The sequence below is a fragment of the Streptomyces iranensis genome (genome assembly GCF_017874715.1).
GTDB classification, from domain to species: Bacteria; Actinomycetota; Actinomycetes; order Streptomycetales; family Streptomycetaceae; genus Streptomyces; species Streptomyces iranensis.
The window spans coordinates 54,287-283,525 of sequence record NZ_JAGGLR010000008.1 but is presented as its reverse complement, the minus strand read 5'-3'; the positions used below and the strand labels follow the sequence as shown (position 1 = coordinate 283,525).

At 70.7% G+C, this 229,239-nt stretch carries 191 protein-coding genes, 1 tRNA gene and 14 pseudogenes (1 of these 206 running past the window's edge); 89 read left to right on the top strand and 117 right to left on the bottom strand.

Going from position 1 to position 229,239, the window contains the following annotated elements; all coding sequences use genetic code 11:
* Window positions 1-19: 19 nt before the first annotated feature.
* The 4 genes and pseudogenes from J2Z30_RS16735 (at window position 20) to J2Z30_RS16720 (ending at window position 4,076) form a co-directional block, all read left to right on the top strand.
* Window positions 20-1,327: a lysine N(6)-hydroxylase/L-ornithine N(5)-oxygenase family protein gene (locus J2Z30_RS16735; RefSeq protein WP_107073313.1), complete on the top strand. Its 1,308-nt coding sequence runs from the start codon at window positions 20-22 to the stop codon at window positions 1,325-1,327.
* Window positions 1,324-1,878: pseudogene (locus J2Z30_RS16730) on the top strand (GNAT family N-acetyltransferase); the annotation flags it as partial. The gene J2Z30_RS16735 and the pseudogene J2Z30_RS16730, both read left to right, overlap by 4 nt.
* A 167-nt stretch (window positions 1,879-2,045) precedes the next feature.
* Window positions 2,046-3,833 carry an IucA/IucC family protein gene (locus J2Z30_RS16725; protein WP_044571211.1) on the top strand — a complete coding sequence of 596 codons (1,788 nt, stop codon included), beginning with the start codon at window positions 2,046-2,048 and terminating at the stop codon, window positions 3,831-3,833.
* 167 nt (window positions 3,834-4,000) lie between these two features.
* Window positions 4,001-4,076: transfer RNA gene (locus J2Z30_RS16720), tRNA-Arg, on the top strand.
* 72 nt (window positions 4,077-4,148) lie between these two features.
* Here the strand turns inward: J2Z30_RS16720 and J2Z30_RS16715 are convergent.
* The 5 genes and pseudogenes from J2Z30_RS16715 to J2Z30_RS16695 form a co-directional block, all read right to left on the bottom strand.
* Window positions 4,149-5,291, bottom strand: a complete 1,143-nt coding sequence (locus J2Z30_RS16715; RefSeq protein WP_044571212.1) for a tyrosine-type recombinase/integrase — start codon at window positions 5,289-5,291, stop codon at window positions 4,149-4,151.
* Entirely contained in the window at window positions 5,291-5,491 is a 201-nt protein-coding gene (locus J2Z30_RS16710; protein ID WP_044571214.1) for a helix-turn-helix domain-containing protein, read from the bottom strand. The genes J2Z30_RS16715 and J2Z30_RS16710 overlap by 1 nt, the downstream gene beginning before the upstream one ends.
* Window positions 5,488-6,862 (bottom strand): annotated as a pseudogene (locus J2Z30_RS16705) (replication initiator). The gene J2Z30_RS16710 and the pseudogene J2Z30_RS16705 overlap by 4 nt, the downstream one beginning before the upstream one ends.
* A 133-nt stretch (window positions 6,863-6,995) precedes the next feature.
* On the bottom strand, window positions 6,996-7,679 hold the full coding sequence (locus J2Z30_RS16700) for a DUF2637 domain-containing protein (protein ID WP_044571216.1): 684 nt from the start codon (window positions 7,677-7,679) through the stop codon (window positions 6,996-6,998).
* A 48-nt stretch (window positions 7,680-7,727) separates the two neighbouring features.
* Window positions 7,728-8,198: pseudogene (locus J2Z30_RS16695) on the bottom strand (FtsK/SpoIIIE domain-containing protein); the annotation flags it as partial.
* Between the two features lie 386 nt (window positions 8,199-8,584).
* Here J2Z30_RS16695 and J2Z30_RS16690 point away from each other — a divergent pair.
* Both J2Z30_RS16690 and J2Z30_RS16685 read left to right on the top strand, forming a co-directional pair.
* Window positions 8,585-9,532: a GlxA family transcriptional regulator gene (locus tag J2Z30_RS16690; RefSeq protein WP_107073524.1), complete on the top strand. Its 948-nt coding sequence runs from the start codon at window positions 8,585-8,587 to the stop codon at window positions 9,530-9,532.
* A 35-nt stretch (window positions 9,533-9,567) separates the two neighbouring features.
* On the top strand, window positions 9,568-10,191 hold the full coding sequence (locus J2Z30_RS16685) for a DJ-1/PfpI family protein (RefSeq protein WP_044571224.1): 624 nt from the start codon (window positions 9,568-9,570) through the stop codon (window positions 10,189-10,191).
* Between the two features lie 490 nt (window positions 10,192-10,681).
* Here J2Z30_RS16685 and J2Z30_RS16680 read toward each other — a convergent pair whose 3' ends face one another.
* From J2Z30_RS16680 to J2Z30_RS16670, 3 genes are all read right to left on the bottom strand, one after another.
* Window positions 10,682-11,185 (bottom strand): SRPBCC domain-containing protein, encoded by a 504-nt coding sequence (locus J2Z30_RS16680; RefSeq protein ID WP_044571226.1) that lies wholly within the window; start codon window positions 11,183-11,185, stop codon window positions 10,682-10,684.
* Between the two features lie 588 nt (window positions 11,186-11,773).
* Entirely contained in the window at window positions 11,774-12,316 is a 543-nt protein-coding gene (locus J2Z30_RS16675; RefSeq protein ID WP_044571232.1) for an NADPH-dependent F420 reductase, read from the bottom strand.
* Window positions 12,317-12,372: 56 nt separating this feature from the next.
* The gene (locus tag J2Z30_RS16670) at window positions 12,373-13,305 is read right to left on the bottom strand and encodes an NAD-dependent epimerase/dehydratase family protein (protein ID WP_044571235.1); all 933 of its coding nucleotides are present in this window, start codon (window positions 13,303-13,305) and stop codon (window positions 12,373-12,375) included.
* A gap of 134 nt (window positions 13,306-13,439) precedes the next feature.
* On the opposite strand from J2Z30_RS16670, the gene J2Z30_RS16665 reads away from it, so the two are divergent.
* Together J2Z30_RS16665 and J2Z30_RS16660 are read left to right on the top strand one after the other, a co-directional pair.
* Window positions 13,440-14,381, top strand: a complete 942-nt coding sequence (locus tag J2Z30_RS16665) for a LysR family transcriptional regulator (protein ID WP_044571238.1) — start codon at window positions 13,440-13,442, stop codon at window positions 14,379-14,381.
* A gap of 525 nt (window positions 14,382-14,906) precedes the next feature.
* Window positions 14,907-16,112: an MFS transporter gene (locus J2Z30_RS16660; RefSeq protein WP_078956707.1), complete on the top strand. Its 1,206-nt coding sequence runs from the start codon at window positions 14,907-14,909 to the stop codon at window positions 16,110-16,112.
* Between the two features lie 372 nt (window positions 16,113-16,484).
* On the opposite strand, the gene J2Z30_RS16655 is transcribed toward J2Z30_RS16660, so the two are convergent.
* Complete coding sequence (locus tag J2Z30_RS16655) at window positions 16,485-17,351, bottom strand: LysR family transcriptional regulator (protein WP_209468708.1); 867 nt, start codon at window positions 17,349-17,351, stop codon at window positions 16,485-16,487.
* Window positions 17,352-17,430: 79 nt separating this feature from the next.
* Here J2Z30_RS16655 and J2Z30_RS16650 point away from each other — a divergent pair, with 79 nt between their 5' ends.
* The 4 genes from J2Z30_RS16650 (at window position 17,431) to J2Z30_RS16635 (ending at window position 22,806) form a co-directional block, all read left to right on the top strand.
* Window positions 17,431-18,030, top strand: a complete 600-nt coding sequence (locus tag J2Z30_RS16650; RefSeq protein WP_209468707.1) for a LysE family translocator — start codon at window positions 17,431-17,433, stop codon at window positions 18,028-18,030.
* A 463-nt stretch (window positions 18,031-18,493) separates the two neighbouring features.
* Entirely contained in the window at window positions 18,494-20,599 is a 2,106-nt protein-coding gene (locus tag J2Z30_RS16645) for an ATP-binding SpoIIE family protein phosphatase (RefSeq protein ID WP_209468706.1), read from the top strand.
* Window positions 20,600-20,719: 120 nt separating this feature from the next.
* Window positions 20,720-21,307, top strand: a complete 588-nt coding sequence (locus J2Z30_RS16640; RefSeq protein WP_044571244.1) for a TetR/AcrR family transcriptional regulator — start codon at window positions 20,720-20,722, stop codon at window positions 21,305-21,307.
* A gap of 92 nt (window positions 21,308-21,399) precedes the next feature.
* The gene (locus J2Z30_RS16635; protein WP_044571245.1) at window positions 21,400-22,806 is read left to right on the top strand and encodes an amidase; all 1,407 of its coding nucleotides are present in this window, start codon (window positions 21,400-21,402) and stop codon (window positions 22,804-22,806) included.
* A 468-nt stretch (window positions 22,807-23,274) separates the two neighbouring features.
* Here J2Z30_RS16635 and J2Z30_RS16630 read toward each other — a convergent pair whose 3' ends face one another.
* The 10 genes from J2Z30_RS16630 to J2Z30_RS49655 form a co-directional block, all read right to left on the bottom strand.
* Window positions 23,275-23,457: a hypothetical protein gene (locus J2Z30_RS16630; protein WP_209468705.1), complete on the bottom strand. Its 183-nt coding sequence runs from the start codon at window positions 23,455-23,457 to the stop codon at window positions 23,275-23,277.
* Between the two features lie 233 nt (window positions 23,458-23,690).
* The gene (locus tag J2Z30_RS16625; protein WP_044571246.1) at window positions 23,691-24,188 is read right to left on the bottom strand and encodes an SRPBCC domain-containing protein; all 498 of its coding nucleotides are present in this window, start codon (window positions 24,186-24,188) and stop codon (window positions 23,691-23,693) included.
* Window positions 24,181-24,699, bottom strand: coding sequence for a VOC family protein (locus tag J2Z30_RS16620; RefSeq protein WP_044571248.1), 519 nt, complete (start codon window positions 24,697-24,699; stop codon window positions 24,181-24,183). Before J2Z30_RS16620 ends, J2Z30_RS16625 begins: the two co-directional genes overlap by 8 nt.
* A gap of 65 nt (window positions 24,700-24,764) precedes the next feature.
* A complete protein-coding gene (locus J2Z30_RS16615; protein ID WP_044571250.1) occupies window positions 24,765-25,499 on the bottom strand; it encodes an RraA family protein in 735 nt (244 codons plus the stop codon).
* Complete coding sequence (locus J2Z30_RS16610; RefSeq protein ID WP_044581539.1) at window positions 25,496-26,671, bottom strand: DUF3500 domain-containing protein; 1,176 nt, start codon at window positions 26,669-26,671, stop codon at window positions 25,496-25,498. Before J2Z30_RS16610 ends, J2Z30_RS16615 begins: the two co-directional genes overlap by 4 nt.
* 44 nt (window positions 26,672-26,715) lie before the next feature.
* Window positions 26,716-27,510, bottom strand: a complete 795-nt coding sequence (locus J2Z30_RS16605; protein WP_044571252.1) for an SDR family oxidoreductase — start codon at window positions 27,508-27,510, stop codon at window positions 26,716-26,718.
* A 76-nt stretch (window positions 27,511-27,586) separates the two neighbouring features.
* On the bottom strand, window positions 27,587-27,979 hold the full coding sequence (locus tag J2Z30_RS16600; protein ID WP_052701410.1) for a nuclear transport factor 2 family protein: 393 nt from the start codon (window positions 27,977-27,979) through the stop codon (window positions 27,587-27,589).
* Window positions 27,976-28,863, bottom strand: a complete 888-nt coding sequence (locus J2Z30_RS16595; protein WP_209468704.1) for a fumarylacetoacetate hydrolase family protein — start codon at window positions 28,861-28,863, stop codon at window positions 27,976-27,978. Before J2Z30_RS16595 ends, J2Z30_RS16600 begins: the two co-directional genes overlap by 4 nt.
* A 150-nt stretch (window positions 28,864-29,013) precedes the next feature.
* Complete coding sequence (locus J2Z30_RS16590; protein WP_052701412.1) at window positions 29,014-29,931, bottom strand: LysR family transcriptional regulator; 918 nt, start codon at window positions 29,929-29,931, stop codon at window positions 29,014-29,016.
* 569 nt (window positions 29,932-30,500) lie between these two features.
* Window positions 30,501-30,842: a response regulator transcription factor gene (locus tag J2Z30_RS49655; protein ID WP_245388058.1), complete on the bottom strand. Its 342-nt coding sequence runs from the start codon at window positions 30,840-30,842 to the stop codon at window positions 30,501-30,503.
* Window positions 30,843-31,577: 735 nt separating this feature from the next.
* Here J2Z30_RS49655 and J2Z30_RS16580 point away from each other — a divergent pair.
* Together J2Z30_RS16580 and J2Z30_RS16575 are read left to right on the top strand one after the other, a co-directional pair.
* Window positions 31,578-32,144: a nuclear transport factor 2 family protein gene (locus J2Z30_RS16580; RefSeq protein WP_044571256.1), complete on the top strand. Its 567-nt coding sequence runs from the start codon at window positions 31,578-31,580 to the stop codon at window positions 32,142-32,144.
* The gene (locus J2Z30_RS16575; RefSeq protein ID WP_044571257.1) at window positions 32,141-32,998 is read left to right on the top strand and encodes a fumarylacetoacetate hydrolase family protein; all 858 of its coding nucleotides are present in this window, start codon (window positions 32,141-32,143) and stop codon (window positions 32,996-32,998) included. Before J2Z30_RS16580 ends, J2Z30_RS16575 begins: the two co-directional genes overlap by 4 nt.
* A 322-nt stretch (window positions 32,999-33,320) precedes the next feature.
* Here J2Z30_RS16575 and J2Z30_RS16570 read toward each other — a convergent pair whose 3' ends face one another.
* From J2Z30_RS16570 to J2Z30_RS52255, 5 genes and pseudogenes are all read right to left on the bottom strand, one after another.
* Window positions 33,321-34,016 (bottom strand): FadR/GntR family transcriptional regulator, encoded by a 696-nt coding sequence (locus J2Z30_RS16570; protein WP_209468703.1) that lies wholly within the window; start codon window positions 34,014-34,016, stop codon window positions 33,321-33,323.
* 322 nt (window positions 34,017-34,338) lie between these two features.
* A complete protein-coding gene (locus J2Z30_RS16565; protein WP_209468702.1) occupies window positions 34,339-35,445 on the bottom strand; it encodes an alpha/beta hydrolase family protein in 1,107 nt (368 codons plus the stop codon).
* Window positions 35,442-37,142, bottom strand: a complete 1,701-nt coding sequence (mhpA, locus tag J2Z30_RS16560; protein ID WP_245388057.1) for a bifunctional 3-(3-hydroxy-phenyl)propionate/3-hydroxycinnamic acid hydroxylase MhpA — start codon at window positions 37,140-37,142, stop codon at window positions 35,442-35,444. The genes J2Z30_RS16565 and mhpA overlap by 4 nt, the downstream gene beginning before the upstream one ends.
* A pseudogene (locus J2Z30_RS50955) lies at window positions 37,139-37,660 on the bottom strand (amidohydrolase family protein); the annotation flags it as partial. The gene mhpA and the pseudogene J2Z30_RS50955, both read right to left, overlap by 4 nt.
* Window positions 37,661-37,830: 170 nt before the next feature.
* A pseudogene (locus tag J2Z30_RS52255) lies at window positions 37,831-37,965 on the bottom strand (amidohydrolase family protein); the annotation flags it as partial.
* 319 nt (window positions 37,966-38,284) lie between these two features.
* On the opposite strand from J2Z30_RS52255, the gene J2Z30_RS16545 reads away from it, so the two are divergent.
* Entirely contained in the window at window positions 38,285-39,106 is an 822-nt protein-coding gene (locus J2Z30_RS16545) for a helix-turn-helix transcriptional regulator (RefSeq protein WP_052701415.1), read from the top strand.
* A gap of 366 nt (window positions 39,107-39,472) precedes the next feature.
* Here the strand turns inward: J2Z30_RS16545 and J2Z30_RS16540 are convergent, their stop codons facing one another.
* On the bottom strand, window positions 39,473-39,931 hold the full coding sequence (locus J2Z30_RS16540) for a nuclear transport factor 2 family protein (RefSeq protein WP_052701416.1): 459 nt from the start codon (window positions 39,929-39,931) through the stop codon (window positions 39,473-39,475).
* An 88-nt stretch (window positions 39,932-40,019) separates the two neighbouring features.
* Here J2Z30_RS16540 and J2Z30_RS16535 point away from each other — a divergent pair, with 88 nt between their 5' ends.
* Complete coding sequence (locus tag J2Z30_RS16535; RefSeq protein ID WP_044571267.1) at window positions 40,020-40,616, top strand: TetR/AcrR family transcriptional regulator; 597 nt, start codon at window positions 40,020-40,022, stop codon at window positions 40,614-40,616.
* A 160-nt stretch (window positions 40,617-40,776) separates the two neighbouring features.
* On the opposite strand, the pseudogene J2Z30_RS52125 reads toward J2Z30_RS16535, so the two are convergent.
* Window positions 40,777-40,947 (bottom strand): annotated as a pseudogene (locus tag J2Z30_RS52125) (CocE/NonD family hydrolase); the annotation flags it as partial.
* 63 nt (window positions 40,948-41,010) lie between these two features.
* On the bottom strand, window positions 41,011-41,457 hold the full coding sequence (locus J2Z30_RS16530) for a hypothetical protein (RefSeq protein WP_044571270.1): 447 nt from the start codon (window positions 41,455-41,457) through the stop codon (window positions 41,011-41,013).
* 370 nt (window positions 41,458-41,827) lie between these two features.
* On the opposite strand from J2Z30_RS16530, the gene J2Z30_RS16525 reads away from it, so the two are divergent.
* Window positions 41,828-42,505: a DUF4232 domain-containing protein gene (locus tag J2Z30_RS16525; protein WP_044571272.1), complete on the top strand. Its 678-nt coding sequence runs from the start codon at window positions 41,828-41,830 to the stop codon at window positions 42,503-42,505.
* On the opposite strand, the gene J2Z30_RS50945 is transcribed toward J2Z30_RS16525, so the two are convergent.
* From J2Z30_RS50945 to J2Z30_RS16490, 9 genes are all read right to left on the bottom strand, one after another.
* Entirely contained in the window at window positions 42,469-43,377 is a 909-nt protein-coding gene (locus tag J2Z30_RS50945) for a sigma-70 family RNA polymerase sigma factor (protein ID WP_063790913.1), read from the bottom strand. The genes J2Z30_RS16525 and J2Z30_RS50945 overlap by 37 nt on opposite strands.
* Window positions 43,378-43,833: 456 nt before the next feature.
* Window positions 43,834-44,667: a tetratricopeptide repeat protein gene (locus J2Z30_RS49645; RefSeq protein WP_308279942.1), complete on the bottom strand. Its 834-nt coding sequence runs from the start codon at window positions 44,665-44,667 to the stop codon at window positions 43,834-43,836.
* A 65-nt stretch (window positions 44,668-44,732) separates the two neighbouring features.
* On the bottom strand, window positions 44,733-46,163 hold the full coding sequence (locus J2Z30_RS49640; protein ID WP_308279941.1) for a BTAD domain-containing putative transcriptional regulator: 1,431 nt from the start codon (window positions 46,161-46,163) through the stop codon (window positions 44,733-44,735).
* The gene (locus J2Z30_RS50940; protein WP_308279940.1) at window positions 46,160-46,726 is read right to left on the bottom strand and encodes an AfsR/SARP family transcriptional regulator; all 567 of its coding nucleotides are present in this window, start codon (window positions 46,724-46,726) and stop codon (window positions 46,160-46,162) included. The genes J2Z30_RS49640 and J2Z30_RS50940 overlap by 4 nt, the downstream gene beginning before the upstream one ends.
* A gap of 31 nt (window positions 46,727-46,757) precedes the next feature.
* The gene (locus tag J2Z30_RS16510) at window positions 46,758-47,996 is read right to left on the bottom strand and encodes a phthiocerol/phthiodiolone dimycocerosyl transferase family protein (RefSeq protein ID WP_044581546.1); all 1,239 of its coding nucleotides are present in this window, start codon (window positions 47,994-47,996) and stop codon (window positions 46,758-46,760) included.
* A 92-nt stretch (window positions 47,997-48,088) separates the two neighbouring features.
* Entirely contained in the window at window positions 48,089-48,742 is a 654-nt protein-coding gene (locus J2Z30_RS16505) for a GOLPH3/VPS74 family protein (protein WP_044571273.1), read from the bottom strand.
* 33 nt (window positions 48,743-48,775) lie between these two features.
* Complete coding sequence (locus J2Z30_RS16500) at window positions 48,776-49,477, bottom strand: DUF3159 domain-containing protein (protein WP_078956713.1); 702 nt, start codon at window positions 49,475-49,477, stop codon at window positions 48,776-48,778.
* Window positions 49,478-49,624: 147 nt separating this feature from the next.
* Entirely contained in the window at window positions 49,625-50,287 is a 663-nt protein-coding gene (locus J2Z30_RS16495) for a TetR/AcrR family transcriptional regulator (RefSeq protein WP_044571275.1), read from the bottom strand.
* 302 nt (window positions 50,288-50,589) lie between these two features.
* A complete protein-coding gene (locus J2Z30_RS16490) occupies window positions 50,590-51,195 on the bottom strand; it encodes a CGNR zinc finger domain-containing protein (protein ID WP_209468700.1) in 606 nt (201 codons plus the stop codon).
* An 82-nt stretch (window positions 51,196-51,277) separates the two neighbouring features.
* On the opposite strand from J2Z30_RS16490, the gene J2Z30_RS16485 reads away from it, so the two are divergent.
* Together J2Z30_RS16485 and J2Z30_RS51360 are read left to right on the top strand one after the other, a co-directional pair.
* Window positions 51,278-52,063, top strand: a complete 786-nt coding sequence (locus J2Z30_RS16485) for an MBL fold metallo-hydrolase (RefSeq protein ID WP_078956715.1) — start codon at window positions 51,278-51,280, stop codon at window positions 52,061-52,063.
* 350 nt (window positions 52,064-52,413) lie between these two features.
* Window positions 52,414-52,704 (top strand): CPCC family cysteine-rich protein, encoded by a 291-nt coding sequence (locus J2Z30_RS51360; RefSeq protein ID WP_107073315.1) that lies wholly within the window; start codon window positions 52,414-52,416, stop codon window positions 52,702-52,704.
* A 472-nt stretch (window positions 52,705-53,176) separates the two neighbouring features.
* On the opposite strand, the gene J2Z30_RS16475 is transcribed toward J2Z30_RS51360, so the two are convergent.
* From J2Z30_RS16475 to J2Z30_RS16455, 5 genes are all read right to left on the bottom strand, one after another.
* On the bottom strand, window positions 53,177-54,427 hold the full coding sequence (locus tag J2Z30_RS16475; RefSeq protein ID WP_209468699.1) for a helix-turn-helix domain-containing protein: 1,251 nt from the start codon (window positions 54,425-54,427) through the stop codon (window positions 53,177-53,179).
* A gap of 264 nt (window positions 54,428-54,691) precedes the next feature.
* Entirely contained in the window at window positions 54,692-55,201 is a 510-nt protein-coding gene (locus J2Z30_RS16470) for a GNAT family N-acetyltransferase (protein ID WP_044571277.1), read from the bottom strand.
* Window positions 55,198-55,626, bottom strand: coding sequence for an arsenate reductase ArsC (locus J2Z30_RS16465; protein ID WP_044571278.1), 429 nt, complete (start codon window positions 55,624-55,626; stop codon window positions 55,198-55,200). Before J2Z30_RS16465 ends, J2Z30_RS16470 begins: the two co-directional genes overlap by 4 nt.
* The gene (gene arsB / locus J2Z30_RS16460; RefSeq protein ID WP_044571282.1) at window positions 55,619-56,740 is read right to left on the bottom strand and encodes an ACR3 family arsenite efflux transporter; all 1,122 of its coding nucleotides are present in this window, start codon (window positions 56,738-56,740) and stop codon (window positions 55,619-55,621) included. The genes J2Z30_RS16465 and arsB overlap by 8 nt, the downstream gene beginning before the upstream one ends.
* Window positions 56,740-57,141: an ArsR/SmtB family transcription factor gene (locus tag J2Z30_RS16455; RefSeq protein WP_044571284.1), complete on the bottom strand. Its 402-nt coding sequence runs from the start codon at window positions 57,139-57,141 to the stop codon at window positions 56,740-56,742. Before J2Z30_RS16455 ends, arsB begins: the two co-directional genes overlap by 1 nt.
* An 80-nt stretch (window positions 57,142-57,221) precedes the next feature.
* On the opposite strand from J2Z30_RS16455, the gene J2Z30_RS16450 reads away from it, so the two are divergent.
* A complete protein-coding gene (locus J2Z30_RS16450) occupies window positions 57,222-57,692 on the top strand; it encodes an ArsI/CadI family heavy metal resistance metalloenzyme (RefSeq protein ID WP_044571287.1) in 471 nt (156 codons plus the stop codon).
* A gap of 152 nt (window positions 57,693-57,844) precedes the next feature.
* Complete coding sequence (locus J2Z30_RS16445; protein WP_044571290.1) at window positions 57,845-58,900, top strand: hypothetical protein; 1,056 nt, start codon at window positions 57,845-57,847, stop codon at window positions 58,898-58,900.
* A 38-nt stretch (window positions 58,901-58,938) separates the two neighbouring features.
* On the opposite strand, the gene J2Z30_RS16440 is transcribed toward J2Z30_RS16445, so the two are convergent.
* The 5 genes and pseudogenes from J2Z30_RS16440 to J2Z30_RS16425 all read right to left on the bottom strand — a co-directional run bounded on the left by J2Z30_RS16440 (window position 58,939) and on the right by J2Z30_RS16425 (window position 61,994).
* Entirely contained in the window at window positions 58,939-59,643 is a 705-nt protein-coding gene (locus J2Z30_RS16440; protein WP_044571292.1) for a class I SAM-dependent methyltransferase, read from the bottom strand.
* A 60-nt stretch (window positions 59,644-59,703) separates the two neighbouring features.
* Window positions 59,704-60,072, bottom strand: coding sequence for a glycine-rich domain-containing protein (locus J2Z30_RS52250; protein WP_505011426.1), 369 nt, complete (start codon window positions 60,070-60,072; stop codon window positions 59,704-59,706).
* Window positions 60,073-60,204: 132 nt separating this feature from the next.
* Window positions 60,205-60,390, bottom strand: coding sequence for a hypothetical protein (locus J2Z30_RS16435; RefSeq protein WP_044571295.1), 186 nt, complete (start codon window positions 60,388-60,390; stop codon window positions 60,205-60,207).
* The gene (locus J2Z30_RS16430) at window positions 60,387-60,746 is read right to left on the bottom strand and encodes a hypothetical protein (protein WP_245388056.1); all 360 of its coding nucleotides are present in this window, start codon (window positions 60,744-60,746) and stop codon (window positions 60,387-60,389) included. Before J2Z30_RS16430 ends, J2Z30_RS16435 begins: the two co-directional genes overlap by 4 nt.
* 155 nt (window positions 60,747-60,901) lie before the next feature.
* A pseudogene (locus J2Z30_RS16425) lies at window positions 60,902-61,994 on the bottom strand (helix-turn-helix domain-containing protein).
* A gap of 336 nt (window positions 61,995-62,330) precedes the next feature.
* Here J2Z30_RS16425 and J2Z30_RS52120 point away from each other — a divergent pair.
* Window positions 62,331-62,582, top strand: a complete 252-nt coding sequence (locus J2Z30_RS52120) for a transposase (protein WP_052701417.1) — start codon at window positions 62,331-62,333, stop codon at window positions 62,580-62,582.
* On the opposite strand, the pseudogene J2Z30_RS16415 reads toward J2Z30_RS52120, so the two are convergent.
* A pseudogene (locus tag J2Z30_RS16415) lies at window positions 62,554-62,826 on the bottom strand (transposase); the annotation flags it as partial. The gene J2Z30_RS52120 and the pseudogene J2Z30_RS16415 overlap by 29 nt on opposite strands.
* A gap of 216 nt (window positions 62,827-63,042) precedes the next feature.
* On the opposite strand from J2Z30_RS16415, the gene J2Z30_RS16410 reads away from it, so the two are divergent.
* The 3 genes from J2Z30_RS16410 (at window position 63,043) to J2Z30_RS16400 (ending at window position 65,488) form a co-directional block, all read left to right on the top strand.
* Complete coding sequence (locus J2Z30_RS16410) at window positions 63,043-63,591, top strand: hypothetical protein (RefSeq protein ID WP_044571307.1); 549 nt, start codon at window positions 63,043-63,045, stop codon at window positions 63,589-63,591.
* An 86-nt stretch (window positions 63,592-63,677) separates the two neighbouring features.
* On the top strand, window positions 63,678-64,793 hold the full coding sequence (locus tag J2Z30_RS16405) for a sensor histidine kinase (RefSeq protein WP_044571309.1): 1,116 nt from the start codon (window positions 63,678-63,680) through the stop codon (window positions 64,791-64,793).
* Window positions 64,790-65,488 carry a response regulator transcription factor gene (locus J2Z30_RS16400; protein WP_044571310.1) on the top strand — a complete coding sequence of 233 codons (699 nt, stop codon included), beginning with the start codon at window positions 64,790-64,792 and terminating at the stop codon, window positions 65,486-65,488. The genes J2Z30_RS16405 and J2Z30_RS16400 overlap by 4 nt, the downstream gene beginning before the upstream one ends.
* A gap of 38 nt (window positions 65,489-65,526) precedes the next feature.
* Here J2Z30_RS16400 and J2Z30_RS16395 read toward each other — a convergent pair whose 3' ends face one another.
* From J2Z30_RS16395 to J2Z30_RS16375, 5 genes are all read right to left on the bottom strand, one after another.
* Entirely contained in the window at window positions 65,527-65,994 is a 468-nt protein-coding gene (locus J2Z30_RS16395; protein WP_209468697.1) for a hypothetical protein, read from the bottom strand.
* A gap of 358 nt (window positions 65,995-66,352) precedes the next feature.
* Window positions 66,353-67,108, bottom strand: coding sequence for a YbhB/YbcL family Raf kinase inhibitor-like protein (locus tag J2Z30_RS16390; protein WP_425580086.1), 756 nt, complete (start codon window positions 67,106-67,108; stop codon window positions 66,353-66,355).
* Between the two features lie 10 nt (window positions 67,109-67,118).
* Entirely contained in the window at window positions 67,119-67,718 is a 600-nt protein-coding gene (locus J2Z30_RS16385) for a YbhB/YbcL family Raf kinase inhibitor-like protein (protein ID WP_044581552.1), read from the bottom strand.
* A gap of 329 nt (window positions 67,719-68,047) precedes the next feature.
* Window positions 68,048-68,782: a luciferase domain-containing protein gene (locus J2Z30_RS16380; RefSeq protein WP_052701418.1), complete on the bottom strand. Its 735-nt coding sequence runs from the start codon at window positions 68,780-68,782 to the stop codon at window positions 68,048-68,050.
* A gap of 142 nt (window positions 68,783-68,924) precedes the next feature.
* Window positions 68,925-69,785 (bottom strand): fumarylacetoacetate hydrolase family protein, encoded by an 861-nt coding sequence (locus tag J2Z30_RS16375; RefSeq protein WP_044571315.1) that lies wholly within the window; start codon window positions 69,783-69,785, stop codon window positions 68,925-68,927.
* A gap of 128 nt (window positions 69,786-69,913) precedes the next feature.
* Between J2Z30_RS16375 and J2Z30_RS16370 the strand changes: the two genes are divergently transcribed.
* Window positions 69,914-70,858, top strand: a complete 945-nt coding sequence (locus tag J2Z30_RS16370) for a LysR family transcriptional regulator (RefSeq protein WP_044571316.1) — start codon at window positions 69,914-69,916, stop codon at window positions 70,856-70,858.
* Window positions 70,859-71,007: 149 nt separating this feature from the next.
* On the opposite strand, the gene J2Z30_RS16365 is transcribed toward J2Z30_RS16370, so the two are convergent.
* From J2Z30_RS16365 to J2Z30_RS16350, 4 genes and pseudogenes are all read right to left on the bottom strand, one after another.
* Entirely contained in the window at window positions 71,008-71,157 is a 150-nt protein-coding gene (locus J2Z30_RS16365; RefSeq protein WP_209468696.1) for a hypothetical protein, read from the bottom strand.
* A 52-nt stretch (window positions 71,158-71,209) separates the two neighbouring features.
* Window positions 71,210-71,982, bottom strand: a pseudogene (locus tag J2Z30_RS16360) (NAD(P)-dependent oxidoreductase); the annotation flags it as partial.
* A gap of 344 nt (window positions 71,983-72,326) precedes the next feature.
* A complete protein-coding gene (locus J2Z30_RS16355) occupies window positions 72,327-73,397 on the bottom strand; it encodes a saccharopine dehydrogenase NADP-binding domain-containing protein (RefSeq protein WP_044571318.1) in 1,071 nt (356 codons plus the stop codon).
* Between the two features lie 52 nt (window positions 73,398-73,449).
* Window positions 73,450-74,382: an NADP-dependent oxidoreductase gene (locus tag J2Z30_RS16350; protein ID WP_044571320.1), complete on the bottom strand. Its 933-nt coding sequence runs from the start codon at window positions 74,380-74,382 to the stop codon at window positions 73,450-73,452.
* Window positions 74,383-74,497: 115 nt separating this feature from the next.
* On the opposite strand from J2Z30_RS16350, the gene J2Z30_RS16345 reads away from it, so the two are divergent.
* Together J2Z30_RS16345 and J2Z30_RS49620 are read left to right on the top strand one after the other, a co-directional pair.
* Window positions 74,498-75,064 carry a TetR family transcriptional regulator gene (locus J2Z30_RS16345; protein WP_044581554.1) on the top strand — a complete coding sequence of 189 codons (567 nt, stop codon included), beginning with the start codon at window positions 74,498-74,500 and terminating at the stop codon, window positions 75,062-75,064.
* Between the two features lie 31 nt (window positions 75,065-75,095).
* Window positions 75,096-75,307, top strand: a pseudogene (locus J2Z30_RS49620) (IS5/IS1182 family transposase); the annotation flags it as partial.
* Here J2Z30_RS49620 and J2Z30_RS51690 read toward each other — a convergent pair.
* A pseudogene (locus J2Z30_RS51690) lies at window positions 75,279-75,536 on the bottom strand (hypothetical protein); the annotation flags it as partial. The pseudogenes J2Z30_RS49620 and J2Z30_RS51690 sit on opposite strands and share 29 nt — an antisense overlap.
* Before the next feature lie 84 nt (window positions 75,537-75,620).
* On the opposite strand from J2Z30_RS51690, the gene J2Z30_RS16335 reads away from it, so the two are divergent.
* Entirely contained in the window at window positions 75,621-76,775 is a 1,155-nt protein-coding gene (locus tag J2Z30_RS16335) for an epoxide hydrolase family protein (protein WP_044581556.1), read from the top strand.
* Between the two features lie 10 nt (window positions 76,776-76,785).
* Here J2Z30_RS16335 and J2Z30_RS50935 read toward each other — a convergent pair whose 3' ends face one another.
* The 3 genes from J2Z30_RS50935 to J2Z30_RS16320 all read right to left on the bottom strand — a co-directional run bounded on the left by J2Z30_RS50935 (window position 76,786) and on the right by J2Z30_RS16320 (window position 80,624).
* Window positions 76,786-77,802 (bottom strand): ROK family protein, encoded by a 1,017-nt coding sequence (locus J2Z30_RS50935; protein ID WP_044571321.1) that lies wholly within the window; start codon window positions 77,800-77,802, stop codon window positions 76,786-76,788.
* A gap of 63 nt (window positions 77,803-77,865) precedes the next feature.
* Window positions 77,866-78,888 (bottom strand): LacI family DNA-binding transcriptional regulator, encoded by a 1,023-nt coding sequence (locus J2Z30_RS16325; RefSeq protein WP_052701419.1) that lies wholly within the window; start codon window positions 78,886-78,888, stop codon window positions 77,866-77,868.
* A complete protein-coding gene (locus J2Z30_RS16320) occupies window positions 78,885-80,624 on the bottom strand; it encodes a class I mannose-6-phosphate isomerase (protein ID WP_044571322.1) in 1,740 nt (579 codons plus the stop codon). Before J2Z30_RS16320 ends, J2Z30_RS16325 begins: the two co-directional genes overlap by 4 nt.
* Before the next feature lie 118 nt (window positions 80,625-80,742).
* On the opposite strand from J2Z30_RS16320, the gene J2Z30_RS16315 reads away from it, so the two are divergent.
* The 4 genes from J2Z30_RS16315 to J2Z30_RS50930 all read left to right on the top strand — a co-directional run bounded on the left by J2Z30_RS16315 (window position 80,743) and on the right by J2Z30_RS50930 (window position 87,126).
* The gene (locus J2Z30_RS16315) at window positions 80,743-82,053 is read left to right on the top strand and encodes an ABC transporter substrate-binding protein (protein ID WP_044571325.1); all 1,311 of its coding nucleotides are present in this window, start codon (window positions 80,743-80,745) and stop codon (window positions 82,051-82,053) included.
* Entirely contained in the window at window positions 82,041-82,997 is a 957-nt protein-coding gene (locus J2Z30_RS16310) for a carbohydrate ABC transporter permease (RefSeq protein ID WP_044571327.1), read from the top strand. Before J2Z30_RS16315 ends, J2Z30_RS16310 begins: the two co-directional genes overlap by 13 nt.
* Entirely contained in the window at window positions 82,994-83,806 is an 813-nt protein-coding gene (locus J2Z30_RS16305) for a carbohydrate ABC transporter permease (RefSeq protein ID WP_044571329.1), read from the top strand. Before J2Z30_RS16310 ends, J2Z30_RS16305 begins: the two co-directional genes overlap by 4 nt.
* Before the next feature lie 77 nt (window positions 83,807-83,883).
* On the top strand, window positions 83,884-87,126 hold the full coding sequence (locus J2Z30_RS50930) for a glycoside hydrolase family 38 N-terminal domain-containing protein (RefSeq protein WP_044571332.1): 3,243 nt from the start codon (window positions 83,884-83,886) through the stop codon (window positions 87,124-87,126).
* Window positions 87,127-87,291: 165 nt separating this feature from the next.
* Here the strand turns inward: J2Z30_RS50930 and J2Z30_RS16295 are convergent, their stop codons facing one another.
* Entirely contained in the window at window positions 87,292-88,140 is an 849-nt protein-coding gene (locus J2Z30_RS16295) for an AraC family transcriptional regulator (RefSeq protein WP_044571334.1), read from the bottom strand.
* Between the two features lie 123 nt (window positions 88,141-88,263).
* Here J2Z30_RS16295 and J2Z30_RS16290 point away from each other — a divergent pair, with 123 nt between their 5' ends.
* From J2Z30_RS16290 to J2Z30_RS16275, 4 genes are all read left to right on the top strand, one after another.
* Window positions 88,264-89,712, top strand: a complete 1,449-nt coding sequence (locus J2Z30_RS16290; protein WP_044571336.1) for an MFS transporter — start codon at window positions 88,264-88,266, stop codon at window positions 89,710-89,712.
* Window positions 89,713-89,990: 278 nt separating this feature from the next.
* Entirely contained in the window at window positions 89,991-90,782 is a 792-nt protein-coding gene (locus J2Z30_RS16285) for an AraC family transcriptional regulator (protein WP_044581558.1), read from the top strand.
* A gap of 174 nt (window positions 90,783-90,956) precedes the next feature.
* Entirely contained in the window at window positions 90,957-92,141 is a 1,185-nt protein-coding gene (locus tag J2Z30_RS16280) for a 4-hydroxybenzoate 3-monooxygenase (protein ID WP_044571337.1), read from the top strand.
* Window positions 92,142-92,286: 145 nt separating this feature from the next.
* Complete coding sequence (locus tag J2Z30_RS16275) at window positions 92,287-92,931, top strand: LysE family translocator (protein WP_044571340.1); 645 nt, start codon at window positions 92,287-92,289, stop codon at window positions 92,929-92,931.
* Between the two features lie 77 nt (window positions 92,932-93,008).
* Here the strand turns inward: J2Z30_RS16275 and J2Z30_RS16270 are convergent, their stop codons facing one another.
* Entirely contained in the window at window positions 93,009-93,437 is a 429-nt protein-coding gene (locus J2Z30_RS16270; RefSeq protein ID WP_245388093.1) for a cupin domain-containing protein, read from the bottom strand.
* Between the two features lie 516 nt (window positions 93,438-93,953).
* Here J2Z30_RS16270 and J2Z30_RS16265 point away from each other — a divergent pair.
* Window positions 93,954-95,372, top strand: a complete 1,419-nt coding sequence (locus tag J2Z30_RS16265; RefSeq protein ID WP_308279939.1) for an FG-GAP and VCBS repeat-containing protein — start codon at window positions 93,954-93,956, stop codon at window positions 95,370-95,372.
* A 213-nt stretch (window positions 95,373-95,585) separates the two neighbouring features.
* On the opposite strand, the gene J2Z30_RS16260 is transcribed toward J2Z30_RS16265, so the two are convergent.
* Window positions 95,586-96,242, bottom strand: a complete 657-nt coding sequence (locus J2Z30_RS16260) for a hypothetical protein (protein ID WP_044571349.1) — start codon at window positions 96,240-96,242, stop codon at window positions 95,586-95,588.
* A gap of 98 nt (window positions 96,243-96,340) precedes the next feature.
* Window positions 96,341-96,637 (bottom strand): GYD domain-containing protein, encoded by a 297-nt coding sequence (locus tag J2Z30_RS16255; RefSeq protein ID WP_044571352.1) that lies wholly within the window; start codon window positions 96,635-96,637, stop codon window positions 96,341-96,343.
* 200 nt (window positions 96,638-96,837) lie between these two features.
* On the opposite strand from J2Z30_RS16255, the gene J2Z30_RS16250 reads away from it, so the two are divergent.
* Window positions 96,838-97,827 carry an alpha/beta fold hydrolase gene (locus J2Z30_RS16250; RefSeq protein WP_044581559.1) on the top strand — a complete coding sequence of 330 codons (990 nt, stop codon included), beginning with the start codon at window positions 96,838-96,840 and terminating at the stop codon, window positions 97,825-97,827.
* A 155-nt stretch (window positions 97,828-97,982) separates the two neighbouring features.
* Window positions 97,983-99,246: pseudogene (locus J2Z30_RS16245) on the top strand (subtype B tannase); the annotation flags it as partial.
* Window positions 99,247-99,251: 5 nt separating this feature from the next.
* On the opposite strand, the gene J2Z30_RS16235 reads toward J2Z30_RS16245, so the two are convergent.
* The 3 genes from J2Z30_RS16235 to J2Z30_RS16225 form a co-directional block, all read right to left on the bottom strand.
* A complete protein-coding gene (locus J2Z30_RS16235) occupies window positions 99,252-99,986 on the bottom strand; it encodes a sulfite exporter TauE/SafE family protein (protein WP_044571353.1) in 735 nt (244 codons plus the stop codon).
* A gap of 35 nt (window positions 99,987-100,021) precedes the next feature.
* Complete coding sequence (locus tag J2Z30_RS16230) at window positions 100,022-100,189, bottom strand: hypothetical protein (protein WP_245388055.1); 168 nt, start codon at window positions 100,187-100,189, stop codon at window positions 100,022-100,024.
* 184 nt (window positions 100,190-100,373) lie between these two features.
* Window positions 100,374-101,996, bottom strand: coding sequence for a serine/threonine-protein kinase (locus tag J2Z30_RS16225; protein ID WP_052701422.1), 1,623 nt, complete (start codon window positions 101,994-101,996; stop codon window positions 100,374-100,376).
* A gap of 188 nt (window positions 101,997-102,184) precedes the next feature.
* Here J2Z30_RS16225 and J2Z30_RS16220 point away from each other — a divergent pair, with 188 nt between their 5' ends.
* The 8 genes from J2Z30_RS16220 to J2Z30_RS16185 all read left to right on the top strand — a co-directional run bounded on the left by J2Z30_RS16220 (window position 102,185) and on the right by J2Z30_RS16185 (window position 109,363).
* Window positions 102,185-103,144: a TetR/AcrR family transcriptional regulator gene (locus J2Z30_RS16220; protein ID WP_044571356.1), complete on the top strand. Its 960-nt coding sequence runs from the start codon at window positions 102,185-102,187 to the stop codon at window positions 103,142-103,144.
* A 49-nt stretch (window positions 103,145-103,193) separates the two neighbouring features.
* Window positions 103,194-104,087: a beta-keto acid cleavage family enzyme gene (locus J2Z30_RS16215; RefSeq protein WP_044571358.1), complete on the top strand. Its 894-nt coding sequence runs from the start codon at window positions 103,194-103,196 to the stop codon at window positions 104,085-104,087.
* 63 nt (window positions 104,088-104,150) lie between these two features.
* Window positions 104,151-105,164, top strand: coding sequence for a 3-hydroxyacyl-CoA dehydrogenase NAD-binding domain-containing protein (locus J2Z30_RS16210; RefSeq protein WP_044571359.1), 1,014 nt, complete (start codon window positions 104,151-104,153; stop codon window positions 105,162-105,164).
* Window positions 105,161-105,634, top strand: coding sequence for a thioesterase family protein (locus tag J2Z30_RS16205; RefSeq protein WP_044571361.1), 474 nt, complete (start codon window positions 105,161-105,163; stop codon window positions 105,632-105,634). Before J2Z30_RS16210 ends, J2Z30_RS16205 begins: the two co-directional genes overlap by 4 nt.
* A gap of 160 nt (window positions 105,635-105,794) precedes the next feature.
* Entirely contained in the window at window positions 105,795-106,694 is a 900-nt protein-coding gene (locus J2Z30_RS16200) for a class I SAM-dependent methyltransferase (RefSeq protein WP_245388054.1), read from the top strand.
* 199 nt (window positions 106,695-106,893) lie between these two features.
* On the top strand, window positions 106,894-107,685 hold the full coding sequence (locus tag J2Z30_RS16195) for an MBL fold metallo-hydrolase (protein WP_209468694.1): 792 nt from the start codon (window positions 106,894-106,896) through the stop codon (window positions 107,683-107,685).
* Between the two features lie 38 nt (window positions 107,686-107,723).
* Window positions 107,724-108,317 (top strand): TetR/AcrR family transcriptional regulator, encoded by a 594-nt coding sequence (locus J2Z30_RS16190; protein ID WP_308279949.1) that lies wholly within the window; start codon window positions 107,724-107,726, stop codon window positions 108,315-108,317.
* A complete protein-coding gene (locus tag J2Z30_RS16185; RefSeq protein ID WP_308279938.1) occupies window positions 108,314-109,363 on the top strand; it encodes a 1-aminocyclopropane-1-carboxylate deaminase/D-cysteine desulfhydrase in 1,050 nt (349 codons plus the stop codon). The genes J2Z30_RS16190 and J2Z30_RS16185 overlap by 4 nt, the downstream gene beginning before the upstream one ends.
* A 184-nt stretch (window positions 109,364-109,547) precedes the next feature.
* Here J2Z30_RS16185 and J2Z30_RS16180 read toward each other — a convergent pair whose 3' ends face one another.
* Both J2Z30_RS16180 and ligD read right to left on the bottom strand, forming a co-directional pair.
* Complete coding sequence (locus J2Z30_RS16180) at window positions 109,548-110,501, bottom strand: ATP-dependent DNA ligase (RefSeq protein WP_044571366.1); 954 nt, start codon at window positions 110,499-110,501, stop codon at window positions 109,548-109,550.
* The gene (ligD, locus tag J2Z30_RS16175) at window positions 110,498-111,484 is read right to left on the bottom strand and encodes a non-homologous end-joining DNA ligase (protein ID WP_044571369.1); all 987 of its coding nucleotides are present in this window, start codon (window positions 111,482-111,484) and stop codon (window positions 110,498-110,500) included. The genes J2Z30_RS16180 and ligD overlap by 4 nt, the downstream gene beginning before the upstream one ends.
* Window positions 111,485-111,514: 30 nt before the next feature.
* On the opposite strand from ligD, the gene ku reads away from it, so the two are divergent.
* On the top strand, window positions 111,515-112,606 hold the full coding sequence (ku, locus tag J2Z30_RS16170) for a non-homologous end joining protein Ku (protein ID WP_044571373.1): 1,092 nt from the start codon (window positions 111,515-111,517) through the stop codon (window positions 112,604-112,606).
* Window positions 112,607-112,895: 289 nt separating this feature from the next.
* Here ku and J2Z30_RS16165 read toward each other — a convergent pair whose 3' ends face one another.
* Window positions 112,896-113,723 (bottom strand): NAD(P)H-binding protein, encoded by an 828-nt coding sequence (locus J2Z30_RS16165; RefSeq protein WP_044571375.1) that lies wholly within the window; start codon window positions 113,721-113,723, stop codon window positions 112,896-112,898.
* A gap of 138 nt (window positions 113,724-113,861) precedes the next feature.
* Between J2Z30_RS16165 and J2Z30_RS16160 the strand changes: the two genes are divergently transcribed.
* Window positions 113,862-114,470 (top strand): TetR/AcrR family transcriptional regulator, encoded by a 609-nt coding sequence (locus tag J2Z30_RS16160; protein WP_044571377.1) that lies wholly within the window; start codon window positions 113,862-113,864, stop codon window positions 114,468-114,470.
* 20 nt (window positions 114,471-114,490) lie between these two features.
* Here J2Z30_RS16160 and J2Z30_RS16155 read toward each other — a convergent pair whose 3' ends face one another.
* A complete protein-coding gene (locus tag J2Z30_RS16155; protein WP_044571380.1) occupies window positions 114,491-115,957 on the bottom strand; it encodes a glycoside hydrolase in 1,467 nt (488 codons plus the stop codon).
* Between the two features lie 301 nt (window positions 115,958-116,258).
* Between J2Z30_RS16155 and J2Z30_RS16150 the strand changes: the two genes are divergently transcribed.
* The gene (locus tag J2Z30_RS16150; RefSeq protein ID WP_044571383.1) at window positions 116,259-118,268 is read left to right on the top strand and encodes an elongation factor G; all 2,010 of its coding nucleotides are present in this window, start codon (window positions 116,259-116,261) and stop codon (window positions 118,266-118,268) included.
* Here J2Z30_RS16150 and J2Z30_RS16145 read toward each other — a convergent pair.
* A complete protein-coding gene (locus J2Z30_RS16145; RefSeq protein ID WP_078956721.1) occupies window positions 118,265-119,779 on the bottom strand; it encodes an IPT/TIG domain-containing protein in 1,515 nt (504 codons plus the stop codon). The two genes, J2Z30_RS16150 and J2Z30_RS16145, sit on opposite strands and share 4 nt — an antisense overlap.
* A gap of 85 nt (window positions 119,780-119,864) precedes the next feature.
* A complete protein-coding gene (locus J2Z30_RS16140; protein ID WP_044571386.1) occupies window positions 119,865-120,617 on the bottom strand; it encodes an IPT/TIG domain-containing protein in 753 nt (250 codons plus the stop codon).
* A 447-nt stretch (window positions 120,618-121,064) separates the two neighbouring features.
* Between J2Z30_RS16140 and J2Z30_RS16135 the strand changes: the two genes are divergently transcribed.
* The 5 genes from J2Z30_RS16135 to J2Z30_RS16115 are packed head-to-tail and all read left to right on the top strand — an operon-like array spanning window position 121,065 to window position 128,966.
* On the top strand, window positions 121,065-122,768 hold the full coding sequence (locus J2Z30_RS16135; RefSeq protein ID WP_044571390.1) for a S1 family peptidase: 1,704 nt from the start codon (window positions 121,065-121,067) through the stop codon (window positions 122,766-122,768).
* Window positions 122,765-125,230 carry a serine/threonine-protein kinase gene (locus J2Z30_RS16130; protein WP_044571392.1) on the top strand — a complete coding sequence of 822 codons (2,466 nt, stop codon included), beginning with the start codon at window positions 122,765-122,767 and terminating at the stop codon, window positions 125,228-125,230. The genes J2Z30_RS16135 and J2Z30_RS16130 overlap by 4 nt, the downstream gene beginning before the upstream one ends.
* A 12-nt stretch (window positions 125,231-125,242) precedes the next feature.
* The gene (locus J2Z30_RS16125) at window positions 125,243-126,754 is read left to right on the top strand and encodes a vWA domain-containing protein (protein ID WP_044571396.1); all 1,512 of its coding nucleotides are present in this window, start codon (window positions 125,243-125,245) and stop codon (window positions 126,752-126,754) included.
* Window positions 126,751-127,683, top strand: coding sequence for a GlnX family signal transduction membrane protein (locus J2Z30_RS16120; RefSeq protein WP_044571398.1), 933 nt, complete (start codon window positions 126,751-126,753; stop codon window positions 127,681-127,683). Before J2Z30_RS16125 ends, J2Z30_RS16120 begins: the two co-directional genes overlap by 4 nt.
* A complete protein-coding gene (locus J2Z30_RS16115; protein ID WP_052701425.1) occupies window positions 127,680-128,966 on the top strand; it encodes an ABC transporter substrate-binding protein in 1,287 nt (428 codons plus the stop codon). The genes J2Z30_RS16120 and J2Z30_RS16115 overlap by 4 nt, the downstream gene beginning before the upstream one ends.
* A gap of 65 nt (window positions 128,967-129,031) precedes the next feature.
* Here J2Z30_RS16115 and J2Z30_RS16110 read toward each other — a convergent pair whose 3' ends face one another.
* Complete coding sequence (locus J2Z30_RS16110) at window positions 129,032-130,939, bottom strand: DUF8823 domain-containing protein (RefSeq protein WP_044571402.1); 1,908 nt, start codon at window positions 130,937-130,939, stop codon at window positions 129,032-129,034.
* A 199-nt stretch (window positions 130,940-131,138) separates the two neighbouring features.
* Window positions 131,139-133,697 (bottom strand): D-alanyl-D-alanine carboxypeptidase family protein, encoded by a 2,559-nt coding sequence (locus J2Z30_RS16105; protein WP_209468693.1) that lies wholly within the window; start codon window positions 133,695-133,697, stop codon window positions 131,139-131,141.
* A gap of 255 nt (window positions 133,698-133,952) precedes the next feature.
* Here J2Z30_RS16105 and J2Z30_RS16100 point away from each other — a divergent pair, with 255 nt between their 5' ends.
* The 3 genes from J2Z30_RS16100 (at window position 133,953) to J2Z30_RS16090 (ending at window position 136,386) form a co-directional block, all read left to right on the top strand.
* A complete protein-coding gene (locus J2Z30_RS16100; RefSeq protein ID WP_044571408.1) occupies window positions 133,953-134,708 on the top strand; it encodes a GOLPH3/VPS74 family protein in 756 nt (251 codons plus the stop codon).
* Window positions 134,709-135,089: 381 nt separating this feature from the next.
* Window positions 135,090-135,983: a helix-turn-helix domain-containing protein gene (locus J2Z30_RS16095; RefSeq protein WP_044571409.1), complete on the top strand. Its 894-nt coding sequence runs from the start codon at window positions 135,090-135,092 to the stop codon at window positions 135,981-135,983.
* A 193-nt stretch (window positions 135,984-136,176) separates the two neighbouring features.
* Window positions 136,177-136,386 (top strand): DUF397 domain-containing protein, encoded by a 210-nt coding sequence (locus J2Z30_RS16090; RefSeq protein ID WP_078956722.1) that lies wholly within the window; start codon window positions 136,177-136,179, stop codon window positions 136,384-136,386.
* 133 nt (window positions 136,387-136,519) lie between these two features.
* Here the strand turns inward: J2Z30_RS16090 and J2Z30_RS16085 are convergent, their stop codons facing one another.
* A complete protein-coding gene (locus J2Z30_RS16085; protein WP_044571415.1) occupies window positions 136,520-137,347 on the bottom strand; it encodes a hypothetical protein in 828 nt (275 codons plus the stop codon).
* 154 nt (window positions 137,348-137,501) lie between these two features.
* Here J2Z30_RS16085 and J2Z30_RS16080 point away from each other — a divergent pair, with 154 nt between their 5' ends.
* Window positions 137,502-138,284, top strand: coding sequence for an SDR family oxidoreductase (locus J2Z30_RS16080; RefSeq protein ID WP_044571417.1), 783 nt, complete (start codon window positions 137,502-137,504; stop codon window positions 138,282-138,284).
* Window positions 138,285-138,598: 314 nt separating this feature from the next.
* Window positions 138,599-140,173: a sodium:solute symporter family protein gene (locus J2Z30_RS16075; protein WP_044571420.1), complete on the top strand. Its 1,575-nt coding sequence runs from the start codon at window positions 138,599-138,601 to the stop codon at window positions 140,171-140,173.
* Between the two features lie 126 nt (window positions 140,174-140,299).
* On the opposite strand, the gene J2Z30_RS16070 is transcribed toward J2Z30_RS16075, so the two are convergent.
* The gene (locus J2Z30_RS16070) at window positions 140,300-140,878 is read right to left on the bottom strand and encodes a GNAT family N-acetyltransferase (RefSeq protein WP_078956723.1); all 579 of its coding nucleotides are present in this window, start codon (window positions 140,876-140,878) and stop codon (window positions 140,300-140,302) included.
* 246 nt (window positions 140,879-141,124) lie between these two features.
* On the opposite strand from J2Z30_RS16070, the gene J2Z30_RS16065 reads away from it, so the two are divergent.
* A complete protein-coding gene (locus J2Z30_RS16065; RefSeq protein ID WP_044571423.1) occupies window positions 141,125-142,555 on the top strand; it encodes a glycosyltransferase 87 family protein in 1,431 nt (476 codons plus the stop codon).
* Here J2Z30_RS16065 and J2Z30_RS16060 read toward each other — a convergent pair.
* The 3 genes from J2Z30_RS16060 to J2Z30_RS16050 all read right to left on the bottom strand — a co-directional run bounded on the left by J2Z30_RS16060 (window position 142,540) and on the right by J2Z30_RS16050 (window position 149,557).
* Window positions 142,540-143,664 (bottom strand): ADP-ribosylglycohydrolase family protein, encoded by a 1,125-nt coding sequence (locus J2Z30_RS16060; protein ID WP_044571425.1) that lies wholly within the window; start codon window positions 143,662-143,664, stop codon window positions 142,540-142,542. The two genes, J2Z30_RS16065 and J2Z30_RS16060, sit on opposite strands and share 16 nt — an antisense overlap.
* A gap of 182 nt (window positions 143,665-143,846) precedes the next feature.
* Window positions 143,847-146,876, bottom strand: a complete 3,030-nt coding sequence (locus J2Z30_RS16055) for a tetratricopeptide repeat protein (RefSeq protein WP_052701426.1) — start codon at window positions 146,874-146,876, stop codon at window positions 143,847-143,849.
* 68 nt (window positions 146,877-146,944) lie between these two features.
* On the bottom strand, window positions 146,945-149,557 hold the full coding sequence (locus J2Z30_RS16050; protein WP_044571434.1) for a bifunctional FO biosynthesis protein CofGH: 2,613 nt from the start codon (window positions 149,555-149,557) through the stop codon (window positions 146,945-146,947).
* 323 nt (window positions 149,558-149,880) lie between these two features.
* Here J2Z30_RS16050 and J2Z30_RS16045 point away from each other — a divergent pair, with 323 nt between their 5' ends.
* Window positions 149,881-151,404, top strand: a complete 1,524-nt coding sequence (locus J2Z30_RS16045; RefSeq protein ID WP_209468692.1) for a CehA/McbA family metallohydrolase — start codon at window positions 149,881-149,883, stop codon at window positions 151,402-151,404.
* 46 nt (window positions 151,405-151,450) lie between these two features.
* Here the strand turns inward: J2Z30_RS16045 and J2Z30_RS16040 are convergent, their stop codons facing one another.
* From J2Z30_RS16040 to J2Z30_RS16010, 6 genes are all read right to left on the bottom strand, one after another.
* Complete coding sequence (locus tag J2Z30_RS16040; RefSeq protein ID WP_044571437.1) at window positions 151,451-152,110, bottom strand: O-methyltransferase; 660 nt, start codon at window positions 152,108-152,110, stop codon at window positions 151,451-151,453.
* A gap of 89 nt (window positions 152,111-152,199) precedes the next feature.
* Window positions 152,200-152,997 carry an SDR family oxidoreductase gene (locus J2Z30_RS16035; protein WP_044571440.1) on the bottom strand — a complete coding sequence of 266 codons (798 nt, stop codon included), beginning with the start codon at window positions 152,995-152,997 and terminating at the stop codon, window positions 152,200-152,202.
* A gap of 199 nt (window positions 152,998-153,196) precedes the next feature.
* Entirely contained in the window at window positions 153,197-154,939 is a 1,743-nt protein-coding gene (locus J2Z30_RS16025; protein WP_044571443.1) for an N-acyl-D-amino-acid deacylase family protein, read from the bottom strand.
* 110 nt (window positions 154,940-155,049) lie between these two features.
* On the bottom strand, window positions 155,050-156,177 hold the full coding sequence (locus J2Z30_RS16020) for an LLM class flavin-dependent oxidoreductase (RefSeq protein WP_044571445.1): 1,128 nt from the start codon (window positions 156,175-156,177) through the stop codon (window positions 155,050-155,052).
* A 317-nt stretch (window positions 156,178-156,494) separates the two neighbouring features.
* A complete protein-coding gene (locus tag J2Z30_RS16015) occupies window positions 156,495-157,277 on the bottom strand; it encodes an SDR family NAD(P)-dependent oxidoreductase (RefSeq protein ID WP_044571448.1) in 783 nt (260 codons plus the stop codon).
* Between the two features lie 14 nt (window positions 157,278-157,291).
* Entirely contained in the window at window positions 157,292-158,260 is a 969-nt protein-coding gene (locus J2Z30_RS16010) for an LLM class F420-dependent oxidoreductase (RefSeq protein ID WP_044571449.1), read from the bottom strand.
* A 359-nt stretch (window positions 158,261-158,619) separates the two neighbouring features.
* Here J2Z30_RS16010 and J2Z30_RS52115 point away from each other — a divergent pair.
* Window positions 158,620-158,796: pseudogene (locus J2Z30_RS52115) on the top strand (AraC family transcriptional regulator); the annotation flags it as partial.
* A gap of 217 nt (window positions 158,797-159,013) precedes the next feature.
* On the opposite strand, the gene J2Z30_RS16005 reads toward J2Z30_RS52115, so the two are convergent.
* Window positions 159,014-160,243 carry an amidohydrolase family protein gene (locus tag J2Z30_RS16005; RefSeq protein ID WP_044571450.1) on the bottom strand — a complete coding sequence of 410 codons (1,230 nt, stop codon included), beginning with the start codon at window positions 160,241-160,243 and terminating at the stop codon, window positions 159,014-159,016.
* A gap of 157 nt (window positions 160,244-160,400) precedes the next feature.
* On the opposite strand from J2Z30_RS16005, the gene J2Z30_RS16000 reads away from it, so the two are divergent.
* The 4 genes and pseudogenes from J2Z30_RS16000 to J2Z30_RS51685 form a co-directional block, all read left to right on the top strand.
* The gene (locus J2Z30_RS16000; protein ID WP_044571456.1) at window positions 160,401-162,860 is read left to right on the top strand and encodes a tetratricopeptide repeat protein; all 2,460 of its coding nucleotides are present in this window, start codon (window positions 160,401-160,403) and stop codon (window positions 162,858-162,860) included.
* Window positions 162,861-162,989: 129 nt separating this feature from the next.
* Window positions 162,990-165,914, top strand: a complete 2,925-nt coding sequence (afsR, locus tag J2Z30_RS15995; protein ID WP_044571463.1) for an SARP-family global regulator AfsR — start codon at window positions 162,990-162,992, stop codon at window positions 165,912-165,914.
* 213 nt (window positions 165,915-166,127) lie between these two features.
* Window positions 166,128-166,490, top strand: a complete 363-nt coding sequence (locus J2Z30_RS15990) for a hypothetical protein (RefSeq protein WP_209468691.1) — start codon at window positions 166,128-166,130, stop codon at window positions 166,488-166,490.
* 609 nt (window positions 166,491-167,099) lie between these two features.
* Window positions 167,100-167,171, top strand: a pseudogene (locus J2Z30_RS51685) (DUF6185 family protein); the annotation flags it as partial.
* A gap of 24 nt (window positions 167,172-167,195) precedes the next feature.
* On the opposite strand, the gene J2Z30_RS15985 reads toward J2Z30_RS51685, so the two are convergent.
* Window positions 167,196-168,815, bottom strand: a complete 1,620-nt coding sequence (locus tag J2Z30_RS15985) for a FadD3 family acyl-CoA ligase (RefSeq protein WP_044571466.1) — start codon at window positions 168,813-168,815, stop codon at window positions 167,196-167,198.
* A gap of 116 nt (window positions 168,816-168,931) precedes the next feature.
* Between J2Z30_RS15985 and J2Z30_RS15980 the strand changes: the two genes are divergently transcribed.
* The 3 genes from J2Z30_RS15980 to J2Z30_RS15970 are packed head-to-tail and all read left to right on the top strand — an operon-like array spanning window position 168,932 to window position 171,380.
* Window positions 168,932-170,098 (top strand): lipid-transfer protein, encoded by a 1,167-nt coding sequence (locus J2Z30_RS15980; RefSeq protein WP_044571473.1) that lies wholly within the window; start codon window positions 168,932-168,934, stop codon window positions 170,096-170,098.
* A 53-nt stretch (window positions 170,099-170,151) separates the two neighbouring features.
* On the top strand, window positions 170,152-170,616 hold the full coding sequence (locus J2Z30_RS15975; protein WP_044581570.1) for a Zn-ribbon domain-containing OB-fold protein: 465 nt from the start codon (window positions 170,152-170,154) through the stop codon (window positions 170,614-170,616).
* Window positions 170,613-171,380 (top strand): enoyl-CoA hydratase/isomerase family protein, encoded by a 768-nt coding sequence (locus tag J2Z30_RS15970; protein WP_044571480.1) that lies wholly within the window; start codon window positions 170,613-170,615, stop codon window positions 171,378-171,380. The genes J2Z30_RS15975 and J2Z30_RS15970 overlap by 4 nt, the downstream gene beginning before the upstream one ends.
* 32 nt (window positions 171,381-171,412) lie before the next feature.
* Here J2Z30_RS15970 and J2Z30_RS15965 read toward each other — a convergent pair whose 3' ends face one another.
* The 4 genes from J2Z30_RS15965 to J2Z30_RS15950 all read right to left on the bottom strand — a co-directional run bounded on the left by J2Z30_RS15965 (window position 171,413) and on the right by J2Z30_RS15950 (window position 176,719).
* Window positions 171,413-171,961 (bottom strand): hypothetical protein, encoded by a 549-nt coding sequence (locus J2Z30_RS15965; RefSeq protein ID WP_245388052.1) that lies wholly within the window; start codon window positions 171,959-171,961, stop codon window positions 171,413-171,415.
* A 134-nt stretch (window positions 171,962-172,095) separates the two neighbouring features.
* Window positions 172,096-172,683, bottom strand: coding sequence for a hypothetical protein (locus tag J2Z30_RS15960; protein ID WP_044571490.1), 588 nt, complete (start codon window positions 172,681-172,683; stop codon window positions 172,096-172,098).
* A 200-nt stretch (window positions 172,684-172,883) separates the two neighbouring features.
* Window positions 172,884-175,583 carry a serine/threonine-protein kinase gene (locus J2Z30_RS15955; protein ID WP_044571492.1) on the bottom strand — a complete coding sequence of 900 codons (2,700 nt, stop codon included), beginning with the start codon at window positions 175,581-175,583 and terminating at the stop codon, window positions 172,884-172,886.
* Between the two features lie 230 nt (window positions 175,584-175,813).
* Entirely contained in the window at window positions 175,814-176,719 is a 906-nt protein-coding gene (locus J2Z30_RS15950; protein ID WP_044571494.1) for a VOC family protein, read from the bottom strand.
* A gap of 462 nt (window positions 176,720-177,181) precedes the next feature.
* Between J2Z30_RS15950 and J2Z30_RS15945 the strand changes: the two genes are divergently transcribed.
* Window positions 177,182-177,829, top strand: coding sequence for a TetR family transcriptional regulator (locus J2Z30_RS15945; protein ID WP_044571496.1), 648 nt, complete (start codon window positions 177,182-177,184; stop codon window positions 177,827-177,829).
* Window positions 177,830-178,140: 311 nt separating this feature from the next.
* On the opposite strand, the gene J2Z30_RS15940 is transcribed toward J2Z30_RS15945, so the two are convergent.
* Together J2Z30_RS15940 and J2Z30_RS15935 are read right to left on the bottom strand one after the other, a co-directional pair.
* The gene (locus tag J2Z30_RS15940) at window positions 178,141-178,623 is read right to left on the bottom strand and encodes a nitroreductase family deazaflavin-dependent oxidoreductase (RefSeq protein ID WP_044571499.1); all 483 of its coding nucleotides are present in this window, start codon (window positions 178,621-178,623) and stop codon (window positions 178,141-178,143) included.
* Window positions 178,623-180,032: an acyl-CoA dehydrogenase family protein gene (locus J2Z30_RS15935; protein ID WP_044571501.1), complete on the bottom strand. Its 1,410-nt coding sequence runs from the start codon at window positions 180,030-180,032 to the stop codon at window positions 178,623-178,625. Before J2Z30_RS15935 ends, J2Z30_RS15940 begins: the two co-directional genes overlap by 1 nt.
* 191 nt (window positions 180,033-180,223) lie before the next feature.
* On the opposite strand from J2Z30_RS15935, the gene J2Z30_RS50925 reads away from it, so the two are divergent.
* The 3 genes from J2Z30_RS50925 (at window position 180,224) to J2Z30_RS15925 (ending at window position 182,474) form a co-directional block, all read left to right on the top strand.
* Entirely contained in the window at window positions 180,224-180,352 is a 129-nt protein-coding gene (locus tag J2Z30_RS50925) for a hypothetical protein (protein ID WP_269146248.1), read from the top strand.
* A gap of 156 nt (window positions 180,353-180,508) precedes the next feature.
* On the top strand, window positions 180,509-181,687 hold the full coding sequence (locus J2Z30_RS15930) for a thiolase C-terminal domain-containing protein (RefSeq protein ID WP_044571502.1): 1,179 nt from the start codon (window positions 180,509-180,511) through the stop codon (window positions 181,685-181,687).
* A 100-nt stretch (window positions 181,688-181,787) separates the two neighbouring features.
* Window positions 181,788-182,474 (top strand): pyridoxine/pyridoxamine 5'-phosphate oxidase, encoded by a 687-nt coding sequence (locus J2Z30_RS15925; protein ID WP_044571504.1) that lies wholly within the window; start codon window positions 181,788-181,790, stop codon window positions 182,472-182,474.
* Window positions 182,475-182,556: 82 nt separating this feature from the next.
* On the opposite strand, the gene J2Z30_RS15920 is transcribed toward J2Z30_RS15925, so the two are convergent.
* Window positions 182,557-183,012, bottom strand: a complete 456-nt coding sequence (locus tag J2Z30_RS15920; RefSeq protein WP_308279937.1) for a Zn-ribbon domain-containing OB-fold protein — start codon at window positions 183,010-183,012, stop codon at window positions 182,557-182,559.
* Entirely contained in the window at window positions 183,009-183,461 is a 453-nt protein-coding gene (locus J2Z30_RS15915) for a hypothetical protein (protein ID WP_044571512.1), read from the bottom strand. Before J2Z30_RS15915 ends, J2Z30_RS15920 begins: the two co-directional genes overlap by 4 nt.
* A 219-nt stretch (window positions 183,462-183,680) precedes the next feature.
* Here J2Z30_RS15915 and J2Z30_RS15910 point away from each other — a divergent pair, with 219 nt between their 5' ends.
* From J2Z30_RS15910 to J2Z30_RS15895, 4 genes are all read left to right on the top strand, one after another.
* Complete coding sequence (locus J2Z30_RS15910) at window positions 183,681-184,835, top strand: flavin-containing monooxygenase (protein WP_044571513.1); 1,155 nt, start codon at window positions 183,681-183,683, stop codon at window positions 184,833-184,835.
* Window positions 184,836-185,051: 216 nt separating this feature from the next.
* A complete protein-coding gene (locus J2Z30_RS15905; RefSeq protein ID WP_044571514.1) occupies window positions 185,052-187,301 on the top strand; it encodes an acetate--CoA ligase family protein in 2,250 nt (749 codons plus the stop codon).
* A 16-nt stretch (window positions 187,302-187,317) separates the two neighbouring features.
* A complete protein-coding gene (locus tag J2Z30_RS15900; protein ID WP_044571515.1) occupies window positions 187,318-188,133 on the top strand; it encodes an enoyl-CoA hydratase/isomerase family protein in 816 nt (271 codons plus the stop codon).
* Window positions 188,134-188,286: 153 nt separating this feature from the next.
* Window positions 188,287-188,904, top strand: a complete 618-nt coding sequence (locus tag J2Z30_RS15895; RefSeq protein ID WP_044581571.1) for a flavin reductase family protein — start codon at window positions 188,287-188,289, stop codon at window positions 188,902-188,904.
* 159 nt (window positions 188,905-189,063) lie between these two features.
* Here J2Z30_RS15895 and J2Z30_RS15890 read toward each other — a convergent pair whose 3' ends face one another.
* Complete coding sequence (locus J2Z30_RS15890) at window positions 189,064-190,407, bottom strand: MFS transporter (protein ID WP_044571516.1); 1,344 nt, start codon at window positions 190,405-190,407, stop codon at window positions 189,064-189,066.
* A gap of 110 nt (window positions 190,408-190,517) precedes the next feature.
* Here J2Z30_RS15890 and J2Z30_RS15885 point away from each other — a divergent pair, with 110 nt between their 5' ends.
* Window positions 190,518-191,597: a GlxA family transcriptional regulator gene (locus J2Z30_RS15885; RefSeq protein WP_078956725.1), complete on the top strand. Its 1,080-nt coding sequence runs from the start codon at window positions 190,518-190,520 to the stop codon at window positions 191,595-191,597.
* A gap of 192 nt (window positions 191,598-191,789) precedes the next feature.
* Here J2Z30_RS15885 and J2Z30_RS15880 read toward each other — a convergent pair whose 3' ends face one another.
* Genes J2Z30_RS15880 through J2Z30_RS15865 form a run of 4 tightly spaced genes read right to left on the bottom strand, consistent with a single transcriptional unit; the run spans window position 191,790 to window position 196,688 of the window.
* Window positions 191,790-192,839 (bottom strand): Zn-dependent alcohol dehydrogenase, encoded by a 1,050-nt coding sequence (locus J2Z30_RS15880; protein ID WP_044571518.1) that lies wholly within the window; start codon window positions 192,837-192,839, stop codon window positions 191,790-191,792.
* Window positions 192,840-192,860: 21 nt separating this feature from the next.
* Window positions 192,861-194,327, bottom strand: coding sequence for an aldehyde dehydrogenase family protein (locus J2Z30_RS15875; protein WP_044571519.1), 1,467 nt, complete (start codon window positions 194,325-194,327; stop codon window positions 192,861-192,863).
* Window positions 194,324-195,718, bottom strand: a complete 1,395-nt coding sequence (locus J2Z30_RS15870) for an acyl-CoA dehydrogenase family protein (protein ID WP_044571520.1) — start codon at window positions 195,716-195,718, stop codon at window positions 194,324-194,326. Before J2Z30_RS15870 ends, J2Z30_RS15875 begins: the two co-directional genes overlap by 4 nt.
* Before the next feature lie 58 nt (window positions 195,719-195,776).
* Window positions 195,777-196,688 carry an SDR family NAD(P)-dependent oxidoreductase gene (locus J2Z30_RS15865; protein ID WP_044571521.1) on the bottom strand — a complete coding sequence of 304 codons (912 nt, stop codon included), beginning with the start codon at window positions 196,686-196,688 and terminating at the stop codon, window positions 195,777-195,779.
* 110 nt (window positions 196,689-196,798) lie between these two features.
* Here J2Z30_RS15865 and J2Z30_RS15860 point away from each other — a divergent pair, with 110 nt between their 5' ends.
* Window positions 196,799-197,725 carry a cyclase family protein gene (locus J2Z30_RS15860; RefSeq protein ID WP_044571522.1) on the top strand — a complete coding sequence of 309 codons (927 nt, stop codon included), beginning with the start codon at window positions 196,799-196,801 and terminating at the stop codon, window positions 197,723-197,725.
* 272 nt (window positions 197,726-197,997) lie between these two features.
* On the opposite strand, the gene J2Z30_RS15855 is transcribed toward J2Z30_RS15860, so the two are convergent.
* The 3 genes from J2Z30_RS15855 to J2Z30_RS15845 form a co-directional block, all read right to left on the bottom strand.
* Window positions 197,998-198,555 carry an ATP-binding protein gene (locus J2Z30_RS15855; protein ID WP_044571524.1) on the bottom strand — a complete coding sequence of 186 codons (558 nt, stop codon included), beginning with the start codon at window positions 198,553-198,555 and terminating at the stop codon, window positions 197,998-198,000.
* A gap of 471 nt (window positions 198,556-199,026) precedes the next feature.
* A complete protein-coding gene (locus tag J2Z30_RS15850) occupies window positions 199,027-200,148 on the bottom strand; it encodes an acyl-CoA dehydrogenase family protein (RefSeq protein WP_044571526.1) in 1,122 nt (373 codons plus the stop codon).
* A 7-nt stretch (window positions 200,149-200,155) separates the two neighbouring features.
* The gene (locus J2Z30_RS15845; RefSeq protein WP_044571528.1) at window positions 200,156-201,319 is read right to left on the bottom strand and encodes an acyl-CoA dehydrogenase family protein; all 1,164 of its coding nucleotides are present in this window, start codon (window positions 201,317-201,319) and stop codon (window positions 200,156-200,158) included.
* Window positions 201,320-201,467: 148 nt separating this feature from the next.
* Between J2Z30_RS15845 and J2Z30_RS15840 the strand changes: the two genes are divergently transcribed.
* Window positions 201,468-203,015 carry an AMP-binding protein gene (locus tag J2Z30_RS15840; RefSeq protein ID WP_044571530.1) on the top strand — a complete coding sequence of 516 codons (1,548 nt, stop codon included), beginning with the start codon at window positions 201,468-201,470 and terminating at the stop codon, window positions 203,013-203,015.
* Window positions 203,016-203,018: 3 nt separating this feature from the next.
* Here J2Z30_RS15840 and J2Z30_RS15835 read toward each other — a convergent pair whose 3' ends face one another.
* Both J2Z30_RS15835 and J2Z30_RS15830 read right to left on the bottom strand, forming a co-directional pair.
* Window positions 203,019-206,012, bottom strand: a complete 2,994-nt coding sequence (locus J2Z30_RS15835) for a serine/threonine kinase C-terminal domain-containing protein (protein ID WP_044571532.1) — start codon at window positions 206,010-206,012, stop codon at window positions 203,019-203,021.
* A gap of 157 nt (window positions 206,013-206,169) precedes the next feature.
* On the bottom strand, window positions 206,170-208,161 hold the full coding sequence (locus J2Z30_RS15830) for a serine/threonine-protein kinase (RefSeq protein WP_044571533.1): 1,992 nt from the start codon (window positions 208,159-208,161) through the stop codon (window positions 206,170-206,172).
* A gap of 200 nt (window positions 208,162-208,361) precedes the next feature.
* Here J2Z30_RS15830 and J2Z30_RS15825 point away from each other — a divergent pair, with 200 nt between their 5' ends.
* A complete protein-coding gene (locus J2Z30_RS15825; protein ID WP_245388049.1) occupies window positions 208,362-209,525 on the top strand; it encodes a serine hydrolase domain-containing protein in 1,164 nt (387 codons plus the stop codon).
* Window positions 209,526-209,555: 30 nt separating this feature from the next.
* Here J2Z30_RS15825 and J2Z30_RS15820 read toward each other — a convergent pair whose 3' ends face one another.
* On the bottom strand, window positions 209,556-211,262 hold the full coding sequence (locus J2Z30_RS15820) for a glycerol-3-phosphate dehydrogenase/oxidase (RefSeq protein ID WP_044571536.1): 1,707 nt from the start codon (window positions 211,260-211,262) through the stop codon (window positions 209,556-209,558).
* 197 nt (window positions 211,263-211,459) lie between these two features.
* Between J2Z30_RS15820 and J2Z30_RS15815 the strand changes: the two genes are divergently transcribed.
* On the top strand, window positions 211,460-212,731 hold the full coding sequence (locus J2Z30_RS15815; protein WP_044571538.1) for a nucleotide sugar dehydrogenase: 1,272 nt from the start codon (window positions 211,460-211,462) through the stop codon (window positions 212,729-212,731).
* A 94-nt stretch (window positions 212,732-212,825) separates the two neighbouring features.
* Here J2Z30_RS15815 and J2Z30_RS15810 read toward each other — a convergent pair whose 3' ends face one another.
* Together J2Z30_RS15810 and J2Z30_RS15805 are read right to left on the bottom strand one after the other, a co-directional pair.
* Window positions 212,826-215,018 carry a DUF6049 family protein gene (locus J2Z30_RS15810; RefSeq protein WP_245388048.1) on the bottom strand — a complete coding sequence of 731 codons (2,193 nt, stop codon included), beginning with the start codon at window positions 215,016-215,018 and terminating at the stop codon, window positions 212,826-212,828.
* Between the two features lie 722 nt (window positions 215,019-215,740).
* Window positions 215,741-216,898, bottom strand: a complete 1,158-nt coding sequence (locus J2Z30_RS15805; protein ID WP_044571539.1) for a rod shape-determining protein — start codon at window positions 216,896-216,898, stop codon at window positions 215,741-215,743.
* Window positions 216,899-216,987: 89 nt separating this feature from the next.
* On the opposite strand from J2Z30_RS15805, the gene J2Z30_RS15800 reads away from it, so the two are divergent.
* Window positions 216,988-217,431, top strand: a complete 444-nt coding sequence (locus J2Z30_RS15800; protein WP_044571541.1) for a hypothetical protein — start codon at window positions 216,988-216,990, stop codon at window positions 217,429-217,431.
* Between the two features lie 208 nt (window positions 217,432-217,639).
* Window positions 217,640-218,329: a hypothetical protein gene (locus J2Z30_RS15795; RefSeq protein ID WP_044571543.1), complete on the top strand. Its 690-nt coding sequence runs from the start codon at window positions 217,640-217,642 to the stop codon at window positions 218,327-218,329.
* Between the two features lie 127 nt (window positions 218,330-218,456).
* On the opposite strand, the gene J2Z30_RS15790 is transcribed toward J2Z30_RS15795, so the two are convergent.
* The 4 genes from J2Z30_RS15790 to J2Z30_RS15775 form a co-directional block, all read right to left on the bottom strand.
* The gene (locus tag J2Z30_RS15790) at window positions 218,457-219,584 is read right to left on the bottom strand and encodes a GuaB3 family IMP dehydrogenase-related protein (RefSeq protein WP_044571544.1); all 1,128 of its coding nucleotides are present in this window, start codon (window positions 219,582-219,584) and stop codon (window positions 218,457-218,459) included.
* A 128-nt stretch (window positions 219,585-219,712) separates the two neighbouring features.
* Window positions 219,713-221,215, bottom strand: a complete 1,503-nt coding sequence (guaB, locus tag J2Z30_RS15785) for an IMP dehydrogenase (protein WP_044571546.1) — start codon at window positions 221,213-221,215, stop codon at window positions 219,713-219,715.
* A 156-nt stretch (window positions 221,216-221,371) separates the two neighbouring features.
* Complete coding sequence (locus J2Z30_RS15780) at window positions 221,372-221,983, bottom strand: sigma-70 family RNA polymerase sigma factor (RefSeq protein WP_044571548.1); 612 nt, start codon at window positions 221,981-221,983, stop codon at window positions 221,372-221,374.
* Between the two features lie 290 nt (window positions 221,984-222,273).
* Complete coding sequence (locus J2Z30_RS15775) at window positions 222,274-222,885, bottom strand: response regulator transcription factor (RefSeq protein ID WP_003948568.1); 612 nt, start codon at window positions 222,883-222,885, stop codon at window positions 222,274-222,276.
* Window positions 222,886-223,293: 408 nt separating this feature from the next.
* Here J2Z30_RS15775 and J2Z30_RS15770 point away from each other — a divergent pair, with 408 nt between their 5' ends.
* Window positions 223,294-223,608, top strand: a complete 315-nt coding sequence (locus J2Z30_RS15770; protein WP_037952995.1) for a WhiB family transcriptional regulator — start codon at window positions 223,294-223,296, stop codon at window positions 223,606-223,608.
* A gap of 91 nt (window positions 223,609-223,699) precedes the next feature.
* Here the strand turns inward: J2Z30_RS15770 and J2Z30_RS15765 are convergent, their stop codons facing one another.
* On the bottom strand, window positions 223,700-224,620 hold the full coding sequence (locus J2Z30_RS15765) for a LysR family transcriptional regulator (RefSeq protein WP_044571555.1): 921 nt from the start codon (window positions 224,618-224,620) through the stop codon (window positions 223,700-223,702).
* A 79-nt stretch (window positions 224,621-224,699) separates the two neighbouring features.
* Between J2Z30_RS15765 and J2Z30_RS15760 the strand changes: the two genes are divergently transcribed.
* Window positions 224,700-225,386 carry an MOSC domain-containing protein gene (locus J2Z30_RS15760; protein ID WP_044581573.1) on the top strand — a complete coding sequence of 229 codons (687 nt, stop codon included), beginning with the start codon at window positions 224,700-224,702 and terminating at the stop codon, window positions 225,384-225,386.
* Window positions 225,387-225,483: 97 nt separating this feature from the next.
* Window positions 225,484-226,257, top strand: coding sequence for an SDR family NAD(P)-dependent oxidoreductase (locus J2Z30_RS15755; protein ID WP_044571557.1), 774 nt, complete (start codon window positions 225,484-225,486; stop codon window positions 226,255-226,257).
* 85 nt (window positions 226,258-226,342) lie between these two features.
* On the opposite strand, the gene groL is transcribed toward J2Z30_RS15755, so the two are convergent.
* The 3 genes from groL to J2Z30_RS15740 form a co-directional block, all read right to left on the bottom strand.
* Window positions 226,343-227,962 carry a chaperonin GroEL gene (groL, locus tag J2Z30_RS15750; RefSeq protein ID WP_044571559.1) on the bottom strand — a complete coding sequence of 540 codons (1,620 nt, stop codon included), beginning with the start codon at window positions 227,960-227,962 and terminating at the stop codon, window positions 226,343-226,345.
* 94 nt (window positions 227,963-228,056) lie between these two features.
* Entirely contained in the window at window positions 228,057-228,365 is a 309-nt protein-coding gene (groES, locus tag J2Z30_RS15745) for a co-chaperone GroES (protein ID WP_014054228.1), read from the bottom strand.
* A gap of 231 nt (window positions 228,366-228,596) precedes the next feature.
* A protein-coding gene (locus tag J2Z30_RS15740; protein ID WP_245388047.1) for a polysaccharide deacetylase family protein crosses the window boundary here: on the bottom strand, window positions 228,597-229,239 show its 3' portion. Its footprint extends 446 nt past the window's final position; the window shows 643 of its 1,089 coding nt (coding positions 447-1,089); its start codon lies beyond the right edge, outside the window; it ends in the stop codon at window positions 228,597-228,599.

Genomic DNA, 229,239 nt, shown 5'->3' with positions numbered 1-229,239 from the left:
CACCCCGCCGGAGACCCTCGTGCCCACCCCGCACACCTACGACTTCATCGCGGTCGGGCTCGGCCCCTACAACCTGGGCCTTGCCTGCCTCACCGAGCCGATCGACGAACTCGACGGACTGTTCCTGGAGAGCAAGCCCGACTTCGACTGGCATCCGGGCATGCTGCTGGACGGCGTCACCCTCCAGACCCCGTTCATGGCCGACCTGGTGACCCTGGCCGACCCCACCTCCCCGTACTCCTTCCTCAACTACCTCAAGGAATCGGGACGGCTGTACTCCTTCTACATCCGCGAGATCTTCTATCCGCTGCGCGCCGAGTACAACGACTACTGCCGCTGGGCCGCCGCGAAGCTCCCCTCCGTCCGCTTCGGCCACCAGGTGACGAGCGTCGAGTACGACGAGGCCGACGGCCTCTACACGGTGCGCGCCCTGCGTCCCGCAAGCGGCGAGACCACCACCCACCGCGCCCGCCGCCTGGTGCTGGGCACCGGCACCCCGCCGTACCTGCCCGAGGTGTGCCGGGGCCTCGGCGGCGATCTGCTGCACAACACGGACTATCTGGAGAACAAGCAGGCGCTGCAGTCCAAGGAGTCCATCACCGTCGTCGGCAGCGGCCAGAGCGCCGCCGAGATCTACCAGGACCTGCTCGCCGACATCGACACCTGCGGCTACCGGCTGAACTGGGTGACCCGCTCCCCGCGCTTCTTCCCGCTGGAGTACACCAAACTCACCCTGGAGATGACCTCGCCCGAGTACGTGGACTACTTCCACGCGCTCCCCGAGGACACCCGCTACCGGCTGGAGGCTGAGCAGAAGGGCCTGTTCAAGGGGATCGACGCCGACCTCATCAACGGCATCTTCGACCTCCTGTACCAGAAGAGCGTGACCGGCCCGGTGCCCACCCGGCTGCTGACCAACACCGCGCTCACCGACGCGGCGTACGACGAGCAGTCCGCGACGTACACCCTCGGGCTGCGCCATACCGAGCAGGAGCGGGACTTCTCGCTCACCACCCAGGGGCTCGTCCTGGCCACCGGCTACCGCTACCAGATGCCCGCCTTCCTGGACCCGGTGCGCGACCGCATCCGCTGGGACCGCCACGGCCGCTTCGACGTCGCCCGCAACTACAGCATCGACACCACCGGGCGCGGCATCTTCCTCCAGAACGGCGCCACCCACGCCCACAGCCTGACCTCCCCGGACCTGGGCATGGGCCCGTACCGCAACGCGTGGATCATCCGTGAGCTGCTGGGGCGGGAGCACTATCCGGTGGAGAAGTCCATCGCCTTCCAGGAGTTCGGCGCACCGGAAGGAGCCGTGTCATGACGCCTCCGCCGATCTTCGAGCACAAGGACGCGCGCCTGGGCACCTTCGCCCTGCGCGCCCTGGACCCGGCGGCCGACGCCGCGCTGCTGCACGGCTGGGTGACCCACCCCAAGGCGTCCTACTGGATGATGCAGGAGGCGGACGAGGCGGAGGTCACCGCCGAGTACCGCAGGATCCACGAGCATCCGCACCACGAGGCGTTCATCGGCCTGCACGAGGGACGCCCGGCGTTCCTGGCCGAGCGCTACGACCCGTCGCGGGTGGAACTCGCCGGTCTCTACCCCGCCCGGCCCGGCGACGTCGGCATGCACTTCCTGTGCGCGCCGGCCGACACCCCGGTGCACGGCTTCACCCTCGCCGTGATCAACGCCGTCATGGAGTTCTGCTTCTCCGATCCGCACGTCCGGCGCGTCGTCGTGGAGCCCGATGTGCGCAACGACGCGGTGCACGCGCTCAACGCGGCCGTCGGCTTCGAGATCGTCGAGCAGATCGCCAAACCCGAGAAGGACGCCTACCTCAGCATCTGCACCCGCGAGCGGTTCGAGGCCGCGCGCACCGCACTGGCCGCCGACGCGTCCCGCACCGCCCGGACCGAACGGATCAACCGCGACGCCCGGACCGAACGGACCGAACGGACCGAACCGACCGCCCGGACCGAACCGACCGCCCGGACCGAACAGACCGCCCGGACCGACCGCGACGCCCAAGGAGTGACCCGATGAGCCCCCGCGACGCCGTCGCCCACCTCACCCCCGACCTGTGGGACCGGGCAGGCCGCCTCCTCATCCGCAAGGCCCTCGCCGAGTTCACCCACGAGCGCCTGCTCGCGCCCGAGCTCGGCCCCGACGGCCGCTACGCCGTGACCAGCGACGACGGGGCGGTGACCTACCGCTTCGCCGCCCGGGTCCTCTCCCTGGACCACTGGCTGGTCCAGGCGGACAGCATCACCCGCCACGACCGGACCGACGCCGAACTCCCCCTGGACGCGCTGGACTTCTTCATCGAGCTGCGCGGGCGGCTCGGCCTGAGCGAGGACGTCCTCCCCGTCTACCTCGAGGAGATCAGCTCCACCCTCTCCGGGACGGCGTTCAAACTGGCCGACGAGCCGGAGGCCGCCGCCCAGCTGGCCAAATCCGGCTTCCAGGAGATCGAGACGGGGATGACCGAGGGCCACCCCTGCTTCGTCGCCAACAACGGCCGCCTCGGCTTCGGCATCCACGAATACCTCTCGTACGCCCCCGAGACCGCGAGCCCCGTCCACCTGATCTGGCTCGCCGCCCGCCGCGACCGCTCCACCTTCACGTCCTCCACGGACCTGGACTACGACGCCCTGATCCACTCCGAACTGAGCGAGGAAACCCGGGCCCGCTTCGCACAGGCCCTCACCGATCTCGGCCTGGACCCGGCCGACTACCACCTGCTGCCGGTGCACCCCTGGCAGTGGTGGAACAAGCTGTCGGTCAGCTTCGCCGCCGAGGTCGCCCGGCAGCACCTGGTGTGCCTGGGCCCCGGCGACGACGAGTACCTGGCCCAGCAGTCGATCCGGACGTTCTTCAACACCAGCGACCCGTCCAAGCACTATGTGAAGACCGCGCTGTCGGTGCTGAACATGGGCTTCATGCGGGGCTTGTCGGCGGCGTACATGGAGGCGACACCGGCCATCAACGACTGGCTGGCCTCTCTGATCGCCTCGGACGAGACCTTCCGTGCCGCGGGTTTCTCCATCATCCGGGAACGAGCAGCCATCGGCTACCACCACCGCCAGTACGAGACGGCCACGGCGAAGGGCTCGCCGTACCGCAAGATGCTGGCGGCCCTGTGGCGCGAGAGCCCCGTCCCCTCCCTGGAACCCGGCCAGCGCCTGGCCACCATGGCGTCCCTCCTCCACACCGACCCGGACGGCGCCTCCTTCGTCAGCGCCCTCATCGAGGAATCCGGCCTCACCCCCGCCACGTGGCTACGCCGCTACCTGGACGCCTACCTCACCCCGGTGCTGCACAGCTTCTACGCCTACGACCTGGTCTTCATGCCGCACGGCGAGAACGTCATCCTGGTGATCGAGGACGGCGCCGTCCAGCGCGTGATCTTCAAGGACATCGCCGAGGAGATCGCCGTCATGGACCCCACCGCGGTCCTCCCCCCGACCGTGGAACGCATCCGCGTAGACGTCCCCGAGGACAAGAAACTCCTCTCGATCTTCACGGACGTCTTCGACTGCTTCCTGCGCTTCCTCAACGGCATCCTCGTCAGCGAGGGCCTCCTGGAGGAAGACACCTTCTGGCAGACGGTCGCCGACTGCGTCCTGTCCTACCAGCACTCGGCCCCCCACCTCGCGGACAAATTCGCCCAGTACGACATGTTCGCCGAGGACTTCGCCCTCTCCTGCCTCAACCGCCTCCAGCTCCGCAACAACCGCGAAATGGTAGACCTCCAGGACCCGGCCGGCGCCCTCCAGCTGATCGGCACGCTGAAGAACCCGATCGCGGGATTGGGGGCAGGGGCCTGATCCACCCGACGGCTCCGAGGGGGCCACATCGACCCCCTGGGACCTCCTCAAACCGAACCCCAGCCCCGAGCCCCCGCCACCCCGGAGCACCCGAACGCACCACGCACCCGACCCGCTACACTGTGACGGCGCGCCGCGGCGGCACCACCATGCCGCCCTGACGCCGGGCCTCCGTAGCTCAGGGGATAGAGCACCGCTCTCCTAAAGCGGGTGTCGCAGGTTCGAATCCTGCCGGGGGCACCATGCCTGACCAGGCCAAACGCCCCCACGATCTTGGATCGTGGGGGCGTTGACGGCAGAGGTTGACGGCAGTTCCTACCTACGGGGCCGGAGCAGCCGGTCCATGTGGCCCATCGCCTCACGACGGCTGTCGTCGTTCACATGCGTATAGACGTTCATCGTGACCGCGATCTGCGAGTGCCCCAGGATCTCCATCACGACGCGCGGGGCGATCCCGGCCGCGAAGAGCAGCGAGGCGCAAAGGTGCCGGGTGTCGTGCAGACGCATTCGTGACAGTCCGGCGGCCTCGGCGATGCGGCCGAAGGACCGGTACAGGTTTCGAGGCTCTATGGGGCTACCCCTGCGCGTGGTGAACACGTAGTCGCTGGCCTTCCAGTCCGCCCCGGCAGCGGCCCGCTGCGCGGCCTGCCGAAAGCGCTGCCAGCGGAGCGGGGCGACGCACATCAGCGGGATGGGGATCGTCCTCGCCCGACGGTTCTTGGTGGTGTCCTCGTACAGTTCCTTGCCCCCTCGCTGGAGCTGAGACCGCACGGTCAGCGTGCGCCGATCGAGGTCGACGTCTCGCCAGTGCAGGCCCAGGATTTCCCCACGGCGAAGCCCGAGCGCGACCGCGAGAACGAACGCCGCGTACAGGGGATCCGAACGCGCGGCCTCCAGGAACGTCCTGGTCTCGTCCAGCGTCCACGGCCGCAGCTCCCGAGACTCGACACGCGGCGCGGGGACCAGCTGCGCGACGTTGCGGCTGATCAGTTCCTCACGGCAGGCCGCCGTCAAAGCTGACCTGAGCACGCGGTGCGATTCCTTCGCGGTCGCGGCCGAGGCTTGCGCCGTGACAGCGGCGATCATCCGTCGTACGTTCGCGGTGCTGAGCGACTCCAGCCGACGCGTGCCCAGCTGTGGGACGAGGTAAAGGCGCACGTGCATCTCATACTTGTCGTACGTGGTGCGCTTGCGCTGAGGCGGCTTGATGTACTCCTCCAGCCAGTACGGCAGCCACTCGGAGAGCTTCGCGGACCGGGAAGGCGTCGGGATTCCCTGGCGCTCGCGCCGGACGAGCTCCTGACGCTTCTCGTCGCACTCTTCCCATGTGGCGCCATAGACCGTCTTGCGCTTGCGGGTGCCTTCAGGCTGCGGGACGTACACGCGGGCTTCGTAGCGGCCGTCCTTGCGCTGCCAGATGCTTCCAGCACCGTTGGGGTTCCTCTTCCGGGATGCCATCAGGCCGCGTTCTCCTCGATCTGTTCCTGAATGAAGGCGCGCAGACTGTCCGGCGACACACGCCGCGCACGCCCGACGGTGAAGCTGGGCAACTGGTGGGTTCGTATGAGGTCGTAGGTCTTGCTCCGGCTCAAGCGCAGAGCGGTCATGACCTCGGGGACTGTGAGGGCTACGTGTGTCGTTGGCAGGCCCGCGCTCACAACCAGGGGTCTCCTTCCGTCTTGCGGCGGTTGGCGTGGTCGCGTGCTTGGGCGATGTGGTGGCGTACCTGGGAGGCGAGGAGTTCTTCGCCGGGGCTGTAGCCGGAGGCCATGTATTGCCAGTGGGAGAGGACGAGGGTGGTTTCCTCGTCCAGCTCGGGCCGGTTGTCTGTGGTGCGTGCTTGCTCGGTGCGCCAGGTGCGGCGGATGTCGCGGAGTGCGCCGAGGGTGGTGGAGTAGCGGCGGGATTTGCTGGAGAAGTGGCCTCGGAAGCCGAGCATGTGGGCCCACTTCCAGAGCTTGAGTTCGGCGAACTCGGGGAGGTGGCCGAGGTTCCAGGCGGTGCGGATCATCTGGCGGACGTGGCTGTGCACGGGCAGGTCCGCGATGGGTTCGGACTGTCCGGTGCCCTCGCACTCGTCGCACAGATCCCGGAAGCCATCGGGACCACGCTGGTAGCCGCGTCCGGCGCAGTGGAGGCAGCGCAGGGAGCGATCCACGGTGCCGGAGTCCTCGGCACTCTTGGTGGCGTACTTGGCCACGTAGGCGGCGACCTTCTGATCGGTCAGTTCGCCATCGCCCAGAGCCACGATCTCGCGGATGTCGAGCTGATCGCCCCAGGTGAGTCGGCGTTCGCCGATGGCGTCGGAGTCCACGGTGAGCACGGCGCGTTCGGCCGCCTCGGTGACCGCGTGGGTGAGGGCATCGGCGGTGGCCCACTGGGGCGGGGGCTCGTTGCTGCCTTCGGGGCCGTCGAGGCGGATCACGGCGTGGAAGTGGACCAGGCCGCGCCGCTGGTACTCGGCGACCTTGGCGAAGGAGACGCGCAGCGTGGGCGTTCCAGAGCACGGCGCCGGTGTAGTCGTAGGTGGCCGGGGAGAGCGGGGTGCCCAAGGCGGGGTCGTCGACGGGGTGGCGGGTGCCGCAGCGGCAGGGCAGGTTCTTGCCCGCGTCGGTGGTGCGGCGGTTGTGGACCGGGCCGAACGACGGAGCGGTGAGGGTGACGAAGAGGCGGGGGTGTGTGCGCACGGTCTCCGGCACGCTCTTGCCGCCGGAGAGTCCGGCCCGGATCAGGTGGTAGGTGTCGGCGGCATAGAGGCGGGAGCAGGACGGACAGCGCGAGGAGCGGCGGTTGCCGCAGGCGGTCAGCAGCCGCCCGGTGGGTTCGTCGGCGGTGCTGTACGAGCGGACGATGGTGTCCGTTGCTGTGTCGCGGGTTTCGGTGGAGCCGACGAGCTGAATCGGTCGGGTGCAGCCGCGGATTCGGTTGATCTGGTCTTGGACGCGGTCGAAGTCGGGGAGGTGGGCGAGGTGGATGAGGTCCCGCAGGGCCAGGCTCGCCACGTGGCGCAGGTCCAGAGGGGCTTTCACGGGTGACGCATCCTTTCGAGGAAGAGGACCCCAGGCAGCACTCGGCCAGGGGCGCGGGTGCTGCTCGGGGCATGGCGAATCGAGCCCGGTTGGGGCGGGGGGTTTCTGGGTTGCCGGGACGGCCGGCACGGGGTCAGAGCTGGGCGTGTGCGGCGGTGGCCAGCGGCAGTGCGACGCCGAGGCGGGTCCGGAGCTGAGCCGGGGTGATGGGTTGGCCGTGTTCGGCCCGGTAGGTGTCGGCGATGGTGCGGGCCGCGTTCAGCAGCGGCACGGGCACCGTGACCGCTGGGGAAGTCTCCGGCTTCAGCGCGACCGGTGGCGAGACCGGCTCGGCGGTCGGGGCAGGCTCCGGCGCAGACGCCGGAGTGTCAGGCGCGGCCGGGGCCGGGGCTGGTGCCGGGGTTTGGGTGGTGTGGGCGATGGTGTGGAAGTGGCGCAGGAGTTGGGGGCCGACGGCTCCCCAGCCCAGGAGGAGGAGCGGGGCGACCGCGTCCACGGCGGCCCGGCCGTAGTGCCCGGCGACGATGGGTTCGGCGATGTTGAGGGCCAGGGTCAGCAGCCCGGACACGTGCATCAGCCGAGTGGCGCCCTTGATCTGCTCGGCCGGGACGCCGCGCAGGGACAGGTAGCGCAGGGCGACCAGGAGGCCGACGACGGACAGGTCCACCATCGGGGCGATCAACGGGGCGATGGGGCCGGGGACGCCGAGGCGCAGGGCCAGGGCCCAGACGTTGCCGAAGGAGAAGACGAAGGCCAGGGCCGCGATGATGCCCATGATCACGGTCACCGTGCGTTGAGTGATCCGATCTTCAGACATGTGGGGTTCACCTCCTTCCAGGTGTCGTGACGAGCGGGCCGGGACGGGTCAGGCCGCTTCCCGCTTGGTGAGCGGGTCGTCCACCCGCATCGCGGAGGCCGCCAGTTGTTCCAGGAGTTCGGCGGGGTCGCGGGTCAGGTGGGCGGTGTCGGTGGCGATGCGGGCCGCGTCGGCGTCGGCGACGTAGGGCGTGCGGATGCGGGCGAAGCCGGGGCGACCCTGATGAGCCATGGCAGCCACGCCGAGGTAGGCAGGGTCCTGGAGCGCTGTCGGGCTGGAGTCTGGCCAGTTGCGGATGTCTTCCCCCAGCGCGACCACGGCTGCTTCAGCGGTCTTCTGGGCGAAGGACAGGCCCACCGGGCACACGTCCCGGATGAAGGTGGGGATGGCGTCCCCGGTCGCCTTCTGCGTCGCGATGATCACCAGGATGCCGACGTTGCGGCCCTTCTTCACCAGGTCCTCCACCAGCCGCGCGTTCTCGGCGGCGAGCGCGGCGAGCTTCTTCGTCCGGGATGCGCTACTGAGGCTTTCGCCCTCCCAGTCCGTCCCGACAGCGGTCCGCCGCGTGGCCTGCCGAAGGGTTGCCACCGAGGCGGGGTGACGCACAACAGCGGGATGGGATCGTCCTCGCGCGCCGGTTCTTGGTGCTGTCCTCGTACAGCTCCCTGCCGCCGCGCTGGAGCTAGGTCCGCACGGTCAGAGTGCGCCGGTAGGTCCACGTCGCGCCAGTGCAAGCCCAGGATTTCCCTACGACGGAGCCCAAGCGCGACCGCGCTGCGAGAGCGCGAGCGCCGACGCCACCTCCTGTGCGCCCCCGTGCCGTGGCATCACGCGCCCAGCGGATGGCAGAAAAGGTGGGAGGCACGTCATTGCTGCCGTCCTTCTCGGCGGCCAGCATGGACACCATGGAACGGCGCACCGTGCTCATCGTCCTTTTCGACGGCGTACTGAGCCTGGACTTCACCGGGCCGCTGGAGGTCTTCGCCGGTGCGGCCGGTGCGGTCCCCGGCGCGTACGACATCAGGACCGGCAGCCTGGACGGCTCACCGGTGCGCACCTCCAGCGGGTTGTCGGTCACGCCGGACCTCGCGCTGTCTGACGCGTCCGCTCCGCACACCCTGATCGTGCCGGGCGGTGAGGGCACCCGGGCGATAGATCCGGGGGTGGTGGCGTGGCTGCGGGAGAACGCCCAGGCGGCGCGGCGTCTGGTGTCGGTGTGCACCGGGGCCTATGCGCTGGCCGCGGCCGGGCTGCTGGACGGACGCCGGGTGACGACCCACTGGGCGCTGTGGGAGGGGCTGGCCGAGCGGTTCCCGGCCGTGGAGGTGGATCCGGGCCCTATTTACATCCGCGACGGCCCGGTGTCCACCTCCGCCGGGGTCACCAGTGGCATCGACCTCGCGCTCGCCCTCGTGGAGGAGGACCTCGGCCGTGATGTGGCGCTCACCGTCGCCCGCTTCCTGGTCGTCTTCCTCCGCCGCCCCGGCAATCAGCGGCAGTTCAGCGTCCAGCTCGCGGCGCAGAGCGCACAGCGCCGTCCGCTGCGCGACATCCAGCAGTACATCGCCGAACACCCCGATGCGGATCTGTCCGTCAGCGCCCTGGCTGAGCGGGCGAACCTCTCGCCCCGCCACTTCGCCCGCGCGTTCCGGGAGGAGATCGGCACCTCACCTGGCCGGTACGTGGACCAGGTGCGGCTCGAAGTGGCGCGGCGGCTGCTGGAGGACACCGGATACGGGATTGAGGAGGTCTCGCGCGCCTGCGGCTACGGCACACCGGAGGCCATGCGCCGCGCCTTCGTCCGCGACCTGGGCACGGCACCCGCCGAGTACCGGCGTCGGTTCCATCCCTGAGTACACGTCATAGCCCCTTACCGAGAGGCACCATCGTGCAGATCGCGATCCTGCTCTACGAACACTTCACCGCCCTCGACGCCGTCGGTCCGTACGACACCCTGGCCGGACTGCCAGGGGCTCAGCCGGTGTTTGTGGCCGAACGCCGTGGCCCGGTGCGCAACGACAGCGGCAGCCTCCACCTGGTGGCCGAGGCCACGCTGGAAGAAGTCGCACGGCCGGACGTCGTGCTGGTGCCCGGCGGCCCCTTCCCGGACGAGCAGCAGAAGAACCCGGAGGTGCTCGCCTGGCTGCGGGCCGTGGACGCCACCACGACCTGGACCACGTCGGTGTGCACTGGTTCGCTGATCCTCGGCTCGGCCGGACTGCTCACCGGCCGCCGTGCGACCACCCACTGGACCACCATGGACGGCCTCCGGGCCCTGGGGGTGGAGGCCGTGGACGAGCGCTATGTGTTCGACGGCAAGTACGTCACCGCAGCGGGCGTCTCGGCCGGGATCGACATGGGCCTGGCCCTGGCCGGGCAGATCGCCGGGGACGCCACCGCGCAAACCGTGCAGCTGATGCTCCAGTACGATCCCCAGCCGCCCTACGACTCCGGCTCACCGCACAAGGCCCCCGCCGAGCTGACTGCCCGGATGCTCCAGGAAGGTGCTTAAAGCGTGTCGCAGAAGGCCGTGATCAAGCCGTTTGAGCTGGGCTGGGCTGTTGCCCGCTGAGACGGTGGCCTGACGGCAGTCGTTGACGGCAACAGGGGTGCACATAGCCGTATCGCGAGATTCGTCCGCGCACCGGGCGGGCTGGGGCTAGGTGTCGTCAGACTGATCACCACACCAGGCGTGACGAACTCCTAAAGCGGGTGTCGCAGGTTCGAATCCTGCCGGGGGCACAACGCAGATGGGAAACGAAATCCCGTCCGTGCGACCGGCCCGCATCGCTTCTGTGGCGATGCGGGCCGTTGCGTCGATCGTGTCGCTGGTGAGCACTACCCGGCAGCGGGCACTGCTGGTGCGTTTGTCGTAGACCTAGACAATCCTTGTTCTAACTGGTCAGAGGCACTTTCTGCTTGTATGCCCGCCTGTCGGACAGCCCGCTTCATGAAAAGCGCGAGGTTAAGGGGCCTTGCCCACGCCCATACATTTGTGCGGGTCAGGCCGCAGGCTTCGCCACTTCCGCCTCTGCGGCACGGGCGAGGCGTTCGACCCAGTCCTGGTGATAGTGGTAGAGCGCACCGGGATTCTTGCGCCCGAGCTCCTCGATGAAGAAGGAGCCCTGCTGCGTTTCCTCGGTCAGCACGTGACAACCATTGTCCGTGGGCGTGATGACCCAGCCGTGGTACGCGCTCGAACCGGTTTCGTCGCCGTCGACTGTCGTCTCCCACGCGAGCCTGGTGAAGGGCTCGCACTCCGTCACGTTGAGAGTCATGGGAAATCCAACCGTCACTCGGCTGTACTTGGTTCCGAGCGCCAGTTCTGACTCACCACTCAGAATTTTGACCTGATCTTCGGCAGGAAAGTAGCTCGACCAGTTCTCGGCGTCGACGAGCAGCTTCCATACCACCTCAGGCGGCGCCTTCACATCGATGTCGTTGAGCGCGTAGATAGCCGACAATTTAGGGTCATACCGCTCAGGCCATTTCACCTTGTCGTACATCGGTCACTTCTCCTTCATGAATGTTTTGGAAAGAACTGTTCAATACGTTCAACTGCTGTGGCCGAGGGTCGATTCCCTTGGCGCCCGAGCTTTGACCTTCGCATCTTCTATGAATCCCCCTCGGGAAATTGATGCCATGTGATCCCGAGTTGGTGCGTGAAGACGGGTGAGGTCGAGTTGCCCTGATCATGTCCCGGCAGCGCCCCTGCAGAGCCGGGGACAGCCACAGCACCGTGGCGGCGGTGCTTGGCCGAGTTGTCGGGCTGGCCGTCGCCGACCCGGTCGCACTCGGCCAGGGTGCCGCCCGGTGCCGCCCGGTGGCGACCGGTGGCGACCGGTGGCGCCCGGTGGCGACCGAGATACCGAACCCGGCGGCAACCTGGGCAATGGGGTGCAAGATCCCGCCGCACCAGCGTGCCCCGGTTGCTTTGGTGTACGTGCGTAAGCACGGGTCCCGCCACTGACCCTCGTGGGTGACGATAAGGCTAGTGACCCACTCGACGAACGGGTAAGGCAGGCGAGCAAAAGAAGCAATAATACTGCTTCCCGGCTTCAGGGCGCGCCGCATTTCCAACCGGAACGGTTCGTTCAGAGTTCGCCGGGAACGGCAAAACGGTAAAACACGCCGCCGACCGGCTGGATGCCCATGAGCAGCCAGACCGCGTTTTCGAAGTCGCGGGCTCGTGAGAGGTCTCCGACGCGCACTGGGTCGTAGCCGGCGTCGCGGATGAGATGCTCGGTGACGTCGACGGCTCCCTCGTCAGCGACGTACCAGTTGCTCGGCCGCACTCGCTGCTTGCGCACTTCGCCGTACAGGGCTCCGAAGTTCATGTTGAAGCTCTTGGCCACCGGGGCGTGGGTGAAAAACTTCACCTCCTCGGCGTATGACGGAAAGTTGCCATGACGAGCGGGCATGATGTTGGTCGCGTCGATCGCGATCTTCCCCTCGAGCCCTGTCACCTTGCTCAGGGCGTCCGAGATCTTTGCGCCGGGTACTGCAACCAGGACGGCGTCCGCGTCCGAGGCATCCCCACCCTCACGGCCGAGCTCTTCGACCTCGTGGCCTGCGGCCCGCCACAGGCTGGCTAGTCCTCCGCCGATCATTCCTCTTCCGATCGCGACAATCTTCATTCTGTGACTTCCCTCAGTTGAACGTTGACGTAGGCCAGTTGAGCGTGAATGACGCTTCATGTGCGGCTGACGGCCACCGAGTTTCTTACGGCGTCCAGACCGGCAGCATGCGAAACAACGGGCTCGTATCCGAGCTCGGCTACGGCCTTGTCCGTCCGCAGGGTGCACTGCTGCCCGAGGAACCATCGAACGGGAACGGGGACCTCGCGGGCGGCGGTCTCGGCGTCCATGTCGGGGATCGGGATATCGACGCCATAGATCTCGAACTGGGTCTCCAGGAACTCGCGCAGGGTGACGCGGTGCCGGTCAGTGACGAAGTAGGCCTGACCCGGTCGGCCGCGCTGCCATCCGAGCATGAGTCCCTCGACAGCGTTCTCGACGAACGTGACGTCAGTTGTGTGCCGGCCTCCGCCGATCCAAGCGAACTGCCCCGCCTTCGCCGCCGCTGCCAAGCCTTCGATGAGGAAGCTGTCGGGACCCCAGACGAACCTCGGGCGAATCGATACCGTGGCGAAGTCCGGGGCATTCGCGTCGAGCACGATCTTCTCGGCCACGGCCTTCACCTCACTGTAAACGGCTTCCGAGTCGGGCCGCAGAGGCGCGGTCTCGTCGACGTCCACGAGCGGGGCACCGGCGAGGAGCGCGGCTTCGCTCCCGCAGTGGACGAACCGTGGAACCCGCGCGTAGCGGGCCGCATTGACGGCTGCCTGGGTGCCGCGAACCGTCACAAGCTCATGACGCTCACGAGTAGCGGTGACATCCGTCTCGGCAGCGAGGTGGAACACCACATCGCTGCCCGTCAAATCGTTCTGCCAGGTGGGCGGGTCGATCAACTCGCCCCGCACGGGCTCCGCGCCCAGCGCCGAGACCTTTGCGGCCGATGTCTCACTTCGAACCAGAACACCCACCGAGTGCCCCTCGCCGAGGAGCCGACGTACCAGCACCTGGCCGATGAACCCCGAACCGCCGGTGACGAACACCTGTGCCATGAACCTCTCCTTCGCTCTGTGTGAACCCCTCGCCTGCCTTGAGCGAGAAGGTGTCGTGGATGAGAGCAATCAGGGATGCGCAGGGCTTCCCTTGACCGCATTCATGCTTTGAAGGTCTGCGATAGAATTTTTGGATGGCTTCTCTTCGCGCACTGGAGTGTCTTGTCGCGGTCGCGGACTCCGGATCGATCACGCAGGCCGCACTGCTGCTGCATTCGTCGCAACCCGCTGTCTCTCATCAGCTCGCTTCGTTGGAACGCGAGACCCGAACGGTCCTGCTTCGCCGCGAGCCCCGGGGGGTCAAACTCACTCCTGCAGGGCGTGCCGCCGTCGCGGATGCCAGACGAGCGATCGAAGCGGCCGCCTCTGCGGTGAGGTCGGCACGTGCAGCGGGGCAAGCGGCCGGCGGGGTCTTGCGGTTGGCCTGTGCGCAGAGCCTCACGGTGCCGCTGCTCGCTGCGGTCATTCGCCAGTGGCATCGCCGCTACCCAGGGGTCGCGATCACGCTGCGCGAGTCCACGGTGATGGACGAGGCGCTCGGCCTCGTCGACTCCGACGAAGTCGACATGGCAGTGCTGACCGCTCCCTCGACCGGCCGCTTCACGATCACCGCCATCGCCGAGGAGGAGATCGTGTTGGCGGCACCCGTCGGCCACCTGCTGGCCGAGCGGTCGGCTGTACGCCTTGAGGACCTTGAAGGTGCGCCGCTCGTTCACTTCACACCGGACAACGGCCTCAGCTCCTGGCTCGACCAGTCCTTGGCTCACGCCGGAGTCCACCCGGAGACGGTGATGAGGACATCGGTGACCGCGACGGCACCACAGCTCGCGGCCGCCGGTTTGGGAATCGCCGTGTGCCCCGTGAGTGCGGTTAGTCATGGCTTTCCGGGAGCAGTGCGATCGTTCTCTCCGCGGTGGGTCAGGCAACTGGTGGCGGTGACGTCCGCGGAACCGGATCCGCTCGTCGCACGGTTCATCGGCGACCTGCGCAGTCACGGCATGCGTGTGCCTCGCGGTGTGCGGACTCAGCTCGCACAGGACGGTCCTCCGGCCGAGACACCACGACCGTCCTCCTGAGAATCGCCGCGCAGCCGACGCAGCAGACTCGATCATGATTCCCACGGCGATCGCGCACCGCGGAGTTCAAACGGGACGCTGTCGCGAGGCGCTGCGAGAAGCCGCGGTCTTCTTCGCGGGGGAGAGCGATCGGTGAACGAGACGTACGCGTTCATCGAGCGTGTGAGCCGCAAACATGTGGCCCGGGTGGTGCGCGAGCACGGCATCCAGGGCGTCACCCCGCGGCGCCGCGGACGGTGGCCGCTGACCCGGCCGGACAAGAGGGCGAGGCCGGCCCCGGGACCTGATCGGCCGCGACGTCCACGCCGAGCGTCCCGGCACCAAGCTGGTCGGGGATGTCACTGCCCTGCCCACCGCCGAGGGCTGGCTCTACCTCGCCTGCTGGCTCGACCTACGTAGTCAGGCCTGGCCTGCGCACGGTGACCCGCGGCCATCGACATCCGATGGCAGTGGCATCGAAAGAATTTATGGATACCCGAGAGTTGCTTCGGGAATTCGATGGCTCCTCCGCGGGTTGAGTTCGTCATGATCAATGTGCAAACCGCTTCCGAGACAACCGATGAAACAATCACCAGAACCCGCAGAACACCCATCGGGCTGTACGCGCTCGCTCTGGCCAGCTTTGCTCTTGGCCTTGCAGAATTCGTGATCGCCGGTCTCCTGCCGGATGTCGCAGGTGATCTGTCGGTCAGCGACGGCAGCGCGGGCACCCTCGTGACGTCGTACGCGGTCGGCATCATCGTGGGCGCACTCGCCCTGACCACAGTCCTCAGCCGCATTCCGCCCAAGTCGGCCCTGGTCTGGCTCGGGGTCGTCTTCGTGATCGGGAACCTTCTCTGCGCGCTGGGCCCGAACTTCGGAGTCGTCCTCGTGGGACGGATTCTCGCCGGGACGACCAACGGGGCGTTTCTCGGCACAGGCATAGTCGTCGCCGTCAGCCTGGTCGACGCGCATAATCAAGGCCGGGCCATCGCCACCATGCTGGGCGGACTGACGTCCGCGAACGTGCTCGGTGTACCGCTGGGCACCATCCTGGGCCAGCAGTTCGGGTGGCGGGTCGTGTTCGGTGTCATCGTGGCCATCGCGACCGTCGCGACTGGGTCCATTCTCGCCGTCGTCCCCCACGTGGCTTCCGCACCAACGAGTTCGCTCGCCGATCTGCGCCACCTCCTCAACCGCCAGGCTCTCTTGTCGATGGGGATCGCGACGTTCGGGTTCGGCGGCATGTTCGGTGCCTTCACCTATGTCTCCCTGACGCTGACCAAAGTCTCGGGCTACTCCCCCAGCGCCGTGCCCTGGCTGCTCGTGCTCTTCGGCGTCGGCCTGGTCGTGGGCAACGTCCTCGGCGGCCGCTTGATCGACCGCGCGCTGGACGCCACCGTGACGCTGGCACTGGTCGGCCTACTGGCTGTACAGATCCTCTTCGGACTGCTGGCCGGCAATCCCGTCATCGCGGCGATCGCACTTGGCCTCATGGGAATGTTCGGTTTCGCCGCCGCGCCCGGCTACCAGCATCGCGTGATGCGGCACGCACGCGCTGCCGGAGCGATCGCGTCCGGGGCGCCAATTGCGGCGGTGAACCTCGGCAACGCCCTCGGCTCATGGATCGGGGGGCTCGTGATCACGGCCGGGCTCGGCTACACCTCACCCGTCTGGATGGGCACCGTGGCCACCGGCCTCGCTCTTACTCTCCTCGCGGTGGCTGTCCGTGCCGCCCGTAAAGGCGCCTGAGACGCCGTAGGACCATCGAAAGGGCCGATGTGAACACCGAGGAGATGGGCGCATTCCGCGACCTGCCTCGTTTGGTGAGCCGCCGCGAGGCGTCGGCATCACCGAAGTGTGTGCCCGGTGTCGAGAGAGATCGATCCGGCCTGTCGTCACGGATGATCGCCTCCTCGCGTAAACGTCCGGGGATGGGGTGTCGGGGTGGGGTCAGCTCGCGATGGCGAATGAGTCGCGATCGCCGGCGCCGGCTTCAGCGAGCCGTCCGCGATCGCGAGAGGGCCGGAGAGTGGGTCGGCGTTCCGAAGGGCTATTCGTTCCACATGACGCTGTCGTACTCCCGCGAGCCCTTCTGCTGCGACGCGTTGCTGTTCTCCTTACTCATGTGCGGACTCTTGAATCCATAAACGTGCTCCGGAGCTGGGCTGCGAACTCGCTGACCGCAGGCCGTGCATCCCCCGGGCGGAGATGCAGGGTGATGGCGAACGCCGGCAACTTCGGTAGGCCGGCATTTCCGTCGAGAATCGTCAAATCACCGGCAACGGTGGACATGAGACTCGCGGTGATGGCGAGATCCGCACGCACAGTGGCGACCGTCGCTTCCAATGACCCGTTCTCGAACACGGTTCTCCACCTCCTCCCGTCTCGTCGCAGCGCGTCTAGAACCGTTGGACGGAAGGTGCAGGTCTCGGACGCCACGGAGATGGGAAGTGGTATCGCCGTATGAGCGCGGCCAGCCTGGGCGCCTACCCATACCAGCCGGTCGATGGCAAGGCATTCCCCTTCAGGCTGGTCGACAGGCTCTTCCGTGAGTGCGATGTCGAGTTCACCGCGCTTGAGCGCGGCAACCAGCGCGGGCGAAGACCCGCTGGTCAACGACAGGTCCACCTGTGGATAACGCTCTGAGAAAGTCCGCAGTGCCGGCGGCAGCATCGTGCCCATGAGGTCTACCGGGACGCCGAGTCGAACCCTTCCCCCGACGATCCGCCCGTTCATCTCAGTCCAAATGTCATCGTTGAGATCCAAGAGCGCGCGTGCTCGCCCGATCAGCCGTTCACCCATCGCCGTCAGCCGGAGACCGCGACTGTCCCGCACGAACAGCTTGCACCCGAAGGTCGATTCCAATCTGGCGATTTGCTGACTGACGGCGCCCTGCGTCAGGTTGAGGATCTTGCCCGCAGCGGTCATGCTCGACTGCTCCGCAGCTACCACGAAGGTGCGAAGGAGCGTCACGTCCAGACTTTTCACAGGGATATTATGCTTCATAATGTCAGTCATTGCCAACATTCGTTATGCTGATGTCCCTGGGTGGGGTTAGACAGTACACATGATGCAGGAAGGGATTTTTTCGCTCGCTGTGTTCGCGGTGGTCGCCACGATAACGCCGGGGGGCGCGACGACGTTGGCCACCGACTCGGGGGCGCGCTTCGGCTACCGCCGGTCGGTGCCTTTGATGGCAGGCATCGCTGCCGGTCTTGCGTCGATGGCCGCACTCGCCGCCGTTGGCCTCAGCACGGCGATTCTCGCCGTGCCGTCACTCCAACTGATCCTGAAGCTGTTGGGCACCGCATACCTTCTGTGGCTCGCCTTCAAGATCGCGCGAAATGGCGCACCGCAAAGTTCCTCGGCGCCGACCTCACCGGCTGGCTTCGTGACCGGGGTGTGGCTGCTCTGGCAGAATCCCAAGGGCTGGACAATGACCTTGGGCGCGGCAGCGTCCTTCGCGACTCTCGCGGACGGTCCCACGCGGCTGGCGACACTGCTCGGTGTCGCGTTCGCGGTCGCAAGCTCGGTTTCGCTGTCGATCTGGTGCGTCGCCGGGCTTCTCCTTGCTCGACGACTTCGCAGCGAGCGGCAATGGCAGGTATTTAATCTCATCCTTGCACTGACTCTGGTCATGTCGATTGTGCCGATGTGGCTCGAGTAGCCAGTCGCGAACCTGTCGGTTCCGGCTGGATCATGGTTCTGGATCACTTTCGGTGCCGGAGCGGCCCTGGCGGTTGTTCATCAACTCGGCGAACGCCCGCACGTGGTCGGCGTCCGGTGGAGCTCCGGGCAGCGGGCTTGAAGTGGGAGGTAGGTCCGAGTGCGGCAGGATGGGAAACCAACGAGGCTCCGGGAACCGCGGCGCCCGCGGTTCCGCCCCGGCTTCTCCGCCGCCCTCCGCCGCTACAAACGCCTCCTCAAACCGACCATGCAGAATACGGTGCAATTACTAATAGTTAACAGATTATGCTATTCTTGGTTACGTGGAATTTGCGCGCTCCAAGTCTTTCGCATCAGCGGTTTATGGACACGCCGGACTGATCAAACGGCGGGATGGGGCCATGACCTCTGCACTGCGGCGTATGTACGATCGACTGGGAGCTAGCACTGGCACTGTGTACCTGATGTCCGCAGAACGCAGGATGCTGGAAGCCGCCATGACGGTGGACTCACCGTTGAGCTTCTCCATCACGCCGGCGATCGATCCGGAAAATCTTGCTTGGCCGACGTCCATCGCGTATCGGACGGGGCAAGTGGTGGTGTTCGACGAGAGAGAGGCGCGTCGCGTCACCCGCCATTCGCCGGCGGCCGTGGTCAGCGTCGCGTTTCCCATGACAGTGGTGTGCGCGCCGCTACGCACCTCTCGGCATCGCTTCGGGATTATTGGACTGCGCTGCGTACCACCTCGGCCGATCGCCGAGGAAGAGGCGGCGTACGTGCTGAGCATCGCTGACGAGCTGGCTGTCGAATTGGAGAACCTGGCCGACCAGGGCTTGCCCATCGAGGGGGCCTCGGTTCCGCTGTTTATCTCCGGCCGTCCAGGATCGTCGGCCCGTGAGGGGGAGGGGCGCCAACACGGTCGACCGGAGGCGGCTGCGACATCGGTAACGGGTAGCAGCTACCTGTACCAACTCCAACGGCTATCCACAGAGCTCACCGCCGCGGCCCGCGTACCCGACATCCTGGCCATAGCCTATGCCCACATAGTCCGGCCCTTCGGCGGACAAACAATGACACTGTGCTTGGTGGAAGAAGAACGCCTGCACGTACTCGGCGCCGCCGGGCTGTCCAGGGAGGAAGTCCAGTACGTCGAAGGGACATCACTGGGCCAGCACACTCCTGAGACGGACACCATCAATAACGTCGAAGTCAATATCTTCACGTCGATCGAAGAATTCCGGCAGAAGTATCCCCACTTCGGCATCGATCCGGAGCGCTGTGCACGTGCCTATCTCCCCCTGATTTCCAGCGGCCGCGCAGTGGGCTGCTGCTCGCTGGAATTCGACAGTCCCGGCGCCCCATTGTCCGCTGAACAGATCGCCCTCCTGATGATCATGCTAGAGCAGGTGGGCCACTCCCTCGAGCGGGCTCGGTCCTACGAGATTGACCATGCCCTCAAGCGCATCTTGCAGCGCGGTCTGCTGCCAAGAAGCCTTCCGCACCTGCCCGGGGCAGTCACCACCGCCCGTTACTTTCCCGCCGGCGAGCAGGCAGAAGTCGGAGGTGACTGGTACGACGTGGTGACGTTGCCGGACGGCGGCCTAGGGCTCGTCATCGGCGACGTGCAAGGACACAGCATGGAGGCCGCCGCCTTGATGGGCCAGTTGCGCAGCAGCGTCCGCGCCTACACCACCGAGGGGCACGGGCCCGCTACTGTGCTCGAACGAAGCAACCGCTTGCTCACCGAGTTGGACACCGACCTGTACGCCACGTGTTGCTGCATGTGGCTGGACCTGGCGACGGGTACGGTGACCGCGGCCACCGCCGGACATCCCGAGCCGCTGATCACCGACGCCGGCGGACGGCCCATCCGACCGTGTTTGACGCCCGGCCCACCATTGGGCATCGATAAACGTGCCACCTACCGACAGAGCGAAGCCCAGGTTCCGCCCGGAGCGGTTGCCGCACTCTTCACGGACGGCCTGCTGGATTCTCGACGTCTGGGCACCGACGGCGCGATTCAGCGGCTCGCCCGTCTGCTGGCTGAAAACTACGGCGAGGATCTGGAAGCGCTGGCCGATCGGATGATCAGCAACCACGGCGGAGGCCAGGCACACGACGACGCCGCACTCGTCCTGGTGCGCTACGAAGGAGGGCAGTCCCACAAACACTCCCGCATCGCACGAGCGTCCGTACAGCGCCACGATCTGCAAGGGGTTTCGTCTGTCCGAGACTTCCTGCGGGAGCTGCTGCGCCAGTGGAATGTGTTGCCCCTCCTCGACGAGCTGGCACTGACGGTCTCCGAGGTCGTCACCAACGCGCTGATCCACGCTCAAAGTGACGTAGACCTGCGCTTGCGGGCATATCCGGACCGCATACGGGTGGAGGTCCGCGACAGCGATCCATATCCTCCGGTGCCCACCGCCCTCCTCCACGACGACGCACGCAACCAAGAGGCTGAGTCCGGGCGCGGACTGCTGATCGTTGACGCACTCACCCAGACGTGGGGAAGCTCGCCCTCAGGGCGCGGCAAGACCACTTGGTTCGAGATCGGCATCCCCAACAAGTAGCCCTCCAGACTGGGGCGGGCCCGACTTCGTTCGTGTGCTGACGCCTTCGGCGCCTCCGTTGATCAGCGGCGCACTCCACCGGCCGAGACGACTGGTCTAATCTGATGCTACGGTTAAGGCATGTCAGTCACCAAGGTGGAAACGCGCCAGAGCCTCCTGGACGCCGCGCGGCGGATCGTAGCCGCGAAGGGCTACGCCGCGGTCGGCATCAATGAGATCCTTGCCGCGGCCGGCGTCCCGAAGGGGTCGTTTTACCACTACTTCGGCTCCAAGGACGCCTTCGGTGAGGCGATGTTGAAGAGCTACTTCGACGATTACTTCGCGACCATGGACGGGATCGTTGCCGACAAGGGCAAGAGCTCCGCGGAGCACCTGATGCGGTACTGGCAGAAGTTCTACGATACGCAAGCTGTGGACGACTGCCAGGGCGGGTGTCTGGTCGTCAAGCTCGGCGCGGAGGTTGCCGACCTCTCCGAGGTGATGAGAGTGGCGACGAAAGTCGGGACCGCGGCGATCGTCGACCGACTGGAGCAGATGATCGCCGACGGCGTCGCGGATGGGTCCGTGTCCGTCGATGACAGCCCCCGCGCGACGGCCGAGGCTCTCTACAGCCTGTGGCTCGGAGCGAGCATAATGGCGAAGATCCATCGCAGCCCGGATCATCTCGACCGCGCCACGACGGTCACGCGCCAGGTCCTCCACATCTGACAGGCCCCCGCCGCCTGCGGCAAACCGGCTCGGGCGGCATTCTAATAGTAGACTGGTCTAAGAGAGTAGACCGGTCTAAGCAAGGAGATCTCATGACTACCGACCTCGTCTACTCCGACGCGAGTGAACTCGCCGAACTGATCCGCAACAGAAAGGTGTCATCCGTCGAGGTGGTGCAGGCGCGCCTCGATCGCATCAAGGCCACCGATCCGAAGGTCAACGCCATCGTCACGCTCGTCGACGGTGCTCTGGAGGCCGCGAAGGCCGCGGATGAGGCGCTCGCGGCCGGCGTGGAGGTCGGGCCGTTGCACGGCGTGCCGTTCACGGTCAAGGACTCCTTCGACACCGCCGGGGTGCTGACCCAGCGCGGTTCCCCAATCTTCGAGGGCCGCATCCCGGACACGGATGCCACCAGCGTGGCACGTATGAAGCGGGCTGGTGCGATTCTCCTCGCGAAGACCAACCTCCCGGAGTTCTCGTACTCGACTGAGTCCGACAACCTCCTGACAGGCAGGACGAACAACCCCTGGAACCTCGACCGCACGCCCGGCGGTTCCAGTGGCGGGGAATCGGCAGCGATCGCGGCCGGTATGTCACCGCTCGGGCTCGGCAGCGACCTGGCCATCTCGGTGCGCGGGCCGGCCGCTCACACCGGCATCGTCGCCCTCAAGGCAACACATGGGCGTATCCCGATGACCGGGGTCTGGCCGCGGGCGCCACGCCGTGACTGGCACGTCGGCCCGATGGCCCGCACCATCCGCGACCTCGCACTGGCGTACTCGGTGCTGTCCGGCCCGGACGGCGCCGACGGCTTCGCCACCGTTCCGCGCGAATTCGACGCCGGCCTGGGCGCGTCGCCGGACCGGCCCGTCCGCGTCGGCTGGCTGGTCGACTCCGGACTCGGCCCGATCGACTCGGAGGTCGCCGCCACCGTGCATTCGGCCGCCGAAGCGCTGCGGGGCGCTGGGGTTCAGGTCGAGGCTGTGAGCATCCCGGCGCTCGAGCGAGACAACCCTCTCGACCTCTTCTACCGGCAGCACGTCATGGAGGTGAAGCCGGCCTTCCGGGACGTCACCGCCGGTCACGAGGACCAGATGGCCAAGGTCTCCAAGTCCATGCTCGCCGGCCCCGACACGTCCATCCGCGACTACGTCCTGGCCGAACAGGGCATCGAACGTCTCCGGGACGCGTTCACCGAGTACTTCCAGCGGTACGACGCCCTCCTGCTCCCGGCCCTGCCCATCCCCGCCCACGAACACGGACTCACCCGGTTCACCATCAACGGTCAGACGGTGGACGCCGCCCACATTCAGACGGCGACCATTCCGTTCAACCTGACCGGACTCCCGGCCCTGTCCATGCGGTTCGGCACGAGCAGCGACGGCATGCCGATCGGTGTGCAGCTGGCAGTCAACTGGCACTCCGAGTCGACGATCCTGCACATCGCGTCGCTGCTGGAGTCGCTCAGCCCGGTCCGTGACCAGCACCCCACCATCTGACAAGTCTCGAAAGGCCACACTCCGGGCGCTTCGAGAAGCGCGACAACCATCGTGCCCCTCGAAGCGCCCGTATCGGCACCACGGGCGGCTTCGCTCCGCAGGGGCGGCGGGCGCGTGGCAGGCAGCAGCGGGCGGGAGAACGCAGAGCGTCGAGGGGCAGGGTAAGTGCCTGGCCGTGAAACTCGGCGCCGAGGTTTCCGATCTATCCGGGTGAATGCGCCTGCGCCCCATGCCCGACCTGGTCATGGGGACCCTCACGATCGCGAGTTGACTGGTCAACTCGCACTGAGCGTGTCATGAAGGTTCCGATTGTCCTCACCTCGCACAACGCGCTGGGCAAGGGCAGCCGTCCGTCGTCGTCGAACACGATCTGGGAGTTCGCCGTCTGGTCTCCGCTGGTGACGAGGGTGACGGCGTTGTCGGGGGCCGGCGCAACGAAGCCGCGCGGGTCGTCTGCGATGCCCCTCCTCAACGGCACGAACGTGTGCGGATCGTCATCGGCCGGTGGACGGCGGCCTTGTGCCGTTCTGGATGCTGCGGTTCATGGCGCTCGGTTGCGAGTCCCGCGTTCCCGGCGGTGGGCCCGAGGCGGGCGGAGAGGAAGCGCAGGGCCGAGGTGGACACATCGATGCCGGACGAGTGGACAAGCACGCGGAAGCTCCTGGCAGGACAGCTGATCTCGACAATCATGCCCGGCGGCCGCCAAAGTGTCTTCCTCGGCCTCGCCGCCGCCCTCTGCCGCTGCAAACGCCTCCCCGACCTGACCATGTAGGACACCGGGGTAAGCCGAAACGATGCCTGTGAACCGATCCGTGCGGAACGAGTCGGTGGCGAGGCGGCGGCTCAGCTACCGCACCGAGCAATGAGCAGAAGCCGATTAGGGTTCATCCCTGAGGTGCGCCGGCGCGCCCGGTCGCGACCTCGGCAAGGTCCGCGAGAAGCTTCTCGTGGGTGCGCCAGAACACGTCGGGCGCGGGCTTCGCCAGTTCGATCCAGAACGGGCCCTGCATCGTCTCCTCGGTCCACAGGTGGCATCCCCTGGGAGTGGGCGTGATGATCCAGGCGTGGTACGCCTTGGAGCCTTCCGCGGCCTTGGGATAACCGCCCCATGCGATGCGCTTCACGGGTTCGAACTCCTGCACGGACGCGAAGACATCCTGACCGGCCAGGTTGGTCTCGAACCGCGTGCCGAGGCGCAGCGAATTATGGCCGTCCAGTAGTTCGACGTGTTCCACGCCCGGGTAGAAGCTGGGCCACGCCCGGTGGTCCACCAGCAGGGACCAGATCTTCTCGGGAGAGGCCGCGACCTCGAGTTCGTTGGTGAAGTGGATAGGCGAGCGGCTGGGAACCATGTCCGCGGGCCAGTTTATGGCTTCAAACACGTCGACTCCTAAGATTTGCCTGAATATGCAGGGGAGTACTGGTCAGCGATGCCGACTCGCCCTTCACGTCCTGTTCGGGGAACTGGATCAGCTCGACGACATTGCCGTCCGGGTCGTAGCCGTACGCGACGTGGAGCATGCCCATCGCGTCAATCGGCGCGTCGTTCTGGAACCTCATGCCGGCCGCCGTCAGCCGCCCGAACTCGGCGTGTATGTCGGTCACTTCGAAACACACGTGGGTGTATCCGTGATCGTTGATCCGCCACTGCGGGTCGCGCGGCTTCGGGGTGGGGTGGGTGTACTCGAATAGTTCAAGGTGGGCGTTTCCGCCGCGCAGGTAGACGAACTTCGCCGCGGATCCCTCGAGTCCGACAATTCTGTCGCACAGCTCGTCGCCCTGGTCCCAGCCGAATCGCAGCACCTCCTCAAGCCCGAAGAGGTCACAGTAGAAGTCCTTGAGCCGCTCCAGGTCGGGAGTGGAGATTGCCGCGTGATGAATTCCGATGATCACGATGGATCCTTTCCGTGGACCGACGGGGCCGGGTCCGACGCCGTCGGCCACCCGCCGAAGGACGCCTACGCGCGGCCGCCGTAGAGCTGGTTGATGACGTCGGACATGGGAAGGCCGGCAGCGATGTCCGCGAACATCTGTTCCTCCTTCTTGTCGATCGCCTCGCAGCGTGCGACCACCTCGCTCGCCAGTGCGACCGGCACGAAGCAGACACCGGTTTCGTCGGCGATCACCAGATCGCCGGGTTCGACGGTGACGCCGGCCACCGCGATCGTCGCGTTGATCTCGACCGAGCTACCACGCCACTTCCCGGTCTCGGGGCTGATGTCGCGGCTCCAGATGGGGAACCCGCGCCGTCGCGACTGCGCCACGTCCCGGACAGCCCCGTCGACCACGGCACCGGCAAGCCGGCCCCGTCGTGCCGTCGCCGCGACGATGCCGCCCATGTTCGACACCCCGGGAAGCCCCGAGATGACCAGCACATCGCCGGGTTCGGCCAGTTCGACGAGGTGAATCTCGGCCATCAGCCAGTTGCCGTCGGTGACCGCCCGGTGTGTGTCCATCCTGGACGGCACGTTTCGGAGCGTCACCGCACGACCGACAACACGCTCGTCAGGGAGCGTGGGGATGAGAGTCGAGGCACCGACACATCCGTGGACACCGAGGGCGTCCAGGGCATCGGCCACCGTGGCCGACATGTCCTCCAGCGCAAGGAACCGCTCGACGATGCCATCGGGCAGCGCTGCGGGATTCGAGTGCACATCGACCCAGTCGAAGTGCTGTCCTGCGGTTTCCGTCATGACTGTACGTCCTCCTCATAGTGGTGATTCACGGCAGTCTCGGCGCCGTGCCACGCCTGACGATGTCCGGCCAGGACATCCCCGCCAAAGTCGTTGGACAGGTGGCGTACGACCCCGTGAGCGTGGTTGCCGCCCCGAGCGGTGTTGTCCCATTCGATGAGGAACCCGTCGCCCTGCACGCGGTAGTAGTTCGCAACGCCGGCCTCGATTGATCCGGCCCAGGCGAAGTGCAGCTCGTCGATGGCCCACCTCGGCGCCAAACCGTCGGGCAGCCCGTCGTGATACGTCCGCATCAGAAGGTCGAGCAGATCCCTCTGACCCCTGTCGAGATCGGTCCCGGGTATTCCCTTCGGCACAGATGTCACCGACAGCAGAGCGTGGTCCCGCGGCCCGTATCCCGTCTGTCGGTCGAGAGCGTTCCCGCCCCTGCGCATACGCTCCATCAACTCATCGTCACCAGGGCGCCGCCGAAAGATCTCGGACAGGTTCATCATGGTCGCGCCCTCCTCGAAGGACGACCGATTCCCCATGACGATGTCGGCGGGCGCCCGGTCGAGCAGAACCGCCTCAGCTCGGGCATCGGGCGACAGCGACGTGACAAGATCTCTGGCCGTCGACTGGAACGCCCCCAGCGGATCGAGTCGCACGCCGCCGGGGAGCGTCGTGACCGCGGGGTCCAAGCCGAAGAAGCGCGGCGTGGCGGACCGCACCTCCCCCGCGGCAACCAGGAAATTCAGCGAAATGTGATGTCCGCCGAACCGCCAACCCCAAAGCCCCTGACCCTCCGGATCACCGAACACCCGGAGGTAGTACCGGGAAGGATCACGCCCCCGGCGGGTATCGAACTCCGAGCCGAACCCCTCCACCCGGTCGAGGATGTTCTCGGTACCAATGATCGTCGAGACGAGGTCGTAGCCCTCGGGAGACAGTCCAGACGCCACAAGCTGCATCGCACGCCGCTGCTGCCACGCGAACTGGGCGTTGAACGCCAGTCCGCCATGATCCGTCGGCGTGTAGAACCACCGCCGTCGCTCCGCCTCGTGCTCACTGCCGGGCGGCCCCCACCAGGCCAGGGTGCGCTGCTCGTCGTCGAGGTCGGCCAGCCAGGCCATGGCGGCCCGCGACATGGCCTGGGCCACCGTCTTCGCAGCCGCGCCCAGCTCAGTCGGCATTCGCCTCAACTCTCCAAGGTCCGCGCCCATGTGCTCCTGCCACGTCAGTAGAAGATCGGTCCGCGCAGGCCGCCGCCGGCGGCGACGGCGTCGCCGTTGATCGCCACGCTGAGCGGCGAGGCCAGGAAGGCCACCACGTGCGCGACCTCGGACGGCTGGATGAGGCGGCCGACGCTCACGTCGGCAGCGAGTTCCTCGGCGATGTCGGCCTCGGTCAGCCCGCGCGCCGCGGCGCTGTCACGGATCACGGTCTGCACGCCCGCGGTCTCGGTCACCCAGGGGTGTACGACCGTCACATTGACCCCCTGTGGGCCGAGTTCGTCCGCGAGGTTTTTGGCCACCGCGGCGACCGCAACGTTGCGAACCGAGCCGAAGACGGATCCCGTGCGGCGCATAGCGAGCCCGCCGATGTTGATGATCCGGCCCCAACCGCGCTCGATCATCTGGGGCGCGACGGCCCGCGCGCAACGCAGATAGCCCAGGACCTTCGTCTCCATCTCGAAGCGGAGATCATCGTCGTCGAGGTCCAGGAAACCCGTCGCAGGGCCTCCCCCTGCCTTGGCCGCCGCGTTCACGAGGATGTCGACACCCCCGAACTGCTGCGTCACCACCGCGACTGCGGACTCGACCTGCCGGTCCTGGGACGTGTCCGCCACGACACCGATGGCGTCGTGCCCCGCGGCCCGAAGCCCGGCCGCCGCGCTCTCGACGGCGTCGGCGTCCCGGGCGAGAAGTGCGACCCGCGCTCCCTCGCGGGAGAGTTCCTCGGCGACCGCGTACCCCAGTCCCCGGCTTCCACCGGTTATCAGGGCTCTCTTGCCATCAAGCCTCAAGTCCACCGTTGCTGCTCCTTGTCGATCCGATGCCGACGCACATGTGCCTGACCGCCGAATCCGTGCACCCTCCGACGGACCGCTACCCAAGGCCGAGGACGCGGCGCCACTGCCACGTGTCGCTGTACTGCTGGAAACGCACGATCGTGTCGCCGTCGAAGTCCCACACGTGGGCGAAGATCGCGTCGAGTCTGGCTCCGGCCTTGGTGACCCCGACGTAGCGTCCCTGCACCAGGACGGTGTCTCCCCCGTCCACGATGCGGGAGACGTTGATGTGGAACTCCGCGAAGTCCCTCTCGTGCGAGTCGAACACGGTCTTCTGGATCGCCTCGCGACCCTTGAGCGGCGCGCCCGGGGAGTAGGGCACGTTCTCCGCCTCGATCCATGGCGCGTGGGGGGAGAGCTTCTCGAAGACCACTCCGAAGTCGCCCTCGGCCAAACGCTGGTACATGTACTCGACATGCGCCTTGCTCATGATCCCTGCCGTCCTCGGTTGTGGTTGGAATTGTGGGGAGCGGACACCGCGGTCGGCGCGACGACGCGGTTACGGAGCACACCGACGCCTTCGAGTTCGACCTCGACGACCTGTCCGGCCCGCAGATAACGGCCGCTTGAGACTCCTACGCCGCCAGGGGTGCCGGTCAGGATCACATCGCCGCGGTGCAGCGTGGTGTATTGGCTGATCGTTGACACGAGCTGAGCAATGGAGAAGTGCATCTGCGCGGTGCTGGACTGTTGGCGTGTCTCCCCGTCGACCAGCGTGCGCAGAGCCAGTTCCCGGCCCTCGCGGGCACTGTCCGTGGTCAGGAGCGCCGGCCCGAGCGGCTTGAACCCGTCGAACCCCTTCGCCAATCCCACGTTGGGGCCGGACACGAGGGGGTTGCTTCCGTTCTGGACGTCCCTGGCGCTCACGTCGTTGGCGGCGGTGATCCCGGCCACGTGATCCCAGGCCGCCGCCTCGGACACATCGCACGCCGGCGTACCGATGACCACCGCTACCTCTCCTTCGTAGTCCACCGCCGTCTCCGCTATCCGGGGCAACCGGATGTCGGCGCCGGGGCCGGTGACCGCGGAAGCCGCCGTCAGGTGCACCCGCGGGACCGTGGGGAGTGCCAACCTCATTTCGGCGGCGTGGTCCCGGTAATTCAACCCGACGATGACCATCTTTCCGGGAGCGCCGATCGGAGCTTGAACGGTGACCGTCTCCTGCTCCAGAGTGCGGACTGTCCGGGCGTGGGCGAGCAAGTGCAGCGACCCCGATTTCACGAGATCGGACAAGGAAGCGCCACCGACCTCCAGCACCTCGTATCGGGTTCCGGTGACGCGCGCCACCCCGTCCGTTGTCTGCGAAACGAGCACCCGACAGACTCCGTCCCATGGCATTGTCCTGAACCCGTCGACGTTGACATCGTGTCGAACGCCGACTGCACTCATATAAGCGGCACATGGCCGGCGGGGTCCAATACTTGTTGCATCAGGTCCCGATACTCAGCGGCTATCAGGCTGTTCCTACCGGCCCGGCCGCACGCAGCCGTGATCACCAGCGGATTCTTCACGCACGACTTTGAGGAAATTATCGAGGACCTGCGGGACAGGTCCCGAAGCCCAGACCGCGGCCACTTCTGTCGCGACGATCGCCTGCTTGAGCGGAACCCATTCGATGTATTTCGAGCTCATCCACCGCGCGGAAGCCGGTACCAGGGAAACGCCCATGCCACTGGCCACGTAGCCCAACTGGGCCTGAATGGAAGTCGCCTCCACGACCGCATGCGGCGTTATACCGGCGGCGGACATGGCGGAGAGGGTCCGGTCGTAGTAGTACGGTGAGATCTGCCGTGATGTCATGACAAGCGGCTCGAACGCCAACTCGGCGATGTCCGCGGGACGATCTCGCGCAAGCCGATGGCCGCGCGGCACTATGAGTTCGAACCGCCCCGTCAGCAGGGGAAGGACCTCAAGGCCGGCGACTGGATCGCTCTGTCGCACGAAAGCGATGTCCATCGCCCCGGTTCGCAGAGAGTCGAAGCTCTCCTGAGTCCCGGCCTCGCGGAGGTCGATGAGGACGTGGGGGTTCTCCTCACGGAACCTCGGTATGACCAGCGGAAGCACTTCCATGAACGCAAAGGGAATTCCCGCCACGCGCAGGTGGCCGAGTTCGCCCGCGGTGGCCTGGTTCACCGCGTGCCGCGCCCGGCTGACCTGATCGCAGATCTGCCGCGCCTCCAAGAGGAATACCGCACCCTCTTGTGTCAGGGTCACGCCCTTCCCCGTTCGCTCGAACAGCTTGACGCCGAGCTCCCTCTCAAGGTCCCGGATCTGTACGCTGAGGGGCGGCTGCGCTATATTCAGCCGTGCTGCGGCGCGACCAAAATTCAACTCTTCCGCCACGGCGACGAAATACCTGACGTGCCGCAACTCCATAGTCATCGTTCTCGCTCCTTCGATGCGCGGCGACGCGGTTGTGCGCGGTCGTACTGCATGAGTCTGTCAGCAGTGGACCTGTAACGTTTTGCATCCTACGTCCTATCCTCCGAATCGAGAGCATTCGTATTTCGAGGGCCTTCCACAAGATTTATGGATGCCTCGTCCGCGCATACCGGACTGATTGCTCGGCTGCCGTTCACGCAATAGCCTGGCCGAGGCCGGGCAGGCTGAGTGTCGGCTCGGGGCCCGGGTTCGGCAGAAGCGCGAGTCGTTCGAGGGCAGCTGTGATCCCGCTGGTCCAGGGCCAGTGCTGGGCGAGGCGGAGCATGGGTCCGAGCCCACCAGGCGAAGACGGCAGGCTGAACGACGACGCGGTCGTCACGCGGCGATGATGTGCCGTCCCGGCTTGTGCTCAGTGGTGGGGCTGGAAGGCAGAAGCGCACACCGGCTGTTCTCCCACATCACCATGAACTGGCGTGGCAGGCCGACGTCATGCTCCGGACCATCGCCGCGACGACCAACTGCACTGGCGACATCGCGGATGGCTCATGCCTCCGGCGGTCGACCGCATGTCAGATGAGGCCGGTGCGTATCGCGAACGAGACAAGATGCGCACGGTTATGCAGGTTCATCCGCTTCATCAGGCTGTGCAATACGTTTTTGATGGTGCGCTCGGAGTACGAAAGCTTCACCGCGATCTTCGCAAGTCCCTCACCCTCCGCGACAAGGCGCAGCACGTCCAGTTCGCGGGGGCTGACGGCGGACGCGCTCAGGCCGCGGGGCGTGAGGACCTCGCGATGGGTCCACCGAACCTGCCGCATGAGCACCCCCTGGAGGGCAGGAGGGAAGCTGCCGCCGCCCGCGGCAACAGTGAACAGGGCCCGACTGAAGATCTCTGGGGTGAAGGTGACCATGAGTCGGATGCTGCCACGGGTGATCGCCGCCCCATGCCCCCTGCCTCCCGAGCCGACTAAGGGCAGGCAAACGTGGCATGAAGCGCTCAGGCCCCTCCTCGGGGTCGGCCAGGACGCGAAAGCCAGTCGCCTGCCGACCGAACAGGTCGCAGGACGTGGTGGCACTGCCGCGCCCACGCGTCGTCGCATCATCGATATCGGGTTGCTGCATCGAGATGTGTGCCGGATGCCCGCACGACTCGTTCTCCTCCAGCCGGGTCCGCAGATCTGTCAGCCGCCGGCTGATGAACTCGTTGTGACCAAACGCTACGGCCGCACCGGAGACGCATGCTTACCCCTGCTCTTCCTAGGAGCGACAGGGTCACCTGCGAACAGAAGTCGTGGCATGCACCGAAACAACCTGCTCGGGGCGTACCTGCGCGCGTACCGCGAACGAGTCTCGCCCGGCGTGGAACAGGGCCGGGACCCGCATCCATCCGTGCACGGGCCTGACGCGCCGCGGCTGACGGTCCACTACGTCCGGCCAGGCTCGGACGATCTTGAGGAACTGGCCCGGCTCAGGGGATCGCCACCGTCGTTGACACACGCCCTTCGCCGAACCCATACTCAAAATGACCCTAACCATTAGGTCCAATGCATTCAGCCATCCGAGCATGTGGCGGCCGCCGATGCCCGATTCGCTGTGACGAGCTTCTTGCGACAGTCGGCCGACCGACGCGCGGAAGAGGAGATCAGATGGCCCCCCGGAACGAGCAGGCAGTGCTCGGCGACGATGGCGTAGTGCCGGATGTCGACATCAGCACGTTGACCCGCGAGGAACTGATCGCGCACAACCTGCGTGTGGTCGAGGCGCACTTCCACAACGAGAACCCCGAATCCATCGACAAGGCCCTGGCCGTGTACGGTCCCGACATCGTGTGGGAGGCCCCGGCACGCGGCATGGTCTACGGCAACGTCGCCGACGTCCGGGAAGGCTACCTGGGCATCTTCAGGACGGTGCACTGGAACCGCACGACCACGTTGCGGCGCTTCGCCACCGAGGACTTCGTGTTCGACGACCAGATCGCCGATGTGACGGTGGTGGGCAAGGACATGCCCAACCTGCCGTTCGAGCCCGGCCAGCGGATCAGCATGCGTCTGATCCACTGCTTCGAGATGAAGGACGGCAAGATCGCGCGCGAGATCGCCTACGAGATCTCACGCGCGTACGGCGGACCGCTCGACCATGACGCCGTGCCCGAGGGTGCGAAGGTCACCGACTTCCCCGACGGCCCCGACTACGGCAATTGGGCGGACAAGTGAAGCTCATCGGATACGTGGACAATGGGACACGGCACATCGGCGCTGTTGACGGGAGCCACGTCATCCCGCTGGGTGAGGTGAGCGCGTTTTACGCCGATCCGCGGACAGCCACAGCGAGTGCGGATCAAGTGACCAAGCGGCTGGTCCGCGCCGAGCTGGTCGAGGCACCGCCGGTGCCGCAGACCGCGCGGGTGTTCTGTGTCGGCATCAACTACCACGCGCACGGCGACGAATCCAGGGAACACTCTGGACTGGACACTCCGAAGGTTCCGATGATCTTCGGCCGATGGGCCGACACCCTCGTCGTCGACGGCGACCCGGTGCCGGTGCCGCCGAACGAAGACGGCCTGGACTGGGAGGTCGAGCTCGCAGTGATCATCGCCGACCGGGTCTGGGCCGCGGATCGCGCTACCGCGTCTCAGCACGTGCTGGGATACACCGCCTTCAACGACCTCAGTGCGCGCAAGAAGCAGTTGGAGACGGCACAGTTCACGCTGGGCAAGAACGCGGATCGCAGCGGGCCGATCGGCCCGGTGGTGGTCACACCGGACGAGATCGGCGACCCGAACTCGCTGACGCTGCGAACCCGCGTCGGCGACTCGGTCATGCAGCTCGGCAACACCAGGGATCTGATCCACGACATCCCATCGATCATCGCCTACATCACGGACACGGTGTCCCTGAAGCCGGGCGACGTGATCGCGACCGGTACCCCGGCCGGCGTGGGACTCGGCATGAAGCCACAGGTCTATCTGACCGCCGGCGACGCCGTCGAGGTCGAGGTCGAAAACATCGGCGTGCTCCGCACGCCGATCGTGAGCCGCGCCGACCTGGCCGCGCGACACGAGCTCTGATCGTGACCGTGCACCGCGCGGTCCACCAGAGGCAGGGGGCGCGACTCGACCGTGATCAGCAGGTGGGGCGACGGAGGGCTGGTGCCGTCTGCACTTCACCCAGCGGCAGCAGGCGCTCCTGTCCATCACCGACGTGTGCGCTGGCAGCCGGAAACACGATCGTCGTCAAGGCGTCGGAGGAGGCGCCGCTGGCCCCACCGTGTTCTCCCGCGCGGACAACGCCTGCTGGACGGGTCCGCACACCGCATGAGGTGTACGCATGGGTGCCATCCCCGCGTGAATGGCCGCGACCGAGCCGGCGTGAGGTGGGGCGTCGGCTGCGCTATTCCTCCGTCAGGGAGTGCTCGCGGGCGAGGTCGGCGGCTCCGCTCAAGTCACCCGCTACGACGGCCTCCGCGATGTCCTGGTGCAGCCGCAAGCGCCCTTGCTTATACCGGCGATGGCCGGCTTCCTCCTCGACCGAGCTGATCCTCACCGTCTCGGCATCGATGAACCTCAACATCGAGAGGTAGGTCTCGCGCAGGATCCGATTAGGGCTTATCCGCGCAAAGGTCCTGTGCAGTTCCCAGACCGCGTGTACGAACGCGTTCGGGTCGTCGACCACGTCAGTCAATGCCGCTGATTGGGTGGTGATCACGGCAATGTCGTCCTGGGTCCGGTGCTTGGCGGCATCCACGATGATCCGGGGTTCGAGCAGTTCGCGGACGACGACCGCGTCTGCGACCGAGACGGGCGCCCCGCCCACCGTCAGCAGACTCTGGCCGAGCTTGACCACCGGATCGTGCTGGGCAACGAACAACCCGCCCCCAGGGCCCGGCCGGGCGACCACAACGCCCTGCGACTCAAGCAACCGGACGGCCTCATTCATCGTCGCCTTGGCCACACCGACCGACTCACGGATATTGGTCTTGGTGCCGATCAGCGCACCGGGCCGCAAATCACGCTCAGCGATCACGCGCCGGACGTGCTGGCCAACCGCCTCAGCCCGCGTCATCCCTGAGAGCGCCACATCCACCATAGTTTGCATTATATGAGCATGTCGCGATCGTGGTCATGTACCAGAACGCGGTGTATCACGCCAGTTCCATCGGCAGTCGGCCACCGGCCACCGATCTGCTGTTGCGCTGCGATACCGGCCGGACCCTGCCGTCGGTGGGCCGCTGCCGCGGCGGCTCGACACCGGCCCGGGTCGGTGCGCCGACCCGGCCGAGCCGGCTTGCTCACGACCTGGTCGGCGCCCACGCCGTTACCCCCGGGGGTAAACGGTCCGCTCGGCGGCGCATAGAACGGCAAGTCGCCTTCCACACCGCGCAGTGCGGACGATGCATGCCGGGCTGCCGTCAATGCCGTGCGAGCTTGTCGGCAAACCAATCCGCAACGAGCGATGTGCGCTCCTGGCAGTGGTTGTAGATGGTGTGGTCACCGTCCGGCCAGACACGCAGCCTCCCGTCCACGCCGTCACCGGTGCCGTCGAGGAAAGGCTGCTGCGCCTGGAGGTCGAAGAGCACGTCGTGTCCGCCATGCAGAACCAGCAGCGGGCAGTCGATGCGCGCCCGGCCGGGGTCGAACGCAAGCCGGCGAAAATTCGCGGCGATGCGGTCGGTGTCGTCCGTGCCGAGCATTGCCGCGGCCTGTTCGTCGAAGCTGCGATGTCCGAGCAACGACGGTCGGGCGGGTGCGCCGTTGACACAGCAGGCCTGCACCCGGCGGTCTGCCGCCGCGGTGAGCGCCGCGTAGAGGCCACCAAGGCTATTGCCGAAGACTCCCACCGCAGAGCCCAGCGACTGGTTCTCGTACACGAAGTCGACATACCTGCTGTAGGCGGCGGGGACGTCCACGTCGAGAAAGACACCGTGCCGCAGCCGGGTCTCCCCCTGGCCCGGTCCCTCGGTCAGGATGGTCGCGAGGCCGCGCGCGGCCAGCGCATCAGCGTGGCGCCAATACGCCGCACCCCACCCGCTCTGGCCGCCGAACACGACCACGGTGCCGCGTGCCTCACCTTGCGGCGGCCTGACCAGCCAGCCCACCAGATACCGCGAGCCGAATTCCAGCTCCACCTTTTCGAATCGGTCGCCAAGGAGGCCGGAGACCGTGGACAGCGTCGAGCTCAGCCGATCGTATATCCGGCGCTTGCGCGGCGTGTCGTGGTTGAACGCCATCTGTGCGAAGACCAGGTCGGCCACGGCCGCGCGGTACGCCTCGACCGCCGTCACCCGATGGTCGTCGCCCAGCGCCCCGAGCGCGCGGCGCTCCTGGTCATCGGCAAGCGACTCGGCGGCAACGTCCCATGCCATGCCCTCCGCGGTCATCGCCTGCATACGGGCGATATCGTCCGGCAGCATGCCGTAGTCGAACATGCGGGTCGGGGTCATCGACCGCCACTGCGCCGCCAGTAGCTTCTGCCCCGGCGGCATGGGGTTCGTCCGGTTGAGGTTCGGTTGGCTCATCGTGTGGCTGCCAGTTTCTGGGCGTCTGGCAGCCCGACGTAGTTCAGTTTGTCCCGAAGCTGCGCGATCAGCGCACCCAGATCGGCAGCGACGCACGACCCGAAGACCACGAAGTCCGGGCGGCTGATGAACACGTCGGCGCCGATCTCCTCCAGGTATCGCGTGTATGTGCCCGCCTCGTCCCGGAAGGAGCGAACATCACCGTCGAACAGTGTGTGCACTGTGCAGCCGATCCCGTCCAGAAACGTTTCCTGCTCGCGGTCGAGCAGCCCGTCGGTCCCCATTCGGGTCACCAGCGTGAAGCTGTGCCCGAACACGTCGTCGAACCGTCCCGTCCGGCCGTCGGGGGTGGACACGATGCCCTGTGGCGCGAGGGTGCCGGCGGACGGTGCGGGGCTGTCGTCGTCGGTGGTCTGGATGACTCCGGTCCCAATAAGGGGGAACGGGGGCGGCGATGACATGGAACCGCTGAGCCACGCTTCGTCACGGGCGGCGGCACGCACCGGGTCCATCGTGTACGCGACCTCACCGAGCAGGACCGACGTCTCGACGATCGTCCGGGCGTGCGGCCGGCGCTCCGCCTCGTAGGTTGCCAGCAGGGCCTCCGTGGCCTGTCCGCGCAGCACTAGATCGAGCTTCCACGCGAGGGCGATCGCGTCCCTCATGCCGGAGCAGGCACCCTGGCCCATGGTCGGCGGCATGGTGTGGGCCGCGTCGCCCATCAGGAACACGCGGCCACCGCTGCTCCAGGAGTCAGCCATCCTTGCCTTGATGGGGTACAGGACCTGACGGATGATCTCGATGTCATCGGGGCCGAGGCCATGCGCCTGTGACAACCACTGCCAAGCGCGGCCGCGGTCCTCAAGGAGGTCCTTGTCCTCGCCCGCCAACGCGGCGAACTCAAAGCGCTGGCGCTTCTGGCCGATCGGCATGAACATGTGAGGCCTGGCGGGGTCGCAGAACAGCATGGTGTGGTTGAACCGCTTCGGCAGGGGGCGAAGCACCTTCGTGTCGATGTTCAACCAGCGCTCGTCGACGCCGAAGTCGGACTGCCCGATTCCGAGCGCGGTACGCACAAAGCTGTTGGCGCCGTCCGCGCCGAGCAGGTACCTGGACCGGATCCCCACCTGGCGGACATTGGGCGCGTCCGGCGGCGGTGCCCCGTCGTGCGTCGGCCGTGCCGTCAGCTCGACCTGATCGGCCAGAACGCGAAGGTCCGTTGCCTGCCATCCTGGAAGGCGGACGACGTTCGGGTATTGCCTCACCCGTCCGTCGATCGCGTCCTCGATGTCGGGTTGGTACATCGAGATGTGGGCCGGGTGCCCGCACGACTCTCCAGCCCAGGGCAGCTCGACCAGGATCTCGCCGTCCGCGTTGAGATACTTGAAGCTGTCCAGCGCCTGGGTGGCGCGCAGGGCCATATCAACGTCTGCGGCCGCTTGAACGATGCGCGCGGTCTCCCCGTCGATGTGGGTGAGCCGGGGCAGGCCGTACAGGCTTGGATGCCGCTCAACGACGACGACGCGGTGGCCCATCCCGCCCAGGATCGAGGCGGCGACCAGACCGGTCGGACCGTAGCCGACGACGGCGACATCGACGTCGTAGGACTCATGGATCATTGCGCTCGCCTCCAATGGTTTGACGCACTCCTTTTTCTCGAACCCGCGCCAGGAGGAGGTTCTCGTGTCTCCTGTCATGCCGTCGGCGGTACGCGGAACAGTCGCTCGGCATTACGGTGGCTGATGGCCGCCCGCTGTTCGTCGTCCAGATTCGCCTTGGCCAGGAATTCGGTGGCGACGCCACTGTCCTCGTAGGGATAGTCGACCGCGAACAGCACACGCTCGGCGCCGACCTTGGTCAGGCAATAGTCCAGCGCGTCATGGTCGAACATACCGCTCGTAGTGATCCAGATATTGCGCTGGAAGTACTCACTGGGCTTGAGTTCGAGCTTGACCATGTTGAGCACGTCGCGCGCCCAGGCATATGTCTTCGCGTACAGGTTGTCGATACGCCAGAGCCAGTACGGGATACCCTCGCCCAGATGACCGAGAACCATGCGTAGGTTGGGATGCCGGTCAAAAGCGCCGCTGAGGATCAAGCGCATCGCGTGCGTCGCGGCCTCGGCCTGGAAACCCCAGATCGCCTGTTGAACGGGGCCAGCATCCGCGGGCTCGGCATCCGCGGGTGCAGGTACAGCGTGCTGTAGGTCTCCTCCATGGCGGCCAAAATCGGCTCGGACTCCGGCTCGTCCAGGTACTGCCCACCGGTATGCGACCCGATCAGTACGCCACCGAACCCCAGCGTCCCGGTGGTGCGCCGGATCTCCTCGGCCGCCGCCTCGGGATCCTGGGGCGCAATGGCGGCGAGTGCGGCGAACCGGGTAGGGCTACCAGCCACGATGTCGGCGAGCGCATCATTCATCTCTCGTGCCAGCGACGTCGCCGTCGCGGTGTCGGACCAGAGTTGGACGCCCGGCGGATTCAGACTGAGAACCGACACGTCGACACCCGTCCGGTCCATCTCCTCCAGCCGGGTCCCCAGATCCGTCAGCCGCCGGCTGATGAACTCGTTGGCGATGAAACTGCGGGAATACACACGCTCGGAATCCTCGCCGGGAAGCGCCGACAGATCCGCCGTCCGCTCCCAGAACTGAGTGGTCGCGAAATGCTCCTCGACCGCGATGATGCGCTGGCCCATGGTGTCCGGCATCGCACGCTTCCCTTCTCCGCCAATGTGTTGTGCCCGTTCCCTGACCAAACGCTATGGCCGCACCCGAGACGCATGCTTACCCCTGCTCTTCCTAGGAGCGACAGGGTCACCCGCGAATAGGATGCTTGGTATGCATCGAAACAACCTGCTCGGGGCGTACCTCCGCGCATGCCGCGAACGGGTCTCGCCCGGCACCGTCGGGCTTGAGGGACTTGGACCGCGTCGCGTAGCCGGGCTGCGCCGCGAAGAGGTAGCGCTGCTCGCCGGCATCAGCTCGAACTACTACCTGCGGCTGGAACAGGGCCGGGACCGGCATCCGTCGGCGCAGGTGCTGGAGTCTCTCGCGCGTGCACTGCGGCTGGACCCAACCGAGACGGCACACCTGCTCGCACTGGGCCGGCCGCGGACCAGGGAAGTGGACAACGCCCGACTGGTGACCGTCCCGGCCAGCATCGGACAGCTGCTGCAGACGCTGGACCTGCCCGCCTTCGTACAAGACGAGCACTTCGACGTCCTCGCGTCCAATGCCCTGGCCCGCGCGCTCTCACCGGAACTGCGGCCCGGCCGGAACCGCCTGCTGTCGGTGTTCCTCGACCCGGACGAACGTGCGCTGTTCGCCGACTGGGATCTGGTTGCCGATCACCTGGTCGCCTCGTTCCGCGCCTCACTCGCCGCCGATGCGGGCGACCAGCGCACGACTGAACTGGTCGACGAGTTGTCGGCGCGTGACACTCGCTTTCACCAACTGTGGGAACGCTACGCCGTCGCCAACCTGGTGGACCGACCCCCGGTCCGGTTCGCCCATCCCCTGGTCGGCGAGTTCACCCTGACCCGGGACAACCTGGCCATCGACGGGCCCGACGCGCTGCGGCTGATGATCTACCACGCCGTGCCAGGCTCGGACGATCTCAGAAAACTGGTCCGCCTCAGGGACACGGCACGCTCGAGTTGACCGGCGACACTGCATAGCGACGCTGAACGACATCTGCCTGCCACAGCGCCAGGGCCCCTCCCAGCAGCGCGAGCCTGCCGGGCATGAGCCGGACATTGTCGCCACCCTCCCCGCACGGCACGGCACGGCACGGAGCACGGACTCGCCCACGCCGCCCGCGCCCTGAGTGAACTGCCGGACGTCATCCATGTGTCGCCGGACCTTCCGCACGGACCCGGACTTGCGGGCAGCCGGGTGATCAACGTGGCCGACCTCGCCGGCGGTGCACGCGGAGCACAGACCTGCCGCGGATTGTGAAACGGGGAGGCTATCGAGCCTGCGCCCGGCGTTCCGCCTCTCCGCGGCTGGGCGCCGAGGCGACAGTGACTACAGGCTGGCGATGCTGTCCTGCACCGACTTACCCCAAGCCACACCTTCGGTGTGCGTGTTGGCGAAGTCCGGGTCCACGTAGATGTGGATCCTCTTGATGAGTTCACCCTCGAACTCGAACACATTGCAGAACAGCCCGAAGGAGGAAACGCCGTCAGGGAAGTCCACGCCTGACGTCGTTGTTCCCTTTTCCGCGCCCTCGACGACCACATAGTTCCCGGACGACAACACGGTGAAGCCCTCGATCTCGTGCTCGAGCGACGCGATTCCCCGGCCGAGGCCCTGAGCGAACGCTCCGATCTGCGCCTTCCCACTCGCGATGCCGAACTTCGGGTAGAACATATGAGCATCTTCAGTGAAGATGTCGATGACCGCGGGGTTGCCGGCGTCCACCATACGGAAGTAGTTGATAGCAATCTCTTCGCGACGCTTCTGAATATCGCTGGTGGCGTTCACTTTTCCTCCTACCCCTTAATTCTTGACTGGTTCGTCCATAACGCTAACCGTTATGGACGAACCAGTCAAGAATGGGTAGGCTGTTCCCATGGCACGGCCTCGGAAGTTCGACGAGCAGCAGGTACTGGACACTGCCCGGGAGCGGTTCTGGTCGGGTGGGTACGCCGCCACGCGCATGGAAGACATTGCCGAGGCAACGGGGCTCGGCAAAGGCAGCCTGTACGGCGCGTTCGGCGGAAAGCAGGAACTGTTCCACCGCGTGTTCGACGACTACTGCGGCTCCGTCGTCGATGCTGTGCGCCGGCAGCTGCGCGGCAACGACGCGGACGCCTACGCGCGGCTGTCCGCCCACGTGTACGCGGTGGCGGCGGCGACTGCCGCGGACACCGCCCACCGCGGATGTCTGTTGGCCAAGGGCGCCGCCGAGCTAGCCGAACACGACGAGACGGTGGCCAAGCGGGCGCGTGCGGCCATCGAGGCGCTGCAGGCGCTACTGGAGGGCGACATCGCGGCCTGCCAGCGCAATGGCGATATTGCCGCGGACGCGGATCCGGGAAAGCTGGCTGCGCTAGTGCTCGCCGTACTGCGCGGCATTGAAGCGCTGGGCAAGGCCGGAGCGAGCGAGGAGACGCTGACCGACATAGCCTGGACAGCCCTTGCCGTACTGCCCCGCCCCGCTCACTGACCTTCTTCAGTCCGGTCACGGCCGCGCACCGTACGGCGCCGTCGAGCGCGAGCAGGCGTGGGCCGAGGCGTGGTTCGACACCAAGGGCGCGCCGCTGAGCGTGACGGCCGAGACGACCGGCGGGGGCAGCGGATCGGCGTTGGTCGTGTCTCAGCGGCCGTTGGATGGAGCCGATCTCCACGGCCAGGGAGTGTCCGGCCTTCAGGGCCCAGTCGGCCGACTTGAGGTTGAGGTCCAGCTGGTCCCGATCCAGTCGGGAGACCTGCTCGTCGAACGTGACGGCGGTGCCGTCCGGCGCGACGTCGCGCAGCTTGACCATCACGTTGGGCCGGAGACGAGGACGGGGACCGCCGAACGGCTCACCGGTCGAGTGGGGAGGCCGTCATCTCCGAGTTCAGTCGAGCTCTCCGGTGTCCTTGAGGTGCTCCATGAACGTGGCCGCGATGCGCGGGCGTGTTGCCTCCGGGACTGGGGTGTCCGGCAATTCGGCCTCCAGGCCCCATTCCGTGTTGAAGGTGACGGCCACGCCCGTCGGCACCACGTTGTTCGAAAGCCAGATGGCGAAGGCAGCCGCTGTGTGAACGGTGCAGTCCTTGACCGAGACTCCCTCGGGGGCGAGCAGGGCCATGCCTTCCAGCTCTTCGTCGTCCAGGGTGATGCCGAAGTGCATGGACGATCCGCTGACCGGACCGTCGGAGCCGTCGTCGACGCGGATGAACTCCTCGGGGTCGCGCTCGCGCAGCAGGGCTTCCAAGCCCTCGTACGTCAGACGCCAGCTCTGCCCTTCCGACGGGCTGAAGATGTACATGGTGCGGAGCTCGGCGCGCTCTTCCGGTTCCATCGTGGCGTCGTGCTTCCTGTGCGGCAGGGCGGCGATGCTGGTGGTGGTCAGTCCCCTTGCTGTGGCCGGGCGGGATCGGAACCTCGTACTCGGGGTAGCCGGCCACGCGCTTCTGGTAGGCGATCTCCGCCGGCCTGCCACCCGAGAGGGTGGACCAGGGGCTCCATGACGACGCGCGGAGCGATCCCGGCCGCGCGACCGGGACCAACTCGTGGCGCGCCCGGCAACGGGCGGTGACGTGGATCATACGGAATCCCGTGAACCATCCGCCTACCGGCGCCGTGGCGGTGGTCGTACTTACCAGTGACCCCGGCCGGGTGCCTTGCGGAAGCGGGCGGCCGGACCGTGTCCGATATCCCTGGGGAACCTCGTGAAGACCGCTCGCCACACCGTCCGTACCGTCGGCCTCGTCGCTGTCGCCGCCGCCGCGTTCTCGCTGACCGCCTGCCAGAGCGACAGCGGCAAGGACGACGACGCCGGCTCCTCGTCCTCCGCCGGGGCGTCGAAGGACTCCGGGGGGAAGGGCTCGGACTCGGCCGGCTCGGGTTCCGCGGGCAGTGGCGGTGCGCAGAGCGGCAAGGAGGACAGCGGCGACACGGGCACGCAAGCTGGTGAGGCGGACTCGGGTGTCAAGCGCTCCGCGTGCACCGTCGGCAAGGTCGCCGTCAGTCTCCAGGAGACCGGCGGCAGCGCGCCGGTCATCCTGCTCAAGGCCAGCAATAACGGCAGCACCCGGTGCGACCTGTACGGCTACCCGTTCGTGGGCTTCCCGGACGCCCAGTCCTCGATCCCGGCCGGCGGCCGCAAGCCCCAGTCCGTGATCTCCCTGGAGCCGGGCAAGTCCGCCTACGCCGCGCTCGGCCTGGAGGAGGGCAATGGCGGCAACATGCACCGCGAGAAGCAGCTCACCGTCGAGCTGGCCGACCGGAACCTGCAGGGCACGGGCGAGACCGCCGAGATCAACGCCCCCGGCGAAGCCGGCCTCGCCATCAGCGACAACTCCACTGTCTCCTACTGGAACAACACCGTCGAAGAGGTGCTGCAGTAAAGCCCGCACCATGCCCGCGGGGGTGCTCCCTCCCGACCGGGTGGAAGCACCCCCACGGGCCACGGGCCACCGGCCCGCTCCGTGATGACCGCTTCCGATTCTTCGAGGCGGCGACTTCTTCGATCAGGTGCCGTCCGGCGATCTGACCTGCTGAAATTCGTGCTCCACGACTGGGACGACGATGCCTGCGTACGGATCCTGCGCAACGCGGAACTCAGCGTCGGCGAACTCATCTTCATCCCGGCGCTCGCCGACATCCATGAGGTGGGACGGCTCGCCGAAGTTGTCCGCTGAGCTTCGCGGGCCCCTGAAGGCTCCCTGCCGACCTCGGCGTCGGCGCTCTCGGTGACGCCCATGGCCAGCCGCAGGGCACGCACGGCGTGGTGCGTGCGCGACTTGACCGTCCCCGGCGGGATGCCGAGCAACTGGCCCGTCTCGCGGGTGGACCTGCCGGAGTAGTACGCCTCGTACAGCACCTCCCGGTGCTTGGCGGACAGTTGCCGGAAAGCCTCCTTGAGGAGCAATGAGGAGAGCAGCCGGTCCACGCCGTCGGGCCTCGTCAGCGCGTCGTCCAGCCAGGGGCCGGCGCCGATCTCCTGAGGGCGGGTCATGCGCGACCGGTAGTCGTCGATGACGAGGTTGCGGGCCACTCTGAACAGCCACGGCCGCAGCGGCCGGCCGATGTCCAGGTCCTGTGTGCGCCAGCAGCGCAGCAGCGTCTCCTGCACCACGTCCTCGGCCCTGTGCCGGTCGCCTCCTAACAGACGCACCACGTATCCGTACAGAGCGCCTGCCTGCTCGTCGTAGAGCGTGCGCAGCGCGCGTTCCCGGGGGCCCACCGCACCCGAGGAACCCATCATGGTCCAGCTCACGTTCGCACTTCCTTGTTCCGTGACCCCGCGGGGGTGCAGGTCTCGGGGCCGAGGTCGGTGGTCCCGATTCGGGGCAGTGTTACGAGCGGGGTTCCACATCGCTTTGACGCTCGATTGACAGATGGGGCCGCGGTTCGCGCCGCCCGGGAAAGTCGCGCACGGCGGGGCAACGCGTTTCTGCCCTGCGAATCCGCCCCAAACGCCTCACCGCCACCGGCGACGACCGGTCGGCCCCGGTTTTGAACCGAGTGGGCAGATTTTTCGTGACAGCGGTACATGCATGCGTCTACGGAAGGTTCCTCACCATGGAAAAACGGTCGGGCCCCAGGACACCGTCGTGGGAGATCCTCGAGCAGCCGCTGATCGGCTCTCTGTTGTTTGGGATTCAAGCGTGATCAGCATTCATGCGGAACTCATGGACCAAATAGAGAGATGGCATTACGCGGGTCTTCTCTTTCAAGAAGACATTCCGCGCTGAGCGTCAGCGTCCGGCCTGCGTTCGTCCAAGCGGCGGAGCCTCCCCCGGATCTCCTCGGTGTCGGGATGGTCGAGCTCCTCGAAGGCCGCGAGGGCCTGTCGCCATCTGGCGCGGGCGGCTTCCGGGTCGCCCGCGGCCAGGAGGGTGTCGCCGAGGTGGCCGAGGGTTTCGCCCTCGTTCCAGCGGTTGCCGACGTCCCGGAGTGCTCGGAGGGCCTGGCGGTAGTGCCGGATCGCGTCGTCGTGGCGGTGGAGCCGGTGGTGGATGGTGCCGAGGATGTCGAGCGTGACGCCTTCGCCCCAGCGGTTGCCGCTGGCGCGCAGGACGGTCAGCGATCGCTTCAGATGGTCCATGGCCTCGTCGAAGCGGCCGAGCCGCTGGTAGATGTCGCCCAGCTTGGCCAGGGCGAGGCCCTCTCCCCAGGCGCTGCCGTGCGCCTGGTCCAGGACGAGTGAGCGGCGGAGGTATTCGGCGGCCTTGTCGAGCCGGCCGAGCTGAAGATACGTGTTGCCCAGGTTGCCCATGGCCTTGGACCTGCCGGGGGTGTCCCCGAGTTCCCGGCAGAGGGTCATCGCCTGTCTCAGGTGGTCGATGGCCTCGTCGAAGCGGTGGGTCATGGTCAGTGCGACAGCCGTGTCGTTGAGGCTCCATGCCTCGCCCACCCGGTCGTGGGTGTCGCGGGCGGTGTCGAGTGCGGTCCGAGTGGTGTCGAGCCAGTCGTGCAGATGGGCGCGCAGATAGAAGAATCCCCACAGGGCGGCGGCGAGTTGCCAGGCGAGGCGGGGCCGGGGGGATGTGGCGGCCTGGTGCACCGCGGCGACGAGGTTGGGGCGTTCGGCCTCGCACCATGTGAGGGCTTCGTCATGGGTGGTGAAGGTCAGGGGGTGGCAGCCGGGAGGTGGTGATGGGAGAGGGACCCGGCAGCGGTGGGGGGCGAGGTGGGGGCAGGCGGCGTCGGCGGTGTGCAGGTACCAGCACAGGAGCCGTTCGGTGGCCCGGTCCCGTTCTTGTGGTGTCTCCTCGGTGGCGATGCGTTCGGCGGCGTAGGCACGCAGCAGGTCGTGCAGGGTGTAGCGGCCCGGTGAGTGCTCGGTGAGCAGATGGGCGCGGCTGAGTTCCGCGAGAGGCCGCGGGCCTCGCGGAGGGGAAGCCCGGCGAGGGCGGCAGTGGCGGGTGCGGAGATGTCCGGGCCGTGGTGGAGGTCCAGCAGGTGGAACAGCCGGGCGGCCGGAGCGGACAGAGCCTCGTACGACGAGGAGAAGACGGCTCGTACGTCCGAGGCGGGCTCGCCCCCGGCGAACGCGTCAAGGCTGCCCCGGCTGTCGCGCAGCTCCTTGGCGATGGCTTCGAGCGGGAATCCGGGATGGGCGGTGGCGCGGGCAGCGATGACGGCGAGGGCCAGGGGCAGCCGGGCGCAGCGTGTGATGATCTCGTCCGTCGCCTCGGGTTCCGCCGCCAGGCGTGCGGCGCCGACGCGGCGCACCAGGAAGTCATGAGCCTCGGCCCGCGTCAGCGGGTTCAGCGTCAGCGGATGCGCCCCCTCGTGGACGATCAGGCCGGTGAGCTGGTCGCGGCTGGTGACGATGGCCAGGCAGCCGGGTGAGGCCGGGAGCAGGGGGCGGACCTGTTCGGTGTCGCGGGCGTTGTCGAGGAGGAGGAGCATCCGCCGGTTGGCGAGCAGGCTGCGGTACAGCGCGGCCTGGACGTCGAGGTGGGCGGGTATCCGCTGCGAGGGGACGCCGAGCGCGTCGAGGAAGACGCGGATGGCCTCCCCGCGTGGCATGGCCGGGCCGGTCGGGTCGAAGCCTCGCAGATTGATGTACAGCTGTCCGTCGGGGTAGCGGTGGGCGAGCCGGTGGGCCAGACGCACGGCCAGAGTGGTCTTGCCGACGCCCGCCATACCGCCGATCGCGCTGATCAGCACCGTGGCCGGAGGCGTCCCGTCGCCGGGCAGCAGCGCCTGGATCCGCCGCAGTTCGGCTTGACGGCCGGTGAAGGCGGCCAGGTCGACGGGTAGCTGTGTGGGGCGGGCCAGATGCCCGGCGGCCAGTGACACCCACGGCTCGGCCCCCGTCTCCGGGGAAGTGGGGTCCAGTGTGGGGTCGGCGGTCAGGATGCGGCCGTGGAGCTCCTGCAGTGACGTACTGGGGTTGATGCCCAGTTCGGCCACCAAAGTGCTGCGCGTCCTGCGGTAGACCGCCAGCGCCTCGGCCTGCCGCCCGGACCGGTACAGCGCCAGCATGAGAAGCCGGCACAGCGGCTCCCGCAGCGGATGCTCACCGGTCAGCGCGGCCAATTCGGCGATCACCTCACTGTGACGCCCGAGCCGGACCTCGGTGTCCAGACGGGTCTCCAGCCGGCCAGCCGCTCCTCCGCCAGCCGGGAACGTTCGGCCTCGGCCAGTGGACCGGGAAGACCGGCCAGCGGTGTCCCCTCCCACCCGTCGAGCGCGGCCCGCAGCAAACCCGCGGCGGCCGACATCGCACCGGTCGCCCGCAGCTTCTTCGCCTCGGCGACCCGCCGCTCGAACACACCCAGATCCACCGAACCTTCCGGTACCCGCGCCAGATATCCGTCCGCGGCCGAGACCACCACCCGCGGGGGCTCACCGGCGTCCCGCCCCGGCTCCAGCACCTTGCGCAACCGTGACGCATAGGTGCGCAGCACGGACACGGCCGCCGGCGGCGGCTCATCGCCCCATACGGCGTCCGCCAGTTCGGCGACCGTGACCGGCCGCCCGCGCCGCAGCAGCAACGCGGCCAGCACCACGCGCTGCTGCGGCGAGCCCAGATCCAGCTCATGTGCGCCACGCCAGGCCCTGACCGGCCCCAGCACCGCGAAGCACAAGGAATCCGCACGGGTCGCGTTCACGGCATCGGTCCGCGTGGTGGCCTGGACACGCTCATCCGTGTGGTGTTTCGGCGCATGCGTCGGCCAGTACGGCGCCCATCTCCGGGACGAGCCCGGGGACGGGATCGTGGGTGAGCTCTGTCATCCGTAGCCGCCCGCCGACCGTGACGACACCGAGAATGTGCTCGCCTCGCAACTGAGTGATCTGTGCGGGGCCCCACAGAGCGGAGAGCCCGCTCGGGCTCGGCCGACTCGGGTACGCCACCCCGAGGTTGGTGATCTGGATGTCGGCCGCGGTGGCGGCGGCCATCATGGCCTCGGCGTCACCGGCGCTCGATGGGGCATTCTGGGCGAGAGCCGCGGAACCGCCCTTCAGCGCGGCCGGTGTGCGCTGAAGGGCAATCGACGCGCTGGTACGGCGGGAGAGCGTCCAGAAGTCCTTCGCATCGTGCGCGGCGCTTCCCGTCCGGGCGCCCGCGAACCGGTTCACCACCTCGTCGGGCAGTCCGACCGCACGCCGCAGGTCCACCGGGGTCAGAACCCGCACGAACTCGCGTCCTCGCCGGTGGAGTACCACCGTGGCGGCGGCGCAGAGCGCGGCGTGCACGGATGTGCGCTCCTGGCGGCAGCGGCGAACAAGACGCGTGGTCAGTCCCCGGTCCAGAGCGAGGGTCTCGACGTGCGGTGTACGCCCGGAGAACGGCGTGAGCTCGCCGATGGCACTCATCCGCTCGTCATCCACCACCGGCATACCGGCCGCGGCGTCGTCGCCGTCCGCCGTCCCGCCGACGTGGGCGAGGAGATCCTCCTGGGTTCGGGGAACCCTGCCCGGCGGCGTCGACTCCTCACCGCACAGGGCCGCCACCAGGTCCAGCAGCGCCCGCAGACCGCCGACACCGTCGGTGATCTGGTGCGCGAAGGTGAGCACTATGGCGCAGCCCGGCTCCTGTGGGACGAGCACGGCGCGTGCCAGGGGCCCCGGCGCCGGGGGGATCGGCCGCGTCTGCTCGACGGCGGCGATGGCTTGCCATGGAGTGCCGTCGGCGGCTGTCTCGAGCGGGATCGTGCCTTCGGATGCCCGGTACACGGCCCCGGGCGCGGTGCGGTCAACCGCCGCCCCGAGCAACGGATGCCGCTCCTGGAGCGTGGCCATCGCCGAAGCCAACTCACTCGCCGGCACTGGGCGGTCCATCTCGGCGACCAGGGAGAACTGGACCGGATTGCGGTACGTATAGAAGTCGATGGTCCGCTCGAACGCACCCAGCGGTCGAACGACGCGGCCTTGGCTCATCGTCACCCTCGCGGCTCCTTCTCGCCGTGGATGCCGGACGGCTCGGGTCACGGTGCGGGAGCTGCCGTCCCGCTCCGGCATGTGATCGGTGCTCATGCGCCCCAGCCGCCTCCGACGTCCCTGCTCGACAGGTACGAGTCGCGCAGCGCCTTGCGCAGACCGGGCACGGCGTCGTCGAAACGTGCGGCGAGGGCCTTGAGCGCCTGCTCGTGCTCACGGCGTTCCTTACCGGAGAACACACTGGTCACCTCGGCCTCGACCGCGAACACGGCCATGGTCAGCTCCTCCATCGGGACCGCTGCCGGATCGGACCCGCGGAGCACGGCGGCGCGCACCCTCTCCTGGAGGGCGAGCACCCGCCGCGGATCGTTGACGGAGACCCGGTCGACGGCGAGCAGCCCCAGCCGCCTCTCGTGCCGGACCGTGACCACACCCGTCGCGGCAAGCTGCTCGCGGATGGGCTTTTCGGCGGTGTGCGCCTTGTTGTGGACGAGCGGAAGCCAGCTCTTGGGCTTCTCCGCGGGTACGTCGCGCCATACCTCGGCCAAGAAGGGGTCGCTCGGCGGCTCGGCGGGCAGCCGGACGACCTTCTTTCCCGCGGCGCTGAGCAGCCCGTCGAGGGTCAGCACGGTCAGTGCCGCGGCGCGCAGCAGCTGGCCGCGGCCCTGGAGATTGGTGAGTTCGAACTTCTCCTTGTCCACGGTGTAGCAGAGCAGGAACAGGCTCTGGGGCAGGGACTGGTCCATTTCTCTCCTCAGGGCTCCAACAGGGGTCGTCGGTCAGGCCGATCGTGCGGGTCGCGGTCCGGCCAGGGTCTTGAGTCGCTTGCCCGAGCGGCGGCCCGCCCACAGCACGACCAGGAAGGCCAGGGCGAGCAGGGGGTAGCCCATCGCGATCTTGGTGACGGCGAGCCAGCCGGTGGCGTCCTTCTCGTAGAGCCACTGCTGTACGGCGACCCGGGCGGCGAAGACGCCCACCAGGGTGAGGGTGGCGATGTCGTAGTAGTGGCGCGAGGGCTTGTCCTTGAGCCAGGCGGTGCCGGTGCCGTTGAGCGAGCCCCAGACGATTCCGGCCAGCGGGCGGCGTACGAGGACCGAGAGCAGGAAGAGCACGCCGAGTGCGAGGTTGCTCCAGATGCCCGTCAGGAAGAAGCCCTTGGCCGATCCCGTCTTCCAGGCGACGAACGAGGCGACGGCGACGCCGAACAGGCCGGAGAGCGCGGGCTGAATCGATTCCTTGCGCACCAGGCGCAGCACGGAGATGGCCAGGGAGACGCCGACGGCGGTGCAGATGGCGGCGGTCAGCCCGTAGGAGGCGTTGGCGAGCACGAAGGCCGCGACCGGCAGCATCATGTACACCAGGCCCGTGGTACCGCCCATCTGCTCCAGCGGCGTCTGCTTCGCCTGGCCTCCCGGGGGCCTGCCCGGCGCGTGCGGACCGGGCGCCGGGTCGGCTCGGCGTAGGGGCTGAGGTTCAGTCATACGAGATCACTCACCAGGTAGGCATTGGTCTGTACTGCTGCGTCCGCACCGGCTTACGGAGGCTGGTGCTCCTGGGACACCGGCCGCTCGGTGCATCCCCGGCCGCGCGGATGGCGGGCGAGGAAACGGCCGGCCGCGAGGTGGACGTCAGGCGACGGCGTCGCCGACGACTCCGCCGGTGGCCGTGCGGATCGCATGGGCGAAACGCCGGGAGACGGCCACCACGTCGGTGAACTCCGTGGCGTCCGCGCCGGCGAGGACGACGGCGCCGATGTGCTCTTCGACGACCCGCACGACCGCGGCGGCGGCCGCCGCGTGCTGCCGCACCTCCAGATCACCGGCCGGGCGCTCAAGACAGTCGGCGATGATCGCGCACAGCTCTCGTTCCGTCTGATCGCAGGCCATCAGCCACGCCGTGCGGAGCGCCGGCTCGGTGTCGGCGAGCCGGATCATCTTCATCCCGAGCATCTCGTCGGCACGATCGACGGGCGGCTCCTCGTGACGGAACCTGCCCAGTTCCGTGGCCAGATGGTCCTCGAGGGAGCTCCGCCGGGGCCAGCCGCGCAACACGCTGATCAGGGTGACGACGCCCTGCATGACGATCGGCTCGGCACAGCTCTCCTTACTGCGGAAGTGCCGCCAGATGGTGCGCGTGGACAGGCCCACGGCCTCCGCGATCTGATCGCCGCTCGTGGCGGTCACTCCCTGCTCCCAGAACAGACGCGCCGCCTCCCGAGAGATCTCCAGCCGCAATCGCGCACGCCGCCGCTCACTCATCCCCCCTCCGTCGCGCCTCTGCGTCGTGGCCATGGCACCTCCTCTCCTCTCGGTGTCTCCGAACGACAGAATGTCACTAAGTGACCATCAAGGCAAGACGCGAGGTCCCAAAACCACTCGGTTCGGCCGTCGACTTGAGCTTCCCGGGGCCGCCGGGCAAGCCCGAATCATCGTCGCGGCCGCCTCGAACGCTACGTATCTCACGTCCTGGAGTCGTCCCCACACGGCGGTCACCCGCGTGTGGCTCGCAGGAGGGACAGCCCCCACAAGGTCCCTCCGGCCAGCGACGACCCGTCAGAACCCCGGGCGCCGACAGCGAAGGACGCCGCCGAGACTCACGTCCCGGACTGGGTGCGGCGGGCGTAGGCGCGGGCGGCGCGGGCGCGGTCGCCGCAGCGGGTGGAGCACCAGTGGCGGCGGCCGTGGCGGAGCAGGTAGCGGTTGCAGGGGGTGGAGCCGCACGCGGTGAGGCGTTCGGCGTCCGGGCCGGTGAGGAGGTCGGCCGCGTCGGCGGCGACGGCTGCCAGAGCGTGGTCGACGATCTCGGTGGTGGGGTGGGGAGTTGTGCGGTAGGGACCGGTCTTGTCGTCCCATCGCAGAAGCGGGGCCGTGGGAACGCGGGTCATCGCGTCGTTGATGGCCGTGACAGCGGCGGGGAGGGCGGGGAGCCCTGCGGCGCGGGAGGCGAACAGCGACCTGACCTGTTCGCGGAGCGAGCGCACCTGCGTCGCGCACATTTCCATCATGCCGGCGTCGACCGGGGCGAGACCGCGCTCCGTCAGCCAGTGGTTGACCTGCGCGGGAGTCCCCAGGAGATCGGCCGTACGCCCGCCGGCCATGGCAATGGCGCTGTTGGCGAGGGCAAGGGAGAGGTGCTCTTCCTCGCCCGTCGCGGGCGGCAGGGCCGGTTCTTCCATCACGGACTCCTTCATGACTCTCATGGTACGGCTTGCATGTATCCGTGAGAAGTGCCTACAGTCACCTCACGGTTCAATCGATTACATCCGTGAGGTGTTGTTTCTCGTGACCGCTCTCCACGCAACCGGCCAGTTCCCGGTCCGGACCCTCGGCGGCCCGACCGCCCTTTTCGAGTACGGCGGCCTGCGGTTCCTGACCGACCCGACCTTCGACGACCCCGGCGACTACGGGCGGCCCGGCCGCACCTTGACCAAGACCGCCCCCTCCACCGCCACCCCGGCCGATCTCGGCCCCATCGACGTGGTCCTGCTCTCGCACGACGAACACCCCGACAACCTCGACACCTCCGGCCGGGCCCTGCTCGCCGACGTCCCGCTCACCCTCACCACCCCCGGTGGCGGACAACGCCTCGGAGAGAAGGCCAAGGGCCTGGCCGACTGGGAGTCCATCGAGCTGAAGCGCCCCCACGGCGGCACCGTGACCGTGACCGGCGTGCCCGCCATCCATGGACCCGGGACACACGCGGAGATCGAACCGGTCACCGGCCAGGTCGTCGGCTTCATCCTCACCGGGGCGGGCCTGCCCACGGTCTACGTCAGCGGCGACAACGCCTCGCTCGACGCGGTCGAGCAGATCGCCGGGCGGTTCGCCCCGGTGGACACCGCCATCCTCTTCGCCGGAGCCCCCCGCATCCCCATGCTCTTCGACGGCGCACTGATCGTCCTGGACAGCGCCCAGGCCGCCGAGGCCACCCAGATCCTCGGCACCCGCCGCGTCGTTCCGGTCCACTACGACAGCTGGGCCCACTTCACCGAGGGCCGCGACGAACTGGAAGCCGCCTTCACCGCCGCCGGCCTGGCCGACCGCCTGGACTGGGGCCGACAGGCCTGAGCCGTCCGGCAGAGACACCCACGTCTCCACGGGCAGCGGGCGAACACCGCAACGGGCTTCGGCGGCGGAGTCGTCAACGACGGTGGCGGCATCCGCAACGCGCACGCCTCCACCCTGAATCTGAAGTCGACCGCCCCAAAGACCCCGGGCAAGCCGCCCACACGATGACCGAGAAGAGCGGGACCCACTCACCGGGTCCCGCCCTTCTGCGCGCCGCCCTTCTGGGCGCCGTCCGACTACTCGCTGAGCTGGTGACCTCGCACGAGCGCGTCGAGGACCGGGCGCACCGTAGTTCGTATCCATGGTGTCGCGGTGTCGCGCTCGGCGGCGCAGCAAGGCAAGATGCCGTCGTGGTCACTCCGTTCGTCAACATCCGTGGGAAGGCCGAGAACGGTCCCTACTCCTGTCCCTGCTGCGGATTCGTGACGCTCGACGAGCGCGGCAACTACGAGATCTGTCCCGTCTGCTTCTGGGAGGACGACGGGCAGGACGATCACGACGCTGACGAGGTTCGAGGTGGCCCCAACCGCGGGCTGAGCCTCACCGAAGCACGACGGAACTTCCACGCCATGGGAGCCTCTGACGAGCGGCGTACTCAGTTCGTACGCGACGCTCTGCCGCACGAGCGCCCTTCGAAATGACATCACCGGCTGACATCGACGGCGCCAGACGGTGTCGCAGGTTGGGGCCCCGCCCGGGGCACGCACCTACCGCGCAGCAGGTCAGAGAGTCGCAGGGCCCCTCGTGGCGCGGATCAGCAGGGTGCCGACCTTCCGGGGGCCGACTGGCGCGGGCAGCACTTGCGCGGTCGCTCCGGTGAACCCGTGCTCGCGCAGGATCTCGCCTGACAGCCGTAGCAGCCCTCGACAGGCGGGCGCTGGGAGAAGGCGAGCACGCCGCCCGGACGGAGGCGCTCACGAATCACCGACAGCAGTCGGGCAGGGTCGGTGAACCACACCGCGCCGGCCAGGGACAGGTCCACGCCCACGGCCCGCGCTCCGAGTGTCGCGACGTGCGCGAGGTTGCCGCCCTTCCCACAGCCGAGCTCCAGGACCGCCGAGCCACGGCTCAGACCGAGGACCTCCGCACCGGGTCCGTGGTCGGGGTACTGCGTCAGGCAGCCAATACGCCGATCCGCACTGCCAGTTCGGCGGCGCGACGGCGATGCACCGGAGACTTCGACTCGGTCTCTTCCAAGATGATCCGGCGCGCATAGCCGTTGTAGCGGATCGTCTCCGGCGCGGCCTCGTACGCCTTGTCCAGCGTCGCCAGCGCGGTCTCCGGTTGCCCGTCCAGGTGGTAGCCGCGAGCCTCCTCGATCCGGTGCCGGGCTCGCCTCGGCCGTGAGGGAATCGTCTTGGCGTCCGCCTTCGCCGCCTGCCGTACGGACTCCCCGCCCGCGTGCAGCTCGACGGCGACTGTGACCGCGTGCGCGCCCATGATGCCTCGGGAGAACGAGGTCATGGGGTGGTAGTAGTCGGCAGGCAGCCGCTCGGCCATCTCGCGGGCGGTGTCCCAGTAGCCCCAGGCTGCGCCGGTGTCACCGCGGCGGGCCGCGGTGTATCCGGCCTCGAACTGCAGGGCGCCGGTGATCGCGCGTACGGTGTCCGGCGCGTCCGGCAGTAGCGGGGTGAGGTGGCGCAGGGTCTCCATGGTGACCGCGTCGGCCGCGTCGTAATGGGCGGGGCCGCTGTCGCGGTGGGCCTGGGCGGTGAGCCATGCTGCCATGCCGATGGCGTGCGGGTCCTCGCTCTCCTGGGCTGCGACCATGCCGCGTTCGGCAACGCGCCAGAGGAGCGCGGAGTCGGGCTGGTAGGCGATGAAGAACTGGCTGAGGCTGTAGACCTCGGCGAGGACCGCTTGAGCTGCCCGCCGTTCGGGGGCGCGATCGGCCTGGCGTACGGCGAGTTGCGCATCCCGGATGAGGGCCGGCAGAAGGCCGCCGATCACTTCGCGGTGGTTGGGTGCGGAGTGGCGGGCGGACCAGGCGCTTTGGAGGCGCGCGCCCAGGTGCGCGGGGGACGGCGCTTCGCGGTCGGCGGTGAAGGGGAACGCTTCGATCGCGGCTCGTACCGCGGGCAGCTTGGCGTGACCCGGGCCGATGAAGAGGTCGACGGGCATGGTCTGATCGCCGGTGAGCTCGGAAAGGTCGCGGACGCGCAGCACCTCGGCGATGCGCAAGATCATGGGGAGTGCGGGAGTGCGGAGAGTGCCGTTCTCCACCTGCTTCACCCAACTCGGGGACTTGCCGAGGAGACCGGCGAGGACGGTACGGCTCATGCCCCGGCGGGTACGGAGGACTTGCATCCGCTGGCCGAAGACCAGCGGGTGGTCAAGCGGGTCCGGGGTAGCGTCAGATGACATGGCCTTGCCCCTCTCTGTCCAGCTCGTCACTGCCAGGGTATGGGCAGGGCCGTTGCCGGTGCGGCGGTTCACTCCCAGGCAGTCGCTGCCGCACGCGACTGAGCTGCCCAGAACCTGATCTGCCCGGAGGGCCCATGCACATCAGCGGGCTGGTCGGCACGGACGAGTGGCACACGGTCGATGAGCGGCCGTACGTCGCCTGCATCGCGCCCGCGCTCCTCGGCCGCGGGAAGAGCGGACTCGAAGGCGGCATCTGGCTTCGGGTCAGGAAATCCGCGCGCTCCGGCGCTCGATGAGGACGACGTCACGCCATACGCCATGGTGGCAGCCGATGCGTTCGCGGGTGCCGATGACGCGGAAGCCCGCGCGCTGGTGCAGAGCGAGGCTGGCGGTGTTCTCGGGAAAGAGGCCGGACTGGATGGTCCAGATGCCTGCCGCTTCCGTGGTGGCGATCAGCGCGTCCAGAAGAGCGAGCCCCACCCCTCGGCCGCGCGCGGCGGGGTGGACGTAGACGGAGTGCTCGACAACACCGGCGTACGCGCAGCGGTCGGACACCTTCGTGGCGGCGACCCAGCCGAGCACGCGTCCGTCGTGGTCCACCGCGACGTGCCGGTGGTCCGGGAGTTTGGCGGTGTCGAAGGCTTCCCAGCGGGGTGCGGCGGTCTCGAAGGTGGCGTTTCCTTCGTCGATGCCGAGCTGGTAGATCGCCAGGACCTCATCGGCGTGCTCGGCCGTCAGGCCGGTGATGCGGATCGTCCCGGCGTGCGGGGTCATCCGCGGCCTCCAGCGGTGAGTTCGCTGACGAGGCCATGAACGCGGGCCCGGATCTCGTCACGGATCGGCCGTACCGCCGCGACACCTCGCCCGGCCGGATCGTCGAGCTTCCAGTCCAGGTAGGCCTTGCCGGGGAAGTAGGGGCAGGCGTCGCCGCAGCCCATGGTGATGACCACGTCCGAGGCCTGCACGGCTTCGGCGGTCAGCACCTTCGGGATCTCCGCCGCGATGTCGACGCCGACTTCCGCCATGGCTTCCACCACGGCGGGGTTGACGTGCTCGGCGGGTGCCGAGCCGGCGGAGCGGACTTCGACGCGGTCGCCCGCGAGGTCGGAGAGGAAGGCTGCGGCCATCTGGGAACGGCCCGCGTTGTGGACGCAGACGAACAGCACGGACGGCTTCTCGGGGCTCTGGGGGTCAGACACGGGCGGAACCTTCCTGGGTGGGCGCGTGCCCGGCCGTCGTGGGGGCGGGCTGGGGGAAGTGGCGGCGGGCGGCCAGGGCCACGTGGACGAGGCCGATCAGTACGGGGACCTCGATGAGCGGGCCGACGACTCCGGCCAGGGCCTGCCCGGAGGAGGCGCCGAAGGTGGCGATGGCGACGGCGATGGCGAGTTCGAAGTTGTTGCCCGCGGCGGTGAACGCCAGTGTCGTGGAGCGCGGATAGTCCAGGCCCACGGCCTTGCCCAGGGCCATGGACCCGGCCCACATCACGGCGAAGTAGACCAGCAGCGGCAGCGCGATCCGCGTCACGTCCATCGGCTGTGAGGTGATCGCGTCGCCTTGGAGGGCGAACAGGACGACGATCGTGAACAGCAGCCCGTACAGGGCGAACGGGCCGATGCGCGGGATGAGCTTCGTCTCGTACCAGGCCCGGCCCCTGGCCCTCTCGCCGAGGCGGCGGGTGAGGAAGCCCGCCACCAGGGGGACGCCGAGGAAGATCAGCACACTGCGGGCGATCTCCCACACGCTGATTTCGAGATCGGTCCGTTCCAGGCCGAGCCAGCCGGGCAGCACGGTGAGGTAGAACCAGCCGAGCGCGGAGAAGGCGATCACCTGGAAGACAGAGTTCAGAGCGACGAGGACGGCGGCCGCTTCGCGGTCGCCGCAGGCCAGGTCGTTCCAGATGATGACCATGGCGATACACCGGGCCAGGCCGACGATGATCAGGCCCGACCGGTACTCCGGCAGATCTGGCAGGAGCAGCCAGGCGAGCGCGAACATGACCGCCGGGCCCAGGACCCAGTTCAGCACGAGCGAGGGCACCAGAAGGCGCCGATCCCGGGTGACCGTGTCGAGGCGGTCATAGCGGACCTTGGCCAGCACCGGATACATCATCACCAGCAGGCCCAGCGCGATGGGCAGGGAGACGCCGGTGACGGTCACCTTCGCCAGGGCGTCACCCAGGCCGGGGACGAGCCGCCCCAGGCCGAGGCCGGCCGCCATCGCCAGCAGGATCCACACCGCGAGGAAACGATCCACGAACGTCAGGCGCGTGGCAACCTGAGCAGCCGAGGACGCCGTGGGGTCGGCGGCCATCAGGCGTCCCCCGCCGTCCCGGCGGGCTCGGGCAGAGGCTGCCCGGCGGGGCGGGTGAGGATACCCGCGAGCCGGTCGGTCATCTCCGGCAGCAGCCAGTAGTAGACCCACGTGCCACGGCGCTCGCAGTCGATCAGCCCGGCCTGCCGCAGCAGCTTCAGGTGGTGGGAGATCGTCGGCTGCGAAAGGTCGAAGGCCGGGGTGAGGTCACAGACGCACACTTCGCCTCCGGCCCGGGAAGCGATCATCGACAGCAGCCGCAGCCGGATCGGATCGCCCAGCGCCTTGAACACCTTTGCCAGCTCAACGGACTGTGCCTCGTCCAGCGGAGCGGTCAGCAATCCCGGGCAGCAGCCGTCGACGCCGTCCTGGCCGAGCACCGCAAGCTCTTGTTTCGACATTCTTCTATGTTGACGTTTTTCGATCCAAGGCGCAATCTTGAATCGAAGAACATCGATACAACCTGATGGGAGACCTCGCCATGTCCCGCCTGCAGCTCGCCCTGAACGTGCCCGACCTGGACGCTTCGGTGGCGTTCTACTCCAAGCTCTTCGGCGTCGAGCCCGCCAAGCGCCGCCCCGGATACGCCAACTTCGCGATCACCGAGCCGCCGCTGAAGCTCGTCCTGATCGAAGGCGAGGCGACCCAGGAGACCCGGCTGGACCACCTCGGCGTCGAGGTCGCCTCCACCGACCAGGTCACCGCCGCCACCGACCGCCTCAAGGACGCGGGGCTCGCCACCTTCGAGGAGAACGACACCTCCTGCTGCTACGCCCTCCAGGACAAGGTCTGGGTCCACGGCCCCGGCAAGGAGCCCTGGGAGGTCTACGTCGTCAAGGGCGACGCCGACCAGATGGGCAAGAGCCCGGCACTCGACACCGCCGACACATGCCGCGCCGGTGAACCCACCCCGACGGAGGCGCTCAAAACAGCGACGCACAGCGAACACTGAGGCAAGGCCCGGACCCGTTTGGCGGCACACCAGGTGAGGGCGCGATCACCTGTAGTTACAAATGAAACGTCATCTTGCCATCCCGGTTGACCAGCATGGCCGCTGGTGCCCGTGATGCGCCGCTTCACTCCAGCGCTGAGGAAGGCGTAGCGATGAAGTACATACTGCGGTCCGGCGCCATGACCGCCGCGGTCGGTGCGGGACTCTCCCTGGCGGTCCTGCCGATCGGGTCGGCCAGTGCCGCCGAAGACATCCGAGTGGGGTGCGACGACATCCCCGGCCTGGTGACCGCGATCAACGAGGCCAACACCAGCGGTGCCCGCATCGCCCTCGCGTCCCACTGCACCTACACACTGACCACACCCGACAACCCCGACGACGGACTCCCGGAGATCACCGGGGACGTAACTATCTCCGGCAACGGCTCCACCATCCGACGCGACCCGGACGCCACGGAAAGCTTCCGCATCTTCCACGTCGTATCCGGTGGCACGCTCACCCTGAAGTCGCTCACCGTCAGCGGCGGCCTCAGCAGCAGCTTCGGCGGCGGCGCGGCGAACGAACAGGGCACGCTGAACCTGAACGACACCGCCTTCAAGGACAATTTCGCGGTCACCGGTGGTGGCGTCTCCAACGACGGTGGGCAGCTCAACCTGGAGCGCACCACCTTCGAGCGCAACCGCGCGGCCAGCTTCGGCGGCGGAGTCCTCAACACCGGTAACGGCACGACGACGATGAAGGGCGGCTCCCTGCTCAAGAATCGGGCGGTCACCAGCAATGGTGGCGGTTTTGAGAACCAACTGGGCACCGCGTCCCTGGAGTCGGTATCGGTCCGGGGCAACACCGGCATCGAGGGTGGCGGCATCCGCAACGTGAACGCCTCCACCCTGAACCTGAAGTCGACCACCCTCAGGGACAACATCGCCGTGAGAGGCGCGGGCCTCTCAAACCTCTCCACCACCTTCGGCACCGCCACCGCCACACTGGTCGACAGCCTGATCACCCGTAACACGGCGATCACCGCCGGCGGCGGCATCGACAACCAGGCCGGTCAGGTCACGCTCACCAACACCAAGGTCATCGACAACATCCCGGACAACTGCGCCCCCGAAGGCAGCGTCTCCGGCTGCACCAACCCCACCGGGACCATTGACCCGCCCCCCACGCAGCAGCTCCTGCCGGGCGACGACATCAAGGACCCCGAGTGAGCCGCCCACCACGATGACCCCGAAGGGCGGGACCCAACTCACTGGGTCCCGCCCCTCCGCGCGCCCGTCCGAGTCACAGCGCCCCTCGTGGCGCGGACCAGCAGGGTGCCGATCTTCCGGGGGCCGACCGGCGGGGGCAACAGCCGTGCGGTCGCTCCCGTGAACCCGTGCGCGCACAGGATCTGCGTCCAGCGCGGTGGTTCGTAGTCCCAGCGCTTCACCACCAGCGGGTCCTCGTCCTCGGACCTGGTGATGTACGACGCCTGGCAGCCGTAGCAGCCCTCGACAGGCGGGCGCTGGGAGAAGGCGAGCACGCCGCCCGGACGGAGGCGCTCACGAATCGCCGACAGCAGTCGGGCAGGGGCGGTGAACCACACCGCGCCGAAGGCGGAGAACACCGCGTCGAAGGTGTCCGTGCAGTGGGCCAGGAAGTCGAGGGCGTCCGCCTGGTGCAGCTCCAACTCAGCGGTGTCAGCCCATCGGGCTTCGGCGGCCCTGAGCTGGGCCAGGGACAGGTCCACGCCCACGGCCCGCGCGCCGAGTGTCGCGACGTGCGCGAGGTTGCCGCCCTTCCCACAGCCGAGCTCCAGGACCGCCGAGCCGCGGTTCACACCGAGGACCTCCGCACCGGGTCCGTGGTCGGGGTACTGCGTCCAGTTGAACCACGTCGTCTCCCCGGCTGCGTTCACGGGCCGCCGCTGGGGCTTCTGCCGCGCGTAGGTGTCCCAGGCGGTCTCCGTCATGCGCCCTCCGTTCCTGTGGGCCGACCGCCCGGCGGCGGTGCCGGGCGGCCGACGGGGTGCTTACGTCAACCCTTTCCGCTGTTGGGGCTGTCGGAGCAGCCCGCGTGGCACTGGCTGCAGTCGGTCGCTTCGGGCCAGAGGTCGGCGTCCACCGCGTACCCGGTGGCCGCGATGGCATCGAGGGTGCGCCGCCGCGCCGCGCCCGCCCTCCGCCGGGTTCGTGGGGACGTGGTGGATGAAGTGTCCCGCAACGCGCTGGCAGAAGTCCGCGTAGTCGCGGGTGTGGAGAAGGAAGGTGTGCCAGCCGATGTCGACGGCCTTGCTGGGCGTTAACGGTCGGCCGGTGTTATTGGCGCAGGCCGCGAGAAACGCCGCGGTCTGGGCGGCGATCCGCTCGGCGAGTGGCAGCGCGACGTCGTGATCCTTCACGATGCGTGTGGCGAGCCGGTCGAGGAGAGCGGCGCGCCCGCAGCGCGGAGCTCGCGCTGGGCAGCGGGCCCAGCCGGGTGGCGCGGAAGGCGAACAGCTCCGCTCGTTCGGCGGGGGCCCGGCGTCGGTGCCTCATTGGCCCTCCTCCGACCGGGCCTGCCGCGCAGCGCTCTCGTAAGCGCTGAGCAGTCGCTCCCCGGTCTCGCACCTGGCGCCGGGGGCCCGGCAGGCCAGGCAGCCCGCGGCGTGCTCCAGAGCTGCGCGCCACTCGTTCGCGGCGGCCGGGCCCAGCGGGCCGCGGAGTTGGGTGGTGGTCACCGGCCGACCTTCCGGTCAGGGCCGAGCTCGGCGGCGACCGCTTGGGCCAAGGCCCCGCGTAACAAGGGGCTGTCGGTGAGGTACCGGTCTGGCCCGAACGGGACGCGCCAGTGCAGTACCGGCCCGGTGGTGTGGCCGATGGGAGGCACACCAACGTACGAGGTCGAGGCTGCCCCGAGTGCCTGGACCGTCGGGAGGCGTCGCCAGTACTGGGCGCTCCCCGGCGGGATCAGCCAGTACATCTGTGCGTAGTCGGCGATGACGGCACCGGTCGCCCCGCCAAGTAACTCCAGTGCTCGCTCACCGATGTCCACGGGAGCGCGCACGGCATCCCAGTGGGGGCCGACCTCGACCATCTCTACGTTGTCCCCGCGTGGGGGTGTCCATCGCTCTGCTTTACGGCTGCTGGTCTGCACGGGGTCCCCCGGCGTCATCGATGATCAGGTGCTGACCGACCGTATGAGCGCCGGGGACGCAGGAGGGGCAGAGATTCTGCCCCTCGAACCTTGGTTCAGGCAGCCAATACGCCGATCCTCACTGCCAGTTCGGCGGCGCGACGGCGATGCACCGGAGACTTCGACTCGGTCTCTTCCAAGGTGATCCGGCGCGCATAGCCGTTGTAGCGGATCGTCTCCGGCGCGGCCTCGTACGCCTTGTCCAGCGTCGCCAGCGCGGTCTCCGGTTGCCCGTCCAGGTGATAGCCGCGAGCCTCCTCGATCCGGTGCCGGGCTCGCCTCGGCCGTGAGGGAATCGTCTTGGCGTCCGCCTTCGCGGCCTGCCGTACGGACTCCCCGCCCGCGTGCAGCTCGACGGCGACCGTGACCGCGTGCGCGCCCATGATGCCTCGGGAGAACGAGGTCATGGGGTGGTAGTAGTCGGCAGGCAGCCGCTCGGCCATCTCGCGGGCGGTGTCCCAGTAGCCCCAGGCTGCGCCGGTATCACCGCGGCGGGCCGCGGTGTATCCGGCCTCGAACTGCAGGGCGCCGGTGATCGCGCGTACGGTGTCCGGCGCATCCGGCAGTAGCGGGGTGAGGTGGCGCGGAGTCGGGCTGGTAGGCGATGAAGAACTGGCTGAGGCTGTAGACCTCGGCGAGGACCGCTTGAGCTGCCCGCCGTTCGGGGGCGCGATCGGCCTGGCGTACGGCGAGTCGCGCATCCCGGATGAGGGCCGGCAGGAGGCCGCCGATCACTTCGCGGTGGTTGGGTGCGGAGTGGCGGGCGGACCAGGCGCTTTGGAGGCGCGCGCCCAGGTGCGCGGGCGACGGCGCTTCGCGGTCGGCGGTGAAGGGGAACGCTTCGATCGCGGCTCGTACCGCGGGCAGCTTGGCGTGACCCGGGCCGATGAAGAGGTCGACGGGCATGGTCTGATCGCCGGTGAGCTCGGAAAGGTCGCGGACGCGCAGCACCTCGGCGATGCGCAAGATCATGGGGAGTGCGGGAGCGCGGAGAGCGCCGTACTCCACCCGCTTCACCCAACTCGGGGACTTGCCGAGGAGACCGGCGAGGACGGTACGGCTCATGCCCCGGCGGGTACGGAGGACTTGCATCCGCTGGCCGAAGACCAGCGGGTGGTCAAGCGGGTCCGGGGTAGCGTCAGATGACATGGCCTTGCCCCTCTCTGTCCAGCTCGTCACTGCCAGGGTACGGGCAGGGCCGTTGCCGTGTGAGGCGGTTCACTCCCCAACGCGGCGAGAGCCGTCACCCAGCCCACGTCCCAGGTAGGTCGGGCTGACGACCGGCTTATGGTCTACCGCCTAAAGCTCCCCGACAGGCTCATCACCCTCCAGCAGGCCGCAGGATCTGAGCGCGTCAAGGGGCATGGAACGGATGCCGTATGCAACCGACTTGACCGACAAGCAGTGGGCGTTAATCGAACCGCTGGTCACCGGGTGGAAGCATCGGCGACCGGGAACCCGGGCTCCTGTGATCTGCGGGAGGTCGTGAACGCGCTGCTCCACCGGAACCCGACCGGCTGTCGGTGGCGGCTCCTGCCGCACGATTTCCCGGCCTGGTCGGCGGTGTTCTACTACTTCACCCTGTGGCGCCAGGACGGCCTCGACCAGCAAATCCAGGAGATCCTGCGCTGCCAGGTGCGGGCCCGACGCGCGGGTCGGGTTCTCCAGGGTTTCTCGGGTCGTGGGTGGTCAGGGGCGGTGGCGCGGTTCAGGCAGCCGGCCGTGGCAGAGCCGTGAGGCGGGCGAATGCACTGGTCAGCTCGTTTCGCCGGGGCCAGGTCGCGGAGATCCGCAGCTGCAGGCGGCGACCGCCTCGGGTGATGCGGGCAGCTGCGTGGAGCAGCCGGTAGCGGAGCTTCTTCGGCTCGGCGGTGGCCAGTTCGCCTAGCAGCAGCAGAGTGCGCATCCAGGCGAGCAGGCCGAGGGCGGTCAGGGACAACTCCAGCCAGGCGGTGTTGATGGCGAAGTGCGGGCTCGGCCATGTGATCGTCGCCTCGGGCGGCAGCGCCGACACCCCTCTCGCCTTCGCGGCGATGGCCCTGCTCAGCATCATGAGCGTGCTGCTCCTCCACCTCGTCGTCCCTCTGGAACGACTGCTGCTCCCGTGAGTCCGGGAGATCACCGGCTGACCGGACTCCACCCATAGTTCCACCCGTGGGTCCAGGCGCGTACGGGTCCGCGCCAGCAGGCTTGAGGCATGACAACGACTGAATGGATCACCGACATCGCCCTCCTCCTCGTCGTCTTCCGACAGCTGCGGGAGGGCCGCCTCGACGCCAAGTCGTACGTGATCCCCCTGGGGATCGTGGCCTTCGTCGCGCACAGCTACCTGAACACCGTGCCCACGGCCGGCAACGACCTGGTGCTGATCGGCGCGCTCGTCGCCGTTGGCGCGGCCCTCGGCGTCGCGGGCGGCGTCTACACCCGTATACGCAAGGTCGGCGCGCATCTCTTCATCAAGGCGGGGGCGGTCTCCGCGACCCTGTGGGTGCTGGGCATGGGGGCGCGGATGGGCTTCCAGCTGTGGGTCGACCACGGCGGCGCCGACGACGTGGCCCGCTTCAGCCTGGCCCACCGGATCACCACGGGGGACGCGTGGGTGGCCGCGTTCGTGCTGATGGCACTCACCGAGGTGGTCACGCGGCTGGGCACCATATTTCTCCGCGGCCGCATGGCCACCCGGGAGCAGCGGCAGCCGGCCGTGGACGGACGGGTCGCGGCGGTCGCCGCGGACCGGACGGTCTGAGTGCGGGTTATCGTCGCGCCGTGCCCGCTTCCGACAATCCCCCAGCCGGCGGGCCGGCTTCCGAACGGAAGCCCGGCCCTCGGGTCGTGCTCCGGCACGACGCCTCTCTCCAGTGGGCCGTCACCCTGCTGATCATCGCCATCGCGGTCATCACCGTCCGGCCGGTGGGCGTCAGCGGCCGCGGCCTGGCCGTGGTCGCCCTGCTGGTGGTCAACTCCGTTGCCCTGCTGGCCAGACACCTGCCGCCCGCCTTCCCACGCCGGGCCGCGCTGGTCTGGCTGACCGCCGGTGCCGTGGCGTCCGCCGGCCTGTTGGAGGTGAGCAACAGCGGCTCCGGCTACCTCTTCGCCTACTTCCTCGTCGGCCACGCCGGCTACCGCCTCGCCCTCAAGCCAGCCCTGGCGGTCGCGGCCCTGTCCAGTCTGCTGTGCGGCGCTGTTTTCTATTTCTACGTCGGCCCCGATCACCAGGTGCTCACCTGGACCTTCGGCCTCAGCACCGGCATCCCGGTCGTGGCCGGAATCCTGGGCCGCAGCAGGCAACAGGCAGCGGAGGCGAGGCTCCAGGCCGCCGAGTCCGCCGAGCGGGCCGAGGCGCGAACGGCCGTGCTCACCGAACGCGGCCGCATCGCCCGCGACGTCCACGATGTGCTGGCGCACTCACTGGCCGGGATCAACATGCACCTGGAGCTGGCGGACGCCTTGATGGACACCGGCGACCTGGAGAAGGTCCGCGCGGCGCACAACAAGGCGCAGAGCCTTGTCAGGGAGAGCCTGAAGCAGGCCCAGTGGACCGTGCACGCGCTGCGCGAGGACTCCCTTCCGCTGCTCGAGAGCCTGACCGCCATGATCGAGTCGTCCGGCCACCGCGAGGTGCTCACCGTCACCGGGGCCGTCCGAGAGCTGCCGGCACAGGTCACCCAGAATGTGCTGCGCATCGCGCAGGAGGCGCTGACCAACGCGGCCCGGCACGCTCCCGGGGCCGAGATCGCGGTGGAGCTGGCGTTCGACGCCGCCTCGACCAGCCTTGCCGTCCGCAACGGGCCCGCGACCGGCGAGGCGACCGCGGGTGTCGGCAGCGGCATGGGACTGATAGGAATGCGCGAACGCGTCGCCCTGCTGGGCGGCACCCTCACCGCGGGTCCGCTCACCGGGGGACCGGACCGGGGCGGCTGGCAGGTGGAGGCAGTGATCCGAGGATGACGACGAACGAACCGGCCCAGGAGCCACGGAACCCGCAGGCCCCGCTGACCGAGCGCTCGCTGAAGGTGATCGTCGCCGACGACCAGGCCACCGTCCGCGAGCCCTTGGCCGCGGTGCTCGACATGACCGAGGACATCGACGTCGTGGCCGCCGCCGCGGACGGTACCGAGGTGCTCGCCGCCGTGGCCGCCACACCGGTCGACGTCGTCCTGATGGACCTGCGCATGCCTGTCATGGACGGCACCGAGGCCACCCGCCGGCTGAGCGAGGATCACCCGGGAACGGCCGTGGTCGTGCTGACCACCTTCGCCGACGACGACTCGATCCTGGCCGCCCTGAGCGCCGGCGCCCGCGGCTATCTGACGAAGAACGCTGGGCGCCAGGACATCGTCCGCGCGATCCGGGCCGCAGCCGCGGGACAGTCCGTACTCGACCAAGAGGTGCAGAACCGCCTCCTGGCCACCGTCCGCACGCGCCCGCCGGCCGACGCGCAGCCGCTCCCCCCGGACCTCACCCGCCGCGAACGCGAGGTGCTCACCCTGATCGGCCAGGGCCTGCCCAACCAGGCCATCGCCGAGAAACTCTTCATCAGCGAGGCCACGGTCAAGACCCACATCAACAACCTGTTCGCCAAAGCCGGTATCCAGGACCGCGCCGACGCCGTCCGCCGTGCCATTACGGCCGGCCTGGCATGACCCGGGCCCCGGTTCGGGCGGTCAGGCCGTCCGTGCGTTCAGCCGGTGGCCGGCCGCCGGACGAGGCGCGGCATGTTCGTCCGAGCGTCCTCGCCGAGAACCAGCCAAGCGCCGCCACCAGCAGCCACACCGACAGTATCGAGCGTCGGTCGGACCGTTGATGAGGCCCAGCACGACGCACAGGGCCAGGGGCGGCAGGGCCGCCATGAGCACCCGGGGGAGGTCGCCGGGGCGGGTCGAGTGGGTGAGGAGTCCACGGCCGGCACGGCCGTGCAGGCGAGAGCCACCACGAGGGTCTGCCGCACGGTGCAGATCATGGCCGCGACCAGAACCGCGACCACGGACACCTGGACGACGCGGTCGGCCGGCCCTATCGCGAGCTCCACCAGCAGCGTGGCGCCGATCCCGGTCAGCAGGAACACGGTTATGGGCCAGCCACCCTTTTCGGGCAGGCGCCGGATCCAGGAGGGGATGCCCCGGGATACTTCATGCGGTCCGCGGACCATGCAAGACTCCTTGCCGATCCGACGATCCTCCACCAGCCTATGTGGACATAGGCCACGGCGGCGGTGTGGGCCGCAGCCACGATCACGGTCTGTGTGACGGTGCCACCCGCGGACGCGGTGAGCACGGCGAGCACGACCACCTGCACGATCCGGAAGCCTGGCCCGGTCAGGACGTCCACCAGTGCGACCACGCCGCCCCCAGCCACCAGGGCCGCGGTCACGGCCCAGCCACCCCGTGCGGGGCACTGCGCACTTCGAGCCGTACGGCTTTCTGTGCGGTTTTCCAGGGGCTGTGCAGACTCCTTACGGCCCCCGCCGACCGGCCACAGACTCACTCCGCCTGCGCCCGGCGGCGGAGTCACTCGCTGTCGGTCCGGGCCTTGGCCCAGGGCACGATGACTGCTCGTGCCAGCGTGTGGCTGGACAGGTTGGCGCCCAGGAGGGCGGGGGTGGCGTCGTTGTCCACGCCGAGCGGTTTGACGGACTTGACGTCGAGGGCGTACACGACGATGTAGTAGTGGTGCCGTCCGCTTCCCGCCGGCGGGGCGGCTCCGAGGTAGCGGGTCATTCTGGCGTCGTTGGGCAGCTGGTAGGCGCCCTGGGGCAGGCGGGTGCTCTTCTCGGCTCCGGCGCCGGTGGGCACGCTGGTGGTACTGGCCGGGAGGTCGGCCACCGCCCAGTGCCAGAATCCGCTGCCGGTTGCCGCGTCCGCGTCGTACACCGTCACCGCGAAGCTCTTTGTGTCCTTGGGGAAGCGGCTCCAGGACAGCTGCGGTGAGGTGTCGTTTCCGCCGGCTTTGAGTATGCCGCTGTACTGGGCTTGGGGCAGCCGTTCGCCGTCGCGCACGTCCGTGCTGGTCAGCCGGAAGGACGGCACCTTGGGCAGGCGGTCGTAGGGGGTCCCGGTCGGCTGGGCGTCCCTCGTCGACGTAGGCGGCTTGGGCGGTGTCTGCGCCGATCCGGTGCCGCACCCCATCACCATGGTGGCTGAAACACCCAGGGCGACCGCGAGGGCGGACAGGCGACGGCGGCGCGTCCCCGTGCTGTTGCGGGGATTGCCGGCAGTGGTGGACGGGGCCGCCGGTATGCGGTCGGAGCGGGTGTGCGATGTCATGGTCCTCTTCTCACCTTGAGGGACGTGTGCCGTTGGGAGCGTCGGGGGAGGGGGTGTTGCTCTGTGCTGGAGGGCCTTGCGCCCAGGGCGCGATCACTGCCCGTGCCAGCGTGTGGCGGAACAGGTTGTAGCCCAGGAAACCGGGGGTGGAATCTCTGCTGACGCCGAGCGATTCGACGGATGTGACGTCGAGGGCGTGCACCACGATGTAGTAGCGGTGCCGCCCGCTCCCCGCCGGCGGTGAAGGGCCCAGGTAACGGGCCCTTCTGGCTTCGTTGGGCAGCTGGTAGGCGCCCTGGGGCAGGCGGGTGCTCTTCTCGGCTCCGGCGCCGGTGGGCAGGTGGGTGGTACTGGCCGGGATGTTGACCACGGCCCAGTGCCAGAATCCGCTGGCTGTCGGCGCGGTCGGGTTGTACATCGTCACCACGAAGCTCTGCGTGCCCGTGGGGAAGCGGCTCCAGGACAGATGCGGGGACAGGTCCTGCCCGTCGCGGTTGCCGAGCACACCGCTGCGCTGGGCCCGGGGCATCGGCTCGCCGTCGCGCACGTCCGTGCTGGTCAGCCGGAAGGACGGCACCTTGGGCAGGCGGTCGTAGGGGTTCCAGATCACCTGGGCGTCCGTCGTCGGCGTAGCCGGTGTCTGTGCCGGCCGAGCCGGCTGGCGGGAGCCGGCGGCGCACCCCGCCACCACGGCGGCTGAAACGCCCAGGGCGACGGCGAGACGGAACTGGCCCCGGCGGTGCGCCCGCACACCGTCGCCGGGATTGCCGGTATCGGTGGATGGGGCCGCCGGCCTGCGGTCAGCGTGTTTGTGCGATATCACAGGCTTCTCCTCACCTTGATGGACGCGAGCTGTCGGGAACTGCCGTTGTCCACTGGGAACACGAAGGTGGATCCGGCGTGACCGCTCACGTTGCAGCCCTGCCTGCGGTCTGCTGACTACGCGGACGACCCGCGTGTGGGTGTGGGCGTGGCTGGTTGTCCGGTCATGTAGCCGACGGCGGCCGACAGGATGGCGCGGATGGGGGCGATCTCCGCGAGGGAGCGAGGGGGATAGATCAGGGTGTAAGTGGCGGGAAGCTCCAACATCACGCCCGCGAGCGGGTGGAACTCGCCCCACCCCAGGTCGAGCACCAGTCGGCCGTCCGCCGGGCTGAGGATCATGTGCATGGATCCGTCTGAGGGATGCACGTGGCCCAGCTCGCCGCTCGCCCCGCGCGAGATCGCGTGAGGATAGGCGTCGCCCTTCAGGCACAACGCGTTGTGGTGCTTTTCCCACCGGCTTGTCCGGTATTCCAGTGGCGGCGAGTCCGACCGGGAGAAGTCGTCGAAGACCGAGACCAGGGCTTGTTTCACCGGCGCGGGCGCGTGCTGGTCCACAACCCTGTTCGGGACGGGGTGCGGGGCGGCTTTGGGCCTGGTCCCACCGCGGGCCTGCAGGTCGAGCAGGATGGGACTGATCTCTTCTTCTTGGTTGTGGCTGGTCCCGCCGAAGCGGCCTCGGGCCCGTAAGCGCATTGCCGTCATGCGAAGCCAGCCCCCGGCATTGTGGGGCAGACCCCCGTCCCCAAGCCTTCGCCACTGGCCGTAGTCGCGTACGGCCCATGCGCCGGCCACCAGGGTGGTGGCGGCCAGGCCCGCCGGCAGATACCGGTTCCGGTTGATCTCGTTCATGAGTGCGTCCTCAGGATGGTGGCGGCCAGTCCGGCTGACCGGCATCGACTGCGGTTGATCGCGCTCGTGAGCGCGATCCTTCCCGGCGCGGCATGGACGGCGGCGTGCGCCAGGCGTTTGCTCCTGCTCGACCGCATGGTGGTCAGGTGGCGGTGAACTGCTGGTGCAGGTGGCCCAGTTCTTCGATGGTGCTGATCAGCCGGTCGCCAGGCCGCAGGTACTGGCGCGGCGTGCGGCCGTGGCCGACGCCTGAGGGGGTGCCGGTGAAAATCAGATCGCCGGGCAGCAGCGGGGTGACGGCCGACAGGTGGGCGATGAGCTCGGGCACATCGAAGATCATCTGGCCGGTGTGGCCGGACTGCAGCTCCTGCTCGCCCCGGCGGCAGACGATGGCCAGGTCGGCGGGGTTGGTGAGTTCATCCAGGGTGGTCAGCCACGGGCCGGTGGGGCCGAAGCCGGGATGGGACTTGGCCAGGGAGAACTGGGCCGGGTCGGCGGCGAACTGGCCGGTGCGCTCGGACAGGTCCTGTCCGACCATCAGCCCGGCCACGTGCTCCCACGCCCGCTCGCGTGGCACGCCCTCGGCACGGCGGCCGATGACCGCGACGAGCTCGACCTCCCAGTCGACGGTGTCGGACGGCAGGGCCACCGTGGTGTCGGGGCCGGTCAGGCAGGTGGCGAACTTGGTGAACACCGACGGTACCGCCGGCAGGCCGATCTCGGCGGCGTGGCTGCGGTAGTTGGTGCCGATCGCGAAGATCTGCCGCGGCCGGGGCACCGGCGGCCCAAGCTCACCGCGCTCCACCGGCCTGCCCTTGGCGCGGTCGGCCCACGCCGCCCGGTCCCTCCCCCAGGCGCGAAAGTCGTCCCAGACTTCCCAGAGGTGCATCGGGTCGGGCCCGAAGCGGTCCCCGCTGGCCTCGGCCACGTCCACAACGGTGACGGTGTCGGAGCGGTGACCGGTGATCAGGACGGGACGGTCGTCGTACAGGCCCAGACGCATGGAAGACCTTTCCTTTGCGCGACGTGTTGCTCACTGCAGCGCCGCCGGAAGGCGACATCCCCAACCCTGCTGCCGTGACTTCCCATAAGTCCAACGCATATTTTTCATCACCACGATAAAATTCACTCATGGCAACTTTGCGGCAGCTTGAGTACTTCGCGACCGTGGTCGACACCGGCTCCTTCACCCAGGCGGCCCACCGGCTCCGCGTCACCCAGCCCGCCCTCTCCCATCAGATGCGCGCGCTGGAACAAGCGGTCGGAGGACCGCTGCTGGAGCGGCTGCCCCGTACGGTCAGGCTCACCCCGATGGGCCGCGCCATGCTCCCGCACGCCCGCGCCGCACTCGCCGACGTCAAACGCGCCCAATCCGCCGCCCGACAGGCCGGCGGCCTGGAAGCCGCCGAACTCCACCTCGCCACCCTCTACTCCATCACCCTCGGCGTCCTCCCGAACGTCCTGCGCATTTGGCGACAGCAACACCCGGGCACCCAGATCCGCCTGTTCGAACACTGGCACACCAACCGCCTCACCAACGCCATGGCAGCCGGACAGGCCGACCTGGCCGTCGGACCACGCCCCTCCGGATGGGACGGTCCCATCCACGACATCGGCATCGACGAATTCGTCATCGTGGTGCCCGCCGACGACCCGGCCACCTCCGACCAAGCCACCCACATCGAACTCACAGCACTGGCCGACCGGGCCTGGGTACACTTCCCGCCCGGCAACGGCCTGGGCGACATACTCGACCAGGCCTGCGCCGCGGCCGGATTCCAACCCCGCATCGCGGTCCGCACCGAACAGACCTCCGCCGCCCCCCTGCTCGCCGCGGCCGGCATCGGCCCCACCCTCGTCCCCGCCCACATCATCCCCGTCGGCTTCGACGGCCGTCTCCTGCACCCCCATCCCCCCGTACGCCGAACCCTGACCGCCTACACCCGCACCAGCCCCGACCCCCTCACCACCGCCTTCATCCACACCCTCACCCAACACGCCCGCCTCCTCCCCCCACACCTACAGACGCTGCTCCACACCCAAAACTCCCACCACCCCACCCCACCGACTCCATGACACCCGCTTGGAACCCTGCGCTTCGGCCGGACACGGGGCACCCGCAGCAACCGCCCAGGTCCATGCGAGCACCGCTTCGTCCCTGGTGAGGGCCGCGATATCGGAAGGCCCCTGGGCTTCGTCTGGCAGTAGACGGTCCGCGCAGTAGGTCACCCGCAGATCCGGTACGGGAAGGTGAGACCGGTGTCCCGGTAGCCGGCGGCAAGGGAGGGACGCCATCCGTCGGCCAGTCTCTCGGCTGCCTGGCTGCGAGCCCGCCCCTGGTGGTTCCCGATCCCGTGCACGGCGAGGACCGTCATTCCGGAGCTTCCTCCCCCTTCTTCCTCGGGGTGCGCCCCGGCGCACGGAACGTCACGTGCAGGCCTGGCGGCGGTCCCGCCGCCCGCCCGGCCGCTCGTCGAAGCCGGCGAAGTAGGCCGCGGCCAGGTCCTCGTCGGCATGCCCCTGGGCGGCGGCCCGGCGCGAACCGTTCGGCCACCGCCACGGCGACATCGAGCCGCACGCCGCTGCGCTCGCCGGCCCGGACGACGAGCCGCGCGTCCTTCTCGGCGGTGGCCACGGCGAACGACGCCGGGGTCAGCTGTCCGTCGAGTACCAGAGCCGACTTGGCCCGCAGGTACCCCATGTCGAGCGGTCCTCCGCCGATGAGGTCGAAGAAACTCTGCGGGTCGACGCCGAGGCCCTTCGCGAGGGCCAGTACCTCACCGGTCGCGGCGGTGACGGCGAGCGCCCAGCTGTTGGCCACCAGCTTCAGCCTGCTGGCGCTGCCCGCGGCCCCGTCCTCGCCGGTCCACACGGTCCTGGCGCCGACCGCGTCGAAGACCGGCGTGATCGTCTCCCTGCCGTCCTCGGGCCCGGCCGCCAGCACGGTCAGCCGGCCGGCCTCGGCGGGCCGCCGGGTGCCGAGGACCGGGGCGTCGTAGAACACCAGACCGTGCTCGCGCGCAAATCCTGCCAGGTCGGCGACCAACTCGATCCCGGCGGTGGTGCACTGCGCCCACACAGTGCCCCGGGCGCAGCGCCGGTGCGGCCTGAAGCATCACGTCCAGGACGGTGTTGCCGTCGTAGAGCATGGTCAGCACGGCATCAGCGCCCTCGACGGCCTCGGCGGACGTACCGGTGACAGGTGATCAGGGCAGGACGGCCTTGGTGAAGACCCAGACACATGGCAGACCTTCCTTCCACAGGACCTTCGGGTGGCAAATATCAAGGCTGTGATCCCGGAAAAGAAGGACCAGACCGCCAACCGGAAGAAGACGGGGTCCGAAGGTGGACGCCGGACAGCTGCCTCGTCGGCCTTCACCTGCGCGCCTCGACCATCCGGGTCGGCGACCTCACCAGGACCACTCACTGATCACGCCTCGATACGCGGTGTCGGCGTACACGTGCATGTTCACCTGTACGCCGACAAGTGGTCAGCTGCGGCAGCCACCGACAGGTCAGCGTGTCGGGCCGGATCGGACGCGTGTCATCGCCGGCCGGGCTGGGGCAGCAGATATTCGGCGCCGCACGATTCGGCGAGGGCAGGGCCGAAGAGGGCGGCCGGGGTGTATGCGCCAGGTCGGCCCCCACCGGCCAGCAGCCGCCGGGCGATCTCTGCGGGCACTCCTCCGGTGTACTCCTGTGCGTCGCCCAGGCGCAGCCAGCCCTCTCGGGTCTCGCCGTCCGCCCAGGTGACGACGGCGTGCCCCCAGGAGTGCTCACGCGGCCGTTCCGTCGCCTTGACGCGTACCTGTGCGAGGCGGCGTGTGGTGAACGATCGCAGCCGCTCCCACCGCATGAGCGTGCTCACGGCCGGCATCATCGCCCGGATCACGGGCGAGGACGGTGCCTCGCTGGACGCCGAAAGGACATGGCGGGCGCCGCTCGCCCGGTGAGCCGCGAGAAGTTCGCCCAACGGCATGCTCGCCGTGGTCACCTGCGATCCGTCCGGGAGGGTGAGACGCATCGCATCGCTGAAAATCCGGGCGGGCCCCAGACGACCATCAGTGATCTGACGGCCTTCGAGGCCGCCCAGGAGGGTGCCGATCAAGGCTTCACCAGCAGTGCCTTCCTCCATCGCCATCGAAGGCACCATGTCGACCCGGACCCGAAGCGGTGCGGGACGGCCCTCGCACAGCTTCACCACGACGCTCTCGGTGGCGGTCACGCCGAACCCGGCGCCGGTGACCAGCGTGTGACCCGCCTGGGTGGCCGCGTCGTGCATCTCGAATGCAGCGGAGAGCGCCGCGACATCGTTCGCCAGGTCGATGTAATGGCTGCCGACAGCACGGCAGGCGTCGACGACCGCAGGGGCCGTTGCAGTGAACGGCCCAACCGTGTTGACCACCACGCTGGGTCGTTGCTGCCGGATTTCCGAGGCTGCGGTGGCAAGGGAAGGAGCCAGCAGTGCTTCGCTGTCGGTCTGCTCCGCTGCGGCGTGCAGGCGGTGCGCGTCCCGGCCGACGAGGACGGCCGTCAGGCCGCACTGGGCGAGCTGTGCCGCGATGCTGCGGCCGCTGCGCCCGGTGCCGCCGAGTACCCAGATCTGTGCACTCATTCGAAGAGCTCCTGTAGTGGGGGTGAAGCCGACGGTCGGCCAGAGCTGAGCGTCAGTCGGTCGTGATGATGAGCTTGCCGCCCTTGGGTGTGCCATCGCGCTCGAGTTCGGTGAGCGCCTTGATGGCCTCCGTGAGCGGCACCGTGCGGGCAACCGGCACCCGCAGGGTGCCCTGTCCAGCGGCGCGCGCGGCCTCCTCAAGATCCTCTGGCGCGGCCTGGGCGACCAGGACGCGGAAGGGGCCTGGCAGAGCGGCCTTCACGAACGTTGCAGGCGTGGGGTGGAGGCCGACGATGCGCCCGCCTGGCTTGAGCAGCTGCTTCGCCTCTTTGTCGGACAGCGTGTGGGCGGTGTCGAGGACGATGTCGAATCGGCCGCTGAGCGCCTTCGGGTCGAAGCCGAACTCGACGATCGGGTCGATGCCGAGGTCGCGGGCGTCCTGCGCGGCGGTGGCGCGGCAACTGCCTCCCACCGAGGCGCCGCGCGCCAAGGCGATCTGAGCGGCGGCTCGGCCGACTCCGCCGAGGCAGCCGTTGATGAACACGGTTTGCCCAGGCTGTAGCTTGCCCTTCTTGGTCAGGGCCTGGAAGGCGGTGAGCCCGACGGTCGGAATGGCGGCGGCCTCCTCGAAGGAGAGATCCGCAGGCTTCTTCACGACTGCCTTCTCGTCGGCGACGACCATGTCGCCGAAGGCCCCCGACGCCTTGATCGATGCTCCGCCGAGCACTTCGTCGCCGACACCGAGTCGGGTGACGCCCGGTCCGACCGCCGCGACGACGCCTGCGAAGTCATGGCCAAACCCGCGGGGGAAGGTTCGCCCGGTCACCATCTTCATGACGCCGTTGCGGAGCCCCCAGTCCATCGGATTGGCTGCCGCGGCCCGCACGCGGACCAGGACCTGACCGCTACTGGGCCGGGCCGGCTCGAACTCCTCCAGTCGCATGACTTCGGGACCGCCGTACTGGTGGTACTGGATCCGTTTCATAACTGCCTCCCCAAGTGATGTCATCTCGTGACATCACTCTAGCACCCCCGATGTCACCAGGTGACATCACGCTAGCGGTGGCATGTCACCAGACGACCTCACCTACACTCGCGGCATGGGACGGTGGGAACCTGGGGCCAGAGAGCGACTTCGTGAGGCCGCGCTGGAACTGTTCACGGAACGCGGCTTCGAGCAGACGATGGTGGCCGACATTGCCCAGCGCGCCGGCGTCACCGCCCGCACCTTCTTCCGGTACTTCGCCGACAAACGCGAGGTACTTTTCGACGGCTCGGCCGACCTGGCGAAGCAGGTGCAGAACGTCGTGGAAACGATGCCGCCCACGGCATCGGCGCTGGACGTCGTCGCTGCCGTGCTCGACGCGGTGGCCCAGCTCGCGGGCGACGACCGTGATCGCGCACGGGCACGCCAGGCAGTGATCACGGCCAACACCGATCTCCGTGAACGCGAGCTGATCAAGCAGGCGGCCCTGACAGCCGCGCTGACCGAGGTCCTGCGGCAGCGAGGCATCGGCAACATCGAGGCCAGCCTGGCCGCCGAGACCGGCAGCGCCGTGTTCCGCGTCGCCTTCAACCAATGGGGCGACGCCACCGAGAACCGCGACTTGCGGGACGTCATCCGCGAGACCCTGACCCGCCTTCGGATCCTCGCCGCCGCTGAATAGCCCCGCACCCCGGGCGAGTTCCGCCGCGAAGGTCCGCCGCAACCCCGACGACGAAGGCATGGGCTTCGTCCCGCAACCGAAGCGGTGGGTGGTCGAGCAGGTCAACGGCACCCTCATGCTGCACCGGCGCCTCGCCCGCGACTACGGCCACCGGCCCGACAACGCGCCTCACGCGTCTACTGGGCCTCCACCGCCGGCATGCTCCGCCGCCTCACCACATCATCACCGGCAGGCCCAGCGTGATGGGCAGGGAGACGCCGGTGACGGTCACCTTCGCCAGGGCGTCACCCAGGTCGGGGACGAGCCGCCCCAGGCCGACCCCGCCATCCCGGCGGGGCGGGTGAGGATACCCGCGAGCCGGTCGGTCATCTCCGGCAGCGGCCAGTAGTAGACCCACGTGCCACGGCGCTCGCAGTCGATCAGCCCGGCCTTCCGCAGCAGCTTCAGGTGATGGGAGCGCCCCGAGCGCCAACCCGGACAACGTCGGCGCCGCACAGGAGCGCCTGACCGAGCGGCGGCTGTCCGCACAGGTGGCGGAGTGACGGAGAATGCCTCGGTGCGAGCATTCGAGATCACCACGACCGAAGAGGCGCTGGCCGACCTGCGCGAACGGCTCTCGCGTACTCGGTTCCGGAACGACCTGCCCGGCGAGGACTGGGGATGGGGGACCCCGCAGCCCTGGCTGCGGCATCTCGTCGAGCACTGGCTGCACCGCTACGACTGGCGTCGTACCGAAGCCGAGTTGAACGCCCTCCCCCAGGTCGTCGGTGACTTCGCCGGGCTGCCCGTGCACGCTTTCGCGGTGCGTTCGCGGCACGAGGACGCCACCCCGCTGCTGCTGTGCCACGGCTGGCCCGGCTCGGTGGTGGAGTTCCTCGACTGCCTGCCCGCGCTGGTCGACCCGACCGGCCACGGCGGACGCGCGGAGGACGCCTTTCACGTCGTGTTGCCCTCGATGCCCGGCTTCGGTCTGTCGGGACCGACCGCCGCGCCCGGCGTGGATGTGGCCGCCATCGCCGACGCGTTCGCCGCCCTCATGCGGGAGCTGGGCCACCCTCGCTTCTTGGCGCAGGGCGGGGATTGGGGGGCCTTCGTCGTCCGGCAGCTCGGCCTCGAGCATCCCGGTCGGCTGTGGGGTGCGCATATCAACTTCCCCTGGGCGGTGGCCCCGCCCGGACTTGACGATCCCCTGGCCGAGGCGACGGCGGCGGAGCGCGAGACGTGGGAGCGGAACACCCGGGTGTACGGGGCCGACAACGGCTACTACATCCAGCAGGCCACGCGGCCGCACAGCATCGGCCCGGCGCTGGAGGACTCCCCCGCGGGATTGGCGGCCTGGCTGCTGGAGAAGTTCCACGTCTGGTCCGACACCCGCGACGGCCTGCCGTTCACGCTCGACCGGCTGCTGGACAACACCATGCTCTACTGGCTCACCGGAACCGCCACCTCCGCCGCCCGTCTGTACGCCGAGTCGGAGGCTTATGGCTCCGACCCGCGGGTCTGGGGCCGCAGGGTGGAGGTGCCCACCGGCATCGCGCTCTACCCCCGGGAGAAGACGCGGTCACCGCGCCGGTGGAGCGAGCGCCAGTGGAACGTGGTGCACTGGGTCGAGCAGCCGCGCGGCGGCCACTTCGCCGCCTTCGAGCAGCCCGGACTGTTCACATCCGACCTCCGGGACTTCGCCCGCACACTGCGGACGTACCGGTCCTGACCCCGAGCGCCTACGCACCCCGCGCCGCGAACACCGCCGCGCCCAGCAGGGCCTGGTCCTCGCCGTCGTCGGCTACGGACAGGGTGAGGCGCGCGAGCCGTGGGTCGTGGTGGGTGAGGCCGGCGGTGAGGGGTGGGCCTATCAGGGGCCAGGCGGCGGTGATGGAGCCGCCGAAGACGACCGTGTCGGCCTCGAAGGCGGTCAGCCACGGGGCGAGGGCGGCGCCGAGGGCGCGCAGGGCCGAGGTGATGACGTCGCGGGCGGTGGCGTCGTTGTCGGCGGCGAGGGCCGTCAGTTCGCGCAGCCCGTCGACGGGGCGGCCGGTGCGGGCCGTGTAGTGGGTGGTCATCGCCCGGGTGGAGACCGTGTCCTCCAGCGGACGGCCGTCGACGGTGAGCAGGTCGACGCGGCCTTCGGGCGGCACGCGCGGGTCGTCCTCGACGATCGTCCCCCGGTCCAGGAACGCGGAGCCGACCCCCGTGCCGAGGGTGACCGCGACGAGGCGGCGGCTCTCCGCGTGGGCCGTGTGCCGGACGCCGAGCGCGAAGGCGGAGGCGTCGTTGAGGAACCGCAGCCGGGCCGGGCGCGGGTTCAGACGGGGTGTCAGGAGGTCGCCTACGGCGAGGCCGTCCAGCGCGGCGAACTTGCCGACGCCGTGGTAGCGGGCGATGCCGCGCGCGTAGTCGAACGGCCCCGGGACCGCGATGCCCCAGGTGTCGCGGATCCCGCGCTCGCGAATCCCGCGCGCGCCGAGGGCCGCCGCCGGGGGCGCAGGGAGCCCGGAAAGCCCGGAGAGCTCAGAGAGCCCGGAAAACCCGGAGAGCCCGGAGAGCCCGGAAAACCCGGAGAGCCCGGAGAGCCCGGAGAGCACACCGTTCGCGGTCTCGGCGAGCGCGGTGAGGAAGTCCTCGGGGCCGACGCCTGGCGTCAGCGGCAGGCGGCGCCTGGTGCCGTCGGCGATCCGGCCCCGGTCGAGGTCGACGGCCGCCCCGGTGACATGGGAACCGCCCACTTCGAGGACGGGCACGACGGAGGGCTCATCAGCGCGTCGGTGCGGCACAGCAGGACCTCCGGAGGCCGTCATCGGCGCCTACCGCGGTGCCGGATGGTCGACGAGTGTGGTCGCGATGGTCACGCGGCGCGGCGGCTTCGGGTCGGTGCTCGCCTGGCGCTCGAACAGCAGCGTCGCGGCGGCTCGGCCGAGTTCGACCGGGTCGTAGGAGACGACGGTGAGCGGCAGGTGCAGCATGTCGGCGAGTTCGATGTCGTCGAATCCCGCGAGGGCGACCGGCTCCGCGTCCTGCGCACGGCCCCGCAGGGCACGCAGCGCGCCCACCGTGTTCCGGTTGTTGGCGGTCAGCAGCGCGGTCGGCGGGTCCGGCAGGGCGAGCACGGCGCGCGCCGCCTCCTCCGCGAGCGTGCTGTCGCCCCGGTGCCGGCTGATGTACCGCTCGTCGAGCGCGATGCCCGCCTCCTCCAGCGCCACCGCGTAGCCCCGAAAACGCTCGGAACCCGTCCACAGCGACGGCGGCAGGCCGAGGAAGCCGATGCGCCGGTGGCCGCGGGCGACGAGGCGGCGGCACGCCTCCCGGGTGCCGCCGAAGTCGTCGACGAGGACGCAGTCCACGTCGATGCCCATCGGCGGGCTGGCCGCGAGCACCACCGGGAGGTCGCGCAGCCGTGTCCCGCCGAGGTGGCTGTGGTCGTGCCCGGCCGGGGCGACGACCAGGCCGTCCACGCCGCGGTCCACCAGGTCGGCCACCACCTCCCGTTCGGTGGCCGGGTCCTCGCCGGTGCTGCCGAGCATGACCCGTGCGCCGTAGCCCACACAGATCTGCTCGAGGCCCACGGCGAGTTGGGAGTAGAACGGGTTCGCCAGGTTGGTCACGACCAGGCCGATGAGCTCGTTCGGGCCGCCCGAACGCAGCTCCCGGGCCCGCTTGTTGGGGCGGTAGCCGAGGGCCGCCACCTCGGCGAGCACCCGCTGGCGGGTGGCCTCGCCGATGCCGCGCTGACCGCGCAGCGCGCGGGAGACCGTCATCGGGCTGACACCGAGCCGCGCGGCCACGTCCCGCATGGTGAGGGCCGGTTCGGACTCCGAATGTGCGCTCATACCACCTGTGCCTTCACCAGACGGACCGGCTCCGGCCCCTGACTGTGCACGTGGTAGGCGGTGACGGACGCCGGGACTGCGAGAGTTTCGGCATAGTGTACGGAGTGCCGGTGCCCGGCGGCGGTGGTGATGACCGCGCCCTGCCCGTCGACGACGGTCAGGACGTGGAAGCGGCCGTCGGTCTCCTGCTCGGCGGCCCGGCCCGGTTCGACGGCGATCCGGTGCACCTGGAAGAACATCGCCGGCAGCGCGCCCAGCACCTCCTCCCGCCAGCCGTCACCCGCGCGCAGCGGCCGGGGCCGCTGGATCAGCTCGCGGGCGACCGCGCAACCCGACCGCGCCGGGTCGAGGTTGCGGAAGGCGTGCTCCACGTGCACGGCACGCTGCCGGTCCGCCGCGTCCCGCCGCAGCCAGTCGTAGAACCGCAGTGAGTAAAGATAGGGGGTGGCGCTGACTTCGAGGACGACATTGCCCTCGCCGCTGCCGTGCGGCGTCCCGGCCGGGACCAGGTAGAGCTGACCGGCCTCGGCGGGAAACACCTGCACATACGACTCGATGTCGAACGGTGTGCCGTGTGCGTCGGCGGCGTGCGCGCTGTGGTGGAACGCCTCGACGTCGGCGCCCTCGCGCAGTCCCAGGAAGACCTTGCTGTGCTCCCCGGCGTGCATCAGGTAGTAGGTCTCGTGCTGGGTGTACGGCCAGCCGAAGACATCGCGCATGTCGTCGGGCCTGGGATGGCAGTGGACCGACAGATTGCCGCCGCGAACGGTGTCGAGGTAGTCGAAGCGGACCGGGAACGACGTGCCGAACATCTCGTGCACGGCCGGGCCGAGCACCTCCACCGGGGAGAGCGCGACGACGAGCTGGAACGGCACCTCGACACATCTGGAGGCGTCGTCGCCGAGCAGGACGCCGCTCTCCGGCGCGATCAGCTCGTAGCCGAGGGCCGTGTTCTCCGCTTCCGGGTTGTGACCGAGCGTCTCCTGCGCCCAGTGCCCGCCCCACGGCGTCGAGTTGAAGGTCGGCCGGGTACGGAACGGGCGGGTGGCGAGCGACCGGCAGGTCTCGCGCAGCGCCTGCCCGCCGATCGACGTCGGGGTTACGGTATCGGTAACGTCGATCCATCGGTCGATCCGCTCCGCCATGTGGTCGCGGTGGCGGTCGAGCAGCGGCCAGTCGATGTAGAGCAGCCGCCGCAGGGTCGGCGGCTCGCCCTCGGGCGCCGCGAGGTTGCGGCCCCGGCCGTGCTTGACCGCCGCCTCCGCGTACCGCTTCGGCAGGTCGGCCCACCACAGGACGTCGGCGTCCGCGAGCGCGGCGCCGGGCCCGAGCAGGACGCGCAGCGCGCCGCCCCCGGCCGGATCGGCGAGCGCCGCCAGGGCCCGCGGATCCATCAGGTCGGAGAGGTCGCCGCCCGCCAGCCGTGCGAAGTCGGGGTCGTCCCGTAGCTCATCGGAGTCCGTGAGCCGCCGCACCGTCTCCCAGTCGCGCACCGCCGTACGGACGTCCGCGAACTCCACCCGGGCGCCCCGGTCGCCGAACGCCGCGCCGAGCCCGGCGGCGACGGCGGCCCAGTCCAGTACCGCGGGGCCGTCCACGGCGAGGACCCGGGTCCCCTTCGGGAGCGTCCCGGCCGCGTCGGCCCAGCCGACGGCGACCGCGTCGGCGAGGACCGGATAGCACGGTGTCGGGTCGTACTGCGGCGCCTTCACCTTGACCTGCGGACTCTCGCCCATGTCACCAATCCCGTGAGATCCCGTGAGATACGTTAACGCGACTTCTTTTCAAACCACCTGCACGCCTGTACGTTACCGATAACTTACCAGGTCGGTGATTCCGTGACGAGGGGGTCAGATGGCGTCGATCGACATGCCAATCGACATGCCACGGGGGATGAGCCGGCGCCGGCTGTTGGCCGCCTCCTCCGCGGGCATCGCCGGCCTCGCCCTCAGCGCGTGCGCACGAGGTTCGATGAGCCGGCCCGCGCCCGCCGACGTGGTCTCGGTGTTCAACGACAACCCCACCTGGTCGCCGGGTTTCCGGGCGGCGGGCAGGAAGTTGCGGCCGCTGTCCGGCTTCCGGCTCGCGCCGCGGGCGGTTCCCAACGTCAGCAACTATCAGCAGATCGTGCGGATGTCGGCGCAGACCGACTCCACGGCGGATCTCCTCAAGTGGTGGAACGGGTACCGGCTGCGCGACATCGCCCGCGCCGGGATCCTCGCCGATGTCACCGAAGCCTGGGACGAGGCGGCCCGGCGTGGCTGGAGCGACGACAGCGCGTTGCGCGAGACCTTCACCCATGAGGGAAGGCAGTACGGCGTTCCGCTCTACAAGTCGTACTACGTGGTCTTCCACAGCCGGTCCGTCTTCAAGCGGCTCGGTGTGGACGTGCCGACGACATGGCAGCAGTTCCTCGACATAGTGGACGCCGCCCACGCCAAGGGCATCACTCCGATCTCCTCCGGCGGCGCGACCACCTGGGAGTCCTCGATCTGGTTCCAGCAGCTCGTCAACGGGCTCGACCACCGCTTCTACCTCGATCTCACGGCGGGCAGGGCCTCGTACACCGACGACGTGTGCCGGCGCGCGATGGCCCTGTGGAGCGATCTGTACCGGCGGGGCGCGTTCTCCTCGCCCGACGCGACGACCACGGACCTGCCGGGTCAGTTCACGCAGGGCCGCACCGCCATGTGCCTCTACGGCGCCTGGAACACCGGCGCGTTCCTCGACGCCGGGGTCAAGGACGCCGACCTCGGCGCGTTCCTGCTGCCTCCGCCGCCCGGCGGCAACCGCTCGGTGCTCGTGGAGAGCGGCGTACTGGCCGTGTCGGCACAGGCCCACAAGCGCGACGCCGCACTCGCCGTGGCCCGCGCCTGGCTCGACCCGGCGGTCCAGACGGCGTGGACGGGATTCCTCCGGGACACCTCCGCCGACCCGGGCGTCGTGCCGAACGTGGGCACCGTGCGCCAGGTCGCCGCCCAGGTGCGACGCGAACGGCCGAAGGAGGCCATCCGCTACTGGGAGGCATCGCCCCCCGTTCTGATCGAGGGGAACGTCCAGGATCTGAGCGCCTTCATGATCGACCCCACCCCCGCGAAGGCGACGCGGACCCTGACGAACATGCAGCACCGAGCCGACAAGGAGTGGAAGGTGTGGACGTCCTGACCACTGCCGACGAGGCAGCCAGCCGAACGGGGCCATACCGGCCCGAACCCCTCGTGCCCGATCCGCGCTCCGCCCGCTTCCGCGCCGCCGCCTGGGTGGGCGCGTTCCTGGCGCCCGCCGTGGCGCTGGTCCTGCTGCTCCTGGTCGTGCCCTTCCTGATCACCGCATGGCGCAGCCTCTTCGACGACAACGGCATCACCGCGCGGTTCGTCGGCCTGTCCAACTACACCGCGCTGTTCACCGACCCCGACTTCGGCCGGTCGCTGCTGAACACCGTGCTCTGGGTGGTGGGCACGCTGGTCCTTCCGGTGCTGCTGGGCCTGCTGCTCGCGGTGCTGACCCACTCGATGCGCTGGGGCGCGGTGGCCCGTACCGCCGTGGTCATCCCGTACGCGCTCTCCGGCTCGGCGACGGCCCTGCTGTGGACGTACCTGCTGAGGAGCGACGGGGCGGTCAACCAGACGCTGGGCGCGGTGGGGCTCGGCGGCTGGCAGCAGGAGTGGCTGCTGCACTGGCCGCTGAACACCCTCGTGATGATCGTGGCGACGACATGGCAGGCGACCGGGGCCTCGCTGATCCTCTTCCTGATCGGGCTCCAGACCATTCCCACGGACACCATCGAGGCCGCCCGGATCGACGGCGCGCAGGGCCTCCAGCTCTTCCTGCGCGTGATCGTGCCGCAGCTGCGGCCGATGACCGTCGTGGTGGTGGGCATGTCCATCGTCAACAGCCTCAAGACCTTCGACATCGTGTGGCTGCTCACCCAGGGCGGCCCCGGAACGGCCTCCGAGACGCTCGCGCTGACGATGTACCGGCAGACCTTCACCCTCAACCGGTACGGCTACGGCGCGGCCGTCTCCGTCGTACTGACGGTCGTCGTCATCGCCGCCTCCTGGCTCTACCTGCGGCAACAGGTGCGGCAGCGGTCGGGGGATGCCGTATGACGGGCAGAACGGCGCGCGGCGTCCTGGTCGCCCTGGTCTCCGTGCTGTGGCTGGTGCCGACCTGGCTGGTCGTCGTCAACGCCTTCACCCCAGCGAAGGAGTACACCGGATCCCCACGGTGGTGGTTCTCCTCCCCCGGGCTGTTCGCGAACATCCGCACCGCGTTCGAGAGCGCCGACGTCGGGCGGGGACTGCTCAACACCCTGATCTACGCGGTGATCGGCGGGGCGGTGGCGGTGACGATCGCGGCACTCGCCTCGTTCGCCGTCACCGTGATGCCGGTGCGGCGGCCCGGACTCTGGTTCTGGTTCATCTTCATCGGCACCGTGCTGCCCCTCCAGACGTTCCTGTCCCCGCTGTTCAGCGGGTACGCCACCACCGACCTCTACGACACCCAGTACGGCATGCTGCTGATCTACGTGGCGCTGACGATCCCCTTCGCGTTCTTCGTCAACCGCAACTTCATGCTCACCGTGCCGAGGGAAATCTCGGAGGCGGCCCAGCTCGACGGCGTGAACTGGCTGTCGATGTTCCTGCGGATCCACCTGCCGCTGGCCAGGAACGCGCTGCTGGCCGCGTTCATCTTCCAGTTCACCTGGATCTGGAACGACCTGCTGTTCGGCATCACCTTGTCGCTCAGCCCGAACGTGCGGCCGGTGACGGCCACACTCGCCGACCTCAACGGCAACTACGCCACGGTGGGGCCGCCCGTCGTGCTCGCCGGCGCGCTCATCGCCTCGGTGCCGACCGTGGTCCTCTTCTTCGTGTTCCAGCGCTTCTTCGTCAACAGCCTGCGGCTCACGGCCTGAACCTGCGGCTCACGGCCCGAACCCGCGGCTCACGGCCCGAAACGAACCACTGAACCACCCTGGGAGAGAAGACACATATGACGACGCGCGCCCTCGTACGCGACCGCCGCTGGTCCACCGACAAGGCCCGGACGAGCATGATCGGCCTCGCCGTCGCCGCCACCGCGCGGGCCGGCACCACGGAACTGCGGGCCCTGCCGGAACACCTCGTACGCCGCGATGGCGCCGGCGCCCGGCGCGGGGTGCGCATCCTCATCTCCGGCGAGACGCCTGGCCCTGGCGCTCCGGGCCATGACCAGTGGACCTTCCACGTGGAGATCGCGGGCCGTGGCCGGGTGCCCGTCGAGGTGCTGCCCGCGCCCGGCGGACCACGCCTCATGCTGCCCCTGGAACGCGACCGCCGCGACGTGCGCATCGAGGCCCGCAACGGCGACGCCTCGGCGGTGCTCGCCTTCGCGCTGGAACCACCGCGGGACTGGACGATCCACCTGGTCCACCACTCGCATCTGGACATCGGCTACACCGATCCGCAGGGCACCGTCCTCGGCGAACACGTCGCCTTCCTCGACTCCTGCCTCGACCTGACGCGTACCACCGACGGCTGGCCCGACGACGCCAGGTTCCGGTGGGCCGTGGAGTCACTGTGGTCGTTCGAGCAGTGGGCCGCCGTCCGGCCGCCGGAGCGGGTCGCGGAGTTCATCGAGCGGGTACGGGCCGGCCAGATCGAGCTGACGGCCATGCCGTACAACCTCCACAGCGACACCTGCTCCACCGACGAACTCCACGAACTGCTGCGACCGGCCCGCCGGGTGAGGGACACCTACGGGATCGACTTCCGCTCGGCCATGCAGACCGACGTGCCCGGCTCCGTCGCCGGGCTGCCGGACGCCCTGTCCCCCCTGGGCGTGCGCTACCTGTCGGTGGCGCACAACTGGGCCGGGCGCTCGGTGCCCACCACCAACGGCGGGGCGCGGTTGCCGCGCCTGTTCCGGTGGCGCGCCCCGTCGGGCAAGGAGGTGCTGGTGTGGATGACCGACAGCCCCCACGGCCTGGCCTACATGGAAGGGCCCGTGCTGGGCTTCGACACCTCCTACGCCATGGTGGACGACCTGCTGCCCGCCTATCTGACGTCGCTCGCGACCAACCCCTACCCGTTCCCGCCCGAGCTCCTCGGCTCACCGGCCCCCGCGCCGGGCGAGCGCGAGCCCTACCCGTGGGACGTGCTGCACCTGAGGGTGCAGGGCCACTTCGGGGACAACGCGCCGCCGCGGCTGATCCTCGCCGAGACCGTACGCCGCTGGAACGAGACCTGGGACAGCCCCCGGCTGCGGCTGTCCACCAACACCGACTTCTTCACCGACGCCGAGGCCCGCCTCGGCGACGCCATCCCCGCCTTCGAGGGCGACTGGGGCGACTGGTGGGTCGAGGGCGTCGGCTCGGGCGCCCGGCCCCAGGCCATGGTGCGCCGCGCCCAGTCCACCGTCACCGACGCCGCCACCCTGTACGGCATCGCCGCCCTGGCCTCCCCCGCCGGGCCCGGCACCGGCCTGGCCACCGCCGCCCGCGGCGGCGCCGACCAGGTGTACCGGTCGGTGTCCCTGTTCAACGAGCACACCTGGGGCGCCGCCGACCCGTGGACCCATGGTGACGCGGGCGGCGAGTCGGGCGAGCAGCAGTGGCACTGGAAGTACGGGTACGCGCTGCACGGCGACAACGACGCGGACACCTTCCTCGACCACGCCTCGGCCGCGCTCGGCGCCGTACTGCCCACCGCGGCCGGCGCCGACATGACGTACTGGGCCGTCAACACCACGGCGGCCGCACGCACCTCCGTCGTGACGGTGTTCCTGCGCGAGAGCCGTGTCCCGCTCACGAGCGCGGTGTCGGTGACCGACGGCCGCACCGGCGCGGAACTGCCGGTGGTCCAGGAGGCGCAGACCAACCCGGTCCACCGGGACGCCGGGCGGTGGCTGCACGTCCAGGTGCCCGGCGTGCCGCCGTTCGGCCTCGTACGGCTGGACGTGACGGTGACCGGCGAGGACGGCGGCAAGGTGGTGACGTCCCCCGCTCCGCTCCGCCTCGACGGGGACGAGGACGGTGAGGAGCGCAAGGACCGCGCCGTGCCCCTGCCCACCGCCGACGACCTGATCCTGGAGAACGCCCACCTGCGCGTCCGCATCGACCTGACCAGGGCCTGTGTGGCGAGCCTCGTCGAGAAGGCCACCGGTCGCGAACTCGTCGATCAGGACGCCGTCGTCGGCTTCAACGGCTACGTCTACGACACGTACACCACCGCGGGCGGCTACAACCACCAGGCCAACAAGACCACGGTGAGCGAGGAACTGGAGCTCCTCGGCTCCCGGACCCTGGCCCGCCCCGCCGTGCTCCTCGAACGCGTCGACGACGCGCTCGGCGGGCGCCTCACCTACGAGTACGCGGCGGACGGCGTCCGCCGGGCCCGCACCACGGTCGGCCTCGGCCGCGACGACGCCCATCTGGTGATCGACAACCGGTTCGACAAACCCGCCACCATGACGAAGGAGAGCGCCTACCTCGCCTTCCCGTTCGCGCTGTCGCGTCCCACGGTCCACTACGAGATCACCGGCGCCCTGACCGGCACCGGTCTCGCGCACGTGCCCGGCGCGCCCCAGCACATGCGTGCCATCAGGTCGTTCGTCTCCCTCACGGACGACGGCGGCCCCGTCGCCTGGATCACCAGGGACGCGCCGCTGGTCGAACCGGAGACCATCACCCTGCCCTACGCGCCCTTCCCCGACTCGACGTCGCCGCGACAGCCCGGCACGGTCTACTCCTGGGTGCACAACAACCTGTGGGACACCAACTTCCCGTCCCAGCAGGCGTTCCACACCACCTTCCGGTACGCGGTGGGCGTCCGCCGGCGCGGCGAGACCATCGACGCCGAAGCCCTGGCACTGCGCACCGCCTACGAGGTCGACCACCCGCTGATCGGTGTCCCGGCACACGGCGCCCCCGACACGGACCGGCCGGCCGAACTCGCGCTGCTCTCCGTTGACGACGCCCGCATCGCGATCCGGGACGCCGCCCCGGTGCCGGTCCCGGGTGACGACGGCGTCGACCTGCTGGTGAGGCTCCAGTCCTTCGCCACGGAACCGCGCACGGTCCGCCTCCGCTGCGGCTTCCCCGTCACGGCCGCGGAACGCGCCACCTACCTCGGCGACCCCGACGGCCCCGCCACCCTCGACGGCGACGACATCCTCGTGGACATCCCCCGCCTGGGCACCACGGCGGTACGGGTGCGCCTGGCCCCGCGGGGGCCGCGTCGTGGGAGCCACCGATAGCACAACGGCACTCCCCCGCGGGTGCGTTGCGCCCTATCCGCTCGGGCGCACCACCCGGGGCGGCGCAAGCGGTCGACGAGGCGCTGTCCGCCATGGCTCGCGCCTCGGCCGCTCTGCTCCGGGAGGCCGAGGCCGAACAGCGGCGCAGCGAGGATTTGAACGCGCTCAGCGAGGCCGACCAGCCCAGGCTGGATTGCGCATCCGATGGGATGAGACAGGCGGGGCGCGGGTGTTTGACGACGACGAACCGGAAGCCTCGCCGTTCAGGTAGCGCCCCGGGGAGGTGCCGACGGTCCGCCGGAACGCCGCGAGGAACGCACTCGGCGTCGCATAGCCCACGGTGTGCGCGACCCGGGAGACGGGCCGGCCTTCCGCGAGGAGGGAGAGGGCCGCGCGCAGTCGCGCATGGGTGCGCCAGCGGTCGAACGTCATGCCGGTGTCGCGAATGAACAGCCGGGTGAGGGTGCGTCGGCTCACTCCCACGGCCCGTGCGTGCGCCTCCAGGCCACGGGGGTCCGCGAGGTCGGCGAGCAGCGCCTCGGTGACGGCGCGTACGCGGTCGTCGGCCGGGGTCGGCACATCGATGGGCGTGCTCGGCAACGGGCGCAGCAGATCCAGTACGACTCCCTCGGCCCGCAGCCGGGCGTCGTCGGGGAGGTCGTTCCGTCCGAGGTGGGCGATCAGGTGGGCCAGCAGTCCGTCGACTCCGACTGGCGTGGGGTCGGACCAGTCCAGAGCGCACCGGTCGGGTTCGAAGTAGAGGCTGCACAGCACCGCGTCGCGGGTCGCGCCGGTCCGGTGAACGATCCCCGCGGGCAGCCACAGCGCCCGGGTGGGTGGCAGAACCCAGTAGGCGTCGTCGACGGCGACGCCGAGTACACCGCGCCGCGTCCAGGCCAACTGGTGCTGCGGGTGGGAATGCCGGGCGAACCACTGCCCGGACGCCAGCGGAAAGTGTCCGACGACGATGGCGCCGACCCCGGGCGGGACGGGCCCCACGATGGCCTCGGTCATGCCGCCCAGCGTATGTCCCCAAGGCGATACTGCCTGGCCTTGTAGCGCATCGCGGCCAGAACGGCCGGTGCATAGCGTCGCGGTATGACGATCCCTCATCCGCGCCGTGGGCGCCGCCACGTTATGGACGGGTCGCCGGTTACGGCGGCGGCCACCGCCACCGGCCGCCGTGGACCGGCCCTGGTGGTGCTGTGTCTGGTGCAGTTCATGCTCGTCCTGGACGACAACGTGGTGAGCGTGGCGCTCCCCAGCATCCGCGACGACCTCGGCTTCACCGCCGCCGGCCTGGCCTGGGTCGTCAACGCCTACTTCCTCGCCTTCGGCGGGCTGTTGCTGCTCTTCGGCCGCATGGCCGACCTGTGGGGCCGCAGACGGGTCTTCCTGACCGGGGTGGCGCTGTTCGGCGCGGCGAGCCTGCTCTGTGGGCTGGCGCGGGAGCCGTGGCAGCTTGTGGGCGGGCGGTTCGTCCAGGGCGCGGGAGCGGCCATGGCCAGTCCGGCCTCGCTGGCCCTGATCACCCTCCTGTTCCCCGGTGCCAAGGAGCGTGCCAGGGCATTCGGCGTCTGGGGCGCCGTCGCGGCTTTGGGCGGCACCTCTGGCCTGGTGATATCCGGCGCGCTGACCGGCCTCGCATCCTGGCGCTGGATCTTCCTGATCAACCTGCCGGTGGCCCTCGTGGCCCTTGCCCTGCTCCCGCGCCTGGTCCCCGAGAGCCGGGCCGGCCGCCCGGTACGCCTCGACGTACCCGGTGCGGTACTGGGTACCGGCGCCCTGGTGTCCCTGGTCTACGGGCTGCTCCAGGCCGAGTCGGGCTGGGGGCGCCCGGCCGCTGCCGGACCCCTGGTACTCGCCGTCGTCCTGGCCTTCGCGTTCGTCACGGTCGAGGCACGCACCGCCGAGCCGCTGGTACCGCTGTCGTTCCTGTCCTTCCGCGTCCGCGCCGTCGCCAACGGGGCGACCCTGCTGTTCTCCGCCGCCTTCTACGCGATGGCCTTCCTGCTGATGGTGCACCTGCAGACCGTGCTGGGCTACCGCCCCCTCGCGGCCGGCGTCGCCTACCTGCCCTACGGTGCCGGGATCCTCGCGGGTATGTGGCTCTCCTCCCGGGCGGTGGTCGGGCTCGGCATGCGCTGGACGCTCATCATGTCGTTCCTGATCAGCGCGGCCGGGCTGGTGCTGCTGTCCGGAGTTGCACCGAGCGACGGCTACGCCTCCGGAGTGCTGCCCGGCATGCTCGTCACAAGCCTCGGCTGCGGGCTGAGTCTGCCCGCCCTGACCGTCGCCGCGCTCACCGGCACGACCGAGGAGAACGCCGGCCTCGGCTCGGCCTTCCTGAGCTCGGTCCAACAGGTCGGTGGCGCGGTGGGCGTGGCGGTCCTGGTCGCTCTGGCAACCCACCGCGGCAAGGCCCTGGCCGCGACGGACGGCCCACGGCGTGCCGCGGCGGAAGGCTTCTCCTACGCGCTCTCCGTCGCCGCCGCCCTCCTCGCGCTCGGCGCCGTCCTCATAGCCGCCCTGCTCGGGAAGGACCACCACCCAGATCACGCACTCGATCAGAGGCTCAGTAGATGATGCCGTACAACGCACGACGCACCGAAGCCGCACCCGGAGGACGAGGGAAGCTCCTGTCGTCCATCGGCGCGTCTGTCCGGGCCCCGGCCCCGCGGCGCCAACGGGAAGCACCTCCCCGCCGCCCGCGACGGCGGCCGAGGCCGCACATGGCGCCGGACGCCACGCCGGCCGCTCATACCGGCATGGGCGGAACCATGTCCGCGGTGCTGCTCACTCGTCCCCCGGGCTCGGCCGTCGGCGCCCGAGCGGCCCCGGGAGCGGCGGTAAACTGGCGATCGATGCCGGAAACCCGCCAGCCCTTCCCACCGCCCCCGGCGACGCCGCGGAAGACATCACCTCGTAGCGGAGGAGGCTGGCTTCCGCACGGCTACCGCCTCGACGCCCACTCCCACGCCCAGGGCCAGCTGGTGTACGCGGCCGCCGGTGCCCTGGCCACCACGACCGAGCGCGGGACCTGGGTCGCCCCGGCCAACCGGGTGACGTGGACGCCGCCCGGTTTCGACCACTCCCATCGCTTCTACGGCAGGACCGACGCCCGGCTGGTCGTCATCCCGGCCGAGCTGTGCGACGCGCTCGTGGCACACCCCAGCGTGTTCGCGGTGAGCCCCCTGCTGCGAGAGGCCCTCCTGGCGCTGACCGATCGGCGGGAGGTCCGGCCCGGTGCCTATGAACGGTTGCGGGCGGTGGTGATCGACGAGCTCACCGCGACCCCCGAGCAGTCCCTGCACCTGCCCGAACCCCGCGACGACCGGCTGCGTGCCGTCACCGACCTGTTGCACGCCGATCCCGGCCGGACCACGACCCTGACCGAGCTGGGACGGGCCGCGGGAGCGAGCGACCGCACGCTGAGCCGTCTGTTCCACACCGAGCTGGGCATGAGCTTCCACCAGTGGCGCACCATCCTGCGCATCCACCACGCCTTGGTCCATCTCACCAACGGCCGGTCCGTCACCGACACCGCGACGGAGTGCGGGTGGTCCAACCCCTCGAGCTTCATCGAGGCGTTCACCGAGGTCGTCGGGCAGACCCCGGGCCGCTATCGGGCGGATCTGCGCGACGACGCACAGTAGTTGGCGGCTTTTCGGTATTAGGTGTCCATTCACCAGTGGGCGGCGGCCACGGTCGGGTCCACAGTGGTGATCGGCACGCCGCATCACCCGGGCGACACAGTCGTTCATGCCCCGGTTCATGCTCTGGCGTGTTCGACCTCTGCTTTATTCAGGCTTCAGGAGGCTGGGAAATACATGTCCGAAACAGTCGAGGACACCGCCGTGGTCATCGTGGGGGCCGGGGTCGCCGGACTGACGCTCGGCAATTTCCTGTTGCGCAACGGAATCGGCTGCGTCGTTCTCGAAAAGCGCAGCCGAGAGTACGTCGAGCGGCGACAGCGGGCCGGGACCATAGACAGCCGCGGAGTGCGTATGTTCCGCGCGTGGGGGCTCGAAGAGGTCGTGGAGAGTTTCGGCGCTCCGGACGAGTCGATAAGTTTCCGGATGGACGGAGAAGAGTTCACGAACGATCTATTCAACAACGAAGACGGCGACTTCGACGATATGGTGTTCTGCCCTCAGCAAGTCCTCGTCCGGAACCTCACGGACGCTTTCCTGCGGGACGGCGGAGACCTTCGTTACGAGTCCGTCGGCATCTCCCTCGAAGACATCGACGGCGCGCAGCCGCGAGTCCGCTACCAGGACGCCACCGGTGCGACACGGGTCGTCAACTGCGACTATCTCGCCGGCTGCGACGGCTACCACGGGGTCAGCAGGGAATCCATCCCCGCCGACGCCCTTACCCGTTACTCCTACGACTATGGGTACGCCTGGCTGAGCATCCTGGCCGACGTGACGCCGGACCCCGCGGGCATGGCGATCCATTCCCGCGGCCTGGCGGGAATCATCCCCCGTGGCACGACGGCCAGTCGTCTCTATCTCCAGTGCGCGCCGGACGACACCCTCGAGCAGTGGCCGGACGAGCGCGTCTGGAGCGAACTGGAAGCTCGTTTCGGCATTCCCGTGGCGACCGGCCCGGTCCTCCACAAGCAAATCCTGCCGCTCCGGAGTGTCGTCTACAGCCCCATGAGCCACGGCAGGCTGTATCTGCTCGGAGACGCGGCGCACATTGTCCCCCCGATGAGCGCGAAGGGAATCAACCTCGCTCTCCACGACGCGGAAGTGTTCGCCCGCGCCGTCATCGCCCGGATTCAGAAGGACGATCCGGCCCTGCTCACCGGCTACTCGGAGACCTGTCTGCGCCATGTCTGGAACTACCAGGCATACGCGGCATGGATCACCGAGCTCATGCACAACGCCGGTGACGCCTCCTACGAAGGAGAGTTCCGCAAGCAGACCGCCCGAGCGGAACTGGAGCGCCAGTTCACCTCTCCCACGGCGAACCGCCTTTTCAGCGAATTCGCCGCCGGGGTGAATTAGGGCACGGGGTGGGTGAATGAGGGCTCCGGACGCCGAAGGTCAACCGCCGCCGTCGAGGTACCGGGACGCGGATGGGTCTGGAGCGGACGTTCCGGGTTCTGTTTGACTGCCTCCTGTACTGAGCCGGTCCAGGAGGGACGGACATATGGTGTCCACCGAGAGCATTCTCGCGTTCGCGGCGATGTCGCTACTGGTGATCGTGATTCCGGGGCCGAGCGTGCTGTTCGTGGTCGGCCGGGCCCTCGCATACGGCCGTCGTACGGCCCTGGAGACGGTCCTCGGCAACGTCGTCGGCTGCTACCTGCTCGTGATCGCCGTGGCATGGGGTCTCGGCGCGCTGGTGGCGAGCTCGGCGGCGGTGTTCACGGGGGTGAAGCTGGCAGGGGCGGCGTATCTCGTCCATCTGGGCGTGCAGGCGTTCCGGCGCCGCGGGGACATGCGCGTCACGGACATGGAGGCCCCGGCCCGTGCGCAGCGCGGTGATCTGCGCACGGTCCTGGACGGCATTCTCGTCGGCGTCACGAACCCGAAGGGCATCGTCTTCTTCGCGGCGGTGCTACCGCAGTTCGTCAACCACTCGGCGGGCCACCTGCCCCTGCAGATGATGGTGCTGGGCCTGGTCCCGGTCACCATCGGACTGATCACCGACACGCTCTGGGGCCTGGGCGCCTCGGCGGCCCGTTCCTGGTTCGCCCGCTCCGACCGGCGGCTGTCGATGGTCGGCGGGGCGGGTGGCCTCGCGATGATCGGCCTGGGTGTGACCGTGGCGGCTACTGGCCGCGCCGACTGAGGAGCCGACCACTTCTCGTGATCGCACGGTCCGGCCGTTCCGGACCGGCATTGACCGGGTCCGGCGTCAGCGGTGGATCACGCACCCGGGCGGGGAGCCCGTAGGTGCCTGCGCTGGGTCAGTTCCTCGTCGTCGACCAGGGTGACCATGGGCTGGCCCGGTGCGCAGAACATGGTGACGATGAAGCGGCTCCAGGCGTCCGTCCGGTTGTTTCCGTCCTGGTAGTGGATGACATCGCCGCCCGGCTCCCAGAAGGTCTCCCCCGCCCTGATCACTCGCTCCGGCTCGCCTTCCAGCTCGAAGAGCATCTCGCCCTCCAGCAGGTAGCCGAAGGCGGGGCCCGAGTGCCGGTGCGGGGGGAGGCCGGGGCTGCCGGGAGGGTAGTCGACGCGGATCGTCATCCCCTCCGCTCCCTCCGGCACGAACGGCGGTTTCGCCGACTGCAGCACGGTGATCGCCGAGCTCAGCGCCGCCAAGCGCGCTTGGCTCTCGGCGCTGCCTGCCATCGACTCTTTGCTCGACATGGCGAGACCTCCAGGGGTGGGCCGGGTGGGCCGGGTGGGGCGGGAGAGCCCGTCGGCGTGGTCGATGGGTCCCCTTTCACCGGGCGCCGACGGCTCATGGGTCCAGATTGCGACGGTGCGGGGCGGGGCGCACGCGGGCCGGGGGACATGGGGGCCTCACGGTCAGTGACAGCCGTTGGCGGACGCGTCCAGGGCATCCCGTCGACGTGCGCAGCGGCGGCCGCCCGCAATGCGTCCGGCTTCTCCACCTTTGGCCTCAAGTTCTCAGCTCCGCAGGAGAGTTGGGCCGTGCCTGGCGTTGATCACGACCCTGTCTCGTTTTCCTTTGGTTGTGCAACCGTTCAGCTTTCCGACGGCTCTCCTTCCATGACCCTTTCCGTTCCGGCCGCCGGGGGAGACAGGTGGCGGTCGGGGCTCAAGGGCGACCGATGCGTTACTCATGGAGGATTTGTGCGCAATAGAACCCGAGGTGTGGTGGGCGTTGCGGTGGGTTGCGTCGTGACCGCCGCCGTGGCCGCCGGGGCCGGCGCCGTGGTGTCGAACGGCGACGGGACCGACGAGAAGCAGCCCTCCCCCACGGCTGCCGCGGCAGGGAAGATCACACCAGGCGATATCGACGGCGACGGCTATGCCGACCTCGGTGTCGGCGCGCCCGACGGGACCGTTTCGGGGAAGTCCAAGGCGGGCTACGTAGGTGTGACCTACGGGGCCAAGGCCGGGGTCGACACCGGACGGCACGGCACGTTGACGCAGGCCAGCCCGGGGATTCCCGGCACGCCCGAGGCCTCGGACCACTTCGGCTCGGCCGTGGTGCGCGGCGATGTGGACGGGGACGGGTACGGCGACCTGATCGTCGCCGCGAACTACGAGGCCATCGGCAACGCCAAGCGGGCCGGTTCGGTCACGGTCGTCTTCGGCTCGAAGGACGGCCTCTCCAGCGACGCCATCGCCTTCCACGCGCCCAAGGCCACCGCCTACGCGCTGTTCGGCGACCGGATCGCCGTGGGCGACTACAACGACGACGGCCGCGACGACATCGCCATCTCCGACGGCACCGAGGTCCAGGTCGTGAACGGCGCGGCGAACCTGCGCGAGACGGCCACCCCGAAGATGTCCAGCGTCACCCCGCCCGGCGGCGGCGCGGGCACCGAGCATCTGTCCTCCGGCGACATCAACGGGGACGGCTTCGCCGACCTGGTCACCGTCGCCTACCAGGACGACCCCGCCGACGAGGGCACGCTCGGCGTGCTGCCCGGTTCGTCCGGGGGGCTGAAGAGCACATCGCTGGGCAAGGACGTACCGCTGCCGTTCGCCTCGTACCGGGCCGTGGTGGGTGACGTCAACGGCGACGGCAAGGACGACGTCGTCACGGACACCGGGTTCACGGACGGTCCGGACGACGCGCGTCTGCGGACGTACCCGGGCACGGCCGAGGGGCTCGACACCGCCAATCCGGTGAACTGGACGGGCAAGGCGCAGAACGGCATCGCCTCCCAGCTCACCGACGTCAACGGCGACGGCCACGACGACCTCGTCGTCAGCGACACCGACGCCGAGGCCCCCGGGGGCTACAACGACGCCGGTGCCATCACCGTGCTCAAGGGCACCAAGGACTGGCTGACCGACGCGGGCGCGCAGACCTTCTCCCTCGACACCGAGGGCGTCCCCGGCGACATGGCGGGCGGCGACTGGTTCGGCGACGCCGTCTCGCCGGCCGACTACAACGGCGACGGCAAGCCCGACCTGGCCGTCGGGGTCCCGAACCGGACCGAGGGCGCGGGCGCGGTGGCCCTGCTGTACGCGGGTGACGACGGGCTCACCGCCGAGGGCTCCGCCCTCATCGGGCCGGGCGATCTCGGCTCCCCGGCGGACGACGCCGCCTTCGGCAAGGAGCTGTCCGGCCCCGCCACGAAGTAGCACCACCTGGTTGTCGGTTCGGTGGCCTGGCCCGCGTTCTTCCGGGCCGGGCCACCGGCTCGGCCATACCCGGGCCTGCCCCGCCTACGCCATCGCACAACCAAACGCCGTTTGCGGCTGGTGACACGGTTCTTACCGGCACCCCCAGAAGCGACGCAGCGCCTTCTGGGGGCCGGGTACGTGCGAATGGCGCGCGGGGGCACTGGGCCTGGCTCAGCGCGCCACCCGGCCGTACTTGTCCGGCCTGGGGGCTGGTGCCACGGATTCCGGGGCCGGGTATTCGGGCTGCTCCTGGCAGGCCATGGCGGACGTGACCTTCTTCGCCGTGGCGATGAGCAGCTTCGCGTGGGAGTGAGCACTTACCGTGACGGCGTCGCGCAGCTTGAACTCAAGCGCGTACCTGTCCCCGGTCCGCCTCTCGTTCAGCCCGCAGCGCACCTCGAGTGACCCCGCGCTGCCGCCGATGGGCTTGCCCACGGTGGCGCGGACTGAATCACCACCGGGGACCCGGTGTGCGACCCATGCGACGTCGAGGGACATCAATTCGTCGCCCCTCCCGTTCTCCAGGAAGCACAGGTCGTGGCCGGTCCCCCAGGTGGTCTCCTTGGACAGCCCCGCGGCGGCCTCGGCGGGGCTCTCGGACTTCACCGGAGTGACCCGGTCGGCGCCCGACCGTGCCGCCTCGGCGGCGATCTCCTTGTCGAATACGCCGCCGCACGCTTCCTCCAGACGGACTTCGGCGGGACGGTTCTTTGCGGAGGCGTCGTTGTCCTCGCTCTTCTCCCCGTCGCCGCCGCAGCCTGCCAGCGTGAGTGCGGACGCGAGTGCGCAGGCGGCCGGGAGAAGACGACGGAACCTGCGTGTCAGCATGGCGCCCTTTCACATGCGGCGGTGCAGCCGCCGCTCCCTGTGAGTTGGCGCCGAACCCCGCGGGGTCTGGCTGAACTTTACGGAACAGACAGCCTCAGTCAGCCGGCGGCCTTGGCGATGATGCGGCCCATATCCTCCCGCCCGAAGGCCCGCAGGGTCGTGGTGCGGACATTGCCCAACGCGCCGAGCTGCAGCGACGCCGCGGTCGCGGTCTCGTCGTCCGGGGCTTCGACGATGCACACGAGGTCGTACGGCCCGTCCGTCCAGTAGATGTCCACGAGCCGGGCCCCGAGCTTGTTCAGTGCCGCGGCGAAGTCCTCGGTGCGTTTGGTGGTGTCCTTGTAGGCACGGACTCCCTGCTCGGTCCAGTTCAGCAGCGTGATGTACGTCGCCACGGCCCTCACCTCCACGAGAAGACTCACCGTGCGATCAATTCTGGGAGTAACACCCCGAACCCGCACATCTGGTGCGTCGGCGGGCGGCCGGATCGGTTTGCCGAACTGGCAACAAGTGCGGTCAGAGTCGTCCTTGAAGCGGCAAGCTCGGACCCATCGGCCGCCACACGGAAATGTTCAGCGCGACCCGGGAGGGAACCATGCCGCAGACACCGCCCACAACCGACCTCACCCACCGCCTGGTGCCCTCACCCGCCGGGCGGATCCACCTCGTGGAGCAGGGCGGCACCGGCCCGCTGGTGCTGCTCGTCCACGGCTTTCCGGAGTCCTGGTACTCATGGCGCCACCAGCTGCCCGCGCTGGCCGCGGCCGGGTATCGGGTGGCCGCCCTCGATGTCCGTGGGTACGGGCGCTCGTCCAGGCCCGCGGCGGTGGACGCCTACCGGATGCGGGAGCTGGTGGCGGACAACGTCGCCGTGGTGGAGGCGCTCGGCGAGGAGTCCGCCGTGGTGATCGGGCACGACTGGGGCTCGCCCATCGCCGCCAATTCCGCCCTGCTGCGCCCGGATGTGTTCCGGGCCGTCGGAATGCTGAGCGTGCCGTACGCCCCGCGCGGCGGCCCCAGGCCCTCCGAGGCCTTCGCCGGGGTCGGCGGGGACGAGGAGTTCTACGTCTCCTACTTCCAGGAGCCGGGCCGGGCCGAGGCGGAGATCGAGCCGGATGTGCGCGGCTGGCTCGCGGGGATCTGCGCAGCGCTGTCCGGCGACACCATGCCCGGACCCGAGCTGCCCGACCCGCACTTCGTCACGCCCGGCCGGACGCTGCGCGAGCGGTTCCCCGCCGGACGGCTGCCCGCCTGGCTGAGCGAGGGGGACCTCGATGTCTACGCCGGTGAGTTCGAGCGGACCGGGCTGAGCGGAGGGTTGAACCGCTACCGGAACATGGACCGGGACTGGGAGGACCTGGCCGAGTACGACGGCGCGCCCATCACCCAGCCGTCGCTGTTCGTCGGCGGCGCCCTGGACGCCTCGACCGCCTGGATGGGCGATGCGATCAAGGCGTACCCGAGCACGCTGCCCGGACTCGTCGGCTCGCACATCCTCGAGGACTGCGGCCACTGGATCCAGCAGGAGCGCCCGGAGGAAATCAACCGGCTGCTGGTCGACTGGCTGGATTCGCTTCCCGCGTGACGCGAATGGCTCCGCCTGAATGTCGGTGGGGCTATGAATTCCCTGTGCACGGCTTAGGTGTTCACGATGAAATCAACATAATCGTTGACGATTTTGCGGTCACCGCCTTACGTTCTCGTCGACCCAGGAGGCAGCAGAGCGCGCCATGTGAGGAGAGCGTGTCCACGGACGACGGCGCCAAGAAGGTGACGTACCGCCTGTACAAGGGCGTCGTCTATGTCGCCAGGCCCGTGGACACGAAGTACCAGAGCCTCAGCGTCAGCGTTCCCGTCGAGATCGACGGCAGGGCCGTCGACGCCACCGACGCCCCGATCCTCCTCGCCAACCGGATAGGCGGCTATCTGTCGTCATCGGCGACGGACGACAGCGGCCCCGGGGGTCCAGGAGGCCCTGGCGGACCCGGGGCACCCGGCGGCATGGTCAGCAACGCCGACTGGGGGCTCGCCTCGGGCTACGTCGTGGTGAAGCCAGGCGCGCGGGGCCGTGACCTCGTCGCGCCGGACGGTACGTACTACGGCGTGGCGCCCGCCGCCATCGTCGACCTCAAGGCCGCCGTACGGTACCGCGTCCCGGGGAACACCGACCGGATCGTCTCCTCCGGCACCAGCGCCGGAGGCGCCCTGTCCGCCCTGCTCGGCGTGTCCGGCGACAGTCCGTCGTACGAGCCGTATCTGAGGGAGCTGGGCGCGGCCGACGCGAGCGACGCCATCTTCGCCGGCAGCGGCTGGTGTCCCATCGCCGACCTCGAGCACGCCGACATGGCGTACGAGTGGATGTTCGGCGGCAGCGCGCTGAGCTCCGGCGAGGTCGTCGACCAGACCGTCTCGAAGCGGCTGAGCGCCGCGTTCGCCGACTACCAGGCGTCCCTGCGGCCGCAGGGGAAGCGGGGCTTCGGCCCCTCACCGCGCGCACCTACGACGACTACCTCCTGCGGACCTACCTCCAGCCTGCCGCCACCCGCCACCTCACGGCGCTGCCGGACGCCGAGCGCAGCGCCTACCTCGACAAGAACGCGTGGATCACCTGGTCCGGCGTGAGGGAGGTGTCTGCGTCGGGTTCATCAGGGCCAGCGTCCGGGGCAGATCGCGGTCGAGCCGTGCGCTGTCGTCGCCGGTCGTGTGGCGGAGGCTGTACGGCGTGAAGTGCCGGGCCTTGGTGGTTCCGCGGCCGAAGAGGTTGTTCTCCGGCGCGGAGAGGCCGCAGGAGTCGAAGGCCGGTACGTTCTTCTTCCGCCCCACATGCGCGAGGAAGTCCTCCCATGCGAAGGCCGCGCTGCGTCCTCGGCAACCTCGCCGCCGGCCTGGAGAACCTCGGTGACGACGTCAACGCCCTGATGTGCTGGGACGCCGGCACGGGGCCAATCAGGACCCGGGTGACTTCATGCGCTGGATCGGCGAGGTGACGGGCTACCGAAGGTAGGGCCCTCAGAGCTCCCATGCCCCCTTCGCCAGCGTGGACAGCCCGCCTGCCAGCGCCAGCAGCAGGACGAGCAGGCGGGCTCCGTGGTCGGGGACGCGGGTGGTGAGGGACTTGCCGATGATGGCGCCCGCCGTCATTCCTGCCGCCGCCAGGGTCCATAGGGGCGGGCCGAGTCGGGGGACCCCGTTGGCGGCGATGGAGAACGTGTTCACCACGATTCCGTAGAACTGCGCGTTGGGCACGAACTCGCGGACCGTCCAGCCCGCGTTCACCGCGTACAGGGATATCGGCGGGCCGCCCACACCGGCCGACGCGTTCATGAAGCCTCCGGTGGCGCCGGCGGTCAGGGCTCCTTTGACGCCGTTCAGGGCCGGGACGCGCATACCGGCCATCACCAGCAGGACGGCCAGGCTCACCAGGGTGCCCGTACCGGCCAGGAGGACGGGTTCGGGGAGGCGGGCGGCCACCCAGGTACCGGCCGGGACGGTGCAGGCGGAGGCGGCCACCAGAGGGACCATCGCGGTGAGCCGCACCCGCCGCCAGCCGCCGTCGATGAGTCCCAGCGCGCAGATGGCGCCGGACCCGCAGTTGGCGAGGGCGACGCCGTCGGCCGGGCCGAGCAGCAGGACGAGCGCGGGCACCGCGATCAGCGCGAACCCCATGCCCGTCAGCCACTGCACGGACGCCCCCGCCATGACGATCCCGCCAAGCACCAGCTCCGCGCCACAACAACCACTCATCGCACGGAGTCTCTCGCATCCTGCGCGGAATGAGATCAGCTCTGTGGGCTCTGGAGGGCGCGGAAGTCGTCGAAGAAGCCGTAGTCGTGGGCCGGTGAGCCGTCGTCGGACGGCTCCACGGTGCGGTCGCGGAGGCGGGGCAGGATGTAGTCGAGGTAGGGCTGTACCCTCTCCGGCGCGGACACATGGGGGTGGATGTCCACGCCCTCGATCTCCGGGGTCCGGCGGGTGAAGGACAGCCAGCGGTCGGTGGCCCGCGTCCGTGCCGGTGCGCCAGGCGCTGCTGCGCGGACCTCCCGGAAGGACGCGTCGACGAAGTCTGTCCGTTGCCCATGGCGCCCACGTTTTTCACGGCACCGCGCGCACGGGGCGCGCCGCGCCGCGCGGTCAGTGGGTGATCTGCACGGTGACGGTGACGGCTCCCTTGTTGTCGTCGAGGCAGCCCTCGCGGTCGTTGGCACGGAGTTGCAGGGTGCCCGCGCGGGTGGCCTGGAATTGCCAGTCGCGGTGTACGGCATGGGGGTTGTCGGGGTTTCCGGGGAAGCGGCCCAGGAGGGCGCCGAAGGTGACCGCCGAGTCCACCTTGCAGTCCTGCCAGGCGAAGCGGAGGGATTGGTCGTCGGCGGCGGTGTGACCGGCCGGGCCGACGAGGGGGAGGTGGGCGGAGTCCACGGTCCAGGTGCCGCTGGTGTAGCGGACCGACACCTTGTCGCCCTTCTGGACCGGGGTGCTCGTCGCGGACTGCCAGCCGCGGGCCGCTTCCACGGTCACCTTGCTGGTGGAGGTGGCGGGAGGCTGCGCCGCGTCGCCGTCGTTGTCGGACGGGGGGCCGAAGGTGAAGAAGAGGCCGGTGGCGAGGGCCGCCACCGCGAGGGCCGCGCCCGCCGTCCACCACCAGGTCCGGGCCCGGCCCCGGCCGCGGGGGCGAGGGGGTGGCGATCCGGCCGTCTGGTCGATGACGGTCGGTTCCCGGTCCAGGGCGGGGGTCCCGCCGAGGGTGGGCGATCCGGTGCGGGTGTGGGGTGCGGTCGGTGCGGGGGCGCCGGTCAGGGTGTGGGGTGCGGTCGCCGCGGGGGTCGCGGTCAGCGTCGGGGAGTCCGTCACGTCCGCGGGGGTGGCCACCACGTCCGTGGGGGGCTCCGGGAAGTGGCCCGGAGTGCCCGCCGGAGGCAGCGGGCCCGGGTCTTCCACCCCGTCCGCCAGGCGCCGCAGCGCGGCGCCGACCGTGGCCGAGGACGGGCGCTGGTCCGGTGACTTGTTCAGCAGGGCCTCGACGACGGGCCGCAGGGAACCGACCCGTTCCGGGATGTCCGGGTCCGCGAAGGTGACCGCGTGCAGCGCGGCGGCCCCCGTGGAGCGCTGGAAGGGCGCTACGCCGGAGGCGACCGCGGACAGGGTCGCGCCCAGCGACCACAGGTCCGACGGCGGGCCGGCCTCCTCCGCGGTCAGCCGCTCGGGCGCCATGTAGCCGATGGAGCCGAGGAGTTCACCGGTGGAGGTGAGCGACTCGTCGTCTTCCAGGGCGGCGATGCCGAAGTCGGTGAGGACGGCGCTGCCGTCCCGGCGCAGCAGGACGTTGGCGGGCTTGACGTCGCGGTGCAGCGCCCCGGCGGCGTGCACGGCCTCCAGCGCGCCGAGCAGCTGCAGCCCGATGGCGGCGGTGTGGCCGGGGGTGAGGGGGCCGTCGTCCGCGATCCGGCGGGCCAGGTTGGGGCCGTCGATCAGCTCCATCACGATCCACAGCCGGCCGTCGTGTTCGACCAGGTCATGGACGCCCACCACATGCGGGTGGTGCACCCGGGCGACGGTACGCGCCTCTCTCAGCGCCCGGCGCAGCCGTCGGTGGTACTCGTGGTCGTCGCTCGCGACGTTCAGCTCCTTGGCAGCGACCTCGCGCTCCAGCATCTGGTCGTAAGCGCGCCAGACCGTGCCCATGCCGCCTCGCCCCAGCCGGTTGCCCAGCTGGTAACGGCCGCCGATAAGCCGTACGTCGTCCCCATCCGATGTCACCCGATCTCTCCTGTCCTCACGCCCGGTGAGCATAGTCGGAAGTGTTCGAACATCATCGGGCACAACTGATGCATCAGTCAGCTCGCATCGCAATTTCCGGGTGAAATTCCCATGAATTTAGGGAGGAATCGGGCACACCACTGCCACATTCATTGCGTTTATCTCAACGCATCCGTACCGTGTCGGTCATGCGGCAACAGTTCGACGTGGCGGAACGCGTACGTCAGGTGATCGGCGAAGCCGGTTGTACCCAGCGCGAATTCGCGCGGCGGGTCGTGATGGACCCGTCCAAGCTCTCGCGTTCGCTCAGCGGGAGCCGGCGCTTCACCGTGGCCGAGCTGGCGCGGATCGCCGACGCCGGAAACGTGGACGCCGGATGGCTGCTGGGCACCACGACGGCCGACGGAGCGGACGGCGGAGCCGACGGAGCGGACAGCGGAGCCGAGGGAGCGTACGGCGGTGCGGCCGGCAGGGCGGCCGGGGCGCCGCGGCCGCCCGCCCCCACCGCGCCCCCCGGCAGCGGACGGCCGCTGCAGATCGTGCGGGAGACGGTCCGGCTCATCGCCGAGCGCGGCTTCCACGCCGTACGCGTCGCCGACATCGCCGCCGCCTGCGACACCAGCACCGCCACCATCCACTACCACTTCCCGGGCCGCGCCGAGCTGCTCGAGGCCGCCGTGCGCTGGTGCATGGACGAGGACACCGCGCGCCGCGCCACCCGGATCGCCGCGGCCGACGACGCGCGCGAGGAGCTGCGGCAGCTGATCGCGCTGCAGGCGCCGTACACCGAGCGGCAGCGGCAGCAGTGGCTGGTGTGGATGGACCTGTGGGCCGAGGCCGCGCGGTCCACGGCCATCGGGCGGCTGCACGCCGACTTCTACCAGCAGTGGCGGCGGACCGTGGCCGAGGTGATCCGGCGCGGGATCGAGCAGGGGGTCTTCCGCACTGTCGACCCGGAGTTCAGCGCGCTGCGCCTGACCGCGCTGATCGACGGACTCGCCATCCAGGTGCTGGCCACCGGGCCCGGTGCGGGCGGTACGAGCGCCGAGGCCATGGACATCGCCTGCAACGCGTACGTGGACACCGAATTGACCGCACGGCGCTCCGGCGCCGACGCGGCCGGACCGGCCGACCGGCCCGGACCGTAGCCGAGGCACCACAAGAGTGCGGTGCACCGCAAGAGAGGGAGAGAAGCCCATGCCCATGAACGACAGCGTCATCATCACCTGTGCCCTGACCGGCGCCGGTGACACCGTGGGCCGCAGCCCCCATGTCCCCGTCACCCCCGAGCAGATAGCCCGCTCCGCCGTCGAGGCCGCGGAGGCCGGGGCGGCCGTGGTCCACATCCACGTACGCGACCCCGAGACCGGCGCCCCCGCCCGCGATCCGCGGCTCTACCGCGAGGTCGTGGAGCGGGTCAAGGAGACCGGCACCGACGTCGTCATCAACCTCACCGCGGGCATGGGCGGCGACCTGGTCATCGACCCGGAGAACCCGCTCACCCACCTCCCCGGCACCGACCTGGTCAGCGGCCTCGACCGGCTTCCCCACGTCGAGGACCTGCTCCCCGACATCTGCACCCTGGACTGCGGCTCGCTCAACTTCGGCGACGGCAGCAACCTCTACGTCTCCACCCCCGACATGCTGCGCACCGGCGCCAAGCGCATCCAGGAGCTGGGCGTACGCCCCGAGCTGGAGATCTTCGACACCGGGCAGCTGTGGTTCGCCAAGCAGCTGCTGGCCGAGGGCCTGCTGGACGACCCGACCGTCTTCCAGCTGTGCATGGGCATCCCGTGGGGCGCCCCGGCCGATCCGGGCGTGCTCGCGTCGATGGTCAACATGCTGCCCGAGGGCGCCCAGTGGGCCAGCTTCGCGCTGGGCCGGATGCAGATGCCGTGGGTGGCGCAGTCCATCCTGCTCGGCGGGAACGTACGGGTCGGCCTTGAGGACAACCTCTACCTCAGCCGGGGCGTCAAGGCCACCAACGGCCAGCTCGTCGAGCGCGCGGTCCAGGTCACGGAGCTGCTGGGCGCGACTGTCGCCACGCCGGACGAGGCGCGGCAGCGGCTGGGCCTCAAGCCCCGCGCGTAATCCCCCCACGGCTCCGCTCTCTTCCTCCCCCCTCTCACACCCCCTCACACCCTTAGGACCGCCATGCCCTCATCCCCCTGCGCCCCCGAAGAGGTACGCCGTGTCGCCTGCGTCGGCGCCGGAGTCATCGGCGGCGGCTGGGTCGCCCACTTCCTGGCCCGCGGCTACGACGTCACCGCCTGGGACCCGGCCCCCGACGCCGAGGAGAAGCTGCGCCGTCTGGTGGCGGCCGCCTGGCCCGCCCTGGAGCAGATCGGCCTCGCCGACGGCGCCTCCCCCGACCGGCTGACCGTCACCGCGACCCTGGCGGAGGCCGTGGCCGACGCGCAGTTCGTCCAGGAGAGCGCCCCGGAGAAGCTGGAGCTCAAGCGGTCGCTGCTGGCCCAGCTGGACGCGGCGGCCCCGCCCGGCGTCGTCATCGCGTCCTCCACCTCCGGCTATCCGATGACCGATATGCAGACCGAGGCCGCCGGCCCCGACCGCCTCGTCGTCGGCCACCCCTTCAACCCGCCGTATCTCATTCCGCTGGTCGAGGTCGTCGGCGGGAAGCGGACGGACGCCGCGGCGGTCGAGTGGGCCTCGCGCTTCTACGAGGTGGCGGGCAAGTCCGTGATCACCATGGAGCGCGAGCTGCCCGGCTTCATCGCCAACCGGCTCCAGGAGGCGCTGTGGCGGGAGGCGCTGCACATGGTGGCCAACGGTGAGGCCACGGTGAAGGAGATCGACGACTCCATCACCGAGGGGCCCGGACTGCGGTGGGCGTTCATGGGTCCGTGCCTCACGTTCGCCCTGGCGGGCGGCGACGGAGGCATGGGACATATGCTCGACCACTTCGGACCCTCGTTGAAGTCTCCGTGGACCCGTCTCGAGGCGCCTGAGCTGGACGACACGCTGCGTGCGGCCATGGTCGACGGCTGTGACGAGGCGGCGGGCAGCCGTACCATCGCGCAGCTCGTCGCGGAGCGGGACCAGGGCGTCATAGACGTCCTGCGGGCGACTGGCCGTCTGCCGCGGCAGCGCACCGAGGGGACGGACGGCATCGCACATACCCCCAGCACCATGGGAGACGAGAAGTGAGCAGCACGCTCCCCGACTACCGGCAGACCGTACGTCCCGAGTGGATCGACTACAACGGCCATATGAGCGAGGCGTTCTACGTCCTCGTCTTCGGCCACAGCACCGACGAGATGATGGTGGAGACCGGCCTCGACTCCGCCTACCGCGCCAAGACCGGCTGCTCCCTCTACACCGTGGAGTCGCACATCCGGTATCTGAGCGAGGTCGAGGAGGGCGCCGAACTCACCATCCGTACGCGCGTCATCGGCGTGGACGGGAAGAAGGTCCGGTTCACCCACGAGATGCATGTGGGCGAGCCGGACGGCGCCCCCGTGGCCACGACCGAGCTGCTCGCGCTCCACATCGACCAGAAGGAGAGCCGCTCGGCTCCGTTCCCCGATGAGGTGCGGGAGCGGCTGACGGATCTGCTCGAGAAGGCCCCCGAGTGGGCGGGCCGGGCGATCGGCCCGGTTCCGGCCGAGGCGGGTTGAAGGACCGCCGTACCGCCTGAACGCCCCGGTCCCGGATTCGTCCGGGGGCCGGGGCGTTCGCCGTTCCGGATGAGGGACCGGGTGAGGTTGAATGGCGGTGGAGGCGATGGAGGCGGTGGGGGAAACGCCGAGGGACGCGCGTGCGAGGAGTGACGACGCCATGGCGGACGCCGGACCGGACGGGAACAGAGACGGGAACAGGGACGGGGACGGGGACCGCACGAGGGACGGCGAGGGCGGTCGGCGCGTCGAACTGAGCGAGGTGCCCGAGACCCTGCTGTGGAACCTCTATATGCGGGCCGCCGAGGCCCGCCGGGCGCGGACCGTGCTGGACGACCCCAAGGCCGTGGAACTGGTCGACCGCGTCGACTACCCCTTCGAGGAGACCTTCGGGGCGCCCAGCCCGCTGCTGGCCCAGGGCCAGGCGCTGCGGGTCCGCACCTTCGACACCGCCGTACGGGCCTTCCTCGACGAGCATCCGGACGGCACGGTCGTCACGCTCGCCGAGGGTCTGGAGACGCAGTTCTGGCGGGTGGACAACGGGCGGGCGCGCTGGCTGTGCGTGGAGCTGCCGGAGACCGCCGAGGTGCGGCGGGCGCTGCTGCCGGACGAGGAGCGGCGGCGCACCCTCGCCCGCTCGGCGCTCGACCTGTCCTGGCGGGACGAGGTCGATCCGGCGCGCGGAGTGCTGATCACCGCGCAGGGGCTGCTGATGTATCTGCGGCCGACCGAGGTGAAGGACCTGATCGCGGGGTGCGCCGAGCGGTTCCGGGGCGGGGCGCTGGTCTTCGACGCGGTGCCGCGCTGGTTCAGCGCCCGGACGATGCGCGGCGAGATGCGCACCGCGCGGGGCTACAGCCCGCCGCCCATGCCGTGGGGCATGGACGCGGGTGAGCTGCCGAAGGTGCGGACGGCCCATCCGGCGATCACGGACGTGCGCGAGGTGCCGCCGCCGCGCGGGCGGGGGTTCTACTACGGGGCGCTGGCGCCGCTGATGCGGTGGCTGCCCGCGGTACGGAATCTGCGGCCGACGATGACGGCCATGGCCCGCTTCTCGTAAGGTCCCCGGCCTGTTGCCGGGCTCGCCGGTTCGGCGAGGACCCGGCGGTTCTCGGGCACCACGCGTCGACTTCTTTCGCCCAACGCCAAGAACGGTCGTTCTGCTACAGTCGGAACGAGCGTTCTAAGAACGATCGTTCTGGGCAGGTGTGCCCGTTCTGCGCGCATGCCCGATCAGACCGGACCGCGAAGGAGCCGCTGTGCGATTGCGACGATTGGGCTGGGCGGGCGTGGAGCTCGAACATTCCGGCCAGACGCTGGTCATCGACCTCCTCGGGGACGCCTCACCGCTGTTCTCGGACGAGAAGTTCCCCCCGGCGTCCCGCCCCGGGGAAACGGCCGCGGCGTTGGTGACACACCTGCATTCCGACCACGCCGATCCGGTCGCCATCCGGAAGGCGCTCGCCGACGGTGCGCCCGTGTACCGGCCCGAGCCGGTCACCGGGGAGGGTGACGACCTCAAATGGACCTGCGAAGCGGAGGCCGCGTTCCGCGAGCACGGCATCGCGGCCGAGGCTCTCCAGCCGTGGGAGGAACGCGGCGTCGGCCCGTTCCGTATCGGCGCGGGGCCCTCCGTCGACGGGCTGGGAGATCCGCAGCTCTGCTGGGTCGTCGAATGTGACGGCGTCCGCGTCTTCCATGGCGGAGACACCATCTTTCATGGTCAGTGGTGGTCGATCGCACGCCGGTTCGGTCCGGTGGACATCGCCTTCGTGCCCATCAACGGACCGATCGTCGAACTCCCCCACCTCCAGCCACCGAGCCCCTTCAACGCCGTCATGCTGCCGGAGGAGGCCGCGGTGGCGGCCCACATCCTGGGCGCCCGCGTCGCGGTCCCCATTCATTACGGCACGCTGCACAAGCCCCCGATCTACATCGAGACTCCGCGGGCGGTAGAGCGTTTCGAGAAGCGCGCGCGGGAACTCGGGATCACTCCCCTGGTCACGCCCCCCGGTGAGTGGTTCACCCCGCGGAACGCGCCGGTACACTAGAACCGACGTTCTGGCTCAGGAGGATCCCGGGGTTGAGGGTGGTGGACCACGACGAGGCGCGGTCGCGCTTGCTGGAGGCGGCTGAAGAGCTCTACTACCGGCGCGGCATCCACGCGGTGGGAATGGACCAGGTCCGGGACCGCGCGGGGGTGTCACTGGCACGGCTCTACAAGCTCTATCCGTCCAAGCACCATCTCGTGGCCGCCTACCTGCGGGTGTACGGCCGACGGCTGCGCGCCCGGCTGGCCGAGTCGGTCGAGCGGGCCGCCCCGGCCCCGGCCGGCTCACGGGCGCGCCTGCTCGCGGCGTTCGAGTCCCTGCGGGAAACCATCGACACCCCGGGTTTCCGCGGCTGTGCCTTCGTCAACGCCTGGGCGGAGCTGGGTGGGCACGGGGACGAGAGCCACCTGCTCGTGGCCGAAGCGGTACGAGAGCACAAGACCCTGCTCCGCGACTATCTGATCGGGCTTGCCGAGGACTACCCCGACCCGCGCGGCGTCGGCGAGCAGATCCACATACTGGTCGAAGGGGCCATGGCGACGTCCGCGGTCCTGGGCGCGGAAGCCGCGCGCCAGGCCCGCGACAGCGCGGCCACGGTACTCGCCGCGGCCGACGGCGCGCGCCGGGCGTGACGCGCGACGTGACGCACGGCGCGACGCACGGCGTGTGGCCCCGGCTGCCGTCCCCCGTGCGGGACGTGACCGACCCGTGGCTCGCCGACCGGGGCGTGGCGCTGCGGCTGAAGCGGGACGATCTCATCCACCCGCTGGTGCCTGGCAACAAGTGGCGCAAGCTCACCCCGAATCTGCGCGCGGCCGTCGAGCGCGGCCACACCCGGCTGCTCACGTTCGGCGGGGCGTACTCCAACCACATCCGGGCGGTGGCAGCGGCGGGCGCCGCGTACGGGCTGTCGACGGTCGGCGTCATCCGGGGCGACGAGCTGGCCGACGCGCCGCGCAACTGGTCGCTGGCGCGGGCCGAGGCACACGGCATGGAGCTGGTCTTCGTCACCCGCTCCACCTACCGCGAGACGCTGCGCGGCCTGGGCGAGGACGACCCTGGCACCCTGCGGGCGCTGGAGGAGCGGTGGGGGCGCGCCTACGTGCTGCCGGAGGGCGGTACGAACGTCCTGGCGGCGCGCGGGGCGGCCGCGCTCGTCACGGAGCTGCCCGACCCGGGGCCGGGCGATGTGGTGTGCTGCGCGGTGGGCACGGGCGGCACGCTGGCCGGGATCGCGGCGGCGCTCCCGGCTGGTGCGCGAGCGGTTGGGTTCGCCGTCCTGAAGGGGGCGGAGGGCTACCTGGACGGCGAGGTGGCCGCGCTGCACGAGCGGGGGTGGGGGCGGCCGTTCACCAACTGGCGGATCGAGCACGGCTACCACGGCGGCGGCTACGGACGGGTCCCGGCGGAGCTGGAGGCGTTCGCGGCGGAGTTCGAGGCGCGGCACGGGATCCGGTTGGAGCGGCGATACGTGGCGAAGACGCTGTGGGGCGTCTACGGACTGGTGGAGCGGGGTGAACTGCCCCCGGGCAGCCGGGTGACGGCAGTGATCACCGGGCCGCCGGATCCGGCGGATGCGGAGGACGCGGAGGACGCGGAGGACGCGGAGGACGCGGAGGACGCGGCAGGTTCGGCGGGCTCGGCGGGCTCGGCGGGTGGTGTCCGGCCCGAGGCGTGACCCGCCGCGCGGGTCACCTCGCGGCTCGGCCCTCCCGGGCCCGGCCCCGGTCACGGCTCGGCGCACGGACCGGCGTGGCCGATCGCCGGACGCATCGTCCGCGTCGGCCGGTCGCCGGTGCCGGGCGGGGCGGGGCGACCGCGGTCGGGCCATGGGCGCGACACCGGGGGCCACGACGCCCGGGTCAGTCGGGAATGCGGAGGCGCATGACCCTCGTCGCCGCGTGGCGGACCGTGCCCTCCTGACGGACCTCGACGGTCAGGTCCGGGGCGATGGGGCGGTAGGCGATCTCGGCGCCGACCCGGTCCAGGGCGGTGGGGAGTTCGGCGGGCGGGGGCTGGGGATCGGGCAGATCGCGCAGCGCCGTGCTGAGCTGGGCGCGGACGGCCATGGAGAGCGGGGCGGAGATCAAGGGCGCGTCGTCGCCGGGGAGCACCAGCGCGAGGGCGCGCGGGCGGAGGCGGGGGCCGACGACTCCGACGACCACGGCGTCACGGGTCTCCGAATGGCGCACCTTCCGCCAGTGGCGGCCCGGCCGGTAGGGCTGGTCCAGCTCCTTGATGACCAGGCCCTCGATACCGATCTCCAGCAGCGACTCGTACCAGGTGGCGGCGAGCTCCGGATCGGTCGTCATCGGCACGGCCTGGAGCGGTGGGCCGAGCGGTTCGAGGAGCGCCATCAGCCGGGCGCGGCGCTGTTCGTACGGAAGCGGCCGCAGATCCTCCGCGCCGATCGCGAGCAGGTCGAAGGCGGCGTAGGAGGCGGGCAGTTCCCGGGCGAGCCTCCCCGCCCGGGACTCGGACGCGGCGAAGGCGCGCTTCTGGACCGCGGCGAAGTCCGTACGGCCGCCCGCCCACACCACCACCTCGCCGTCGAGGACAGTGCCGGGCGGCAGCGGCCGTGCGGCGGCCGCCAGGTCGGGGAAGGCGCGGGTGATGATGCGGCCGGAGCGGGCCTGCATCCTTACGGTGTCCCCCAGCCGGAAGATCAGCAGCCGATGGCCGTCGAACTTGGGCTCGTACGCCAGCCGCCGACCGGGCGGGGCGGTGGGCAGGATCGGGACGACACGGGCCAGCGCCACGTCCACGGGCGGCTGAAGAGGCGGCTGAAGGGGCGGCTCATGGGAGGACGACGTCATCGGTCGGCCGCGCCTTCGTCGTCGCCCTGGCCGTTGTCCTCGTCCTCCTCGACGGCCTCGACGGCCTCGCCGGCCTCCTCGACGTCGGCCTCGCCCGTCGGCAGCGGGCGCCCCTCCGCCGGGTCCAGCAGCGGGGCGAGCAGATCCCCGTGGCGGTCGAGCCGCCCGGGGATGTCGTCGATCAGGAAGGTCAGCGCCGCCGGGTCACCGCACGCCTCGACCTCCTCCCAGGTGACGGGCGCGGAGACGGCCGGTTCGGGGACGGCGCGGGGGGTGTACGGGGCGGCGGTGGTCTTCGCGGCGGCGTTCTGGCTGAAGTCCACGTACACCTTCCCCGGCCGCAGCGAGCGGGTCATCTTGCGGATGACCAGGTCCGGCATGGCGTTCGCGGCCTCCAGGGCCAGCCGTCTGGCGTAGGCGGTGGTCTGCCGGGAGGGGGTCGGCTCCACCGGCACCAGCAGATGCAGCCCCTTGGAGCCACTGGTCTTCGCGTACGCCGTAAGGCCGTCGGCGGCCAGCCGTTCGCGCAGCCATACGGCGACGACGCGGCAGTCCACGATCGTGGCGGGCGGCCCGGGGTCGAGGTCGAAGACGAGCCGGTCGGCGATGCCCACACCCTGGTCGATCCGCCACATCGGGGTGTGGAGCTCCACCACGAGGTTGGCCGACCACATCAGCGAGGGCAGATCCTGGATCACCACCTGCCGCGCGATCTCCCCCTTATGGCGGGTGACCTCGGCCGTCGTCACCCAGGGAGGCGTGCCCGGAGGCGGGTTCTTGGTGAAGAACTTCTGGCCGTCGGGGCCGTCCGGGTAGCGCAGGAACGCCAGCGGCCGCCCGCGCAGATGGCCGAGGAGCGCGTCCGCGGCCGACGCCAGATAGTGCAGCAGCTCGCCCTTGGTGGTGCCAGTGGCCGGATGGATGACCTTGTCGAGGTTCCTGAGCGTGATCCGCCGCCCCTCCACCTCCGCGATCGGGGACATACGATAAGAATCTCACGAAAGGGATCAAGCATGCGATCTATCTGGAATGGGAACATTTCCTTCGGCCTGGTGAGCATTCCGATCAAGATCTATCCGGCCACCGAGGACCACTCGATCTCGTTCCGGCAGATCCACACCCGCGACAACGGCCGCATCCGCTACCGCAAGGTCTGCGAGCTCGAGGACAAGCCGGTCGAGTCGAGCGAGATCGGGCGGGCGTACGAGGACGCGGACGGCGCGCTGGTCCCGATCACCGAGGAGGACCTCGCGGCGCTTCCGCTGCCCACCACCCACACCCTGGAGATCGAGGCGTTCATCTCCGCCTCCGAGATCGATCCGCTCCAGATGGGCGACGCCTACTACCTGGGCACCAGCGGCGCCGCCGGGGCCAAGCCGTACACCCTGCTGCGCGAGGCGCTCAAGCGCAGCGAGAAGGTCGCCATCGCCAAGTACGCCCACCGCGGCCGCGAGCGGCTGGGGATGCTGCGCGTCGTGGGCGACACCATCGCGCTGCACCGGCTGCTCTGGCCGGATGAGGTGCGCGAGCCCGCGGGGGTGGCCCCCAAGGAGAAGGTGACCGTGAAGCCGGCCGAACTCGACCTCGCGGACACCTTGATGGAGACGCTCGGAGAGGTGGATCTGAACGATCTGCGCGACGAGTACCACGAGGCGCTGGAGGAGCTGGTGGCGGCGAAGGTGTCCGGCGCGACGCCCACCGCCGAGCCCGGCGAGCGGCCGGCGGGCGCGCAGGTGGTCGACCTGATGGCGGCGCTGAAGGAGAGCGTCCGCAGCGCCAAGGAGGCCCGGGGCGAGGGGGCCGGGGAGGCCGCGGAGGCCCCGGAGGGCGAAGCCGGGGAGGAGGCGGAGGCGACGGTCCACGAGCTGCGCGGCCGTAAGAAGGCACCGGCGAAGAAGGCGCCCGCGGCCGAGAAGAAGACGGCGGCGAAGCGGGGCGGGACGAAGACGGCGAAGGCCGCCAAGGCCGCGGAGGAGGAGCCCGCGGGGAAGGCCGCCGGGAGGAAGCAGACGGGCACGAAGAAGGCCGCGGCCAAGAAGACCGCGGCCAAGAAGACCACCGCGAAGAAGCAGCCGGGCAAGCGGGGTACGCGGACCGCCTCCTGAGGCGGCCCTGGCACCCGGCGGGCGCGCACCGCCCGCGCCCGGCGCGGAACCTTCCCCGCGCCGTCCAGGCGTTCGACTCCCAGGACCCGCCCCTGGGGTAGCGCCTGCGGCGGGCCTTCCCCTACCCGCCCCTTCCCACAACCGGGGCTCCGCCCCGGACCCCGCTCCTCAAGCGCCGGAGGGGCTGAAATCAGCCCGTCCGGGGTCCAGGGGGCGGAGCCCCATGGTTCGGGAAGGGGCGGGTAGGGGACAGCTCGCCGCAGGCGCGACCGCGGTCACCCAACGCGCCTCAGCTGAAGGCGGCCACGTGGTCCTCCACCCACTGGGCGAACGTACGCCCGGGGCGGCCCGTGATGCGCTCCACCTCCGGCGAGATCGCCTGCGGCCGGTCCACCAACTCCGCGAAGACCCGCAACAGCGAGTCCGCCATCTCCGGCGTGACGAACCCGCCGGACATCCGCTCCCGCGCCGCCTCGTGCGTGATCTCCTCGTACCGCAGCGGCCGCCCGATGGCCTCACCGATGACGCGCACCTGGTCGGCGAAGCTCAGCGACTCGGGTCCGGTCAGCTCGGGGGCCTTGCCGACCAGGTCGTCGGCGAGCAGGGCACGGGCGGAGACCGCGCCCATGTCGGCCTCGTGGATGAGCGCCATCTGCGCCCCGGCGTACGGCCCGTACACCACGTCCCCCGCCTTGATCTGGTCCACCCACTGCAGCGCGTTCGCGGCGAAGCCGCCCGGACGGACGAACGTCCACTCCAGCCCCGTGGCCTCGACCTCGTCCTCCAGGGCGCGATGGCGGGCGCCGATCGGGTTCGTCTGGGGGTCGAGGTCCGACAGGACGGAGGACGAGGAGAGCATCACGATCCGCCGCACCCCGCTCGCCTTGGCCCGCTCCAGGATCTTCTCGGACCCGACCTGCCAGACCACCGCGGGGTTGAGGAACAGCGCCGTGGCGCCGTCCAGGGGCAGCTCGTCGGTGCGGGCCGCCCGCACGCCCTCCGGCAGCCGGGCCGCCTCGGGGTCGCGGGTGAGCGCGAGCACCTCGGCGCCCGCGTCGGCCAGGTGCTTCACCACATGGCTGCCGACGTTTCCGGTGGCTCCGGTCACCACGAACATGATCAATCTCCTTGCCTGTCCTGCGCTCCCGTACGTATCCGCAGCCAGGCTCATCCAAACGGATGAAGTTGTCAAACAATTAGATGAGAGCATGGCGGGAACCCCCGGCTACCCTGTCCGGGCCGAGCAAGAGGAGAGATGAGGACGATGCAGGGGACGCCGAAGAGGCCCCGCCGCGCCCCCACGCCGGAGGAGCGCAAGCAGTGCCCGGAGCGCTCCCGGCGGCTGCTGCTGGAGGCGGCCATGGACGAGTTCTCCGAGAAGGGGTTCGCGGGCGCGCGCGTCCAGGACATCGCCGACCGTGCGGGCCTCAACAAGCAGCTGATCACCTATTACTTCGGCGGCAAGGAGGGCCTCTACCGGGAGCTGGGCCGCGAATGGCTCCGGCGCGAGGCGACCTTCAACGACCCCGCGGTCCCCTTCGAGGAGCTGGTCGCCCGCTACCTCCGGGAGGCGTTCGACGACCCCCGCGGCATCAGGCTGGCCATCTGGCAGGCGCTGACCGGCGAGGTGGGGGACGAGCCGCGCGAGGACCTGTCCGACATGCGGCGCCGGCAGGCGGCGGGCGAACTGGCGGACGACCTCGATCCGGCCGCCGTGCTGCTGATGTGCTACGCCATGGTCTCCGCACCGGCCACCATGCCGCACGCCGTCCGCCAGATCTTCGGCATCGAGCCGGACTCGCCGGAGTTCCGGGAGCGGTGGGAGGAGCAGCTGCGCCGCGTCGTCCGCCACCTCGCCGCGTAACCGCACGCCCTACCGTCGGCTCATTCGGTCACCCCGTCGATCTGGAACGTCTGCACCGACTTCTCGGCGAACGGAACGCTCAGCCGCTTGCCGTCGAGCGCCGTGTCCTGGCGCGCGGTGTACAGATCGCCGGTGCCCGAGGTCTGGGTGGACCAGCGCGGTACCAGCCCGCCGGTGCCCCCGGTGACCTGGCCGAAGCGGGACAGATCGAAGGTCAGCGTCTGCGCGGCGCCGGGGTTGACGGCGACGAGCACGAGCCGCCGCGCCCCCGGGTCATACGCGGCGACCGCGTGGTCCGAGCCGGTCTCCAGGATCCGCATCCCGGGGCGGATGTGGCGGGTGAACTGCGCGAGTACGTAGTACTTGGTCTGCACGGCGCCGGGCTGGGCGGTGTCCGGGTCGTAGTGGATCAGCGCCCAGCCGGCGCTGGGGTCCATGACCTGCCAGTAGGACCACGCGGTGGGGTGCAGCCAGCGGAAGTCAAGGCAGAGGTTGGTGGCGAGGGTGAGGCCGGTGCCGTCCTTGTCGCCGGTCTCGGAGTTCCACAGCTTCTTGCCCGCCGCGCGCACGTCCAGGTACAGCAGATCGCGGCGGCCGCCCGAGCCCTGGTAGCCGTGGACGTTGACCTGGTCGACCAGCGCGCGGGTGGCGGAGTCGAAGGAGCTCCAGGTCGTGCGGGCCAGGTCGTAGCTGGTCTCGTCCGACGCCGAGATCCGGGTGCCGGTCAGGCCGCGCGCGTCGAACTCGGTGCGGAGGTGGCCGAGGACGGTCCGCTGGACCGCCGCGTCGATGTGACAGCCCTCCTGGGTGCCGTCCGCCTTCCACCACGCCGACGACGGCTCGTTGAACGCCTCGACGGTGGCGAAGCGGACGCCCCAGTGGTCCTGGGCGTAGCGGGCGGTGGTGGCGAGATGGAGCGCGAACTGGCGGTGGTTCCAGGACTGGAGGTTGTTGCCGCCGTCCGCCGCGCCGGACGGGTTGTGGTTGAGACACATCCACCACATGGGCGAGTTGGCGAACAGCTCGCTGACGGCGCCCCGTTGGACGGCCTTGGCCAGTGCCGCCCGCTGGACCGCGTCGGCGTTCCAGTGCCAGGCCGCGGAGGCCGGATCCTCGCTGTTCCAGTCGTGCCAGTAGCCCTCGATCTGCTTGAACCGGGGGATGTTGGGAGAGGCCACCATGGACTCGCCGCCCACGCTGGTCCAGGCGCAGCCGCCGAGGTTGTAGCGGGCGATGTTCAGCCCGAGACCGGGCAGCGAGCGGCCGCCGTAGCCCACCGATTTGGTGGTGAAAAAGAGATCGGCGAAATCGTCCCGCTGCCCGAAGAGATTGGCCCACCACGCGAGCGAGGTGCCCCAGCCCTCCCACGCCCCGTGGTCGGTGCCGGGGTCGACGCCGATGGTCTCGTCGGCCCAGGCGGTACCGGTCGTGAGGGCGGTTCCGAGCACGGTGGTGCCCGCCGCCGCCAGAAGCGTTCTGCGCCGCATCGTCAGTCCCCTCCGCCGCACCGGCCCCCGTCGCTTACGAAGAGTCGGGGCAGCGGCGGGCGTTGTCGAGAGGCGTGACAGCGCTTTCTACGGGCCGATCGCGCTTCCCACGGGGCGGGCCGAGGGTTGTTACGCGGTGACGGGCCGCCCGAAATTCGGTTGCCTCCGCCCGCTCCCGTGTCCAGGATGTCCGCGACCTCACGTCGACGAGACATCTACGAGCAGGAGCAACCGATGCGCCGATTCCTCGGAACGACTCAGCGCCCCCACCGGACGACCGTTTTCGAGGACCTCAGCATCCATGCCCAGCTCTCCACGGGTCTCACCGACCCTCAACATCGGTGTGCTCGCCCATGTCGACGCCGGTAAGACCAGCCTGACCGAGCGGCTGCTCTACGACGCCGGGGTGATCGACCGGCTCGGCAGCGTCGACGCCGGGGACACCCAGACCGACACCGGCGAGATCGAGCGGCAGCGCGGTATCACCGTGCGGACCGCGGTCGCGTCCCTCACCTCCGGGGACACCCAGATCAACCTGATCGACACCCCCGGCCACTCCGACTTCATCGCCGAGGTCGAGCGCGCCCTCGGGGTACTCGACGGCGCGGTGCTCGTGCTGTCCGCCGTCGAGGGCGTCCAGGCGCAGACCCGGGTGCTGATGAAGACCCTGCGGCGGCTGCGGCTCCCGGTGCTGCTCTTCATCAACAAGGTCGACCGTGCGGGCGCCCGCGACGAGGGGCTGCTCGCCGACATCCGGCGCGCCCTGGCCCCGCATCTCGTCCCGCTGACGTCGGTACGGGACCTGGGCACGCGGAACGCCCGCGTCCGGCCGCGCTCCCTGGACGATCCGGCGGTGCGCGCGGAGGCGGCCGAGGTGCTGGCCGAGACCGATGACGCGATGCTCGCGCGGGTCGTGGACGGTCCGCTCCCCTCGGCCGAGGAGGTGGGGGCGGCGCTCGCGGCCCGTACCGCGGAGGGGCTGACGCATCCGGTCTTCTTCGGCTCGGCGCTCAGCGGCGAGGGCGTCGGGGCGCTGGTCGAGGGGGTGGCCCGGCTGGTGCCGCCCGCGCCGGGCGGCGCGGAGTCGCGCGGCACGGTCTTCGCCGTCGAGCGCGGCGGAGGCGGCACAGGCGGAGCGGGAGGCGGCGGAGGCGGCGGCACAGGCGGCAGGGGCGGGGGCCGTGGCGCCCGTGGCGCCCGTACGGCCTATCTGCGGCTGTTCTCCGGCGAGTTGACGCTGCGGCAGCGGGTAACCCTGCACCGCCGCGAGCCCGGCGGCGCCCTGACCGAGCACACCGGACAGATCACCGCGCTGGAGGTCATCGGAGACGCGGGGGCCGCGCGCGGGCCGCTGACCGCCGGGAACATCGCGAGGATCAAGGGCCTGCCCGGGGTCCGGGTCGGCGACCGGCTCGGGCCCCTCCACGACACCCCGTCGGACCGGCGGCACTTCGCCGCGCCCAGCCTCCAGACCCTCGTCCGCGCCCGCGAGCAGGGGGCCGCCGCCGCGTCCCGGCTGCACACCGCGCTGCTGGACCTGGCCGACCAGGATCCGCTGATCCACGCGCGGGCGATGCCGGGCGGGGCCACCTCGGTGCTGCTGTACGGGGAGGTGCAGAAGGAGATCATCGCGGCCACGCTGGTCCAGGACTACGGCATCGAGGCGGACTTCGAACCGAGCCGTCCGGTGCTGGTCGAGCGCCCCGCGGGGGTCGGCGAGGCCGCCCGCGAGATCGCCCGGGTCGGCCACACCGGGCCCTGGGCGACCGTCGGTCTGCGCGTTGAGCCCACCGAGCGCGGCGCCGGGGTGGTCTTCGGCTACGAGACCGAACTGGGCGCGCTGCCCCGGGCGTTCCACAACGCGATCGAGGAGACCGTGTACGAGACGCTCTTCCACGGCCCCCGGGGGCGCTCGGTGACGGACTGCCGGGTCGTCCTCGTCCGCTCCGGGTTCATCGGTCCGCTGAGCACCACGGCCGACTTCCGCGAGATCACCCCGGTGGTGCTCGGGGAGGCCGTGGAGCGGGCGGGGTGGCGGATCTACGAGCCGTACCACGCCTTCGAGCTGGAACTTCCGGCCGAGACGCTCGCCGCGGTCACCGCCCACCTCACCGCCGCCGAGGCGGACATCGGCGAGAGCGCGGACGGCGCCACGGGGTGGCTGCTGCGTGGCGAGATCCCGGCCCGGCGGGTGCACGGTTTCGAACGGGTCCTGCCCCGGCTGACGCACGGCGAGGGGGTGTGGTGGTCCCGGCCGTGCGCCGACCGGCCGCTGCGCGCCGGGGCGGCGGCCCCCGGCCTCGGCTCCTAGATCCCGGGCGGCCCCACCCGGGTGTAGACGACGCTGTTGCTACTGCCGCCGGGGGTGGTGACCTGTACGTTCACCGCCCCGGCGGGTCCGGACGGGGCGATGGCGGTGACCCAGGTGTCGGAGACGACGGTGAACGAGGCGGGCGTGGAGCCGAAGAGCACCGAGCTGGTGGTGGTGAGACCGCTGCCGAAGAGCGTGACCGTGGTCCCGGCGTCGAGCGGCCCCTGGGTCGGCGACAGGCCGGTGAGGACGGGGGTGGGCACATACGTGTACGGGACGCCGTCGCTGGTGCCGCCCGGCGTCACCGCCGTGATCTGCACGGTGCCGCTGCCCGGCGGCGCCACGGCCGTGATCTGCGTGGCCGACACCACCGTGAAGGAGGTCGCGTTGACGGCCCCGAACCTGACCGCCGTCGCACCGAGGAGGTTGGTGCCGGTCAAAGTGACCGTCGTACCGCCGGAGGTGGGCCCCTGGGCGGGTGAGGCGCCGGTGAGGGTGGGGACGCCGACGTAGAAGTACGTGACCCCGTTGCTGATGCCGCCCGGCCCGGTCACGGTGATCTGCACCGGCCCGGCGGCCCCCGGCGGGGCGACCGCCGTGATCTGCGTCGCCGACATCACCATGAACGACAAGGCGGGCGTCGAGCCGAAAGTGACCGCCGTGACGCCCGTAAGGCCGCTACCGGTGAGTGTCACCGTATTCCCGCCACCGACCGGCCCCTGGCCCGGCGAGACGGACGTCAACACCGGCGCCGCCACCGCCACATAGGTGTACGACAGCCCATTACTCGTCCCACCCGGCCCAGTCACCGTGACCTGCACCATGCCGCTACCCGACGGCGCCACCGCCGTGATCTGCGTGGCCGACACCACCATGAACGACGAAGCGGGCGTCGAACCGAAACGCACCGCCGTCGCCCCCGTGAAGCCGCTGCCCATCAGCGTGACGGTATTGCCGCCACCCGTCGGCCCCTGGCCCGGCGAGACGGACGTCAACACCGGCGCCGCCACCGCCACATAGGTGTACGACACCCCATTGCTCGTCCCACCCGGCGTCGTCACGGTGACCTGCACCGTGCCGCTGCCCGGCGGCGCCACCGCCGTGATCTGCGTCGCGGACACCACCGTGAACGACGAGGCGTTGACGGCCCCGAACCTGACCGCCGTCGCACCGAGCAGATTGTTGCCGGTCAGGGTGACGGTCGTACCGCCGGAGGCGGGACCCGTGGCGGGCGAGAGGCCGGTGAGGGCGGGGGCGGCGGCATAGCCGAACACCACCCCGTTGCTCGTCCCGGCCGGTGTCGTCACCGTGATCTGCACGGTGCCGCTGCCGGGCGGTGCCACCGCCGTGATCTGGTTCGCCGACACCACGGTGTACGACAGGGCGAAGTTCGGGCCGAAGCGGACCGCCGTGGCCTGGGTGAAGTTGCTCCCGGTCAGGGTGACCGGGGTCCCGCCGCCGGGCGAACCGGCGGCGGGGCTCACGGAACTGATCACAGGAGGGGACGCCATGGCCGTCGAGGGACCGGTGCCTGTACCTGTGGCTTGAGGGGTACTCAAGGTGGATCTCCTTCTGGCGGGTCGTCCCACGGGGTGATCAGATGCCCGGACCGGCCACGTACTGGAACTGGGTCGGGGCGGTGGCGCTGCCGGCCACGGTGGTGACCGTGATGTCGGCGGGGCCGGGCTGCCCGTCCGCGGTGGGCGGCGAGACCGCGGACACGCTGGTGTCGCTGATGACGATGAAGGACGCCGCGATGCCACCGAAGGTCACCGACTGAGTGGTGGACAGGTTGGTGCCGGTGATGGTCACCGCCGTGCCGCCGGAGGGCGGGCCCGAGGTGGGCGTGAAGCCGGTGACCGTCGGGGTGGCCACATAGGTGTAGGAGAAGCCGTTGTTGCTGCCGCCCGCCGTGGTGACGGTCACCCCTACCGGACCGGCCGCGGCGCCGGCTGGTACGGCCACGGTGATCTGGCTGTCGGAGACGACGGTCGGTGTCGCGGAGTTGGCGCCGAAGGCCACGGCGCTGGCGGTCGACAGCCCGGTGCCGGTGATGGTGACCGTATTCCCACCGGCGAGCGGCCCGGAGGTCACGCTCAGCGACGACTTGAAGGGCGGGCCGATGTAGAAGAAGTTCAGCGGATTGCTGGTGCCGCCGGGCGTGGTCACGGTCACCGGCACCACCCCGTTGCCGGACGGCGAGGTGACCGTCACGGAGGTGGCGGTGTTGGCGGTGATGGTGGCCAGTTTGCTGCCGAAGCGCACGGCCGTGGCACCACCGAGGTTGGTACCGGTGATGGTCACGGTCGTACCGCCTGCGGTGGACCCTTGGTTGGGCGAGATGGGCATGGCGCGTTTCCTCCTGAGTGAGGGCGGGGCGTGGACGGGACCGGGCGGGCTGGACCCGCTCGCGCTCACGGGAGTCCGGTGCGCGACCGCGGGCTTTGGGGCACCCGCCCGGTCCTCCTCGCGGCACGCCTGGCGCCCGGCTCCGGCGAGGACGCGGCGCCCCCAGCGCCGAAAGAATCGACGGGAGGTTCCACCGCACACTTTCAGTAATCCATCCGACGTAGCCCGCCACAAGAAGAGGTGACGCCACGTCACCCGAATGGCCGGGCGTGCGCGACCGGCGGCGCCGCACACCGTACGCGCCGGGCCTGCCATCCCGCCCCGTACGGCCCCGGCACGCCCCTCTCCGGCCCCGCGCCCCGCCCCTCACCAGTTCCCGTGACCCATCCGACGGACGGGTCACTTCCGTACGTCCCGGGCGTATGCTCTTGCCACATGGGGGCGGAAATGGGCATTACCGCCGATGCGACCTCCAACGGGGGCACATGGCGGGTGAGGATCCGTAGTTCGGCCGGTGACGTCCTGGGCGCCGGAATCCTCCTGGGCAGCGAGACGGTGCTGACGTGCGCCCATGTGATCCCCGACGACGGGCTCCCGGTGCCCGCCACCGAGGTGCTGGTCGAGCTGGTCGAGGTGGATGAGGCGCAGCCCGTCCCCGCGCGCGTCGCCGACGGCTGCTGGGTGCCCCAGCGCTCCGACGGCTGCGGCGATGTGGCGCTGCTGCGGCTGGGCCGGCCGCAGCCCGCCGAGCACGCCGCGCCGCTCTACCGGCTGCCGCCGGTGCTCGGCCGGCCGGTGTGGATGGGCGGCTTCCCCAAGGGGCTCGACAACGGCCACTATCTGCGCGCGAAGACCGCCGGGCGGGTCGGCCCCCGGGCGGAATGGGTGGGTCTCGACCCCAAGTCGCCCAGGGATGTGGTCCGTAAGGGCTTCAGCGGCGCCGGGGTGGAGGACGAGGCGACGCGGCATGTCATAGGCATGGTCGTCAGCCGGTACGACGACCCCGTCGGCGTGCCCTCCGCCGAGCGCCTCAGCGTCTCCTACATGATCCCGGTCGAGACGATCGTGCGCCATCTGCCGGTGGTCCACCGCTGGGTGCGCGGGGACCCCGGGGTGGACCGGCCGCTGGTCTCCCCGCTGACCACCGGCGTGCAGGACATCGGCTTCGCCCAGCGGCTCGCCGTATGGCTGCGCCGGGAGCCCCTGACCGGGCGCGCGGGCATCACGGACGTGGAGACCGTGGTCATCGAGGACGACGACCACGCGCGGTACGAGGCGCTCAGCCGCGCCATCACGCTCGCCGACCGCGAGCTGTCGGGCGGCGGCCCCGACGAGGCGGTCTCGGCCGCGCCGCACGGCACCGTACCGCCGCTGGGCAGTGTGGACCTGGCCATCGACGTCACCAAGCGCACCGACACCGAGGTCGCGCTGCGGGTCGCGGACCGGATGGATCTGCGCTCGCCCGGCGACACCTCCCCGCTCAGCCGGGTCCGTGCCAACGCCGTGCCGCTCACCATCGTGGCCGTCGGCGTGGACCGCGCCCGCGACCCCGAGGCGCTGGTCGGCTTCATGAAGCTGCTCGCCGACCGGGGCAGCCGGCTGCTGCTGGTCTTCCGCGACCCCCACTCGAGCGGACTGCGGCTGGCCGAGCGGCTGTTCCGTCCCGAGGCGGCCCGGATCGACGCCTGGCTGGACGAGCTCGCCGGGCGGGTGGCGCTCGCCACCGACCGCGAGCACGAGACGGCCGAGCGCGGGGCGCGCCGCTCGTCCTTATCGGACGCCGAGGACGCCACGGCCCTGCGGATCAATCTGACCCGGCTGCGCTCCGACCCCGAGCTGCGCTCCCACCGCATCGTCGCCAAACTGGCCGCGTTCGAGCTCTCGGTGCGGGCGGTCGCCGAGCGGGCCGAGGAGACGCTGCGGGTGATCGACGCCCAGCAGCCGGCGGTCCAGGAGCTGAAGTGGCAGCTGGTGTCGTACACGGCGATGCTCGGGACCAAGGCCGAATCCGAGCGGGCCGAGCTGATTCCGCTGCACCGCGCCGCGGTGCGGCTGCTGGCCGAGGTGCCCTGCGATCTGCCGGAGGCCCGCCGCGCCGTCGACCGGTTCGTGGCCGCCGTGCACACACCGCCGGAGGGGGAGGCGCCATGACGGACCCGACGGATGGGACGGTCTGCGACCGCCCGGACTGCCGCGGCGAGGGCCTGGGCCGGATCAACGCCCGGGGGTTCTGCTCGGAGTGCGGCCGCAGGCCCCTGCCCGCCGCCCTTTCTCCCGCTCCCCCGCCCGCTGGGCCCGCCGCCCCTTCTCCCGCTTCCCCGCCCGCCGGGCCCGCCGCCCCTCTGGTGTCCGAGTCGACGGCGACCACGGCCCGTGCCCGCCGCCGCGATGTGGCGCGGAAGTTCACGGTGCGACCGGCCGGCGAGGGCCTGCTGGACCTGCCCCGCGTCGAACTCCCCTCGCTGCGCGACCTGGTGATGGACGATCCGCATCCCCCGTCGCGCGGCCAGACCTGCGGCTGGGAGGGGTGCGACGCGATCGTGGGCGCGCCCTACGCCGGACAGCCCGCGCTCTCCCGGGGCTACTGCCCGCGCTGCCGCCACGCGTTCGACTTCACCCCGCGGCTGAGCCCCGGCGATCTGCTGGGCGATCAGTACCGGGTGATCGGCTGCGTCGGGTACGGCGGGCTCGGCTGGGTCTATCTCGCCGAGGACACCCAGCTGGACGACCAGCCCGTGGCCATCAAGGGCCTGATCAACAACGAGGACGAGGCGGCCCTGCGGGTGGCGGTCGAGGAGCGCCGCTATCTGACCATGCTCGATCACCCCGGCATCGTCCGGATCATCAACTACGTCACCCAGCCCGACCCCCGCGACGACGGCGCGCTGACGGGCTACATCGTGATGGAGTTCGTCGGCGGGATGACCCTCGCCCAGATCAAGGACCACATCGCGGACGCGGTGAGGCCGTACGACGGGCCGCGGCTGTACGAGCACATCCTGGCCTACGGCTGTCTGGTGCTGCGCGCGCTGGGCTATCTGCACGGCGAGAAGCTGCTGTACTGCGATCTCAAGCCGAGCAATGTGATGCACTACGAGGACCGGGTCAAGGTGATCGACCTCGGCGCGGTGCGGCGGCTGGGCCAGCGGGACGGCGGGCCGCCGGTGATCACCGAGGCGTTCGCCGCCCCCGAGGTGCTGGCCCGGGGCGCCTCCGCCCTCACCGAGCGCCATGACCTCTTCGGGGTCGGCAGGACGCTCGAGGAGCTCTCGGACAAGGCCGCCCGGCAGACCCAGCGGCCGCCGGGCCTGGGCGCCGAGTCCTACCGCCGGGTGCTGGCCCGCGCCATCGCCGCCGACCCGGAGCGGCGGTTCGGGTCGGCCGCGGAGATGTCCGAGCAGCTGTGGGGCGTGCTGCGGGAGATCCACTCGCTGCGGCTGAGCCGGGAGCAGCCGGAGCCGTCCACGCTCTTCGCCCCGACCTCGGCGCTGCTGGACTCCTCGCTGGGCCGGATCCCGGACCTGGAGCGCTGGCTGGACGGGGAGCCGCGCCCGCTGCTGGCGTCCGGGCTGCCCCGGCCGGAGCGGGTGCCGCTCGGGCTGCCGGTGCCGTTCCCGGACGCGGCGGATCCCGGCGCGGCACTGCTGGGCGTCCCGACCGACAGCGGGCCCCGGCGGCTGATCGAGCAGCTGCACGCCTTCCCCCGGCCCTCCGCCGAGATCCGGCTGCGCGTCTGCCGCGCCTATCTGGAGCTGGGCGAACGGGAGGCGGCGGCCGATGAGTTGGCGATCGCCGTCGAACTGATCGGCTCCGCCGCCCCGTACGACTGGCGGCTGTCCTGGCACCGCGCCCTGCTGCGGCTCGCGGACGGCGCGGTGGCCGATGCCCGGCGCGAGTTCGACGAGGTCTACAGCGCCCTGCCCGGGGAGTACGCCCCCAAGCTGGCGCTCGGCTACTGCGCCGAGCACCTGGGCGACCACGAGGCCGCCAAGCGGTTCTACGAGGCGGTGTGGCAGCGCAACCGCTCGCAGGGCAGCGCCGCCTTCGGGCTGGCCCGGCTCCGGCTCGCGGCGGGCGACCGGGGTGGCGCGGTGGAGATCCTGGGCGGGGTGCCGAAGGTCTCCCGCCACTACGACGCCGCGCGGATCGCCATAGTGCGGGTGCTCTCGGGGCGGCTGGGCCGACCCGAAGGCGGCGCTGCCCTGCCGACGGCCGAGGATCTGGCGGAGGTGCGCACGAGGCTGCCGCGGCTGTATCTGGACGAGGGGCGCGAGTCCGGCCCGGCCCGGGACCGGCTGACGGCGGAGTCGCTGGAGGTGACGCTGGACTGGGCGGAGCGGCGGTCCGGCGCCGGGGAGCACAGGGGTGCGCCCGCTGGGCCCGCCCGTTCAAGGCGCCGGGTACGCAAGGGGCGCGCCGATCTGGCGGCTGAAGCGCCCCGGAGGGGAACCGAACCCCGGTCACTGGTGTATGGGGAGTGGGAGGACGAAAGCGCGCTGCGCGGGGAATTGGAGCTGACGCTGCGCCGGGTGGCCCGGCAGGCGGACAGCCCCGATGCGCTCGGGGCGCTGATCGACCGCGCGAACGCCATCCGGCCCGTGACCCGCGTCTGACAGGGGGATCAGATGAACGAGGACCGCAGAAGGAGACAGCACGGCCCAGGCCCGGAGGGCGCGGACGGGGGCCCGGCCCTCACCCTGCGGGTGCACCAGAACAAGTACCTGCCCGCCTCCGCGGGCCGCACCGAGATGCACGCCATCGTCAGCGTGCGGGCCCACGGCCTGGGCCCGGCGGCGGCCCGTACCGCCACGTCGGAGGTCATCGTCATCGACTGCTCGATGTCGATGAGCTGGCCGCCGACGAAGATCGCGGCGGCGCGCCGGGCCACCGCCACCGCGGTCGGCATACTGCGCGACGGCACCCGCTTCGCGATCGTCGAGGGCACCGAACAGGCCCAGGTGGTCTATCCGTTCACCGGCGGCATGGCGGTGGCGGGGCCGGACACCAAGGCCGCCGCCGCCCGGGTGGCGGCCCGGCTGCCCGCGGTCGGCGGCACCGCGATGGGCTCCTGGCTGGATCTCGCCCGGCGGCTGCATCTGCGGCAGCCCGCCGCGATCCGGCACACCCTGCTGCTCACCGACGGCCGCAACGAACACGACCCGCCCGGCTATCTGGACCAGGTGCTGGACGCCTGCGCCCCGCATTTCACCTGTGACGCGCGCGGGATCGGCGACGGCTGGGACGCCACCGAGCTGAAGCGGATCGCGCACCGGCTGCACGGCCGGGCCGACGCGGTCCTGAAGGACTCCGCGCTGGCCGCCGAGTTCGAGGAGATGGTCTCCGCCTCGATGGCCAAGGCGCTGGCCGGGGTGCGGATCCGGATCCGCACCCGGGCGGGCAGCCGGGTCGGCTTCGTCAAGCAGGTGCACCCCACCCGGGCGGACCTCACCGACGAGGGCGTCCGTCCCGATGAGCGCACCTGGGAGTGGACCAGCAGGGCGTGGGGCGACGAGACCCGCGAGTACCAGGTGTCCGTGCTCGCCGATCCGCGGCGCGATCCGATGGGCGAGGACGTGGAGCTGGCCGCCGTGGAGCTGGTGGTGGAGGGCGACACCGCGCTGCCGCCGCCCGAGCCGGAGTCGGTGCTGGTCCAGTGGACGGACGAGGTGCTGCTGTCGTCCCGTATCGACCCCCGGCTGGCCCACTACGACGCCGACTCCGAGCTGGGTCACGCGATCACCGCGGGCTGCGACGCGTACGAGGCGGGTGACCGGGAGCGGGCCCGCCGCCAGTGGGGGCGCGCCGTCCAGCTGGCCCATCAGCTGGGCGGCGAGAAGATGCTGGCCCGGCTGAGCGGGCTGGTCCATATCGTCGACGCGGCCACCGGCGAGGTGCGGATCCGCGAGCCCATCCGGCCGCTGGACCTCAACTCGGTGATCGTCGTGTCGGAGGAGAGCGCCCCCTTCATGGGGATGGAGCGCCCGGGGCCCGCCGCGCCGCCCGCCGCGGATGTCCTCTGCCCTGCCTGCGGGCGCCGGTCGCCCGCCACCGCCGGGTTCTGCCAGCAGTGCAACGCTCCGCTGAACGGTGAACCGGGCGAATCGGGTCAAGCGGGCGGTGCGGGCGGTGAGACATGACCGCCACCCGGGCCTTCCTGGTGCGCCGGCTGATCGCCCTGCTCGTGGTCACGGCGGTGGGCGTGGCCACGCTGCTGGCCGCGTACTACGGCGTCAGCCGCAACTCCAGGGCGGTGACCGACCGGTCCACCCCGGCGATACTGCAGGTGGCAGCCGCGATCGACGCGCTGAACGCCTCGTACGACGAGGCGCGGCGCAGCATCTCGAGCCCCACGGCGGAGTTCGAGGGGCTCAGCGAGGAGTACCGCGACAAGCTGTCGACGGCCAAGCAGAGCCTGACCCAGGTGTCCAAGAGCACCATCGGGGGCGAGTCGGCGCGCGGGGCCCTGCGCACCTCGGCGGCGCTGGTGACGTCCTATGACGACACCGTCGAGCAGGCGTACGCGAACCGGGAGAACCCGACGCTCAGGGATGCCTACCTGCGGTACGCCGACTCCATCCTGCGGCACGACCACAGCGGTGTCCTCGACCGGCTGAGGGCGGTGCAGCAGCGGCAGTTCGGCGTGCTCGACGACCAGACCTCGTTCGGCTGGCTGCTGGCGTTCGCCTGGTGGCTGCTGGTGCCGGGGCTGTTCCTCACGCTGGCGGCGCTGCTGGTCCACACCCAGCGCTTTCTGCGGCACCGCTTCCGGCGGCTGGTCAATCCCTGGCTGGCGGCGGCGACCGCACTGCTCGTCGCCCTGCTGCCGCTGGCGGTGTTCACGTACCAGACCCAGGACCGGCTGGAGTCGGCTCGGGCCAGCCTGACCCAATCGGACATCGGCCGCACCGGCGGCCCCACCGCCAGGGAGGTCGCGAGGACGATGCGGAACGCGCATTGGCAGGCCGGTGCGGTCGGCTGGATACCCGTGGGCGGCGCCGTGCTGGCCGCCCTGATCCTGGTGGGTCTCCAGCCGCGTATCGACGAGTACCGGTTCCAGCCCCGATGAGCGCGGCGAAGCGGTCCGGTCACGCCACGGCCACGGTCCTCGGGCTGTGGATGGTGCTGCTGTGTGTCGTGGGCGCGGGCGATACGAGCGGCTGGCAGTCGCGCGGCAGCGTCAGCGTGCTCGCGTCATGGACCCGCGACGAGGGCGAGGCGTTCCGGGCCCTGCTGGACACGTTCACCCGGCGTACCGGCATCCATGTGGACTATCAGGGCACCACCGCGCTGCGCGAGGTGCTGTCCTCGGAGGTGGCCTCCGGGACCCCGCCCGACATCGCCGTACTGCCCAGCACGGGCGAGCTGGCCGCGTACGCCCGCCAGCGCCAGCTGACCCCGCTGGACGGAGTGATCCCGAGCCGGGAGCGCACGGCCTACGGAAAGCTGTGGACGCCCCGGCTGAGCGCCGACGGGCCGGTGTACGGGATCGCGGTCAAGGCCGATCTGAAGAGCATCGTGTGGTACGACCGCGACCGCCGCCCAGGAGCGCTGCCCGCCCTCGCCGCCGACGGCCGCCAGTGGTGCGTCGGCATGGGCGACGACGCGGCCTCCGGCTGGCCCGGCACCGACTGGATCGAGGATCTGCTCCTCCAGCAGCAGGGCAGATCCGTCTACCAGGACTGGGCCACCGGCGGGCTGCCGTGGACGGACCCCCGGGTGGAGCGGGCCTGGAAGAGCTGGGGCTCGCTCTTCGGCAATGACACCGCGCGCACCGCCCTGATCACAGACTTCCGCGAGACGGGCGCGAAGCTGTTCGGCACGAAACCGCCATGCGCGCTGGAGCACCAGGGATCGTTCATCCGCGGCGGCTACCCCGACCCCGCCAAGGCGGCCTTCGCCTTCTCCCCCGGGCTCCTCCCCGACACCGACCAGCGATCCACCGCCCGGGAGGTGTCCGGCGACTTCGCCGCGATGTTCCGCGACACCCCGCAGGCCCAGGAGCTGATGCGCTATCTGATCTCGGCCGACGCCCAGCGGGTGTGGGGCGAGAAGACCGCCGACAGCAGCACCCACCCGTTCTTCGCCAACCGCGACGTCCAGTTGGACGCCCAGGGCGACGACGCCGTGGGCCGGAGCATCGCGAAGACGCTCCGGGACTCGGCCTCGCTGTGCCTGGACGCCTCCGACGCCATGCCCACGCGAATGCGGGTGGCCTTCCAGCGCGCCGCGCTGGCCTATCTCAGCGACACCAGCAAGCCGCCGGACGGGCTGCTGCGCAGCCTGGAGAGAATCCGCCAGAGCCTGCGCGACACCCCCGACCAGCCCTGGCTGTCGACGGTCTGCGGCTGACCGGACTCAGGAAGCCGGGCCGCGGCCGACCCGGCTCAGGAAACCGGGCCGGCCGATGACCGGGTTCAGGGCGCCATCTCGTCCGGGCAGGGCGTGCCGCGCGGCAGCTGGTACTTGCCCGTTATGCGGTAGATGCCGGGCCGGGGGGCGTGCAGCACCGTCCACTCGTCCTCCGGCTGGCCCTCTTCCCCGGCCTCGATCTGCTTGGTGAGGCAGCCCTCGCGGTTGATCGGCAGCCGGTCGTCCTCCCCCTTCGGGGCCCGGACGCTGTGCCCGTCCTTGTCCACCAGGCCCAGCCACGGCGAGTACGGGATGCGGATGAGCACCGGGCCCTTGGCGCGGACCGACAGCACCAGCTGGTCGGCGCCCGCGCGCCGCACGGTGGCGGGCGGGTCGGCGATCTGGGTCGGGTCCTTGACCTCGTACAGCTTCCAGTTCTCGTCCGACCAGACCTGGCGCAGATACGGCAGCGCGGTGCCGAGCAGCTCGGACTCCTTCTCCGCCGCGGTGTCCGGGTCGTCCGCGGGCAGCACCACATAGTGCACCGCCCAGCGCTTGAGCCATTCGTGGTAGCTGACCGGGGTGAGGGTGTCCTCACCGTAGAAGATCGGGTTCCGGTCCAGGTCGCGCTGGCGGTTCCAGCCGCGCGCCAGATTGACGTAGGGGGCGAGCGCGGAGGACTCGCGGTGGCTGCGCACCGGAACCACCTCGACCCGGCCCCGGTCGGCCTGCTCCCGCTTGAGCCGGTCGACCAGCGGCGCCAGCTCCCGGGCCCAGGACGCCGAGGGGGCGGTGTGGATCACGTCGTCGGCGGTCTTGACCCCCTGCCACACCGTGACGGTCGCGAGCGCCAGCACCAGGACGGTCCAGCGGCGGCCCGCGCGCGTCGTGCGCAGCTCGGCGCGCGGCGGCTTGCGCACCGCGGGCAGCGCGGCGATCAGCACCACACCGCCGAAGACCATGCCGAGCCGGGAGATATTGGTACCGATCTGGGAGGGGATCGCCCAGGTGAGCACCACTCCCAGGCAGTAGAGCCCGGCCCCGACCCGCACCGTCGACCAGGTGCGCGGCACGCACTTCAGCGTGGCGGCACCGGTGATGAACGGCAGGATCACCGACCCGATGCCCATCGGCTGCTCACCCGAGAAGGGGAACAGCCACGCCGACAGGCCGACCACCACGGCCGGGGTGACCCCGAGCGCGTACGCGGCGGGGCGCCGCTTGGTCAGCCACAGCCCGGCGGCCACGACGCCCACGAACAGACCGGCCACCGGACTGGACATGGTCGCCAGCGCCGACAGCAGGGCGGCCAGGACGAACCGTCCGGTCTTGTGGTGCCAGCGCCGGGAGCGCCACCGCCGGGGCCAGGCGAAGATCACGGCGACGGCCGCGAGCCCGAACATCGCGCCGAGCCCGAAGGTCACCCGGCCCGAGATGGCGTTGCAGGTCAGCGCGAACGCGCCGTACATGGCGGGCCACATCGGCCGCCGTACGGCACGGCTGCGCACCAGCAGCAGCGCGAGCAGCCCGGCGGACAGCGTCCCCGCGACCATCATCGTCGAGCGGACCCCGAGGACCGCCATCAGATATGGCGAGATGACGCTGTACGAGACGGGGTGCATCCCGCCGTACCAGGCCAGGTTGTACGCCAGGTCCGGGTGCTGGAGGGCGAACTCCGCCCAGGCGTCCTGCGCGGCGAGGTCACCGCCGCTGTTCGCGAGCAGCGCCACCCACACCAGATGCAGCAGCGCGGCGGCGGCCAGGGCGGCCAGAACCGGATGGCGCAGGGCCGCCGTCCTGGCTCGCTGGAGCAGCCCGCCCGAAGCGGCCTGGCGGCTCTCGTGCTCCGCCTCCGCCTCCGCCGGGCCGGTCGGCTCGGCCGGCCAGCGCTGTGTGGGTACGCGTATTCGTGCGGCGGTGCTCTCCTCCGAGCCCCCGCTTTCATCGGCCCGTGTCGGATCCACGGTGGTCACTGCGGCTCTCCCCGTCTTCCCCCGAGGTCTGCCCCATCGTCCTCAACCCCGCGCCGGGTCACTCCGGTTCCGCGGTGGGTCCAGGCCGGGGACCCATCGACGCTAGCACGCTCGGGCGGCCCCGATCCGGCTCGGGCCCCGGCGGCGTTTCGCGCCGGGGCCGCTTTCCCTCGTCCCCTCTATCCACTTCCCTCGCGGGTCAGCCGATACGGGTCAGTTTCGCGCCGAACGACGGCTCGGACAGATCACCCTGAAGCGCCACCGGCGCCTTCAGCTGTCCGGGGCCCGTGCCCACGGTCACCTCGCCGACGACCGTGCCCGCCTTGGCCGAGTGCGGCACCTTCTCACCGCCGTCGCCGATCTTGATGTCGACCGTCAGACCGGACCAGCCGACCGCCTTCAGATCCTTGGTGGCGACGACCGGAGTGGTGCCGCCGAGGCCGTCGTCGACCTGGCCGACGACATCGCCCTTCTTGATGACGGTGGCCGAGGTGAGGGCGTCCTGCGCGGCGGTGATCAGCTTGTAGCTGTTGGTCTGCGCGAGCTGGAGGCTGGCGTCCAGCGTGGTGGTCGCGCGCTGCTCGAGGACCACACCGAGGACCCGCTGCTTCTTGCCGTCGATCGTCCGCACCGCGCCCCACATCAGCGCACCGCCGGCCGGAGTGGACGAACCGGTCTTGATACCGATCACACCCGGCTTCACCAGCAGATTGTTGTTGTTGTAGATGCGGTCGTCGAGCCCCGGGATTTCGGTGTTGGGCGTGGCCACGACCGCCCGGAACGCATCGGACTGCATCGCCGCCTTCGCGAGCTTCAGCTGGTCGGCGGCGGTGGACTTGGTGGACTCCTTCAGACCGCTGGGGTCGGTGTAGGTGGTGTGCTTCATCCCCAGGCTCTCGGCCGCGTCGTTCATCTTCTTCACGAACGCGTCGAGCGATCCGGCGTCCCAGCGGGCGAGCAGCCGGGCGATGTTGTTGCTGGAGTTGATCAGCAGCAGCTGGAGCAGCTGGTGCTGGGTGAAGGTCTGCCCCTCCTTGACCTCCGCCCGCGACTCGTCGGCGGACTTCGCCTCCTCGGCCGCCTGCGCGTCGATCTTGATCTTCGGACCCTCCGCGTCACCCTTCAGCGGATGATCCTTGAGCACCACATAGGCCGTCATGACCTTGGTGACGCTGGCGATCGGCACGGGCTTCTGCTCGCCGGAGGTGCCCAGGCTGCCCACGCCCTCGACCTCGGCGGCCGACTGCCCCTGGTCGGGCCACGGCATGGAGAGCGCGCCGCCGCCGAAGCGGTAGCTGGCGTCCGAGGTGAGCTTCAGCGACGGATCCGGCAGCGGCCGCATCGCCTGGACGACGCCCAGGATGACCACCAGCAGCACGGCCAGCGGCGTCCAGATCTTGACCCGGCGGACCGCCGTCCGCAGTGGCGTCTCGGGCTTGGGCGGCGTGTTCGTCAGCTGCGCCAGCAGGTCGAGCGGCGCGGGCTGCTTGCCGTCCGGGGCCAGCGGCGGAAGCGGCTGCTGCTTGGTCCGCTCGGCCTCGGGGACCGCCGCGGGCGGGGCGGCGGGGGCCTTCGGCGCGGCGGGCGGGGCCGCGGGCTTCGGCGGGGCCGGGTCGTCGGGGGACCGCAGCGGGACGAACTTGCTGGTCCGCTCGTTGTCCGACTCGCCGACGGGCTTCTTGCCGGACGTCTTCGCGTCGGACGCCTTGTCGGCCGTCTTGCCGTCGGCCGCCTTGTCGTCAGCCGGGGGGCTGACCGCCTTGAAGGCGGTGGTCGGCCGGTCGACGCCCTTCTTACCGCCCTTGTCGCCCTTGTCGCCCTTTCCGGGCTTCTCCGGGAGCACGCCGAAGGCGGCCGTCGGGCGGTCGATCGGCTTGCCGGAGGCGTCGTCGCCCGCGTCGGACGCGGCGGCCTCACCGGACCCGCCCTTGGGCTCGTCCGCCTTGGCCTCTTCCTTCTTCTTGGCCTCGTCCCTCTTGGGCTCGCCCTTCTCGGACTCACCCTTCTTGTCCTTGTCCTTGCCCTCGGCGTCCGCCTTGGGCTGCACCGTACGGAAGACGGCCGTCCGCTGATCCACCGGCGGCTTCGACGACTCATCGCCGTCCTCATCCGCCCCGGCCTCGGACGCACGCTCAACCTTCGCGTCGGCGTCCTCCTTCGGCTGCACCGTACGGAAGACAGCCGTCCGCTGATCCACCGGCGGCTTCGACGACTCGTCACCGTCCTCATCCACCCCGGCCTCGGACGCACGCTCAACCTTCGCGTCGGCGTCCGCGTCATCAGAGTCGTCAGCGCCATCGGAGTCATCGGCGCCATCGGCGCCATCGGCGCCATCCGCACCGTCCTCGTCCGCTTCCGCCTCCGCGCCGGGCTCGGCCGCATCCCCCTTGGGTGATTCGTCCGACGCGCCGGCATCCGCCTCCGGCTCCGCCTTCGCCTCCGACGTCCCGGAACCTTCACCCTGTTCACTATCGCGAACACCAGAAACCTTTGCGTCGCCCCGGCCGACCGCCGGTGCCTCTGGTTCCGCTTCCGCCTCCGCTTCGGCCTTCGCCTGGGAGGTCACCCCGGGCTCGTCAGGAGCCGACTCCGGCTCCTCGGAACCCGACCGGAGGTCGTCGGACACGACGGCGACCGCCGTCGAGCCCTGGCCCGCCTCCGCTTCGCGCGAGATCGCGAGCCTCGGATCGCTCTCTCCCCTAGCCGTCTCCCCCGACGACTTCTGCTGATCCGACCTGCCGGGGGACTCGCCCGCCACCGATGCCTCCTCGATATGTGTCGCGGGACGCCCTACGCCCCACGGCGTCACGTCCCGCAGCCCAACCTCTACCAGTGTCCTGTGTGTCCGGCACGCGATCGCGCATCGCCACAGCCGGAGAGCGTCTTCAGGTGCCCGCCCACCTGCTAGACGAGAACGACATACCTACTGGTTCCCACCCAAACCCCCCAGGCACTCTCGACAGACCAATGTGAGAGGGGTCACCCTGTCATTCATCCACGCGGGGAGGCATGGATGGGCAGGAGCCGCAGAACAATTCCGGAGGAGCTTCTGCTGCTCGCTTTGGACCCGACCACGGGTACCACGGCGCAGCCGCAGTCGCTTGACCTCGGTCTTGCCGGGGCACAGCTAGTAGAGCTGGCTCTGGCCGGACGGATAGCCCCTGACGGGGATCGTATCGCCGTGGTGCTGCCACGGCCGACAGGAGATCCGACTCTGGACTCCGCGCTGGAGTTGCTGCGCCGACGCGGCAGCCCGGTGCGCGCGGTCCACTGGATCGGCGGGCCCCGACTGGGGCTGCGCCAGACGTACCTCACGCACCTGGAGCGCTGCGGCATGGTGCATGCCGTCGCGGGCCAGATGTGTGGCGTACTGCCGACGACGCGCTACCAGGCGACGGACACGGCGATCAGCCGGGAGATCAAGGCCCGGCTGGACAGTGCGATCCGCACCGGCGTACCGCCGGACCCGCGGACCGCCGCGCTCGCCGCCCTGGCCCACGCGGTCGGACTCGGCAAGCACCTGTATCCCGGGAACGAGGGGCGTTCCTCGCGCTCCAGGCTCCGGGATCTGATCCGGCACGACCCGATGGGCGGTCTCGTGGCGCACGCCGTGATGGACGTGCAGAACGGTGTCGCGGCGCAGCCACGGCGCGCACCGGCCGCAGGACCGGGCCGACCGCCGGGCACGCGCGCCGCGGCGGAGCCCGCGGCCGGCGTTCCGGCCCAGCCGTCCCGTCGCGGGAGCATGGCCCGCGTCGGAGCGCGCTGAGGCCCCTTCGGGGCACCATCGCACCAGCACGCACCACCCAGCCCGTCGAACGCACCAGCAGCCCGTCAGCGGGGCGGCGGACACCGTTCCCGGCACCGTCCGGGGCGGAGCGCCACCGTCCGGCTCCGAGCAGCACCGAGCACCACTGACGCTCCACCGACCGCACCGCAGTCCCCACTGACCCGGTTCGGGAGCCGCTGAAGCGCGCGGGGTGGTGGGACGGCCGTCTTGGACGACCGGCCGTCCCACCGCCCCGCGCGCGCGTTCGCCCACCGTTGTGCGGCCGCCCTTGTGCGGCCATTTCCCAGCGCGGCCCCGTCCGGTAGTGGCAGGCTGCTGAGCAGCATAAATCAGCAGTACGAAGCCGGAGGTGCACGTCCCGTGACATCGAACGTCGGCCCCACTGTCCGGCGACGCCGGTTGGGCCAGGAACTGCGCAGGCTCCGCCAGGAGAAGGGCATGACGGCGGAGGAGGTGGCGGAGGAGCTGATGGTCTCCCAGTCGAAGATCAGCCGACTGGAGAACGGGCGCCGCAGCATCAGTCAGCGCGATGTGCGCGACCTGTGCCGCACCTACAAGGTGGAGGACAAGGCGCTGGTCGATTCCCTGATGCAAATGGCGAAGGAGTCTCGCCAGCAGGGCTGGTGGAACGCGTTCGGCGATGTGCCGTACAGCGTCTACATCGGCTTCGAGACGGACGCGGCGTCGCTGCGGGTCTACGAACCCCAGGTGCTGCCCGGCCTCTTGCAGACCCCGGAGTACGCGGAGGCGGTGATCAGCGGCGCCCTGCCGGAGGCCCCGCAGGACCAGATCGCGCAGCGGGTGCAGGTCCGGCTCAGGCGCCAGGAGCGGATCACCGACCCGCTGGCCCCGCTTCGGCTGTGGGCGGTCGTGGACGAGGCGGCGATGCGGCGGGTGGTCGGCAATTCCAAGATCATGAGCGATCAGCTGGACTATCTGGTCCGGATGAGCCACGAGCCCCATGTGACGGTGCAGGCGCTGCCCTTCGACATGGGGTCGCATCCGGGGATGAGCGGGCAGTTCACCATTCTGGAGTTCTCCGACGAGTCGGACACCAGCGTCGTCTATCTCGAGGGCGTGACCAGCGACCTGTATCTGGAGAAGCTCAGCGATGTGCAGAGCTACAGCATGATGTACGAGCATCTGCGGGCCCAGGCGCTGAACGCGGATCAGAGCCGCCAGTTCATCACCGAGATGGCCCAGGAGCACGCCCGCAGGCACCAGGAGGAGAGCGAGGCGGCACCGGCGGACTGAGGGGGGACGGAAACGCTCCGGCGCGAACGGCGAAGGGCGGAGGCTACACCTCCGCGCCTCGCCACGGAAGGGGCCACGGGAATATGCCATCCGGTCGAGTGAATGGCCCGCTTTCCAGACGATGTTGCCGAGTAACGTCGGTGACGCCTCCAATCGGGGGTACGTCTCATCTACACAATGCATCGGAGCAATCGTGTCCATTCAGCAGGGAAAGACGAGCATGTGGGTGAAATCCTCGTACTCGGCCGGAAACGGCGCTTGCGTGGAAATCTCCTCCCCGGTCATCAGCGAGATCGCCGTGCGCGACTCCAAGGACCCGCAGGGACCGACGCTCAACTTCGCCCCCGCATCGTGGTCGGCCTTTGTGTCCGACGTCAGCCGAGGCACCTTCGACCTCGGCTGATCTCCGCAACACCCGGCCGCGGTAGCGCGGTCGGCGGCGCGGAGCGCCAAGCCCGCATCCGAGCCCTCTCGACCGGTCGCCGTCCCTGCCGAGAGGGCTCTTGCCGTTTCCGGCGCTTTCCCGCATCGCCGCTTCAGCGGAGTTCCGCCACGTATTGGTCCGTACCGGGAATCGTCGGAATGAACGGCGCCATGAATTCCACCCGGCCGAGACCGGCAGCGGCCACTTCACCGTCCAGACCGGTGAAACAGGGGTCCCAGCACTCCCGGGGATCGGACTCCAGGAACCAGAGCAGGGTCAGCCGGGTGTCGACCCCCTCGACCTGCTTCACATACGACATCCGGTCCGAGGGCAGCGGGGTTGGCCGGAAGACCGTCACCATCGCAGCGGGCGAGCCCGCGAGCCGGCGCGGCAGATGTCTGGATCGGAGCCATGCGAGCAGTTCCTCCCGCTGCTCCGGGCCCTCGCTCTCGATCACCTCCAGTGCCAGCCCGGCGTAGGGGTGGTCCAGCGCGTGGTGATCACGCGGCCCGGCCGCCCCGTCCCGGTAGACGGTGGCCTCGTGGTCCTGGAAGGCCGTGAAGATGTGCGTACGGTCCTGGTAGACCCGCCCGTCCCGCAGGAGCCGCTTGTTGATGCCGACCGTCCACCGCATGTGGTCCGCGTAGCGCCCCTCGGTGAGCCAGTAGACGGAGAGGTAGCAGCCGGCGGTCACCGGCTGGGCGATCGCCGACTTCCCGGGGTAGCGCAGCAGTTGCAGCTCACGGGTGGCGACCCAGCGGCGGCCCGCGTACATCCAGGGCATGGCCATCGCGCCCGCGATGAAGTGGTCGTCCTCGTACCAGCGGTTGTAGGCGTACTCATGACCCGGGTGCGGCTCGACCAGGGTGATCAGGGCATGGCCCGGACGCACCCCGTACGGGCCGACGGAGGCCAGTTCCGCGTACGCGTCGCTCGTCATGTCCCTCAGGTTTAGCTGACGTGACGTCAGTTGGGGAGGGGTGCGCACGAATCAAGTGCGCGGAATCGGACGGCGAAACGGGGCCGGTGGCGCTCTGGCCATCTCACGGCCGCACCCCTAACCTGACGCGACGCCAGATACGGGAGGGACCGCCATGCCGCTGCGGGACAAGACCGTCGTCGTCTCCGGGGTCGGACCCGGACTGGGAGCCCGGGTGGTGGCCGCGTGCGTCCGGGACGGGGCCCGGGTGGTGCTGGGCGCGCGGACCGGGGAGCGGCTGCCGAAGGTGGCGGAGGAGGTCGATCCGGGCGGTGAGCACACCGCCTGGCGGCCCACCGACATCGCGGACGAGGCGCAGTGCGAGGCCCTCGCCACGCTCGCCCTCGACCGCTTCGGCCGGATCGACGCCGTGGTCCATGTGGCCGCGCTGGACAGCCACTTCGGCGGGCTGGAGGACGCCGACTTCGCCTCCTGGGCGCGGGTGGTGGACATCAATCTGTTCGGGACGCTCCGGATGACCCGTGCCTGTCTGCCCGCGCTGAAGCGGAGCGGGGGCTCGGTCGTGCTGATCGGCACCCAGTCGTCGTCAGCCGCCCCCACCGAGCTGCGCCAGACCGCCTACGCCGCCTCCAAGGGCGCGCTGACCTCCGCCATGTACGCGCTCGCGCGTGAGCTGGGTCCGCACCGGATACGGGTCAACACCGTGCAGCCCGGCTGGATGTGGGGGCCGCCGGTGCAGGCGTATGTGACCTTCACCGCGCAGACCGAGGGCGTGAGCGAGGCCGAGGTGCTGAGCCGGCTCACCGACCGGATGGCCCTGCCGGAGCTGGCGACGGACGGCGATGTGGCGGAGGCCGCGGCGTTCCTGGCCTCCGACCGGGCACGGGCGATCACCGGGCAGTCGCTGCTGGTGAACGCTGGTGAACTGATGCGTTAGCGCGACTCCTGTCCGGCCTTTCGGGATCCCGCTCCCGTGCGACCCAGCGATCGATGGGCGTGCGTCTGACGAAGTGCCCGCTCATCGTGGGCGTACAGACATGCGAACGACAACGCCCCGTCAGGTCAAGAAAGCGTAAATTCGTTCTTCTTTCTGATCTGCGTTCACATTCGTGACCTATAGAACCCTTGACCGGTCACCCGAACGAGCGGTTCAATCCCGGAAGTACCCCGCTCCCGCTCGGGGGAACCGTCCATGACGAACGTCGCGGCGAAGTGCGCTCCCGTTCATATGGCGGACCCCTGGGAGGGGACATGAACAGTCTCGACTGGGTTGTACTGATCGGATACTTCGGTGTCATGGTCGGCATCGGCCTCTGGTCCCACAAGCGTGTGGACAACGTCAGCGACTTCTTCACCGCGGGCGGCAAGATGCCCTGGTGGCTGTCCGGGATCTCGCACCACATGTCCGGCTACAGCGCGGTGATGTTCACGGGATACGCGGCCATCGCCTACCAATACGGCATCACCTCCTATGTCACCTGGTCCTTCCCCATCGCCATCGGCGTCGCGATCGGCGCCAACCTCTTCGCGCCGCGCCTGAACCGGGTGCGCAGCAAACTCAGGGTGGCCTCGCCGCTCGAATATCTGAAGAACCGCTACAACCTGCCCACGCAGCAGGCGCTGGCCTGGTCCGGGGTTCTGTTGAAGATCGTGGACGTGGGTGCCAAGTGGGCGGCCATCGCCACCCTGCTCTCCATCTTCACCGGTGTCTCACTCAACCAGGGCATCCTGATCACGGGCGCGGTCACCGCCGTCTACTGCACCGTCGGCGGGCTGTGGGCCGACGCGCTCACCGAACTCGGCCAGTTCATCATCCAGTTCGTGGCGGGCATCTCGATGCTGATCGCCGTACTCCACGAGCTGGACGGCTTCAGCACCTTCTGGACCGTCTGGGACGACCTCCCCGACAGCCACCACGAGCCGACCGTCGGCCCGTACACCCTGGTCTTCCTGCTCGCGTACCTCTTCATCAAGACCTTCGAGTACAACGGCGGCATGTGGAACCAGGCGCAGCGCTATATGGCGACCGACAGCGCCCACTCCGCCAAGCGCTCGGCCCGGCTGTCGGCCATTCTGTGGTTCGTCTGGCCCCTGGTGCTGTTCTTCCCCATGTGGGTCGCGCCGCTGATCATCAAGACGGACAAGCCCGCCGACTCGTACGCCGAGATGGCCGAACATCTGCTGCCGCACGGTCTGCTGGGCCTGGTCATCGTCGGCTTCTTCTCGCACACCATGGCGATGTGCTCCTCGGACGCCAACGCGATCGCGGCCGTGGTGACCCGGGACATCATGCCCGCCGTCTTCAAATCCGTACGGGAATGGTCCTCCCGCACCGGGCTGCTCGCGGCCCGCTACACCACGCTGCTCTTCCTCGCCCTGTCGATGGCCATCGCCACCCAGGTGAACTCGGACTTCTTCGGGGACATCATCACCGTTGTGATCAAGTGGGTCGCCGGGCTCATGGGGCCGATCGCGATTCCGCTGATGCTCGGCATGCTGCACACCTTCCGCAAGTCGGGTCCGACGGCGGCGCTGGTCAGCTGGGCCATGGGGCTGATCGCCTTCTACCTGGTCAACTACCCGATCAACGACGCGATCGACGGAGGCGTGAACCTGGAGTACCAGATCTCCGTCCCGCTCGCGGTCTCGCTCGTGCTCTTCATCGTCATCGGCTACCTCAAGCCGGAGGACACCCCGGAGCGCGATGCCATCCTCGCCTCGCTCAACTCGGATGACGACGGGCCGGGTTCAGCGAGTGCCGCGCTGTCGGTGCCGGAGCAGGGCGACGCGGACGGCCGCAAGTCGGTCGCGGGCGCCACGGACTGACGCCTTCCGCGCGGCGGCCATGATCCGGGCCGCCGGTCACCACCCAGTGCGGGGTGACCGGCGGCCCGGTTCTCTCTGTGGGTGCGCGCTGTCCATGGGTGCGTGGCGGCTATGGATGCGTGCCGTCTATTGGTTGGCGCGGGCCGTCAGGTCGCACTGCATGAGGTGGGTGTCGATCCACCGTCCGTGCTTGTGGCCGACCCCGGCCAGCAGTCCCGCCGGGCGGAAGCCGAAGCGCCGGTGCAGGGCGGCCGAGGCATCGCTGCCGGAGTCGGCGATGACCGCGACGACCTGCCGAACGCCCGCCTCGGCACAGCGGGACAGCAGGGCGCCGAGCAACGCGGCCCCGAGCCCCGCGCCGGTCCGCCCGGGGGCGAGGTAGATGGCGTCCTCGGCGGTGTGGCGGTAGGCGGGCTTGGGGCGCCAGGGCCCGGCGTAGGCGTATCCGACGACCGTAAGGCCGTCGTCTTCGGGGACCGTAAGGCCGTCGTCTTCGAGGGCCGTAAGGCCGTCGTCGACCTCGGCGACCAGGAACGGCAGGCCCCGGTCGGTCAGCTCCGCGAGCCGCCGCGCCCAGTCCTCGGCGGTGGGCGGGGTCTCCTCGAAGGTGACGACGGTCTCGGTGACGTAGTGACCGAAGATCGCGGCGATGGCGTCCAGGTCGGCGTGGGTGGCATCACGTATGACGGCGGCGGAGGCAGGCACCGGGCCACCTTACGGCCGACCGTACCCGGCGGGGCGGAAGTGGAACGCGGGGCCGGGGTGGCGATGAGGAGATCCCCGCCTGTCCAGGCAACCTTTTGCTCACCTGCGGTTCTCATCCGGAACGTACTATGGTCGGCCGCCCGAGCCCGCCTGCCACCGAACGCACCAACCGCACCGACCGCACCACCCGGACCCGACTCGCCCGTCCCCACCGAGCCGCCGTCCTCAGGGACCTCTGGAGCCCCCGTGACCGCCACCCGGACGCTCGCCGACTCCCGTATCCACCGGGCCCGCGCCCTCGTACCGCGCCGACCGGTCCTGTGCGCCGCGGTCTTCTGTCTGCTCTCCTTCACCGGGTTCTGGATCGCGCAGCGGGCCGCCCAGGTGTCGATGGTCGATCTGCTGGTCTACCGCGCCGAGGGACGGACCGTACGCGATGCGATGGATCTGTATGACATGCGGGCGACCGAGCACAATCTCCCCAATACCTATCCGCCGTTCGCGGCGCTGCTCTTCACCCCGCTGACCGTGATGAGCACGGGCGTCCTGCGGACCTTCGGGACGGCCGTCGATCTCGCCCTGATGGTCGCCGTGGCCCATCTGTCGCTGCGGCTGATCCGACTGCCCGCGCGGGTGCCGCGACCGGCCGCCGTCCTGGCCCTGGCCGCCGTCGGGGTGTGGTGCGAGCCGGTATGGACGACCCTGCGCTACGGGCAGATCAATCTGCTGGTCACGGCGCTGGTGCTGTGGGATCTGACCCGCCGGGCGGGCCACCGCTGGGCGGGGGTCGGGACGGGCATCGCCACCGGGATCAAGCTCACCCCGGGGCTCTTCGTGGTCTTCCTCGGGCTCGCCGGACTCTTCCTCGGCCTCCGGCGGCTGCGGGCGGCCGGGGCGGCCCGCAGGCGCGCCGGGCCCGGGAGCGGCCCGCCGCCACGGCGCTTCCCGAACGACCATCTGCGGCGCGCGGCCGTCGCGACCGCCGCCTTCGTCCTTACGGTCGCTTTCTCGGCCCTGGCGCTGCCGCACGACTCCCGGCGCTTCTGGACCGAGGTCGTCTTCGCGACCGACCGCCCCGGCGACGTCGAGGGCGCGGGCAACCAGAACCTCAAGGGCGCCCTCGCCCGTGTGCTGCACACCCCCGACCCCGGCATGTGGTGGCTCGCGGCGGCCGCGCTGGTCGGCTTGGTGGGCCTGGCCACGGCGGTGGCCGCCCAGCTGACCGACGACAGCCGCCTGCCGAACGCCCGTGCCTGGGCCGCCCTGACCTGCGCGGTGACCGCCCTCATGGTCAGCCCGGTCTCCTGGTCGCACCACTGGGTGTGGGCCGTCCCGATGGTCCTGCTGCTCGCGGTGGAGGCGGGGCGGCGGCGCACCGCGGGCTGGACGGCCTGGACGGTGGTGACCGGGCTGCTGTTCTGCTCCTTCATGGTCTGGTACGCGCCCCACAGCCGGCCGGCCCGGGTGGAGCTCCACCAGAACCCGGCCCAGATGCTGCTGACCGCCGTCTATCCGCTGATCGGCGCCGCCTTCCTGGGCGTGGCCGCGTATCTGACCGTGCGCGCCGTAAGGCGTCCATGGCGTCCCTGGCGTCCCTGGGATGGGATCGGGGCCCTGGGGCGGCAGCGGACGGATGCGGCGCGGCGGCGGCCGGAGCGGACCTACGCGCGCGGGTAGCGGGTGAGCCAGGCCGGGGAGGAGCTGCCGGGGCCGTGCAGGGCCGGGCCCTGGGTCATCTCCATGGCGAAGTCGTCGGCCAGCTCCAGGATCGTGCCGCGCCCCTCGATCTCCGCCAGCCAGGCGGGCGGCAGCGCCGTCTCGCCGTGCAGCGCGCCCAGCAGATTGCCGCAGATGGCCGCCGTGGAGTCGCTGTCCCCGCCGTGGTTGACCGCGAGCAGCAGCCCATGGTGGACGTCCTCGGCGACCAGCGCGCAGTACAGGCCCATCGCCAGCGCCTCCTCACCGGTCCAGCCCTCGCCGAGCGAGGCGACGCGGTCGGGGGTCGGCAGGCCCTGCCGTACGGCGCCGAGGGCGTGCCGCAGCGCGTTCGTGGTCTCCTCGTGGCCGGGGCGGGTGGCCAGATGGGCGAGGGCGCGCTGGACGGCTCCGTCGAGCGCCTCGCCGCGCGCCAGGCCGTGCACGATGAGGGCGAAGGCACCGGCCGAGAGGTAGCCGGTGGGGTGGCCGTGGGTCTGGGCCGCGCACTCGATGGCCAGTTGGAAGACCAACTGCGGCTCCCAGCCCACCAGCAGTCCGAAGGGCGCGGAGCGCATCACGGCGCCGCACCCCTTGGAGTCGGGGTTCTTGGGCCGCTCCAGGGTGCCCATGGTCTCGTCGGCGAGCCCGGTGATACAGGCCCGGCCCGGGGACCGCTGGGCGTACAGCCACTCCTCGCGGGCCAGCCAGCCGGCGTCCTTACGGCGCTCATCGGGGCCCCAGTCGCGCTGGGTGGAGTACCAGCGACGGTGGGCGGAGTGGATGTCGGTGGGCGGGTGCCAGGCCCCGGTGTCGCGGCGCACCTGCGCCCGTATCAGTCCATCCACGGTGAACAGCGTCATCTGGGTGTCGTCGGTGACCCGTCCGCGGCCGCCATAGGCGGGCAGGAAGTCCGTCACGCCCTCGGGTCCGTGTGCCGCCCTGATCTCGTCCAGGGAGGCGAACTCCACGGCCGCCCCCAGCGCGTCGCCGATGGCCCCGCCGAGCAGACAGCCGCGCACCCGGCTGCGGAAGTCCTGCTGTTCGGCGCGGCCCCATACGCCGGTCGCTGCGCTGGCGGTTGCGGTCACGACCTATGCCTCTTTTCTTCGCTGCGTGAATGGCCCTGAACGGTCTTCGAACTGTAATGGACACCTAATGATCGCCTCTTGGCCGCCGCGGATTGTGAAGGCGTCATCACGGAGAAGACGACGGACGGTCGCATTCCGAGAATGCGAATTCCCTCACCGAATGTCGGCCGTGCGCCGAGTTCTTAACGAGAGCCGCCGTCCGGGCCGCCGGGCGCCAGGCCCGCGCGGAGTTCGGCGAGCGGCGCGCGCAGGGCGGCGAGCAGGGCGGGGTCGGCCCCGGGACACAGGGCGAGGTCGTCCAGGGCGCGTATGACGTCGTCGACGATCTGCCAGTACGGCCGGGTGGCGGTCAGCTCCGCCATCAAGCGCTCCGCCCCGGCCCCGTCCCCGAGAGCGGATCTGCTGATGATCGGAGCGGCCACTCCGGCCTGCGGGTCCCACTGGTCGCCGTGCTCCTCCAGCAGCGCCTCGAAGGCGGTCCACCGCTCTCGCGCCCCGTCGAGACCGGCCGTGTGGCTCACCAGCATCGCGTGCGCGAAGGCGACGTCGAGGTCATGGTCGTCCAGGGCCGCCGCCCGTTCGATGTCCGTCGCGGCTTCGGCGTACCGGCCCGCCAGGAGGTGGCACCTGGCCCTGGACTCCAGCGCGAGCAGGCCGTCGGGGCCGAGCCCGAGCGCCCGGTCCAGATCGGCGAGGGCGGCCTCGTCGTCGCCCAGCCGCAGCCGCAGGGCACCCCGGTTCGCCAGCACCCACGCGTCGTCGGGAGAGGCGGAGGCGGCGGCGTCGAAGTCCGCCAGGGCTTCGCCGAGCAGACCGATGTGCTCATGCGTCTGCCCTCGGCGGACCAGCGCGAACACATACGACGGCTCGATCTCGATGGCCCGCCCGAAGTCCGCCAGCGCCTCCTGGAAGCGGTCCGTCATCCGGTATGCCTCACCGCGCTCGGCGAGCACGCCCTGGTCCTCGGGGTGGGACGCCAGGTACCGGTCGGCCGCGTCGATCGCCTCCTCGTAACGGTCCAGATTGCGAAGGGCGTGGACGCGCCCGAACGCGGCGTAGTCGGCACCGAGTTCGAGGGCCCGTTCACAGTCCGCGAGCGCCTCCTCGTCCCGCCCCAGAAAGCGGTAGGTCCTGGCCCGCTCCGCGTAGATCCAGGACCATTCGGGAGTGATCTCCACCGCCCGCCCGAAATCCGCCAGCGCTTTCTCGTAGTCCTCCATGGCGTGGTGGACCTGAGCGCGGGTCCCCACGGTCCATGCGCTCTCGTGCAGGTCGAAGGAGCGATTGAGGTCGGTCAGGCTTTCCTCGTACCGGCCGAGCAGGCGATACGTCTCGCCGCGCCGGGCGAGCGGCCAGGGAAAGTCGGGATCCAGTGCCACGGCGCGGTCGAAGCTCTCCAGCGCCTGCTCGTAAAGCTCCCTGTCGAGGTGCACACTCCCCCGGGCGGCAAGAGCACGCACACAGTCGGCGTCCAGCTCCAGCGCTCGCTCCGCGTCCGCCAGCGCCCCTTCCAGCTCGTTCATGTCCGCGCGGACCATGCCGCGGAGCCCGAGCGCCATGGCCACGGCCCGTTCGTCCGACCCGACCTCATCCAGCAGCCGCGTCGCGTTGTCGACCAGGTCGCTCCTCGTGGACTCCGCGAGAAGCCGGTCGCCCCAGGCGGCCACGGACCCGCTGCCGGAATCCCGGCCCGCCTCCACGAGCATCTGCCTCCAGCGGTGCTCCCACGACGCCGACGCGTGATCGATATACGCGCACACATACGCGCGCAGCTCCTCACGCAGGGTTTCCTCCGGAGTCGCGCACAGCCGGTGGTAGGCCTCCTCGAGCCGATAGTCCAGCCACCGCTCGTGCTCCCACTTCTCGTCTCCCTCCAGCGTCTCCTCGATCTGCCGCTGCCACCGCGCGAAGGCATCGGCCAGCCGGAGGTGACGCGCGCGCCACGCCTGCGGGGACTGTTTGCGCTGGAGCCGCAGCATGGCCGTGCGGACGACCTGGTGGTAGCGGCAGCGGCCGGAACCGTCGCCCACGAACGGAAGCGAGCGGAGCCAGCCGTAGAGCTCGGCCCTCTCGTCCCCCACCGCGGCCGCGAAGACGTCCTCGTCCAGGCGCCGGGGCAGGGCCGCGGCCAGGGCGACCGAGCGGTGGGTCTCGTCGCTCACCCATTTCAGGAAGCGCTCCACGGCGGTGCCGGAGGGGTCCCCCACGGCCTCGGGGGTCGTGGGCCGCGCCTCGGCCAGCATGGACACCAGCACCGGCAGCCCTCCGGTGAGCCGGAGGACGACCTCGATCACCTGCTCGTCGTCCACGCCCTTGGCCGTCAGGAGCTGCCGGGCCTCCGCCTCCGTGAACGGGACCAGGGGGAGGTCCACGACGAGGTCGGCGTAGTCGGCCCAGCAGCGCGGGGCGAGCATGCCCTGTCCCGCCAGGGTCACCACCGCGTTGGCCGGGAGCGAGCCATAGCGGCCCTCGAACATCACATCGCGCAGCCACAGGTCGAGCAGCGGGCCGGTGCGCTCATAGGTGTCGAAGAACCACACCATCCAGGGCACGGAGGCGGCCACCTCGCCGACGTCCTTGAGGAACGCGGGGGTGAGCGCGTCCAGGGGCGAGATCACCAGGTCGACATCGTCATGGCTGCGCAGGCGGGCGCTGAGCTTGGCCCGCGCGCGGTCGGCGGCCTGTGCGATCCGGTCCGGTTCCGCCACCCCGGCGAACGCCCCGACGCCCGGCACCATGCCGAGCCCGGCCAGCCCCGCCCGGACGGCGAACGCGCTCGACGCCGACGGCTGGGGGCCGCCCGCCGCGCCCTCCGGCGGCGGCTGCGGCGCGGCGGGCTGCTGCGCCGCCGCATCGGCCTCGTGGCGCCGCTGCCGGTAGGTCGCCAGCAGCTTGTCGAAGGACTTCAGCGGATGGCCCGCTTGCGCGAACTGGGCGCTGATGGCCGCCATCACTTCGGGGACGCTGTGCACGGACTCGTCCACCGAGGCGGTGAGCGCCCGGTGCTCCCGCGCGGTGTTCTCGAGCTGCCGCAGCAGCGTCGTCTTGCCCACCCCGGCGTCGCCGCGCACATGGAACAGGAAGTGGTGCGCGGCGTCCTCGGGCGGCACGGTGAAGTTCTCCCGGAACGCGGCCATCTCCTGCCGCCGCCCCACGAACCGGCGCCGCTGCCGGATCAGCTCCCGGATCGTCGGACGCTGCGCTGCTGCCATGGGTGCCCCTTCCCCCGCTTCCCAGAGCAGCGTATCCGCGCGGCGCGCCCGCGAACCGTGCGCCGGGGTCAGTCCCCCAGCACCGGGAGCAGCTCCGGCAGATGACCGTCCGAGGCGAGGGCGGCGGCCTGCCGGTCCTCGGGGACGGGGCCGTAGGTGGTGGTGCGGGCGCGGGCCGGGCGGCCGGCCAGCTCGGCGATGCCCACCAGGTCCTGGATGGAGCGGTAGGAGCCGTAGGAGGAGCCCGCCATACGGGAGATGGTCTCCTCCATAAGGGTGCCGCCCAGGTCGTTGGCGCCGGAGCGGAGCATCTCGGCGGCGCCCTCCGTGCCCAGCTTCACCCAGCTGGTCTGGATGTTGGGGATGTGGGGGTGGAGCAGGATCCGCGCCATGGCCGTGACGGCGCGGTTGTCGCGGGTGGTGGGACCGGGGCGGGCGATACCGGCGAGGTAGACGGGGGCGTTGGTGTGGATGAAGGGGAGGGTGACGAATTCGGTGAAGCCGCCCGTCTCCTGCTGGATCTCGGCGAGCAGCCGCAGATGGGCCAGCCAGTGGCGGGGCTGGTCCACATGGCCGTACATCATCGTGGACGAGGACCGGATGCCCAGCTCATGCGCCGTCTTGACGACCTCGACCCAGGTGGCCGTCGGCAGCTTGCCCTTGGTGAGGATCCAGCGCACCTCGTCGTCCAGGATCTCGGCCGCCGTGCCGGGGATGGTGTCCAGGCCCGCCTCGCGCGCCGCCGTCAGCCATTCGCGGATGGACATGCCCGTACGGGTCGCGCCGTTGACGACCTCCATCGGGGAGAAGGCGTGGACATGCATGCCGGGCACGCGCTCCTTGACGGCACGTGCGATGTCGAAGTACGCGGTGCCGGGCAGGTCCGGGTGGATCCCGCCCTGCATGCAGACCTCCACCGCGCCCACGTCCCACGCCTGCTGGGCGCGGTCGGCGACCTGGTTCAGGGACAGGGTGTAGGCGTCCGCGTCGGTGCGGCGCTGGGCGAAGGCGCAGAAGCGGCAGCCGGTGTAGCAGACATTGGTGAAGTTGATGTTCCTGGTGACGATGTACGTGACGTCGTCGCCGACGGTCGACCGGCGCAGATCGTCGGCGATGCGGCACAGGGCGTCCAGCGCCGGGCCCTCGGCGTGGAGCAGGGCCAGCGCCTCGGGGTCGGTCAGCCGGGTCGGGTCGGCGGCGGCCTGGGCCAGCGCGGTCTTGACGTCGGTGTCGATGCGGGACGGTGCCATACCGGGGGCGGCGGCCTCGCGCAGCGCCTCCCAGTCGCCGTAGACCTCGTCGAAGTCCTTACGGCGGTCACCGGTGCGCCCCTCGGTGTCGATGGCACGGTGCAGATCGGTGCGGCCGGAGGCGCTGAACGCCTCGTCAGGCTCCTGCCAGGGCAGCCCGGTGGGGACCGCGCCCTCGCGGGCCAGACCGGTCCCGGGGTCGGCGAGGGCGGTCACATGCGGCAGCAGCCGGGGGTCCAGCCAGGGCTCACCGCGCTGGACGTACTCGGGATAGACCGCGAGCCGTTCGCGCAGCCGGAAGCCGGCGGCCGCGGAGCGCTCGGCCAGCTCGTCCACCTGGGGCCAGGGGCGCTCGGGGTTGACGTGGTCCGGGGTGAGCGGGGAGACGCCGCCCCAGTCGTCGATACCGGCCCCGATCAGCTGCTCGTACTCCGCGTCCACCAGGTTGGGCGGCGCCTGGATACAGGCGGACGGGCCCAGGATGTGGCGGGCGACGGCGACGGTGGCCACCAGGTCGTCCAGCTCGGCGTCCGGCATCCCGCGCATGGCGGTGTCCGGCTTGGCGCGGAAGTTCTGGACGATGACTTCCTGGATGCCGTGGTACGAGCGGGAGACGCGGCGCAGCGCGAACAGTGAATCCGCCCGCTCCTCATGCGTCTCGCCGATCCCGATCAGCAGCCCGCTGGTGAACGGGACGGAGCTGCGCCCGGCGTCCTCCAGCACCCGCAGCCGCACCGCCGGCTCCTTGTCGGGCGAGCCGTAGTGCGGGCCGCCGGGCTCGCTCCACAGCCGCTCGGCGGTGGTCTCCAGCATCATGCCCATGGAGGGCGCGACCGGCTTGAGCCGCTGGAAGTCGGTCCAGGTCAGCGCGCCGGGGTTGAGGTGGGGCAGCAGACCCGTCTCCTCCAGGATGCGGATCGCCATGGCCCGTACGTACGCGATGGTGTCGTCGTACCCCTCGGCCTCCAGCCATTCGCGCGCCTCGGGCCAGCGGTCCTCGGGACGGTCGCCGAGCGTGATCAGCGCTTCCTTGCAGCCCATCTCGGCGCCCCGGCGGGCGATGTCCAGGACCTCGTCGGGCGACATGAACATCCCATGACCCGACCGTCGCAGCTTGCCGGGGACGGTCGCGAAGGTGCAGTAGTGACACTTGTCCCGGCACAGCCGGGTGAGCGGGATGAAGACGCTGCGCGAGTAGGTGATGACCCCGGGCCGGCCGGCCGCCTCCAGACCCGCGTCGCGGACCCGGGCGGCGGAGGCCATCAGCTCCCGCAGGTCGTCACCGCGCGCCTGGAGCAGCACCGCCGCCTCGGCGGTGTCCAGCGCCACGCCGTCGCGGGCGCGCTTGAGCGCACGGCGCATAGCGTTGGCTGTGGGGGCGGCGGAGCCAGTCGGGGCACCCGGTTCGTTTCCCTGCGCGCTCGTGGTCATCCTCCGAGCATACGAGCGGTGCGGGACACCGCCAGATGGCTCGGGCCTGCGGTTTTGTGGATCTGATCACGGCCGCCGCGGGCCGTGGGCGGGAATACGGCGCGGTGGAACGTGCGGGCTACACCCACTGGGCGCCGACGGCCGTCGCCCGGACCGGACTTGGCGGGAGCGCGGATCGCCGGGTGGGGGCGGCGGGCCGGGGCGGGGCCGTCCGTTCCCTCTCCGCCATGGAGTTATCCACAGGGCTTTCCGTGCGTGTCACCCACGCGTACAACGGTGTCACGCGGGTGTCGGACGGCACTCTCGACTCTGGGGGGCACCTCATGCAGCGACGCGATGTACTCAGGCTCTCCGCGCTTGCGGGCGCGGCGGGTGTGCTGACACTCGATCCCATGACCTTCACCCAGGCCGACGCGGCGGGCACGGCCGACGGTCCTGAGCAGACCAGAACCCTCAGCGGCCATCTGCCCACCGGCGCACCCGACTTCGTCTACGTACCGGTCGAGGTACCGCGCGGAGTGCGCGAGATCGCCGTGTCGTACTCGTACGACAAGCCGACCGTCCCGGCCGGCACGCAGGGCAACGCCTGCGACATCGGCATCTTCGACGAACGCGGCACGGAGCTGGGCGGCCGCGGCTTCCGCGGCTGGTCCGGCGGGGCCCGTACGGAGTTCGCCATCAGCGCCGAGGAGGCCACCCCCGGCTATCTGGCGGGGCCGGTGAAGGCGGGCACCTGGCATGTCGTGCTGGGGCCGTACACGGTCGCCCCGCAGGGCCTGGACTACAAGATCACCGTCACACTGCGGTACGGCGCGCCCGGCACCACCCCCGAGCAGGGGGCATACCCGCCGCAGCGCGCGAAGGGCCGGGGCCGCGCCTGGTACCGGGGCGACTCGCATCTGCACACCGTGCACTCCGACGGCAAGCGCACCCCGGCCGAGGTGGTCGCCGCCGCCCGTGCCGCGGGGCTGGACTTCATCACCACCACCGAGCACAACACCATCTCGTCGCATACCGCGTTCGAGGGTCTGTGGGGCGATGACCTGCTGATCCTCACCGGCGAGGAGATCACCACGCGCAACGGCCACGTGGTCGCCCTCGGCACCGACCCCGGCGTCTTCATCGACTGGCGCTACCGCGCCCGGGACAACCGCTTCGGCCAGTTCGCCCGCAAGGTCCGGCAGGCCGGCGGCCTGGTGATCCCGGCCCATCCGCACGGCACCTGTGTCGGCTGCAACTGGAAGTTCGGCTTCAACGAGGCCGACGCGGTCGAGGTGTGGAACGCGGACTTCACCCCGGACGACGAGATCACGATCTCCGAGTGGGACAACACGCTGGTGGCCGCCTCCCGTGGCGACGGCCGCTGGCTGCCCGCCGTCGGCCACAGCGACGCCCACCGCGAACCCCAGGTCGTCGGCCTGCCGCAGACGGTGGTGCTCGCCGACGACCTCTCCCGCACCGCCCTCCAGGAGGGCATCCGGGCCGGCCGCAGCTGGATCGCGGAGTCCTCCAAGATCGACCTCACCTTCGAGGCGGTCGGCGGACGCGGCAAGCACGCCGGAATCGGCGAGCGTCTGAAGGTCGGCGGCGCGGCGGAGGTCACGGTCCGCCTGAAGGTCTCCGGCGTGGGCTCGGGCTGCTCGGTGCGGTTCATCACCGACCAGGGCCAGCTCTACGGAACGCCGGTCCCCGACTCCGGCGAGCTCAGCGCCGAATGGCGTACGACGGCGTCCTACGCGGCGTACGTCCGCGCCGAGGTCCGCCGGGCCCCGGCGGACGGCGGGGCGTCGGGCATACCGGGCCCGATGGCGGCGATGACGAACCCGATCTGGCTGGGCGAGCGCTGACGGCTCCCCCGACCGCGCGGCGCGGCGGGCGGTGCGGCGGGCGGCGTCAGAGGCGGCAGCTGATCTCCATGCCGTCCTCGATGGGGAAGCTGACGTTCTGGTAGCCGTTCGCCGGGTCGCGTACGTAGTCGAGGTACGGCCGCATGGGGCCCTCAAGCTGGTCGATGTCGTCGGCCACCACGAGGGCGCCGGGCCGCAGGACCGGTTCAAGCGTCCGCAGCACGGGCAGGCACAGGTCCTTCCAGCCGTCGAGCAGCACCAGCTCCAGGGGGCCCTCGAGGTCGGCGAGGGTCTCCCGGGCGTCCCCCTCCAGCACGGTGATCAGGTCGTCAAGACCGGTCTCGGTGAAGGTGCGGCGGGCCGCGGCGATCTTCTCCTTGCTCATTTCCGTGGTGACGACGCGCCCGGTGCCGTTGTCCCGCACGGCGGCGGCCAGATGGAGCGTGGAGATCCCGTAGGACATGCCGAACTCGACCACCGTGGCCGGGCGGATGGCCCGCACCAGGTTGTAGAGCAGCTTCCCGCCATCGGCGGAGATGGGCATATAGATCCCGGCCGCGGCGTCGGCGAGTTCCTGCGGGGCCATCGTTTCCAGCGCGCCGGGCGGCAGCTGCGTCTGAGCGGTCTCGTCCTGCTCGGCCAGCTTGAACATGCGGCTGATGGCGGTCTCGACCCGGGGGTCGGCAAGGGTGTGAGTGAGTGTCATGGGGGCTAGCGTAGACGCCACGTTGCGTCTCGTCTAGCGAATACGGAGCTGCCCCGGCCGAGGAACAGGGGGTCGGTCGTGTTGTCCTGTCATTCGACGCGGCGTGCCGCGCGGACGCGGCGGCCGCCGTCGACCACCAGGTCCGCGCCGGTGATCCAGGACGCCTCGTCCGAGACCAGCCAGCGGACCGCGCGCGCCACGTCCTCCGGTTCGCCGATACGGGCCAGCGGGAGCGTCGCGGCGATCTCCTGTTCGCCGGGCTCCCAGACGAAGCGGGCCATCTCGGTGCGGACCAGGCCCGGGGAGACGGCGTTGACGCGGACGGCGGGGGCCAGTTCTCCGGCGAGCTGGCGGGTGAGGCGGAGGAGGGCCGTCTTGGTGGTGCCGTAGGCGCCGACGTCCGGGCCGACGCCGTGGGTGCCCTCGGTGCAGATGTTGACGACCGCCCCGCCGTGGTCGCGCATCCAGGCCCGCCAGGCCGCCTGGGCCAGCCGCAGCGGGGCCTCCACGTTGACCGTGAAGGCCGTGCGCCAGGCGAGTGGGTCCACGGCCATCAGCGGGCCGAACGGGGCGTTGGTGGCGGCGTTGTTGACCAGGATGTCGAGGCGGCCGAACTCGGCCAGGGTGCGGGCCACGGCCGCCGACAGATGGGCCGGGTCGGCCACGTCCCCCGGGCAGCCGACGGCGCGCGGGCCGAGGCGGCGTACGGCGTCGGCCAGCCCCCTCGGCTCCCGCGCCGTGACGCACACCGCCGCGCCGTCCGCCGTCAGCGCCTGCGCCACGGCGAGCCCGATGCCCCGTGAACCACCTGTGACCAGGGCGGCCCGGCCGGCCAGTCCGGTGGGTCCGGTTGTGCCCGTGGATCCGGTAGGGCCCGTGCGGCCCATGGGGTCCGCACAACCCGCACAACCCGTGCGGCCCATGGGAGCCGTAGGGCCCGTGGGAGCCGTACAGCCCGTGGGAACCGTACAGCCCGTGGGAGCCGTACAGCCCGTGGAGTCCGTGCAGCCCGTGGGGTCCGTGCGGCTGGCGGATCTGTCGTGCTCATCACGCCCGCCGCCCCCGGCCGCCGCGTGCGTCACCGCCTCAGCCCCTCGTGCTCACCGTCTCCGTGTCGCGGCCCGACCGCAGCACCTTTCCCGGCACCGCGCCGGTGATCTCGTCGTCCCGGATGGTCTCCGTGCCGCCCACCCGGACGCTCACGATCCCCGTCGCGCGCGAGTCCAGCCGGGGGCTCTCGCCGGGCAGGTCGTGGACCAGCCGCGCCTGGCCCGCGTCGATCCGGTCGGGGTCGAAGAGGACCAGGTCGGCGTGGTAGCCCTCGGCGATGCGGCCGCGCTCGCGCAGCCCGAGCAGCCGCGCCGGATCGTCCGTCAGCATCCGCACCGCCCGCTCCAGGCCGACCAGCTTCCGTCCGCGCAGACAGTCGCCGATGAACCGGGTGGTGTACGGGGCCCCGCACATCCGGTCCAGATGGGCCCCGGCGTCGGAGCCGCCCAGCATGACGTCCTCGTGCTCCCAGGTCTGCTGTCGCAAGCGCCAGCTGGCCGGGTCGTTGTCGGTCGGCATCGGCCACAGCACCGTACGCATCTCATCCGTCGCGCAGATCTCCACCAGGCAGTGGAACGCCTCCTGCCCGCGCTCGGCGGCGATATCGCGGACGACGCGCCCGGTCAGCCCGGCGTTGGCCTCGCTGTAGGTGTCGCCGATGACATAGCGGCCGAAGTGGGTGAGCCGCCGGAAGACCCCGGCCTCGGGGCTGCCGGCGCGGCGCAGCATCTCCTCCCGGACGGCCGGGTCGCGGAGGGTCGCGATCCGTTCCGGGATGGGCAGCCCCAGGATGTCGCCCCAGCCCGGGATGAGGTTGAGCGCGCAGAAGGTGCCCAGCGACATGTTCATGGGGGTGAGGATCGGCATTGTGAGGGCGACGATCCTGCCGCCCGCCTTACGGGCGCGTTCGCTGGCCTGGAGCTGGCGCGGCACCCGCTCGGGGACGGCCGCGTCGATGGTCAGCACGTTCCAGTTGAGCGGGCGGCCGGCGGCCGCGCTCATGTCCACCAGCAGTTCGATCTCCTCGTCGGCGAACTGGTCGAGACAGCCCGCCACGATCGCCTCGATCTGCGTCCCCTCGTGGTCGCCGACGGCCCGGGAGAGCGCCAGGAGTTCCCCGGGCCGGGCGTGGCGGGAGGCGACCGGCTGCCCGTCCCCGTCCGAGTGGGTGGAGGACTGGGTGGTGGACAGCCCCCACGCCCCCGCGTCCATCGCCTCGTGGAAGAGCCGCAGCATCTCCTCCAGCTGCGCGGGGCTGGGCTGTCCGCCGATCGCGTCCTCGCCCATCACATGGCGGCGCAGTGCGCAGTGCCCCACCATGAAGCCCGCGTTGACGGCGATCCGGCCCTCCAGCGCGTCCAGGTATTCGCCGAAGCCGTGCCAGTTCCAGGGCGCGCCCTGCTCCAGCGCCACCAGCGACATGCCCTCGACCCGGCTCATCATCCGCCGGGTGTAGTCGGCGTCGCCGGGCCGGTCGGGGTTGAGCGGGGCGAGGGTGAAACCACAGTTGCCGCCGGCCACGGTGGTCACGCCGTGGTTCATGGACGGGGTGGCGTACGGATCCCAGAACAGCTGGGCGTCGTAGTGGGTGTGCGGGTCGACGAATCCGGGCGCGAGGACGAGCCCGGTGGCGTCCTCGGTGGACCGGGCCGGTTCGGTGACGGCCCCGGGCTCGGCGATGGCCACGATCCGGCCGTCCCGGATGCCGACGTCGGCGACGTACGAGGGCGCGCCGGTGCCGTCCGCCACGGTGGCGCCCTTGATCAGGTGGTCGAGCACGGGTTCAGGTCCCTTCTCGCGGCTGCGGCCGGCGTCTGCGGCTACTGGGGCAAGGCCTGTGCGGCTACTGGGGCAAGGCCTGTGCGATTACTGGGTGACGGCCGGTGCGGTCACCGGGTCACGGCCTGGCGGAAGCGGGTCGTGCGGTGCACCGGATCGGTGTCGATCTTCGGGATGACGTGCTCGCCGATGAGCTTGATCGTGTTCATCGTGTCCTCGTAGCCGATCCCGATCGGCAGCCCGAACGACAGCTGGTCGGCCCCGGCCTGCTCCCACCGCTTGCACTGGCGGAAGACCTCGTCCGGGTCGCCGCAGATCATCAGCTCCTCGGCGATGAGGAGTTCGATGATCTCCTCGGTGTACTCCGGCAGCAGTTCGGGCCACTGCGGGATGCCGTCCGGGCGGGGGAAGGTGTCGTGGTAGCGGAAGAGAAGCGACTGCAGGTAGTTGAGCCCGCCGCCGAGCGCGATCTCGACGGCCTTGGCGTGGGTCTCGGCGCAGATCGCGGTCGAGGTGACCATCACGTTGTCGTTGACGAAGCCGCCGACCGGCTCGGCCTCCTTGACCGCGTTCTTGTAGGAGTCGAGGGCCCACTCCATGTCGGAGACCTTCTGGATGGAGAAGCCGAGCACGCCGAGGCCCTTCCTGCCCGCCATCGCGTACGAGGGCGGCGATCCGGCGGCGTACCACATCGCCGGGTGGGCGGCCCCGTACGGCTTGGGCAGCACCTTGCGCGGCGGCAGCGACCAGTGCTTGCCGGTGAAGCCCTGGTACTCGTCCTGCAGCCACATCTTGGGGAACTCGGCGATCGTCTCTTCCCAGATCTCCTTGGTGGCGTTCATGTCGGTCACGCCCGGCAGGAAGCCGAGGATCTCGTGACTGCCCGCGCCCCGGCCCGAGCCGAACTCGAACCGGCCGCCGGAGAGATGGTCGAGCATCGCGACCTTCTCGGCCACCTTCACCGGGTGGTTGACCTGCGGCAGCGGGTTGAAGATGCCGGAGCCGAGGTGGATGCGCTCGGTGGCGTGGGCGAGATAGCCGAGGAAGACGTCGTTCGCGGAGAGGTGGGAGTACTCGTCCAGGAAATGGTGCTCGGAGGCCCATACGTACTTGAAGCCCGACCGGTCGGCCTGGATGACGTACTCGGTCTCCTCGACGAGCGCGTGATGCTCGGCCTCGGGGTCGGTTCGGCGTCGGCTTTCGGGGACGTAGCCCTGCACGAAGAGTCCGAATTCCATGGAGGTTCACCGCCTCAGACGAACGTCGATCTGACGGATCGTCAGATTTTGATTGACTCTGGCACCGCGGGCACGGACCGTCAAGGGCCGTGGAAGGCCGGGCGGGGGCGGAGGGTCTACGGGGGTGTCCGGTGGATCTTTCCCCTCCCCGCCCCATCCCGCTACCAGGGGCTCCGCCCCTGGACCCCGGGGGTCGACGAGCCGACCGTCGGCCGCGGCCAGCACACCGGCCAGGACGCCGGGGGCTGGAGAGGAGCCCCAGTTGAGGGAAGGGGGGAAAGGCTCGCCGCAGGCGTCGCGAGCCGCCGGGACGCCGCCTAGAAGACCGAGACGCCGGTCAGCCAGCCCCCGTCGACGACGAACGGCTGGCCGGTGACGTACGAGGAGTCCTCCGAGGACAGGAAGAGCGCCAGCCGCGCCACCTCCTCCGGGCGGCCGATCCGGCCCAGCGGCACCAGCTTGCGGTAGAGCTCGTCGACGGCCGCCGTCGCCTCCGCGCTGTCGGCTTCCGGGTCGAGCTGGGCCGGGTTGGTCATCGGGGTGTCGACCGCGCCCGGACACATCGCGTTGACCCGGATGCCCTTGTCCGCGAGCTCCATCGCGGCCACCCGCGTCATCCCCACCACCGCCGCCTTCGTCGCGGCGTACGCGGTGAGCAGCGGCATCCCGGACAGGGCGACGTACGAGGCGGTGTTCACGATCGTCCCGCCGCCCGCCGCCACCAGCTCCGGCGCGACCGTCCGCATCCCCAGGAACGTACCGACCTGGTTGACCTGGACCACCTCCAGGTACTCCGCCAGCGGGGTGCCCACCAGCTCGTTGAAGCGGAGGATCCCGGCGTTGTTGACCAGGCCGTCCACCGAGCCGAAGGCGTCCTTCGCGGCGGCGACGGCGGCGGTCCAGTCGTCCTCGCGGCCCACGTCCAGATGGACGAAGCGGGCGCACTCGCCCAGCTCCTTGGCCAGCCCCTCGCCCGGCTCGTCCAGTACGTCGCCGAGGACCACGCGCGCGCCCTCGGCCGCGAACAGCCGCGCCTCCTGCTCACCCTGTCCGCGCGCCGCCCCGGTGATGATGACGACCCGCCCGTCCAGCTTGCCCATTCCGATCTCCCTAGTCATCCCTGGTCATCGAGGTGCGGAGCGACATCGGCGGCGAAGGCCGCCATCTGGTCGGTCAGTTCGGTGTGGTCCCGGCAGCGGAACCGCACCTGGATCTGGTCCACTCCCATCGCGGCGTACGCGCGCAGGCTCTCGGCCAGCCGCTCCGGCGCGCCGGTCAGGGTCCGGCGCCCCACGTCCCAGCCGGGTTCGCCGACGTACAGCGGCTCGGTGATCGCGCCGATCTCGGCGGGTTCCTCACAGCCGCGATCGTGTTGGGCCGCCTCCTTCCGCAGCTCGCGCAGCCGGGCGATCTGGCCGGGCAGCCGGTCCCGTGGGTCGCCCTGCGGGAGCCAGCCGTCGCCCCGGACCGCCGCGCGGCGCACCGCGGCGGGCGAGGAGCCGCCGACCCACAGCGGGGGGCGCGGCGTCTGGACGGGGCGCGGGGCCTGCCCGAGGCCGCTGAACGCGAACCGCTCGCCGCGGAAGTCGGGGAACTCCTCCGGTCCCAGCGCCGCCTTCAGCGCGTCGACCGTCTCGTCCAGCAGCGCTCCGCGCCGGGCGAAGTCCACCCCCAGCGCCTCGAACTCCTCCCGGACGTGCCCGGCCCCGACCCCGAGGATGAGCCGGCCGCCGGAGAGGCGGTCGAGCGTGGCGTACTGCTTGGCGGTCAGCAGCGGATGGCGCAGCGCGGCGACCGCCACATGGCTGAGCAGCCACACCCGCTCGGTGGCCGCGGCGAGCCAGCCGAGGGTGGCCACCGGGTCGTACCAGACGGTGCCCATGGCCGCGGCCAGCCGCCGCGGGATCGCGACGTGGTCGCAGACGGCGAGGTACGCGAAGCCGAGCCGGTCGGCGGCGCGGGCGACCTCGAGCAGCTCGGCCGGGCCCGCCCCGGCCTCCCACGGCTCGGCGTAGAGGGTGGACTGCGACTGGATCGGCAGCTGCATGCCATAGCTCAACCGGCCCCGGGGCAGGACGCGCATGCCGGGCCTCCTTGTCGGTGGACCGTCATCGTCGAATCTGACGTCGGACATGGTCGTATCTGACGGTCCATCAGACAAGGGGTACGACAGTCTCGTCCCGCCGCGCAACGCTTTGCCGGCGTACGGACGTGCGGACCTCGGGGCCCATGCCCGCAAAGCCCTGATCCCGGTCCCCCACGACTGATCCCGGTCCCCCACGACCGGATCGACCGGCTGCTCGCCCGGCCCAATCCCCGCGCGCGAAGGGGTGGGCGCCCCGCTGACGGGGTTCCTCACCCGGCTCGCGGCTGACCGCTCCTTACGCCCCTCCGACGGGCCGCGCCTGGGCACCGCGCTGACCGACCTGGCGGCCGCGCTGCTGGGGCTTCGCCCACCCCGCCGTCTTCAGCCGCGCCTTCCGCGCCGCGTACGGGATGCCGCCCGGCGACTACCGCCATCTGGCGCTTGTGTCCCGCGCGCCGGGCGCTACCCCGCGACGCCCGGTACACAGGGACACCCGGCCCTCCGCGCCGCCCACGGCCCCTGTCACGTCGTAAGGGGTGGGTGACGGCGTGGGGAGGCGGGAGGGCCGATATGCCCCCAGCCTGCCGGAGGGTCCGGGGGTTGTCATTGACCGACAGTGACCGTTTTCTTGCTCCTCCGTGACCAGGCCGACGCCGGAACCGACACCCCTCCCCGACCAGGCCGACGCTGGAACCAACACCCCTCCCCGACCAGGCCGACGCCGGAACCAACGCCACCCGGACAAACCGGCTACGCCCCCGGCGCCCCCGCCCAGAGCCCGTCCGCCGTGAGCCCCAGCAGCTCGATCGCGTTGCCGCGCACAATCCGCTCCACGACATCCGGCGCCAGATGCCCCATCTGCGCCTCGCCGACCTCCCGCGACTTGGGCCAGGTGGAGTCCGAGTGCGGATAGTCCGTCTCGTAGAGCACGTTGCCGACCCCGATGGCGTCGAGGTTGCGCAGCCCGAAGGCGTCGTCGAAGAAGCAGCCGTAGACATGCTCGGTGAACAGCTCGGACGGCGGGCGCAGCACCTTGTCGGCCACTCCGCCCCAGCCCCGGTTCTCCTCCCACACCACATCGGCGCGCTCGAGGATGTAGGGGATCCAGCCGATCTGGCCCTCCGCGTACATCACCTTCAAGTTCGGGAAGCGCTCGAACTTCCCGCTCATCAGCCAGTCGACCATCGAGAAGCAGCAGTTGGCGAAGGTGATCGTGGAGCCGACCGCGGGGGGCGCGTCCGCGGAGGTCGAGGGCATCCTCGAGGAGGAGCCGATGTGCATCGCGACGACCGTGCCGGTCTCGTCGCACGCGGCCAGGAACGGGTCCCAGTCGTCGGTGTGGATCGAGGGCAGCCCCAGGTTCGGCGGGATCTCCGAGAAGCAGACGGCCCGCACCCCGCGCGCCGCGTTCCGCCGCACCTCGGCGGCGGCCAGCTCGGCGTCCCACAGCGGGATGATGATCAGCGGGATCAGCCTGCCCCGGGCCTCGGGGCCGCACCACTCCTCCACCATCCAGTCGTTGTACGCCCGGACCCCGAGCAGCCCCAGCTCGCGGTCGGCGGCCTCGGTGAAGGTCTGCCCGCAGAAGCGGGGGAAGGTCGGGAAGCAGAGCGCGGACTGGACGTGGTTGACGTCCATGTCCGCGAGCCGGTCCGGCACCGAGAAGGAGCCGGGCCGCATCTGCTCGTAGGTGATGGCCTCCAGCTTGACCTCGTCCCGGTCGTAGCCGACGGCGGTGTCCAGCCGGGTCAGCGGCCGGTGCAGCTCCTCGTACACCCACCAGTCCGCGAGCGGCCCGTCGTCCCCGGGCGCGCCCATCTTGGGGGCGAACTTGCCGCCGATGAAGGTCATCTCCTTCAGCGGCGCCCGGACGATGCGCGGCCCGCTGTCGCGGTACTTCGACGGGAGCCGGTCCCGCCAGACGTGAGGGGGCTCAACCGTGTGGTCGTCCACCGAGATTATCTTCGGGAAGCTCTCCATGACTGCACGGTAGCGCCGATCTGACGGATCGTCAGCTACGCGGGCGTCTCCTGGGATGTTCGACGGATGCTCCGGACACGTCGCACTCTTTACTGACGTACGAGCCACCGGCACGGCAGACTGGCCGTACAGCGAGGAAGCACGTGCGGGGGGCACCATGGCCGGCGACGAGCGCCTGGGGCGGCAGGAAGGTTCCACCGGTTCCGTACCGGACCGGTGCTGGCACGGTGAAGAGGCGAGCCTGGCCCTCGGCGCGGACCCGGACTCCGCCCTCGGCCGGACACGGCTCGAAGTCGAGTTGGACAACGGCTACCGCGCCGATGTCGTCCGCGAGCTCCGGCCGCACGTCCCCGCACGGCCCGCCACCGCGCTCTCCCGGCCCACCGCCGCCGACCGCCCGCGACACCCCATGGCCGACACCACCGTCGTGCGCCCCGCGCAGCTGCCCGCGGCGGTGGCGGACTTCACCGGTCGCGAGGACCTCGTACGGGAGCTGAACGACCGGCTCGCGACCTCCGCCGACCGGCCGGCCGCCATCGCGATCGCCGGTATCGGAGGCATCGGCAAGACCGCCCTGGCCGTTCATCTCGCGCACGCCGCCCGCCACCGCTTCCCCGACGGCCAGCTCTACGTCGACCTCGGCGGTGCGGGCCCCTCCCCTGCCGACCCCGAGACCGTGCTCGGCGCCTTCCTGCGCTCACTCGGCACCTCCGACGCCGCCATTCCGGACGGCACCGAGGAGCGCGCCGCGCTCTACCGCGCGTGTCTCGAGGGCCGCCGCGTCCTCGTCCTCCTGGACAACGCCCGCGATGCCGCTCAGGTCCGGCCGCTGCTCCCCGACGACGGAGCACCGGACTGCGTCGCGCTGATCACCAGTCGCACCCATATGTCCGACCTGGACCGCGCCCACCCGGTCGACCTGGACGCGATGAGCCCGCCGGAGGCGTTCGACCTCTTCGCACTGATCGTGGGCCAGGAGCGGGCGACCGTGGAACGTGCCGAGGTCATGGACGTGGTGGCGTCCTGCTCCTACCTCCCGCTCGCGATCCGCATAGCGGCCTCCCGGCTCGCCTCCCGCCGCACCTGGACCGTCTCCGTTCTCGCCCGCAAACTCGCCGACGAGCGCCGGCGGCTGGACGAGCTGCGGGCCGGGGATCTGGCGGTCAAGGCCACCTTCGAACTCGGCTACGGACAGCTCGACCCGGCTCAAGCCCGCGCCTTCCGGCTGCTGGGCCTGGCCGGCGGCCCGGACATCTCCCTGTCGGCCGCGGGCGCGGTGCTCGGCCTCGACGCCGCGGAGACCGGCCGGCTTCTCACCTCCCTCGTGGACAACTCGCTGCTGGAGTCCGCCGTACCGGGCCGCTACCGCTTCCATGACCTCGTACGGCTCTACGCACGGGCATGCGCGGAGCGGGAGCGGCGGGCGGTGGCGGAGCGCGAGGAGGCGCTGTCCCGGTTGCTCGACTTCTACCTGGCGACGGCGGCGCGGGTGTATGCCCTGGAGCGGCCTGGGGACCGCATGGTCGAGCACCTGGAGCCCACCGGCCATCCCGGACTGCTCTTCGAGACCTCGAAAGCCGCCCTGGACTGGCTCTTCGCGGAGGCCGACTGCCTGCTCGCCTGTGTGCCCAAGTGCACCGGGGAGAGCACCCGCCGCCGCACCGGGGACCTGCTGCTGGGCGCGCTGGACCTCGCCGAGTCCGGTGCCCGGCCGCGGCAGTACGAGACGGTGGCACAGGTGGTCTGCGACGCCGCCCACGCCGCCGGGGATTCCCGTACCGAGGCCCGCGCCCGCTCGGCACTGGGCCATCTGTACAGCTTCACGGGCCGATACGGCCACGCCGAGCGGGAGCTGCTCCGCGCGCTGGAGCTGGACGGCGACGATCCGGTGGTCGCCAGCCGCGCCTCCAATCAGCTCGGCATCGTGGCCAACGGGCTGGGGCGGCACGAAGACGCCGAGAGGTACCTCGGACAGGCGCTCGATGCGTTCCGCGCCGATGCCAACGAGGCGGGCGAGGCGAGCGCCCTGGCCAATCTCTCCCGGCTCCATGTGAGCCGGGGCCGCACCCGGACCGGTGTGGAACTGGCCGAGCAGGGGCTCGCCATCTACCGCAGGCTCGGCGCCCCGCTGCGGCTCGCCAACGGGATGTACACCGTCGGCATCGCGCTGACGCGCGCCCACCGGCTGGAGGAGGCGTCCGTCCACCTCACCGAAGCGCTCGAGCTCTTTCACGAAGCCCGTCAGCCACTGTGGGAAGGCATGGCCCATTTCCGGCTGGCCGAAATGTATCTGGCCGCGCAGCGCCCCTCAGAAGCGGTGGCACACGCCGAACGGTCCCTCGCCCTGGGCGGTCTCGGCGGCGAGTGGCGGCGCTTCTCCTTTCTCACCGTTCTGGCGAAGGCCCTGATGGCGGCCGGGCAGCCAACCCGGGCCCAGGACTGCTGGAGGCAGGCACGGGCCCTCCGTGAACGGCTGGGCTCACCCGAGCCCGAGGAGGTACGGCAACTGCTGTCCACATCGGCGCCGGATCTCCCGACGGCCACGGATCCGTATACCGGCCATCGCGACGCATACGGAGTCGGCCCTCCGGTGACCGAAAGCGACCCATGGACCTGACGGTGCGTCGGCATTCCGAGGGGTGTGAAGTGTGGCAGGCCTTGTGGAGAGGTCCGGCCCCTACTGACGTGAGGGGTATCGGCAAGGCAAACTGGCCCGTGCAACTGGGAGCAGAGGCAGGGGGAGACCATGGCCGGCGAGAAGGAGCGGGCACAGGAGCAGCCCTTGCGCTTCACCGTGCTCGGACCCGTACGGGCCTGGCGAGGCGAAGAACAGGTGAGCACCGGATCACCACAGCAAAGAGCCCTGCTCACCGCTCTCTTGCTGCGCGGAGGGCGCACCGCCACCGCCCCCGAGCTCATCGACGCCCTGTGGGGCGACGACCCCCCGGACGCCGCCATCGCGGCGCTGCGCACCTACGCCTCCCGGCTGCGCAAGGCATTCACCCCGCAATCGGACGTCCTGGTCAGCGAGTCGGGGGGCTACGCGGTCCAGGTGGGCCTCGGGGCCCTGGACACCGACGTGGCCGAGCGCCTGGCGGCGGAGGCGGAGAAGGCACGGCACTCGGGCGACCGGCCGCGGGCCCATGAACTCATCGGCCAGGCACTGGGCCTCTGGGACGGTGAAGCCCTGGCCGGAGTGCCGGGGCCCTACGCCGTGACCCAGCGCGCCCGGCTGTCGGAGTGGCATCTCGTCCTCACCGAGACCAGGCTCGATCTCGATCTGGAGCTGGGCCACCACACCGAGGTGGTCTCCGAGCTCACCGCCCTCACCGCCGCCCATCCGCTCCGGGAGCGGCTGCGCGAACTGCTGATGCTGGCGCTCTACCGCAGCGGGCGGCAGGCCGAGGCACTGGCCGTGTACAACGACACCCGGCGGCTGCTCGCCGAGGATCTCGGCGTGGACCCCTGCCCGGAACTCTCCGAGCTGCATCAGCGCATTCTGCAGGCGGATGCCGACCTGGCCGCCCCGGTGGACAGCCGCGCTCACGCGGGGCCCAGCTTTGTACGGCCGGCCCAGCTTCCCGCGACGGTGGCCGACTTCACGGGCCGTGTCGCCTTTGTCGACGAGCTGAGCGATCAGCTCGCCACCGCCGAGGGGCGTGTCATGGCCGTGTCAGCCGTGGCCGGAATCGGGGGTGTCGGCAAGACGACGCTCGCCGTACACGTCGCCCACGCGGCCCGCCATCAATTCCCCGACGGCCAGCTCTACGTCGACCTTCAGGGGGCGGGCCCGGTACCGGCGGAGCCCAACGCGATCCTGGGCGCCTTCCTGCGCGCCCTCGGCACCCCGGACAACGCGATCCCCGAGGGCGTCCAGGAGCGTGCCGCGCTCTACCGCTCGATGCTGGACGGCCGCCGGGTGCTCACGCTGCTCGACAACGCACGCGACGCCGCACAGGTGCGGCCGCTGCTGCCCGGTACGGAGGGCTGCGCCGCGCTGATCACCAGCCGGACCCGGATGGTCGACCTGGAGGGCGCCCACCTGGTCGACCTGGACGTGATGAGCCCGGAGGAGGCGCTCGCCCTCTTCACGCGGATAGTGGGCGAGGAGCGTGTCATCAGCGAGCGCGACGCGGCCATGGACGTGGTGGCGGCGTGCGGCTTCCTCCCGCTGGCCATCCGGATCGCGGCCTCCCGGCTGGCCTCGCGCCGCACCTGGACCGTCTCCACGCTGGCACACAAGCTCGCCAACCAGCGCCGCCGGCTGGACGAGCTGCGGGCCGGCGACCTGGCCGTGCGGGCCACCTTCGAGCTGGGCTACGGCCAGTTGGAGCCGTCACAGGCTCGGGCCTTCCGGCTGCTGGGGCTCGCGGACGGCCCCGACATCTCGCTCGCCGCGGCGGCCGTCGTCCTGGACATGGACACCCTCGACGCCGAGGAGCTCCTGGAGTCCCTGGTCGACGCCTCCCTGCTGGAGTCCGCGGCGCCCGGCCGCTACCGCTACCACGACCTCGTACGCCTCTACGCGCGTGACTGCGCGGAGCGGCACCAGTCGGCAGCGGACCGCGAGGCGGCGCTCTCCCGGCTGCTGGACTTCTACCTCGCCACGGCCGCACGGGTGTACGCCATGGAGCGGCCCGGCGACCGCCTGGGCGACCACCTGGCCCCCGCCAGCCACCCCGGCCTGGTCTTCCCGCATCAGGACGCCGCTCTGGACTGGCTGTTCACCGAGGCGGACTGCCTGCTGGCCTGCACCCAGCAAGCCGCCCCGGGCAGCACCCTGGGCCGGGCGGCGGATCTGCTGCTCGCCGCGATGGACCTGGCCGAGTCCGGTGCCAACGCCCCCCGCTACGAGGCCGTCGCCCGCGTGGTCAGCGAAACGGCGCACACGGTCGGCGACACCCGGGCCGAAGGCCGGGCGCGTACCTGCCTCGCCAAGGTGCGCAACCTCACCGGCCGGCTCGAGGAGGCCGACGCGGAGGCGGAACGCGCCCTGGCCTTGGGCTCCACGGTCAAGGACCATGTCACGATGGGGCGCGCCCTCACCGAGCGCGGCATCATCGCGCATCTCAGCCGTACCCGCTGGGATGACGCGGAGCGGCATTTCCTCCGTGCCATCGACGCCTACCGGGCCGTGGACGACCAGCCCGGCGAGGCCAGCGCGCTGTGCAACCTCTCGCGTGCGTATGTGGAGATGGGCCGCATCGACAGCGCCGTGGACCTGGCCCGGCAGGGAGTGCGGATCTACGGGAGCCTGGGGCGCACCCTGCGCCTGGCCAACGGTAAGTACGCGCTCGGTATCGCCCTGACCGGGGCGGGAAGCCTCACTCAAGCGCTCGAGCAGCTCACCGAGGCCCTCGGCCTGTTCCGTGAGCACCGCCAGCCGCTCTGGGAGGGCATGACCCACCAGCGGTTGGCCGAGGCGCACCTGTCGATCGGGCGCCCCGCGGAGGCCGCCACCCACGCCGAACAGGCTCTCGCCCTGCGGGGCATCGGGGGCGAGTGGCGCCGGGCCATCGTACTGACCCTGCTCGGCAAGGCGCTGCTGGAGCTCGGCCAGAACGAGCGCGCGGACGCCTGCTGGCGTGAGGCGCTGTCAATTCACCAGCGGCTGGGGGCCCCTGAGGCGGAGGACGTCCGCCGGCTTCTGGCCCCCGCGGCCGCGGCATAACGGCACGGCTCGCCGACCGTTCATCAATCGTTTATCGCCATCCGGGAGTCTTAGCAGTGGTCGACCCGTCCCCGCGGGGGGCAGACGGGTCGGTTGCGAGGTCACACCGTAAGGTGGACGGCCCTTTTGAGACATCCGTCCGGCGACCCACGGGGGAGTCGCCGGGCGGGTGCCAACGGCCTATACCGACCAAAGCATCCGATGGAGTTGATCGTGACAAACACGGACAAGAAGCCCGAGTCCGACGTCTACCGGCCGCTGGAGGCCGACCCGGCGCCCTTCACACCTCAGGACGAGGGCCACACACCGGCACCTCCACAGGTGACCACCCAGGGCGAAGGCCACACGCCCGCACCGCCCCAGCTGATCACCAAGGGGGAGGGCCACACGCCCGCACCGCCGCAGCTGAGCACCAAGGGCGAGGGCCACACACCGGCGCCACCGCAGCTGAGCACCGCGGGCGAGGGCCACACACCCGCGCCGTCGGAGCTGAGCACCAAGGGCGAGGGCCACACACCGGCACCGCCGCAGCTGAGCGCCGAAGGAGAGGGCCACACACCTTCAGCGCCCCAGTAGGAGCACACGGAGCATCGCTCATTTCCATGAGGTAACACCGCGGGGCCGATGTCGATGACGCGGAGGGGACGTCATCGGCATCGGCCCCTTTGCGCGGGCCACCTCCCGAACGAGCGCCCCCACACCACCGGGCGCACCCCTTTCCGCCAAGCTTCGACCAGTTCCGGCCAGATGGCCGAACATACGTACCCCTCATTGCTAATTTGCAGTACAAAACAGATAATCACCCCCGTAACGGAGGAACCGGAATGACTCGTGCCACAAAGGGCATTGCGACCTTGATTATCGCCATAGGTGCCGCGATCGGAGCCACAAGCCAGACAGCCGCATTCGCGTCTGCAAGCGATAGTCACACCCCCATCGTCGGTATGGACAGTGGTGAATACGCCACAGCTGCCGCCCCGGGCCCACAGGGCGAGGGTCATGCCCCCACCAGCCCGCAGTAGGCGCCACGAGACACTCGTGAGCGCCAAGGGGGGCCGGGCGAAACCGCCCGGCCCCTTCGCGCTGCCCCGCCAGGGGCGCGTACCGGAGTGCACCCCCCTCAGCGATCGCGTCCCGGACACAGGCTGACCACATCGCACTGCGGGATCACCTCGCAGGGGCCGCCGTCTATCCGTGGCCGACGTGGCCCTGGGTTGGGGGCCACACGACAAATGGTGGGACAACGCCTCGCACAGCGCGCGCATCGCATTCCCCCACCGCTCAAGCCCTGGCCGCCCCGTTCCAGCCCGCCCGCAGCTGCGCCTTGAGGACCTTGCCGCCGGCGTTGCGCGGCAGTTCGGGGAGGAACTCCACCTGCCGGGGCACCTTGTAGTTGGCCATCTCGCGGCGGGACCAGGCGATCAGGTCGTCCGCCGTCAGCGTCGAGTCCGGGCGGCGGACCGCGTAGGCCTTGGCCACCTCGCCCAGCCGCGGATCCGGGATGCCGATCACGGCGACGTCGGCCACGTCCGGGTGGCGGGCGATGAGTTGCTCGATCTCGGCGGGGTAGGCGTTGAAGCCGCCGACGATGAACATGTCCTTGATGCGGTCGGTGATGCGCAGATTGCCCTGCTCGTCCATCACCCCGACATCGCCTGTCCGCAGCCAGCCGTCGGGGGTGACGGTACGGGACGTGGCGATCGGATCCTCGAAGTAGCCGGATGTGACGTGGTAGCCGCGGACCCAGACCTCGCCCGGTCGCCCCGGGGGGAGTTCGTGCCCGGTGGCCGTGGCGATCTTGACTTCGGTGTCCGGGATCGCGCGGCCCGCCGTGCCCGCGATGACCTCGGGCGGGTCGCCGCGGCGGCACATCGTGACGGTGCCGGACGCCTCCGTCAGGCCGTACGCCGTCAGCACGGTGGCGACCCCGAGCTCCGAGCGCAGGCGCTCCACCAGCTCCAGCGGGACGACGGCGGCGCCGGTGACGACCAGGCGCAGGGTGGACAGGTCGTGGGCGGCGCGGGAGGGGTGGTCGAGCAGGGACTGGTGGAGGGTGGGCGGGCCGGGGAGGACGGAGATGCGCTCGGCGGCGATATTGGCCAGGGCCGTCTCCACGCTGAAGACCGGCTGCGGCACCATCGTGGCACCACGGCTCAGACAGGCGATGATGCCCGCCTTGTAGCCGAAGGTGTGGAAGAACGGGTTCACGATGAGATAGCGATCGCCCGCCGTCAGCCCCGTGATCTCGCTCCAGGTGTCGAAGACCCGCACGGTCTGGGAGTGCGTGGTCACCACGCCCTTGGGATGGCCGGTGGTGCCGGAGGTAAAGGTGATGTCGGAGGGGGCCGCGGGGCGCGCCGCCTGCGCCCGGGAGCGGACCTCCTCCGGAGGCACGGCGTCGCCCAGCGCCAGGAAGTCCTTCCAGGTGCGGAAGTCCTCCGGGCCGTTGTCGGCGAGGACGACCACCTCCCGCAGATAGGGCAGGCCGGGCAGGGGGCCGTGGCCCGGCCCCTCCCCCGCCGCCCGGCGCAGCGACGCCACATACGAGGTGCCCAGGAAGGTGCCGGTGATGAACAGATGCGTGGCTCTGGTGCGGCGCAGCACATACGCCGCCTCGCCGCCCTTGAAGCGGGTGTTGACCGGGACCAGCACCCCGCCCGCGGTGACCGCGCCGAGCGCCGCCACGATCCAGTCGGTGGTGTTGGGCGCCCAGATCGCGGCGCGGTCGCCCGGTTCGAGGCCCGAGGCGACGCACGCGGCCGCGGCGCGCTCGATCCGGGCGCCGAGCTGGGCGTACGAGATCCGGGCGCGGCCCTCGACGACGGCCTCGTCCGGGCCGTACCGCTCGACCGCCGCCCGGATCAGGGCCGGGATGGTGTGCCCCTGCTCCATCTGTTCCATCGGACCGCTCCCCTCCCCGGAATCCGGGCCGGACGACCCCACTAGCTGACTACCCGTCAGATTAGCGGTAGCCTTCCCCGCTGTCAGCACCGGTGAACGCGACCACGGAGGCGACCATGGGGGCGGTAAGGGCGACGGCGACCTTGAAGGACGCGACGGCGATAGCCGGTATCGGGCAGACCCCCTTCGCCAAACACCTCCCCGAGTCCGAGAAGACCCTGGCCTGCCGGGCGATCCTCGCCGCGCTCGACGACGCCGGAATCGCCCCGTCCGAGGTGGACGCCTTCGCCTCGTACACCATGGAGGAGACCGACGAGGTCGAGATCGCCAAGGCCATCGGCGCCGGGGACGTGACCTTCTTCGGCAAGGTCGGCTACGGGGGCGGCGGTTCGTGTGCGACCGTCGCACACCTGGCCGCCGCGATCGCCACCGGACAGGCGAGCGTCGGGGTGGCCTGGCGGTCCCGCAAACGCGGCAGCGGGCCGCGCCCCTGGACCAACACCCAGGTGCAGCTGCCCACCCCGGCCCAGTGGACCCGGCCGTACGGGCTGCTGCGCCCGGCCGATGAGATCGGCCTGCTGGCCCGGCGCTATATGCATGAGTACGGCGCGACCCGCGATCACTTCTTCAATGTGGCGCTGGCCTGCCGCAACCGGGCCAATCAGAACCCCGCCGCGATGATGTACGACCGCCCGCTGACCCGCGAGATGTATATGACCGCGCGCTGGATCAGCGAACCGCTCTGCCTCTTCGACAACTGCCTCGAGACCGATGGCGCGCTGGCCTGTGTGCTGGTGTCGGCCGAGCGGGCGCGCGACTGCCGGCACCGGCCGGTGTACGTCCACTCCGTCGCCCAGGGGCTGCCGGCCCAGCACCACGGAATGGTCAACTACTGGAACGACGACCCACTGACCGGCCCCTCCTGGACCGCCGCCCGCCGACTGTGGAAAACCGCCGACTTCAGTCCGCAGGACGTGGATGTCGCGCAGATCTACGACGCGTTCACCCCGCTGATCCCGCTCTCCCTGGAGGGCTACGGCTTCTGCGCCCGCGGCGAGGGCGCCGCCTTCACCGAAGGGGGCGCGCTGGAGATCGGCGGACGGCTGCCGCTCAACACCGGCGGGGGCGGCCTCAGCGAGGCGTACGTCCATGGCTTCAACCTCATCACCGAGGGGGTCAGACAGCTGCGCGGCACCGGCACCGCCCAGGTCCCCGGCGCCACGACCTGCCTGGTCACGGCGGGTGAGGGAGTTCCCACATCGGCCCTGCTGCTGAGGAGTTGAGCGACGGCATGACACAAACCGAAACGACCACGACCACGACCACGACCACGACCATGGCCGCGAGCGGCGGGGGCGACCGGGCCGACGGGCTGCTGGCGCCCGTGCCCGACGACGACGGGGCGCCCTTCTTCGCCTACGCGGCGCGCGGTGAACTGCGCGTCCAGTGCTGCGCCGACTGCGGCGAATCGCGCTTCCCGCCCCGGCCCTGCTGCCCTCGCTGCCAGTCCTTCGAGAGCCTGTGGAAAAAGATGAGCGGCCGTGGCCGGATCTGGTCGTATGTGCTGCCCCATCCCCCGCTGTTGCCCGCCTACGCGGCACAGGCGCCGTACAACGTCGTCCTCGTGGAGCTCGCGGACGCCCCGCGCATCCGGCTGGTGGGCAATCTGGTCGCCGCCGCGGACGCCGCGCTGAACTCGGTCCCGCCCGAGCGGATCCGCGTCGGCGCGCCCGTGAAGGCCGCCTTCCATGAGACGGACGGCGGGCTGACGGTGGTGCGCTGGCTGCTGGAGCGGCCATGACGGTCCGCATACGGGTGGAGCAGGACGGCGTCGCGGTCGTCACCCTCGACCGGCCCGAACGGCACAACGCCATCGACCTGGAGACGGCCTCGGAACTCACCGCCGTATGGCGGCGCTTCCGCCGGGACGACGCGGTCCGGGCCGTCGTCCTCACCGGCGCGGGCGGCCGGGCCTTCAGCACCGGCATCGACCGCTCGGTGGAGGTCGCGCAGCCGCCGTCGCCCTACGCGATGGACGATCCGCTGCGCACCGTCGGGCCCAAGGCGAACGACCTGTGGAAACCGGTGGTCGCGGCGGTGGCCGGGATGGCCTGCGGCGGGGCGTTCTATCTGCTGGGCGAGGCCGAGTTCATCGTCGCCGACGAGACGGCGACCTTCTTCGATCCGCACACCAGCTATGGGATGGTCAGCGCCTACGAGGCCGTCTATATGGCGCAGCGGATGCCCATGGGCGAGGTCGCGCGGATGGCCCTGATGGGGACGGCGGAGCGGCTCTCGGCCCGACGGGCGTATGAGACGGGCCTGGTCAGCGAGGTGACCCCGGCCGGTGAAGCCCTTACGGCGGCCATCCGTGCCGCGTCGGTCATCGCGTCGTACCCGACGGAGGCGGTGCAGGGCACCGTAAGGGCGCTATGGGCGGCGAAGGAGACGGCGCTGGCCCAGGCGCTCGCACAGGCCCCGCAGTTGATCGCGCTGGGCAATCTGCCGCCGGGGCGCCAGGCCGCGCTCTTCGCGGCCCGCACGCCCGGCTTCCGTACCCGCTGAGGCCGTCCGCCCCGGATCGATCGGCTCGGGCCTCAGGTGGAGCTCGGGTACTTGAGCGCCGAGGTGACCTTGCAGGTGAAGGACGTCTGCTCGGTGAGGGTGCGATAGGAGGTGGCGCTGAGGGTCTGGCTGCTGCCGGACGCCACGGTGACGGACTTGTAGTCGGAGCCCAGCAGGCTGCCGCCGTTCTGGTCCTCCCACTCGATGCTGATCGAGTAGTGCATGGACTGCGTCTCGGGGTTCCTGAGATTGAGGGTGTACTGGAACGAACGGGTCGACTCGTCGTAGTCGCAGCCGGTGGCGGTGATGTCGTTCGTGCCGTCCGAGTTGTAGGTGGGCGGCGCGGAGTAGGTGTAGGAGGGCGTGGGGGCGTCGTAGGACGGCAGATCGGAGGGCGCGCCGCTGGGCAGATCGGTGGGTATGCCGCTGGGGAGGTCGGTGGGGCCGGACGCCGGGTTGTCGTTGCCCCCGCTCCCGCCCGAGACGAACCCCCCGAGGCCGCCGTCGTGGCTACCGCCCTTCTTCTTTCCGCAGCCGGTCAGCGCGATGAGCCCGACCAGGGCGACAGCGCATATGCGCATGGAGCGGCGTTGCATGGTATTACCCCCGTTGAAAGGCACATTCAAGCCAAATGCAGCCTGTTGACAAGTGCACGCCACCCTAGCAACGGGTTTTCCTACCCCAAAGTCACATGTCAGCGCGCCAGTCCCGGCTCTCAGAGGACGGAGACGACCTCACACCGCACCACGGTTCCCACGGCCGAGGGATCGTCGAGCGGCACCCTTACGGTCCGCGACTTCCCCGCGGGGACCCGCACATCGGCGCGGCCGGAGGTGCGGGTCACACCGTCCCGGTCCTGGAAGTTCATCTCCACGAGGTATGTGTCGGCGGAGCCCGAGCGGTTGCGCACCTTCACGGTCGCCGCCGGACGGCCGCTCTCGTCCTTGCCCTTTTCGGCGTCCTTGCCCTTTTCGGCACAGGTGACGACCGTCGCCTGGGGCTCATAGGACGACGCCGAGCCGCCCGAGGAACCGCTGGAGGCGCTGTCGCCGTAGTCGTCATCGTCGTAGTCGCGGTAGCGCGAGCCGCCGGAGCCCGCACCGGTGGTGGAGCCCTCGTCGTCGGAGTCCGAGTAACCACCCGAGCCGGAACCGGAATCGGAGCCCGACCCGGACGAGTGGTGCGAGGACGAACTGGAGCAGCCGCCTCCGCCACCCCCGTGGCCATGGCCACGCCCCTTGAACCCGGTCAGCGCCACCAGCACCACGGTGAGCACGGCCGCCAGCCGTAGACCACGCCGCATCACAGACCCCGTTCCCCCGAAGACCGCGCAGAGTTACCCATCGACCTCCCGGCTCCCAGGAGGTCGATGAACGCCCGCAACCGTAGCAGCAATTGTCAGGGACACGGCCTGCGACCTGCCGTCTCCGGCACGCCGCCGCCTCGTCGCGCCGCCGCCTCGCCACGCCGCCGCCTCGTCGCGCCGCCCCGCCCCGGGATCGGTCAGGCCCGGCCGCCCGACGGGCGGGACTGGCCCGTGCCCTTCACCGCGTCCAGCGCGTAGACGCAGCGGTCCTTGCTGCACGCGTACACCACGCCCCCGGCGGCCACCGGGGATCCGGTGATCTCACCGCCGGTCGCCAGCTTCCAGCGCAGCTGTCCGCCCGCCGCGTCCACCGTGTAGAGGCAGTGGTCGGCCGAGCCGAAGTGGACCCGGCCGTCGGCGACCACCGGCGAACCGATGACCTCGCCGCCCGCCGCGAACCGCCACTTGGGCGTGCCGGTGACCGCGTCGAGCGTGTAGAGCGCGCTACCGCTGCCCAGATGGACCGAGCCGTCGGCCACCAGCACCGGCTCGATCGACTGCCGGGCCTCGGTGGCGATGCGCCAGCGATCGCGGCCGTTGGCCGCGTCCAGCGCGTACACCGTGCCCAGATAGTCGGCGATGTAGATTCCGCCGCCGGTCACCGCGGGCCCCGGCGCGTACGCGGGGGCGCAGAGGAAGACGGCGGGCGCCTCGAAACGCCACCGCACATCCCCGCGGGCGGTGTCGAGCGCGAGCACCCGCGTGCCCGCCGAGACGTAGACCACCCCGTCGGGCGCCGCCAGCAGACGCAGCGGCACCCCGCCGCACGACGCCGCGTCGCCCACCGGATACGACCAGCGCTCCGCGCCGGTGCGCGCCTCCAGGGCGCGCAGCCGCGCGTCCGCCCACACGTACACCGTGCCGTCGTGGACGGCGGGGCCCGACTCGGGCGTCTCGAAGTCGGTCTGGAGGCCCTGCATCTCCCACAGCAGCTCGCCGTTGGCCGCCTCCCACGCCTGGACGCCACCGCCGCGCGTGCCGGTGACGACCGTGCCGCGGTCGACCTTCAGGGAGTAGACCCAGCCATCGGTCGACAGCCGCCAGCGCTCGGCGCCGTCCTCCGCGTCCAGCGCGTACAGCGTGGGGCCGTCGGAGGCGTGGATCCGGCCGTTCGCCACGGCCATCGCCCATGCCACGTCGCGCGTCTTGAACTGGCGCCGGCCGGTGCCCACGTCCAGTGCGTGCACCTCGAACGAGGTCACGTACAGCAGCTCGCCGGCGACCGCAGGGGTGCCCCATACGTCATTGGACATGCGGAACCGCCACGGGCGCCAGCGGCCGTGCCCGGCTCCGCCGGGCGGCTCGGGCGGCTCGGCCGACGGGGAGTGGGTCGGCGGCGGAACGGCGGCCGTGCCATCACCCCCGTTCAGCCCTCCGCTCGTCACCCCAGCCGGCGGGCGCACCCAGCCGGTGGCGGGCCCGGTGCCGTGCTGCGCCTGCGGGTCCCGCGCGTCGGCGGCCCGGAGCCCCGGGCCGATCGGCACCTGCGAACCGGGCAGCCGCACCGACCCGTCGGCCCCTGCGGGCGCCGGGGCGGGCGCAGGGGGCGCCGGGGCGGGCGCAGGGGCCGACGCGGCGGCGGACGGGGCAGCAGACGGGGCGGCATGCCGACCCGGCCCGATGGAGCCCAGCGCGCTGGGCGGGCTCGCTGCCTCCGGCGCGCGCAGGCCGCCACGCGGATCGCCCACGCCAACGGGCTCCCAGCCGCTCGGACCGGCGGGCCCGCCCGGGGCGGCACCGTGCCGCCCGCCATGGCCGTCCGCCGCGGCTCCCGCGGCTGGGGGGTACGAGGGCGGCGGCGTGGGCGGGCGCTCCGGCGGAAGCGGCGCGGAGGGGCGACTGCCCGCGCTCGCGGCGCTTCCGGCGTTCCCCGCGTCTCCGGCGTGCCCGCCGGGGCGGCCGCCTCCGGCCGCGGGCCGGGAGGAGCCGCGCACCTGGTTGCGGCCGCTGCGCTTGCGTTCGATGAGCGCGACGGCGCCGGGCGGCAGCCAGGCCGAGGCCGTACCGCTGTCGTCGGCGTTGGAGGCGAACAGATGCGGGGCCAGCTGGGACTGCAGATCGGCCGGGGACGGCCGCCGCTCGGGCTCCATCTGCATGCACGACTCGATCAGCGGCCGCAGCTCATCGGGCAACCCGACCAGATCGGGGCCCTCGCGCAGCAGCATGAACACGGTCTCCACCGGGTTGGCGCCGTGGAAGGGCGCGTGCCCGGTGGCCGCGAAGGTCAGGGTCGAGCCGAGCGAGAAGATGTCGCTCGCGCCCGTCACACTGCGCGAGTCGCGCGCCTGTTCGGGGGACATATAAGCGGGGGTTCCGACCGCGACGTTCGTCATCGTCAGCCGGGTGTTCGAGACACCGGAGGCGATACCGAAGTCGATCACGCGCGGGCCGTCCTCGACGACCAGCACATTGGACGGCTTCAGATCCCGGTGGACCAGGCCCGCGCCATGGATGGACTGCAGCGCCTCGGCGACCCCGGCCGCCAGCCAGCGCACCGCCTGGGCCGGCATCGGCCCGCACTCATTGACGATTTCCTCGAGGGACGGCGCCGGCACATAGGCCGTGGCCAGCCACGGCACCGCGGCGCGCGGATCGGCGTCCACGACGGCTGCCGTATAGAAGCCGCTGACCGCGCGGGCCGCCTCCACCTCACGGGTGAATCGGACACGGAACAGCTGGTCCTCGGCGAGCTCGGTCCGGACCGTCTTGATCGCGACCCGTCGGCCCGATGCCGAGCGGGCCAGATAGACCAGCCCCATGCCGCCCGCGCCGAGACGTCCGAGCACCTCGAAAGGGCCGATCCGCCTTGGATCGTGCTGCGTCAGCTGCTCCACCACTTGCCTGCCACCTCCCCGTGGGGGCTTGAAAAAATACAGCCCCGTGCAGCGTCTCACCGACAAACCAACCGGCGGCACGCATCCTGCATTCTCTCTGGCGAAGGCGGCGGTTGCGAACCCGGGGGCGAATCGTCGTGTCATCGGGCGATACGGAGTCGGGGTCCGTCCGGTTCGACCGGGGACCATCCAAGTGCCCGCAGGCCCGTATCGCCCAGTTATTCGCCCCGGGTTCAGCCCGCCGCCGAGGTGTCGATGACGGCGAAGGCCGCGCCCTGATTGTCCGCAAGGACCGCGAAACGCCCGTACGGCGTATCTTCGGCGGTCTTGAGTACCCGCCCGCCCAGCCTGTTGGCCGTGCGCAGCGCCTGATCGCAATCCGCCACCACAAAGTACGTCAGGAAGTGGGCGGGCAGAACGGCCGGGTACTCCTCACCCATCACGACGCGTCCGCCGATCGCGTGACGGGGATCCGGGGGCTCTCCGCGCGGCGTCCACAGGACCACGTCGGCCGGTGAGCCCTCGGCGGAGGACGGCGCGGGGGACGCGCCTGGGGGCGGCGTGGAGGACGGCACGGAGGGCGCTGCGGACGGCGGCGCGGTAGACGGCGCGGAGGGCGCTGCGGACGGCGGCGCGGAAGACGGCGCGGAGGGCGTCATCCCGTAGCCGAAGACCGCCCGGTAGAAGGCGTCCACGGCGCGCGGCTGACGCGTGTGGACCTCGGCCCAGCCGTACGAACCGGGCGTGCCGCGCCGCGCGAAGCCGGTGTGGCTGCCCGCCTGCCAGATCCCGAAGACGGCGCCGCCTGGGTCGGCGGCCGTCGCCATGACGCAGAACTCGTCGATCCACACCGGCGGGGTGATCACCCGGCCACCGGCCTCGCGGATCCTTACGGCGGTCGCGGCGGCGTCCTGGGCGGCGAAGTAGATGTTCCAGACGGTGGGCATCCGGCCGTCCGGCTTGGGCACCAGTCCCGCGACGTCCTTACCGCCCAGGAGGGCCCGGGTGAACGTGCCGTATTCGGTGGCGATCTCCTGGAAGGTCCAGCCGAAGAGCTCACCGTAGAAGCGCCGGCCCGCCGCGAGGTCGGACAGCAGCACATCCGCCCAGCAGGGCACGCCTTCCGCGAATGCCGCCATGGCCCGGATCCTCCCGCGTCCCTCGGTCCTCGGACTTGCTCGCCTCGGGGCCCTGCTCACCTCGGAGCCCGCTCACCTTGGAGCCCGCTCACCTCGGAACTTACTCACAGCCCGGTTAGGGATGGTTGGCGCGTGTTTGGAGCCGCTTGGTTCGTTCACCTCACTTGCCACGCTAACGGGGGATCGCCCGGTCTGCTCGCCCCGGAACTCGAAATATTTGGCCAATCCTTTTGGCTCGGAGACGGATCCGACCTCGTCATCCACCGTTGTTATCCACAGGCTGTTGATAACACGATTCACACGTGTGGGTGAGCGGTAATTGAGGGCTTGACGACTGTGGACAGGGGCCGGAATCAGCCATTCCAACCAGCTCAGCGAGGTTCACAAACCTCCCCATCCCGCCCTAACCCCATTTGCACGCAGCCGAATCGCGCTCCGATCACCCCTCGGTAAGCTGACGGCATGACAGGACAAGTACGCACAGTCGACGGGCGGGTGGCCGGTCGTCGCGGGCAGGCGACGCGGCAGAAGCTGCTCGACTGCCTCGGCGAGATGCTCAGCACCTCCCCGTATCGAGACGTCAAGGTCATCGATGTCGCACGTAAGGCAGGGACCTCGCCTGCGACGTTCTACCAGTACTTCCCCGATGTGGAGGGCGCGGTCCTCGAGCTCGCCGAGGAGATGGCGAAGGAGGGCGCGAGCCTCACCGATCTGGTCGCCGACCGCTCATGGGCCGGCAAGTCGGGGGCGACCACGGCGGAGGACCTGGTCGAAGGGTTCCTCTCCTTCTGGCGCAAACACGACGCCATCCTGAGGGTGGTCGATCTGGGCGCCGCCGAGGGTGACAAGCGGTTCTACAAGATCCGCATGAAGATCCTCAATTCCGTCACCAACTCCCTGACGGATGCCGTCAAGGAGCAGCAGGCCAAGGGCCGGATCGACGGGGACCTCAACCCTGGGGCCATCGCGGGCTCGCTGGTCGCCATGCTGGCGGCGGTCGCGGCGCACCAGAAGGGCTTCCAGAGTTGGGGCGTCAAGCAGGCCGACCTCAGGCCGAGCCTGACCTGGCTCGTCCACCTCGGCATCACCGGCCGTAAGCCGCCGAAGTAACGAATCCGCGCCCCCTTCCCCGGCCTCCCCTCCCCGGCCCCTCCCGGCCGGCTGCCCGGCCGGGCCCGCATGTCCTGTCACGCCGCGGCGGATCACTCTCCAGTGATCCGCCGCGGCTCTTTGCGGTCACTGGTCGGTCCCTCACGGGCTCACCCATGGGGGAGGGACCGGGGACCCCGCCGAGGCGCTGGGCACCCCTGGCGGAGGGTGTCGAGCACCCCCGATGGGAGCGGCGCTGGGGCCCCCGAAACGGAGGGACCGGCCCAGCCCTCCCCGACGGACCCGCCGGACCACGGCCCCGACGGACCGGCTCAGCCCTCCTCGACGCGGTGGAGGCGGAAGAGGCGGATCTCGCGGTCCACTCGGGACTGGTAGGTCGCGTAGGGCGGCCAGAAGGCGAGGACCGCGGCCCAGGCCGCCTCGCGTTCGGCGCCCTCCAGCAGGCGTGCCCGGACGTCGATGTCCCGGCCCCGCCAGCTGATCTCCGCTTCCGGGTGCTTCAGGAGGTTCGTGGTCCAGACCGGATGGTCTGGACGGCCGAAGTTGCTGCCGATCAGGATCCAGGTGCCGCCGTCCTCCGGCATGCAGGCCAGCGGCGTACGGCGGGGAAGCCCCGACTTCGCGCCGCGCGCCGTAAGGATCACGCCCGGCAGCATCCGCGCGCTCGGCAGCACCTTGCCGCGGGTCAGCCGGTGGACGGTGCGGTCGAACGCGGGGATGACATGGGGCGCGACCTTGGCGAAGGCGCGGGTCGAGGACACCTTACGGACCAGCTTCACGCCGTAACCGGCCATCAGGCCGTCACCGCCCTACGCAGCCCATCGCGACCGTCAGGCCCGTCAGGCCCGTCGCGCCCATCGCGACCGTCAGGCCCGTCGCGCCCGTCCGGGCCATCGTGCGTGCCGTCCCCGTTGGGACCGCTTCCGCCGCTCCCCCCGCGCCCGCCACGCCGTTCATGGCCGCCGTAAGGAGCGCGATCGGCCGCGCCGAAGAGTCCCTCTCGTTCCGCGGCCCGCGCCCGCAGCCGGTGGCCGGGGCCGAAGAGCAGCTCGTCCGAGGCGGCCCGCTTGAAGTAGAGATGCGCGTCGTGCTCCCAGGTGAAGCCGATGCCGCCGTGCAGCTGCACCGCCTCGGCCGCCGCCGTGCGCTGCGCCTCCAGCGCCTGCGCGAGCGCCAGCCCGCCCGCGACCGCGGCTTCCGTGCCGCCCGCACCGCCCTCGGTCGCGGCCCATGCCGCGTAGTACGCCGCCGAGCGGGCCGCCTGCACCGCGACGTACACATCCGCCAGCCGGTGCTTGACCGCCTGGAAGGAGCCGATGGGACGGCCGAACTGCTCACGCGCCCGCACATACTCGACCGTCCGTGTGAGGGCCGCGTCCGCCGCCCCCACGGCTTCGGCGGCGAGCACGGCCCCGGCCGCCGTACCCACGGCCGCCAGCGCCTCGGCCACCGCTTCCCCGCTCCCGCTTCCGCTCCCGCCGTCGTCCGCCCCCAGCAGCTCGGCCGAGACGTTCCGCAGCTCGATCCGGGCCTGCGGCCGGGTCGCGTCGAGGGCGGTCAGCCGGGTGCGGGCCAGGCCGTCCGCCCCCGCCCGGACCAGGAACAGCAGCGTCCGCCCGCGCGTATAGCCTCCGGCGCGGGCGGCGACGAGCAGCAGTTCGGCGCTGTGCCCGCCCAGCACCTGCTCCACCTGCCCGTACAGCCGCCACCCCGCGCCGCCGTCCCTGTCCGGGCGCGCCTGGACACCCCCCGCGCGCCCCCCACCGGCCCACGCGCCGTCCCGCGCTCCAACGAGCCCCAGCGCTTCGGGCAGCGCGCGCCCCGGCACCGCGAGCGCCGCCGTAAGGGCGCCGTCCGCGATGCGCGGCAGCAGCTCGGCGCGCTGCGTCTCCGTCCCGAGCGCGGCGACCAGGGGCGCGGCGAACACGGCGGTGGCCAGGAGCGGCGAGGGGAGCAGCACCCGCCCGGTCTCCTCACAGGCCAGCGCCAGCTCGGTGACGCCGCAGCCGACGCCCCCGTACACCGCTGAAAGGGCGAGGCCCGGCAGCCCGAGCGTCTGGGCGAGCTGCCGCCACAGGGCCTCGTCATAGCCGGGCGCGGTCTGGACCGCCGCCTTGACCTCGTCCGGCCCGCATCGCTCCCGCAGCAGAGTGCGCAGCGTACGGCGGATCTCGTCCTGTTCCTCGGTGAACGCGGTGTCCATCGGCGAGCACCTCCGTTTTCTGACGGGCCGTCATACTAGGGACGGGCTCGGGACTTTCCCACCCCTCCCGCTCCATCCACGGTTAAACTGCTGCCGCCCCACCACGTTCCTCCCCGCATCCTCCGCCGGAGCGCGACCCGACCGGCGGTGGCCCTGTCCTCCGGGGCCTGTCGGAGGAGCGAGGAGGGGTAATGGACGATCGGAGCACGCAGGAGACGAGCGACGCCCGGTGGACCGGCCCGGACAGGTGGCAGGTCGTGATCGGAGTGCTGAGCCTTCTGGTGGCGATCGCCGCTTGTGTGGGGCAGTTCCTGCAGTAACCGGGCGCCTCACGCGTGGTCCGGGCGGGGCTTGTGCTCAAGACGCGAGCACGGCCATACGGGAGATCGTCCGGACCATCCCCCTTCCCTCTGGACCTCGGCGCGCTCGCATCTGCGCCCCTTCCGCTCCAGCAAATCTGATGTACCGTCAGATTCATGCCGCCCGTAGCGCAGCGCAACCGTAAGGTCGCCGTCGTCGGCGTCTCCCTCTCCGACTGCGGCCGCGTCGACACGGCCACCCCCTACGCCCTCCACGCCCAGGCCGCCCGCCGGGCCCTCGCCGACTCCGGCCTCGACCGGTCGGTCGTCGACGGCTTCGCCTCGGCGGGGCTCGGCACCCTCGCGCCGGTCGAGGTGGCCGAGTATCTGGGGCTGCGGCCGACCTGGACCGACTCGACGGCCGTCGGCGGCTCCACCTGGGAGGTCATGGCGGCGCACGCGGCGGACGCGATCGCCGCCGGGCACGCCCGCGCCGTTCTGCTCGTCTACGGGTCCACCGCCCGCGCCGACATCCGCGCGGGCCGCCGCACCGCGAACCTCTCCTTCGGGGCGCGGGGACCGCTCCAGTTCGAGGTCCCGTACGGGCATACGTTGGTCGCCAAGTACGCGATGGCCGCGCGCCGCCATATGTATGAGTACGGCACCACGCTCGAACAACTGGCGGACATCGCCGTTCAGGCGCGTATCAACGCCGGGCACAATTCGGACGCGATGTTTCGCGAACCGATCACGATCGATGACGTCCTGAGCGGCCCGACGATCGCCGACCCCTTCACCAAACTGCACTGCTGCATCCGTTCGGACGGCGGCTGCGCGGTGCTGCTCGCGGCCGAGGAGTACGTACCGGACACGGCGAAGCCCCCGGTATGGGTGCTGGGTTCGGGCACGGCCGTCTCGCACACCACCATGTCCGAATGGGAGGACTTCACGGTCTCCCCGGCCGCGGCCTCCGGCCGGGCGGCCTTCGCGCGGGCGGGCGTCCAGCCGTCGGAGATCGACGTGGCCGAGCTCTATGACGCCTTCACCTATATGACCCTGGTGACGCTGGAGGACCTCGGTTTCTGCGCCAAGGGCGAGGGCGGGGCGTTCGCGGAGAAGGGGCGGCTGACGCGGGACGGCGAGCTGCCGACCAACACCGACGGCGGCGGCCTCTCCGCCTGCCACCCGGGGATGCGCGGGCTGTTCCTGCTGGTCGAGGCAGTGCGTCAGCTGCGCGGCGAGGCCGGGGAGCGCCAGGTGCGCAAGGCGGGCGGACGGCTGCCGGAACTCGCCGTGGCGTCGGGCACGGGGGGCTGGTTCTGCTCGGCGGGCACGGTGGTCCTGGGCCGCGACTGACGGGCCCGCGGCTGACAGGCCCGCGGCTGACGGGCCCGCCCCGGCCGTACGTACGCGCCCGCTTGCCCCGGCTCCTCATGGGTGATCGGATGGGGAGCCGATGAGTGAGAACGAGGATGAGGCATTCCGCGCACTGCTACGCGGCCTGCGCGTACCCCATGCGGGCGAACTGCCCGTCTTCGACCCGGCCACGGCCCCGGACGCACCGCTTCCGCTCTTCCGGCGGTGGCTGCGGGAGGCCGCCGAGGCGGGTGAACCCGGGCCGCACACCATGACCCTGGCCACCGCGGGCGCCGACTGCCGCCCGTCCCAGCGCACGGTGATGCTGCACGACGCCGATGAGCGCGGCTGGCACTTCGGCACCCATCGCACCAGCCGTAAGGGCCGAGAGTTGGCCGAGCAGCCGTACGCCTCGCTCGCGTTCCACTGGATGCGGTCGGGCCGTCAGGTGCGCGTCAGCGGGCGGGTCGGCGAGGCCGGACCGGAGGAGAGCGCGGCCGATCTGCGCGGCCGGTCCCCCGCGGCGTTCGCGGCGGCGCTGGCCGGGAGCGGGCGGCAGAGCGAGGTGCTCGGCTCCTACGAGGAGCTGCTACGGGCCTTCGAGACGGCGTACGAACGGGCCGAACGCGAATCGGACGCGACCGCCCCCACCTGGACCCTGTACGTCCTGGAGGCCGACGAGGTCGAGTTCTACCAGGAGGAGGCCGGGCGGCGGCACGTACGGGTCCGCTATCGCCGCGACCCCGGGGAGCCCGGCGGCTGGCGGCGAGAGCTGCTGTGGCCCTAACGGCTGCACGGCCGTACGGCGACGCCGACCGTAAGGCGTGCACCGTTGAACACGGCGGCCGTAAGGCGGCCACGCCGTGAGACTAGGCAAGCACCGGCCGGAAGACAGGGACGACCGGCACGCCCCCCTCGGCCGCCTCACCGGCCCCCGCCGCCCGGAACGCCACCCCGAGCCGCATCCCCACTCGCGGGCCACTCTCCGGTACCTCGATGAGCTCGGTCATCATCCGCGGCCCCTCGGCGAGGTCGACGACGGCGGCGGTGTACGGGACCCGGGTGCCGAACGGCGGCAGGTCATTGCGGTGCACCACGGACCACGTATAGAGCGACGCGGCGCCGCTCGCCGCCTCCCAGGCGACGTTCTCGCTCCAGCAGTACGGGCAGAACTCGCGCGGGTAGTGATGAGCCCGGCCACACCCGCCGCAGCGCCGGATCAGCAGCCGGCCCTCGGCGGTGGCGTCCCAGTAGGGGCGGGTGAAGGCGTCGATCTCGGGCAGGTCGAAGCGCGGAGCGCCCGCGGGCGGCGGCGTCGGGCTCACAGGAACAGCCCCCACGCCTCGTCGAGCGACCAGGTCTGCCAGCTCATGCCGAAGAGCCCGACCACGGAGATCAGCACCATCATCGAGTTCTGCCCCTGCTCCGCCCAGTCGTGGATCATGAGCAGGAAATAGAGCAGATTGAGCACGATCGCGCCGATCAGGGCGATGGGGGTCAGAAAGCCGAGCGTCAGCCCGAGGCCGAGGGCCAGTTCGGCGTAGACGACGACGTACGCCATGACCTTGGGACGGGGTGTGACCACCGTGTCGAAGCCGCCGCGGACGAACGCCCAGCGGTGCTTGGCGGCCACGCCCACCGCCCAGCCGATGCCGGTGCCGCGCTCGAACCAGTCCTTCTTGTCCTTGTGCCGCCAGCTCTCGAGCCACCACAGGCCGAGTCCGATACGCAGTACGGCGAGCCATTCGGCCCCGTCGAGCCCGATCGTCCGCATCGTCCTCCACCCTCCCGTCCCGGCGAATCTGACGGTACGTCAGTTTTATGGGCCGGGCACGGCCCGCGCAAGAGGTCGCGCCGGCGGAACGGAAACCGATGGGCCATCGCGCCGACGGTCCGGCGCCAACCGACCGTGACCTCTCCGCAACCCATCCGGAATCACTTTGACCGGATCGTTTGACCGAAACCCGTCAAATACCCGACTACGCTCACCCGCATGGCCGACCGCTCCCCCGAGAAGTCCTCACCCGTCTATGTGATCGGCGGTGGACCGGGCGGACTCGCCGCCGCTGCCGCGCTCAGCCACCGCGGGATCCGCGCCGTCGTCCTGGAGAAGTCCGACGCGGTCGCCGCGTCCTGGCGGAACCACTACGACCGGCTGCATCTGCACACCACGCGCAGACTCTCCGCACTCCCCGGGCTGCCGATCCCCCGGTCCTACGGACGGTGGGTCGGGCGCGACGACGTCGTGCGCTATCTGGAGCGCTACGTCGAGCACCACCGGCTGGACATCGTCACGGGCGTCGAGGTCTCCCGCATCGACCGGTCGTCCGACGACACGGAGTGGGTGCTGCGCGCCACGGGCGGCCGTGCGCTGTCCTCGCCCGTGATCGTCGTCGCGACGGGCTTCAACCACACCCCACGGCTGCCGGACTGGCCGGGTCGCGCCGGCTACACCGGCGAGCTGCTGCACGCCGCCCACTACCGCAACGCCCGCCCCTTCGAGGGCCGTGACGTCCTGGTGGTCGGCGTCGGCAACACCGGCGCCGAGATCGCGGTCGATCTGATCGAGGGCGGCGCGGCCCGGGTGCGGCTGGCGATCCGCACCGTGCCGCACATCCTGCGCCGCTCGACGGCCGGGTGGCCCGCACAGGCCACCGGCATCCTGGTGCGCAGGCTGCCGCGGCGCGCGGTGGACCGGGCGGCGCGGGTGATGTGCCGGGTGAGCATGCCGGATCTGACCGAGCACGGCCTGCCCTGGCCCGACACCGGGCTCTACACCCGCGTACGGGAGGGCGCGATCCCGGTCCAGGACGTGGGGCTGGTCGACGCGGTGCGGACGGGACGGGTGGAGGTGGTCCCGGCGGTGGACTCCTTCGATCTGGACAAGGTGGTCCTGGCCGATGGCTCACGGATCAGCCCCGAGGTGGTGATCGCCGCGACCGGCTACCGGCGCGGCCTGGAGGAACTGGTCGGCCATCTGGGCGTGCTCGACGGTCGCGGCCGCCCCCTCCCGCACGGCCGACGGACCCTGAAGGGCGCACCGGGACTGCACTTCACGGGCTATACGAACCCGATCAGCGGGATGCTGCGCGAGCTGGCCATCGACGCCCGGAAGATCGCCAAGACGGTCGCCCGCACGACGGCATGACAGCGAGGCGGGACGGGGCGGGACGGGCCGCGATTCCACCGGCCCCGCCGTCACCCTGCGTGTTCCCCTCGCCCCGAGCATTCCTGACAGGCCGTCAGTTCAGTAACCTGACTACTGGGTAATGTGACTTGGCGTCAGGTTTGCTGCGGCGGCCGACGCCGAATCCCCTGGTCACCTACCCGGTTATTGGCCAACGAGCAGGAGTGGCGGATACCGATGCTTGGATCGACCTACGGCACCCTGACCACCAACTCCCGTCATGCCCGCGCCGTCGCCTGCGGGCAGGCCCCCGGCCCCGCCGTGCATGTCCACAGCAGGGCCGCGGCGGGCGGGACCGCCGAAGGCGTGGACGACGTGGACGTCAGCGGGCGCCCCCTGACGTCCACCGTCCCCGATCTGGACCGCTTCTTCCATCCCGAGTCGGTGGCCCTCATCGGCGCCTCCGACACGGACGGCCGCCCCAACACCGGTATCACCCGCCAGCTCCTGGCCTGGGCCGAACGCGTCGGCGCCCGGCTGCACCCCGTGCATCCCTCCCGTCCCGCCGTCTTCGGCATTCCGTGCGTACCGTCCGTGGCCGCGCTGCCCGAACCCGTCGACCTCGCCGTCCTCCTCGTCCGCGACCCGCTCCCGGTGATCGAGGAACTCGACGGGAGCAAGGTGAGGTTCGCCGTCGTCTTCGCCTCCGGCTTCGCCGAGACCGGCCCCGAGGGAGCCGCCGCGCAGGCCCGGCTGGCCGCCGCGGCCCGCGGCGCCGGGCTGCGGCTGCTCGGCCCCAACACCAACCTCAACGCCTTCGAGAAGTTCCGCGACGACCTCGACGGGCCCGCCATCGCCCTCATCACCCAGTCAGGCCACCAGGGCCGACCGGTCTTCACCCTCCAGGAGCTCGGCATCCGGCTCAGCCACTGGGCCCCGACCGGCAACGAGGCCGATCTGGAGACCTCCGACTTCATCTCCTACTTCGCCACCCGGCCCGAGGTCGGCGCCATCGCCCTGTACGCGGAGGGGCTGAAGGACGGCCGCGACTTCCTCCTCGCCGCCGACCGGGCCGCCCGCGCCAAGGTGCCCGTCGTCGCCGTGAAGGTCGGCCGCACCGAGACCGGCGCCCGCACGGCCGCCTCCCACACCGGCAAGCTGACCGGCTCGGACGCGGTGGTGGACGCGGCCATGCGGCAGTTCGGCGTGATCCGCGTGGACGGCCTGGACGAGCTGCAGGACACGGCGGCGCTGCTCGCCCGCGCCCGCCCGCCGCTCGCCGAGGGCGTCGTGGTGTATTCGATCTCCGGGGGCACCGGGGCCCACTTCTCCGACCTCGCCACCGCCGCGGGCCTCACCCTGCCCGCCCTCTCTCCCGAGAAGCAGACCGAGCTCCACCAGTGGATACCCGGCGAGCTCAGCGTCGCCAACCCGGTGGACAACGGCGGCCACCCGGTCGGCGACTGGCGCGGCCGGAAGATCATCGACGCGCTCCTCGCCGATCCCTCCGTGGGCGTGCTGATCTGCCCGATCACCGGCCCCTTCCCGCCGATGAGCGACAAGCTGGCGCAGGATCTGGTGGACGCGGCGGAGCAGACGGACAAGCTGGTGTGCGTGGTGTGGGGCTCGCCGGTCGGCACCGAGGACGCCTACCGCACCACCCTGCTGGGCTCCTCCCGCGTGGCCACCTTCCGGACGTTCGCCAACTGCATCACCGCCGTGCGCGCCTATCTGGGGCACCACCGCTTCACCGCCAGCTACCGCTCCCCGTTCGAGGAAGCCCCGCGCACGCCGTCCCCCTCGCTGCGCAAGGTGCGCGATCTGCTGCGCCCAGGAGACCGCCTGAGCGAGCACGCGGCGAAACAGCTGCTGCGGGCGTACGGCATCCGGGTGCCGCGCGAGCAACTGGTGACCAGCGCGGCCGCGGCCGTCCGCGCCGCCGGTCTTGTGGGCTACCCCGTGGTCATGAAGGCGTCCGCGCCACAGCTCGCCCACAAGACCGAACTGGGGCTGGTCCGGCTGGGACTGACCTCGGCCAGCCAGGTCCGCGACACCTATCGGGAGCTCACCGACATCGCCCGCTACGAAGGCGTCGAGCTGGACGGGGTGCTGGTCTGCCAGATGGTCGAGCGCGGGGTGGAGATGGTGGTCGGCATGAGCCAGGACCCCCTCTTCGGCCCGACCGTGACCGTCGGTATAGGGGGCGTGCTCGTCGAGGTCCTCCGTGACACCGCCGTACGCGTCCCCCCGTTCGGCGAGGACCAGACGCGCGCGATGCTCGCCGAACTGCGCGGCCGCGCCCTCCTCGACGGTGTGCGCGGCGCTCCCCCCGCCGATGTGGACGCGCTCGTGGAGGTCGTGCTGCGGGTCCAGCGCATGGCCCTGGAGCTCGGGGACCACCTCGCCGAACTGGACGTCAATCCGCTGATGGTGCTGGAACGTGGCCAAGGTGCCGTGGCACTGGACGCCCTGGCGATCTGCCGCTGACGTATGGAGCGTTGCCATGACCTCTGCCCCCCTTGAAGACTCACGTGACTCCGTTCTACGGCACACCACTGACAACGGCGTCTCGTGGATCACGCTCAACCGCCCCGCGGCGATGAACGCCATCACCCCCGACCAGCGAGAACACCTGATTTCGCGGCTGGAGCACGCCTCCGCCGACCCGGCCGTCCGGGCCGTCGTGCTGACCGCCACCGGCAAGGGTTTCTGCGCGGGAGCGGATCTGCGCGGCGCATCCGACGGGGCGGAACGGGTCGCGGGCGATGTCGCCCGGCTGATCCGCGGCGGAGCGCAGCGGCTCATCGCCGCCGTCCTCGACTGCGAGAAGCCGGTGATAGCCGCCGTCAACGGCACCGCGGCCGGGCTCGGCGCCCATCTGGCCCTCGCCTGCGATCTGGTGCTGGCCGCCGAATCGGCGGTCTTCATCGAGGTGTTCATCCGCCGCGGTCTGGTCCCCGACGGGGGCGGTGCGTATCTCCTCCCCCGGCTGATCGGCCCGCAGCGCGCGAAGGAGCTGATGTTCTTCGGCGACGCGCTGCCCGCCGCCGAGGCCGAGCGGCTGGGGCTGGTCAACCGGGTCGTCCCGGACGACGATCTGACCAAGACCGCCCGCGCCTGGGCCGAGCGCCTCGCCGCGGGGCCCACCCGCGCCCTGGCCCTCACCAAGGCTCTGGTGAACGCCTCCTTGGAGGCCGACCGCCCGGCCGCGTTCGCCGCCGAGGCGGCGGCGCAGGAGATCAACATGACCACGGCCGACGCTCAGGAGGGCGTCCGCGCGTTCATCGAGCGCCGGCCGCCCGGGTACCGAGGCCGCTGAGGCCGTCGAGGCCGCTGAGGCCGTCGAGGCCGCCGCTGAGGCCGCAAAGGAACCGCGCCGTCAGAGAACCCGAGACAGCCAGGCAGAACCCGAGTAAGCGAGAAATCCGAGCAAGCGAGAAAGGGGGACGGGGCCATGATGGGACACGCCGGTATGGCCGCCACCGCCGTCCGCTACCTCCGGGCGGTCGGCTCGCCGACCGCCTCCGTACGACCGGTCGACCCGCTGCCCCCGCCGGAGCTGCGCTGTGTGCGCGACGATGAGCGGCCCCCGGTCGACCCGGCCGAATTCCGCAGTGTCCTGGGCCACTTCGCCAGCGGGGTCACCGTGATCGCCACCGTCGACGAGAACGGACCGACCGGCTTCGCCTGCCAGTCCTTCGCCTCGCTGTCGCTTGACCCGCCGCTGGTCGCCTTCATGGTCGCCCGCACCTCCACGACCTGGCCGCGCATCGCCCGCGCGGGCGTCTTCTGCGTCAATGTCCTGGGCGCGCACCAGGGCGAGCTGTGCCGCTCCTTCGCGGTCAGCGGCTCCCGGCGCCCCGACAAATTCGCGGGCGTCCGCTATGAAGCGTCCCCGGTCACCGGCTCACCGCGGCTCGCGGACGTCCCGGCGTGGATCGACTGCGCGATCCACGCCGTGCACACGGGCGGCGACCATCTGGTGGTGGTGGGCCGCGTCCGGGCGCTGGGCATGGACGAGCCCGCGGCGCGCTCGGGGCCGCTGCTCTTCCACCGCGGCTCCTTCGGGGGGTTCACGGCGCTGCCCTGAGGCCGCCCTTTTACGTAAGCCCGCGCGGCCTCACGGGGTGTCCGGCGGGCCACGCCGCGGAGCCCCCACACGGCGGAGCCGCGGATCGTCAGGTGCCGGGAAGGGGCGGGGCGGGGCGGGGAACAGCCCACCGCAGGCGCCGAGCTCCGCCGGACGCCTCTAGACCGTCGCCGACGCGGTTTTCGCGCCCGGGACGCGCTGGATGACCAGCGACATCAGCGCGGCGATCGCGCACAGCGCGCCCGCGCCGTACCAGACCAGGTCGTACGTGCCGAAGGCGTCCCGCGCCGCGCCGCCCACGAAGGCCACGACCCCGGCCCCCACCTGGTGGGAGGCGAGCACCCAGCCGAAGACGATCGCGCTGTCCTCCCCGTACTGCTCCCGGCACAGCGCCATCGTCGGCGGGACGGTGGCGACCCAGTCGAGACCGTAGAAGACGATGAAGAAGAGCATCGGCGGATGGACCGCGTCGTCCAGCAGGATCGGCAGGAACATCAGGGAGAGCCCGCGCAGCGCGTAGTACACGGCCAGCAGCCGTCGCGCGTCGAAGCGGTCGGTGAACCAGCCGGAGGCCACCGTCCCCACGATGTCGAAGACGCCGATGACGGCGAGCAGGCTCGCGGCGGCCGTCACCGGCATGCCGTGATCATGCGCGGCGGGCACGAAATGGGTCTTGACGAGGCCGTTCGTGGAGGCGCCACAGATCGCGAAGGCGCCCGCGAGCAGCCAGAAGGAGCCGGTGCGCGAGGCCGAGGCGAGGGCCTTGACGGCCCGCCTGGCCGCGCCGCGCCGGGGTGCGGGCCGCGGGGCGGGCGGCCCGTCGGCACCGTACGCGGGGAGGCCCACGTCCGAGGGGTGGTCGCGCAGCAGCAGCCAGACGAGGGGGACGATCACCAGCGCGGCGACCGAGACGGTGATCGCGGCGGGCCGCCATTCGTGCCGTTCGACGATCCAGGAGAGCAGCGGGAGAAAGATCAGCTGCCCGGAGGCCCCGCCCGCCGTGAGGATGCCGGTGACCAGCCCGCGCCGGGCCACGAACCACCGGTTGGTCACGGTCGCGGCGAAGGCCAGCGCCATGGAGCCGCTGCCGAGGCCGACCAGCACACCCCAGCACAGGATGAGCTGCCAGGGCTCGCTCATGAAGACCGTAAGGCCGCCACCGGCCGCGATGACGACGAGCGCGGCCGCGACGACCTTACGGATGCCGAAGCGATCCATCAGGGCGGCCGCGAAGGGCGCTGTGAGCCCATAGAGGGCGAGGTTGACGGAGACCGCGAACCCGATCGTGCCGCGCGACCAGCCGAACTCCTCGTGGAGCGGGTCGATGAGCAGACCGGGCAGGGAGGCGAATCCGGCCGCGCCGATGATCGTCACAAAGGCGATGGCGGCGACCGACCAGGCGCGGTGCGGTAGGCGTAGGAGGGCCCGCCGTGCGGGCCGGGCGGGCTGTTCCGGCTGTTCGTCCTGTTCGGGGGCTTCGGAGAGCTCGGTCGTCTGCGTCACCGGACCAGCATCGGGCAGCGGGTCGGCACGGACGAGTGGCCCGAGGGACAGTATTCGCTAGGATCGGGCCACGGCCCTTTCGGGCCGGTCCGAACGACGGGAGGCCGGAAGTGTCCCCACCCCAGCCCCAATCCCCGCCCCAGTCTCAGCCCCAATCCCCGCTCCACTCTCCGCCCTGGACCGCCGACGCGCGCCATCGCGTCGCCGTCCTCGCCCTCCCCGGCGTGATCCCCTTCGAGCTGGGCATTCCGTACCGGATCTTCGGCAAGGCCCGCTCCGCCGACCGCCGGCGGCTGTACGAGGTGGTCACCTGCACCCCCGAGCCCGGTCTGGTGCCCACGGACGCCGACTTCCCGATCGCCGTGGAGCAGGGCCCGGAGGCCCTCGCCGAGGCCGACACCATCGTGGTGCCCGCCTCGTACGAACTCGGCCCGGTCCACGAGAAGGGCCGGATGACCGAGCCGCTCGGCGCCGCGCTGGCCCACGCCCGGCCGGGCGTGCGCTGGGTGTCCATCTGCACCGGTTCGTTCGTACTGGCCGCCGCCGGGCTTCTCGACGGCCGCCCGGCCACCACCCACTGGTCCAGCGTCGACCACTTCCAGCGCCTCTTCCCGACCGTCAAGGTCGATCCGAACGTGCTGTTCGTGGATGACGGCGATGTGCTCACCTCGGCCGGTGTCGCCTCGGGGATCGACCTGTGTCTGCATCTGGTGCGGCGCGACCACGGCACGGCCGTCGCCAACGACGTGGCCCGGCGCAGCCTGGTGCCGCCCCACCGCGACGGCGGCCAGGCCCAGTACATCCCGCGCCCGCTGCCCGAGGCCCAACAGGCCACCACGACGGCGGCCCGCGCCTGGGCGCTCGGCCGGCTCGACCGGCCCATCTCGCTGCGGGAGCTGGCCGCCCAGGAGTCGATGAGCGTACGGACGTTCACCCGCCGCTTCCGTGAGGAGGTCGGCTTCAGTCCGGGCCAGTGGCTGACCCAGCAGCGGGTCGAGCGGGCCCGTCATCTCCTGGAGGGCACCGATCTGTCGGTGGACCAGGTGACGCGCGAGGCCGGTTTCGGCTCCCCCGCGTCCCTGCGCCAGCACTTCCAGGCGGCTGTGGGCGTCTCCCCCACCGCCTACCGCCGCACCTTCCGCGCGGGCGCCGAGGCCGGTACGGCTCCCGGCGCCGACGCCCGCGCGTAAAGGCCGCTCAGCCCTTCATGGCAGCTCTCTCGCCGTCACGGGGCCACTGCCCGCGCCGTCACGGGGCCACTGCCCGCGCCATCACGGGGCCACTGCCCGCGCCGTCCCGCGGTCGCCTCGGCGCCCTGGAGCCGCCGGTTGGGAAGGCAAGGTGAACAGCCCTCGTCGTCAGACGCACCGGACGCCGCCCGTTCAGAAGGTGAGCACAGCGCGCGCCACCCGGCCGTGGTGGGCGTCGTCGGCTGCCTTGGCGAAGTCCTCCAAGGGATAGGTCCTGCTCACGAGTTCGTCCAGCAGCAGCCGGCCCTGCCGGTAGAGGTCGGCGTACAGCGCGATGTCGGCCTGTGGCCGCGAGGAGCCGTAGCGGCAGCCCAGGATGGACTTGTCCAGATACATGGAGGAGACGCGGAAGGCCGCCTCGGCGTCGGCGGGCGGCACCCCGAGCAGCACCGCCTGGCCGTGCCGGTCGAGCAGGTCGACGGCCTGGCGGATGAGCCGGGTGGAGCCGACGCATTCGAAGGCGTGGTCCGCGCCGGTCGGCAGGATCTCCCGTACGGCGTCGGCGGAGGGGACGAAGTGGGTCGCGCCGAACCGCCGGGCCATCGGCTCCTTGGCGGGGTTGGAGTCCACGGCGACGATGGGGGACGCCCCGGCGATCCGGGCCCCTTGCAGCACATTGAGCCCGATGCCGCCGCTGCCGATGACGACGACCGACTCACCGCGGTCCACCTTGGCGCGGTTGAGCACGGCGCCGACGCCGGTGAGGACGGCACAGCCGATGAGGGCGGCGGGGACGAGCGGAATGGCCTCGGGGATCGGCACCACCTGGACCGCGGTGACGAGGGTGCGCTCGGCGAAGGCCGAGTTCGAGGCGAAGTTGTACAGCCGCTCGTCGCCGCGGCGAAACGGCCGGGTCGGGCGGCCGATCGCCGCGCGGCACATGGTGGGGCGGCCCCGGGCGCAGTCGGCGCAGGTCCCGCAGTTGGCGAGGGTGGAGAGCGCCACATGATCACCGGGTGCGACATGGGTGACGCCCGGCCCGACCTCCTCGACCACGCCCGCGCCCTCGTGGCCGAGGACCACGGGGAGAGGGAAGGGGATGGTGCCGTCGACGACCGACAGATCGCTGTGGCACAGCCCGGCGGCGGCGATGCGCACCAGCACCTCACCGGGGCCGGGGTCGCGCACCTCCAAGTCCTCGACCACGCGCGGCGCGGTGCCGTCGAAGATGACGCCTCTCATCCTCATCACCCTTCCGGTGCCTCAGGCAACCCAGACCAGCGACTGGAGTTCGCTGTACGCGTGCAGGCCGAACGAGCCGCCGTCGCGGCCCACTCCGCTTTCCTTGAAGCCGCCGAACGGTGTCTCGGGGTGGCGCTGGGCGGTGTTGATGCCGACGTTTCCGCTGCGCAGACGGGCGGCGAGGGCCCAGGCACGGCCCGCGTCGGCGCTGAAGACGTAGTCGTAGAGGCCGTAGGCGGTGGCGTCGGCGATCCGCACCGCCTCGTCCTCGTCGTCGAAGGGCAGGGCCACGACGACCGGGCCGAACAGTTCCTCGCGCGCGACGGTCATCGCGGGGTCGGCGTCGGCGATCAGGGTGGGGGCCACGTAGAAGCCGGGCTTGAGCGCCGGGCGTTCGCCGCCCACGACGATCCGGGCGCCCTGCTCACGGGCGCCGGAGACATACGCCTCGACGCGATCGCGCTGTGCGGCGGAGATCAACGGGCCGACGACCGTGGAGTTATCCACAGGGTCCCCGATCTTCAGTGACTCTGCGTAGTGTGTGAGTGCGGCGATGACCTTCTCGTACAGCGATCGATGTACGAGCACACGGGTCGGCGCCGTGCAGATCTGTCCGCTGTGAAAGGAGAAGGTCGAACCGACCGCCCCGACCGCCGACGCGATCACTCGCTCGTCGGCGTCCCCCAGGACGATGGCCGCGCCCTTGCCCCCCAGTTCCATCAGGGTGCGCTTCATCGACCGCCCCGCGGATTCGGCGATCTTCTTCCCCACGGCGGTGGATCCGGTGAAGCTGACCATGTCGACACCGGGGTGCGCGACCAGCGCCTCGCCGGCGGCCGCGCGCGAGCCGGTGACGACATTGAAGGCACCGTCCGGGAGCCCGGCCTCCTTCAGCAGGGGGCCGAGCTCGAGACAGCACAGCGGATCTTGCGGCGCGGGTTTGGCCACGACTGTATTGCCCATGGCCAGGGCCGGGGCCACCTTGCCCGCGAGATTCGTGAGAGGGAAGTTGTAGGAGGTGATGCAGCAGACGACACCCAGGGGACGGCGGACCGCTGCCGCTCCGATCAGCCCGCCGGGCGCCAGCGGGGTGGCGGCAAGGGGCAGCGGGGCCAGCGGCACGGTGTCCGGTTCAAGGGCGCCGCGCGCATAGCGGCGGAAGCGGTCGATCGCCGGGGGCACCTGGAGGGACGAGGTGACGCGCAGCGTCGCCCCGGTCTCCGCCTGGACGAGGGGCACCAGGTCCGGGGCGTGCTCGGCGAGCAGATCGGCGGCCCGGTCGAGTACGGCGGCGCGCTCCTTTGGGGCGGTGCGCGACCAGCCGTCGTACGCGGCACGGGCGGCCCGGACCGCGGCGTCCACATCGGCCGGGTCGGCCTCGGGGGCATGGCCGACGGTTTCCTCGGTGGCGGGGTTGATGACGGGGTAGTGCCCGTTCCCGGGAGCCCGCCACGAGCCGTCGATCCAGTGCGCGTAGGTCTTCGTCATCGGCGTGATTCCTTGGGGAGGTGAAGTACGCGCTCGGCGATGATGGTGCGCTGGATTTCGTCCGAGCCGCCGTAGATGGTGTCGGCGCGGGAGAAGAGGAAGAGACGCTGGAAGGCGTCGAGTTCGTACGGCCGGCCGGCGGTCCAGCGCGCCGGGCCGAGTGCGGCTGCGGCGCCTCTCACCTGCACGGCCAGCTCGCCGAGCCGCTGATGCCAGCCGCCCCACAGCAGCTTGGCGACGCTGGGCGCACCGGGGTCCTGCGCACCGGGGTCCTGCGGGCCGGAGTGCTGGGGGCCGGAGTACTGCGGGCCGCGGGCAGGTGAGCCGGGATCGGGTGAGCCGGGCGCCCGGGGGTTCGCGCTCCCCGGGGGGAGGTCATGGGGGGCGGCCTTCCGCGGGGCGGGGTCCCGGGCGGGCCGGGCGGAGTTCGGGGCGGGACGCTGTGCGCTGCCCAGGGTGCGCAGGGCGTTCCAGCGCATGGCCTTGAGCTCGGCCCACTGCCGTATGAGCCGGTCGCGCAGGACGGGTTCCTCCGCGGCGCCGGTCTCCAGCGCCAGCCGCACCACCCGGCTCAGCTCCTGGGCGAAGCCGATCTGCTGGACCAGGGTGGAGACCCCGCGCTCCACCGCCAGCAGGCTCATGGCCACGCGCCAGCCGTGGCCCGCGCCGCCGACGAGGTGTTCGGCGCGGGCCACGGCCCCGTCGAAAAACACCTCGTTGAAGTCCGCGGTCCCGGTCAGCTGCCGGATCGGCCGCACCTCGATCCGTCCCGGCTGGTCCATCGGCACCAGCAGAAAGGAGAGTCCATGATGGCGCTGTGAGCCCTCCTCGGTGCGCGCCAGCACAAAGCACCAGTCGGCCTCATGGGCAAGGGAGGTCCAGATCTTCTGCCCGGTGATGCGATAGGTGCCCTCGCCCGGGTCGCGGACGGCGCGGGTCCGCAGCCCGGCGAGGTCCGAACCGGCGTCGGGTTCGCTGTAGCCCTGGCACCACACCTCCTCGCCACGCGCGATGGGCGGCAGAAAGCGGGTGCGCTGGGCGGAGTCGCCGTGGGCGAGCAGGGTGGGCCCGAGGAGGTTCTCGCCGATATGGCCCAGCCGGCCGGGCGCCCCGGCGCGGGCGTACTCCTCGGCCCAGACGACCTGTTGGGTCAGCGTCGCGGCGCGGTTGCCGTACGCCCCGTCCGTACGGTTCCAGCCCAGGCCGATCCAGCCGCCCGTGCCGAGCTCGCGCTCCCAGGCGCGGCGGACGGCCATGTCGCCGTGTGCCTCGCCGGGGTGGCCTCCGGTCTGCTGCTTGAGAGCGGCGAACGGTCCGGTGAAGTGCTCGGCCAGCCAGTCGCGCGCCTCGGCGCGGAACCGCTCGTCCTCCGGCCCGAAAGCGAAGTCCACAATCTCTCCCCTCGTCGGCCCTGGTGGGTGTTTCCGGTACGCCCCGCCGTTGCCGGGGTCAGGCGTTGGGGCGTTGGCCGTCGGCGGCGGCCTGGGCCATGGCCTCCAGCTGGGCCAGCATCGGCATGGGGTCGGTGCCGACCGTGCCCGGGAGGAAGTCGGCGATCTTCTCCGGGGTCCAGGCGCCCTCGGCGTATCCGGCTCGCAGTTCACGGGGCTGGGCCCAGACCGCGATCTTGGGGCCCGCGATCGTATAGACCTGCCCGGTGATCCGCTCCGCGCGGGCGCGTTCGCTCAGCAGATAGACGACCAGGGCCGCCACATCCTCCGGCTCGCCGATCTCCTTGAGCTCCATCGGTACGTTGGCGGACATCCGGGTGCGGGCGACCGGGGCGACACAGTTCGCCGTGACGCCGTACTTGTGCAGCCCCAGCGCGGCGCTGCGCGTCAGGGAGATGATCCCGCCCTTGGCGGAGGCGTAGTTGGCCTGGGCGACGCTGCCCTGGTGGTTGCCGCTGGTGAAGCCGATCAGGGTGCCGGAGCGTTGGCGGCGCATCACCGCCGACGCCGCCCGGAAGACGGTGAAGGTGCCCTTGAGATGGGTGGCGACGACCGGGTCCCACTCCTCCTCGGACATATTGAAGAGCATCCGCTCGCGCAGGATCCCGGCGACGCAGACGACCCCGTCCAGCCGGCCGTACCGCTCCAGTGCGGTGTCCACGATCCGCTGGCCACCGGCCATGGTCGAGACGTCGTCGGCGACCGCGACCGCGTCGCCGCCCGCCGCCGCGATCTCCTTGACCACGGCCTCGGCGACCTCGCTGCTCGGTTCGCCGCCCTCGATCGAGACCCCGTAGTCGTTGACGACGACCTGTGCTCCCTCGGCGGCGCAGGCGAGGGCCACCGCTCGTCCGATACCGCGTCCGGCCCCGGTGACGGCGACCACCTTGCCGTCCAAGAAGTTGCCCACGTCGCATCCCCTCCCGGAGTTTCTGACGGTCCGTTAGATTTTTGAGCAGACGCGGCCCGAGTACAAGCCCCCGCACACAAACGTCGGCCGGGAACACCGAAGGAGACGCCATGCCGCTGCCAACCGAGTTCCACGAGATCGCCAAGCGGGTCAACAACTGGGGCCGCTGGGGGGCGGCGGACGAGATCGGCACGCTCAACCTGATCACCGATGCCGTGGTCCGGGAGGCCGCCGCGACGATACGGACCGGCCGTCGCGTACCGCTCGCGGTGCCGCTGCGACAGGACGGCATCCAGACCGGAATGATCCCCGGGCGGGTCAACCCGCTGCATACGATGATCGCGGTCAACTTCGAGATGTTCGGCCCGGACACGGTGGCCACCAGCGACGACGCCGTGACGATGGGACTCCAGGCCGGTACCCACTGGGACGGACTGACCCATGTCTCGCACTCCGGCAGGATCTACAACGGCCGCCCCGCCGACTCCATCACCTCCCATGACCGCGCCGCCTTCAGCGGCATCGACAAGGCGGGGCCCCTCGTCTCGCGCGGGGTGCTGCTCGATGTGGCTCGGACCCGGGGCGCCGAGCGGCTGCCCGAGGGGCATGTGGTCACCCCCGAAGACCTCGACGCCGCCGAGGAGCTGGCCGGGACGAGGGTGCGCTCCGGCGATATCGCGCTCGTCCGCACCGGGCAGATCCAGCGCTATCTGGCGGGCGAGAAGGAGGCGTACGCCTTCCCCTCACCGGGCCTGTCCCTGCGCACGCCCGAGTGGTTCCACGCCCGCGATGTGGCGGCGGTCGCCAATGACACTCTGACCTTCGAGGCCTTCCCACCGGAGATCGAGGATCTCTGGATGCCGGTCCACGCCCTCGACCTGGTCGAAATGGGCATGCTCCAGGGCCAGAACTGGAATCTGGAAAAACTCTCCGAAGCCTGCGCCGAGGAGGGGCGCTACGCCTTTCTGCTGTCGGCCCCGCCGGAGCCGTTCGTCGGCGGCACGGGCTCGCCCGTCGCACCCGTCGCGATCCTCTGACGGCTTGACGCCGCCGATGCCTTGACGTCTCCGATGCCCGTGGAGGGGGCGGCGGGTCGATCCCTTTCGGGTGGCGGTGCGCTCATGCGCGCCCCGAGCACGGCACCGCGCACCACCACCCGGCTCCCGACGCTGAGCCCTGTTTCAGCAGCGGGGGCGCGACCCGCACTCGCCAAGGAACGTCCCCGTGAACACACGGCCCACAGAGACACCACAGCCCTCGGCGTCCCCTCGCGACGAATCGCTGATCCTAGAGTGATCAACCGAACACGTCACGTCAACACCTGGTCTGGACTTTGCCTGATTCGCCCCATGTGTGACGGCGCATGGGAGGCCGCTCGCTTCTTGGAGAGCGGCTCCTCGCCCTTCGTGCGGTCGATTTCACACCAGATCCGCTTCCCGGAGCCCTCCGGCTGCCAGCCCCAGCGGTCGGCGAGACCGTCGACCAGCTCCAGACCGCGCCCATGAGTGTCCCCCTCATCGGCGCAGCGCTGACGCGGAGCGCGGTCGCTGGCGTCGGTGACCTCGACCCGGACCGTTCCCACACCGGCACCCCGGCTCGTGAACGGCCCCGGCGCCCCGCCCCCGGCACCGCCACCGCCCCCGCCGCCCATCGACTGGGCGGGGAAGAGCATCCGCAGCACGGCCGGACAGCCGGTGTGCACCACGGCGTTGGTGACGAGTTCGGAAATGAGCAGAATCAACGTCTCAGCGAGCGGCTCATCGGCTCCGATTCCGGACCCGACAAGCCGCGAACGGGCCCATCGACGGGCACGACTCACCTCCGCCGGGTCGGGCCTGACCTCCATCTGCGCCTGAAGCACCTGCACCGCTCACACCATCCGAACCGGCAGACACATCGCCTTGTACCTCCAAGAGGTCACGGACCGTGACACTCCCCCAGCTACCGCTGGGAGGTACCCCCGTGCGCGACAGCATGGTTGACGTACAGTCACCCCAACAAGCGCTTCGGTCATATTCCAGCGCCAAGGAGTATGCGTGGGGCATACTGTGCGACACGCGTCCTGAGGACTCGAACATCGAGGCTGGGGCGTCGCACACCCCGGGCGAGCGGGGCACGTCGTCATGCCCGGAATCGCCCCATGGGCAACGCCGGGCTTCTCGCACCCCATAAGCGCTCGCACCCCACGGAGAGTACCCGAGCCCGAGCCCGACTCCACCCTGTGACGAGTCACGCCTAGGAAACAACCTGGTATCAACGCTCGGTCACCTCAGAAGCTCTGGGGATCTCCCCAGAGAATGCGACATCCCAACAATTCAGGCGTATCCATCGAGCCCGGCTACAAACATGTTTCAACGGTCGACACGAGACCGGCCGCCAGTTCCTCCTCCGCCGCCGCCCCGGACTGCCACTGACCTGCCCGCACCCAGGCCCGCTTGAGATGGAGATGGACATCCGCTTCCCAGGTGAAGCCCATCCCGCCGTGGACTTGCAGACAATCGCGGGCATTGTGGACAGCGGCCTCATCGGCGAGCAACTTGGCGGCCGCGATGTCACCCGGGTCTTCTGTGACCGCCGCGGCATACACCACACTTCTGGCTGATTCGGCACGTACCAGCATCTGGGCGCACAGATGCTGTACGGCCTGGAAGGCGCCGATCGGCCGGCCGAACTGGGTGCGGTGCTTGGCATGGTCCACCGCGAGCTCGACCGTACGGGAGGCACTGCCCAGCTGTTGGGCCGCGGTCAGCAGCGCCGCCTCGCGCCGCAGCCGGGCGGCGAGCCCCGAACGGCCCGGCCCCGCCTGGTCCGTCCGGTCGGCCTGGTCCGTCCGGTCGGCCGGGCCTGTCCCGTCGGCCGGGCCCGTCCCGTCGGTCTGGTCCGTCTGGTCCGGCCGCGTTCGGCTCGGGGCAAGCCGGTGCAGCGGGGTGGCCGGGTCGACGGAGCGCATCGGCTCCGCCGAACGCGCCACCTCCTCCGCCGGAATCACCTCGACCGCCGTCGGCAACAGCGCCAGCACCACATCGGCGGAGGCAAGATGCTCGACCGGCGCACCGCTCTCGTCCAGCGCCGTCACCACCGTCTCGCCCTGGGCCGCACCCGCCGCCAAAGATCCCGAAAGCCCCGCCGCCAACTCCGTCGCGACCAGCGGTCCCGGCAGCAGCGCACGGCCCGCCTCCTCGAAGGCCAGCACCACCTCCGGCAGCCCCAGCCCCACCCCGCCCGCCGACTCCGGCACCCGCAGCGCGAAGAGGCCCGCCGCGCCCAGCTCCCGCCACAGCGCCCGGTCCAGCCCTCCGCCCCGCCCCGTGTCCCCGTCGCCCCGCGCCGTATCCCCGTCGCCCCGCGCCGCGTCCCCGTCCACCACCGCCCGCAGCCGGGTGCGCGGAAAGCGCCGCTCCAGCAGTTCACGCATCCCGGTTCGCAGCGCCCGCTGGTCGTCCGTGAGCTGGAAGTCCACGCCCCGCTCACCGTCCCTTCGGCAGGCCGAGGATCCGCTCGGCCACGATGTTCCGCTGGATCTGCGAGGTCCCCGCCGCGATGGTGTACGAGAGCGAGGAGAGCCGGTCGGCGACCCACTCCTGACCGGCGTCCAGCGCGTCCGGCCCCAGCACCTCGGCGGCCGCGTCGTACAGCTCCTGCCGCACCTGCGAGAAGCGCAGTTTGAAGACCGAGCCGCCGACGCCCGGCACCCCGCCGGTGCGCTGCGCCTCGCTCACGTTCCACTGGGTGAGCCGCCACAGCGCCGCGCACTCCGCCGCGAGCCGCCCCAACCGGCGCCGCAGCACCGCGTCGTCCCAGCGCCCGTTGGCCTGCGCCGTCCTGGCCAGCGCCGCCAGCACCCGCCTACAGGCGACCACCTCGCCCACGAAGGCCGTACCGCGCTCGAAGGAGAGGGTCACCATGGTCACCCGCCAGCCGTCGTTCTCCTCCCCGACCCGGTGGCCGACCGGCACCCGCACCTCGTCCAGGAACACCTCGGCGAACTCCGCCGTCCCGGCGAGGGTCCGCAGCGGCCGCACCGTCACCCCGGGCGCGTCCATCGGCATCGCGAGCCAGGTGATGCCCCGGTGCTTCGGCGTGTCGGCGTTTATCGGCGCGGTGCGCACCAATAGTTCGCACCAGTCGGCGATCTCGGCGTGCGAGGTCCAGATCTTGCTTCCGCTGATGACGTATTCGTCGCCGTCCCGTACCGCCCGGGTGCGCAGCGATGCCAGGTCGGAGCCGGCGTCCGGTTCGGAGAACCCCTGGCACCAGACCTCGTCCCCGCGCAGGATCGGCGGCAGCCAGCGCGCCCGCTGTTCGGGGGTGCCCTCGGCGGCGATGGTGGGGCCCGCGTGCAGGAGTCCGACGAAACCCGCGCCCACATAGGGCGCACCGGCCCGCTCGGTCTCCTCCAGGAAGATCAGATGCTGGGTGGGCGTCGCGCCCCGGCCGCCCGCGTCCTCGGGCCAGTGCAGCCCTGCGTAGCCCGCGTCGTGGAGCATGCGCTGCCAGCCGCAGTCATAGGCGCGGCGGCCGGGCCAGTCGGCCGGGTGCGGGCGGTCCGGCAGCTTGGGCAGGATCTCGGCGAGCCAGGCGCGCAGCCGGTGGCGGAAGTCCTCCTCGTCCTCCGTGTAGGTGAGATCCATCAGCGGCCGACCTCCGTTTCTGATGGGCCGTCAGACAAAGTTGGGCCTCCGCAGGCTAGTCCGCACCCCCTGGACCGACAAGGCGCGCGCCCTTACGCTTCGAGCACTATCTGATGGGTCGTCAGCTACCGTCCCACGGGAGGCCGGGATGACCGACATCGCGCATGAGCTCGGCAGTTCGGCGACGCTGTGGGAGCTGCTCGATCGCCGCGCCGCCCTCACCCCCGACGCCCCCGCCCTGCTCCAGGCCACCGCCTCCGCCCGCCATGACCGGCGGCTGACCTTCGGCGCCCTGCGCACCCGCGCCGAGCGGACCGCCGCCGGGCTGTACCGGCTGGGGATACGCCCCGGCAGCCGGGTCGCCTGGCAGCTGCCAACCCGGATCGAGACAGTCGTGCTGACCATGGCGCTCGCTCGCCTCGGCGCCGTGCAGACCCCGCTCATCCCGTACTACCGCGACCGCGAGGTGCGGTTCGCGCTCCGCGAGTCCGGGGCGCGGTTCTTCGCCGTGCCCGGCCGGTGGCGCGGCTTCGACCACACCGCGATGGCGCGCCGCCTGGCCGCCGAACTGCCAGAGCCGCCGATGGTCTTCGAGGCGTACGACACGCTGCCGGTGGCCGACCCCAAGGCGCTGCGGCTGCCGCCACCGCCCACCGACGGACGGGCCGTCCGCTGGATCTACTGGACCTCGGGCACCACCTCCGACCCCAAGGGCGTGCTGCACACCGACCGCAGCCTCATCGCCGCCGGTGCCTGCCTCGCCCACGCGCTGCGGCTCGGCCCGGACGACGTCGGGTCCATGGCCTTCCCGTACGCCCATGTCGCGGGGCCCGACTACACCGTGATGCTGCTGCTCTACGGCTTCCCGGCCGTGCTGCTCGAACACTTCTCGCTGCCGGAGTCGCTGCCCGCCTACCGGCGGCACGGGGTGACGGTCGCGGGCGGCAGCACCGCCTTCTACTCGATGTTCCTGGCCGAGCAGCGCAAGAACCCCGCGCGCCGGCTCATCCCCACCCTGCGGCTCCTCGCGGGCGGCGGCGCGCCCAAGCCGCCCGAGCTCTACTACGAGGTCGTACGGGAGCTGGGCTGCACACTCACCCACGGCTACGGGATGACCGAAGTCCCCATGATCACCATGGGAGCGCCGGACGACACGGACGAGAACCTCGCCACCACCGAGGGCCGGCCGCCCAAGGAGATGGAGATCCGGGTGGTGGACGGTCACGTGCGGCTGCGCGGCGAGGCGGTCTGCGCCGGATATCTCGACGAGGCCGAGAGCCGTAAGGCCTTCGACGCGGACGGCTTCTTCCTCACCGGCGATCTCGGCCACCTCACGGAGAGCGGCCATCTGGTGCTGACCGGCCGCGCCAAGGACATCATCATCCGCAAGGGCGAGAACATCTCGGCCAAGGAGATCGAGCAGCTGCTGTACCGGCACCCGGACGTGGGCGATGTGGCGGTGATCGGCCTGCCCGACCCGGACCGGGGCGAGCTGGTCTGCGCCGTCGTGGAACAGCCGGCCGGGGCGACGGCGCTGACCCTCGGCCAGGTCGTGTCGTATCTGCGGGAGGCCGGACTGTCGGTGCACAAGCTGCCGGAGCGGCTCGAACTCGTGGACGCCCTGCCTCGGAACGAGACGCTGCGGAAGGTGCTGAAGTACCAGCTGCGGGAGCGGTTCGCGGAGGGAACCGCCTAGGGGCTAGCCGGTGGTGGTGCTGTACGTGGCCGTGGCCTGGTCGAAGTACTGGTTGACCGCCCGGCGCTCATCGGACGGGCCGATGACCAGGACCACGTGGTAGCGGCCGTCGATCAGCATCGCGAGGTTGCGCGCGTACACATTCCGACCGCTGCTGTCGCGCCAGGTGAACGCGCCCTCCGCCATCGCCGTACGGCCGACGTCGATCCGCCGCAGCCCCGAGGACGAGGCCCAGGAGGAGCCGCGGAAGGCGGACAGTTCGGCCTCGCGGTCCTGCTGGTACGCCATCGGGTCGCCGCCGAACTCGGACATCTTGTCCCGCCCGGCCACGACCACCAGCTCGAAGTCGCCGCCGATGTAGCGGATCTGGCCGCGGCCGTTCTCGCCCCGGCGGGTCCAGCCCTCGTGAACGGCGACCTTGAAGCCCTTGGGGTCCTTACGGACCTCGAAGCCCTTCGCCAGCCCGGCCGGGTCGGTGGACTGCGGCTCCTGGTCGCCGGGGCCGTCGGGGTCGGCGGGCTTTCCGGCCTCCCCCTCGTCGCCGTCGCCCTTGTCGCCGTCGCCGCCCGCGGGGTCATGCGGCGCCGCGCTGGGCGTACCGGCCGAGCCCGTACGTTCCTGGCCGCCGTCGTCCTTGGAGCGCGGCATGAACATCATCGCGTAGAGCACCGCGGCCGCCAGCCCCAGCAGGATCAGGAGCAGCAGCATCCGCCCGAGTTTGCGCGGCTTGCGCTGGGTGGGGGGCGCCGGAGGAGCCTGCCGGGCCTCCCGGGGCTCTCTCTTCTCCCGCTTCTCGCGCTTGTCCCGCCGGTGCCGCGCGTGGCCCACCGGCGCGTCGGCCGCCGCGGCCGGGCGGCGGCCCCGGCCCCTGCGCACCAGCCAGCCCCGCCTGCGGACGATCGGCAACCGCCGGGGGTCGGACGCACCACCGGAGCCGAGCGACGGCACCGTGACCGTGCTGATGCCGACGTCCGGCTCGGGCGCCGCCCGGATAAGGGACCGCAGCCAGCCGCGCAGCTCCTCGAAGTCCGGGCGCTCGGTGGGGTCCTGGCGCATCAGCGACTCGACGACGGGGCGCAGCGCACCGCACTCCTCCGCGTACGCGGGCGCCTCCCCACAGACCATCTGCACCAGCTCGGCGGCGCTCTCCTCCGGGTACGGGGCATGGCCCTGCACCGCGCGGAACAGCAGCGCGCCGAGCGCCCACAGATCGGCGGCGGGGCCGACCGGGGGCGCCAGCCGCCAGTTCTCATGGACCGGGCCCGCCTGCTCGGGCGCCCACCGCTCGGTGACGGCGCCGACCACGACGATACGGGCCTGGCGGGCGCGTTCGGCGGCGAGCGCGGTGGCGGGGCCGCCGCCGGTGGCTCCGCCGGAGTCCCAGGAGCCGCCTTCGGGGGCGGACGGGCCTTCGGAGGCGGTCGGCCTGGCGTTCTCCAAGGCCTCCGGCTGACCGGGCCAGCGGGCGCCGCCGGTCACCGGCTCCGGGTCGGGCTCGGGGGCGCGGGCGGGCGTCGGGGCGGGCTCGGGGGTGTGCGGAGAGCGGGTGGCCGCGTCGACGTTGGCCCGTGCGGCGGCTCGCGCGCCCGCCGCGTAGGCGGCGATGGCGCTGGCCCGCGCCGCGCGCGCGGCCGCGTTGGGCGCATCGGCGCCGACGCCGCCCCGTTCGCCCTCCCGGTCGCCCGGCTGTCCCAGCTGTCCCGGTTGTCCTGGCTGTCCCGGCTGTCCCGGCTGTTCCGGTTGCCGAGGGCCGGGCAGCTCACCGGCGGCCGCCTGGTCCCGGTAAGGCGCCATGGGCCCACCGGCCCCCGGACCGAACGTCACCTGATCCCGGTACACCGGACCACCAGGGCGGGACCGCACCGGACCACCGGCGCCCACGCCCGGCCCCGCCGGACCGCCCGCACCCGCGCCCGCGCCCGCCGAGCCACCCGCGTCCGCCGGGCCACCTGCGCCCGGCCCCGCCGAACCCCCCGCACCAGGCTCCGGATTCGCCTCCATCGCCCCGTGGTCTCCGTAAGGCGACCGTGGCTCGGGCAGGCTCGTCGATGTGCCCTGGCCACCGTGTTCCCGGCCCTCGGCGTCGGGCCGGGCCGCGCCCGCCGGTTCGTGGCCGCCGTAAGGACGGCCCGGCGGCCGGAAGCCTCCCGCTGCGCCCTGGTCGTCGTAGCGCGGGCCACCGTGCGGCCGCCCCTCGCCGCCCTCGGCCGTACGGGCCCCGGGGATGGCGGCGCGCCCTTCGTCCCCTCGCTGCGCCGGGCCCTGGGCGGCCCGGTCCGGGTGGTCGCCGGAACCCGCCGGGCCCGGCGGCAGGGCGGCCGGGGCGTCAGCCGACGGGGCGTCCTCGGCAGCGGACACGGCGTCCGGGGACGGCGAAGACGCGGGTGCCGGAACGGGGTCGTAGCCGCACAGCGCCTCCTCCGCCGCACCCGCCGCCAGCCCCGTGAGCATCGCGCGCCCGTCGTCGCACAACAGCACCGTACGGGCGGTGATGTTGCGGTGGACCCAGCCGTGGGCGTGCAGGGCGCGCAGCGCCGTAAGGATGTCGTTGGCGACCTCGGCGGCGCGGTGCGGGGACAGCGTGCCCTCGGCGAGCAGCGCGGCCAGCGGGCGGCCGGAGACCAGTTCGCTGACGATCCACAGGCTCCCGGCCTCCGCGAAGACATGGAAGACCTGGCCGAGCCGGGGATGGTCGGGGATCTGCGCGGCGGATGTCGCCGCGGCGATGGCGCGCCGGACGGCCGGGTCACCGCTGCCCCGGGCCGTACGCCCGGCACCGGCGAACGTGCCGTTCCGCCCCGACGGCCCGCCGCCCCACCGCGCGTCGTCGCCCACGACTTCCGCGTCGACGACCTCGGGCAGTGGTATCTGCCGCAGATGGACTTCCTGCCCGCTGTAGGTGTCGAAGGCGCGGGTCTCGACGAGTTCGTATTCGTCGGCGGGCGGCAGGGGCAGGCGATAGCGGTCGGCCAGCACCCGGCCCGCGTACTCCTCCACGACGCCTCCCCAAGCGCGCGACCAACGCCGCCCTCATCAGCGATCAGCGCAGCCTGAAACCCTTCAAATATGGTCGTTTTGGCGAGTTCCTGCGGCTGCGCACAGTCTAGGGCCTCTCACGATACGTGCCCGAACGACGCTTCGCCGACAGGAGTGTTCAGTCCGTAATCTTGAACGTGTCGAAGGCGGTCTGGCGGAGGGTGACGCACTCCTTGTCGTCCCACTTGCTCGCCTCGCAGGTGATCAGTATGGCGAAGCCATGGCTGCTGTCCGCCTTGAAACCGCGGTTGAGCACCCGGACCCGCTTGCCGTCCTGGTCGCGCTCGAACTCCCAGTCCGCGACGGTCGGATAGCCATGCCAGTCCACCGACTTGATGCCGAGGCCCTTGTAGCCGGACATGGTGCGGCGGGCGTTCTCCTCGCCCTTGCGCCAGTCCGCCTCCGCGTCAGACTTCGGCGCGTTGGTGAAGTCGATCTGAATACGCGGAATGCTGGACCCGCCGTAATACTTACGGCTTCCGGAATAGCTCCCGGAGTGGACCGACCAGCCCTCCGGCATGGCCATGCTGAACGGGAAGTCGGAGCTCTTGACGGTCTTGTAGCCGTCGGGCAGGCCGCCCTTACCGCCGTCGCCCTTGCCCTTACCGCTGTTGTCGCCGCTTCCGCCGCCCTTGCCCGAGTTGTCGTCCGAACCCTTGGAGGCATCCGGCTGACCGCTCTGCTTGCCGCCGGAAGTCCCCTCCTTCGGCGACTCGCCCGCCGACTGGCCGGTCTTGTCGGTGCCCTTGCCCTGGTCCTCCTTGGAGCCTCCCGAGGCCCCGGCGGAGGCGGACTTGTCACCGCCGGAGGAGCCCTTGGCCTTGTCGCCGCCGTCCCCGCCGTCGTTCAGGACGACGGCGAGCACGGTGGCCACGATGGCGAGCACCACGACCACCGCGATGATGATCAGCGTGCGCCTGGGGACCACGTCGGTGATCGAGGCGCGCGGCGGCAGGGAAGGCCGCGGGGTGGGCGCGGCCTCGGGCGTCGCGGCGTCCGCCGCTGAGCCCGCCGCTCCGGAGCCCGCCGCTCCGGACTTCGCGCCGGACTTCGCGCCCGACGTCGACGCCGACTCCGGCTCCGCCTCGCTCTTGCCCCCCACCTTCTTCGCGGCCGCGGCCGCGGCCGCGTTGCGCACCGACTTCAGCGCGCCGCGTCTGCGCTCCGCGGCGGCCGTCTCCTTGGCCTCGGCGGCGGCCTCGTCCTCCTTCGACGGGGCGGGCGGCAGGCTCATCGTGCGGGTCGCGTCGGCGGGGGCCTTGGTCACCTCGGGCCCGTTCACCACGTGCTCCAGCAGCCCCCGCGCCCCGGCGTCGTCGAGCCGCCGGTCCGGGTCCTTGGTGAGCAGGCCGTAGATGACCTCCTCCAGCGGGCCCGCGTTCTTCGGCGGCTCCACCGGCTCGGTCATCACGGCCGTCAGAGTCGCTATGGCCGTGCTCTTGTCGTACGGCGGCACGCCCTCCACCGCCGCGTACAGCAGCCCGCCCAGCGACCACAGGTCGGCCGGTGGGCCGGGCTTGTGGCCGCGGGCCCGCTCCGGGGAGATGTAGGAGGGCGCGCCGACCAGCATGCCGGTCGAGGTCACCGACGGGTCGCCCTCGACCTGGGCGATGCCGAAGTCGGTGAGGACGACGCGGCCGTCGTCCGAGATCAGCACGTTGGAGGGCTTCACATCGCGGTGCAGGATGCCCGCCTGGTGGGCGGCGCGCAGCACATCGAGGACGGCGAGCCCGACCTCGGCGGCGCGCTTGGGGGTCAGCGGGCCGTCGTCGCGGACGACGTCGGCGAGGGAGCGGCCCTCGATGAGCTCCATGACGATCCACGGGCGGTCGTCCTCGTCGACCACGTCGTAGACGGTGACGGCGCCGTTGCTGCGGATCCGGGCGATCGCCTTCGCCTCGCGCAGCGTACGGGTGATGAGCCGTCTCTTCTCGTCCTCCTCCACGCTGGACGGGAAGCGCAGCTCCTTGACCGCGACCGTACGGCCGAGGGTCTGGTCACTCGCACGCCAGACCGTGCCCATGCCGCCCTGACCGAGGATCTCCCCGAGCCGGTACCGCCCGGCGAGGAGGCGCCCAGTCGAACCCTGCGTCTTCTCAGCCTCCGACATGCGACCCCTCTGCAAATCTACCCACCCTGAACCCACCCTGGGAGAGCGTCCATTGTCTCTCATCCGCGGACCCGGAACCGCCCCGGGTCCGGGGCGCGGCGTGGCGGCCACCGCGGTACCTGCGACCATCTGGAAGTACGCAGGAAACGGAGGTCCGTGTCATGCCCATCTCCGCCATACGATGGCACAGGCGGAGCCGTATGCCGACCGCCGTGGCGCTCGCGACCGCCCTCGCACTCGTCCTGTCCGGCTGCGGCGCGGCGGCCACGGAACCGGGCCGGGACGCGGACCCGCGGGCGAGCGCGAGCCCGGACGCCGAAGGCGGTCGTGACGGCGTCCTGCGCGCCGCCGTACGGCGGTTGGCGGCGCAGGGCGACGCGCCGGGGGCCGCGGTGCTCATCCGCCGGGAGGACGGCGGCACGCGGTATCTCGCCTCGGGGGTCGCGGACGTCCGCACCGGACGCCGGATCCACCGGAACGACCACTTCCGGGCGGGCAGCCTCACCAAGGCCGTCATCGCGGCGGTGACGCTGCGTCTTGCCGCCCAGAGGCGGCTCGGCCTCGGCGACACGGTGGAGGAGCACCTCCCGGGGCTGGTGCGCGGCCAGGGCAACGACGGCCGGGCCATCACGATCCGTCAGCTGCTGAACCAGACCAGCGGGCTGTTCGACTACACCACCGACCCGGTGCTGGCGCGTCAGCTGTCCGCCGCGACCGACCGCACCCGCACCGCCGCCTCCCTGGTACGGACCGCCGTCGCGCACCGCCCGTACTTCTCGCCCGGGGCCGACTGGCGCTACTCCAACACCAACTACGTGCTGCTGGGCATGATCGTCGAGCGGGTCACCGGCCGCTCCTACGCGGCCGAGGCCCGGCGGGACGTGCTCGTCCCCCTGCGGCTGCACGGCACCTCCTTCCCCGGCACCCGCACCACCCTCCCGGACCCGCACGGCCGCGCGTACACACGGGACGGCGGGGCCGGGGACGGTGGCGCCCGGCGCGATGTCACCGACCTCAACCCCTCCTCGGCCGGGGCCGCGGGGGAGCTGATCTCCACGCTCGGCGATCTGACCCGCCTCCTCCCCGGTCTGCTGCGCGGCAAGGTGGTGCCCCGGGCCGAGCTGCGGCAGATGCGGAACACCTCCGCCTCCGACGGCCGGTACGGCATGGGGCTGTTCCCGGTGCGGCTGGCGTGCGGGGTGACGCTGTGGGGCCACAACGGCGAGATCAACGGCTCGTACGCGCTGGCCGTGACCACCCCCGACGGCCGCCACAGCCTCGCCTACCGGCTCAACAGCACCGCCGCCTCGGGTCTGACCGCCGAAACGTCCCTGCTCGAGGCCGAGTTCTGTCCTCACCAGTAGGACACGGCCAGTAAGACACGCGGCCTCCTCCTACAGCGGGATGATGTCCGGCGCGCCCAGCCGGGCCGCGTCAGCCGTCAGATCGTCCGGCTGACGCTGCGACTCGCGCTCCGCCTCCACCCGCTTCTCGTAGTGCTGGACCTCCCGGTCGAGCTGGTCATCGGCCCAGCCCAGCACCGGCCCCATCAGCTCGGCCACCTCGCGGGCGCAGCGCGTACCGCGGTCGAAGGTCTCGATCGAGATGCGGGTGCGGCGGGTGAGGACGTCGTCCAGATGGCGGGCCCCCTCGTGCGAGGCGGCGTAGGCGACCTCGGCGCGCAGATAGTCCTCCGCCCCGGCGAGCGGCTTCCCCAGCGAGGCGTCGACCGCGATCAGGTCCAGCACCTCCTGCGCCGCCGAGCCGTAGCGGTTGAGCAGATGCTCGATCCGCGCCGCGTGCAGCCCGTGCTGCCGGCCGATCCGCTCCCGGGCGTTCCACAGCGCCTTGTAGCCGACGGCGCCGACCAGCGGGATCTCCTCGGTGACACAGGGCCCGACCCGGCGGTCGAGGCCGTGCACCGCCTCGTCCACGGCGTCCTTGGCCATCACCCGGTACGTGGTGTACTTGCCGCCCGCGACCACCACCAGGCCCGGCACCGGATGGGCGACGGTGTGCTCGCGGGAGAGCTTGCTGGTGGCGTCCGACTCCCCGGCCAGCAGCGGGCGCAGCCCGGCGTAGACGCCCTCCACGTCGTCGCGGGTCAGCGGCACCGCGAGGACCTCGTTGACATGCTCCAGCAGATAGTCGATATCGGCGCTGGAGGCGGCCGGATGGGCCTTGTCCAGGTCCCAGTCGGTGTCCGTGGTGCCGATGATCCAGTGCCTGCCCCAGGGGATCACGAACAGCACGCTCTTCTCGGTGCGCAGGATCAGCCCGGTCGTGGAGTGGATGCGGTCCTTGGGGACCACCAGGTGGATGCCCTTGGAGGCCCGGACGTGGAACTGGCCGCGCTCGCCGATCAGCGCCTGGGTCTCGTCGGTCCACACCCCGGTGGCGTTGACCACCTGCCGGGCGCGGACCTCGAACTCACCGCCCTGCTCCAGGTCGTGCACCCGGGCGCCGACCACGCGCTCGCCCTCCCGCAGGAAGCCGACCACCCGCGCGCGGTTGGCCACATGGGCGCCGTACTCCGCCGCCGTGCGCACCAGCGTGGTGACATAGCGGGCGTCGTCCATCTGGGCGTCGTAGTACTGCAACGCCCCGACCAGCGCGTCCTTCTTGAGACAGGGGGCGACGCGCAGCGCACGCCCGCGGCTCAGATGGCGGTGGGCGGGCAGTCCGCGGCCGTGCCCCGAGGAGACCGACATGGTGTCGTAGAGCGCGACGCCCGAGCCCGCGTAGAACCGCTCCCAGACCCGGTGTTTCAGCGGATACAGGAACGGCACGGGCTTGACCAGGTGCGGTGCGATCCGCTCCAGCAGCAGCCCGCGCTCCTTCAGCGCCTCGCGCACCAGTGCGAAGTCCAGCATCTCCAGATAGCGCAGTCCGCCGTGGATCAGCTTGCTGGACCGGCTGGAGGTGCCGGAGGCCCAGTCCCGCGACTCGACCAGACCGGTCTCCAGGCCCCGTGTCGCGGCGTCCAGCGCGGTGCCCGCGCCGACCACTCCGCCGCCCACGACCAGGACATCGAGCTCACGGTCCGCCATCCGGGCCAGCGCCTCGCCGCGCTCGGCCGGTCCCAGTGCCGGTGTTTTCACCGCTGCCTCCCGTTGTGATCGACGCCACGCCGCCCTGCCGATTTTCCTGGCTTTCTCCCCTCCATGCCATGCCGCTGCTCCGGCCATCGACGCGACACCGTGTCAACACCCCTCACCAATACTGAATACGAGTCATATTTCCGCTTAGTCTGCCTTTGCGCCATCCGACATCGTCCCGGGAAGGACGACACGACGTCATGCCCGCAGATCTCGCCGTCATCGGACTCGGTCATCTCGGTATTCCTCTCGCCCGGTGGGCCACCGCCGCCGGCATCCGCACCGTCGGCTACGACCCCGATCCGCGCGCGGCTCACGACCTCCGGGCCGGACGGCTGCCCGCCGGCTCGGGCGAGGGCCTGCTCTCCGCCGCCGAGCTGCGCCGGATGGCCTCCCAGGGCTTCCGGATCACCGCCGACCCCGCCGAACTCGGCCGCGTCCGCACCGCTGTGATCTGCGCCCCGACCCCGCGCGGGGACGACCGCAGACTGGATCTGTCGGCGGTCGGCGAGGCGGCCCGTACGCTCGCGGCGAGGCTTCGCCCGCACACCACCGTTCTGCTGGAATCGACCGTGTACCCCGGCACCACCGAGGAATTCCTCCGTCCACTTCTCGAGGAGGGATCCGGACTGCGGGCCGGGCGCGACTTCCACCTCGCCTACTCCCCCTGCCGCCACGACCCGGGCAACCGGGCCCACGGCCCCGCCAACACCCCCAAGGTCATCGGCGGCCTCACCCCCGCCTGCACCGAGGCGGCCGCCGCCTTCTACGGGCGCTTCACCGAGAAGGTCGTCCGGGCCCGCGGCACGCGCGAGGCCGAGACGGTCAAGGTCCTGGAGACCAATTACCGGCACGTCAACATCGCCCTGGTCAACGAGATGGCCGTGTACTGCCATGACCTCGGCGTCGATGTGTGGGACGTGGTCCGCTGCGCCGAGACCAAGCCGTTCGGCTTCCAGTCCTTCCGCCCCGGCCCCGGCGTCGGCGGCCACGGCGTGCCGGTAGACCACGGCCACATGGCCGACCCACAGCGCGGCCTCGGCATCCCGCTGCGCATGGTGGAGCTCGCGCAGCAGGTCAACGGGCGGATGCCGGGCTATGTCACGCGCCGCTGCACGGCCCTGCTCAACGAGTACGGGAAGTCGGCGCGCGGGGCGCACGTACTGCTGCTGGGCGTCGGCTACAAGGCCGACGTCGCCGACGCCGAGGGCTCACCCGCGCGGGAGATCGCCTCCCGGCTGATCGAGCTGGGCGCCCGGCTCAGCTACCACGATCCCTACGTCACGCGCTGGCGGGTGCTGGGGCGCGAGGTGGAGCGCGCCGACTCGGTGTACGAGGCGGCCGCCGACGCCGACCTGACCGTCCTGCTGCAGCCGCACCGCACCTATGACCTCCAGGGGCTGTCGGTGAAGGCCCAGCTGCTGCTGGACACCCGGGGCGCGGGACCGGCGGGGACGGCGCACCGGCTGTGAGAGCCGCCCGGCCCGGGTCCGGGCCCCGCCGTCACCGGGTCCGGGTACCCCGTCACCGGGTCCGCGTACGGCGTCACCGAGTCCGGGTACGCCGTCACCGGCTCCGGGTACGCCGCAGCCGGAACGCGACCGCCAGCACGATCAGCGCCGTCCCGCCCAGCACGAAGATCACCGCTCCCGACGGCACCGACCGCACATCCGCCGTGAACGTCATCGGCGCGCCCCAGGGCCTGCCGTCGGTGGTGGTGTAGAGCTGGGCGGTCAGCCGCACCGGCCCGTTCGCGTACGCCTCCACCCGGATCCGCACCGTACGGCTCACCGCGCGCGACGCCTGGACCGGCATCGCGCGGTCCCGGGCGGTCAGCCGCTCGGGGCGGCTGGAGAGGACTCGGAGCTCCACCCCGGTGAGATCCTGCTGGAGGCCGTTGTCGACGGTGACCGGGATGGTCGCCGAACCCCCGGTCACCACCACCGTGGACTTCGGCACCAGCCGCACCGACGCGATCGAGGCGGTCAGATAGCGGGACACCCCCCGCTGGTACGAGGACGCGCCCGCCGGGTCGGCGCGCCAGGCGGTCGCGACGGAGCGGGCCAGCGCGGCCCGTACGGACGCGGCGGTGGCCCGCGCGTCCGACAGCACCTTGGCCAGGGCCCGCATCCGCAGCCGGTCCCGGACCACCGCCGCGAGCCGGGCGGGCGGCAGCTCGGAGGCGTGCCGCGCGAGCGGATAGCCGTCGAAGCCCCGCAGCCGCCCCGCCGAGGGCTTGCGCAGCGCGGCCGCGAACCCGGCCGGCTCCAGCCAGCCCGCCTTACGGCCCTCGGCCACCACCGTGAGCAGCACCCGGGCGACCGCGAGCGGCATCCGGCGCGGCGGCACCATCACCAGCTCGCGGCGGGCGTACGGCAGCTCCCTCGCGGCCGTGAGGGTCTCGGCGAGCAGCCTCTGGCGCAAGCGCAGCCGGGCGGGCGCGCCGGAGGCGCCCGCGGCCGGGTGGCTCGCGAAGAGCTGGGACGCGATCGCCGCGTCGTAGCGCAGCGCGGTCGTGCCGCCCTCGAGTGAGACGGCGCCGTCGTCGGTGGCCCCTTCCGAGACCAGCTCACCGGCGGAGGCCACCCCGGCGCCCGAGGCGAGCACCGTGTCCAGGCCGAGCCCCTTGGCGTACCGGGCGATCCCGTCGTCCAGCTCGCCGCCCGCGGGCCAGCCCACACCGGCGCGCGCGTGGACGCCCAGCGCCCGGTCCACCACGCTCCGGCCGGTGCGCGAGGCCCGGCGCAGCAGCCCGGCGAGCGGGACACCGCCGCCGCGGGCGAGCGAGGCCAGATCCGGGTCCGCGTACGGCAGCGCGATCACCTCCCGGCCCCGGACCGCCGCGCGGAGCGCGGCCAGCCAGCCCGCCGCCGCCTCGCCGCCCTTCCCCTCGGTGGCCCGCTGCGGATCGGTGTCACCTGGTGTACGGGCCACCCGGTACCCGGCGACCATGGCCCGCGCCTGGACGATCAGATCCGGATCGAGGACCCAGGTGACCGGCTGCCCCTTGCCCATCTCCACCAGCCGCCGCAGCCGCCCGCCCGGCCCGAAGGCGGCGGTCAGCTGATCGTCGCGGAAGACCGGCAACACGGTGTCCTGGGTGCGCAGGGTCAGCGCCTCCATCCGCGGGGTGTCCAGCACGGGCCACAGTACGGTGGTGCGCAGCGGCTCCAGCCGGGTGGCGTCGGGATACGCGGACAGATGGGTGCGGGTCAGCCCGAGCACGGTCCCGGCGCCCGCTCCGTCCGCGCGAACGACATCCACGGTGAGCGCGTACGCCCCGGCGCCGTCCAGCTCCAGGTCGGGGACGGGCACGGTGAGCCGGAAGCCCCGCTCGGCGCCGGTCGGCAGCGGGGCGAGACGGGCCGTGCGGTCGGCCACCTCGGGGCCGTCGGCCCGGGTCAGAGGCGTACGACGGGCCACGGTGGCGAGCCCGCCCCGGGTGTCGATCGCCCCGGAGGCCCCGATCCGCACCCCGATCCGCGCGGCCCCGACCCGCCGCCCGGAGGTATTGGTGACCCGCCCGCTGATCCTCAGGTCGCCGCCCTGACGGATCACGGCAGGGGTGAGGGAGGCCAGCTCGACGGACACGGGGTACCGGCGGGAGGGAGCGGAGGGGGCGTGGGCCGTGCGGCCGCCGTCAGGCCCACGGCCGCGCGACGCGGCGACGCGAGCCTCTCGGCCGCCCACCGTGGTACCGCCCTGAGCCCCCCGGCCGCCCGCCGGGGCGACGCTGCGAGCACCCCGGCCCCGCGCCATCGCGACGCCCTGAGCCCCGCGACCGTCCGCGGGGGCGAGGCGGTGAGCCCCACGGCCCTGAGTCGTCGTGACGCCCCGAGCCCCACGACCCTGCGGCGCGGCCCCATGAGCCCCCCGGCCGCTCCCCGGAGCGGCACCATGATGCCCACGGCCCTGCGGCGTACCGCCCCGAGCACCCCGGCCGTTCGCCGGAGCGGCGCTCTGAGCCCCACGGCCCCGCGCCCTCGTGACGTCCTGAGCCCCGCGACCGTTCGCCGGAATGGCTCCGTACGGCATGCTGCCCTGCGTGGCTGCCATGGCGGCCGCGGCATGAACCTCCCGGCCGTCCGCCAGGGCCATCGCGGCTGCCCCGGCGGGCGTCAGCACGGAAGTGATCGCGACCAGGATCGTGGTGGCGGTCGCGACGACCGCCCGCCGGTACGTCCTGCCGCGCCCCACGACCACCACCTCGACGCCCGCGACTGCCGTCCGCCCACGCCGCACGGGACCGACGCGGTGTCACCAGCCCACCACGCCGGGGGCGATGCCGCACGCTCAAGGCCGCCACCCCGGGGAGACCCGCCGGGCCGCCCCGAGACGCCTCAGCGGATCGCCGAAGTCGGCCGCGGTTCGAACGGCGCCCCGAAGGGGCGCGGGGCTGTGCCGATGCGTGGGACCGGCCGCGACGGCGCCGCAAGACGATCGACGGCATCTCGGGGCATTCCCAGCGGAGCGCCTCGGCGTCACACCCGCACGGCGTCCGGCCGCCGGGGCCGTGCGTCCATCGCGGTGCGCAGGGAGGCGAAGTCCTCCACGCAGCGGCCGGTGCCGATGGCCACGCAGTCCAGCGGGTCGTCGGCCACCAGCACCGGGATGTTCAGCTCGCGCCCCAGCCGTACGTCCAGGCCGCGCAGCAGGGCCCCGCCGCCGGTCAGCACGATGCCGCGGTCCATGATGTCGCCCGCCAGCTCCGGCGGGGTCTCGTCGAGCGTGGCCCGCACCGCCGCGACGATGCTGTCCACCGGCTCGGCGAGGGCCTGCCGCACCTCGTCCGAGGTCAGTTCGAGCACCCTGGGCAGCCCGGTCGCCTGGTCCCGGCCGCGGATGGTGCAGCGGTCCGGCGGCAGCAGCGCCTGGGTGTCCTCGTTGTCCTCGCTCTGGCCCGGGATGAACACCTCGACATTCCGCTCGGGCCGCCGGACGGACTCCGAGACCCGCGGTACGGACAGCGGCCCGGTGGGCGACGCGGATCCGATGGAGACCTTGATCTCCTCGGCGGACCGCTCACCGATCGCCAGCGCGTACTGCTTCTTCACATAGGAGCTGATCGCGACATCCATCGCGTCGCCCGCGGTGCGCACCGACCGCGCGGTGACGATGCCGCCCAGCGAGACCACGGCGACCTCCGTCGTACCGCCGCCGATGTCGACCACCATGCAGCCGGTCGGCTCGCTCACCGGCAGCCCCGCGCCGATCGCCGCCGCGATGGGCTCCTCGACCAGATGCACCTGACGCGCCCCGGCCTGGGTGGCGGCCTCCATCACCGCGCGCCGCTCAACGCCGGTGATCCCGGAGGGCACACAGACCACCACGCGGGGACGGGCCAGCCGGCGGCTGCCCATGACCTTCTTGATGAAGTACCGCAGCATGCGCTCGGCGATCTCGAAATCGGCGATCACGCCATCGCGCAGCGGCCGCACGGCGACGATGTTCGCCGGCGTCCGCCCCATGGTCTCCTTGGCCGCCGAACCCACCGACAGCACACTGCCGTCGACTGTGTTCACGGCCACAACCGACGGCTCGTTGAGCACGATGCCCCTGCCCCGGACGTACACCAGTGTGTTGGCGGTGCCGAGGTCGATACCCATGTCACGCCCATTGAACGACTTGTTCTGCGCCATAAGTTGACATTATTGCTTATGCCGGATTCTGTCCCGGCACTGATGTCATTCGCACCACCGTGCGGCCATGCCACTGCTACCTTGCCGACATGATCGCGTCCGTTCCCTCCGCAGCTCAGGCCCCACGGCCGGCCCGTGGCCTCGCGGCGGGCATCGCGGCGGCCCTGCTCGGAGCCGTGGTCTTCGGCTTCATCCAGGGCAAAATCGGCCACCGTGGCCAGGAGGTCGGCTACTGGGCGCTGTGCATCGGACTGTTGACCGGCGCCGCGCTGGGCAAGCTGGGCGGCCGGGCGCCGCTGCTGGCGCTCGTCGGCATACCGCTGGCCGTGGTCAGTGTCTCGCTGGCGCAACTGATCGGCGCCGCGGTACTGATGGGGGACGAGAGCTCCTGGCCCACCTCCGACACCCTGATCAAGCACTTCGGGCTGGTGGCGGACTACTGGCACGATCATATCCTCGGGCGCAACGACATCACCTTCTACGCCGTGGCGGGAGCGGAAAGTTACCTCGTCGCGAAGCGCGTCACCGAATAGCGGCGACGAATCCCCATATGCCGGGCCAACGTGTCTCCGTCCGGTCCCAGCCATGTCACGGACGTCAGACACGACTTGTCTGATTGTCATGCCTGCCTGTTAGTTTTATGGCTCGAAAGTTTCCTTCCGCGTTCCCAGCCCGCAGCCGCTCATCAGCCGAGCTGTCCCCGGAACGCGGTCTCAACACCTTCATCCCCGGGGGAATTCCATGAGCCAGAACTGGCAGCAGCCACAGCAGCCAGGCGGGTACCCGCAGCAGCCGGGTGGCTATCCGCAGCAGCCCGCCCCGCCCCAGCAGGCCGGTGGGTACGGCTCCGCGCAGCAGCCCGGCTACGGCTACCCGCAGGGGCAGCCGCAGCAGCCCCAGCAGCCTCAGCCGCAGTACGGCGGCGGCTTCCCGCCGCCCGCGCCGCCGGCCGGCCGCCCCGGCAACCCGCTGCTGGCGGTGGGCGCCGCCCTCGTGGCCACGGTCGTCGGCGCGTTCCTCTACGCGTTCCTGCTGAGCGCGATGGCGAACACGGACAAGACCCCGCCGGAGGTCACGCAGTTCGCGTACGCCGGTGTGGTCGTCGGCGCGCTCATCGGTCTGGCGGTCGCCAAGCTGGGCGGCCGCAACACGGGACTGTGGGTGGTCGGCGCGGTGCTGGCCCTGGCCGCGGTGTTCCTCGGCGAGCTCTACGGCTACGCCATGATCCTGCACGATGTGATGAGCAACTACGCCGACAAGATCGGCGGCGGCGCCAGCAGCCAGGTGCTCTCCTCGAACGAGATCTTCTTCGACCACTTCAGCGACCTGTGGAAGTCGTGGAAGGAAGACTCCGACGCGCTGACCTACATCTTCATGGCGCTCGCGCCGGTCGCCGCGGTCAGCACCGCCTACCGGATCAGCAACCGCTGAGCCCACGAGCAACACAGCGAGGGGAGGGCCCCGACCGCGAGGCGGTCGGGGCCCTCCCCTTGCTGAACCGGTTGCCGAACCGGTTGAACCGGCCCGTGAACCGGTTGAACCGGCCCGTGAAGAACGCTCAGCGCTTGTCGCGGGCCGACGGAGCGACCGTGACCTCGACCCGCTGGAACTCCTTCAGCTCCGAGTAGCCGGTCGTGGCCATCGCGCGGCGCAGCGCGCCGAAGAAGTTCATCGAACCGTCGGTGGTGTGCGAGGGACCGAGGAGGATCTCCTCGGTGGAGCCCACCGTGCCCAGGTTCATCCGCTTGCCGCGCGGCACCTCGTCGTGCACGGCCTCCATGCCCCAGTGGTGACCGCGGCCCGGTGCGTCGGTGGCCCGCGCCAGCGGGGAACCCATCATCACCGCGTCCGCGCCACAGGCGACGGCCTTCGGCAGATCGCCGCTCCAGCCCACGCCGCCATCGGCGATCACATGCACATAGCGGCCACCGGACTCGTCCATGTAGTCCCGGCGGGCGGCGGCGACATCGGCGACCCCAGTGGCCATCGGCACCTGGATGCCCAGCACATTGCGGGTGGTGTGCGCGGCGCCGCCGCCGAAGCCGACCAGCACACCGGCCGCGCCGGTGCGCATCAGGTGCAGCGCGGCCGTGTAGGTGGCGCAGCCGCCCACGATCACCGGGACGTCCAGCTCATAGATGAACTGCTTGAGGTTGAGCGGCTCGGCGGCGCCGGAGACATGCTCGGCGGAGACCGTGGTGCCGCGGATCACGAAGATGTCGACCCCCGCGTCCACCACGGCCTTGGAGAACTGCGCCGTGCGCTGCGGGGACAGGGCGGCGGCGGTCACCACGCCCGCGTCCCGCACCTCCTTCAGGCGCTGGCCGATCAGCTCCTCCTTGATCGGCTCGGCGTAGATCTCCTGCATCCGGGTGGTCGCGGTGCCTTCGTCCAGCTCGGCGATCTCCGCCAGCAGCGGCTCCGGGTCCTCGTAACGGGTCCAGAGCCCCTCGAGGTTGAGCACCCCGAGGCCGCCGAGCTCACCGATGCGGATCGCGGTGCGGGGCGAGACCACCGAGTCCATCGGCGCGGCCAGGAACGGCAGCTCGAAGCGGTAGGCGTCGATCTGCCAGGCGATCGAGACCTCCTTCGGGTCCCGGGTGCGACGACTCGGCACAACGGCGATGTCGTCGAACGCGTACGCCCTGCGGCCGCGCTTACCGCGCCCGATCTCGATCTCAGTCACGTGGGTGCCTTTCCCTGTTCACGAACAGCCGTCCCAGTATCCCTGCCCGCACCGTCGCAAGGTCGCCCGGGTGAACGGCGCGGATGGCACGGACAGCACGGACAGCACGGATCAGCGGACAGCGTGGATCAACGGCCAGAGTAGTTCGGCGCCTCGGTGGTCATCTGGATGTCATGCGGGTGGCTCTCCTTGAGGCCCGCCGCGGTGATCCGCACAAAGCGGCCCTTCTCCTTCAACTCCGCCACATTGGCCGAGCCGACATAGCCCATCGACGCCCGCAGACCGCCCACCAGCTGGTGCGCGACCGAGGCCAGCGGACCACGGTAGGGCACCTGGCCCTCGATGCCCTCGGGGACCAGCTTGTCCTCGGACAGGACGTTGTCCTGGAAGTAGCGGTCCTTGGAGTACGAGCGGGCCTGGCCACGCGTCTGCATGGCGGCCAGGGAGCCCATGCCCCGGTAGGACTTGAACTGCTTGCCGTTGATGAAGACCATCTCGCCCGGCGACTCCTCGCAGCCGGCCAGCAGGCTGCCCAGCATCACGGTGTCCGCACCGGCCGCGATCGCCTTGGCGATGTCGCCCGAGAACTGCAGACCGCCGTCGCCGATCAGCGGCACTCCGGCGGCGTGACAGGCGCGGGCGGCCTCGTAGATCGCCGTCACCTGCGGCACGCCGATGCCCGCGACCACGCGCGTGGTGCAGATCGAGCCCGGACCGACGCCGACCTTGACCCCGTCCACCCCCGCGTCGATCAGCGCCTGGGCGCCGTCCCTGGTGGCGACATTGCCGCCCACCACATCGACCGCGATATTGGACTTGATCTTGGCGATCATGTCGAGGATGCCCCGGCTGTGGCCGTGCGCGCTGTCCACGACCAGGAAGTCGGCCCCGGCCTCGACCAGCGCCTGCGCCCGCTCGTACGACTCGTCGCCGACGCCGACGGCGGCGCCGACGACCAGCCGGCCGCCCGCGTCCTTCGCCGCGTGGGGGTACTTCTCGGCCTTCACGAAGTCCTTGACCGTGATCAGGCCCTTGAGCAGGCCCGCGTCGTCGACCAGCGGCAGCTTCTCGATCTTGTGGCGGCGCAGCAGCTGCATCGCGTCCTCGCCGGAGATCCCCACCTTGCCGGTGACCAGCGGCATCGGGGTCATGACCTCGCGGACCTGGCGGCCCCGGTCGACCTCGAAGGCCATGTCACGGTTGGTGACGATGCCGAGCAGCTTGCCCACGGCGTCCGTGACCGGCACCCCGCTGATGCGGAACTTCGCGCACAGCGCGTCCGCCTCGTGCAGCGTGGCGTCCGGCCGGACCGTGATCGGGTCGGTGACCATACCGGACTCCGACCGCTTGACCAGGTCGACCTGGTTGGCCTGGTCCTCGATGGACAGATTGCGGTGCAGCACGCCCACGCCGCCCTGCCGGGCCATGGCGATGGCCATCCGGGACTCGGTGACCTTGTCCATGGCGGCGGACAGCAGCGGCACATTCACCCGCACGTTCCGGGAGACCCTGGACGAGGTGTCGACCGCGTTCGGCAGCACCTCGGAGGCGCCCGGCAGCAGCAGCACGTCGTCGTACGTCAGCCCGAGCATGGCGAACTTCTCAGGCACTCCGTCGACGTTGTCAGTCATGACACCCTTCCAATGGTCTTGCCCCAGCGCGGACTCCCATGCTAACGGGCTCCCCGAGTGCCTCATTCCGCCCTGTGGATAACTTCTCAGCGACCTGCTAAATGCGGAAGGCACAACAAGATAACGAGCCGATCAGAACTCCGGTGGGCCAGGGGCTCACTGCTCGGCGAGCGCGCGCAGTCTGCTCAGCGCCCGGTGCTGGGCGACCCGCACCGCCCCGGGGGACATTCCGAGCATCTGCCCGGTCTCCTCCGCCGTCAGCCCGACCGCGACCCTCAACAGCACCAGCTCGCGCTGGTTCTCCGGAAGGTTGGCCAGCAGCTTCTTGGCCCACTCCGCGTCGCTGCTGAGCAGCGCCCGCTCCTCGGGCCCCAGCGAATCGTCCGGCTGCTCCGGCATCTCGTCCGAGGGGATGGCCGTGGAGCCCGGGTGGCGCATGGCGGCCCGCTGCAGATCGGCGACCTTGTGCGAGGCGATGGCCACGACGAACGCCTCGAAGGGCTTTCCGGTGTCGCGGTAGCGCGGCAGCGCGCACAGCACCGCGAGACAGACCTCCTGCGCCAGGTCGTCCACGAAGTGGCGGGCATCACCCGGAAGTCGGGACAGTCTCGTACGGCAGTAGCGCAGGGCCAGCGGGTGGACCAGGGCCAGCAGATCGTGGGTGGCCCGCTCGTCCCCCTCGGCTGCGCGCCCGACGAGGGAGCCGATCGCCCCCGTACCCCCGGGAGCTCCCTTGGGGGCTCCTGGGCTCTCGTCGTCGCGCGGCATCCATCCATGGTGCCTCGGGCCCGGAGGCTCCGTGGCATCGCGTCCGTAGTTGTGCGCTGAAGCGTTATGAGCAGGTGCGCCGGTTGTCGTCACGTCCTGCGCTCTCCCCTCACGCCCGACCGAACCGTCCCCGAGGAACTCCACACCTTCAAGGATGCGGCATAGCGCGGGGAACTGATACAGGCCACCACCACAGCGCTCGCCGCGCACGCTTTCGCCCCGCCCGCCACCCGACGGGCGGGGACCGTCGCGCCCCCGCTGCGCAGCACGTCAGAACGGTCGTGGCCGGATCAGCGGACCAGACCCCAGCGGAACCCGAGGGCCACCGCATGTGCCCGGTCGGACGCGCCGAGCTTCTTGAACAACCGGCGTGCGTGCGTCTTGACCGTGTCCTCGGACAGGAACAGCTCGCGGCCGATCTCCGCGTTGGACCGGCCGTGGCTCATGCCCTCGAGCACCTGGATCTCCCGCGCGGTGAGCGTGGGCGCGGCGCCCATCTCGGCCGAGCGCAGCCGGCGCGGGGCCAGCCGCCAGGTGGGGTCGGCGAGCGCCTGGGTCACGGTGGCGCGCAGCTCGGCGCGCGAGGCGTCCTTGTGCAGATAGCCACGGGCGCCGGCCGCCACGGCCAGCGCCACTCCGTCCAGGTCCTCGGCGACCGTGAGCATGATGATCCGGGCGCCGGGGTCGGCGGAGAGCAGCCGCCGCACGGTCTCGACCCCGCCGAGACCGGGCATCCGTACGTCCATCAGAATCAGATCCGAGCGGTCGGCACCCCAGCGGCGGAGGACTTCCTCGCCGTTGGCCGCCGTCGTCACACGCTCGACGCCGGGCACGGTCGCCACCGCGCGGCGCAGCGCCTCTCGGGCAAGCGGGGAGTCGTCGCAGACGAGGACGGATGTCATGGCCGCCCTCCGCAGCTGATGCGCGTCACCTTGAGCCTCCAGGCTGGTACATATCGTCACCTGAGCGATTGACAGCCCCGGATATCTGTCCGAGAGCTTTACCCATCAACCGCCTCCGCACTCTCAACGACGGTCACCCGAAAGAGTTACGGGGTTCGGCGGCCACCTTCGACACTCTACGTGAGGGCCCGGACACGGAGCAGCTCCGTCACGCCGGTCGCGTCCTTCGCGTCTCCCCCATAGGGCAGCCCCCGGGGCAGTCCCTTCGGTGGCATTTGGCGACCTTGCTTCCAATTTGCCGGTCTGTGTGGCTAGATTCGCAATGAGTCATATTTACATCTACTTACACCGTAGGTGTGCGACCCAGGACACAGCGTCCGCAGCCGATCACTTCGAGGAGATAAGGCAATGGCAGATTTCTCCCGTCTTCCCGGCCCGAATGCCGACCTGTGGGACTGGCAGCTCCTGGCCGCGTGTCGCGGGGTCGACAGCTCGCTCTTCTTCCACCCGGAGGGGGAGCGCGGCGCTGCCCGCAGCGCACGCGAGATGTCGGCGAAAGAGGTGTGCATGCGCTGCCCGGTACGGGCGCAGTGCGCGGCCCACGCCCTTGCCGTACGCGAGCCCTACGGAGTGTGGGGCGGGCTGACCGAGGACGAGCGCGAGGAGCTCATGGGGCGGGCACGGCACCGCGCGGTCGCCAGTACGGGCGCCCCGGGATCCTGATCGCGGCTTGATCGCGGCCAACTGAAGAAACGTTCCTTCCGTCACCACCCGACGCATGCGCGGACGGCCCGCGGGGTGGTGCGCGCGCCGCTCATCTGCGGGCGGCCCGCTCCAGCCGGTCCAGCGTCGCCGCCACCGCCGGGACGCGGGCGAGGTCGGGCAGGGTCAGCGCCACCACTTCCCGGCGCACCGCCGGTTCCACCTCCAGCGTCGTGGCGCCCTTGGTCCGCACCGACTCCAGCGCCAGCTCGGGCAGCACCGCGACCCCCAGCCCGGCCCCGACCAGGCCGACGACCGTCGGATAGTCGTCCGTCGCGAAGTCGATGCGCGGGGTGAAGCCCTCGGACTCGCACACCTCCACCAGATGCCCCCGGCAGCGCGGGCAGCCCGCGATCCACGGCTCCCCGGCCAGCTCGGCGATACCCACCGCCCCGGCGCCCGCCAGCTTGTGCCCCTCCGGCACCACGCCCACTAGCCGATCGCTCAGCAGCGGCCGCAGGACCAGGTCGTCCCACTCGCCGCCACCTCCCGAAGCCGCCTCCGCCTCCGCGCTCACCTGCGGATACCGAAAGGCCAGCGCGATCTCGCAGTCGCCCGAGCGCAGCATCTCCACCGAGCCCGGCGGCTCGGCCTCCACCAGCGAGACCCGCGTCCCGGGGTGCGCCGCGCGCATCTCGGCGAGCGCCATGGGCACCAGGGTCGAGCTGCCGCTGGGGAAGGACACCAGCCGCACCCGGCCCGAGCGCAGCCCGGCGATCGCCGCGACCTCCTCCTCGGCGGCGGTCAGCCCGGCCAGGATCCCGCCGGCGTGCCGCACCAGCGCCCGGCCCGCCTCGGTCAGCCGCATCTCCCGCCCGCTGCGGATCAGCAGCGGGGTGCCCGCGGCGCCCTCCAGGGCCTTCATCTGCTGGCTGACGGCGGGCTGGGTGCAGCCGAGCTCACGGGCGGCGGCGGAGAAGGAGCCGGTGGCGGCCACCGCGCGCAGCACCCTGAGATGGCGAGCCTCGATCATGACTTGAGCATAAGGGGCCCTTGGGTACGGGCCGGGATATTACGTCGACGCTTTGACCTCACTGTCCTACGGTGCGGTCATGCCGCATACTCCACGCCCCTCAGCCGTCCTCACCGTGAACGTCGGCCGCGCGATGCCGAGCACCCACACCGACTGCCCCGCCGGCACCGGTATCGACAAGCGGCCCGTCGACCGCCCGGTACGGGTCGCGGCCCCCGGGCCGAAGGGCCGGGCCGGAAGCGGTCTGGCCGGTGACTCGGTCTGCGACCTCCGCCACCACGGCGGCGACGACCAGGCCGTCTACGCCTACGCCCGGGAGGACCTCGACGTCTGGGAGCGGGAGCTGGGCCGCGAGCTGGCCAACGGCGCCTTCGGCGAGAACCTCACCACCGGCGGTATCGACGTCAACGGCGCCCTCATCGGCGAGCGCTGGCGGGTGGGGAGCGAGCTGCTGCTTGAGGTGACCTCACCGAGGATCCCGTGCCGTACGTTCGCCGGGTGGCTGGGCGAGCGGGGGTGGCTCAAGCGGTTCACCCAGGCCGCCGTCCCGGGTGCGTATCTGCGGGTGCTCGAGCCCGGCGAGATCCGCTCGGGCGACGCCGTCGAGATCGTGCACCGGCCCGACCACGAGGTGACGGTCGCGTTCCTCTTCCGTGCCGAGACCACGGAGCGGGAGCTGCTGCCGAGGGTGCTGGCGGCCGGTGACGCGCTGCATCCGGAGGCACGGAAGGCCGCCCTGAAGTACCGGTCCGCGAAGGCGATCTGACGGAAGCGGACTGACGGAAGCGTTCATTCCGGCGCAGATCGCTCGCGGTGCCGCTCGGCGGTCCTCCGGGGCCCGCCGTGGCCGATAACGTGCGCGTATGACGACTGCATTGATTACCGGAACCACCGCGGGCATCGGCGCCGCCTTCGCGGGCCGGCTCGCCGCCGACGGGCACAATCTGGTGCTCGTCGCACGCGATGAGAAGCGGCTGCGGGAGCAGGCCGCGGATCTGCACGACCGGCACGGCGTGGAGGCGGACGTGCTGGTGGCGGACCTCTCCGAGGATGACGGGATCGCTGCGGTCGAGGCCCGGCTGAAGGACCGTACCCACCCGGTCGACCTGCTCGTCAACAACGCCGGTTTCGGCAACCGCGCCCGCTATCTGGAGGTGCCGATCGCCGATGAGCTGCGGATGCTGAAGCTGCACTGCGAGGCGGTGCTGCGGCTGACCAGCGCGGGGGCCGGGACGATGCGCGACCGGGGACGCGGCGGGGTGATCAATGTGGCGTCGCTCGCGGCCTTCTTCCCGCGCGGGACGTACGGGGCGAGCAAGGCGTGGGTCGTGCAGTTCACGCAGGGCGCGGCGAAGGACCTGGCCAGCTCGGGGGTACGGCTGATGGCGCTGTGCCCGGGGTTCGTCCGTACGGAGTTCCACGCGCGGGCGGGGATCAAGGACACCAGCGTGCCGAGCTGGATGTGGCTGGACCCGGACCGGCTGGTCACGGCGGCGCTGAAGGATTTCGCCCGGGGCAAGTCGCTGTCCATCCCGGATCCGCGCTACAAGGCGATGTCGAGCCTGGCCAAGCTGGCCCCGCGCTCGGCCCTCTCCTCCATCTCCTCCAAGGTCGGCCGCCCCCCGGCGAAGGGGTAGCCCCTCGGGGCCCGGAACACGCGAAGGCGCGGCCGCCCGTTGGGCGGCCGCGCCTTCGCGCTGCTCGTGGCAGAACGCCGGAGCGTCAGTGCGCGTGGCCGTGGCCCGCGGCCTCGGCCTCTTCCTCGGCCGGCTTCTCGACCACCAGGGTCTCGGTGGTGAGCAGCAGCGAGGCGATCGACGCCGCGTTCTCCAGCGCGGAGCGGGTGACCTTGACCGGGTCGATGACACCGGCCTTCACCAGGTCGCCGTACTCCTCGGTGGCCGCGTTGTAGCCGTGGCCCTTCTCGAGCTCGGCGACCTTCGAGGTGATCACGTAGCCCTCGAGACCGGCGTTCTCGGCGATCCAGCGCAGCGGCTCGACCGCGGCGCGGCGGACCACGGCGACACCGGTGGCCTCGTCGCCCTGCAGGCCCAGGCTGTTCTCCAGCACCTTCGCGGCGTGGACCAGCGCGGAGCCACCACCGGAGACGATGCCCTCCTCGACCGCGGCGCGGGTCGCGGAGATGGCGTCCTCCAGGCGGTGCTTCTTCTCCTTGAGCTCGACCTCGGTGGCCGCGCCCACGCGGATCACGCACACGCCGCCGGCCAGCTTCGCGAGCCGCTCCTGCAGCTTCTCGCGGTCCCAGTCGGAGTCCGTGGCCTCGATCTCGGCCTTGATCTGGGCGATGCGGCCGGAAACCTCGTCCGCCTTGCCGCCACCGTCGACGATCGTGGTGTCGTCCTTGGTGACGGTCACGCGGCGGGCGGTGCCCAGCACGTCCAGGCCGACCTGGTCGAGCTTGAGGCCGACCTCCTCGGCGATGACGGTGCCGCCCGTAAGGGTGGCGATGTCGCCGAGCATGGCCTTACGGCGGTCACCGAAGCCCGGGGCCTTCACCGCGACGGCGTTGAAGGTGCCGCGGATCTTGTTGACGACGAGGGTGGAGAGGGCCTCGCCCTCCACGTCCTCGGCGATGATCAGCAGCGGCTTGCTGGCGTTGGCCTGGATGATCTTCTCCAGGAGCGGCAGCAGGTCCTGGATGGAGGAGATCTTGCCCTGGTGGATCAGGATGTACGGGTCGTCGAGGACGGCCTCCATCCGCTCCTGGTCGGTGACCATGTACGGCGAGAGGTAGCCCTTGTCGAAGGCCATGCCCTCGGTGAAGTCGAGCTCCAGACCGAAGGTGTTGGACTCCTCGACGGTGATGACACCGTCCTTGCCGACCTTGTCCATCGCCTCGGCGATCAGCTCGCCGACCTGCTTGTCCTGTGCGGACAGCCCGGCCACGGCGGCGATGTCGGACTTCTCGTCGATCGGGCGGGCGGTGGCCAGCAGGTCGTCCGAGACGGCCTTGACCGCCGCGTCGATGCCCTTCTTCAGGGCGGCCGGGGAGGCACCCGCGGCCACGTTCTTCAGGCCCTCGCGGACGAGCGCCTGGGCCAGCACGGTGGCGGTGGTGGTGCCGTCACCCGCGATGTCGTTGGTCTTGGTCGCCACCTCCTTGACGAGCTGAGCGCCAAGGTTCTCGTACGGGTCCTCGACCTCGACCTCACGGGCGATCGTGACACCGTCGTTGGTGATGGTGGGGGCACCGAACTTCTTGTCGATGACGACATTGCGGCCACGGGGGCCGATGGTCACCTTGACGGTGTCCGCGAGCTTGTTGACGCCGCGCTCGAGGGCGCGACGGGCGTCCTCGTCGAACTTCAGGATCTTCGCCATGAGTTGCGTATGTCCTCTCAAACAAGCCGTGCCCCGACCCCGGTTTCAGATGACACGGGCACCGGGACACGGCTCATAGGCAAAACTTCGGTGATTACTTCTCGACGATCGCGAGAACGTCGCGAGCCGAGAGGACGAGGTACTCCTCGCCGCTGTACTTCACCTCGGTGCCGCCGTACTTGCTGTAGAGCACGACGTCACCGACGGAGACGTCGAGCGGAAGCCGCTTGCCGTCCTCGAAGCGGCCCGGTCCCACGGCCAGGACGACGCCCTCCTGGGGCTTTTCCTTGGCGGTGTCCGGAATGACCAGGCCTGAAGCTGTGGTCTGCTCGGCGTCGAGCGGCTGGACCACAATGCGGTCCTCGAGCGGCTTGATGGCAACCTTGGAGCTGGTGGTCGTCACGATCCGACCTCCCCCTTCGGAGATCTCACGGGGTCAACTGTCTGAGGTGGCGACCAGGTAAATCCGTCGTCGCGGGTGCCGGACCTGCCCGTCGCTGTATCCCTGGCACTCATCGGTCCCGAGTGCCAGCCTCGACATTATGACGCGGTTAGCACTCAGTCAACTAGAGTGCCAAGCGACGTGGTGGCGGCCTCCGCGCGGCTCTCTCCGGGGCCGTCCCGCGGAGGGCCCTCATACGTAGTCCTCCAGCCGTCCGATCGTGAAGCCCTGGGCCTGGATCGCCCGCACCAGCCCCGTGATCCACTCGGTCATCGACTGGCCCTCGAGCTGCTCCGGCCCCCGGAAGTGCGCGAGCACGATGTCCCCCGGCAGCAGATGGTCGCCGGAGCGGTAGGCCAGACCGTGGGTCTCCATCTCGGCGCGCCACAGCACCACCGTCCGCACCCCGCAGAAGGACGCCGCCCGCAGGGTCGTGTCGTCGTACTCCCCGAACGGGGGACGGAAGAGCTTCGGCTGTTGACCGAAGCGCTGCCACAGGATGTCGCGCTGGCCGCAGATCTCCCGCACCTGGTCGTCGTAGGCCATACCGGCCAGGCTGGGGTGGGTCAGGGTGTGGTTCTCCATGGGGTTGCCGAGCCGGCGCAGCTGGTCGAAGTAGTCGTAGTGGGTCCCGATCACGTCGTCGGTCAGGAACCCGGTGAAGGGCAGCCCGAGCTCGCGGGCCTGCTCCACGAAGCGCGGGTCCTTCTCGATCCCGTCGTCGATCGTCACGAAGACCACCCGCTGGTCGGTCGGCACCCGCCGCACGATCGGCGGCAGCCCCCACTGCTGCGGGCCCGACCGCCCGAGCGCGGGCTTGACGTCGGGCGGGGCC

Excerpts from the sequence above, each read along its gene's own strand:
- J2Z30_RS16725 (WP_044571211.1), top strand. The coding sequence starts at position 2,046 with ATGAGCCCCCGCGACGCCGTCGCCCACCTCACCCCCGACCTGTGGGAC.
- J2Z30_RS16715 (WP_044571212.1), bottom strand. The coding sequence starts at position 5,291 with ATGGCATCCCGGAAGAGGAACCCCAACGGTGCTGGAAGCATCTGGCAG.
- J2Z30_RS16700 (WP_044571216.1), bottom strand. The coding sequence starts at position 7,679 with ATGTCTGAAGATCGGATCACTCAACGCACGGTGACCGTGATCATGGGC.
- J2Z30_RS16690 (WP_107073524.1), top strand. The coding sequence starts at position 8,585 with ATGGAACGGCGCACCGTGCTCATCGTCCTTTTCGACGGCGTACTGAGC.
- J2Z30_RS16680 (WP_044571226.1), bottom strand. The coding sequence starts at position 11,185 with ATGTACGACAAGGTGAAATGGCCTGAGCGGTATGACCCTAAATTGTCG.
- J2Z30_RS16675 (WP_044571232.1), bottom strand. The coding sequence starts at position 12,316 with ATGAAGATTGTCGCGATCGGAAGAGGAATGATCGGCGGAGGACTAGCC.
- J2Z30_RS16670 (WP_044571235.1), bottom strand. The coding sequence starts at position 13,305 with ATGGCACAGGTGTTCGTCACCGGCGGTTCGGGGTTCATCGGCCAGGTG.
- J2Z30_RS16665 (WP_044571238.1), top strand. The coding sequence starts at position 13,440 with ATGGCTTCTCTTCGCGCACTGGAGTGTCTTGTCGCGGTCGCGGACTCC.
- J2Z30_RS16660 (WP_078956707.1), top strand. The coding sequence starts at position 14,907 with ATGATCAATGTGCAAACCGCTTCCGAGACAACCGATGAAACAATCACC.
- J2Z30_RS16650 (WP_209468707.1), top strand. The coding sequence starts at position 17,431 with ATGATGCAGGAAGGGATTTTTTCGCTCGCTGTGTTCGCGGTGGTCGCC.
- J2Z30_RS16645 (WP_209468706.1), top strand. The coding sequence starts at position 18,494 with ATGTCCGCAGAACGCAGGATGCTGGAAGCCGCCATGACGGTGGACTCA.
- J2Z30_RS16640 (WP_044571244.1), top strand. The coding sequence starts at position 20,720 with ATGTCAGTCACCAAGGTGGAAACGCGCCAGAGCCTCCTGGACGCCGCG.
- J2Z30_RS16635 (WP_044571245.1), top strand. The coding sequence starts at position 21,400 with ATGACTACCGACCTCGTCTACTCCGACGCGAGTGAACTCGCCGAACTG.
- J2Z30_RS16615 (WP_044571250.1), bottom strand. The coding sequence starts at position 25,499 with ATGACGGAAACCGCAGGACAGCACTTCGACTGGGTCGATGTGCACTCG.
- J2Z30_RS16610 (WP_044581539.1), bottom strand. The coding sequence starts at position 26,671 with ATGCCGACTGAGCTGGGCGCGGCTGCGAAGACGGTGGCCCAGGCCATG.
- J2Z30_RS16600 (WP_052701410.1), bottom strand. The coding sequence starts at position 27,979 with ATGAGCAAGGCGCATGTCGAGTACATGTACCAGCGTTTGGCCGAGGGC.
- J2Z30_RS16590 (WP_052701412.1), bottom strand. The coding sequence starts at position 29,931 with ATGACTATGGAGTTGCGGCACGTCAGGTATTTCGTCGCCGTGGCGGAA.
- J2Z30_RS49655 (WP_245388058.1), bottom strand. The coding sequence starts at position 30,842 with ATGGTCACCTTCACCCCAGAGATCTTCAGTCGGGCCCTGTTCACTGTT.
- J2Z30_RS16580 (WP_044571256.1), top strand. The coding sequence starts at position 31,578 with ATGGCCCCCCGGAACGAGCAGGCAGTGCTCGGCGACGATGGCGTAGTG.
- J2Z30_RS16570 (WP_209468703.1), bottom strand. The coding sequence starts at position 34,016 with ATGGTGGATGTGGCGCTCTCAGGGATGACGCGGGCTGAGGCGGTTGGC.
- J2Z30_RS16565 (WP_209468702.1), bottom strand. The coding sequence starts at position 35,445 with ATGAGCCAACCGAACCTCAACCGGACGAACCCCATGCCGCCGGGGCAG.
- mhpA (WP_245388057.1), bottom strand. The coding sequence starts at position 37,142 with ATGACAGGAGACACGAGAACCTCCTCCTGGCGCGGGTTCGAGAAAAAG.
- J2Z30_RS16545 (WP_052701415.1), top strand. The coding sequence starts at position 38,285 with ATGCATCGAAACAACCTGCTCGGGGCGTACCTCCGCGCATGCCGCGAA.
- J2Z30_RS16535 (WP_044571267.1), top strand. The coding sequence starts at position 40,020 with ATGGCACGGCCTCGGAAGTTCGACGAGCAGCAGGTACTGGACACTGCC.
- J2Z30_RS16530 (WP_044571270.1), bottom strand. The coding sequence starts at position 41,457 with ATGGAACCGGAAGAGCGCGCCGAGCTCCGCACCATGTACATCTTCAGC.
- J2Z30_RS16510 (WP_044581546.1), bottom strand. The coding sequence starts at position 47,996 with ATGAGCCAAGGCCGCGTCGTTCGACCGCTGGGTGCGTTCGAGCGGACC.
- J2Z30_RS16505 (WP_044571273.1), bottom strand. The coding sequence starts at position 48,742 with ATGGACCAGTCCCTGCCCCAGAGCCTGTTCCTGCTCTGCTACACCGTG.
- J2Z30_RS16500 (WP_078956713.1), bottom strand. The coding sequence starts at position 49,477 with ATGACTGAACCTCAGCCCCTACGCCGAGCCGACCCGGCGCCCGGTCCG.
- J2Z30_RS16495 (WP_044571275.1), bottom strand. The coding sequence starts at position 50,287 with ATGGCCACGACGCAGAGGCGCGACGGAGGGGGGATGAGTGAGCGGCGG.
- J2Z30_RS16490 (WP_209468700.1), bottom strand. The coding sequence starts at position 51,195 with ATGAGAGTCATGAAGGAGTCCGTGATGGAAGAACCGGCCCTGCCGCCC.
- J2Z30_RS16475 (WP_209468699.1), bottom strand. The coding sequence starts at position 54,427 with ATGTCATCTGACGCTACCCCGGACCCGCTTGACCACCCGCTGGTCTTC.
- J2Z30_RS16470 (WP_044571277.1), bottom strand. The coding sequence starts at position 55,201 with ATGACCCCGCACGCCGGGACGATCCGCATCACCGGCCTGACGGCCGAG.
- arsB (WP_044571282.1), bottom strand. The coding sequence starts at position 56,740 with ATGGCCGCCGACCCCACGGCGTCCTCGGCTGCTCAGGTTGCCACGCGC.
- J2Z30_RS16455 (WP_044571284.1), bottom strand. The coding sequence starts at position 57,141 with ATGTCGAAACAAGAGCTTGCGGTGCTCGGCCAGGACGGCGTCGACGGC.
- J2Z30_RS16450 (WP_044571287.1), top strand. The coding sequence starts at position 57,222 with ATGTCCCGCCTGCAGCTCGCCCTGAACGTGCCCGACCTGGACGCTTCG.
- J2Z30_RS16445 (WP_044571290.1), top strand. The coding sequence starts at position 57,845 with ATGAAGTACATACTGCGGTCCGGCGCCATGACCGCCGCGGTCGGTGCG.
- J2Z30_RS16440 (WP_044571292.1), bottom strand. The coding sequence starts at position 59,643 with ATGACGGAGACCGCCTGGGACACCTACGCGCGGCAGAAGCCCCAGCGG.
- J2Z30_RS16430 (WP_245388056.1), bottom strand. The coding sequence starts at position 60,746 with ATGGTCGAGGTCGGCCCCCACTGGGATGCCGTGCGCGCTCCCGTGGAC.
- J2Z30_RS16410 (WP_044571307.1), top strand. The coding sequence starts at position 63,043 with ATGACAACGACTGAATGGATCACCGACATCGCCCTCCTCCTCGTCGTC.
- J2Z30_RS16400 (WP_044571310.1), top strand. The coding sequence starts at position 64,790 with ATGACGACGAACGAACCGGCCCAGGAGCCACGGAACCCGCAGGCCCCG.
- J2Z30_RS16395 (WP_209468697.1), bottom strand. The coding sequence starts at position 65,994 with ATGGTCCGCGGACCGCATGAAGTATCCCGGGGCATCCCCTCCTGGATC.
- J2Z30_RS16390 (WP_425580086.1), bottom strand. The coding sequence starts at position 67,108 with ATGACATCGCACACCCGCTCCGACCGCATACCGGCGGCCCCGTCCACC.
- J2Z30_RS16380 (WP_052701418.1), bottom strand. The coding sequence starts at position 68,782 with ATGAACGAGATCAACCGGAACCGGTATCTGCCGGCGGGCCTGGCCGCC.
- J2Z30_RS16375 (WP_044571315.1), bottom strand. The coding sequence starts at position 69,785 with ATGCGTCTGGGCCTGTACGACGACCGTCCCGTCCTGATCACCGGTCAC.
- J2Z30_RS16370 (WP_044571316.1), top strand. The coding sequence starts at position 69,914 with ATGGCAACTTTGCGGCAGCTTGAGTACTTCGCGACCGTGGTCGACACC.
- J2Z30_RS16365 (WP_209468696.1), bottom strand. The coding sequence starts at position 71,157 with ATGACGGTCCTCGCCGTGCACGGGATCGGGAACCACCAGGGGCGGGCT.
- J2Z30_RS16355 (WP_044571318.1), bottom strand. The coding sequence starts at position 73,397 with ATGAGTGCACAGATCTGGGTACTCGGCGGCACCGGGCGCAGCGGCCGC.
- J2Z30_RS16350 (WP_044571320.1), bottom strand. The coding sequence starts at position 74,382 with ATGAAACGGATCCAGTACCACCAGTACGGCGGTCCCGAAGTCATGCGA.
- J2Z30_RS16345 (WP_044581554.1), top strand. The coding sequence starts at position 74,498 with ATGGGACGGTGGGAACCTGGGGCCAGAGAGCGACTTCGTGAGGCCGCG.
- J2Z30_RS16325 (WP_052701419.1), bottom strand. The coding sequence starts at position 78,888 with ATGAGCGCACATTCGGAGTCCGAACCGGCCCTCACCATGCGGGACGTG.
- J2Z30_RS16320 (WP_044571322.1), bottom strand. The coding sequence starts at position 80,624 with ATGGGCGAGAGTCCGCAGGTCAAGGTGAAGGCGCCGCAGTACGACCCG.
- J2Z30_RS16315 (WP_044571325.1), top strand. The coding sequence starts at position 80,743 with ATGGCGTCGATCGACATGCCAATCGACATGCCACGGGGGATGAGCCGG.
- J2Z30_RS16305 (WP_044571329.1), top strand. The coding sequence starts at position 82,994 with ATGACGGGCAGAACGGCGCGCGGCGTCCTGGTCGCCCTGGTCTCCGTG.
- J2Z30_RS50930 (WP_044571332.1), top strand. The coding sequence starts at position 83,884 with ATGACGACGCGCGCCCTCGTACGCGACCGCCGCTGGTCCACCGACAAG.
- J2Z30_RS16295 (WP_044571334.1), bottom strand. The coding sequence starts at position 88,140 with ATGACCGAGGCCATCGTGGGGCCCGTCCCGCCCGGGGTCGGCGCCATC.
- J2Z30_RS16290 (WP_044571336.1), top strand. The coding sequence starts at position 88,264 with ATGGACGGGTCGCCGGTTACGGCGGCGGCCACCGCCACCGGCCGCCGT.
- J2Z30_RS16285 (WP_044581558.1), top strand. The coding sequence starts at position 89,991 with ATGCCGGAAACCCGCCAGCCCTTCCCACCGCCCCCGGCGACGCCGCGG.
- J2Z30_RS16280 (WP_044571337.1), top strand. The coding sequence starts at position 90,957 with ATGTCCGAAACAGTCGAGGACACCGCCGTGGTCATCGTGGGGGCCGGG.
- J2Z30_RS16275 (WP_044571340.1), top strand. The coding sequence starts at position 92,287 with ATGGTGTCCACCGAGAGCATTCTCGCGTTCGCGGCGATGTCGCTACTG.
- J2Z30_RS16270 (WP_245388093.1), bottom strand. The coding sequence starts at position 93,437 with ATGGCAGGCAGCGCCGAGAGCCAAGCGCGCTTGGCGGCGCTGAGCTCG.
- J2Z30_RS16260 (WP_044571349.1), bottom strand. The coding sequence starts at position 96,242 with ATGCTGACACGCAGGTTCCGTCGTCTTCTCCCGGCCGCCTGCGCACTC.
- J2Z30_RS16250 (WP_044581559.1), top strand. The coding sequence starts at position 96,838 with ATGCCGCAGACACCGCCCACAACCGACCTCACCCACCGCCTGGTGCCC.
- J2Z30_RS16235 (WP_044571353.1), bottom strand. The coding sequence starts at position 99,986 with ATGAGTGGTTGTTGTGGCGCGGAGCTGGTGCTTGGCGGGATCGTCATG.
- J2Z30_RS16220 (WP_044571356.1), top strand. The coding sequence starts at position 102,185 with ATGCGGCAACAGTTCGACGTGGCGGAACGCGTACGTCAGGTGATCGGC.
- J2Z30_RS16215 (WP_044571358.1), top strand. The coding sequence starts at position 103,194 with ATGCCCATGAACGACAGCGTCATCATCACCTGTGCCCTGACCGGCGCC.
- J2Z30_RS16210 (WP_044571359.1), top strand. The coding sequence starts at position 104,151 with ATGCCCTCATCCCCCTGCGCCCCCGAAGAGGTACGCCGTGTCGCCTGC.
- J2Z30_RS16200 (WP_245388054.1), top strand. The coding sequence starts at position 105,795 with ATGGCGGACGCCGGACCGGACGGGAACAGAGACGGGAACAGGGACGGG.
- J2Z30_RS16180 (WP_044571366.1), bottom strand. The coding sequence starts at position 110,501 with ATGACGTCGTCCTCCCATGAGCCGCCCCTTCAGCCGCCTCTTCAGCCG.
- ligD (WP_044571369.1), bottom strand. The coding sequence starts at position 111,484 with ATGTCCCCGATCGCGGAGGTGGAGGGGCGGCGGATCACGCTCAGGAAC.
- ku (WP_044571373.1), top strand. The coding sequence starts at position 111,515 with ATGCGATCTATCTGGAATGGGAACATTTCCTTCGGCCTGGTGAGCATT.
- J2Z30_RS16165 (WP_044571375.1), bottom strand. The coding sequence starts at position 113,723 with ATGTTCGTGGTGACCGGAGCCACCGGAAACGTCGGCAGCCATGTGGTG.
- J2Z30_RS16160 (WP_044571377.1), top strand. The coding sequence starts at position 113,862 with ATGAGGACGATGCAGGGGACGCCGAAGAGGCCCCGCCGCGCCCCCACG.
- J2Z30_RS16155 (WP_044571380.1), bottom strand. The coding sequence starts at position 115,957 with ATGCGGCGCAGAACGCTTCTGGCGGCGGCGGGCACCACCGTGCTCGGA.
- J2Z30_RS16150 (WP_044571383.1), top strand. The coding sequence starts at position 116,259 with ATGCCCAGCTCTCCACGGGTCTCACCGACCCTCAACATCGGTGTGCTC.
- J2Z30_RS16145 (WP_078956721.1), bottom strand. The coding sequence starts at position 119,779 with ATGGCGTCCCCTCCTGTGATCAGTTCCGTGAGCCCCGCCGCCGGTTCG.
- J2Z30_RS16140 (WP_044571386.1), bottom strand. The coding sequence starts at position 120,617 with ATGCCCATCTCGCCCAACCAAGGGTCCACCGCAGGCGGTACGACCGTG.
- J2Z30_RS16135 (WP_044571390.1), top strand. The coding sequence starts at position 121,065 with ATGGGCATTACCGCCGATGCGACCTCCAACGGGGGCACATGGCGGGTG.
- J2Z30_RS16130 (WP_044571392.1), top strand. The coding sequence starts at position 122,765 with ATGACGGACCCGACGGATGGGACGGTCTGCGACCGCCCGGACTGCCGC.
- J2Z30_RS16125 (WP_044571396.1), top strand. The coding sequence starts at position 125,243 with ATGAACGAGGACCGCAGAAGGAGACAGCACGGCCCAGGCCCGGAGGGC.
- J2Z30_RS16120 (WP_044571398.1), top strand. The coding sequence starts at position 126,751 with ATGACCGCCACCCGGGCCTTCCTGGTGCGCCGGCTGATCGCCCTGCTC.
- J2Z30_RS16115 (WP_052701425.1), top strand. The coding sequence starts at position 127,680 with ATGAGCGCGGCGAAGCGGTCCGGTCACGCCACGGCCACGGTCCTCGGG.
- J2Z30_RS16100 (WP_044571408.1), top strand. The coding sequence starts at position 133,953 with ATGGGCAGGAGCCGCAGAACAATTCCGGAGGAGCTTCTGCTGCTCGCT.
- J2Z30_RS16085 (WP_044571415.1), bottom strand. The coding sequence starts at position 137,347 with ATGACGAGCGACGCGTACGCGGAACTGGCCTCCGTCGGCCCGTACGGG.
- J2Z30_RS16080 (WP_044571417.1), top strand. The coding sequence starts at position 137,502 with ATGCCGCTGCGGGACAAGACCGTCGTCGTCTCCGGGGTCGGACCCGGA.
- J2Z30_RS16075 (WP_044571420.1), top strand. The coding sequence starts at position 138,599 with ATGAACAGTCTCGACTGGGTTGTACTGATCGGATACTTCGGTGTCATG.
- J2Z30_RS16055 (WP_052701426.1), bottom strand. The coding sequence starts at position 146,876 with ATGGCAGCAGCGCAGCGTCCGACGATCCGGGAGCTGATCCGGCAGCGG.
- J2Z30_RS16050 (WP_044571434.1), bottom strand. The coding sequence starts at position 149,557 with ATGACCACGAGCGCGCAGGGAAACGAACCGGGTGCCCCGACTGGCTCC.
- J2Z30_RS16045 (WP_209468692.1), top strand. The coding sequence starts at position 149,881 with ATGCAGCGACGCGATGTACTCAGGCTCTCCGCGCTTGCGGGCGCGGCG.
- J2Z30_RS16040 (WP_044571437.1), bottom strand. The coding sequence starts at position 152,110 with ATGACACTCACTCACACCCTTGCCGACCCCCGGGTCGAGACCGCCATC.
- J2Z30_RS16035 (WP_044571440.1), bottom strand. The coding sequence starts at position 152,997 with ATGGGCCGCACGGGCCCTACCGGATCCACGGGCACAACCGGACCCACC.
- J2Z30_RS16020 (WP_044571445.1), bottom strand. The coding sequence starts at position 156,177 with ATGGAATTCGGACTCTTCGTGCAGGGCTACGTCCCCGAAAGCCGACGC.
- J2Z30_RS16015 (WP_044571448.1), bottom strand. The coding sequence starts at position 157,277 with ATGGGCAAGCTGGACGGGCGGGTCGTCATCATCACCGGGGCGGCGCGC.
- J2Z30_RS16010 (WP_044571449.1), bottom strand. The coding sequence starts at position 158,260 with ATGCGCGTCCTGCCCCGGGGCCGGTTGAGCTATGGCATGCAGCTGCCG.
- J2Z30_RS16005 (WP_044571450.1), bottom strand. The coding sequence starts at position 160,243 with ATGGAGAGCTTCCCGAAGATAATCTCGGTGGACGACCACACGGTTGAG.
- J2Z30_RS16000 (WP_044571456.1), top strand. The coding sequence starts at position 160,401 with ATGGCCGGCGACGAGCGCCTGGGGCGGCAGGAAGGTTCCACCGGTTCC.
- afsR (WP_044571463.1), top strand. The coding sequence starts at position 162,990 with ATGGCCGGCGAGAAGGAGCGGGCACAGGAGCAGCCCTTGCGCTTCACC.
- J2Z30_RS15985 (WP_044571466.1), bottom strand. The coding sequence starts at position 168,815 with ATGGAACAGATGGAGCAGGGGCACACCATCCCGGCCCTGATCCGGGCG.
- J2Z30_RS15980 (WP_044571473.1), top strand. The coding sequence starts at position 168,932 with ATGGGGGCGGTAAGGGCGACGGCGACCTTGAAGGACGCGACGGCGATA.
- J2Z30_RS15975 (WP_044581570.1), top strand. The coding sequence starts at position 170,152 with ATGGCCGCGAGCGGCGGGGGCGACCGGGCCGACGGGCTGCTGGCGCCC.
- J2Z30_RS15970 (WP_044571480.1), top strand. The coding sequence starts at position 170,613 with ATGACGGTCCGCATACGGGTGGAGCAGGACGGCGTCGCGGTCGTCACC.
- J2Z30_RS15965 (WP_245388052.1), bottom strand. The coding sequence starts at position 171,961 with ATGCGCATATGCGCTGTCGCCCTGGTCGGGCTCATCGCGCTGACCGGC.
- J2Z30_RS15960 (WP_044571490.1), bottom strand. The coding sequence starts at position 172,683 with ATGCGGCGTGGTCTACGGCTGGCGGCCGTGCTCACCGTGGTGCTGGTG.
- J2Z30_RS15950 (WP_044571494.1), bottom strand. The coding sequence starts at position 176,719 with ATGGCGGCATTCGCGGAAGGCGTGCCCTGCTGGGCGGATGTGCTGCTG.
- J2Z30_RS15945 (WP_044571496.1), top strand. The coding sequence starts at position 177,182 with ATGACAGGACAAGTACGCACAGTCGACGGGCGGGTGGCCGGTCGTCGC.
- J2Z30_RS15940 (WP_044571499.1), bottom strand. The coding sequence starts at position 178,623 with ATGGCCGGTTACGGCGTGAAGCTGGTCCGTAAGGTGTCCTCGACCCGC.
- J2Z30_RS15935 (WP_044571501.1), bottom strand. The coding sequence starts at position 180,032 with ATGGACACCGCGTTCACCGAGGAACAGGACGAGATCCGCCGTACGCTG.
- J2Z30_RS50925 (WP_269146248.1), top strand. The coding sequence starts at position 180,224 with ATGGACGATCGGAGCACGCAGGAGACGAGCGACGCCCGGTGGACCGGC.
- J2Z30_RS15930 (WP_044571502.1), top strand. The coding sequence starts at position 180,509 with ATGCCGCCCGTAGCGCAGCGCAACCGTAAGGTCGCCGTCGTCGGCGTC.
- J2Z30_RS15925 (WP_044571504.1), top strand. The coding sequence starts at position 181,788 with ATGAGTGAGAACGAGGATGAGGCATTCCGCGCACTGCTACGCGGCCTG.
- J2Z30_RS15915 (WP_044571512.1), bottom strand. The coding sequence starts at position 183,461 with ATGCGGACGATCGGGCTCGACGGGGCCGAATGGCTCGCCGTACTGCGT.
- J2Z30_RS15910 (WP_044571513.1), top strand. The coding sequence starts at position 183,681 with ATGGCCGACCGCTCCCCCGAGAAGTCCTCACCCGTCTATGTGATCGGC.
- J2Z30_RS15905 (WP_044571514.1), top strand. The coding sequence starts at position 185,052 with ATGCTTGGATCGACCTACGGCACCCTGACCACCAACTCCCGTCATGCC.
- J2Z30_RS15900 (WP_044571515.1), top strand. The coding sequence starts at position 187,318 with ATGACCTCTGCCCCCCTTGAAGACTCACGTGACTCCGTTCTACGGCAC.
- J2Z30_RS15895 (WP_044581571.1), top strand. The coding sequence starts at position 188,287 with ATGGCCGCCACCGCCGTCCGCTACCTCCGGGCGGTCGGCTCGCCGACC.
- J2Z30_RS15880 (WP_044571518.1), bottom strand. The coding sequence starts at position 192,839 with ATGAGAGGCGTCATCTTCGACGGCACCGCGCCGCGCGTGGTCGAGGAC.
- J2Z30_RS15875 (WP_044571519.1), bottom strand. The coding sequence starts at position 194,327 with ATGACGAAGACCTACGCGCACTGGATCGACGGCTCGTGGCGGGCTCCC.
- J2Z30_RS15860 (WP_044571522.1), top strand. The coding sequence starts at position 196,799 with ATGCCGCTGCCAACCGAGTTCCACGAGATCGCCAAGCGGGTCAACAAC.
- J2Z30_RS15845 (WP_044571528.1), bottom strand. The coding sequence starts at position 201,319 with ATGGATCTCACCTACACGGAGGACGAGGAGGACTTCCGCCACCGGCTG.
- J2Z30_RS15840 (WP_044571530.1), top strand. The coding sequence starts at position 201,468 with ATGACCGACATCGCGCATGAGCTCGGCAGTTCGGCGACGCTGTGGGAG.
- J2Z30_RS15830 (WP_044571533.1), bottom strand. The coding sequence starts at position 208,161 with ATGTCGGAGGCTGAGAAGACGCAGGGTTCGACTGGGCGCCTCCTCGCC.
- J2Z30_RS15825 (WP_245388049.1), top strand. The coding sequence starts at position 208,362 with ATGCCGACCGCCGTGGCGCTCGCGACCGCCCTCGCACTCGTCCTGTCC.
- J2Z30_RS15815 (WP_044571538.1), top strand. The coding sequence starts at position 211,460 with ATGCCCGCAGATCTCGCCGTCATCGGACTCGGTCATCTCGGTATTCCT.
- J2Z30_RS15810 (WP_245388048.1), bottom strand. The coding sequence starts at position 215,018 with ATGGCGCGGGGCCGGGGTGCTCGCAGCGTCGCCCCGGCGGGCGGCCGG.
- J2Z30_RS15805 (WP_044571539.1), bottom strand. The coding sequence starts at position 216,898 with ATGGCGCAGAACAAGTCGTTCAATGGGCGTGACATGGGTATCGACCTC.
- J2Z30_RS15800 (WP_044571541.1), top strand. The coding sequence starts at position 216,988 with ATGATCGCGTCCGTTCCCTCCGCAGCTCAGGCCCCACGGCCGGCCCGT.
- J2Z30_RS15795 (WP_044571543.1), top strand. The coding sequence starts at position 217,640 with ATGAGCCAGAACTGGCAGCAGCCACAGCAGCCAGGCGGGTACCCGCAG.
- guaB (WP_044571546.1), bottom strand. The coding sequence starts at position 221,215 with ATGACTGACAACGTCGACGGAGTGCCTGAGAAGTTCGCCATGCTCGGG.
- J2Z30_RS15780 (WP_044571548.1), bottom strand. The coding sequence starts at position 221,983 with ATGCCGCGCGACGACGAGAGCCCAGGAGCCCCCAAGGGAGCTCCCGGG.
- J2Z30_RS15775 (WP_003948568.1), bottom strand. The coding sequence starts at position 222,885 with ATGACATCCGTCCTCGTCTGCGACGACTCCCCGCTTGCCCGAGAGGCG.
- J2Z30_RS15770 (WP_037952995.1), top strand. The coding sequence starts at position 223,294 with ATGGCAGATTTCTCCCGTCTTCCCGGCCCGAATGCCGACCTGTGGGAC.
- J2Z30_RS15765 (WP_044571555.1), bottom strand. The coding sequence starts at position 224,620 with ATGATCGAGGCTCGCCATCTCAGGGTGCTGCGCGCGGTGGCCGCCACC.
- J2Z30_RS15760 (WP_044581573.1), top strand. The coding sequence starts at position 224,700 with ATGCCGCATACTCCACGCCCCTCAGCCGTCCTCACCGTGAACGTCGGC.
- J2Z30_RS15755 (WP_044571557.1), top strand. The coding sequence starts at position 225,484 with ATGACGACTGCATTGATTACCGGAACCACCGCGGGCATCGGCGCCGCC.
- groL (WP_044571559.1), bottom strand. The coding sequence starts at position 227,962 with ATGGCGAAGATCCTGAAGTTCGACGAGGACGCCCGTCGCGCCCTCGAG.